This window comes from Streptomyces sp. NBC_01390 (genome assembly GCF_045040105.1).
Lineage (GTDB): Bacteria > Actinomycetota > Actinomycetes > Streptomycetales > Streptomycetaceae > Streptomyces.
In genome coordinates this window covers 5156555-5383728 of record NZ_CP109551.1, presented here as the reverse complement: position 1 = coordinate 5383728, position 227174 = coordinate 5156555, and the positions used below count along the sequence as shown (strand labels likewise).

The following is a 227174-nucleotide window of genomic DNA, read 5'->3' as shown; positions in this document are numbered from 1 at the left end:
TCGGCGAAGGTGTGCATCCGGCTGTGCCTGAAGCGCGGGAAGACTCCCGCGGCGATGTCGACCAGGCCCACGAGCGCGCAGGCCCGGGCGACGACGGCGGGGACGGCCTCGGGACGCGGACCGCGCAGTACGCGCCGCACTCGATGTGATCGTCCCGGAACCTCGCCCGACATTTCCCCATCTATCCTGACAGACATCGCATCCCGTAGTTCTGCGAGAGACCTGGAATCCGGAGCCAATCCGGCATCCGGCGACATTGCGCCCTCTAGGACGGTGTCTCAGGGGAAGAGGTTCACTCTTCCACGGAAAGCCGTGTCAAAGGACATCCAAAGCCCGGGGCAAGCCGTAGTGAAGGAAACGCGGGGCGCCGCCGGCCGAGAGAGCGGGCAACTGCGGTCATGGGTCTCACGAGCAAGGCGGTGCTGGCGCTGGCGATCCTGGCGGCCACCCTGCTGTTCACCGGCACGATAGTGTTCTGGGCCCGGCTGGCGCGCCGCGACTGGCGGGCGGTCGGCGGCCGGACGCTGCTGCTGTTGGCCACCCAGGTGGCGGTGTTCGCCTCGGTCGGTCTCGCCGTCAACCAGAGTTTCGGTTTTTACGCCTCCTGGGACGACCTCCTGGGCAAGGAGACCGACCAGGGCGTGGTCGTCGAACAGAGCACAGGGCCGCACGGCGGCTTCCAGGTGATGTCCACCCAGTCGGTGAGCGTGCCGGGCGGGCACCTGCCCAGGGTCGGCGGGCAGATCCAGAAGATCGGCGTCGTCGGCAAGAAGACGGGCATCACCTCTCCGGCGTACGTCTATCTGCCGCCGGAGTACTTCCAGCCGCAGTACGCGAAGCGCACCTTCCCGGTGGTCGTCGTGCTCACCGGCTATCCGGGGACCGCCAAGTCCCTCGTCACGAAGCTCGACTTCCCGGACACCGCCCATGAGTTGGCGCGCAAGGGCAGGGCGCAGCCGATGATCCTGGTGATGCTGCGGCCGACCGTGGCGCCGCCCCGGGACACCGAGTGCGTGGACGTGCCGGGCGGGCCGCAGACGGAGACGTTCTTCGCCCGGGACCTGCCCGCGGCCGTCGCCGCCCACTACCGGGTGGGGCCGAGGCCGGGTGCCTGGGGCATCATCGGCGACTCGACGGGCGGCTACTGCGCGCTGAAGCTCGCGATGCACCACCCGCGCGTGTACACGGCGGCGGTGGGTCTGTCGCCGTCCTACAAGGCACCGATCGACGCCACCACGGGAGACCTCTTCCAAGGTGACAAGCAGTTGAAGCACCACGCGGACCTGGAGTGGTACATCAAGCACATGCCGGCGCCGGACGTCTCCCTGCTGGTCACCACCAGCAGGCACGGAGAGGCCAACTACGGCCCGACGATGCGGTTCGTGGACCTGGTCAAAACGAAGTCCCCGACGAGGATCTCGACGATGGTCCTGGAGAGCGGCGGCCACAACTTCAACACCTGGCGGCGGGAGATTCCCGGTTCGCTGGAGTGGCTGAGTCAGCGGCTGACGGAGCGCTGACGTCCGGCGCGGGCCGCGAGGGCGTCGATCCGAGGCGCGCCAAGGGCTGTGAAGGGTTCCGGACTGCTGTGTTTTTACCGGGCGGGGCACCAAGATTCGCCTACGCGCGGTAAGTTTCTGGCCATGCCACGTGGACGTCACCGCCATTCACCACCTCTGCACCGGCTGCTGCCTCCTGCGGCGATCGCGGGCGTCTCGCTCGTCTGCGCCCTGGGGCCATGGGTGTTCACGGATACCGGCGTCCTGCGAGTGGTTGCCGCGTTCGCCGCGGCGATCACGGTCGTGGGCGCGGCCGTCATGCGCCGCTGGGACGGCGAGGCGGGCAAGCAGGTCGCCGACCTCACGCGCGCGCGTGCCGGCGACGACTGGCGCCACGAGGAGCGCGTCGCCGAACTGGAGACCGACCTGGAGGAGTCCCGCGAGCTACGCGTCAAGCTGGAGCAGAAGCTGCGCGCGAAGCGGGCCGAACTCCAGGGCCTGCGCAACGAGCACGCGGCGCTGCTGCGGCGGTACGCCACGGCGGAGACCGAGCGGGCCAGTGCGCTGGAGGGCAGGCGGCTGCTGGAGCTGGAGGCCGCGGTGTCGGACCAGGACGCGGACGGCGACGCCGGCATTGAGACCGACATCGACACCGACGCTGACATCGACGCGAATACGGACGTCGAGGTGAAGGCGGCTGCGGCCAAGGGTTCGGCGGACGTGCTGGACGGCGACGACACGGCGGACTCCGACGCCGCCGCGCTGGACGCGGCGGCGGCCGGGGTGTCGGCGGCGCTGGGCGCGGTCGGCGCGCAGTCCCCGGACGACGCCGACGACGCCGAGTCCTCGGCGCCCGGGGAGGTTCCGGCGGCTTCGGCGATCTTCTCTCCGGAGGGTTCGTCGCTGTTCCTGCGGGCACGGGCGGCGCTGGCCAGGTTCGACGGTGAGGCGCCGGCGAAGGCCGAACCGGCTCTGGCCGCCGCGAAGACGCCCGTGGAGACGTCCTCGAAGACGTCCGGCGAGGCTTCGGGGCCCGCCGCGGTCTCCGACGGTCCCACTGTCGCCGAGGCGGAGGCCGTACGGGAGGACGAGGCGAAGGGGAAGCCCGAGGCGGCCCGCGGCCATTCGCGCGCCGCCGCTTCTCCCGCCGAGACGAAGCCCGCCAAGCCCCTGCGCGCTGCCGGGCACTACACCGTGCCGACCGCCGTGGCCGTCGTACCGGCCAGCGCGCCCGTGCGCAGGCCGACCGCCGAGGGCGGGTTCGACTTCTTCGGTACGCAGAAGGAGACGGCTTCGGCCGCGCTGGAGGCCGTGCAGAACGAGGACCTCGCCGACGTTGTCGGGCAGGAGGCGCTCGCCCTGCACAAGGCGGAGTCCGAGGGCCGGTTCAAGCCCGCGGACGAGGCGTCGCGCGGGGTCGGTATCGGTCAGGTGATCGACTTGACGGCACACGACGAGACCGAGCAGATCGACCTCCAGGGACTGCGCAGCGCGGTTTCCTGACGGCCGGTCACCACCGGCCGCCACCTCCGCGCCTGTTACGCCATCCACCGGTCCGGCAGTGCGTCCCGACGTCCCGTCCGGGACCGCTCCGCCTGCCCGCGCAGCAGCTCCGCGGCCTCCTGGGCGTCCCGTAGACCGGCTGTGACGGTCTTGTTGGCTCCCGTGTCCACATGGACGTCCGCGAGGCCGTGGAAGCGCGCCCAGGGCCCCTGCTCCAGCCGTACGCTCTGGACCTTGGCGTGCGGCACCAGGGACAGGTTGCGGCGCAACAGGCCGTGCCGGGAGACGAAGACGCTGTCGGTGACGGCGATTCCGTAGCCACGCCACCAGAACGGCAGGCACCAGCCCGCCCGGCGCGGCGGACGCGACAGCGCGGCGGGCACCGTCACCCCGGGCAGCACCTGGCCTATCAGCGTCTCCGCGATCTCGCGCGGAGCCACCGGCACCAGCACCGAGTTCGACGAGCCCGCCACGTCCAGTTCCACCCGGACCCAGCCGCGCCGCCGCCACAGCAGCGGCTCCACGATCCGTACGGTCTGCACGCGCCCCGGCGGCACCGTCTCGTGGGTGCGGTCCAGGAGGCCGTGGTCGATGCGCAGTCCGTCCGGGGACTCGCCGACCGTCCAGTCGTACTCGTTGATGAACCGTCCCACGCTGCTCGCGCCCGCCGCGCCGAGCAGCGGGACACCGGTCGCGAGCACTGTCCACAGGCTGTGGGTGGTGAACCAGAGGAACGGCGGTACGACCAGTGCGGCCGCCAGGGAGCCCCAGGTCGCGCCGGTCAGCACCAGGGAAACGGCGAGCACGCGCGCGGGGACGTGCAGCAGCTGCCGGGCCGGCGCCTCGCCCACCTCGTGCGCGGTCTCGGGCGCGAACCCGGCCGCGCGGGCGAGGAGTTCGGCGCGCAGGGCACGCGCGTGCCCCTCACCCAGATACGCCAGCTCGTCCTTCTTGTCCGTCCCCACCACGTCCAGTTTGAGCTTGGCGACGCCCGCTATCCGGGCCAGCAGCGGCTGGGTGATGTCGACGGCCTGGATGCGTTCGAGCCGGATGTGCGCGGTACGCCGGAACAACAGGCCGGTACGGATGCGCAGTTCGTTGTCGGTCACCGCGAAGTGGGTGAACCACCAGGTCAGAAAGCCGTACAGGGCGCCGCCGGCCAGGCACACGGCGAGGCCGAGCAGCAGGGTCGTGGTCGTCAGACGGGTCAGCTGCCGCTGCGCCTGGTCGGGGTCGTGCACGGCCCACCCGATGAGCACGGCGACCGGCGCCCACGCGCGCCGGAGCGGGGTGACGGGATGCAGCCGCTGCTCGACGACCGGCGGTTTGCCGGCCTCGGTCGGTACGTCCGTCTCGGCGTCGGGGGTCGTCACAGCCCCGCCGATCGGGCCTGGCCGAGCTCGGTGAGCCGGTCCCGCAGCCGTTCCGCCTCGGCCGGTTCGAGGCCGGGGATGAGCGCGTCGCTCGCGGCGGCGGCCGTGTGCAACTGCACGCCGGCCAGCCCGAAGTGCCGTGCGACGGGCCCCGACGTCACCTCGACCAGCTGCATTCGCCCGTACGGCACGATCGTCTCCTGGCGCCACAGCACGCCCTTGCTGATCAGCAGGTCGTCGGCGCGCTCGGCGTACCGCCAGGAGGCCCAGTTGCGGCCCAGCATCCGCCAGCCCCACAGCAGCAGGCCGAGCGGCAGCAGCGCGAAGGCCGCCCAGGCGGGCCCGGCGAGCAGGCCGGGCAGCAGCCCGGCACCGAGCGTCAGCGGCACCAGCCAGACCACCAGCAGCAGTCGGCGCATCCGCAGCAGGTCCCTCGGCAGCGCCCTCCACACTGGTTCGTCGTGCGGCGCGTCGTGCGGTTCGCCTCGCGTTTCGCCCGTGGTCTCCGGGCTCCCCGTCTCCATTCCGCAAGCGTACGTACGACAGACTGTGTGCATGAGTCCCACGACGGAGTCCACGGAGCCCACGGAGACCATCGTCGGTATCGGCGGCGCCGCGGAGAGCACCGACATGGTGCTCAACATCGGGCCCCAGCACCCGTCCACGCACGGCGTGCTGCGGCTGCGTCTGGTGCTCGACGGCGAGCGGATCCAGCACGCGGAGCCGGTGATCGGCTATATGCACCGCGGCGCGGAGAAGCTCTTCGAGGCGCGTGACTACCGTCAGATCATCATGCTGGCCAATCGGCACGACTGGCTGTCGGCGTTCTCCAACGAGCTGGGCGTGGTCCTCGCCGTGGAGCGGATGCTCGGTATGGAGGTCCCCACGCGCGCGGTGTGGACGCGCACGCTGCTCGCGGAGCTGAACCGGGTGCTGAACCACCTGATGTTCCTGGGCTCGTATCCGCTGGAGCTGGGCGGGATCACCCCGATCTTCTACGCCTTCACGGAACGCGAGGAACTCCAGCACGTCATGGAGGAGGTCTCCGGCGGGCGTATGCACTACATGTTCAACCGCGTAGGGGGCCTCAAGGAGGACCTGCCCGCGGGATGGGCCACACGCGCGCGTGCGGCCGTCTCCTCCGTGCGATCGCGCATGGACCGGTTCGACGACCTGGTGCTCGGCAACGACATCTTCCGGGGCCGCACGCGCGGCGTGGGCGTGCTCTCGCCGGAGGCCGTGCACGCGTACGGCGTGAGCGGGCCGATCGCGCGCGCCTCGGGCGTCGACTTCGACCTGCGCCGGGACGAGCCGTATCTGGCGTACGGAGAGCTCCAGGACACCCTGAAGGTCGTCACCCGGCAGGAGGGCGACTGCCTCGCCCGCTTCGAGTGCCTCCTCGAGCAGACGTACAACGCGCTCGACCTGGCCGACGCCTGCCTCGACCGCCTCGCCGAACTGCCGCCCGGCCCGATCAACCAGCGGCTGCCGAAGGTCCTGAAGGCGCCCGAGGGGCACACGTACGCGTGGACCGAGAACCCCCTCGGCATCAACGGCTACTACCTCGTCAGCAAGGGCGAGAAGACCCCTCACCGGCTGAAGCTGCGCTCGGCCTCCTACAACAACATCCAGGCGCTGGCCGTACTGCTGCCCGGGACGCTGGTCTCGGACATGGTGGCGATCCTGGGGTCGCTGTTCTTCGTGGTCGGGGACATCGACAAATAGGTGACACACGGGTTCAGAGGAGCGGGTCGGGGATTCCCCTCGGCTCCACCAGCCACCCGAAGTCCCCGAGGCCGCCCGTCGCCGTCAGCTCGGCGGCCTCCCCGGCGCCCGCCAGGGCCCGTACGTACGCGGCGGGGTCCGTGGAGGCCAGGGACAGCGCGGGGCGCCCGCCGGCCACCCCGAGGGCGTGCAGGGCCTCCCGCTGGGTCAGCAGGAGTGCTCCCGGCCCAGCGCAGGCGTCCAGCGCCACATGGGCGGTCAGGTCGCACGAGCCGTCCGGCGCGGGCGCGCTCTCGCGTCCGGCTCGGAAACCGGTGAGCGTCCCGAAGGGCGGCCGGGCGCCGGCCGTGTGCGCGTAGTCGACGGCGACGGCGAGTCCCCGCTCGACGGTGGCCCGGGCGGCGGCCCAGGCGGTGTCCCTGGGGAGCCCGATCTCGGCCCGCAGCCCCGGCTCCGACGGCAACGGCCACCACCGTGCCAGCCACTCCGCGTCGGCGCCGGCTCCGGCGACCGGCTCCCCGAGCCGCTCGGCCCCGTCCCGTCGTACGAGAACCCGGCGCGCCACGCCCGCGGGGTCGACCTCCGCCACCTCCACGGGGACGTTGTCCAGCCACTCGTTGGCGAACAGCAGGCCGGTGAGGCCGGCGGGGGGCTCGGTCAGCCACTCGATCCGGTGATCGAGGTCCGCGGGCCGGTCGGCCAGCTCGACGGCGTACCCGCGCGCGCGGGCGGCCACTTCCGGGGGCAGGGCCGCGAGGACACCGGTCACGAGCTCGCCCCGGCCCGCGCCCATGTCGACGAAGCCGAGCGACGCGGGGCGGCCCAGCGCCTCGTCGACCCGGCACAGCAGCCGCGCCACGGCACCGGCGAAGAGCGCCGAGGCGTGGACGGACGTACGGAAGTGCCCGGCGGGCCCTTCCGGCCTGCGGTAGAACCCCTGTTCGCCGTAGAGCGCCTCCTGTGTCGCCGCCCGCCAGCCACGCCACTCGCCCGCTGTGCCGTCCGCCGCCGCGCCCGCCGTATCTCCTGCCACGAGGTCAGGCTAGGGCCCTGACCCCCGCCACCCAGGGGAGAGAGTCTCCACCTTGCGGAGTACACGGGGCCATTGCGGATCGACCCTCCGGTTGACCCCGGCACGCACAACGCTTCCCTACGCTGGGTTACGTGCAACGCGTCTATGACTTCCTCCGCAGACACCCGACATGGGTCGACGGCTTCTGGGCCGTCTTCCTGTTCGGGATCTCCATGCTGAGCGGAGCCGTCCAGAACGAGACTCCGGGTGCCGGGTCCCCGGCGATGACCGGCGTTCTGACGCTCCTGCTGTGCCTGGTGATCGCCCTGCGCCGGCGTATGCCCGAGCGGATGCTCGTGCTGGCCGCCGCGGTCGGGGCGGCGCAGCTGGCCCTGGACGTCCAGATCGTGCCCGCCGACTTCGCCCTGCTGGTGATCGTCTACACCGTGGCGGTGAGCGGACCCCGCTGGGCCTCACGGTTCGCGCTGATCGGCGGTCTGTGCGCGTCCCCGCTGGCCCAGCTGCGCTGGCCGGAGAAGCAGACGAGCACTGCGGGCAATCTCGCCCTGATGGTCTTCCTGGCGGTTCCGTTCGCCCTCGCCTGGGTGCTCGGCGACTCGTTGCGCACCCGTCGCGCCTACTTCGCCCAGCTGGAGGAGCGGGCCGCCCGCCTGGAGAAGGAGCGCGAGGCGCAGGCCAAGGTCGCGGTCGCCGCCGAGCGAGCCCGGATCGCCCGTGAACTGCACGACGTCGTCGCGCACAACGTCTCCGTGATGGTGGTCCAGGCCGACGGCGCCGCCTACGTCCTCGACACCGCCCCCGAACAGGCGAAGAAGGCCCTGGAGACCATCTCCGGGACCGGCCGCCAGGCCCTCGCCGAGATGCGCCGGCTGCTCGGCGTCCTGCGCACCGGCGAGCACCAGGAGGGCTGCGAGTACGTTCCGCAGCCCGACGTCGAGCAGCTCGACGAGCTGATCGAGCAGTGCCGTACCTCGGGCCTGCCCGTCGACTACAAGGTCGAGGGCACCCCGCGCCCGCTGCCCAGCGGCGTGGAGCTGACGGCGTACCGCATCGTGCAGGAGGCGCTCACCAACACCCGTAAGCACGGCGGTCCGAACACCGGAGCGAGCGTGCGTCTGGTCTACTTCGACGACGGTCTCGGCCTGCTCGTCGAGGACGACGGCAAGGGCGCCCCGCACGAGCACTACGAGGAGGGCGGCGTCGACGGACAGGGACACGGGCTGATCGGTATGCGCGAGCGGGTCGGCATGGTGGGCGGCACCCTGGACGCGGGTCCGCGCCCGGGCGGCGGCTTTCGCATCAGCGCCCTGTTGCCGCTCAAACCCGCTCACTGACACGTGCACGTTCGATCGACGCATTGATGTTCGAGACGTACCGACCGGAGGACCCCGCCATGCACATCCGTGTGATGCTCGTCGACGACCAGGTGCTGCTGCGCACCGGGTTCCGGATGGTGCTCGACGCCCAGCCGGACATGGAGGTCGTGGCCGAGGCGGGCGACGGCGTGGAGGCTCTCCAGGTGCTGCGGGAGACCGAGGTCGACGTGGTGCTGATGGACGTACGCATGCCGAAGCTCGACGGGGTGGAGACCACCCGGCGCATCTGCCAGGGCGACAACCCGCCCAAGGTGCTGATCCTGACCACCTTCGACCTCGACGAGTACGCCTTCTCCGGGCTGAAGGCGGGCGCCTCCGGCTTCATGCTCAAGGACGTGCCGCCCGGCGAACTCCTCACCGCCATCCGCTCCGTGCACAGCGGCGACGCGGTCGTGGCCCCCTCGACGACCCGACGGCTCCTCGACCGCTTCGCGCCCATGCTGCCGAGCACCGGCAAAGAGCCTCAGTACAAGGAGCTGGAACGGCTCACCGGCCGTGAGCGCGAGGTCATGATCCTGGTCGCCCAGGGCCTGTCGAACGGCGAGATCGCGGCCCGGCTGGTGCTGTCGGAGGCGACCGTGAAGACTCATGTGGGCCGCATCCTGACCAAGCTGGGGCTGCGGGACCGGGTCCAGGTGGTCGTCCTCGCCTACGAGACGGGGCTCGTGCGGGCGGGCGGGGCTACCTGAGGATGCCCTCCAGGAAGTCGCTGCCCAGCCGGGCCACCATCGTCACGTCCAGTTGATGCAGGACGTACCGGCCGCGGCGGCGGGTGGTGGTCAGGCCGGCCTTTCTCAGGACGGCGAGATGCCGGGATATCTCGGGTGCCGTCATGTTGTGCGTCCGCGCCAGCTCGGTCGTCGTGAACGAGCTGCGGGCCAGCTGCCGGCACAGCCGCATCCGCACCGGGTGGGACAGCGCGGTCAGGCGCAGGCCGAGCTGCTCGACCGAGGGCGGGGCCGCCAGTTCGGGGGAGCCCGCCGGGTAGTGCAGGACCGGCTGCCAGCCGAACCGGTGCAGGACCATCAGATGCGGCCAGCCCAGGCTCGTCGGGACGAGCAGGAGGCTGCCGGTCGCCGTCGTGTGGCCGTTGCCCAGTTTGTCGACGGTGATCCGGCCCGCCGCCTCGTCGAGCGTGACCGCCGACGACACCGACGCCAGCGCCTCCGGCAGGCCCTTGCGGTGCAGGAGGTCCGTCTTGTGGCGGGCGTCCGCCATGAGCTGCGGCTGCAGCCGGGACCAGGTCTCGGCGAAGAAGGCCTCCTCGCAGTCCACCAGCAGCTGCCGCAGCCAGGCGCGGATCCGGGGCGGGTCGTCCAGCAGGCGCCTGGTGAACCGGAGCTGACGAGGGCCCCGTGAGACGGCCAGATCCAGGGCCCGCCGACGCGCCCCGGGGTCGGTGAGCGCCCCGACGCCCTGCTCGTCGTACGGCAAAGCGCAGGTGAACTCCAGGCAGGCGTCCACGAACTGGTCGTCCGTCAACCGGTCCAGCTGGTCGAGTTCCGCGCTGAGCGTGCCGCCGGGGAGCGTGCCCGCGCCCAGGCCCGCGTACGGCAGGAACAGGTCCGAGAACGTCGAGCGCCACAGGAAGTCGGCATCGCACATCCGGTCGGCCAGATGCGGGTCGAGCCCGGCGGTCACGCCCGTCGCCCAGCCCTGCAGCCGGGGGTGGTGCCCCGGTTCGGTCAGCGCGTGCAGCGCCATGCCGAGCTCGGCCAGCGGGGACGGCACGACGGTGATCCGCTCCCGCCCCAGCCCGCACACGTCGATGCTCACGCTCATGGACACATGGTGCACCCGACCACTGACATCGCCCCCGGCATCCCGGCCACGGGCCCCTACAGCCGCGCCACGAACTCCGCGACCGCCGCCTTCACGTCGTCCGCCGTCCACTCCAGGCCGGCGGCGGCGACGGTGACCTCGGTGACGGCCAGGCCGGGCCCGCCGAGGCCCCAGTTGGCGGCGAACAGACAGGTCCCCGTCTCCTCGGCCTGCCGCACCGCCGCCTCAGCCAGTACCTCGGGGTCGTACGGCAGCCAGACCTGGAACTGATGGGTGTGCGGCTCCTCGGGGTGCACGCGCGCCCACGGCACACCGGCCGCGGCGAAACCCTCCCGCAGCGCAGCGGCCACCACGCGCGCGTGCCGCACGTACTCCGGCAGCCGGGGCAGCTCCCGCTCCAGGCCGACGAGCGACGACAGCACCGTGGGGAACTGCGAGAAGATCATGCCGCCGTACCGGTGCCGCCAGGTCTTCGCCTCCTCCACCAGCGTCTTCGGTCCGGCGAGCGCCGCGCCGCCGAAACCGCCGAGGGACTTGTAGAACGACACGTAGACGCTGTCCGCCAGGGCCGCGATCTCCTCCAGGGGGCGCCCGAAGTGGACGGTGGTCTCCCACAGACGCGCTCCGTCGAAATGCACCACCGCGTCCCGCTCGCGCGCCGCCTCCACGACCTCGGTCAGCTCCTCCCAGGTGGGCAGGACGAACCCGGCGTCCCGGAGCGGCAGCTCGAGCATCAGCGTGCCGAAGGGCTCCTCGAAGTCACGCACCTCGGCCGCGGTGGGCAACCGGGGCTCGCTGGTCAGACGTACCGTACGCAACCCGCTGACCTGGCTGAACGCGTTCCGCTCGTGCACCTCGGGGTGGGCCAGGGCGTGCAGGGCGACCGTGGGGTTGCCGGTTCGGGCCGCCCAGCAGCGCAGGGCCACCTGCTGGGCCATCGTGCCCGTGGGGAAGAACGCGGCGCCCTCCGTGCCCAGCAGGGTGGCGATACGTTCCTCCAGGGCCGCCACGACCCCGTTGCCGTACATGTCCGCGGTCTCGTCGACGTCGTACACCTCGGGCGCCGCCTCCGCCAGCGCCGCGAGCCGCTGCCGGATCGTGCCGGTGAACCCTCCGCGCGACAGGATGCGCTGCGCCTCCCCCAGCACCACCCGGCGCCGCTCCCGCAGCCGGTCCGCCGACTGCTCCACCTGCTGCTCCACCTGCTGTTCCGTCTGTTCTTCCGCCTGCCCAGCTGTATCGCTCATGCCCGGAATCATCCCGCGCGCGGGATTCGGGCGGGCACCCGGGCCCGCGCACGGACGGCGCCCGGGCGCCCACAGCCTGTGGACAACCGGACGCCCGTCGGACCAATCGCGTTAACATGACGAGAAATCGTCCGGTACATCGTCCGGTACCCCGAGCGGACTGGAACGGGAAGGCCGTCGTCGAGTGAGTACATTCCAACAGGCAGACCCCAGGGACCGCCCCGCCCGGCTCACCGTCGGCGTGATCGGCGCCGGACGCGTGGGCCCCGCGCTGGCCGCGTCCCTGCAACTCGCCGGGCACCGTCCGGTGGCCGTCTCCGCGGTCTCCGACGCCTCCGTCCGCAGAGCCGCCGAGCTGCTCCCGGACGTGCCCGTCGTGTCGCCCGCCCAGGTCATGGAGCGCGCCGACCTGGTCCTGCTGACCGTCCCCGACGACGCCCTGCCCGGCCTGGTGGAGGGACTCGCCGAGACCGGCGCCGTACGCCCGGGACAGCTGCTCGTGCACACCTCCGGGCGGTACGGCGCGAAGGTCCTGGACCCCGCCCTGCGGGCCGGCGCGCTGCCCCTGGCCCTGCACCCCGCCATGACGTTCACCGGCACTCCCGTGGACGTCCAGCGGCTCGCCGGGTGCTCCTTCGGGGTCACCGCGCTCCCCGAGCTGCGGCTGGCCGCCGAAGCCCTCGTCATCGAGATGGGCGGCGAGCCCGAATGGATCGCCGAGGAGAGCCGCCCGCTCTACCACGCGGCCCTCGCCCTCGGCGCGAACCACCTGGTGACGCTGGTCGCCGAGTCCATGGACCTGCTGCGCGCGGCCGGCGTCGACGCCCCCGACCGGATGCTGGGCCCACTGCTGGGCGCCGCCCTGGACAACGCGCTGCGCTCCGGGGACGCGGCGCTCACCGGGCCCGTCGCGCGCGGGGACGCGGGCACCGTCGCCGCCCATGTCGCGGAGCTGCGCAAGCACTCCCCGCAGAGCGTCCCCGCCTACCTGGCGATGGCCCGGGCGACCGCCGACCGCGCCCTGGCGCACGGCTTGCTCAAGCCGGAGCTGGCCGAGGACCTCCTCGGGGTACTCGCGGGGAGCACCAGCCCGCCCGCGCACCCCGACAGCACCGACAGCGACGGGGGAGACCGATGAGCAGCCGTTTCTGGGGAATCCTGGCCGACACCGACGGCCTGGCGGACGCCCACGGCCACATCGGGGTGCCGGGGCACAACGCCGTCGTCATGACCATGGGCGCCCTCCACGAAGGCCACGCCACCCTGATCCGGGCCGCCCGCGAACACGTCGGCCCCAAGGGCTTCGTGACCGTCACCGTCTTCGTGAACCCCCTCCAGTTCGGCAAGGGCGAGGACCTCGACCGCTACCCGCGCACCCTCGACGCCGACGTCGAACTCGCCGAACAGGCCGGCGCGGACGCCGTGTTCGCCCCCTCCGTGGAGGAGGTCTACCCCGGCGGCGAACCCCAGGTGCGGATCAGCGCGGGCCCCATGGGGGAACGGCTGGAGGGCGCCACCCGCCCCGGGCACTTCGACGGGGTCCTCACCGTCGTCGGCAAGCTGCTTCACCTCACCCGGCCCGACGTGGCCTTCTTCGGGCAGAAGGACGCCCAGCAGCTCGCGATGATCCGCCGGATGGTCCGCGACCTGAACTTCGGCGTGGAGATCGTCGGCGTCCCGACCGTCCGCGAGGCCGACGGCCTGGCACTGTCCAGCCGTAACCGCTATCTGTCCCCGGAGGAGCGGCGTACGGCGCTCGCGCTCTCCCAGGCACTGTTCGCCGGCAGTGACCGGCACGCCGCCCAGGAGGCGCTGCGCGCGCGGGCCCGCGAAGTGCCCGCCACGCGCGCGCGTGCCCAGGCCCTCAGCGCGATCGGCGAATCCCGCGCCGCCGCCGACGCGCACGCCGTCGCGAAGGTCCCCGGCGGCGGCCCCGCCGCCGTCCGGGCCGCCGCCCGCCTCCTGCTGGACGACGCGGCCCGCCTCCGGCCCCCGCTGGTCCTCGACTACCTCGCCCTGGTCGACCCCGCCGACTTCACCGAGATCCCGGACGACTTCACGGGCGAAGCCGTCCTCGCCGTCGCAGCCAAGGTCGGGACGACCCGGCTGATCGACAACATCCCTCTCCATTTCGGAACCCCCGGAGCCGCCTCGTGAGCACCACAGGCCCCACCGCCGGCCAACGCGCCGACACCTCCACCGGCATACGGCTGCACGCCCCAGCCCCCGGCTGGGCCCTGACCGCGGACGTCGTGGTCGTCGGCTCCGGTGTCGCCGGGCTCACCGCGGCCCTGCGCTGCGACGCGGCCGGTCTCAGGACGGTCGTCGTCACCAAGGCACGCCTCGACGACGGCTCCACCCGCTGGGCCCAGGGCGGCATCGCGGCGGCCCTCGGCGAGGGCGACACACCCGAACAGCACCTGGACGACACCCTGGTGGCCGGCGCGGGCCTGTGCGACGAGGAGGCCGTACGGATCCTCGTCACGGAGGGACCGGACGCCGTACGGCGGCTCATCGAGACCGGCGCCCACTTCGACGAGTCCTCCGAAGGTGGCCTGGAACTGACCCGCGAGGGCGGCCACCACCGCCGCCGGATAGCGCACGCCGGCGGTGACGCGACCGGCGCGGAGATCTCCCGCGCGCTCGTAGAGGCGGTCCGCGCGCGGGGACTGCGCACGGTCGAGAACGCGCTCGTCCTGGACCTCCTGACGGATGCCGACGGCAGTACGGCGGGCGTGACCCTGCACGTCATGGGAGAGGGCCAGCACGACGGCGTGGGAGCCGTCCACGCGCCCGCCGTGGTCCTCGCCACCGGCGGCATGGGCCAGGTCTTCTCGGCGACCACCAACCCGTCCGTGTCGACCGGCGACGGCGTCGCCCTCGCCCTGCGCGCCGGCGCCGAGGTCAGCGACCTGGAGTTCGTCCAGTTCCACCCCACGGTGCTCTTCCTGGGCGCCGACGCCGAGGGCCAGCAGCCGCTCGTCTCCGAGGCGGTACGCGGCGAGGGCGCCCATCTCGTCGACGCCGACGGCGTGCGCTTCATGACCGGCCAGCACGAACTCGGCGAACTCGCGCCCCGGGACATCGTCGCCAAGGGCATCATGCGCCGCATGCAGGAGCAGGGCGCCGAACACATGTTCCTGGACGCCCGGCACTTCGGCGCCCACATGTGGGAGAACCGCTTCCCGACGATCCTCGCCTCCTGCCGCGCCCACGGCATCGACCCGGTCACCGAGCCCGTCCCGGTCGCCCCGGCCGCCCACTACGCCTCCGGCGGCGTCCGCACCGACTCCCGGGGCCGCACGACCGTCCCCGGCCTGTACGCGTGCGGCGAGGTCGCCTGTACCGGCGTCCACGGCGCCAACCGGCTCGCCTCCAACTCCCTCCTGGAGGGACTGGTCTACGCCGAGCGCATCGTCGCCGACATCACCGAGGCCCACGCCGAAAACGGCCTCCACGCGCGTGTGCCCGCACCCGTCCCGCACCCCGAGAAGCCCGCGCACCCGCTGCTCGCGCCCGAGGCCCGCTTCGCGATCCAGCGCATCATGACCGAGGGCGCCGGCGTCCTGCGCTCCGCCGCCTCCCTGGACACCGCCGCGGCGGCGCTCCAGCAGCTCCACGCGGACGCCCGGGACGCCCTCGACGAGAACGGCAAGACCGCCGAGCCCGGCGTCGACACCTGGGAGTCCACCAACCTCCTGTGCGTGGCCCGGGTCCTGGTCGCCGCCGCCCGCCTGCGCGAGGAGACCCGCGGCTGCCACTGGCGCGAGGACCACGCCGAGCGCGACGACACGACCTGGCACCGCCACATCGTCGTACGGCTGAATCCCGACCGGACGCTGGCCGTACACACCACCGACACCGCAGACTTCCCCCCGACCCGGCATCATCAGCCGGAGCACCGTCCCCAGGAGCAGTGACAGAAGTGAGCACCCCCGACCTTCCCCTCGCCCAGAGCGGCGGCTGCGGTGACGGCTGCGCCTGTGGCGCTGCCTCCGACACGGCAGACGAGTACATGGAGTGCGGCCTCGACCCCGCGCTCGCTGCCCTCCTCGCCGACGCCGGCCTTGACCCCCTTGAGGTCGAGGACATCGCCAACGTCGCCATCCAGGAGGACCTCGACCACGGCGTGGACGTGACGACCGTCGCGACCATCTCCGAGGAGGCCCGCGCCACCGCCGACTTCACCGCCCGCGAGGGAGGCGTCGTGGCCGGCCTCAGGATCGCCGAGGCGGTCGTCTCCGTCGTCTGCACCGACGAGTTCGAGGTCGAGCGGCACGTCGAGGACGGCGACCGCGTGGAGGCCGGTCAGAAGCTGCTCAGCGTCACGACCCGCACCCGTGACCTTCTGACGGCCGAGCGCAGCGCCCTCAACCTCCTGTGCCGCCTGTCCGGCATCGCGACCGCCACGCGCGCGTGGGCGGACGTCCTGGAGGGCACCAAGGCGCGGGTCCGCGACACCCGCAAGACGACTCCCGGCCTTCGGTCCCTGGAGAAGTACGCGGTCCGCTGCGGCGGCGGCGTCAACCACCGCATGTCCCTGTCGGACGCGGCGCTCGTCAAGGACAACCACGTGGTGGCCGCCGGCGGCGTCGCCCAGGCCTTCAAGGCCGTACGGGACGCCTTCCCGGAGGTACCGATCGAGGTCGAGGTCGACACGCTGCACCAGCTGCGTGAGGTCGTCGACGCGGGCGCCGACCTGATCCTTCTGGACAACTTCACCCCCGGCGAGTGCGACGAGGCCGTCGCGATCGTCGACGGCCGCGCGGTGCTGGAGGTCTCCGGCCGGCTCATCCTGAAGAACGCCAAGGAATACGCCGACACCGGCGTCGACTACCTGGCGGTCGGCGCCCTCACCCACTCCTCGCCGATCCTCGACATCGGTCTCGACCTGCGAGCGGCGGAGTAGGTACACGGCCATGCTGCTGACCATCGACGTGGGAAACACGCACACCGTCCTAGGGCTCTTCGACGGCGACGAGATCGTCGAGCACTGGCGCATCTCCACGGACGCGCGCCGCACCGCCGACGAGCTCGCGGTCCTCCTCCAGGGCCTCATGGGCATGCACCCCCTCCTCGGGGACGAGCTGGGCGACGGCATCGACGGCATCGCCATCTGCGCGACCGTGCCGTCGGTGCTGCACGAGCTGCGCGAGGTGACGCGGCGGTACTACGGCGACGTGCCGGCGGTGCTGGTCGAACCCGGTGTGAAGACGGGCGTACCGATCCTCACCGACAACCCCAAGGAGGTCGGCGCGGACCGCATCATCAACGCGGTCGCCGCCGTCGAGCTCTACGGCGGCCCCGCGATCGTCGTCGACTTCGGTACGGCGACCACGTTCGACGCGGTGTCCGCGCGCGGGGAGTACGTCGGCGGGGTCATCGCGCCCGGGATCGAGATCTCGGTCGAGGCGCTGGGGGTGAAGGGGGCGCAGCTCCGGAAGATCGAGGTGGCGCGGCCCCGGGCGGTGATCGGCAAGAACACGGTCGAGGCGATGCAGGCGGGCATCATCTACGGGTTCGCCGGTCAGGTGGACGGTGTGGTGACCCGGATGGCGAAGGAGCTGGCCGAGGACCCGGACGACGTGACGGTGATCGCCACGGGCGGCCTGGCGCCGATGGTGCTGGGCGAGGCGTCGGTGATCGACGAGCACGAACCGTGGCTGACGCTGATCGGGCTGCGGCTGGTCTACGAGCGGAACGTGTCCCGTATGTGACCGCGGTGCGGGTCCACGGCAGGTCCCCTGGCGGCTTCACGGCAGGTCCACCCGGGTGGACCCCTGCGCCACGCCCTCTCTCGATGTCGAATTTGTCTGATTAGCGCGTATCGTCGCCGCATGCCCACGCCATTCGGATCTCGCGGCGGCATGGCGTTCGGTGCGGAGGAGCTGCGTGTGCTCCGTCGTGCCCTCGCCCTCGCCCTCCACCCCGGCCCCGTCTCCGCAGAGGACGTCCAGGACTGTCTCCGGCTCGCCGAGTCCGTCGACGAGGCGGCGCACGAGGGGATCAGGCTGCGGGCCTTCCTCGTGGCCGACCTCGCCCGCTACCGCGCCGCCCTGCCCGGAACCGCCGCCGGCTACCTCACGCTCCTGGAGGAGGCGCTGGGTGCCGGGTACCGACCGGACCCGGACGACCTCGCCGCCCTCCGGGCGCTGCGGGGGAACCCGGTCGCCGCCACCCTCCTGGACCGCTGTATGCGGCACGCGGAGCGGGACGTACGGGCCAGGCTGGGTGCCAGAACGGCCGGCCGCGCGCCGGTCACCCCCACGGTGCCCGCCTCCCGTACCCGCCTCCTGGCCCTGCCCGGCGGTCTCGCCGCCCAGGAGCCCGCCAGGAAGCCCGGTGAGAAGCCCGCGGAGAAGCGGCCCCAGGAACGGCCCGCACCAGCGCCGCGGCCCGCGCCCGACGCCCCCAGGCCCGCCCGTCCCGTCCCCACCCCGGGCGAGGTCTTCCCGCGCCGCAAGCCGACACCGCCGGCGAATCCCCCACAGCAACTCGCCGCGGGCTGAGCAGAACCCAGACCACCGAAGGCCCAGAACACCGAGGAACCCAGAACACCGAAAGGCCCGGGCCCCCCTGCCCGGGCCTTTCGTCGGCCCTGGCTACTCTGGTCCCCATGGACTACGTCTCCGCGCTCGTGCCCCCCGTAGTGATGGCCGTGCTCTTCATCGCCGTGATCGTGACGATGGTGAAGAGTCAGGGCGGTGCCAACAAGGCCAAGGAGGACGCCGTCGTCGACGCCACCCTCGCCCGGGCCGAGCAGACCCGGCAGGCCGGACAGGATCGCCCCGTTTCGTAGGTGTTTGACGGTGAAAGCGCACGTCCCTCGCGCTATGCACCGTTTCTCCCACTAGTGTGCTGAGTTGTGCCTCGCCCATTGGGAGAACTCGAAGACGCGGTCATGACGCGGGTGTGGAAGTGGAACCGCCCGGTCACCGTTCGAGAAGTCCTGGAAGACCTTCGGCAGGAACGGTCCATCGCCTACACCACGGTGATGACCGTTTTGGACAATCTCCATCAGAAGGGCTGGGTCCGTCGCGAGGCGGAAGGCCGGGCCTATCGATATGAGGCGGTCTCCACCCGTGCCGCCTACGCCGCCGCGCTGATGAACGACGCGTGGTCGCAGAGTGACAACCCCGCCGCCGCTCTCGTCGCCTTCTTCGGCATGATGAGCGAAGAACAGCGGATCGCCCTCAGGGATGCCGTTCGCATCGTCCAAGGGCCGGAACAGGTCGAACAGCCCCGAGAGCCCGAACAGACGGAACGCGCGGAACAGGCGGAAGCCGCGGAACATACCGCCTACGAGAACCCCGCCTCGGTCCAGGACCCCACCGGGCGATAGCGTCCGCTCATGTCAGCGATCCGTCCCGAAGTCACCGCGAAAGCCATCACCGTCCGGCGGGCCAGGACCAGCGATGTCCAGGCCGTACGCGGACTCCTTGACTCGTTCGTCCGTGGCCGTATCCTGCTCGACAAAGCGACGGTGACCCTTTACGAGGACATCCAGGAGTTCTGGGTCGCGGAACGCGACGACAACGGTGAGGTCGTGGGCTGCGGCGCACTCCACGTCATGTGGGAAGACCTTGCCGAAGTCCGCACTCTTGCCGTGAACCCCGACCTCAGAGGTTCCGGTGTCGGGCATCAGTTGCTGGAGAAGTTGCTGCAGACCGCCCGCTGGCTCGGTGTTCGTCGCGTTTTCTGTCTGACCTTTGAAGTGGACTTCTTCGGGAAGCACGGCTTCGTGGAGATCGGCGAGACACCGGTTGACACCGATGTCTACGCCGAGCTGATGCGTTCCTATGACGAGGGCGTCGCGGAGTTCCTCGGTCTCGAACGAGTGAAACCGAACACCTTGGGCAACAGCCGGATGCTTCTGCATCTGTGATCGGGCATCGGGCAATTCTGTGAGCCGCCCTGCCCGGGTTCCCTATGTCCGAAACGCGCACGTTTCCGGTCCATGGCGGGACGGTCGGTCTCTCCCGGGGGTTTGTGTTTTTCACGCAAAAGCGGTTTGCTTTCCGATGTACTGCAGTACTGCATATAACAGGGGACGCGAATCGGCGGCGCATGCCGCAGGCCGGCTCCCGAGTTATCGATGAAAGGAAATCCGGTGGCACAGAAGGTTCAGGTCCTTCTTGTCGACGACCTCGACGGCGGCGAGGCCGACGAGACCGTGACGTTCGCGTTGGACGGCAAGACGTACGAGATCGACCTCACGACTGCCAATGCCGACAAGCTTCGCGGTCTCCTCGATGCCTACGTCAAGGGCGGCCGTCGTACCGGAGGCCGTGCTTCGGGTGGGCGTGGAAAGGTGCGCGTCGCTACCGGCGGCAGCCAGGACACCGCGCAGATCCGTGCTTGGGCGAAGGAGAACGGTTACGAGGTCAATGACCGTGGCCGTGTTCCCGCGTCCATTCGTGAGGCTTACGAGAAGGCCAACGGCTGAGCGCACGCGCGCCGCAGTCGGATGCGATGGCATTGCGTCGCCAACGTGTCCACCAGCCGTACGAGATCGGGGGCGCCTCCGACGCCCCCCAGGGCCGACATCGTCGGCAGCGGGATTACGGTCCCGCATCCTGTTTCAGGGGGCCGCAGCCAGACAGCGGCCCCCTGCGGTTTTGCGGGGCCCGGGGAATCGCCCGTCTCGGCGAGCCCCGGCAGTGCGGGCAGGCCGGGCGGCGTGGGAAGCCCGGGTGGCACGGGGAATCCGGGTGGCACGGGGAATCCGGGTGGCCGGGGCGCCTCGATACGGCCGCCCGCGCCGATCGCCTTCAGCTCCGGTGTGAGCCCGCCCCACTCCAGCCAGTCCAGCAGCCCCGGCAACTCGTCCGCGCTGCCCGGGGCCACCAGCAGCAGCATCCGCTCCGCCCGCAGGGCCACCGGGGAGACCGGCGCCCGCAACTGCCCCCGGTGGCGCAGCGCCGCGAGGCCCGCTTGTGCCGGCACGTCCAGCACGTCGAAGGACGGGCCCACGGCCAGCAGCAGCGGACATCCGGCACCACCGGAACCGGGCACTGTCGCCCACCCCAGTTCGTTCTCGTACCAACGGCGGACATCACCCGTGTCGTCACTGCTGGTGCCGCGCGTGAGATCACTCGTGGTGTCGTCCGTATCAAGAGGGCGACGAGGAAGGGGAACCGTGGGCGCCATGCCAAAGCCAACCGCCGGGAGAGGCCGCGAGTTACGCTGGGTGTCCCCGTGGGCGCACAGAGTGGCGATTCCGGGGGTGCGCAGAGGAGTTCGGCGGCGCAAGGTTGTTCGCCCGTAGCGGAGGGAACCCGTGCATCCGGCATGGAGTGTCAGTCCGTACGGGTAAGACATCCCTAGTGGGAGGGGGCGACGCGCAGAAAAGGCCGTCTCACGTTCGCCATCGGCGTACTGATAGTGAGGGTAACTGCCTGGCCTGCGGGAACATCGTCTCGCACGATCGGGTTGGAGCATATGTCGGCGTACGGGGTCAGGAGGCTGTGTTGGTTCTCGGTCCGGTGTCGGCAGTTGGAATGAGCGGTCCCCGCTTGCGGGACTAAGCTGCGGAAGGACAGGGAGGGGAGCGTCCCCTTACTGCCTGACCGCTCTGAGGAGCGATTAACGATGTTCGAGAGGTTCACCGACCGCGCGCGGCGGGTTGTCGTCCTGGCTCAGGAAGAAGCCCGGATGCTCAACCACAACTACATCGGCACCGAGCACATCCTCCTGGGCCTGATCCACGAGGGTGAGGGTGTCGCCGCTAAGGCCCTGGAGAGCCTCGGGATTTCGCTCGAGGCGGTCCGCCAGCAGGTGGAGGAGATCATCGGGCAGGGCCAGCAGGCTCCGTCCGGGCACATCCCCTTCACCCCCCGTGCCAAGAAGGTCCTGGAGCTGTCGCTCCGCGAGGCCCTTCAACTGGGCCACAACTACATCGGCACGGAACACATCCTGCTCGGCCTGATCCGCGAGGGCGAGGGCGTCGCCGCCCAGGTCCTCGTCAAGCTGGGCGCAGACCTCAACCGGGTGCGGCAGCAGGTCATCCAGCTGCTCTCCGGTTACCAGGGCAAGGAGACCGCCGGCGCCAGTGGCGGTCCTGCCGAGGGCACCCCCTCGACGTCCCTGGTCCTCGACCAGTTCGGCCGGAACCTCACCCAGGCGGCCCGCGAATCCAAGCTCGACCCGGTCATCGGGCGCGAGAAGGAGATCGAGCGGGTCATGCAGGTGCTGTCCCGCCGTACGAAGAACAACCCGGTCCTCATCGGTGAGCCCGGCGTCGGCAAGACCGCCGTCGTCGAGGGTCTCGCCCAGGCCATCGTCAAGGGCGAAGTGCCCGAGACCCTCAAGGACAAGCACCTCTACACCCTGGACCTCGGCGCGCTCGTCGCCGGCTCCCGGTACCGCGGTGACTTCGAGGAGCGCCTGAAGAAGGTCCTCAAGGAGATCCGCACCCGAGGCGACATCATCCTGTTCATCGACGAGCTGCACACGCTCGTCGGCGCGGGTGCCGCCGAGGGAGCCATCGACGCGGCCTCCATCCTCAAGCCGATGCTGGCCCGTGGTGAGCTCCAGACCATCGGTGCGACCACGCTCGACGAGTACCGCAAGCACCTCGAGAAGGACGCGGCCCTCGAGCGCCGCTTCCAGCCGATCCAGGTGGCGGAGCCTTCCCTCCCCCACACGATCGAGATCCTCAAGGGTCTGCGCGACCGGTACGAGGCGCATCACCGCGTCTCGATCACCGACGAGGCCCTGGTGCAGGCGGCGACGCTCGCCGACCGGTACATCTCGGACCGGTTCCTGCCCGACAAGGCGATCGACCTCATCGACGAGGCCGGTTCCCGGATGCGCATCCGCCGGATGACCGCACCGCCGGACCTGCGCGAGTTCGACGAGAAGATCGCCGGCGTGCGCCGCGACAAGGAGTCCGCGATCGACTCGCAGGACTTCGAGAAGGCCGCCTCTCTCCGTGACAAGGAGAAGCAGCTCCTCGCCGCGAAGGCCAAGCGGGAGAAGGAGTGGAAGGCCGGCGACATGGACGTCGTCGCCGAGGTCGACGGCGAGCTGATCGCCGAGGTCCTGGCGACCGCCACCGGCATCCCGGTCTTCAAGCTGACCGAGGAGGAGTCGAGCCGCCTGCTGCGCATGGAGGACGAGCTCCACAAGCGGGTCATCGGCCAGAAGGACGCCGTCAAGGCACTCTCGAAGGCGATCCGTCGTACGCGTGCCGGTCTGAAGGACCCGAAGCGCCCCGGTGGTTCGTTCATCTTCGCCGGCCCGTCCGGTGTCGGTAAGACCGAGCTGAGCAAGGCCCTGGCCGAGTTCCTCTTCGGTGACGAGGACGCGCTGATCTCCCTCGACATGTCGGAGTTCAGCGAGAAGCACACGGTGTCGCGTCTCTTCGGTTCCCCGCCCGGATACGTGGGTTACGAAGAGGGCGGCCAGCTGACCGAGAAGGTCCGCCGCAAGCCGTTCTCCGTCGTCCTCTTCGACGAGGTCGAGAAGGCCCACCCGGACATCTTCAACTCGCTGCTGCAGATCCTGGAGGACGGTCGGCTGACCGACTCCCAGGGCCGGGTCGTGGACTTCAAGAACACGGTCATCATCATGACGACCAACCTCGGCACGCGGGACATCTCGAAGGGCTTCAACCTGGGCTTCGCGGCCTCCGGTGACAAGAAGTCCAACTACGAGCGCATGAAGAACAAGGTCTCGGACGAGCTCAAGCAGCACTTCCGCCCCGAGTTCCTCAACCGCGTCGACGACGTCGTCGTCTTCCCGCAGCTCACGCAGGCCGACATCCTCGAGATCGTCGACCTGATGGTCGGCAAGGTGGACGAGCGCCTCAAGGACCGGGACATGGGCATCGAGCTCTCCCAGGCCGCCAAGGAGCTGCTGTCCAAGAAGGGTTACGACCCCGTCATGGGCGCCCGCCCGCTGCGTCGCACGATCCAGCGCGAGATCGAGGACACGCTCTCCGAGAAGATCCTCTTCGGTGAGCTGCGCCCCGGTCACATCGTGGTCGTCGACACGGAGGGCGAGGGTGAGACCGCGACCTTCACCTTCCGGGGTGAGGAGAAGTCGGCGCTGCCCGACGTCCCGCCGATCGAGCAGGCGGCCGGCGGTGCCGGACCGAACCTGAGCAAGGAGGCGTGACCCTCCGGGGTTGAGCCGAAGAAGAGGGGCCGGTGCTTCCAGCACCGGCCCCTCTCGCATGCCCTGGTGAGCGACCTACGACAGCTGGCCGTCGTAGTCAGGCAGCTTGTACGTCTTCTCCGCGTGGCCGCCCGACAGGTCGGTGGCACTGTTCCCGATGTTGGCGATGATCGTGTAGCCCTTGGACTCGATGTCGACGCGCTGCGCGGTCTTGTAGTCGGCCACGTTCTTGAAGAGGTCGATCAGATTACGGACGTAGAGCCCGGTCACGTCGTAGCCGACGTGCGTGAGGTTGTACTGCGTGAACGGCTTGATGATGTCCGGGCGCGCGGTGACGAAGAAGAGGGCTACGCCGTGGTCCTGGGCGTACTGGGCCACCTTCAGCACGGGAGCGTTGGCCGGGGACGGGTAGCTGAAGCCGAAGTCGGTCTCCAGGGTGGTGTTGTCGATGTCGAAGACGATCGCCGGCTTCTCACTCGTGGAGGCGGCGGCTATGCGCTGCTTCAGATAGGGCAGCGCCTGGTCCATCACGGCTTGGCAGTCCTGTTGCCAGGTGGCGTAGCTGACGTCCTCGGCAGCGGCTGCCGACGCGGTCGTGGTGGAGGTCGCGGTGGTGGCGGCCTCGGCGGTGCCGGGGCCGGCCAGTGTCACCGCGGCGACCGCGGCGGCAGCGGTCAGACCGATACGGCGGGTCCAGGGCGTCCAGGAGCCTGTTGTCATCGGGATGGGGTCCTCTCACGTAGGGCAGTGCGGTGCCCGGGCATGCACCTGTCAGAGGCATGCTTGCGGGGGTGAGTGGCGCTGACGAGAAGGGCACATTACTCACGGGTAGCGGCGAGGTGCCAGTAGCCGGAGCGGGTTTATTCGGGCGCTCATGGATCTTGCGGGCCGGTGACATGATGCACAGGCGAAATGTCCGTTACTAACGTAATTAGTGGGGGAAGGGGGTGCGGGTGGACGGTGGTTTGTGCGGTGTGACGGCGCCGGTTGCTATGTCAAGAAGTAGGTAAGTTTGAGAGTGTCTACGACCTTGTGTCGTAGATGGGGGGTTTGGGGACAGGCGGGCCTCCGGGTTACCAAGGGATTGCCCATCCGGCGGGATCGCTCGTGCCGGGTGGCTTTTCTGTCCCCGTCCCCATGAGGTCTCGATGTTCCAGCGCGCCACCACCCCGTCCCGTGAGTCCCGTACGGCTCGTGTCTCCCGCGTCTCCCGCGTCTCGGTCCTGGCCGCCGGGCTCGGGGCCTCGGTCGTCCTGGGAGCTGCCGGGGTCGCGGCTGCCGCCGGGACCGGTGTGACCGCCTCGACCGGTGCCGTCCAGGTTCAGGTCGCCGCCAAGAAGGCCGCCTCCTGGGTGGACCCGGTGAAGAAGTACAAGCTCAGCGCCAGCTTCAACCAGGCCGGCACCATGTGGTCGTCCACCCACTCCGGCCAGGACTTCGCCGTGCCGAGCGGTACCAAGGTCGTCGCTGCGCACGGCGGCACGGTCGTCAAGGCCGGCGGCAACGGCGCCGGTGACGGACCGGCGTACGGCAACGCCGTCGTCATCAAGCACGGCAACGGGACCTACTCGCAGTACGCCCATCTCTCGCGGATCAACGTGAAGGTCGGCCAGGTCGTGGCCACCGGGCAGCGCATCGCCCTGTCCGGCAACACGGGCAACTCCAGCGGGCCGCACCTGCACTTCGAGATCCGTACGACCGCGAACTACGGGTCCGCCATCGACCCCGTCGCGTTTCTGCGCGGCAAGGGCGTGACTGTCTGACGCGTGGGGCAGCGCGGCTGTCCAGCGGGTCGTGCGGTTACGAAAGTTGTGCCGCGCCCTCGTGAGCCTGGGTCACCAGGCCGATCGCGACCTCCAGGACCGCCTCGCGCTTCGCGTCGGCGTCGCCCGCGAGGTCCTGGAGTACGAACATCCCGGCGTGCAGCGTGAACATCGCGCTGATGCAGCGGACCTGGTCGACCAGGGGGGCCTCCGGGTCGATGATGATCTCCCGCATACCGAGCATCCGGGACTTGAACATGTCGCCGATGCTCAGGTCCCGTACCGTCGCCTGGTTCTCCTGCATGAAGCGGAAGAGGGGGGCCGCTGCAGTGAGGGCCTCGCTGTAGCGGCGTACGATCTCCTGCTTCATGGCGAGGGTGTGGGGCTGCTGGCGGCCCCACTCGATCAGTTCCTCGATCGGCTTCGTCAGATCCTCGAACAGGCTGACGATAATCTCTTCCTTGGTCTTGAAGTGGTAGTAGAGCGCCGCCTTCGTGACGTCGAGGCGCTCGGCGATCTCACGTAGCGAGGTCTTCTCGTAGCCCTGTTCGGCGAAGAGTTCGAGCGCCACGTCCTGGATGCGCTGGCGGGTGTCCCCGCGACGGCGCTGCTTGGTGCGGTCCATGCCCGTACTCCGGCTTCTGCTTCTGAAGGCCCTCGGGAGTGTCCTCGGAGTGCCCTTGGGAGAAAACTTACTTGACGCCCGGCTAGTTAGGGGTCTAGCTTCCCCAGTGTAGCCAACTTGCCGGTCGGCAAGTAAGTGGGAGTTCGTGGGGGATTGGGTCGGAGACGATGGCGGACAAACGAGCGGTTGTGGACGAACAGACCGGGCAGGGTGAGCATGCTGAGGATGCCGCGCAGGCTGGCCAGGTTGAGCAGGCTGGCCAGGTTGAGGGGCATGGGTCGGGCAAGCAGCCGCGAAGTGTGCGGGTGGTACTGCTCGCGCTCATGATCGCGATGATGCTCGCGATGCTGGACAACATGATCATCGGCACCGCGATGCCGACGATCGTCGGTGAACTGGGCGGGCTCGAGCACCTGGCGTGGGTCGTGACCGCCTACACGCTCGCCACCGCCGCCTCCACCCCCATCTGGGGCAAGCTCGGCGACATGTACGGGCGCAAGGGCGTCTTCATGAGCTCGATCGTGCTCTTCCTGATCGGGTCGGCGCTCAGCGGTATGGCCCAGGACATGGGACAGCTGATCGGCTTCCGCGCCGTGCAGGGGCTCGGTGCGGGCGGCCTGATGGTCGGCGTCATGGCGATCATCGGGGACCTCATTCCGCCGCGTGAGCGTGGCAAGTACCAGGGCATGATGGCCGGCGTGATGGCGCTCGCCATGATCGGCGGACCGCTGGTCGGCGGCGCGCTCACGGACCACCTGGGCTGGCGCTGGTCGTTCTACATCAACCTGCCGCTGGGTGTCGTGGCGCTCGCCGCCATCAGCGCTGTGCTGCACCTGCCGAAGAAGCGGGCGAAGACGCGGATCGACTATCCGGGCGTCGCGCTGCTGACCGTCGGCATCACCTCGATCGTGCTCGTCACCACCTGGGGCGGTTCGGAGTACGCGTGGGGCTCCGCCATGATCATGGAGCTCATCGGGATCGGTGTCGCCTCGCTCGTCGGGTTCGTGTTCTGGCAGACGAAGGCCGCCGAGCCGATCATTCCGCTCCACATCTTCCGCAACCGCAACTTCACGCTGATGTCGATCATCGGCTTCATCACCGGGTTCGCGATGTTCGGCGCCGTGCTGTTCCTGCCGCTGTACCAGCAGGCCGTACAGGGCGCGTCCGCGACCAACTCCGGGCTGCTGCTCCTTCCGATGCTCGCGGCGATGATGGTCGTGTCCATGGTCGCGGGGCGGGTGACGACGGGCAGCGGCAAGTACAAGGTGTTCCCGCTGGCCGGTGGTGTGCTGCTGAGTGTCGGGCTGTACCTGCTCGCGCAGATGGACACGGAGACCTCGCGGGTGACGTCCGGTGTGTACATGGCGGTGGTGGGGGCGGGCCTCGGCTGTCTGATGCAGATCACCATGCTGGTCGCGCAGAACAGCGTCGAGATGAAGGACATGGGCGTGGCGTCCTCCACGACCACGCTGTTCCGTACGCTCGGGTCCTCGTTCGGGGTCGCGATCATGGGGGCGCTGTTCAACAGCCGGGTGCAGGACGTGATGAGCGAGCGGGCCGGGGCGCTGGGGTCCAAAGTGACCGAGTCGTCGGCGCAGCTTGATGCGGCGAGCCTGGCGAAGTTGCCGGCGGCGGCGCGGGAGGCGTACCAGTACGCGGTGTCCTCGGGGACGCACTCGGCGTTCCTGGTGGGGGCTGTGGCGGCGGTCGTGGTGCTGGTGGCGGCGGTGTTCGTGAAGGAGGTTCCGCTGAAGGGGGCGGGGCCGGAGAAGGGTGCGGGTGCCGCGGCTGCGGTCAAGGGTGGGGCTGTGGTTGAGGCGGTTTGATGGCTGCGGGTGCTTTTGAGAGGTGTTGAAGGTCCCCGGGGTGTCCCTGCGCCCCGGGGTGTCCTGCTCCTCCTGGGGGCTGCGCCCCCAGACCCCCGCTCCGGCCCTGAACGGGCCTTGTCCTCAATCGCCGGACGGGCTGGAGATGCGGGCCGGCGCTGAGAAGGCGCCGGGCGGGCTGGATGTGCGGGCCGGCGCTGAGAAGGCGCCGGGCGGGCTGGATGTGCGGGCCTGCGCTGAGAAGGCGCCGGGCGGGCTGGATGTGCGGGCCTGCGCTGAGAGGGCCGCCCGCGCTGGTGAGATGCGGTGAACGGGTGGGACACGCGGCCTGCGCTGAACCAACCTCGCCCTCGGTCCCCGGGCCCGGCCCGGCCAGAACTCCCCGGCCCGCGCTGGACAGATGCGGTGAACGGGTGGGTGGGTGGGAAACACGCGGCCTGGGGAGACAGACGTACCCCTCGGAGAGGCCCCTCAGCTTTTCGTGCGCGGCATCATCGGGTAGCTGCCCGTGTTCGTCGGGGCGTGTTCCGGGAGCCACAGGACTGCTACCGCGCCCTCTGCGGGGACGTCGTCCGGGGCGCCCGGTGGGCGTATGTTGCGGAACGTCAGGCGGGCGCCCAGGACTCGGGCCTGGCCTGCGGCGATGGTGAGGCCCAGACCGTGGCCGTGTCCCGAACGGTCACTGCTCCCCGTACGGAAGCGGCTCGGGCCGTCCGCCAGCAGGTCCTCGGGGAACCCGGCGCCATGGTCGCGTACGCGGATGACCCGGCCCTCGACGGAGACCTCTATGGGCGCCTTGCCGTGCCGTGCCGCGTTGGCCAGCAAGTTGAACAGCACGCGCTCCAGCCGACGCGGATCGGTCGTGACCTCCGACTCGTGCACCACGTGCACGGCGATCTCCGGGTCCTTCGCGAGCACCCGGCGGGCCACGAACTCGCCCAGCATGATGTCCTGCAGCTCGGCCCGCTCCGACGCGCCGTCGAGACGGGCCACCTCCAGGACGTCCTCGACCAGCGTGCGCATGGCCTGCGCCCGGTCCAGGACCAGCTCCGTCGGGCGCCCGGGCGGCAGGAGTTCGGCCGCCGTCAGCAGACCCGTCACCGGCGTACGCAGCTCGTGCGCGATGTCGGCGGTGACCCGCCGTTCCGCCTCCAGCCGCTGCTGCAGGGTGTCCGCCATCGCGTCCACCGCCCGCGCGAGGTCGTCCGTCTCGTCGCGCACGACACCGCCGATGGCGTCCCGCACCCGTACGTCCGTCTCGCCCCTGGCGACCTGGTTCGCGGCGGCCGCCGCCTTGCGCAGCCGGCGCGACAACTGGGCGCCGATGAGCACCCCCAGCGCGCTGCCGCCGAGGACGACGGCGATCGAGCCGATGATCAGCGCCTGGTCGAGGTCGGCCATGATGTCCGTACTGCGGTCGGTGAACCCGGTGTGCAGCGACATGATGTGGCCGTCCTTGAGCGGTACGGCCGCCCAGATGTCCGGCACCCCGTCCGGCCGGTCGGTCACATAGGTCGCCCGGCGGCCCTGCGCGGCCTTCTCCCGCAGTTCCTCGGGCAGGTTCGGGTCGTCGACCTTGATGCCGGGGAAGTTGGGCCGCCCCGACAGGTTGTAGTTGCTCTGCCCGATCAGGACGCGTTCGTCCGCGAGGTCGCGCGCGCTGTCCAGCATCGACACCCGGGCCGCGTTGTGCACGACCAGGCTGAGCGTGACCGCCACGAGCGCGCCGACCAGCGTGATGGCGGCACTCAGCTTCCATCTGAGCCCGGTGTGGATGCCCGTGAACCGAGTGAGTCCGAAGGAGCGCATGGGGCGGCTCAGGCCTTCAACTTGTAGCCGAAGCCGCGGACCGTCTCGATCCGGTCCTGGCCGATCTTCGTACGGAGGCGCTGCACATGGACGTCGACGACGCGGGTGTCACCGCCCCAGCCGTAGTCCCACACGCGTTCGAGGAGTTTGTCGCGGGAGAGGACCGTGCCCGGCGCGGACGAGAACTCCAGCAGCAGCCGCATCTCGGTCGGCGTCAGGGCCACCGGCCGGCCCTCCTTGAGGACCTCCATGCCCTCGGTGTCGATCTCCAGGTCACCGAAGACCAGCACCCCGCCGGTCACGGGCGAGCTGCCCTCCGGGGGCGTCGCGTTCGGGCCGCTCGCATGACCGAAACGACGCAGGACCGCGCGGATCCGAGCGACCAGGACAGCACCGTCGAAGGGCTTCGTGACGTAGTCGTCGGCGCCCGCCTCCAGGCCCAGGACCACGTCGATCGAGTCGGCGCGCGCCGACAGCATGATCACCGGCACGGTGGACTCGTCGCGGATACGGCGGCACAGGCTGACCCCGTCGAGGCCCGGCACCATGACGTCCAGGAGGGCGATGTCGGGGCGGTCCGCGCGGAACGCCTCCAGGCCCGACAGCCCGTCGGGCATCGCCGTGACCGCGAAACCGTCCCGCTCCAGGGCGAGTTGGGTGGCCTCGCGGATGACGTCGTCGTCCTCGACGAAGAGGACGTGGGTCTGGTCTGCCATCCCGGGTGCTCTCAGTTCTCGTCTTGTGTGTGGCGGCGGTACAGCTTGGTCCAGCGGGTGCGGGCGCTGGTGGTGCTGGTTGGTGGGGCGGGTCAGTTCGGGGCCGTCGTCGGTGCGTCGCCGTCGACCGCGCCGCTGTACTCGTTGTGCGTGCGGTACTCCAGGGCGAAGCGGCCGGCCGTCCAGCGATAGGTGATCACATTCTCGCCCGACGGGCTCGTCACCGGGTCGTCCTTCTTGTAGACCTGCTTGGTGACCACCAGGTCGCCGCGGTCTATCTCCGCGTACACCGGGGACTCCTCGGCCCTGAAGACGTTCCGGTACCCGTCACCCGCCTCGCGGTACACGTAGGAACCGACACCGACGGCATCGCTGCAGGTCATGACGTTGACGACGACGTCGTCGGCGGCTCCGTCGGTCAGGTCCCCGTACGAAACGTCGACCGGGTACTCGTCCCCCACGCACGGCTTCAGTGCGCGCTTGACCGAGGCCGCGACCCCCGGATCGTCCTCGACGAGTTTGACGGCGTCCACGTCGTCCGGAGTGGCGTACGCGGAGGCCATGGGGGTGGGGTTCAGCTTGCCCGCGACGGCGTCGGCGCCCGCCGGGCCCTCGTCACGGGCTCCGGTGCCGCCGGTGGCGCAGGCGGAGGCGAAAAGGGCGAGGGCGGCGAGCACGGCCGTCGCCGTGATCACCGCCTGAAAGGCCCGCCGCGCGGGGGCGGACAACGCCGGCCCCATGAGCAGCCCCGCACCATGACCCTGCCACCCCTGGGCGCCCGCACCGGCGCGGCCAGGACCCGGACTCCGGCCCTGATCCTGACCCCGACCCTGGCCCTGATCCTGGCCAGGGGGTGGGGCGGCGCCCGGATCGGTCGCTTGTGGCCGTGTCCCTGCCCCTGTTCCTGTCCCCGCCCGTGGGACCCCGGGACCGGTCGCCCCTGTGCCTAGGCCGCGCAACGCTCCCGCTCCTCATGCTCCAGAGCGCGTGCGTCCAGATCGCGGGCCTCCAGCTCCTCCCGGAGCCGGGCGAGCGCCCGGTGCAGCGTGCTCTTGACCGTTCCGGCCGACATGCCGAGGGCGGCGGCCGTCTCCTCCGTGGACATCTGCTCCCAGTGTCGCAGCACGACGACACTGCGCTGCTTGGGAGCGAGAACCTTCATGACATCCATGAGAAGCGCGCGGTCCGCGTGCTGCTCGGTGGAGTCGTCGACACACGCGTCCGGGAGCTGCTCGGTGGGGACTTCCTCCAGCTTGCGCGCCCGCCACCACTCGGTCCGGGTGTTGATCATCACCCGGCGGAGGTAGGCGTCCGCGAGCCGCTTGTCCGCTATGCCGTCCCAGCGGCCGTACGTCCGCACGAGCGCCGTCTGCAGCAGGTCCTGCGCGTCGACAGGGTCCGGGACCAGTCGACGGGCGCTGCGCAACAGCGCGTCCTGCCGTGTGCGGACGTACTCCTCGAACTCGAGCACCTCGCCCTGCTGCGCCATCCCGACCGCCTCCGTCCCCGTTTCCGACCCGCCCTGCCGGTCGGCCTTCACTGCCCTGTGGTCCGTACAGGGATGAAGCTACGGAGCTGTTGTCACGGGGGTGTCCGAGTCAGCCTTCGGGGAGCGCTCGGCTGTCCGTCGGTTGTGTAACGGAAATAGGGAAGGGGTAAGCGGGCAGGGTAATTGGTGGTTGTTTGGGGCGATTTGGGGGCTGGGTGGGTGTGTCGGGACAGCGGCATCGGGTCGTTACAGGAGGCCGGGCTTGTGACTCGGCTGTGCAGGGCGGCCGGACTGTCTCAGCTGTGCGGCAGCCGGTACAGGCCACCCGGCAGGGGCTCGACCAGACCGTCGGAGACGAGGCCGTCGAGGGCCCGCGCGCGCTGGACCGGCTCGTGCCACACGCTGTCGAGCGCGGCCTGCGGTACGGGGGTGTGGGCTTCGCGGAGTACGGCGAGCAGCTTGCCGCGTACCTGGCGGTCCGTGCCCGCGTACGTCTGACCGCGGCGCGCAGGGCCCTCGTGCTCGGGCTTCCCGGCGAGCCGCCAGGCGCACAGGCCGGCGATCGGACAGCGGTGGCAGGTCTCGTTCCTGGCCGTGCAGACGAGTGCCCCCAGCTCCATGGAGGCCGCGGCCCAGCGGGCGGCCACCGGCTCGTCGTCCGGCAACAGGGCGCGGGCCAGCTTGCGTTCGGCGGCGGTCGTGGCGTTCGGGGGGTACTGGACGCCGGTGACGGCACGGGCGAAGACCCGGCGGACGTTCGTGTCCAGTACGGCGTGCCGCTGGCCGTAGGCGAAGGAGGCGACGGCCGCGGCGGTGTACTCGCCGATGCCGGGCAGGGCGAGCAGCTGGGTGTGGTCGGTGGGTACGTCGCCACCGTGGCGTTCCGTTATGGCGACGGCGGCGCCGTGCAGGCGCAGGGCGCGGCGGGGGTAGCCGAGCCTGCCCCAGGCGCGGACGGCCTCGCCGGAGGGGGCGGCGGCGAGGTCGGCGGGGCGGGGCCAGCGGGCGAGCCACTGCTCGTAGACGGGCAGTACGCGGCCTACGGGGGTCTGCTGCAGCATGAACTCGCTGACCATCACCCCCCAGGGGCCGGCGTCCGGGCGCCGCCAGGGGAGGTCGCGGGCGTGTTCGTCGAACCAGTCGATGACGGGGGAGTGGAGGGGGGTGCCGTCGGCGATGGGGGTGGGGAGGGGTGTGGTGTCGGCGTCGCGGTGCGGGGGTTTCGTGGGCGCAGTCATGGCGGGTCCGATCCTGCCATGTGGGGGTGCGGGGGTGTGCGATGCGGTGCGGTACGGCCGGGTTGTTTCGCCCCCGCCGCCCCTACCCGTCCCATCCCGTTCCTGGGGGCTGTGCCCCCAGACCCCCCTTCGGCCCTGAAGGGGCCTTGTCCTCAAACGCCGGACGGGCTGAGGGTGCGGCCTGGGCTGGACAGAAGCGGTGAACGGGCGGGTGGGTGGGAAACGCGGCCTGCGCCGGACGGGCTGAAGGTGCGGGCCTGCCCTGAAGAGGTGCCGCTGGGGACGCCGGACGGGCCGAGGGTGGGGGCCGGCGCATGAACTGCTCCCCCTCCGGCACCAGTTCACCCATGTCACCCACCCCTGTCGCCGGGATGATGATCCGGAAAAGTTGGCGCACGGCGGCGGGTGGGGCGAGTGAACTGTCCGATCTCTCGTACAGTTTGCGCCGTGGGATCTATGCGCAATCCGGTCGGGCCGCTTCCCTCCTCCATCTACTGGCGACGGAGGGCCGTTCTGCTGTCCGTGCTCGCCCTGTTGATGCTGGTGGTCATCTGGATCGTCGCCTCCGGCGGCGGAGGCGGCAAAAACGGTACGGACGGCGCCAACGGCAAGGATCCCGTGCAGACGATCACCCCGGGACCGTCCGGTTCGGGGCCCGCGATCAGTCAAGCCCCGGGCGGGCGCGACGAGTCGGGGAGCTCTGGGAGTACGGACACCGGCGGCTCGGACTCGGGTTCCGGCTCGGGCGGCTCCGGGAGCTCGGGCGGTTCCGGTGGCTCTGGTGGTGCCGGCGCGTCCGGCGGTGGCAGCGGTTCCGCCGGTACAGGTGGTGGTTCCGCCGGCACCGACGACGGCGTCAACGGCAGCGTAGGCAGCGGAGATACCCTTCCGGCCGGTTCCACCCTGCCCAACTGCACCGCCGGTGTCGTCCAGTTGAGCCTGCGCAGTGTCCAGAACACCTACGCGCCCGACGAGACGCCCACCTTCCAGCTGGTCGCCAGGAACTCCTCCGCCAACGACTGCAAGATCGACCTCGGTCCGAAGACGGCCGTCGTGACGATCACGCAGACGAGCAGCGACGACGACATCTGGTCCTCGGCCGACTGCCCCAAGAACACGGCGGGTCTGCTGTTCCGCGTCTCCGGCGGCGACAGCATCACGTACACCTTCGAGTGGGACCGCAAGGTGTCCGCCCCCGAGTGCGCCACCCCGAAGGCGGGTTCGGCGACGGCCGACACCTACCTCGTGGAGGCACAGGCTCCGGGCTTCCCGAAGGCCCAGACATCCTTCGTACTGGGCAAGGACTGAGCGGGAGTCACCAGGGCTGGGCGGTAGTTACACGTACCGCTCCAGGATCGACGACTCCGCCAGCCTGGACAGCCCCTCCCGTACGCTGCGCGCCCTCGCCTCGCCGACGCCGTCCACCGTCTGGAGGTCGTCGACGCTCGCCGCCAGCAGCTTCTGCAGGCCGCCGAAGTGTTCCACCAGGCGGTCGATGATCGCGCCGGGCAGCCGCGGCACCTTCGCCAGGAGTCGGAAGCCGCGGGGAGAGACCGCCGAGTCGAGGGTCTCCGGTGAGCCGGTGTAGCCCAGGGCCTTGGCCACCGTGGAGAGTTCGAGCAGTTCGGCGTGGCTGAGCGCGTCGAGTTCGGCGAGCGCCTCGTCGACCGTGCGGGAGCGTTTGGCGGTCGGCTCGGGGACGTAGTCCCGGACCACCAGCTCGCGTTCCGGCTCCACGCCCGCGATCAACTCGTCCAGCTGGAGAGTCAGAAGGCGACCGTCGGTGCCCAACTCGAGTACGTACCCGGCGATCTCCGCCGCGATGAGACGGACCATCTCCAGCCGCTGCACCACCGCCGAGACGTCCCGGACCGTCACCAGGTCCTCGATCTCCAGCGCGGAGAGCGTGCCCGCGACCTCGTCGAGGCGGAGCTTGTAGCGCTCCAGGGTCGCCAGGGCCTGGTTCGCGCGGGACAGGATCGCGGCCGAGTCCTCCAGGACACGGCGCTGGCCGTCCACGTACAGCGCGATGAGTCTCATGGACTGGGAGACGGAGACCACCGAGAAGCCCACCTGCTTCGACACACGGTCGGCGGTGCGGTGCCGGGTGCCCGTCTCCTCGGTGGGGATGGTCGGGTCGGGGACCAGCTGTACGCCGGCCCGCAGGATCTTGGACAGGTCCGAGGAGACCACGATGCCGCCGTCGAGCTTGCACAGCTCGCGCAGCCGGGTCGCCGAGAACTCGACGTCCAGGACGAAACCGCCCGTGCACATCGCCTCGACGGTCTTGTCGGAGCCGAGCACGATGAGTCCGCCGGTGTTGCCGCGGAGAATCCGCTCAAGCCCGTCGCGCAGCGCCGTGCCAGGTGCCACGGCGCTCAGTGAGGCGCGCATCAGGCCATCGGCGCCGGAGCTCCCACCGGACTTTCCGGGAGCTGCTGCCCGGTCGTTGGCTGCCACTGCACTCCTCCGGTCGCAGGTTCTTAGGCGCTCCCGTTCGCACACGTTGTTCGTACGGACGGGCGAGACCTGGGCAAAGTCTACCGGCGGTCTTCGTCGTCCCGTGGGGCCTCTCGCCTACGCGACCTCGGAAGCACCCGGAGCGCCTCCCCCATGTCGGCGACTTCGAGGACCTTCATACCGGCGGGGACCTTGCCGGGGTCCGAGGGAACGAGGGCGTGGGTGAAGCCCAGACGGTGTGCTTCGGACAGCCGGCGCTGGACCCCCGTCACCCGTCTGACCTCGCCCGCGAGGCCCACTTCGCCGATCGCGACCAGGTTCTTGGGCAGCGGGGTGTCGCTCGCGGCGGAGGCCAGCGCGAGGGCGATCGCGAGGTCCGCGGACGGCTCGGCGAGCTTCACCCCGCCGACCGTCGCCGAATAGATGTCCCGCTTTCCGAGCGCGCTGATCCTGCCCCGTTGTTCGAGAACCGCGAGCATCATCGAGACCCGGGACGTCTCCAGGCCCGACGTCGTGCGCCTGGGGGAGGGGATCTGCGAGTCGACAGTCAGCGCCTGGACCTCGACGACGAGCGGGCGGCGGCCCTCCAGGGTGACGGTCAGGCAGGTGCCCGGAACCGGCTCGGCGCGCCGGGTCAGGAACAGGCCGCTCGGGTCGGCGAGACCGGTGATGCCCTCGTCGTGCAGTTCGAAGCAGCCGACCTCGTCCGTCGTGCCGTAGCGGTTCTTGACGCCCCGGACGAGCCGGAGGCGGGCGTGCCGGTCGCCCTCGAAGGACAGGACCACGTCCACCAGGTGTTCCAGGAGACGCGGGCCGGCGATCGCGCCGTCCTTGGTGACATGGCCCACCAGGAGCGTCGACATGCCGCGCTCCTTGGAGGCGCGGATCAGCGCCCCGGCGACCTCGCGGACCTGCGCCATGCCGCCCGCCGCGCCGTCGATCTCCGGCGAGGCCACCGTCTGGACGGAGTCGAGGATCAGGAGGGACGGTTTCACGGCGTCCAGATGGCCCAGCACCGCCGCGAGGTCAGTCTCCGCGGCCAGATACAGGTGGTCGTCGATCGCCTTGATGCGGTCGGCGCGCAGCCGGACCTGGCTCGCGGACTCCTCGCCCGTGATGTAGAGCGTGCGGTGCTCGTCGCTCGCCGACTTCGCCGCCACGTCCAGCAGGAGCGTCGACTTGCCCACACCCGGTTCACCGGCCACCAGGACCACGGCACCCGGGACCAGTCCGCCGCCCAGCACGCGGTCCAGTTCGGGCACGCCGGTGCTGCGGGCGGTGGCCTGGCGGACGTCGACCTGGCCGATGGGGACCGCGGAGGTGGTGACGCGGCCGGGTGCCGTCGTACGGACGGCGGGCGCGCCGTACTCCTCGACCGTGCCCCACGCCTGGCACTCGCCGCAGCGGCCGAGCCACTTGACCGTCTGCCAGCCGCACTCGGTGCAGCGGTAGGACGGCCGGTCCTTCGCGGTCTTCGTACGGGCAACCATGGGACGAACCGTAACCGGAACCACTGACATCACCCTCGGCGACCGGTGTCCGAAGCCGCGCATCCGATGTCAATCAGCCATGTCAGGTCGATAACAGGCCACGGAATCCGGGGTTCCTGTCCCCTATTGAGGGATCGTTTCACCCGTACGGATTAAAAGTGCTCAAGGTGGCAGAAGGGGTCGTCGTAAGGCGCCTACGGTCGCACGGGTGATGAGCAGTAGTCCGGACACCCCGACCCGCAGCCCCGGCGCGCACCGGTCGCACCGTGAGGCGCGCGACCGGGCGGCGGGGCGCACTCTGGTCGAGCGTCCGCCCGCGCGCTACGAGCCGTATCTGGACGGCCTGTTCACCTACTGCCTGTCCGTCCTGTGCGACCACGACACGGCCACCGCCGCCCTCGGTGACGTCCTCGCGCTCGCGGAGCGCCGCAGCCCGCGCGGGCCGCGTGTTGCGGAGTCCGGCGGTGACCGCAGGGCCTGGCTGTACGCCCTGGCCCGCTGGGCCTGTCTGCGCAAGCTGGCCGAGGCCAAGCAGAAACGTCAGAGCACCCACGCGGCGGGGCGGCGCGGAAAACGGCAGCCGTCCACCGCCGCGTCCCAGGCCGCCCCCGACGCCGCCGTCCCCGTCTCCGAGGAGGCCCAGGAGGCGCACCGCCGTGAACTGGCCCAGCTGGCCTGGCCGGAGGCCGCCGGCACCACCCCCGAACAGCGCGAGGCACTCGAACTGGCCGTCCGCCACAAGCTCGCCGCCCACGAGGTCGCCGCCGTCCTGGGCCTGGAGGCCGTCGCCGCCCGCGAACTGCTCGCCTCCGCCGCCTGCGAGGTCGAACGCACCCGCGCGGCCCTCGCCGTCGTCGAGACCGGTACCTGTCCGAGCGTCTCCCGTCTCACCGGCGACGACCAGCTGGTGCTCAGCACGGCACTGCGCCGCGAGCTGGTCCGGCATGTCGACGACTGTCCGCGGTGTCGCCGTACCGCCGAGCGGGCCGTCCCCGGCACCTGGCCCGGCACCAGCGTCCCGCCTGCCGAACTGCCCGTCCTGGAGGCGCCCCGCGCGGCCCTGCACCTCGCCATGGCGCACCTCCCGCGCGCGCGGGCCGCGGCGCCGCGCTTCGACCGGCGCGGCTTCCCGATGGACCCCAAGGACCGCGCCGCCCGAAGGGACCGGCTCCGCGCGCGTGCCGTCACGACCACGGTCGTCGCCACTGTCGTCGCCGCTCCGGTGCTCGCCCTGTGGGCGGCCTACCGCGGGGCGCCGACGAGCGGCGAGGGCGGCCCGGCGGACCGGTCGGCCACCGCGAGCGAGGCACAGCGCCACGACATCCTCGACGGTGAGACCGCGGGCGGCGGCTACGAGAACGCGGGCAACGCGGGCAACGTCGGCAGTGGACCCGCCAGCGGCCTCGTCAGGAAGGACCACGGCTCACCGGACGTCTCCGTGGAGGTCGTCAGCGCGGTCCCCGGCGCGAAGGAGAGCCCGGGCCTGCTCACCGTGGAGGCCTCCAGCGACGGCGACACCACACTCATCACCCTCACCGCGTCCGGGCACACACCGGTGCGCTGGACGGCGTCCACCGGGGCGTCCTGGCTGTATCCGAGCCGGTCGTCGGGAACGCTGCGGTCCGGCGAGTCGTTCACGATCAAGGTGTACGTCGATCCGCTGCGCGAGCCGGCCGGTCACTGGAGCGCGCGCGTGTCCATCGCACCGGCGGCAGCCGTCGTCTCCATCGAGGGGTACGGCACCGCGCCCACACCCCCGGACCCGATCCCGGCGAACTCCCCGGCCCCCGGCCCGCCCCGCCCGAGCCCGCCGGCCCCGGACCCCGACCCGACGACCTCGGCGCCCGCGACGCCGCCTCCCAGCGACCCGCCACCGTCCTCGTCGCCGGACCCGGAGCCCACGCCGACCCCCACCCCGACGGCCTCCGTGACCTCGACCCCCGCCGACCCCGGAGGCTCGTCACCGCCCGTCGACAGCGGGGCCCCGCCCCAGGCGCCGGCCTCCTGAGCCCACCGCGCCGGCGGAGACGGGATCAGCGGAGGGGATACGGCGGACCGGGTTCAGGGCACCGGATTCAGCGCACCGGATCAGCCGGATGCGGAGCCAGCAGCGGCAACTGCGACGCCAGCCGCTCCTCACAGAGCTCGACCAGCCGGTCGTACCCCGCCTTGCCCATCAGCTCGATCAGCTCCGGCCGGTACGAGACGTACACCGGATCCCCCGCGCCGTGCGCCGAGGTCGCCGACGTGCACCACCAGTGCAGGTCGTGGCCGCCCGGACCCCAGCCGCGCCGGTCGTACTCACCGATCGACACCTGGAGCACGCGCGTGTCGTCGGGCCGGTCGATCCAGTCGTACGTCCGCCGCACCGGAAGCTGCCAGCAGACGTCCGGCTTGGTCTCCAGCGGCTCCAGGCCCTCCCGCAGCGCCAGGATGTGCAGCGAGCAGCCCGCGCCGCCCGCGAACCCGGGCCGGTTCTGGAAGATGCAGGACCCCTGGTACGGCCGGGTCTGCCGCGAGCCCTCCTCGTCTTCCGAGGTCCAGCCGGACTCGGTGCCGATGTCGTGGTGCTGCCAGATGTCGGGCGTGAGCCGCGCCACAAATCCGGCGACGCGCTTCTCGTCGTCCTCGTCGGAGAAATGGGCGCCCAGCGTGCAGCAACCGTCGTCCGCGCGGCCGGCCTGGATGCCCTGGCAGCCGCTTCCGAAGACGCAGTTCCAGCGCGAGGTCAGCCAGGTCAGATCACAGCGGAAGACCTGCTCGTCGTCCGCCGGATCAGGGAACTCCACCCACGCGCGCGCGAAGTCGAGCCCCTTCTCGTCGCCCACCACCACCGACTTCGGAGGTTTCACGGACTTCGGGGACTTCGTGGACGTCGCGGAGAGGGCTGACGTTGCCGACTTGTCGGCCTTTGCCTTTTTCGTCTTTGGCACGCGTCCAGGGTAAGTCGCCCGGAGCCCCTTCCGGCACCGCTCCGGGGACGGATGCGGGCGCGGCGGGCAGTAGCGTTCCGTCCATGAGACTCGGTGTCCTCGACGTGGGATCGAACACGGTGCATCTGCTGGTGGTGGACGCACACCCCGGCGCGCGCCCGCTGCCCGCGCATTCGCACAAGGTCGAGCTGCGGCTCGCCCAACTCCTCGACGACGCCGGAGCCATCGGCCCCGAGGGGGTCGACAAACTCGTCGCCGTCATCCAGGACGCGCTCCAGGCCGCCGAGGACAAGGGCGTGGTGGACCTGCTGCCGTTCGCCACCTCCGCCGTGCGTGAGGCCAGCAATGCCGACGACGTCCTCGCACGCGTGCAGGCCGAAACAGGCGTGGAGCTCCAGGTCCTGACCGGCTCCGAGGAGGCCCGGCTCACCTTCCTCGCCGCGCGCCGCTGGTTCGGCTGGTCGGCCGGCAAGATCCTCGTCCTCGACATCGGCGGCGGCTCCCTGGAGATCGCCTACGGCATCGACGAGGAACCCGACACCGCCGTCTCCCTCCCCCTCGGCGCCGGCCGCCTGACCGCGGGCTGGCTCCCCGGCGACCCGCCCGACCCCGCGGACATCAAGGCCCTGCGCCGCCATGTCCGCGCCCAGATCGCCCGTACGGTGGGCGAGTTCACCCGCTTCGGGGCCCCCGACCACGTCGTCGCCACGTCGAAGACGTTCAAGCAGCTCGCCCGGCTGGCCGGTGCGGCCCGCTCGACGGACGGTCTCTACGTCCAGCGCGAACTGAAGCGCGAGTCCCTGCAGGCCCTGGTCCCCGAGCTCGCCTCCATGACGACGGCAGAACGAGCGGCCCTCCCCGGCGTCTCCGAAGGCCGGGCCAACCAGCTTGTCGCCGGCGCTCTGGTGGCCGAGGCGGCGATGGACCTCTTCGCCGTGAAAACCCTGGAGGTCTGCCCCTGGGCCCTCCGAGAGGGCGTCATCCTCCGCCGCCTGGACCACATGGGCACCCACATGGGCACGGAGTAGGCCCACTTGGAAGCGACCTGGGCGCCAACCCCCAGGGGCGCGGGGAACTGCGCGACAAGCCACAGCGCACCCGCACCCGCCCGACAACGGAACCCTTACGACGGCCGGGCGCCCCAGGCCCACCCCCACCTACCGCACCCCGTAACCTGTCCTCCATGGCGGAGCCAGTCGTACGCATCCCGGATGCGAAGGTCGCGCTGTCCACGGCCTCCGTGTACCCGGAGTCGACGGCGACGGCCTTCGAGATCGCCGCGCGTCTCGGGTACGACGGTGTCGAGGTCATGGTCTGGACGGACCCCGTCAGCCAGGACATCGAAGCCCTGCGCAGACTGAGCGACTACCACCAGGTTCCCATCCTCGCCGTCCACGCGCCCTGCCTCCTCATCACGCAGCGCGTCTGGTCCACGGACCCCTGGACCAAGCTCCAGCGCGCCCAGGCCGCCGCCGAGAAACTGGGCGCGACGACCGTCGTCGTACACCCGCCCTTCCGCTGGCAGCGCCAGTACGCGCGTGACTTCGTCACCGGCATCTGGCGGATGGCCGACGAGACGGACGTCCGGTTCGGCGTCGAGAACATGTACCCCTGGCGCTACCGCGACCGCGAGATGCTCGCGTACGCCCCCGACTGGGACGTCACGAAGGACGACTACCGGCACTTCACCATCGACCTCAGCCACACCGCGACGGCCCGCAGCGACGCCATGGAGATGGTCGGCCTCATGGGCGACCGCCTCGGCCACGTCCACCTCGCCGACGGCAACGGCTCCAACAAGGACGAGCACCTCGTCCCCGGCCGCGGCACGCAACCCTGCGCCGAACTGCTCGAACGGCTCGCGTTCACCGGTTTCGACGGCCATGTCGTCATCGAGGTCAACACCCGCCGCGCGATGTCCAGCGCCGAGCGCGACGCCGACCTCGCCGAGGCACTCGCCTTCACCCGCCTCCACCTGGCCTCCTCCGTCAGAGCGGTCCCCGGCGGGGGACCGCGGCCATGACCGGCGCAGCCCCGCGGCGCCGGGGACGACCCTCCCGTACGGACTCCGCGGACGCCCCGGCCGCCCGCGACCGCATCCTGGCGGCGGCCCGCGAGGAGTTCGCCGAGCGCGGCTACGAGAAGACGTCCGTACGCGGTATCGCCAAGGCCGCCGAGGTGGACTCGGCCCTGGTGCACCACTACTTCGGCACGAAGGAGCAGGTTTTCGAGGCGTCCGTCGAGGGCGCCGTCGGCCCCCTCCTGAACGCCCCCGGCACGATCGCCGACGGCCCCCTCGACAGCGTGGGGGAGCGGCTGGCCCGTTTCTTCTTCGGGGTCTGGGAGAACCCGGCCACCCGCAAGGCACTGCTCGCGATCGTCCGCTCCGCCGTGAACAACGAGGTCGCGGCCGGAGCCTTCCGCCGCCTGATCTCCGCCCAGCTGCTGCGCCGCGTCGCCGCCCAGCTGAATCTCCCGGACGCCGAACTGCGCGCCGAACTGGCCGCCGCCCAGCTCGTCGGCATCGCGATGCTGCGCTACGTCATCAAGGTCGAACCCCTGGCCTCGGCGAACCCGGACGAGATCATCGCCAGGGTGGCCCCCGTGATCCAGACCCATCTGACAGCTCCGTGAGCCGGGCGCGCCCCGACTAGGGGCGCGGGGAACTGCGCGGCCAGCCCCCACCGAACCCGCACCCGAAAACCGAGACGCTCATCCCGCATTTCGGACGATGTGTCCGCCCACTGGATAACCGGCGTACGCTCGACGGAGTCATAACTCTCCGAAGTAGCGAGGCGAGCGAAGATGCCCGAGCTGAGGTCCCGCACAGTCACCCACGGCCGCAACATGGCGGGCGCCCGCGCCCTTATGCGCGCCTCCGGTGTACCGGGTGCCGACATCGGGCGGAAGCCGATCATCGCGGTCGCGAACAGCTTCACCGAGTTCGTGCCCGGCCACACCCACCTCCAGCCGGTCGGCCGCATCGTCAGCGAGGCCATCACCGCCGCCGGAGGCATCCCGCGCGAGTTCAACACGATCGCCGTCGACGACGGCATCGCGATGGGTCACGGCGGCATGCTGTACTCCCTCCCCTCCCGCGACCTCATCGCGGACTCGGTCGAGTACATGGTCGAGGCCCACTGCGCCGACGCCCTGATCTGCATCTCGAACTGCGACAAGATCACCCCGGGCATGCTGAACGCCGCCCTGCGGCTGAACATCCCCACGGTCTTCGTCTCCGGCGGCCCGATGGAGTCCGGCCGGGCGACCCTCGTCGACGGCACGGTCCGCACGCTCGACCTCGTCGACGCGATCTCCGACGCGGTGAACGAGAACATCTCGGACGAGGACATCCTCCGTATCGAGGAGAACGCCTGTCCGACCTGTGGTTCCTGTTCCGGCATGTTCACGGCCAACTCGATGAACTGCCTCGCGGAGGCCATCGGACTCGCCCTCCCGGGCAACGGCTCGGTCCTGGCAACGCACACGGCCCGCAAGGCCCTGTACGAGAACGCCGGCCGCACGGTGATGGACATCACCCGCCGCTACTACGAGCAGGACGACGAGACGGTCCTGCCGCGCAACGTCGCCACCTTCGCGGCCTTCCAGAACGCCATGGCACTCGACATCGCCATGGGCGGCTCGACCAACACGATCCTGCACCTGCTGGCCGCCGCCCAGGAGGCGGGCGTCCCGTTCGACCTGGACGACATCAACGAGGTCTCGCGCCGCGTGCCGTGCCTCGCGAAGGTCGCGCCGAACGTCGCCAAGGACCGCACGTACTACATGGAGGACGTGCACCGGGCCGGCGGCATCCCCGCCCTCCTCGGCGAACTGCACCGCGCGGGCCTGCTCAACGAGGACGTGAACTCGGTTCACAGCTCGTCCCTCGCGGACTGGCTGAAGAACTGGGACGTCCGCGGCGGCTCACCCTCCGCCGAGGCCCTGGAACTGTGGCACGCGGCGCCCGGCTGCGTCCGCTCCGCCGAGGCCTTCTCCCAGTCGGAGCGCTGGGAGGCCCTGGACACGGACGCCGCCGGCGGCTGCATCCGCAGCGCCGAACACGCGTACTCGAAGGACGGCGGCCTCGCGGTCCTCAAGGGCAACCTCGCGGTCGACGGCTGCGTCGTGAAGACGGCCGGCGTCGACGAGTCGATCTGGACCTTCGAGGGTCCCGCGGTCGTCTGCGAGTCGCAGGAAGAAGCCGTCGAGAAGATCCTCAACAAGCAGATCACGCACGGCGACGTCGTTGTCATCCGCTACGAGGGCCCCAAGGGCGGCCCCGGCATGCAGGAGATGCTCTACCCGACCTCGTTCCTCAAGGGCCGCGGCCTCGGCAAGACCTGCGCCCTGATCACGGACGGCCGCTTCTCCGGCGGCACCTCGGGCCTCTCCATCGGCCACGCCTCCCCCGAGGCGGCCTCCGGCGGCACCATCGCCCTCGTCAACAACGGCGACCGCATCCGCATCGACATCCCGAACCGCACGATCGAGCTCCTGGTCGAGGACGACGAGCTGGCGGCCCGCCGCGACGCCCTGAACGGCGTCTACGCCCCCGTCTCCCGCGAGCGCAAGGTCTCCGCCGCCCTGCGCGCCTACGCGGCGATGGCGACGAGCGCCGACAAGGGCGCGGTCCGGGACGTCTCCAAGCTGGGCTGACCAGCTCCATCCACGCGAAGGGGCCGCTCCCCACCGGAGCGGCCCTTTTCCGCTTTCCGCCTGCTCCTCCACGGGCTTCAGACGGTCTGCATATACGGTCTGCATATACGGGCTTCAGACGCCGTACGTGTCTCAGCCGGCCCGGATCACCAGCGGCCCGGGTCCGCCGCGTCCACGGCGAAGACGGAACCGTCGGGCGCGCTCGCGTAGACGCGTCCGCCGGCGGCGACGGGGGCGGACAGCGAGGCCGTGACCTTGTCCGAGGCAGGTCCGAGCCGCGGCGGTGTCTGCCCCGCGAGCTTCCCCGTACGGGCGTTCACCGCGAGCAGCCGTCCGTCGGCGGCGGTGAAGTACACGTACCGCCCGTCGGTGGCCGGCGCCGAGCCGAGGCTCACGGACGTCTCCAGCCGCCAGAGCTGCTTGCCCGCCTTCAGGTCAACGGCGATCAGCGAACCTCCGCCGCCCGTCAGGTAGACGATGTTCCCGCGCACGACACCATGGGCCCGCTGGAGCGGAAGGGGCACCGCGACCCTGTGGGAGGCGCCGGTCGCCGGGTCGTAGTCGACGACGGCGACCGTGTCGCTGTACACGGTGTCGAGGGCGGCGAAGAAGACGGAGGCGCCCGCGTCGGTGGTGCCGATGGGCTGCAGATACCCGTCCAGCTTCTCCTGCCAGCGCACGTCACCGGAGCCGGGATCCAGCGCGGCGACCCGGGTGCTCGCCCCGTCCTCGCCCGTGTTCGTGGCGTACGCGAGCTGGTCGCCCGCGAAGGAGAACAGCCGGGGGCCGCTGAGGCCGGCGATCCGCCGGTTCCACTTGCTGTCGCCGGAGGCGCTGTCGACGCCGGTGACCTTGCCGTCGGCGCCGGTGAGGAGGGTCATGCCGCCGGCGTACCTGAGGCCGACACGGTCGGAGACGGTCTCCTGCCAGCGGGTGCGGCCCGTGTCGGGGTCGAGCGCCTCCAGCCGGGGGCCGCCGTCCAGCGGGGGGTGCACCAACCCGCCCGACAGATCCGGCGGGCGGTTCGGAATGAGGGTCGCGTCGATCGGGTGGCGCCACAGAACGGTGCCGTCGGTGGGGTCGACGGCGGAGACGAGCCCCTGCTGGGCACAGAACAACTTCCCGCCGCCGTAGGCACATTGGGGCATCCCGGCGTCGCCGTCAGGGTCGGGCCGCGCCGTCCAGGCCCGGAAACCGGCCGCGGCGGCCGTCGTACTGACGCCGGAGGAACCGTCCGCGGGCGGGGCGACCGGATCACCCCCGGCCAACCGCAGCGAGACGACGACACACCCGGCGGCGAGGACCACGGCACCGGCGGCGAGCAGCACGCGCCTGCGCAGCCGTCGCCGACCCGAACGCCCGCCGGGGGAAGGGGAGTCGGAGGAAGAGGGCGCGGGGGAGCGGCCGTCGCCTCCCTGCCGGACGTGCGTCTCCTCGTCCGGAGAGCTCGGGGAACTCGGGAAGCGCGGCTGCTCGGGTTCGAACGACTGGGTGTCGTACGAGGCGGCAACCGACCTGAGTTCCCGCATCAGTTCGTCGGGAGTGGGCCGGTCCTCGGGCTCCTTGGCGAGGCAACGCAGCACCAGCGGGGCGAGGTTTGGCGGTACACCGGTCAAGTCGGGCTCGTCGTGCACGACTTGATAGGCGACGACGTACGGACTGTCGGAGTCGAACGGTCCACGCCCGGTCGACGCGTGCACCATCACCGACCCCAGGGCGAAGATGTCGGCGGCGGGCCCCACCTCGCGTGGCCGCCGGAACTGCTCGGGCGCCATGAACGGCGGCGTACCGATCAACTTGCCGGTCTCGGTCCGCAGTTCGCTGTCCTTCGGCCGAGATATGCCGAAGTCGATGACCTTCGGACCGTCCTCGGCGAGCAGTACGTTGCTGGGCTTCAGATCCCGGTGGACGACTCCGACCCGGTGGATGTCCCGCAGCGCCTCGGCGAGCCCGGCCATCAGCCGCCGCAACTGGCCGGCGCTCATGGACCCGTTCCGCTTCACCTCGTCGGCGAGGGTCGGCCCGGGGATGAACAGGGTGGCCATCCAGGGCCGTTCGGCGTCGGGGTCGGCATCGACGACGGGCGCGGTGAAGGCACCGCTGACGCGCCGGGCGGCGGCGATCTCCTGCCGGAACCGCCCCCTGAACTCGGGGTCCTTGGCGAACTCGCCGTGTACGACCTTGACGGCGAGCTTCATCCCGGAGGTGCTCCGGGCCAGGTGGACCACGCCCATGCCACCGGAGCCCAGCCGTGCGTCCAGACGGTACTGACCGGCGTACTCAGGGAATTCCGCTTCCGCGCCGGACCCGGCGTTCCGCTGTGGCGTCATGGACTCACCCCCGTGCTGTTCGGTCGCTCGCGCGACGCACGGAGCCTAGTCGATGAGGGATACGGGACAGAGGCGGCTTGCTGACGTTGGTGTACGAGTTCCGCACATGTGTTTCATGGCGTGTTTTAGGGGTATCAACGGGACCCCATGGCAGTCATGGGGTCCAACGGGGGAGGTTTTTTCATGTCCACAGACCACATCGCGGAGAGAACGCCCGACGACGCTTCGGGCCGCACGGAGCTGACGATCACGACAGCGGCGGCAGCGACTACGTCTGTCCGCTTCTACTCGGTCGCCCCTGGCTACCGCCTCAACGTCCGCAGCGGTCCCGGTACCAGCTACGCCATCGTCCGTGTACTGGCCGAGGGCGCCAAGATCCCGATCTACTGCCAGCGTCCCGGCGAGGCGATAGCCGGCCCGTACGGTACGTCGAACATCTGGGACAACATCGACAACGGCGAGTACGTCTCGGACGCGTACGTCCTGACGGGCAGCGACGGCTACGTGGCACCGCACTGCTCCTGACCTCGTAACCCACCCGGGCACCGGCACCCGAACCCGAATTCGCATCGTCATTCGGTGCCGGTGCCCGGCTGGTGATAATCGAGGGGTGAGCGACAAGACCGGTACGACAGGCGACGCACGTAAAGACCCCCGCCCGGAGCCCCTCCGCTTCTTCGGCACGACGTGGGTGAACCACGACGCCGGCTACACGGCACGCCGGGTGGGAGTGGCCGCCGGTTCGCTGGCGGCGACGATCGCGTCCTGCTTCATCCTGCGCTTCGCCTACGAGGGCCTGCGGATCGCGGAGGTGGGAGGTGTCGTCACCCTCCTGGTGGTGGTCATGTTCGCGGTGTGCAGCGCACTGGCGTTCGGCCACACCTGGGGCGCCTTCACCACCCATCCGGACCCGGCCCGCCAGGCCTCTCTGCGGGGCCTCCTCACGATCGGCTTCGTAGGCACCCTGACCGCCTACTTCCTCCGCTCCCTGAAAGAGGCCCCCGGCGAGTCCCTCCACCGCCGGGAGTACGAGGCCTCACGCGCCCAACAGACGCGCCGCACAACGCGCCGCACAGGAAACCCGGCAAAGCGGAAAACTCGAGAGGACACCTGAGGATCTGGGCGGGGGACACTCCCAGGTACGGCCACCTACCACCCAACACTTACCCAAACCGCCTCCCCCCACCAACACCCCCGGCCACCATGTCCACATGACGGCTTCCACCCAGCCCCCCACCTCCTCCCGAGCCACCTCCTTCAACGCGGCCGCAGCCCAATACGCGCAGAACCGCCCCTCGTACCCACCCGCCCTCCTGGACACCGTGGAGCACCTGGCCGCCCACCCCCTCACCGGCTCCCGCGTCGCGGACATCGGCGCCGGCACCGGCATATCCACCGCCCTCCTCCACTCCCGAGGCGCCCACGTGATCGCCGTGGAACCCGGCGACGGCATGGCGGCCCAGTTCCGCCGCACCCTCCCGGACGTGCCGATCGTCCGAGGCAACGGCAACGCCCTCCCCCTGGCCGACGCCTCCGTCGACTTCCTCACCTACGCCCAGTCCTGGCACTGGACCGACCCGGACCTCGCCGTCCCGGAGGCCCTCCGGGTCCTGCGCCCAGGCGGCGCACTCGCCCTGTGGTGGAACACGTACGTCCTGGACATCCCCTGGATCGCTGCCCAGGCGAACCGCATCGAGTACTTCTTCGGCGTGGACACGGCCGTGGCGAAGAGCGGGGCCCCCAGCCGCGCCGCCGACCCCTCGGGCCGCCTCGACTTCGCTCGCCGCCAGCTCCGCTGGAGCCGGCAGGTCACGATCGACACCCACCTGGCCAACATCGGCAGCCACTCGGTCTTCCTGGTCCACGACAAGGAGGCCGTCGCCGCCTTCCTGTCGGAGGAACGGAACCTCCTCCTCAAGCTCTTCCCGGCCGAAACGGTCGAGGAGACCTACGACGTAGACCTCCTGGTAGCCAAAACCCCAGCCACCTGACCACCCCCCTCCTTCTCCTTCGCCCTCTCCCTCGTGCGGCGGCCCACCCCTCCAGGGCCGCCGCACACGCATGTCCGCCGCACTTGACGAGCCCCCGGCCCGAGAGCATTATTCATCACATGATGAATTACAGCGATCCCCCTCCTGGAAGGCCCGCCGAACCCGCCGCAACCACCGTTGCCGCAGCTGTCCAAGCCGAAGCCCTCACCGTCGTACGAGGCACCCGCAACGTCCTCCACGGCCTGGACTTCACCGTCCCGCGCGGCCAGATCACCGGCCTGCTCGGACCGTCGGGCTGCGGAAAGTCGACCCTCATGCGGGCGATCGTCGGCACGCAGGCCAAGGTCACCGGCACGCTGGACGTCCTGGGCCACCCCGCCGGCCACGCCACCCTCCGCACGCGCATCGGCTACGTGACCCAGGCCCCCTCGGTCTACGACGACCTGACGGTCCGTCAGAACCTGGCCTACTTCGCCGCGATCCTCGACCCCGGCCGCGCAGCCGCCGAACGCCGCCAGGAGAACGTCACCCGCGCCATCGCCGACGTCGACCTCACCGCCCGCGCCGACGCTCTCGCGGGCAACCTCTCCGGCGGCCAGCGCAGCCGCGTATCCCTGGCGGTGGCACTCCTCGGCACGCCCGAACTCCTGGTCCTGGACGAACCGACGGTAGGCCTGGACCCCGTCCTCCGCCGCGACCTCTGGGCCCTCTTCCACACCATCGCGGCCACCCGCGGAGCGACGCTCCTCATCTCCTCCCACGTCATGGACGAGGCCGAACGCTGCCACCGCCTCCTCCTCATGCGCGAGGGCGAACTCCTCGCCGACGACACCCCGGACGCCCTCCGCACCCGCACAGCGACGGACACGGTGGAGGCGGCGTTCCTCCACCTGGTGGACGAGGCGAAAGACCCGCAGGCAAAGAAGGGGGAGCACGCCAAGTGACCACCACCGCCAACACCGTCCCCACCCCCCTGAACGCCTCCCGAACCATCGCCACCGCGATCCGGGTCCTGGCGCAACTCCGTCACGACCGACGCACCATCGCGATGCTGATCGTGCTCCCGAGCCTGCTCCTCATCCTGCTCCGCTACGTCTTCGACGGCAGCGCGCGCACGTTCGACGGCATCGGCGCATCGCTCCTCGGGATCTTCCCCCTGATCACGATGTTCCTGGTGACCTCGATCGCCACCCTGCGCGAACGCACCTCGGGCACCCTCGAACGCCTCCTCGCCATGCCCCTCGGCAAGGGCGACCTCATCGCCGGCTACGCCCTGGCCTTCGGAATCCTCGCGATCATCCAGTCGGCCCTGGCCACAGGTCTGGCGGTCTGGGTCCTGGGCCTCGACGTCACGGGATCCCCCTGGCTGCTCCTCCTGGTGGCCCTGCTGGACGCCCTCCTGGGTACCGCCCTCGGCCTCTTCGTCTCGGCCTTCGCGTCCTCGGAATTCCAGGCGGTCCAGTTCATGCCGGCGGTGATCTTCCCCCAGCTCCTCCTCTGCGGCCTCTTCACTCCCCGCTCCAACATGCACCCGGTCCTGGAAGCGATCTCCGACGTTCTCCCCATGTCCTACGCGGTGGACGGCATGAACCAGGTCCTCACCCACCCCGACATCACAGCCACGTTCGTACGCGACACCCTGATCGTCGCGTCCTGCGCCCTACTGGTCCTCACCCTGGGCGCGGCAACCCTCCGCCGCCGAACCCAGTGACGAGCACTTCTCCAGCCCCGGCCCGCACCTCCAGCCTGTCCGGCGTTTGAGGACGAGGCCCCTTCAGGGCCGACAGGGGGGTCTGGGTGCGCAGCCCCCGGGAACGGGATGGGACGGGTAGGGGCGGCGGGGGCGAAAACATCCCGCCCACCGGACACACCCTCCACCCACCCGCCCCCGATGCGAGGATGACCCCGGACGACGCAACCCCCGGAGGGCACCCAAACCATGACCCAGAAAGTCGCAGTCCTCGGCACCGGCAAAATCGGCGAAGCCCTGCTCAGCGGAATGATCCGAGCCGGCTGGGCCCCCGCCGACCTCCTGGTCACCGCCCGCCGCCCGGAACGAGCCGAAGAACTCCGCACCCGCTACGGAGTGACCCCGGTCACCAACCCGGAGGCGGCAAAGACCGCCGACACCCTGATCCTCACGGTCAAACCGCAGGACATGGGCACCCTCCTCGACGAACTCGCCCCTCACGTCCCCAACGACCGCCTGGTCATCAGCGGCGCCGCCGGCATCCCGACCTCCTTCTTCGAGGCCCGCCTCACCCCCGGCACCCCGGTCGTCCGCGTCATGACGAACACCCCGGCCCTCGTCGACGAGGCCATGTCGGTCATCTCCGCCGGCAGCCACGCCACCGCCGACCACCTCGCCCACGCCGACGAGATCTTCGGCGCCGTCGGCAAGACGCTCCGCGTCCCCGAGTCCCAGCAGGACGCGTGCACCGCACTCTCCGGCTCCGGCCCGGCGTACTTCTTCTATCTGGTCGAAGCCATGACGGACGCCGGCATCCTCCTCGGCCTGCCCCGAGACAAGGCCCACGACCTGATCGTCCAGTCCGCGATCGGCGCCGCCGTGATGCTCCGCGACAGCGGCGAACACCCCGTGAAGCTCCGCGAGAACGTCACGTCCCCCGCGGGCACCACGATCAGCGCCATCCGTGAACTCGAGAACCACGGCGTACGAGCCGCCCTCATCGCCGCCCTGGAAGCCGCCCGCGACCGCAGCCGAGCCCTGGCCTCCGGCAACACCAGCTGAAGCCGCCCCCCCCACCGCGCATACCGGGCCGTGTCGACCACGGCCCGGGCCCGGGACTCGGAAGCAGCCGGCAGCAGTCCGACAGCCCGACAGGCGGCATCAACAGCCGCCCGCGCCCTCGCCCGAGCTCTCTCCGCCCCTCCCGCAGCACCCACTCCGCAAACCCGGGATCCGCGCACCCACCGCCGGGCGCGTGGCCCGAGGCACCACGAACGTGTGCCCGTACCGCTGGTTGAACCGCACCGCCAGATCCCGGGTCAGCTCGACATGCTGCGTCTGATCGTCCCCGACCGGCACCTCGTCGGCGCCTTACGCCAGGATGTCAACCGCCATCAGTACGGGATACGTCAGCAACGACAGCCGCACACTCCCACCCCGAGCCCGCTCCCGTGCCGCCTTCTCCCTATGACTCTGTACGAAGACGGCGCACAGCTCGGGATCGAGCCCCGACGCCAACAGCAGAGTCGCCGCCTGCCTGCTCAGCCGGCGCACGCGCGCGGGATCGTGGTCCACGGTCAGCGCGTGCAGATCGACGACGCAGAACAGGGAGTCCGCCCGGTGCTGGTCCACGGCGGCCCACCGTCGCATGGCCCCCAGGTGGTTCCCCAGCGTCAGATGTCCGGTCGGCCTGATCCCGCTGAAGACCCGTGTCATCTCCTCTCCACCTCCTGATTGAGCCCACCCCACCCGGCGGGCCAACCCCCTTACCGGCACCGAGTTGACACACCCCAGGGCCATACGTAGTGTTCTCCGAGTTGTTCGACGTGAGCGCCGACCCCGGTCGGTCCCCGGACAGCCACTCCGCAGGTACCCAGCAACGGTCGACGACCTGTCGTCGCGCCGGTGGCATGTCATTGGCATGCGTATTTGTGAAATGAGGAATCCGCGTTCGAAAGGACGCACCCCCCGATTGGCTCGGGAGGCAGGGAATCCGCTAAAGTCTCACTCGTCGGAACGGCCCAACGGCCGGGAGGACAAGCCCCACTGACTGGGAATCAGGCCCGAAAGGATCTGGTAGAGTCGGACTCGCCAGAAAGGGAAACGCGAAAGCGAAAACCTGGAAAGCACCGAGGAAATCGGATACGGAAACGGTCTGATAGAGTCGGAAACGCAAGACAGCAAGACAAAGTTAAACAGTAGGACCGAAGGGAAACTGCCCGGAGGAAAGCCTGAGAGAGTCTCTTGGGTGAGTACGAAGGAAGCGTCCGTTCCTTGAGAACTCAACAGCGTGCCAAAAATCAACGCCAGATTTGTTGATACCCCGGCTCACGGAATGTTCTGTGAGTTCGAGGTTCCTTTGAAGTAACACAAACACAGCGAGGACGCTGTGAACGGTCGGGCTTATTCCGCTTGACTGTTCCGCTCTCGTGTGTGTGCACCGGATATCCGGTAAACATTCACGGAGAGTTTGATCCTGGCTCAGGACGAACGCTGGCGGCGTGCTTAACACATGCAAGTCGAACGATGAAGCCTTTCGGGGTGGATTAGTGGCGAACGGGTGAGTAACACGTGGGCAATCTGCCCTGCACTCTGGGACAAGCCCTGGAAACGGGGTCTAATACCGGATAATACCTTCCCTCGCATGGGGGTGGGTTCAAAGCTCCGGCGGTGCAGGATGAGCCCGCGGCCTATCAGCTTGTTGGTGAGGTAGTGGCTCACCAAGGCGACGACGGGTAGCCGGCCTGAGAGGGCGACCGGCCACACTGGGACTGAGACACGGCCCAGACTCCTACGGGAGGCAGCAGTGGGGAATATTGCACAATGGGCGAAAGCCTGATGCAGCGACGCCGCGTGAGGGATGACGGCCTTCGGGTTGTAAACCTCTTTCAGCAGGGAAGAAGCGAAAGTGACGGTACCTGCAGAAGAAGCGCCGGCTAACTACGTGCCAGCAGCCGCGGTAATACGTAGGGCGCAAGCGTTGTCCGGAATTATTGGGCGTAAAGAGCTCGTAGGCGGTCTGTCGCGTCGGATGTGAAAGCCCGGGGCTTAACCCCGGGTCTGCATTCGATACGGGCAGACTAGAGTGTGGTAGGGGAGATCGGAATTCCTGGTGTAGCGGTGAAATGCGCAGATATCAGGAGGAACACCGGTGGCGAAGGCGGATCTCTGGGCCATTACTGACGCTGAGGAGCGAAAGCGTGGGGAGCGAACAGGATTAGATACCCTGGTAGTCCACGCCGTAAACGGTGGGAACTAGGTGTTGGCGACATTCCACGTCGTCGGTGCCGCAGCTAACGCATTAAGTTCCCCGCCTGGGGAGTACGGCCGCAAGGCTAAAACTCAAAGGAATTGACGGGGGCCCGCACAAGCAGCGGAGCATGTGGCTTAATTCGACGCAACGCGAAGAACCTTACCAAGGCTTGACATACACCGGAAACATCCAGAGATGGGTGCCCCCTTGTGGTCGGTGTACAGGTGGTGCATGGCTGTCGTCAGCTCGTGTCGTGAGATGTTGGGTTAAGTCCCGCAACGAGCGCAACCCTTGTTCTGTGTTGCCAGCATGCCCTTCGGGGTGATGGGGACTCACAGGAGACTGCCGGGGTCAACTCGGAGGAAGGTGGGGACGACGTCAAGTCATCATGCCCCTTATGTCTTGGGCTGCACACGTGCTACAATGGCCGGTACAATGAGCTGCGATGCCGTGAGGCGGAGCGAATCTCAAAAAGCCGGTCTCAGTTCGGATTGGGGTCTGCAACTCGACCCCATGAAGTCGGAGTTGCTAGTAATCGCAGATCAGCATTGCTGCGGTGAATACGTTCCCGGGCCTTGTACACACCGCCCGTCACGTCACGAAAGTCGGTAACACCCGAAGCCGGTGGCCCAACCCCTTACGGGGAGGGAGCTGTCGAAGGTGGGACTGGCGATTGGGACGAAGTCGTAACAAGGTAGCCGTACCGGAAGGTGCGGCTGGATCACCTCCTTTCTAAGGAGCATCTAGGCCGCCAGACATTGTCTGGTGGTCCAGGGCCAGTACATCGGCGCATGTCCGATGCTGGTTGCTCATGGGTGGAACGTTGATTATTCGGCACTCTTGACTGTCTTCTCCTTCCAGTACTGTCCTTCGGGGCGTGGAACGTTGAGGGAAGCGGTGAGAGGGCCGGGCACGCTGTTGGGTGTCTGAGGGTACGGCCGGAAACGGTCGCCTTCAGTGTCGGCCCCAGTGAACTCGCCCGTGTGGGTGGGGTGGTGGGTGGTTGGTCGTTGTTTGAGAACTGCACAGTGGACGCGAGCATCTGTGGCCAAGTTTTTAAGGGCGCACGGTGGATGCCTTGGCACCAGGAACCGATGAAGGACGTGGGAGGCCACGATAGTCCCCGGGGAGTCGTCAACCAGGCTTTGATCCGGGGGTTTCCGAATGGGGAAACCCGGCAGTCGTCATGGGCTGTCACCCACATCTGAACACATAGGGTGTGTGGAGGGAACGCGGGGAAGTGAAACATCTCAGTACCCGCAGGAAGAGAAAACAACCGTGATTCCGGGAGTAGTGGCGAGCGAAACCGGATGAGGCCAAACCGTATACGTGTGAGACCCGGCAGGGGTTGCGTGTGCGGGGTTGTGGGATCTCTCTTTCACAGTCTGCCGGCTGTGAGGCGAGTCAGAAACCGTTGGTGTAGGCGAAGGACATGCGAAAGGTCCGGCGTAGAGGGTAAGACCCCCGTAGTCGAAACATCAGCGGCTCGTTTGAGAGACACCCAAGTAGCACGGGGCCCGAGAAATCCCGTGTGAATCTGGCGGGACCACCCGTTAAGCCTAAATATTCCCTGGTGACCGATAGCGGATAGTACCGTGAGGGAATGGTGAAAAGTACCGCGGGAGCGGAGTGAAATAGTACCTGAAACCGTGTGCCTACAAGCCGTGGGAGCGTCGCGCGCCAAGTTTACTTGGTGCGTCGTGACTGCGTGCCTTTTGAAGAATGAGCCTGCGAGTTTGCGGTGTGTTGCGAGGTTAACCCGTGTGGGGAAGCCGTAGCGAAAGCGAGTCCGAATAGGGCGATTCAGTAGCGCGCTCAAGACCCGAAGCGGAGTGATCTAGCCATGGGCAGGTTGAAGCGGAGGTAAGACTTCGTGGAGGACCGAACCCACCAGGGTTGAAAACCTGGGGGATGACCTGTGGTTAGGGGTGAAAGGCCAATCAAACTCCGTGATAGCTGGTTCTCCCCGAAATGCATTTAGGTGCAGCGTCGTGTGTTTCTTGCCGGAGGTAGAGCACTGGATAGGCGATGGGCCCTACCGGGTTACTGACCTTAGCCAAACTCCGAATGCCGGTAAGTGAGAGCACGGCAGTGAGACTGTGGGGGATAAGCTCCATGGTCGAGAGGGAAACAGCCCAGAGCATCGACTAAGGCCCCTAAGCGTACGCTAAGTGGGAAAGGATGTGGAGTCGCACAGACAACCAGGAGGTTGGCTTAGAAGCAGCCACCCTTGAAAGAGTGCGTAATAGCTCACTGGTCTAGTGATTCCGCGCCGACAATGTAGCGGGGCTCAAGCGTACCGCCGAAGTCGTGTCATTCCAGCAATAGGGCCAACGCCTGCTGGGATGGGTAGGGGAGCGTCGTGTGCCGGGTGAAGCTGCAGCGGAAGCTAGTGGTGGACGGTTCACGAGTGAGAATGCAGGCATGAGTAGCGATACACACGTGGGAAACGTGTGCGCCGATTGACTAAGGGTTCCTGGGTCAAGCTGATCTGCCCAGGGTAAGTCGGGACCTAAGGCGAGGCCGACAGGCGTAGTCGATGGATAACCGGTTGATATTCCGGTACCCGCTGTGAAGCGTCAAACATTGAACCAGGCGATGCTAAGTCCGTGAAGCCGCCCCGGAGCCTTCGGGCAAGGGGGAGTGGTGGAGCCGACGGACCAGACCTGCAGTAGGTGAGTGATGGGGTGACGCAGGAAGGTAGTCCATCCCGGGCGGTGGTTGTCCCGGGGTAAGGGTGTAGGCCGTGCGATAGGCAAATCCGTCGCACATTAAGGCTGAGACCTGATGCCGAGCCGATTGTGGTGAAGTGGATGATCCTATGCTGTCGAGAAAAGCCTCTAGCGAGTTTCATGGCGGCCCGTACCCTAAACCGACTCAGGTGGTCAGGTAGAGAATACCGAGGCGTTCGGGTGAACTATGGTTAAGGAACTCGGCAAAATGCCCCCGTAACTTCGGGAGAAGGGGGGCCATCACCGGTGAGGAAACTTGCTTTCCGAGCTGGGGGTGGCCGCAGAGACCAGCGAGAAGCGACTGTTTACTAAAAACACAGGTCCGTGCGAAGCCGTAAGGCGATGTATACGGACTGACGCCTGCCCGGTGCTGGAACGTTAAGGGGACCGGTTAGTCACATTTCGGTGTGGCGAAGCTGAGAACTTAAGCGCCAGTAAACGGCGGTGGTAACTATAACCATCCTAAGGTAGCGAAATTCCTTGTCGGGTAAGTTCCGACCTGCACGAATGGCGTAACGACTTCTCGACTGTCTCAACCATAGGCCCGGTGAAATTGCACTACGAGTAAAGATGCTCGTTTCGCGCAGCAGGACGGAAAGACCCCGGGACCTTTACTATAGTTTGATATTGGTGTTCGGTTCGGCTTGTGTAGGATAGCTGGGAGACTGTGAAGTGGGCACGCCAGTGTCTGTGGAGTCGTCGTTGAAATACCAGTCTGGTCGTGCTGGATGTCTAACCTGGGTCCGTGATCCGGATCAGGGACAGTGTCTGATGGGTAGTTTAACTGGGGCGGTTGCCTCCTAAAGAGTAACGGAGGCGCCCAAAGGTTCCCTCAGCCTGGTTGGCAATCAGGTGTTGAGTGTAAGTGCACAAGGGAGCTTGACTGTGAGACCGACGGGTCGAGCAGGGACGAAAGTCGGGACTAGTGATCCGGCGGTGGCTTGTGGAAGCGCCGTCGCTCAACGGATAAAAGGTACCCCGGGGATAACAGGCTGATCTTCCCCAAGAGTCCATATCGACGGGATGGTTTGGCACCTCGATGTCGGCTCGTCGCATCCTGGGGCTGGAGTCGGTCCCAAGGGTTGGGCTGTTCGCCCATTAAAGCGGTACGCGAGCTGGGTTTAGAACGTCGTGAGACAGTTCGGTCCCTATCCGCTGCGCGCGCAGGAACATTGAGAAGGGCTGTCCCTAGTACGAGAGGACCGGGACGGACGAACCTCTGGTGTGCCAGTTGTCCTGCCAAGGGCATGGCTGGTTGGCTACGTTCGGGAGGGATAACCGCTGAAAGCATCTAAGCGGGAAGCCTGCTTCGAGATGAGTGTTCCCACCCACTAGATGGGTTAAGGCTCCCAGTAGACGACTGGGTTGATAGGCCAGATCTGGAAGCCCGGTAACGGGTGGAGGTGACTGGTACTAATAGGCCGAGGGCTTGTCCTCAGTTGCTCGCGTCCACTGTGTTGGTTCTGAAACCACGAACAACCCCACCCCCGTTGGTTATGGGGGGTGGTGCGGTTGATATGTGTTTCACCGTGTTTCGGTGGTCATAGCGTGAGGGAAACGCCCGGTTACATTCCGAACCCGGAAGCTAAGCCTCACAGCGCCGATGGTACTGCAGGGGGGACCCTGTGGGAGAGTAGGACACCGCCGAACAAATATTGCGAAAAGCCCCGTACCGGGAAACCGGTCCGGGGCTTTTCTGTGTTTCCGGTCGTTCGGCATTTAGGGTCCAGTTATGCGCTATGACCTTGTCATCTTCGACAACGACGGTGTACTCGTCGACAGTGAGGCGATCTCCAACACGCTTCTGGCCGCCTATCTCACCGAACTCGGGCATCCGACCTCGTACGAGGACTCCCTGCGCGACTACATGGGCTCGGCCATGCACCGTGTACACGATCTGGTGGAAGAGCGCAGCGGGCGGCGGTTGCCGGACGACTTCGATGACGTATTTCACAGTCGGGTGTTCGCCGCCTTCGAGCGGGAGTTGCAGCCGGTGGTCGGCGTGGTGGACGTACTGGAGAAGTTGGTGGCCGACGGAGTCCCGTACTGTGTGGCTTCCTCCGGGAGTCATGAGCGGATTCGGGTGGGGCATCGGACTACCGGGCTCGATCGGTGGTTCGACGCGGAGCGGGTCTTCAGTGCGCAGGACGTGGGGCGGGGCAAGCCGGCGCCCGATCTGTTTCTTCACGCGGCGGAACGCATGGGGGTGGCGGCCGACCGGTGTGTGGTGGTGGAGGACAGTCCGTTGGGGGTGCGGGCCGCTGTGGCCGCCGGGATGGAGGTGCTCGGGTTCACCGCCATGACTCCCGCCGAGCGGCTGGTCGGGGCCACTCAACTCTTCGGCAGCATGTGCGAGTTGGCTGACCTGCTCGTTTGAGGCCGGGCATGCGGTGGCGCTGACAATTGTCATGCCAGGCTCTGGACGTTCGTTTCTGTTGGCGGGGTGGGGGTGACCGCGAGGCTTGAGGCATGACAACAGTGACGACGAACTCGGCCTCCCTTCGACGGAGCCTTCTGCCGCTGGTCCTCGACGTGGCGGTGCCTGTCGGGTCGTACTACGTGTTCAGGAACGGGCTCGGGATGAGCGCCGTCGCCGCCCTCGGGTGGAGCAGTGCAGTTCCGGCGGTGCGGACCGGGTGGAGTGTGGTCCGGCGGCGGACGGTCAACGCGATGGCCGCGCTCATCCTCGTGGTCAATGTCGCGGGGGTGCTGCTCAGCTTTGTCGCCGGGGACGCGCGGCTGATGCTGGTGAAGGACAGCGGGATCAGCAGTGTCATCGGGATCGGCGTGCTGGTGTCGGTCCGGCTGGGGCGGCCGATGATGACCGAGGGGATGAAGCCGTTCCTCCTCAGGGGGGATGCCGAGCGGATCGCCGCCTGGGAGCGGCTGGTCAGTGGGTCCCCCCGGTTTCGGCGGGCCGAGCGGACCTTCTCGGTGGTGTGGGGTGTGGTGCTGCTGGGGGAGTGCGTCGCGCGGATCGTGGGGGTGTACGTCCTCTCCGTCGACACCATGGTCTGGCTCGGCACCGTCGTGATGGTCGGGGCGATGCTGCTGGGAGTTCTCGTCGGCGGTGCGCTCGCTGTCGAGCCCATGAAGCTGATGCTTCGCGCAGAGGTCGCCCGTCAGCGCGAGGGCGGTGGCGACGGCACGGACGCTGGTGTTGAGGCCTGTTCCGGCACCAAGCGTGGTGGTGTCGTGGCTCACCGTGTCCGGATGGATGTCATTGCCGGGTGAGATCAAAGGTGAGCGGAATTCATCTTCGGAATCATCTACCCACGAGTAAGCCGGGGCCCTACGCTCGCCGCCATGACAGATGTGCTGCGGCGCGGTAGGGCCTCGCTGGCGTTCAGCTTTTTTGCTCAGGGCGCCGCCTTCGCGCTGCTCGTGACACGGATCCCGGCCATCCAGGACCGGTACGGCATCTCCGACGCGATGCTGCCGATCTTCCTGGCCGCCGTGCCAGTGCTGGCCGGGGTCGGCAGCGTGTGCTCCGAGCAGGTGGTGAAGCGGGTGCGCCCCAGTCTCGTACTGAGGTGGGCGCAGCCCGTCGTGCTCCTGGCGCTGCTCGCTGTCGGCGCCGGGGACCATGTCGCCGAACTGGCTGTGGCGCTGGGGGCGTTCGGGCTGGCCGTCGGTGGGCTCGACGCCTCGATGAACATGCTCGGGGTGAGTCTGCAGCGGGCGTACGGGCGCAGCATCATGCTGGGGTTCCATGCGGCGTTCAGCCTGGGTGGGATAGTCGGGGCCTCGCTGGCCTGGGTCGGCGCGCACTGGCATCTCGCCCTCTTCGTGTCCTATCTGCCTGTCGTTGCCGTGCTGTTGCCGGCCGCGCTGGTCGGAAGCCGGTGGTATGCCGACGCGCGGGACGGGCAGTCCGACGCGGTGCCGAGTGACGCGCCCCCTGCGGGGGCCGACTCGGGTGCCCTTGTCTTCAGGCTGTTGCTGCCGCTGTGTCTGGTGATGACGTTCGCCTACATCGGGGACTCGACGGTCTCCAACTGGAGTGCGAAGTATCTGCAGGACGTGCTCGGGAGTTCCGAGCAGCTCGCGACCCTTCCGTACAACGTCTACATGGGCACCACGCTCGTCGGGCGGGCCATCGGGGATGTCGGGGTACGGCGGTTCGGGGCCGTGGCCGTCGTGCGGGTGGGGGCGATGCTGGCGGCGCTCGGGTTCGGTGTCGTGGCCGTGGCGCCCGGGGCGTGGGTCGGGATGCTCGGGTTCACGTTGCTGGGGCTCGGGCTGTGTGTGATCGTGCCGCAGACGTTCGCCGCCGCCGGGCGGCTGTTCCCCGGGGCCTCGGACGCGGCCGTGGCGCGACTCAACATCTTCAATTACGTCGGTTTCCTGGTCGGTTCGCCGCTGGTGGGGGCTTTGGGTGATCTGTGGAGCTACCGCGGGGCGATGCTCGTACCGATGGTGTTGGTCCTGGTGACGTTGAAGTACGCGGGGTCGTTCGATCCGGGACTGGCCGGATACGGTGACGGGCATGAGCGGCCGCGCACAGCTGATGTGGGACGAGGCAGTAACGGGCTATGACTTCGGCCCGGATCACCCGATGGATCCGGTCCGGCTCGCCCTGACCCGGCGACTCGTCGACGCCTTCGGGCTCGACCGGGAAGTGGACGTGGTCTCGGCGAAGCCCGCCGGGGAGTCGACCCTGCGGCTTGTGCACCGTGAGGACTACATCGAGGCGGTCAAGGCGGCGTCCGTCGATCCGGGGGCGGCCGACACGGCGTACGGGCTCGGGACCGTCGATGATCCGGCCTTTGCCGGGATGCACGAGGTGTCCGCGCTGATCGCGGGGCAGTCGGTCGGGGCCGCCGAGGCGGTGTGGCGCGGAGAGGCTCTGCACGCCGTCAACTTCGCGGGCGGTCTGCATCACGCGATGCCGGGCGGCGCGTCCGGGTTCTGTATCTACAACGACGCCTCGCTGGCCATCGCCCGGCTGCTGGAGCTGGGGGCCGAGCGCGTCGCCTACGTGGATGTGGACGTGCATCACGGGGACGGGGTCCAGGCCGCGTTCTGGGAGGACCCGCGGGTGCTGACCATCTCGCTGCACGAGCATCCGCGCACACTGTTCCCGCAGACGGGGTGGCCCGAGGAGACGGGGGCGGAAGGCCCGGCCGCGGGGAGCGCGGTCAACGTCGCGTTGCCGGCGGGGACCGGGGACGCCGGGTGGCTGCGGGCCTTTCACGCGGTGGTGCCCGAGCTGATCGCCGACTTCCGGCCGCAGGTGCTGGTCACCCAGCACGGGGCCGACACCCACTTCGAGGACCCGCTCGCGCATCTCGCCGTGTCGTTGGACGCGCAGCGGGCGGTGCAGGTCGCCTGTCACGACCTCGCGCACGAGTACGCCGACGGGAAGTGGGTCGCCCTGGGCGGTGGCGGCTACGCGGTGGTGGAGGTCGTACCGCGGTCCTGGACGCATCTGGTGGCGATCGCGGCGGGTCGGGCCGTCGAGCCGACGGCGATGATCCCGGAGGGGTGGCGGCAGGAAGTGTTCGCGCGTACGCGGCAGTTGGCGCCGGCGCGGATGACGGACGGGCGGTGGCCGGTGGCCTACGCCGACTGGGAGTCGGGGTACGACCCCGCCGACCGTCTCGACCAGGCGGTCGTGGCGGCTCGGCGGGCCGTGTTCCCGCTGCGTGGGCTGCTGGCGTAGGGCGCGGCCCGCCCGGTCGGGTCGGCAGGCGATCAGGCGCAGTAACCGATCTCGCTGTTGTAGTAGATGTCGATCGAGCCGCTCCACTCCAGGCACGGGTCGTTGGCCGTGACGGAGTCCACGTAGACCGGTCCCGCGTACTCCTTGAAGGAGCCGTAGTCCTTCGCGGGGGCTCCGGAGGAGGGCGCGGTGTCGAGGGTGACCTCCATGAACAGGCGGGTGCCCGGCTTGGTGCGGACAAGGACAGCGCAGTGCTTGTGGTCGGTACGGCTGTAGGTGACGTACAGCACGCCGATGACGTTGGTCTGGGACGACTTCACGTCCAGCACGTTCTGGACGCGGTATCCGGTGCCGCAGGCTCCGTTGTAGGCGCCGGGTTCAGCCGCCGCGGAGGCCGGGGCGGTGGCGACGGCCGTGCCTACGAGGCTGAGGGCGGCGAGCGCGGTGGCCGTGGCGGCGGTACGACGGGACAGCTTCATGGTGTTCCCCCTGTGGTGGTGACGGTCGGTGTGTGCGGGGCGTGGATACCGGTGGTCGGCCGGCTGGTGCCGCACACGTGAGATGAGACAAGGGAACGCACAGGACAGTTGCGGTCGTTGTTGTCACGGTCCTGTCATCCGTGTAACAGGCTGTCCGGGGGTGTGGTTCGCGGTATTACGCCAACTGTGCGGTGTTTTCGGCGTTCCCGCCGTGCCCGGTGCCGCCGTCCGTCACCATCGCTTTCGTGTTGAGCGCCGGCGCCCTCCGCGCCCATCTCCTGGCGGCCCGTCTCGCCGGGCCCGTGGCCACCTCGCGGGAGGAGAGTCTGCGGAGCTATCGGCTGTTCGCCGCTCGTGATCCGCGGGCGCTGATCGGACTCGATCCCGAACAGGCTTGGCAGCAACGGGATCTGATCGGTTTGATGGCCGACAGATGTGGGGTTTCGCCCGATCCGCAGTGCGTCTCCGGGTGGGATGTGATCGATCCGGAACGGACCCTCGTCGCCCTCGACGCCTTCGCCGAGCGACTCTCCGCAGTCGCGCGTCGCCGTGCCCCGGTACTCCTGGGCACCGGTCACCCGCACCGACTGCTCGGTTTCTACGCCGCGTTGGCGGACGCTCTGTCGGCGGCGGGATGTGCTGTCCTCACCCCGGCGCAGGGTAGCTCTGTCGACATAACGACCCGGTTCGGTCTACGCACGTACAACCTCGACTACGTACGAGGGGTCGCCCTCGCCCGGGAACCGCGTGCTGGGGCCACCCGGCGTGAGCCCGGCGCACACACGCACTCTCCCCTCCCCGTTCGGACCGCTCTGGCCGCCGCCGCAGAGGCCGGCGGAACGCTCCCGGAGCTGGTGATCGGGGACCACGGATGGGTCTGCGGCGCAGGTCAGTTGGGGTTCGAGGCCATCGGGCTGGCCGATACGGACGATCCCGCACTGTTCGTCGGATGGGCCGAGGGGCGCGTGTCCGTCGTCGTTCCACTTGATGACGCTGTGCGGTCCGATTACTACCGGCCGATTACCCGCTACGTACTCAATCGAGCGTGTCTGTCACAGTAGGCCGCCGATGGGTGCACCTCTTCCCCACTCGCATCACCCGCCCCTACATTGGGGAGTGAGCACGCAGCGACGAAGAGTCACCGGAAGGGGAAGCCGGTGGCCGGGTCGAGTGCGGAAGGTTCAGGTGTGTCATGGCTGCAGCTGGCGAGAGGCCTCTGAACGAGGTTCAGTTCCTTACCGTGGCGGAAGTCGCCTCGGTGATGCGAGTGTCGAAGATGACCGTGTACCGGTTGGTGCACAGCGGTCATCTGCCCGCGATTCGGGTGGGGCGGTCCTTCCGTGTCCCCGAACAAGCGGTTCACGAGTACCTCCGCGAGAGCTATGTGGGGGTGGAGACAGCCTGACGGCGGTCGACAGGGGGCGGATGGGGACCCTCAGGGCTTTACCGGGTCCCTCCTGATCTCGTCCGATCTCCTCGATTGCCCTCGATTACGACCTCAGCGCTCGGACGGGTAGGCTGGCCCCTTGTAGGTCGTATGGGCCCATGGCGCCCAACGCCGAGTGATGAGAAGTGAGCGAGGGTAGTCGTGGGCTCTGTTATCAAGAAGCGGCGCAAGCGGATGGCCAAGAAGAAGCACCGCAAGCTGCTGAAGCGCACGCGTGTTCAGCGTCGCAACAAGAAGTAGGTAGTCGGTCCGGTCGCGAGACCAGGACCGCTACCGCTCCTCGACGCCGCTGAAACGCGAGCGAGAGCGAGTGTGAAGGCTGTGGCCCCCCACCGATATCGGTGGGGGGCCACGGTCGTGTTGATCCGTTTGACCCGTCTGTGTGCGTCCTCGTGACGTCACGCAGCGGGCGGTCATCACAGCGCAACAACAACCCGCTAGGTTGGGCTCCACACACGGGGAACACGGAAGCGGACGCGGACGGGAACATTGCTGGAAGGAAGGCGCTGATCTTGGGCAAGGTCGTGCTCGTGACCGGAGTGGCCCGTCAGCTGGGGGGCCGGTTCGTCCGACGGATCCAGCGTGACCCCCAGGTTGACCGAGTCATCGGCGTGGACGCGGTTCCCCCCGAGCACCATCTGGGCGGCGCCGAATTCGTCCAGGCAGACATCCGGCAGCCCACCATCGCGAGGGTGCTCGCCGAGACGAACGCCGACACGGTCGTCCATCTGGACGTGACGGGCATCGCGCTGGGCAGCGGCAGCCGGGCCATGGTCAAGGAGACCAACGTCATCGGCACCATGCAGTTGCTGGGCGCCTGTCAGAAGTCGCCCACGGTGAAGCGGCTGGTCGTGAAGTCCAGTACGAACGTGTACGGGTCGGCGCCCCGCGATCCGGCGGTCTTCACCGAGAACACCCCGCCCAAGTCGCTGCCCAGCGGCGGCTTCGCGAAGGACGCGGTGGAGGTCGAGGGGTATGTGCGCGGGTTCGCCCGGCGGCGGCCCGACGTCGCGGTGGCGGTGCTGCGCTTCGCCAACATCCTGGGGCCGACCGCGGACTCGCCGCTCGCCCAGTACTTCGCGATGCCGGTCCTGCCGACCGTGTTCGGCTACGACCCGCGGCTCCAGTTCGTGCACGAGGACGACGTGATCGAGGTCCTGCGCATCGCCTCGCACGAGCCGGAACGCGGAACGCTCAACAGCGGCACGTTCAACATCGCCGGCGACGGAGTCCTGCTGCTCTCGCAGTGCTCCCGGCGCCTCGGCCGTCCGACCGTGCCGCTGCTGCTGCCCGCGGTCAACTGGGCCGGCTCGCTGGTACGTACGCTGGGGGTGACGGACTTCTCGCCCGAGCAGATCCGGCTGCTCACGCACGGCCGGGTCGTGGCGACGAACCAGATGCGCGAGACCCTGGGCTATCGGCCGAAGTTCACCACAGCCGGGACGTTCGAGGACTTCGCGCGTGTCCGTGGTCCCGGTCTGCTGCCGCCGGAGGCCCTCGCGGGGGTCGTCGACCGGATCGCCGCGCTGCCGTTCGTCCCCTTCGCGGGCCGCGGCCGTACGCAGGCCACGACAGGCGGGACGGGCACGACGACCGGGACAGCCGCGCAAGCGACCTGACGGAACAGCCCACCGAAGCAGAGCGCCAACCGAGGAGCGCATCAACGATGGCGGATGCCAAGGTCATTCCGTTCGACGACGACAGGTCCCGCACGGGCGCCGTCCCGCGGCCGTCGCGCCGCCGGAGCGGGGGAGGCGGGGGGAGCGGCCGGCGCAAGGGCGAACCGGCGGTGATTCACGAGGTCCAGCCCCTGCCGGGACTGGGCCGCCGGCAGGATGATGTCCATGTGACACGAGACCAACAGCCGCCCCAGGAGCCCCAGAAGTCGCAGGAGCCCCAGGAGTCGCAGGACCAGCCGGGGCACCAGTCCCCGTCGTCCTCCCCGCACGGCGGCGTAGTCGGCGGCCTGGAGCGCCGGATCGCGGGCGGGCTGTCCTTCCTGCGGCGCCGGCTCACCGGCGACTACGAGGTCGACGAGTTCGGCTACGACGCCGAACTCACCGACCAGGTCCTGATGTCGATGGTGCGCCCGCTGTACGAGAAGTACTTCCGGGTCGAGGTCAAGGGCATCGAGAACATCCCCGCCGAGGGCGGTGCCCTGATCGTCGCCAACCACTCCGGGACGCTGCCGCTGGACGGCCTGATGATGCAGGTCGGCGTGCACGACAACCATCCGGCGGGGCGCCATCTCCGGCTGCTCGCGGCGGACCTGGTCTTCATGCTGCCGGTGGTCAACGAACTGGCCCGCAAGGCCGGTCACACGCTGGCCTGCGCCGAGGACGCGGAACGGCTCCTGGAGCGCGGCGAACTGGTCGGGGTGATGCCGGAGGGCTTCAAGGGCATCGGCAAGCCGTTCAGCGAGCGGTACAAGCTGCAGCGCTTCGGGCGTGGCGGCTTCGTGTCGACGGCACTGCGGCAGGGCGCGCCGATCATCCCGTGCTCGATCGTCGGGGCGGAGGAGATCTACCCGATGATCGGCAACGCGAAGACGCTGGCCCGGGTGCTGGGCTTCCCGTACTTCCCGATCACTCCGACGTTCCCGTGGCTGGGCCCGCTGGGCGCGATCCCGCTCCCCACGAAGTGGACGATCCAGTTCGGCGAGCCGATCCGTACGGACGGCTATCCGCCGGAGGCGGCCGAGGACCCGATGCTGATGTTCAACCTGACGGACCAGGTCAGGGAGCAGATCCAGCACACCCTGTACAAGCTGCTGGTGCAGCGGCGGTCGGTCTTCTTCTGACGCCGGTACGCCGGTTCGCCTACGGATGACGGCTGTACGTGTTCGGGGGCGCCCTTCCTGCGAAGGGCGCCCCCGAATCTCGTACGGCTGACCGCGCTAGCCGGCGTCCTCGCTGTCGATGCCCAGGCCGGGCAGCAGGCCCGGGAGGAGCGGCGGGAGCGTGACGTCGGGCTCGGCGTTGGACGGGGTGGTCGGCGACGGGGACGCCGTGCCGTTCTCCTCGGGCGGGTCGAGGAGGCCGCCGGTGTTGCCGCCGAGCAGGCCGTCGTTGTCGGCGCCGGACGCGGACGGCTTGGGCTTGCCGCTGCTGGACTCGCGGCTGTCGGTGGAGTCGCCGCCGGTGTTGCTGGGGGCGGCCGGCCGGTCGGAACCGGACGAGCTCGTGCTCGACCCCGGCCCGGAGCCCTGCCGTTGGCCTCCCCCGCCACCACTGCCGCTTCCGCCGCTCCGGGTGGGGGGCTTCGGAAGCAGGGACTGGAGGGGGGCGACCTCTTGGTCTATGGCGTCGAAGACCGACGACACCTCCTGGCTCACGTCCCCCAGCTGCAGGGGGAGACGGTCGCGCAGGGCGCCCCAGGCCTCGCGGTGCGAGCGGGAGAAGGCGTCCAGGGCCTGGATGGGGCCCAGGGAGTCGGGGTCGTGCTGGTAGGCCTCGTGCAGCAGGCGGTGGCCCTCCGACACGTCGTGCCCCATACCGGAGAGGGCGCGGCGGATCTCGCCGAGCGACTCGTGGTCGAGCTGGCCGGCGCGGTCGCGCTCCATCAGCCGACGGGCCTCGTTGAGCCGTGTCGAGGCCTGGTCGAGGTAGACCTGGCCTCGTTCGCCGGCGCCGTCGGTCAGGTAGTTGAGCTTGATGTCCTCGATGCCGCGCTTGAGGCCGTACAGCGAGTCACCGGGCAGGGCGTCGGAACTGGCAGCGGCGACGCCGCCGAAGGCTCCCGCTGCCACACCCACGCTGAGTCCGCCGGCGGCGAGACCCTTCGTCAGTCGCGTACGGGGTCGCAACTTCCCCAGGCCGCTCGCCCGGTGAGCACCTCCCTTGGCGCGGGAGCGCTGCTCCGGCACCAAAGGGTCCGCCGCCCGGCCGCCCGGTACCGTGCCGTCCCGCAGCATGGCCTCCATCGCGGCCACCAGCTGGGCCCGGTGGACGACCTTGACCGCGGGGTCGAGCACCGGTTTGGGCAGCTCGCCGAGACCGGTCGCGAGGGCCACCAGTCGGCTCGGTTCGGTCTGTTCCGCCCGGTGGTCCGCCTGGTGGTCCGCCCGTTCCGCGGGAGCCAGGGCCGGTTCCGGTGCAGCGTCCGGTGCCGGTCCTTCGGGCTGCTCGGCCGCCGAGTCCCGGTCGGACAGCTGCTCCAGGTCCTGGGCGAAGGCGTTCGCCCGCCGGTGCGCCGAAACGTTCGCGATCACTGGCGGCACCTCCTCTCGTCATGACGGTCGGCTCCCCAGGGGGTCCTGAGGGTTGCACATCCCTGACCGCATCAACTCGATCGGGTGATCGAAGACGGCCAGGGAGTGACCACAGGGAGCCTGTATCCCGCACAACGAGTGGCGCGGCACTTGGGTTACGGACGGCGGATGATCGGACCGCGAACTCAACGGACTTTCACGGAAGGTGAGTTGGTGGTCGCTGAGTGTGCGGTTTCCGGGCAGGCGGAAGCGGGGCGAGTCCGCAGGGTGGGGCGGGGTGGGGCGCTCCCGGTGATCTGCGGGTGCGGGTGCGGGTGTAGTGCGGGGGTGGGGGTGTCCTGGTGGAGATGCGCGGAGTACCTCGTACGGTGCTCAGCGCGCGTCTTCCGGGAGGAGCCGGGCGAGTGTGCGGACGGCGCGGTACTGGAGGGTCTTGATGGCGCCCTCGTTCTTGCCCATCACTCGCGCGGTCTCGGCGACGGACAGCCCCTGGAGGAAGCGCAGGGTCACACACTCCTGCTGCTGGGGGTTGAGACGCTTCACGGCGTCGAGGAGAGCGGCGTTCGAGAGGGACTCCAGGACGGAGTCCTCCGGTGAGCGCTCGACCTCGTTGGCGTCCAGCATCTCGCCGGTGGTCACTTCGAGCCGGAAACGGCTGGACTTGAAGTGGTCGGCGACGAGGTTGCGGGCGATGGTGACCAGCCAGGCGCCGAAGTCGCGGCCCTGCCAGGTGAACGTTCCGATGCGGCGCAGGGCGCGCAGGAACGTCTCGCTCGTCAGGTCCTCGGCGGTGGCCTTTCCGCCCACCCGGTAGTAGATGTACCGGTACACAGTGTCGCTGTACTGGTCGTAAAGGCGGCCGAAAGCGTCGGCCTCACCGGCCTGGGCACGCTCGACAAGGTCCATCATGCGGGCGCTGTCACTGTCCGCCGCGGGGCGGCGAGTAGTGGCGGCGCCGGACGCACGGCCTCGTCTGCCGACCGCGGCGGTGCCGTCGGCCAGTGCGTAGCACGGGCCGAGTGGTGCGGCGGTGGCGAATGCGGGGACGGCGTACGCGGTGGGGACGAAGCCGCGCAACAGGTCTAGGACCGTTGCGCGCAGCGTAGCCAGGCCCGAGGCGTCAACCCCGACGTGTGGGTACACGGGACTCCCAGAGGCAGAGCTTCCATCACGTGCAGTGCGGGACCGTTCACCCGTCGTGGCGACGGAGGGGTACCGGTTTGCGTCTGAGGAGAATAACGCTTCGTACAGGTGCTGCTACACCCGGTTGCTCAAATCATCGATTACGTCGCTTCTGTTACCTATTGGCGCCCGTTCAAGTGCCGCAGAGTGACAGGTTGTTGATCGATTAAGGCCGAGTTGAGCTTCGCTCGGGGCGTGTTGTGGCTGTGTACGGCCAACGGGACTGGTGGCGGGGTTACGGGGGATTGGGGGGCGAACGGATTTTTCTTCGCCCCCGCCGCCCCTACCCGTCCCATCCTGTCCCTGGGGGCTGCGCCCCCAGACCCCCTCCGGCCCTGAAGGGGCCTCGTCCTCAAACGCCGGACGGGCTGGAGGTGCGGGCCGGCGCTGGGGAGGAGGAGGCTCGGGCGGGGTGGGCTCTGTCCTCATGCGCCGGACGGGCTGGAGGTGCGGGCCTGGGCTGGAAGTGCGGCCTTGCTCTGGCGGGGTGCGGCCTGGGCTGTGGACGCGGTGGGGGCGGGTGGGTGGGAAAGAAGGTGGGTCTGAACGGCCCTTGTCCTCGAGCGACGGGCGGGCCGGGGGTGAGCAGTTCAGGGGGTCAGCGGCGGCGGCGGTGGAGGGCGATGGCTGCTGCTGTGCCGCCGGCTACCGCTCCTACGCCGGCTGCTGCCGGGATGCCTACCTTTGCTGCCTTGCGGCCGGTGCGGTAGTCCCGTAGGCGCCAGTCCAGGCGGCGGGCGTGTTTGCGGAGCTTGGTGTCCGGGTTGATCGCGTAGGGGTGGCCCACCAGGGAGAGCATGGGGATGTCGTTGTGCGAGTCGCTGTAGGCCGCGCAGCGGGTGAGGTCCAGGTCCTCCGCCGCGGCCAGGGCGCGTACCGCTTCCGCCTTGGCCGGGCCGTGCAGGGGTTCGCCCACCAGCTTGCCCGTGTACACGCCGTCCACCGACTCGGCGACCGTGCCCAGCGCGCCCGTGAGGCCGAGGCGGCGGGCGATGACCGTGGCGATCTCCACCGGGGCCGCCGTCACCAGCCACACCTTCTGGCCCGCGTCCAGGTGTGCCTGGGCCAGTGCGCGCGTGCCCGGCCAGATGCGTTCGGCCATGTACTCGTCGTAGATCTCCTCGCCGATCGACATCAGCTCGGAGACACGGTGGCCCTTGACGATGGAGAGGGCGGAGTCCCGCGCGTCCTGCATGTGCTCGGGGTCCTCGATGCCGGCCAGCCTGAACCACGCCTGCTGCCAGGCGAACCGGTAGAGGTCGCGGGTCTCGAAGAACTTCCTCTTGTACAGGCCCCGGCCGAAGTGGAAGATCGCGGCGCCCTGCATGACGGTGTTGTCGAGGTCGAAGAACGCGGCGGCACGCACGTCGCCGAGGACGGGGAACGCCGGCTCAGCCGGTTCCTCCTCGGTGCCGGTCGAATCCGGCGCATGCGCCAGTTCCTCCAGCTCCTGGGAGGATTTGCGCGCTGCCTCCGCCGAGGCCTCGCCTGCCAACACGCTCCGCGCCGTGGCGGAGCGCCTACGGGGAGTGAGCCATCCGAGAGCGGCCATGGCGTGAGCATAGCCAGTTTGTTCGGTGCTTCCGGAGTCGAGAGGTTTGGAGGTTGTGAACTCTCCGCGACCGCGCAGTTAAACAACTGCCGTCGGCCCGCCACGAGGTGGGGGATGCCGCGCCGTTCGGCGCTCCCTTCGCCTCTCCGGCGGGCGCGGGACAATGGGTGTATGAGTCCCCTCTTTCGGCGCGTCGACCGTCGTACGTCACAGTCCCGGCTCGTCACGCTCATCCGGAAGCCCGGTTGTCATTTGTGTGATGACGCACAGGGAGTTGTCGAGAAGGTGTGTGCCGATCTTGGGGTTTCCTGGGAACAGAAGGACATCACTCAGGACGAGGAACTCCATCGTGAGTACTGGGAGCAGATCCCGGTCGTGCTCATCGACGGCGCCCAGCACACGTTCTGGCGTGTCAACGAAGAACGTCTTCGCAAAGCCCTCACATAGATTCCCGGTCGATTAACCGGTGGTCCAGTTCTGACCAAGTGCTGACCGAGCAGTCCAGGTGGTCCGGAAAGTCGCTTAGGATCGAGTGCGGTTCAGATCTCGGGGGCGGGATTCATGAGGAGTGTGTGAGGTTTTGCCCCCGAACGGTGCCTGTGACGGCGAGGGAAGACGGTGCCTGTGTGCCGGTTCCGCACGCGTGCGCCGGGGGTGCGTGACCCCGGTCACGTTGGGTGGGCAAATCGGACACCATCTTTGTGCACGCGTTCACAAAGACATAGCCTGCACTCGACGGGGCGGTCCAGGAACGTGTGACCGCCTGCAGCCCCGCGCTACCCGCAGGAGCACCGTGGCAACTGGCCGAACTCACCGAACGGCGACCCGCAGCCGAGGGATTCCCGAGGCCACAGTCGCCAGGCTTCCGCTGTACCTCCGTGCGCTGACCGGACTGTCGGAGCGCTCGGTCCCCACGGTCTCGTCCGAGGAACTGGCGGCCGCCGCGGGGGTCAACTCCGCGAAGCTGCGCAAGGACTTCTCTTACCTGGGTTCTTACGGAACGCGTGGGGTCGGCTACGACGTCGAGTATCTCGTCTATCAGATCTCGCGTGAGCTGGGCCTGACCCAGGACTGGCCGGTAGTGATCGTCGGCATCGGTAATCTCGGCGCCGCCCTCGCGAACTACGGCGGCTTCGCCTCCCGTGGATTCCGGGTGGCCGCCCTCATCGACGCCGATCCCGCCATGGCGGGAAAGCCCGTCGCGGGTATTCCGGTGCAGCACTCGGATGATCTGGAAAGGATCATCGCGGACAACGGTGTGTCCATTGGCGTTATCGCCACCCCCGCCGGTGCCGCTCAGCCCGTGTGCGATCGGCTCGTCGCCGCCGGTGTGACCTCCATTCTCAACTTCGCGCCCACCGTGCTGACCGTCCCGGACGGCGTCGACGTACGCAAGGTCGATCTCAGCATCGAGCTGCAGATCCTCGCTTTCCACGAGCAGCGCAAGGCGGGCGAGGAGGCCGACGCGGCAGCTGCCGCCGCCGACGCTGTCGCAGCGGCCGACGCCGTCGCGGCGGTCGCTGCCAAGGGGCGTGGCCGCAGTGGCGTTAGTGGTGGCGGTAGTGGTGGCGGGCGGGGCGAAGGGCCTGACGGGGACGTTCCCGCCGTGATGCCGGCATGAGTCTCCTTGTCGTCGGGCTGAGCCACCGCAGTGCTCCCGTCAGTGTTCTCGAGCGGGCCGCGCTGTCCCAGGACGCGCAGATCAAGTTGCTTCAGGACACCGTCGCCGCCGAACCGGCCGCCGAGGCCGCGGTGCTCGCCACCTGCAACCGCATCGAGCTGTACGCGGACGTGGACAAGTTCCACGCGGGTGTCGCCGAGCTGTCCACACTGCTCGCCCAGCACAGCGGGGTGGGCCTGGACGAACTCACTCCCTACTTGTACGTGCACTACGAGGACCGGGCCGTCCACCACCTGTTCTCCGTCGCCTGCGGGCTCGACTCCATGGTCGTCGGCGAGGGACAGGTCCTCGGGCAGATCAAGGACTCCCTCGCTCTCACGCAGGACCTGCACACCGCCGGCCGACTGACGAACGACCTGTTCCAGCAGGCGCTGCGGGTCGGCAAGCGTGCCCACTCCGAGACCGGTATCGACCGGGCCGGGCAGTCGCTGGTCACCTTCGGGCTCCAGCAGCTGGCGGGAGGCAAGGGCGCCGGGGTTTCGGTGGAGTCCTGGGCCGTGGGCAAGAAGGCCCTGGTCATCGGTGCCGGGTCCATGTCCTCCCTGGCCGCCGCCACGCTCGCGCGGCTCGGGGTCGCCGAGATCGTCGTCGCCAACCGCACGCCGGACCGCGCCGAGCGGCTCGCGCAGATCATCAACGAGAACCGTGGTCCGAGCGGTGCCGGGGGTGCGGTCGCGTCCGTGGTCGCGCGCGCGGTTCCGATGGAATCGGTGCCGTTCGAGCTGACACGTGCCGATATAGCCGTTTCCTGTACCGGCGCGACCGGGCTCGTCCTCACCGCCGAGGCCATCGCCGCGGCCGTCGAGGGCCGGGTACCGGCGGACGAGGCCGGGCTGTCCCTTCGTACGGTCGCGACGGGTGACGTACCCGGAGTCCTGCCGCCCACCAGCATCGGCACCGACGACGGCTGTCCGCTGGACCTGGCCGCCGTACAGACGAGCCAGACAGGGCAGACCGGCCAGGCCGGGCAGGCTGTGCAGGAGTCGGCCGGGTTCTCGGTGATGGGCGAGGCCGCCGTCGCCGGAATGGACGCGGCGACGCTGGAGCAGCACGCGGCCTGGGTCGACAACGGCACCGTCGACCGGCGGGACGCCGCGCGGCGTACGCCCGACGACGACCGTGAGCTGATCGCCGCGCTCGCCCTGACCGCGGCCACCCTCGGGCGGATTCCCGAGCGGCGGCGCCCCGAGGCGGTGGCCGACGTGGTGCGACCCCCGGCCGTGCTCTCGCTGCTCGACCTCGCGATGCCCCGGGATGTCGACGCCGCCGCGCACCGGCTGCCCGGAGTGCGGCTGGTGGACATCGAGACGCTGGCCGAAGCCTCCGCGGACGTCCCGATGGCGGCCGACGTGGACCAGGTCCGGCGGATCGTCGCCGACGAGGTCGCGGCCTTCGGGGCCGCCCTGCGGGCCGCCCACATCACCCCCACCGTCGTCGCGCTGCGCGCCATGGCCGCCGACGTCGTCGCCGGTGAGATCGCCCGGCTCGACGGACGGCTCCCCGGGCTCGACGAGAAGCACCGGGCCGAGATCACCCAGACCGTGCGGCGCGTGGTCGACAAACTGCTGCACGCGCCGACCGTACGGGTCAAGCAGCTGGCGGCCGAGCCCGGCGGCGCCGGGTACGCGGACGCGCTGCGCACCCTGTTCGACCTCGACCAGGAGACGGTCGCCTCCGTCTCCCGGGCGGAGCGGGCCGACGAGAACACCCCGGCGAACGCCGAGAACCGAGGGCGAGCATGAGTGAGCCAGTACGAGGGCCGGCGCGAGGAGCGCTGAGACTTGGGACCCGGCGGAGTCAACTCGCCCTGGCCCAGTCCGGGCAGGTCGCCGACGCCGTGAACCGGCTCACCGGGCGGCCCGTCGAGCTCGTCGAGATCACGACGTACGGCGATGTGTCCCGTGAGGACCTCGCCCAGATAGGCGGCACGGGCGTCTTCGTGACCGCCCTGCGCGAGGCGCTGCTGCGCGGGGAGGTCGACTTCGCGGTGCACTCGCTGAAGGACCTGCCGACCGCGCAGCCCGACGACCTGGTGCTCGCCGCGATACCGGAGCGCGAGGATCCTCGTGACGTCCTGGTGGCGCGCGGCGACCTCAAGTTCACCGACCTGCCGCCCGGCGCGCGGGTGGGGACGGGTTCGACCCGGCGCACGGCCCAGCTGAACGCGTACGCGCGTGCCCATGGGCTGAGTGTCGAGGTCGTTCCGGTCCGCGGGAACGTCGACACCCGGATCGGGTTCGTGCGCAGCGGTGACCTGGACGCCGTTGTCCTGGCCGCGGCCGGGCTCAACCGCATCGGGCGCGCCGACGAAGTGACCGACTTCCTGTCGGTCGACATGGTTCTGCCTGCCCCTGGCCAAGGGGCCCTGGCGATCGAGTGCAGAGCGGGGAACACCTCCCACGACTCTGACCTGATCGCGGCACTCGGCGAGCTCGACGACCCGGACACCCGGGCCGCCGTGACCGCCGAACGGTCACTGCTCGCCGCCCTGGAGGCCGGTTGCAGCGCCCCTGTGGGGGCGTTGGCCGACCTGCTGGCCGACGGGCAGATTGTCAAGGAGATGCGCCTGCGCGGCGTCGTCGGCACGACCGACGGCTCGACGTTGGTGCAGCTGTCCACCACCGGTCCCGTGCCCGAGACGTACGACCAAGCAATGGCGCTCGGCCGTGAACTCGCAGCCGAGATGCTTGCCAAGGGCGCGGCCGGTCTGATGGGGGAGCGAGCACAGTGAGCCCCACCACCCTTCCCGCCGGTCCGGACCACGGGCACGTCACCTTTCTTGGTGCCGGACCCGGGGATCCGGGACTACTGACTCTGCGCGCCGTCGAGGCGCTGGCCAACGCGGACGTACTGGTCGCCGAGCACGAGGTGCTCGACGTCGTACGCACGCACGCCAGACAAGGCGTAGCCGAGCTCAACACCGAATTGGACACGCCTATTGGCAGCACGTATCCAGGCACAGGCACGCCTCAACTAGCGGTTGTTGACGGCGCGTCAACAAGCGCTGGTGTACCCGCTGTGCGGGATGCCGCACATCTTGTCATGGAGGCCGCGAGGGGTGGCAGGCGGGTCGTGCGTGCGGTGTCCGGGGATCCCGGGCTCGACGCGTACGCCGCCGAGGAGATGCTGGCGTGCGCCCGCGCGGGCGTTCCCTTCGAGGTGGTCCCGGGTGTCGCGGCCGCCGTGGGTGTGCCCGCGTACGCGGGTGTGCCGCTGCGGGACGCGCAGGGCGCGGACGTCCGGTTCGTGGACGCCCGTACGGCCTCGGACCGGTGCTGGACCGAGGTCGGGGCCTCCGACGGGACGGTCGTCGTCTCGACCACCCTGGACTCGGTGGCTGCCGCCGCCGGCGAGCTGGTCGCGGCCGGGCGAAAGCCGGACACCCCGTTGACCGTGACGATCGCCGGGACCACGACGCGTCAGCGGACCTGGTCGGCGACGCTGGGGACCATCGCCCAGACGTTCAAGCAGGGCAAGGTGCTGCCGTCGCCCGACGGTGGCCGGCCCGTGATAGCCGTCGTCGGCGAGCGGTTCGCTGCCGCCCAGCGCGAGCAGCTGTCGTGGTTCGAGAACAAGCCCCTGTTCGGGTGGCGGGTCCTGGTGCCGCGTACGAAGGAACAGTCGGCGTCGCTCTCCGACCAGCTGCGGTCCTACGGGGCCGTGCCGCACGAGGTGCCGACGATCGCCGTCGAGCCGCCTCGGACTCCGCAGCAGATGGAGCGGGCGGTCAAGGGGCTGGTCACGGGGCGTTATGAGTGGATCGCTTTCACGAGCGTGAACGCGGTCAAGGCCGTGCGGGAGAAGTTCGAGGAGTACGGGCTCGATGCTCGTGCCTTCGCCGGGATCAAGGTCGCGGCGGTGGGTGAGCAGACCGCCAAGGCGTTGGTCGCGTTCGGGGTGAAGCCCGATCTGGTGCCGAGTGGTGAGCAGTCCGCTGCCGGGTTGCTGGACGACTGGCCGCCGTACGACCCGGTCTTCGATCCGATCGACCGAGTTTTCCTGCCTCGGGCCGACATCGCCACGGAGACGTTGGTGGCGGGACTCATCGAGCTGGGCTGGGAGGTCGATGACGTCACGGCCTATCGGACGGTGCGGGCGTCGCCGCCGCCGCAGGAGACCCGGGAGGCGATCAAGGGGGGTGGCTTCGATGCCGTTCTCTTCACGTCGTCGTCCACTGTGCGGAACCTGGTTGGTATCGCCGGTAAGCCTCATAACGTGACGGTGATCGCGTGTATTGGGCCGGCCACGGCGAAGACCGCGGAGGAGCATGGGCTGCGGGTTGATGTGATGGCTCCGGAGCCTTCCGTGCTGAAGCTGGCTGAGGCGTTGGCGGACTTCGGGTTGCGGCGGCGTGCTTCCGCTGTGGAGGCGGGGGATCCGGTTACTCGGCCCAGTGAGCGGCGGCCGGGGGCGCGGAGGCGTCGTACGACCACGTAGGTGGGGTGTAGGTGTGGGTGGGGGCGGTGTGGGGTTTTTCGCCCCCGCCGCCCCTACCCGTCCCATCCCGTTCCTGGGGGCTGCGCCCCCAGACCCCCCTGTCGGCCCTGAAGGGGCCTTGTCCTCAAGCGCCGGACGGGCTGGGGGTGCGGGCCGGTGCTGAGGGTGTCGGCCGGGGCTCGAGGGAGCCCGTAGGGGCCCCCGACGTCGCGTCGGTAAAGGGGGGTGTGGGGCGGGCGTAGCGTGTGGGTATGTCGAAGTACGGATCCTTTCCCGGTACGCGTCCTCGGCGGCTGCGTACCTCGCCCGTCATGCGGCGCATGGTCGCCGAGACCCGACTGCACCCGGCCGACTTCATCCTGCCCGCCTTCGTGCGGGAAGGGGTGAGTGAGCCCGTGCCGATCTCCGCCATGCCGGGGGTTGTGCAGCACACGCGGGACAGTCTGAAGAAGGCCGCTCTGGACGCCGTCGCCGCCGGGGTCTCCGGGATCATGCTGTTCGGGGTGCCGGAGGAGGGCAAGAAGGACGCCCTCGGGACTCCTGGCACCGATCCGGACGGGATCCTCCAGGTCGCCATCCGGGATGTGCGGGCCGAGGTGGGGGACGAGCTGCTCGTCATGTCCGATCTCTGTCTCGACGAGACCACCGACCACGGGCACTGCGGGGTACTGGACGCGGAAGGGCGCGTCGACAACGACGCCACCCTGGAGCGGTACGCCGAGATGGCCCAGGTGCAGGCCGACGCGGGGGCCCATGTGGTGGGGCCCAGCGGGATGATGGACGGGCAGATCGGGGTCGTACGGGATGCCCTCGACCAGATCGGGCGTGAAGACGTCGCCATCCTCGCCTACACCGCCAAGTACTCGTCCGCCTTCTACGGGCCCTTCCGGGAAGCCGTCGGTTCCTCGCTGAAGGGGGACCGCAAGACGTATCAGCAGGACCCCGCCAATGTCAGGGAGTCGCTGAGGGAGCTCGCGCTCGACCTGGAGGAGGGCGCCGACATGGTGATGGTGAAGCCGGCCGGGCCCTACCTCGACATCCTCGCCCGGGTCGCCGACGCCGTGGACGTGCCTGTCGCCGCCTATCAGATCTCCGGCGAGTACTCGATGGTCGAGGCCGCGGCGGAGAAGGGCTGGGTCGACCGGGAGCGGGCCATCCTGGAGACCCTGACCGGGATCAAGCGGGCCGGCGCGCAGAACATCCTCACCTACTGGGCCACCGAGGCCGCCCGCATGCTGTGAGCCTGCCCGAGCGCGGGTGTGTGTCCGGGTTCGGGTGCCGACTGTGCCGGTCGGCCGGACGTCGTTGACGGGCCCTCGTCGCGTACGCCCTCTCCGTCCTCGCATGCCGTGAGGGTGGTGAGGGCGACGAGCGCGACCGCCGTGGCGGCGAACAGACGCGTACGGGACCTGCGTACGGACATGGGGGTGCCCTTTCCGGTGCGAGGGGAGGGAAGGGAACGGGGAGCGGCGGGAGGCCGTGCCGTTCGACCGGCTACAGCTTGGGCCGTGAGCCGTCCCAACGCCATGTTTTCCGGCGAATCCGGGACGCCGGTCGGTCCATCGGCGCTCTGACCTGCTGGGATGCCGTCCGGTTCGGGGATGGTCCGGGACGGTGGGAGCTCCTTCCGGGACGGCCGGGAGCGGGGTCCGGGACTCTCCGACGGTCGATTTTCGATTTTCGAACGTCAACTGCGGTCGGCGGCTAGGTTGTTGTCCGTTGAAGAGGTTTGGACCCCAGGCTCCCCAGGGAGAGGCCACATGAGCGGCGATGCTCTCAGTCAGGACCCCGCCGAGCTGCGCAGGAGGATCGACAGCACCAAGGCCCACCCGGCCCGGGTCTACGACGTCTTCCTCGGCGGCAAGGACAACTACCCGGCCGACCGCAACGCGGCGGCCGCGGCGCTCGCCGCCAACCCGCGCGGGTACCTGGACGTCCGGCACAACCGCGACTTCATGCGCCGCGCGGTCACGACGATGGCGGCCGACGAGGGCATCCGGCAGTTCCTGGACATCGGCACCGGACTGCCCACGCAGGACAACGTCCACCAGATCGCCCAGCGCATCGCCCCGGACACCCGGGTCGTGTACGTCGACAACGACCCGATCGTTCTCGCCCATGCGCGCGCCCTGCTCACCAGCGGGCCCGAGGGCCGTACCGACTACGTCGACGCGGACCTCGCCGACCCGGCCCAGATCCTCGACCACGCCCGCAAGACCCTCGACTTCGACCGGCCCATCGCGCTCGTCCTCGCGGCGGTCCTGCACTTCGTGGCGGAGCCGGAGGCGTACGACATCGTGCGTGAGCTGGTCGACGCGCTGCCGTCCGGCAGCCGGCTCGTCCTCAGTCACCTCACCGAGGATCTGAACCCCGAGAACATCCGCGCGGTCCAACGGACGTACACCGAGCGCGGGTTCACCTTCGTGCTCCGCTCCAGGGCCGAGGTGGCGCGCTTCTTCGAGGAGAACGGGCTCACCCTCGACGAGCCGGGCGTCGTGCCCGCCCACCACTGGCGTCCCGACGGCGGAGCCCCGCTGCCGGAGCAGGTCGAGGCCGCGTATCTCGACTCGCTCGACGACATCGAGAAGGTCCGCTACCGCGACATCAACGACGTCACGGACGCCGACATCAACGTGTACGGGGCGAGTGGCCGCAAGGGGTGAGGCGGCCGAGGTTGCGAGGGCTGGGGCCGGTGAGGGCGTCCGGATCGTGAAAAGCGGTTGTAGGCAGCACGTGTTTCCCTAGGGTGTGGGCAGGAGACGTGTCGTCCGCCCGCCTGAAGGAGCCGCACATGACCGCCCCAGTGAGAGCCGCCTCCGCTTCCGTGCCCGCGCTTTCCGCGCGGGCACGGGCGGTTGGCGGGTCGGCCGTACGGGACATCCTGGCCGTCATCGCGCGGCCCGATGTGATCAACTTCGCGGGCGGGCTGCCCGCACCCGAGCTGTTCGACGCGGAGGGCATGGCCGCCGCGTTCCGGGACGTGTTCGCGGACACACCCGCGCGGGCACTGCAGTACGCCACGACCGAGGGCGAGCCGGTACTCCGCGAGGCGCTCGCCCTACGGCACACCCGACGCGGGCTGCCCACCGAGGCCGACGACCTCCTCGTCACCACCGGTTCCCAGCAGGCGCTGTCGCTGCTCACCACCGCGCTGATCGACCCCGGGGACGTCGTTCTCGTCGAAACGCCCTGCTATCTCGCGGCGCTTCAGGTGTTCGGGCTGGCGGGCGCGCGGGTGGTCGCCGTCCCCGGGGACGAGGACGGGATCGCTCCGGAGGCGCTGGCGGAACTCGTCGTCCGTCACCGGCCCAAGCTGCTCTACACCGTGCCCAACTTCCGGAACCCGACCGGGCAGACCATGCCGGGCGAACGCCGGGCCGCCGTGGCGGAAGTGGCCGCGCGGCTCGGGCTGTGGATAGTCGAGGACGATCCGTACGGCGAGCTGCGCTTCGAGGGCGAGCGCGTGCCGTGGATCGCCTCCTTCCCGGGGGCGGAGGATCGCACGGTTCTGCTCGGCTCCTTCTCCAAGGTCATGGCGCCGGGGCTGCGGCTGGGCTGGCTGCGGGCGCCGGCGGCGCTGCTGCGCGCGTGCACCGTCGCCAAGCAGGCCGCCGACCTGCACACCCCGACCGTCAACCAGCTCGCCGCAGCCCGCTATCTGGCCGACCGTGATCTCGACGCCCATGTGCTGCGCGTGGCCCGCGTTTACGGGGAGCGGCGCGACGCCATGCTCGACGGCATCGGGGACGCGCTCCCGGAGGGCTCGGCCTGGAACCGTCCCGAAGGCGGGATGTTCCTCTGGGCCCGGCTTCCGGAGTCGTACGACACCACCGCCTTGCTCCGGGGTGTGGTGGAGCGTGGGGTCGCCTATGTACCGGGGGCGTCCTTCTACGTGGGTAAGGCGGACCGGGCGGGTAGGGCGACCATGCGGTTGTGCTTCGTCACCCAGGCTCCGGACGAGATCGGGGAGGGGCTGCGGCGGTTGGGGGCGGGGCTCCGGTAGTCGGTCCGAACCTCAGGTGGATCAGCCCGCCGACTGGTGGTCAGTCCCACCAGAAGGACCAGGTCTGCTTGGCCAGCAGTTCGTGTTCGGCGTACGCGCGCAGGGTGGTGTGGGTTCCCTGCGTGATGTTGTCCGGGCAGAACGCGAAGTGCTCGGCGGCTGTCGCCTCGGCCTCGGCGAGGGTGGTCGGCGGGGCGGCCACGGACAGCACCAACTGGTTGAAGGTGAGCGACAGGACCCGTATGCCGAAGCGGTCCTCCCAGGAGCGGAGCACCGCGCAGAGGCGGGCGGTGTCGCTCTCGTAGTTCGCGGAGCCCGACCAGCCGATGGCGGCCGGGATGTCGGCGGAGCGGCGGGCGGGGACCAGGGCGAGGCGTGGGTCCTTCAGGGAGGAGCCGGGGGCGAGGAGTGAGTCGGCCAGCCGGGCGGCCAGCGCGTCGGCGGCGGCCTGATGGGCGGCGGGGGTGACGGCGGGGGTGGCGGGCGCGAGGCCGGGCCAGGCCTCGCCCTGGGCCGCGTACTCCTCCCAGAACCCGGTGAGGACCTCTTCGGCGTTGTGGTCCCCGGGGTACGAGGTGTCGGCGGGCATCAACTCCCAGTTCTCCGGCCCGCCTTGACCGTCGCCCACCTCTATGACCACCGGGACGAGCCCGGCGGGCCGGCATGCGTCGTGGAGCGCGGTCCAGTCGCCGGGGGCGGAGGGCGCGTCGGCGTGCCAGAGGAGCGGCTCGTGCCACGCGCCGTCGTCCGTCGCGTCGATCAGCCTCCCGGCGGGGAGAGCGAGGCCGAGTGCGCTGCCGGTCGGGTCGGTCGCGAGGTGGGGCAGCGGGTTGGGAAGTGTCGCCATGCCGGTGACCTTAGGGCCTGCCACTGACAACCGGCCCAGGGAGCCCGCGGGGGAGCCGGAGCGGGCAACGGTTCGAGATCGGTCCGGTGTCGGCGCGGCCTCGAACTTGCGTCGGACTGGCGTAGAACTGGCAATGGAACGGCCATGGTTGGGCAGCCGGATGGTCTCGGCGCCGTGAACTCCCGGTGTCCGGAGCACGGTTCCCGACGATCTTGCGTGGATCTGTCCGGAAATCGATGCCCTGGGGGCGTCCAATATCCCGTGTACCAGGCAAATTGATGCCCCTGACCTGCAACGTCAAACCCTATTGACGAGTTCCCGCCAGTTTCCGTAACTTCTCGCCCTGGCCTGATCCGCTCGGCGGGCTCACATCGTTCCCTGGGGGGATCTCATGAACTACTTCATCGAAGCGCTCAAGAAGTACGCGGTGTTCAGCGGGCGTGCGCGCCGCAAGGAATACTGGATGTTCATCCTGTTCGCTGTCATCGGCTACCTCGCGCTGCTCGGCATCGGCTATGCCATCGACATGGTGTGGATCGCTTTCGTCTTCTACGCGGCGCTTCTGCTGCCCGCCCTGGGTGTGTCCGTCCGTCGCCTGCACGACACCAACCGCTCGGGCTGGTGGTTCTTCTTCGGGCTTGTCCCGCTCGTCGGCGGGATCACGCTGCTGGTCTTCTACTGCCTCGACGGCGACCAGGGCGAGAACAACTACGGCTCCAGCCCGAAGTTCGGCCCCGCGCACGTCTGAGGTACGCACCGTGGGCATCGTCCCCGTGCCCCACGCTTCGGCCGCCCGGATTCTTCCGGGCGGCCTTCGTGCTGTCCGCTGGTTCCGCGGGTCAGCCGGCGAACACCCTGCCCTCCTTCACCACGTAGTGCGTCGCCTCGGAGCAGCCGATGGACGGCGTGATCAGCAGGCTCACGGCCAGCGGCGCGGGCTCCGTACTCGCCGTCGAGAACTCGCAGACGGCACCCTTGCCCGTGAGCGGGAACCAGAACCATCCGTCGACGTGACCCACGGTGACCCGGTCGGACTCCTTCCAGGCGCCGCCGGTCTGCGTGTAGACCTGCAGTCGCACGGAGGCGGCGTACTGGTCCTCCGGTGACCGCAGGGCGGTCAGCGTGATCTTGTAGTCGCTTCCGAGGACGGACGAGGCGATCTGCTTCGTCTGCGGTGCGGCGGGCTTGGTGGCGGCGTCGGAGGCCGTGGCGCCGGCCGTCCCGAGGGCGGTCACCGTCAGGAGAGCCAGGGCCGCGGTCGTGGTGCGACGGCCGCTGTTGCTGTGGCGGTTGCGGTTGCTGATCAGCTTCATTTGTTCCCCCGTGGAACTTTTGTGCCGAAAGGTCTGTTTGGTTCCTACGGTACTCAGGACGCGTGGAACCGCCTCGGGGGTTCCACGCGAGTCCGGGGGAACGACGGAAGCCGGCCACCCCGAGACGAAGGGGAGTGGCCGGCTTCCGGTGCCGTGGTGCCGTGGTGCGGTGGTGTGTCAGAGGCGTTCGGGGGTCCTGATGCCCAGGAGGGCCATGCCCTGGTGCAGGGTCTTCGCCGTCACGTCGCACAGGAACAGGCGGTTCTCCACCTGCTGTGCTGACTCCGCCTTCAGGACCGGGCACTTGTCGTAGAACGTCGTGTACAGCGACGCCAGTTGGTACAGGTACGCCGCCATCTTGTGCGGGGCGTACTCCGTCGCCGAGTCCGCCACCGTCTCCGCGAACGCGTCGATGTGGAGGGCCAACGCCCGCTCCGCGTCGGCCAGTTCGAGTTCCGGGTGCGGCTGCGGGCGTACCTCGCCGGCCTTGCGCAGGATCGACTGGATACGGGCGTACGCGTACTGGAGGTACACGCTCGTGTCGCCGTTCAGCGACACCATCTGGTCCAGGTCGAACTTGTAGTCCCGGTTCGCCGACGTCGACAGGTCCGCGTACTTCACGGCGCCGATGCCCACCTGGGTGCCCCGCTCGGCCACCTCGGCGTCCGACAGCTGCCCCAGGGTGTCCTTCTCCCGTACGACCGCCGTCGCGCGCTCGACCGCCTCGTCCAGCAGGTCCACCAGGCGTACGGTCTCGCCCTCACGCGTCTTGAACGGCTTGCCGTCCTTGCCGAGGACCGTGCCGAAGGCCAGCTGGTACGCCTTGACGTCCTCGTCGTTGAGCCAGCCCGCCCTGCGCGCCGTCTCGAAGACCATCTTGAAGTGCAGGGACTGCCGGGCGTCGACCACGTAGATCAGGTTGTTCGCCTTCAGGTTGAAGACGCGGTCCCTGATCGCCGAGAGGTCCGTAGCCGCGTAGCCGTAACCCCCGTCGGACTTACGGACGATCAGCGGGACCGGGTTGCCCTCCGGACCCTTGATGTCGTCGAAGAAGACGCACAGGGCGCCCTCCGAACGGACCGCGACGCCCGACTCCTCCAGGAGGCGGCACGTCTCGTCCAGCATGTCGTTGTAGCCCGACTCGCCGACGATGTCCGCGTCCCGGATCTCCATGTCCAGCTTCTCGAAGACCGAGAAGAAGTAGATCTTCGACTCGTCCACGAACCGCTGCCAGCTGGCGAGGGTGGCCGGGTCGCCGGCCTGGAGGTCCACGACGCGCAGCCGCGCCCTCGTCTTGAACTCCTCGTCGGAGTCGAAGAGTTTGCGCGCCGTCTTGTAGAGGCGGTCCAGGTTCGACATCGCCTCCTGGCCGCTGGCCTCCGGGTCCGCGTCGGCCGCCTTGTGGTCCAGCTCGTGCGGGTGCTCGTCCAGGTACTGGATGAGCATGCCGAACTGGGTGCCCCAGTCGCCGATGTGGTGCCTGCGGACCACGTTCTCGCCGGTGAACTCCAGGAGTTGGACCACCGCGTCGCCGATCACCGCGGAGCGGAGGTGGCCTACGTGCATCTCCTTCGCCACGTTCGGCTGGGCGTAGTCGATGACCGTCGTGCCGGGGTTGGTGGCCAGCGGTACGCCGAGACGGGCGTCCGGGTCGGCGGACCTGGCCGCGAGGTTCTCGATGATCGCGTTGTCGGTGAGCGTGATGTTCAGGAAGCCGGGGCCGGAGACCTCGATGTCCTTGATCAGGTCGCCGGACACCACGTTCGTGACGACCTGGGTCGCCAGGTCGCGGGGGTTGGCCTTGGCCTTCTTGGCGAGGGCGAGGATGCCGTTCGCCTGGTAGTCCGCACGGTCGCTGCGTCGCAGCAGCGGGTCCGCGGGGGGTGCCTCCGGCAGGGTGGCCGAGAGGGCGTCCGCGAGGCGCTGGTTGACGGTGGCGGTGAGGGACTTGACCGGGGCCATAGGAGTGGGTGCCGTTCTCCTGGTGGGTACGTGTGGATGGGGTCAGTATCCCATGGGGGGTAAAGGGGTTTTTCTGGGTGCGAGAGGTGGGTGCGGGTGGGTTTTCTCGCCCCCGCCGCCCCTACCCGTCCCATCCTGTTCCTGGGGGCTGTGCCCCCAGACCCCCCATCGGCCCTGAAGGGGCCTTGTCCTCAAACGCCGGACGGGCTGGAGGGTGCCGGTCGGGGTTGGAGGGTGCCGGCCGGGGATGGAGGGTGCCGGTCGGGGGTGCGGGGAAGTGCGGGTATTGTGCTTGAGATGTAAAGTATCTTGGGCTGTGTTGCCTACTGGTCGGTCATGTTTTAGGTCTTGGATCATGACACCCCCCACCAAAGCTTTCGCCGTCCTCGCCGTCGCCGCCGGGCTTGTTCTCGGGTTTGCCGGTGCTGCCGGGGCTGCTCCCGGAGGGACTTCCTTCGGGTTCGCGCACCGTGCTGTCGTCGGCTCCGACGGGCAGGTCTTTCGGCTCAAGTTGGCCGCCACTCCCACCGTTCTTCCCGCCGCCGGCGGCACCGTCGACGTCGCCGGGACCGGGTACAACCGGGGGCAGGGGATCTTTCTCGCCTTCTGTGTGATTCCCGACGGCGTCAAGGTCGGGGATCCCTCCACCTACACATCGCTCCCCACGCCCTGTCTGCCCGGGCGGGAGGAGCAGGACGGGTCCTCGCGTCGTATCACCGACAGCGGCACCGGGACTCCGGGGATCACCTTGCCGTACCAGGCCGGGGGGTCCTTCCTCACCACTCTCAACCTGCGGCCCGAGATCAAGGACGGCGTCGTGTGCGACGTCGACGTCAAGTGCGCCATCGTCACCCGTGCCGACTTCACGGCCACCGCCGACCGGTCCTACGACCAGTACATCCCCGTCAGCTTCGCTCGGTAGCGGCGCGCTGAAAAGCCGTTTTCGTGGTTCTGGGCCCGCCTGGGAGAATGGACAGGTCAGCCGTCCGACGTACCGGCCGGCCTTGAGGAACTCTCAGAAAAAGAGGACGTGCCGATCGTGGCTCAGAGCACCGAGACCACCGACTGGGTCTCCCGTTTCGCGGATGAGGTCATCGAGGAGTCGGAGCGCCGAGCCCCGGGCAAACCCGTTGTCGTCGCGTCCGGGCTGTCTCCCTCCGGTCCCATCCACCTGGGGAACCTGCGCGAGGTCATGACCCCGCATCTCGTCGCCGACGAGATCCGGCGCCGGGGGTACCAGGTCCGGCATCTGATCTCCTGGGACGACTACGACCGGTACCGCAAGGTCCCCAACGGGGTCGACGGCGTGGACTCCTCCTGGGCCGAGCACATCGGGCGGCCGCTGACCGCCGTACCGGCGCCCAAGGGGTCCGCGCACGCCTCCTGGGCCGAGCACTTCAAGGCCGCGATGGTCGACGCGCTCGCCGAGCTCGGTGTCGAGTTCGACGGGATCAGCCAGACCGCGCAGTACACCTCGGGTGTCTATCGCGAGCAGATCCTGCACGCCATGAAGCACCGGGGCGACATCGACGCCATCCTCGATCAGTACCGGACCAAGAAGGCCCCCCAGAAGCCTCAGCAGTCTCAGAAGCCTGTCGATGCCGCCGAGGTCGAGGCCGCCGAGGGGTCCGGGGCCGCCGCTGAGGACGACGGGAGTTCCGGGGCCGCCGGCTACTACCCGTACAAGCCCTTCTGCGGTGGCTGCGGCAAGGACCTCACCACCGTCACCGCCTACGACGACGACACCACCGAGCTGACGTACACCTGCACCGCCTGTGGGTTCTCCGAGACCGTGCTGCTGAGCGAGTTCAACCGCGGCAAGCTGGTCTGGAAGGTCGACTGGCCGATGCGTTGGGCCTACGAGGGGGTCGTGTTCGAGCCGAGCGGGGTCGACCACTCCTCTCCCGGGTCCTCGTTCCAGGTCGGCGGGCAGATCGTCGGCAGCATCTTCGGCGGCAAGCAGCCCATCGGGCCCATGTACGCCTTCGTCGGCATCAGCGGCATGGCCAAGATGTCCAGCAGCAAGGGCGGCGTCCCTACGCCCGGCGACGCGCTGAAGATCATGGAGCCGCAGATCCTGCGCTGGCTGTACGCCCGGCGCCGGCCCAACCAGTCCTTCAAGATCGCCTTCGACCAGGAGATCCAGCGGCTCTACGACGAGTGGGACAAGCTCGACGCCAAGGTCGCCGACGGCTCCGCCCTCCCCGCCGACGCCGCCGCGCACTCCCGTGCCGTACGTACCGCAGGGGGCGAACTGCCGCGTACGGCAAGGGCGTTGCCGTACCGGACGCTGGCCTCCGTCGCCGACATCACCGCCGGTGCCGAGGACCAGACGCTGCGGATCCTGGGTGAGCTGGACCCGGCCGACCCGCTGGTCTCCCTCGACGAGGTGCGGCCCCGGCTCGACAAGGCCGAGGCCTGGATCAACACGCAGGTACCGGCCGACCAGCGGACCGTCGTGCGGGACGAACCCGACACCGAGCTGATCAAGTCCCTCGACGAGCAGGGGCGGCAGTCGCTGCGGCTCCTCGTCGACGGCCTCGCCGACAACTGGTCCCTGGACGGCCTCAGCCATCTCGTCTACGGCGTGCCCAAGGTCCAGGCCGGCTTCTCGGCGGACGCCGGGCCGAAGGAACTGCCCGCCGAGATCAAGACGGCCCAGCGGACGTTCTTCGCCCTGCTCTACCACCTGCTCGTCGGGCGGGACACCGGGCCGCGCCTGCCCACGCTGCTGCTCGCGGTGGGGCAGGAGCGGGTGCGGGCCCTGCTCGGGGAGTAGCGGGAAGGGGAGTAACGGCAACACGAGGACGGGGCGCCCGGTGAACTCCGGGCGCCCCGTATCTGGGTCCAGCACGGGATTCGCAGCCGTCCGGGGGCCCGTCTAGTACGACTTCGCCCACATCAGGAACTGGCGCGTCCTCAGCAACGACGAAGTCTCCCGGCCGTCAGCGGGCTCAGTCGATACGGATGACTCCCCGTCCCAGGGCCGCGGTGACGGCGCTGGTGCGGTCGGTGACGTCGAGTTTGGCGTAGATGTGCAGCAGGTGGGTCTTGACCGTGGCCTCGGACAGGCGCAGGGTCCGGGCGATCTGCTTGTTGCTCTGCCCGCGGGCGACGGCGGACAGAACCTCCAGCTCCCGGCCGGAGAGGCCTGCGCCCCGGTCACCGCGCATATGGGCCAGCACCTTGGCGGCCACCGTGGGAGACAGCGCCGCACCGCCCCTGGCAGCTGAGCGGATGCCCGCGCACAACTCCTCCCGCCCGGTGTCCTTGAGCAGGTAGCCGGCCGCGCCGGCGTCGATGGCGGAGGTGATGTCGGCGTCCGTGTCGTAGGTGGTCAACACCAGCACCGCTACGTCGGGGTGAGCGGCGCGGATGGCGGCGGTCGCGGCCGCGCCGTCCATGCCGGGCAGCTGCAGGTCCATCAGGACGATGTCCGGAACCAGCTCGGCGGTCCGGCGCAGTGCCTCGGGACCAGTGGCGGCTTCGCCCACCACCAGGAAGTCGGGCTGGGTGGCGAGCAGGGCGGTGAGTCCGTCGCGGACCACCGGGTGGTCGTCGACGACCAGGACCCGGATCGAGGGAGTGGGAGCGGGAGTCACCGTGCCTGGACCATCCGGTTGGTGTCGGTGTTGGTCTCGGAGCCGGAGCCGGAGCCGGAGCCGGAGCCGGGGGTGGCGGGTGAGGGTGCGACAGCGGGCTCGGGTGCTGCGAGCGGCGCCGTGACCGCGATGGTGGTGCCCTCGCCGGGCGCGCTCTCCACCGTGAACGTGCCGCTCAGGGTGGCGACGCGCTCGCGCATGGAGATCAGCCCGACACCGGCGTAGTGGCGGGCGGTGGGCGTGAAGCCGTTGCCGTCGTCCTGGATGTCGACGGCCAGCACATCGTCGAGATAGGAGAGCGTGACGGACACGCTCGCCGCGTGCGCGTGACGCCGAGCGTTGTTCAGCGCTTCCTGCACCACACGCAGCAACTCGCCCTCCATTCCCGGCGAGAGGGCGGCCGGACGGCCGGTCACCGTCGTGTACGCGTCGATGCCGGTCTCCTCGGCCAGCCGGGCGGTCAGTTCACGGACCGCGTCCCTCAGGTGCATGCCGTCCAGCGGTACCGGGTGCAGGGCGTACACGAGACGGCGGCTTTCGGCGAGGTTGTCCCGGGCCGTCCGCATGGCCTGTTCGACACGGCGTGCGGCGGGCGTGCCGGGCGGAAGGTCGTCCCGTACGGAGTCCAGCAGCATGGCGATGGAGGTGAAGCCCTGGGTCAGGGTGTCGTGGACCTCGCGGGCCAGGCGCTGACGTTCGGCCAGGATGCCGGCCTGGCGCTCCGCCGCGGCTCGCTCGGCCTGTGTGGCGGTCAGCTCGTCCAGCAGGCGTTGGCGCTTGTGGCTCTCGTGGTCGACGGTGGCTATGAAGCCGACCACGGTGACCGCCACGACCATGCCGAGCGAGCAGCCCACGAACTCCGGCATGCCCACGGACCCTTCCCTGGTGAAGCGCTGCCACAACCAGGCCGCGCCCATTGCCAGCACTCCGGCGGCCGACCATCTGGCCCGCCACACGCAGTACGGGACCAGTACGGCCAGGCCCGCCGGCAACAGCGCCGGATCCACCGCGACCATCACCGCCCAACCCACGGCCGCTCCGACCAGGTAGGGCAGCGGCGGGTGGCCGGTACCGCCGCGCAGCACCACCCAGTACCCGTACCAGGCAGCGAGCGCCGCCGCCGGGGCGATGCGCAGCACGACCCCGGCAGGGGGCGTGTCCGTCCCGACCAGGGCACCCATCACGAACAGGACGAGCACGCCGAGGAAGAACGCGTGCCGCCCCAGGGCCGTCCACCGGTCCCACTCCCGCAGCTGTGCCATGCCGCCAGCGTAGGCGCCGTTCCGCGTGAGCGGATCAACCGATCGGTGCGGTCGGCATCCACCGGACGGTTGGCGGGAGAGGCAGCACGTGGTCGATGTGTGGGCCCGACGCGCGGAGAGACGATCGGTCTGTGAACGAGCCCTCGCCGGCCCGGCTCGACGCACCTGTCTCCGTCCCGGGGCCGAGGCGGGCATGCCCCGTGCTCCGCCGAGAACATCCCTTTGACCAATCTGGAGTTGCCATGTCCGTTGTCTCCGAGACGTTGTCGGTCCGCCGTGGTCCGCTTGTCGTGGCGGGAGGTGTGCTCGCCGCCATAGTGGTGTCCTCCTTGGCGAACACGGTCATCAGTGTCCTGGCGCACGAGATCGGCGCGCCCGATGACTTCGCGCCGTTGATGCCGTCCTCGTACGTCTTTCTCACGGCGCTCGGGGCGGTGCTGGGAGCCCTCGGGTGGGGGATCGTCCGCAAGAGCGCCAGGAACCCCGAACGACTGGTCCGATGGCTCGCCCCGGCCGTCGTCGTGGTCTCCTTCGTCCCCGATTTCCTCCTGTACGGCGAAGGCGGGGCGACGGGTGTGGCGGCTCTGCTCCTGATGCACGCCGTGGTCGCAGTGATCCTCGTGATGACGTACCGCAAGGTCATGCCACTGAACTCGGCGCGCTGACCGCGGCGCTCGCTGCGATCCGCAGGTAAGCCGTTGCCGAGGCCCGGGCTCCTGCCCGGGCCTCCTACGCGATGTGGTCTTCCTGCAGCTCCGCCGTGTGGCGGTTGGTGAAACGGTTGACCATGCGCTCGGCCTCGCGCTGCGGGATATTGGTGCCGTACGTGGCCTCCGCGTCGCCCCTGAACTGGCCCGCGCTGGGGTAGCCGCCGTCTATCGACTTCTTGAAGACCAGGTAGTAGTCCTCCTCGGTCGGCTCCGTGCCGCCGCCCGCCCCCATCTCACGGGTGCGGCCCGGGCCGGCCGGGATGGGGAACGTACCGGTGTCCTCCGGCGAGGGCTCCGGCAAGGCCTCCGGGGCGGGTTCGGGAGCGGGCGCCGCCGTCTCCTCGAACCGCTGCCGGAACATCCGCTGCTCGAACCGCTGCTCGTCGAAGCGCTGCTGCTCCTCGAACTGCCGCTGGGCTTCGAACTGCTGCTGAGCCTCGTACTGCTGCTGGGCCTCGTACTGCTCGTACTGCTCGGCCCGCTGCTGCTCCTCGTACCACTGGGCGTCCGCGGTGTCCGGGTTGAACGTCGGGTCGTAGCCGCCCTGGTACGCGATGGCCCGAGGGTCCCGTGCCTGCAGCCACGGGTTCTGGGGCTCGGAGGAGGCGGGCTGCCCGGGCCCGGCGGATGCGCCCTGTGCGCCCTGCGTGCCCTCGGGAGCGGAGGGCTGCCCCTGGGCGGCAGGGGCTCCCTTGGCCAGCGTGGCCTTGTCCAGCATGGCGGGCGCCGCCTCCGGGGTGCGACCGCTAGCGCTCGCACTCGCGTCGGCCGGCTCCAGGGCGGGCTGCGGAGCCGGTGGCAGCAGCGCGGGCTCGATGCCCGCCGCCGCCAGGCCCGAGGGCGCCGTCTCCGCGAGCGGGACGCCGTAACGGGCGAGGCGCAGTGGCATCAGGGACTCCACCGGGGCCTTGCGTCGCCAGGCCCGGCCGAAGCGGGCGTGCAGGCGGGCCTGGTAGACGAGACGTTCCTGCTCCAGCTTGATGACCTGGTCGTAGGAGCGCAGTTCCCACAGCTTCATCCGGCGCCAGAGAAGGAACGTCGGCAGGGGGGAGAGGAGCCAGCGGGTGAGGCGGACGCCTTCCATGTGCTTGTCGGCGGTGATGTCCGCCATCCGGCCGATGGCGTGCCGGGCGGCCTCCACCGCCACCACGAACAGCACCGGGATGACGGCGTGCATGCCCACGCCCAGCGGGTCCGGCCAGGCCGCCGCGCCGTTGAAGGCGATCGTCGCCATCGTCAGCAGCCACGCCGTCTGGCGCAGCAGCGGGAACGGGATCCTGATCCAGGTGAGGAGAAGGTCCAGGGCGAGCAGGACGCAGATGCCCGCGTCGATGCCGATCGGGAAGACGTAACTGAAGTTCCCGAAGCCCTTCTTGATCGCCAGCTCACGGACGGCTGCGTACGATCCCGCGAAGCCGATCCCGGCGATGACGACCGCACCGGCGACGACCACGCCGATGAGAACCCGGTGCATTCTTGTCAGCTGCAGTGGCGCGGCCACCCGTACTCCCCTCCCTGTGCGTGTTGTTGCGCGCAACAGGGTGGCACATGTGTGCGGCGTGCGTGTTGCCGAGACAAGGTCAGTTCTTCTTCGACGCTGAGGGGGAGGCGGACGAGGAAGGTGCCTTCGCAGCCGACTTGGTCGCCGACTCGGACGGGGACGCACTCGGCTTGGCCGACGAACTCGTCGACGCGCTAGGGGAGTTGGTCGGGTCAGGGGTGCCCGAACCGCCCTCGCCGTTCTCCGCCGACACCTTCGTGACGGCCTCCTTGACCGCCTTCACCGCTGCCTTCGCAAGACTGTCCGCGCTCGGCGTCTTCTCGCCCGCGAGCCCGGCACCGTTGTAGTCGAGGGTCACGACGACGTTCTCGACCCGGACCACCACCGTCTGCTGCCGGAAGGCGCCTTCCTTCTTCTTCAGGTCGTAGCGCACCGACGTCGCGTCGTCCCCCGCCCCGGACACCGGCGCCGAACTGACGTTCTTCGCACCCGCCGCCGACTGGGCGTCCTGCACCTGGCTCTCGTAGTACTTCTGCGCCAGCTCGTTGCCGGAACCGCGCGACGCGGTCGACTCGAAGCGCAGCAGCGACACGTTCAGCCAGCGGAACTGGGAACCCTTCACGCCGTTGTTGACGAGGCTCGTCCAGGAGCAACTGCCGCGCGTGGTCGTGTCGTTGGACGACCCTTCCTTGCCCGACTTCACACCCTTCGGGACCAGGTCCTTCAGCGTCTTCGTCGACAGCACCGCGCACGGCTCGGGCAGCTTCTGGTACGCCGCCGCCTGCACGGTCGGCGCCGCGCTCACCGTCTCGCCCGCACCGGGCTCCGTCGTCTTCGCCGCGTTGTCGGTGGAACCCGATCCCGACCCGGAGTCGGATCCCGAGTCGGAGGAGCAGCCGACGGCCGCCAGGAGGAGGACGGGGACGGCGGCGAGGGCTGCGAGGGCGTGCTGCCGTCGCTTCGTCGTCACTACGGCGGTCCGGCTGCGCTGGTCTCGCTGTGCGGGTCGGTGCATGGTTCCTTCACTCATCGCGCTGTGGTTCCTGCGGCTCTCGGTTCCTGCGGTCGGATCGGGTCCGAAGGGGCCACGGTACGCGGTGAGGGGGGCGTGCGGTCCTGCTTCACGCCCTTTCCGGACGGGCCGTACGACAGGGCTCGGGGCGCTTCTCAGTTGAACGCGCCGGCGAGCCGGGAGGCCAGTTTCTGTGCCCTGTCCTGCATTTCCTTGCTGTCCGGCACCGTGCCCGACGTCGTCGGCTGCTCGACGTACTCGATGGTCACGATCACGTTGGACGTGCGGAACGCCACAGTCACCGTCCGCTGCTGGGCCGTTGAACCGGCGCCGCTGAGCGCGTCGTCGAGGAACGCCTCGTCGCCGAGGCCGTCGAGGAGGCGGGGCTGGAGGGCGGCGGCGGACTCGGCGTCGGTGCCGGCGTCCGGGGAGGCGGAGGTCGACGTGGAGGCGGAGGCCGAGGCGGCGTCGGTGGGGGTGGTGGCAGAGGGGGAGGAAGGGGAGTCGGTCGCGGTGGGTGTGGCGGGGGTGGAGACGACGGGCTCGGGAAGGTCGGCGTCCACCACCTTGGTCGCGAAGAGGTCCGTCGCCTGGCTGTCGTCGCTCACGGAGTTGTCGTAGGACACGACCCGTTCGAAGTCGACGAAGAGATGGTCGATGGCGTCCGTGGACTCCACCTTCCAGCGGCAGCCGACCTTCCGGTCCGTGTTGTACGTGAGTGTCGACTCGCCCGCGTACGCCTGCTCGCGCTGGTCCTTGTCCGCGATCTCCTTGATGCCGGGCAGGAGGGAGTCGAGGGCGTCCTGGCCCACCGCGGTGCAGGGCTCGGGGAGTGTGAGGTACCGGCCGGGCTGCGCCGCGGCGGTCGTGGTGCCGGCGTCGCCGGGCTTGGCGTCCGCGGCGGTGTCACCCCCGCCCGAGGTGCCGGTGCAGCCGGCCAGCAGCGCCGCGAGGAGGGCGGCGACGCCGGGTACGTAGGCCTTCCGCTGCACGGTCAGGTTCCTCTCGACGATGACGACGATGTCGACGATGCGGACGATCTTTGTGGGGCGGTGCTCTCACCAGTGTCCCCGCTGCTTAATCGCTTGCCGCACAGGGGCCTCACCGGCAGACAATGTGTATCGCACGCACCACCGTGTTCGCCGGTCCGGCATCCCTTTCGTTGACCTTGGCGCCGGTTTTGCGATTTGGGACTTCTGTTGGTTTTCCGGGGGAATGAGGACGATATGTCGTACGTGGAAGTGCCGGGCGCGCAGGTGCCCATCCGTATGTGGGCCGACCCGGCGTCCGTCGAGGACGTCGCGATGCAGCAGCTGCGGAACGTGTCGACGCTGCCGTGGATCAAGGGTCTGGCGGTCATGCCGGACGTCCACTTCGGCAAGGGGGCGACGGTCGGTTCTGTCATCGCGATGCAGGGTGCGGTGTGCCCGGCGGCGGTGGGGGTCGACATCGGCTGCGGAATGTCCGCCGTGAAGACGTCGCTCACGGCCAACGACCTGCCGGGCGACCTGTCCCGGCTGCGGTCGAAGGTCGAGGAGGCGATTCCGGTGGGGCGCGGGATGCACGACAGCCCCGTCGACCCGGGGCGGCTGTACGGGTTCGCCACCGGGGGGTGGGACGACTTCTGGGGGCGGTTCGACGGGATCGCGGATGCGGTGAAGTTCCGGCGGGAGCGGGCGGCTCTGCAGATGGGCACGCTTGGCGCGGGAAACCACTACATTGAACTGTTGTTCGATTCGGAGGGCTGTGTGTGGCTGACACTTCACTCCGGTTCCCGGAACATCGGTAAGGAGCTGGCTGAATTCCATATCGGTGTGGCCCAGAAGCTTCCGCACAACCAGGGCCTGGTCGACCGCGACCTCGCTGTCTTCGTCTCGGACACTCCGCAGATGGCGGCGTACCGAAACGACCTCTACTGGGCTCAGGAATACGCGAAGCGCAACCGCACGATCATGATGGCGCTCCTGAAGGACGTGATCCGCAAGGAGTTCAAGAAGGCGAAGCCCAACTTCGAGCCTGAGATCTCCTGTCACCACAACTATGTGGCGGAGGAGCGATACGAGGGCATGGACCTGTTGGTCACTCGTAAGGGGGCGATCCGCGCGGGCTCCGGCGAGTACGGAATCATCCCCGGCTCGATGGGGACCAGCTCGTACATCGTGAAGGGTCTCGGCAACGAGAAGGCCTTCAACTCGGCCTCGCACGGCGCCGGTCGGCGCATGAGCCGCGCCGCCGCGAAGCGCCGCTTCTCGACGACGGACCTGGAGGAGCAGACGCGGGGCGTGGAGTGCCGCAAGGACTCCGGGGTCGTGGACGAGATTCCGGGGGCCTACAAGCCGATCGAGCAGGTCATGGGCCAGCAGCGGGATCTTGTCGAGGTCGTGGCGAAGCTGAAGCAGTTCATCTGCGTGAAGGGCTGACAAACAGGCCCCCGGTCGGATACCGGGGGCCTGGCTCAGCTGGTCATCGGCTGATCGGCAGGGGGGTCTTGCCGGTCCTCAGGCGCCAGAGGCGGATGGAGCAGCTCTTCTCCGTTCGACCGAGTTCCTCGGCTGCTGCGGCATCGTTGTTCAGGCGCAGCAGCACACGGTCTTCCTCTGCCGTCCAGCGGCGACGGTCGGGTGCGACCCTCATGCCCGCCGGCCTGACCCATGCGCTCAGAGAGTCGGCGGCGGTCTTCTTGCGCCGGAGGGACAGACAGTCCTTGTAGTAGAGATCGACTGCCAATTTCTGAGCGGCCTCCTTCGTGTACAGGATGTTGTGGATGCCGTCGCGGGCGTTGCGCTTGAGCGTTCGCTCGGCTCCTGTGACCTTTCCTGCGTAGAAGCACAGGTAAGCGGCGACGGCCGTACTGGCTGTGGTCAACGAGACGAAGGGGAAGCCGTGGCCTGTGTAGCCCACGGACCCGTCGGCGTCGATGACACCCCGGAGATAGTCGCGGCGCGAGAACTCGACGCGAGGAGGGCCGATGGTGTTCGACTTGCGGCCGTACGGCAGGCCGAGTTCGTTGAGCCTGGTCCTTGCTTCGAGAGAACACAGGGTCCAGGTGGCTGAGGTGTGGGTCTCGGCGAAGTTCGTCGACCGCGTGCGTTCGGTGACGCTGCTGTAGTACGGCGTCAGTTTCTGGAACTTGTGCAGAAGCTCGATGTCTCGGACGTTGATCTCGACACTCAGCCGGCCTTTCTGGCCGACGCCTTGTTGTAGATGCCCGTCCGCCTGCATGAAACCGAACATGTACGCGTATTCCGGGACCCTGAGGTCCATGAACTGGTGGGCGATAGGCTCGCAGTCGGCCACAGGGAAGCTCCACTTCCGTGCTGGTCGGGCCCTTGGTCGGGAATGGCGTCCCGGCCAGGGGCCGTCTCGTTGACGTTGTGGCGCGAGCCTAGGTCGCCTGTTCAGGCGCCGTTCGGGTGATCGATGATGTTCACCCCTGTGGGTGGCTACTTCGGGGCGTGCGTGACCGCGTAGATCATCACGAAGGCCACGAGGTGGATGCCGAAGAGGAAGTAGCCGAGGTACCACCACATGTAGCGTTCGTTCTTCTTCTCCTCGGCCAGGCGGCGCTGCTCCTGCTCCTGCTCCTGCTCCTGTTTCCGTTCCTCTTCGGGGGTGGCCATCACGCGTCCCGGTGGACCTTTGTGTTCGATGCCTGGGCGCGGGGGCGCAGGACCAGGAGGTCGATGTTGACGTGGCTCGGGCGGGTGACCGTCCAGGTGATCGTTTCCGCCACGTCGTCGGCGGTGAGGGGCTCGGCGACGCCCTCGTAGACCTTGGCTGCCTTCTCCGGGTCGCCGGAGAAGCGGGTCAGGGCGAACTCGTCCGTCTTCACCATGCCCGGCGCGATCTCGATGACCCGGACCGGGGTGCCGACGATCTCCAGGCGCAGTGTCTCGGCGAGGACGTGGGTGCCGTGCTTGGCGGCGACGTAGCCTCCGCCGCCCTCGTACGTGCCGTGGCCCGCGGTGGAGGAGACGACCACGATCGTGCCGTCGCCGCTCGCCGTGAGGGCGGGGAGGAGGGCCTGGGTGAGGTTGAGGGTGCCGATGACGTTCGTCTCGTACATCTGGCGCCAGTCGGCCGGGTCGCCGGTGGCCACCGGGTCGGCGCCGAGTGCACCGCCCGCGTTGTTGACGAGCACGCCGATGGTTTTGAACGCGCTCGCGAACTCGTCCACCGCCGTGCGGTCGGTGACGTCCAGGGGATACGCCGCGGCCTGGCCGCCCGTCGCGTTGATCTCCTCGGCCAGCGCCTCGATCCGGTCCTTGCGGCGGGCCGTCAGGACGACGCGGTAGCCGGCCGCGGCGAGCCGTCGGGCCGTCGCGGCGCCGATTCCGCTGCTCGCGCCGGTGATCACGGCGATGCGGGAGGCGGCGGACGGGGCGGCGGCCATGGGACTGCTCCTCGGGTTGTTCGGGGTGGTCTGGTGGTGGTTGTGCTGCCCAGGATAGGCAGGCGGGTCGTTCCGTACTGCCGTCACCCGTGGGCGGTGGGAAAATGGGGTGGGTGATCCTCGGCACTGGAGGTGTGTGGATCATGGGACAGGCACGTGAGGTCATGGACCGGCTCACGGAGGCGATCACCTCGACGCCCGACCTCAAGGCGGTCGCCGAGCTCTACGCGCCGGACGCGGTCGCCGTCACCCCTGACGGCGGGGAGATCCACGGGCGCGACAACATCGTCGACTACTGGCGGCAGATGACGGACGCGGTTCCCGACGGCACGTACGAGTCGGTGCACGCGTACGAGGTCGGTGACACCGCCATCGACGAGGGTTTCTTCAGCGGGCGGAACACCGGCCCGATCCCGCTGCCCACCGGGGAGCATCTGCCCGCGACGAACAAGGAGATCCACATCCGCGGGGTGGACCTCGCGACGGTCCGGGACGGGCACATCGTCAGCTACCGGCTCTACTTCGACCAGATGGAGTTCCTGGGACAGCTCGGGTTGCTGCCCGACGAGCTCGCCTGACCCGTCGGCATCCGTCGGCATCCGTCGGCATCCGTCGGTCAGTTGCCTCGTGGGGCGTACATGATCACGGCCATCCCTGCGAGGCAGATCAGCGCGCCCGTCACGTCCCAGCGGTCCGGGCGGTAGCCGTCCGCAGCCATGCCCCAGGCCAGTGAGCCGGCGACGAAGACACCGCCGTACGCGGCCAGGATGCGGCCGAACTCCGCGTCGGGCTGGAGGGTGGCGACGAACCCGTACACGCCCAGGGCCAGCACGCCCGCGCCGATCCACACCCAGCCGCGGTGCTCCCGTACGCCCTGCCAGACGAGCCAGGCGCCGCCGATCTCGAACAGGGCGGCGAGGACGAACAGGGCTCCGGAGCGCAGGACCGACATGGGGGCACTTTCGCATGCCCGTTCACGGTCGCCGTCACCGTCACCTGTTGGAGGGCGCCTGCCAGGCGCGTCAGGTGGGATACATCGCTTCGGCAGTCTTCGCGGTCTGCGGCAGTCCTCGGCTGTCTTCGGTGGTCCTCGGTGGTCTTCGGCGGGAGTGAGCATGAGGGTTCGGGTGTGTGGGTTCGTGGTGGGTGCGGTGGCGGTCGGGCTGGTCGGCGGCGGGGGGTTCGCCGGGGCCGACACCGGTGGGCCCGAGGCGGATCTCGCGTATCACGGGGTCGTCTCGCTGGACCGTGGGCGGATCGATCTGCGGGTGACCCCGCGCAACCACGGGCCGTCCGCCGTCGCCGACGCGACCGTGCGGCTGACCTGGTCGGTGCCGCTGGCCGCCCGGCAGCAGTTGCCGGACGGGTGCGCGCGGCTCGGGGCGCGGGTGGTCGTGTGCCGGACGGGCGCGCTGGCCGCCGATGGTGTGGGCGAGCAGATCGGGCTGAGGATGCGCCTTCTGGGTGCGCCCTCCGAGGTGACCCTGGACATCGGTACGGTCTGGAACGGCGGCCTCGTGGACCGCAACCGCGGCAACGACCAGCAGCGCGTGCTCGTGCTGGACACGGGGGACGCGTACTACTTCTGAGGTCCGTGAGGTCGGCCGGCGCGCGGCGTCACCGTCACCTCCGGGATGGTGCCGCCGCAGCGCAGTACGGCGTCCAGGGTGCGGAGGAACTCGGACACGTCGAGCAGGTCGCCGGTCAGATAGCCGCGTTCGCCCCAGAGCGGGACGACCTCGGCGGCGTACGTCATGTCCCAGCCGTTGTTGAACTCGGTGCGGGAGTCGCCGTCGCCGCCCCCGCAGTCCCTGACCACGAACCGGGTGAAGCCGACGGAGGGGTGTTCGACGCGATACGCCTCCACGAGCTTCTCCAGGGCCGCCTTGCTGACGTGGTAGCCCGCGAATCCGGGCCAGGCGGGGGTGAGGGAGGCGCCGACCGTGGAGAGGTAGACGGCGGTGCCGGCGGACGCGGTGAGGTGGGGGAGCGCGGCGTTGGTGACGAGGGCGGCGCCGATCACGTTGGTGTCCATGACCCGGCGCCAGAGGTCCGCGTCGGTCTTCTCGACGGGGGCGAGGGGGCCGATGCCGGTGGTGTAGACGAGGGCGTCGATGCCGCCGAGTCCGTCGGCGGCCTGCTCGATCGCCGCCCGGCACGAGTCCTCGTCGGTGACGTCGCAGGTGATGGCGAGGGCGTCGGGGCCCGCTTCCTTCGCCGCTTCGGCCAGGCGGTCGTGTCTGCGGGCGAGCAGGGCTACGCGCTCGCCCCGGCTGCCGAGGTCGATCCCGACGCAGCGGCCCAGTCCGCTGGACGCGCCGACCACCACGGTTCGCATCGCGCTCATCGTCATTGAAGTAATTGAAGTCATTGAAGAACCTCGTTCTCTTCAGATGAAAATCACCCTCTGATCGCTGGTGGCACTTGTAGCACGAGGTGGCACGCCCCTGGAAGGGGCCGGAATACCTCTGGAGGGGGCGCGGTTGTCGCACTCGGACGCTATAGTTGAATGATTAACAACCTGGAGGGTGAGCGACCATGCAGTTCGGGATCTTCAGCGTCGGCGATGTCACACCGGACCCGACCACGGGACGTACGCCGACCGAACGCGAGCGCATCAAGGCCATGGTCGCCATCGCGCTCAAGGCCGAGGAGGTCGGTCTTGACGTGTTCGCCACGGGTGAGCACCACAACCCGCCGTTCGTGCCGTCGTCCCCGACCACGATGCTCGGCTACATAGCCGCCCAGACGGAGAAGCTGGTCCTCTCCACCTCCACCACCCTCATCACCACCAACGACCCGGTGAAGATCGCGGAGGACTTCGCGATGCTCCAGCACCTGGCCGACGGGCGCGTGGACCTGATGATGGGGCGCGGCAACACCGGCCCGGTGTACCCGTGGTTCGGGCAGGACATCCGGGAGGGCATCAACCTCGCCGTCGAGAACTACGCCCTGCTGCGCCGGCTGTGGCGCGAGGACGTCGTGAACTGGGAGGGGAAGTTCCGGACGCCGTTGCAGGGGTTCACGTCGACACCCCGGCCCCTGGACGACGTACCGCCGTTCGTCTGGCACGGGTCCATCCGCTCGCCCGAGATCGCCGAGCAGGCGGCCTACTACGGCGACGGCTTCTTCCACAACAACATCTTCTGGCCGGCCGACCACACCAAGCGGATGATCGACCTGTACCGGGCCCGGTACGCCCACTACGGGCACGGGACCGCCGAACAGGCCATCGTGGGGCTGGGCGGCCATGTGTTCATGCGGAAGAACTCGCAGGACGCGGTCCGCGAGTTCCGGCCGTACTTCAACGAGGCGCCGGTGTACGGGCACGGGCCCTCGCTGGAGGAGTTCGCCGACCAGACCCCGCTGACCGTCGGGTCGCCGCAGCAGGTCATCGAGAAGACGCTCGCCTTCCGGGAGTACGCCGGTGACTACCAGCGCCAGCTGTTCCTGCTCGACCACGCGGGGCTGCCGCTGAAGACGGTCCTCGAGCAGCTCGACATGCTCGGCGAGGAGGTCGTGCCGGTGCTGCGGGCGGAGTTCGCCAAGGGCCGGGCGGCGGACGTGCCGGACGCGCCGACGCACGCCTCCCTGCTGGCCGCCGCACGCAAGGAGCAGCAGGAGAAGGAGGGGAGCGCCGTATGAAGCTCGTCGTCGTTTCGGCCGGGCTGAGTGTTCCGTCGTCCACCCGGCTGCTGGCCGATCGGCTGGCCGCCGCGGTGGGCCGGAAGGCCGACGCCGATGTCGATCTCGAACTCGATGTTCAGGTCGTGGAGCTGCGCGAGCTGGCCGTGGAGATCGCGCACCACTTCACCAACGGGTTCCCGGGGCGGAAGCTGGCGGACGCGCTCGACGCGGTGACGCGGGCGGACGGGCTGGTCGTCGTGACTCCGGTGTTCTCCGCTTCGTACAGCGGGCTGTTCAAGTCGTTCTTCGACGTGCTGGAGAAGGACGCGCTGGCGGGGAAGCCGGTGCTGGTCGCCGCGACCGGTGGCTCGGCCCGGCACTCGCTGGTGCTGGAGCACGCGATGCGGCCGTTGTTCGCGTATCTGCGGGCAGTGGTCGTGCCGACGGCGGTGTACGCGGCCTCGGAGGACTGGGGCGCGGAGGGGCTGCCGGAGCGGATCGAGCGGGCGGCCGGGGAGCTGGTGGCCCTGATGGCTGGGTTGTCGGCGGCGCGGCTGCCGGCACCGAGGCCCGTGCCGGACGGCGTCGAGGCGGATGGCTCCGAGGCGGACGGCGTCGAGTCGGGCGGGTTCGTGGTCGTCCCGTTCGAGCAGCAGTTGGACGCGCTGCGGCGGTGAGAGCCGGAGGAGCAGGAGTCAGGGCGGGAGCGTGGGTGTGGGCGCGGGGGAGAGTGAGAGGCGAGTAAGAGCTCCCCTTGGCACACTGGGCGGGTGCCCCACACCGTGCTGCTCGCCGAGGACGACCGTGCCATCCGCCACGCCCTGGAGCGGGCCCTGACTCTGGAGGGCTACCGGGTCACCGCGGTCGCCGACGGGGTCGAGGCGCTCGCCCAGGCGCATCGCACACCGCCGGACATTCTCCTCCTCGACGTGATGATGCCCGGCATCGACGGGCTCCAGGTGTGCCGGGTGCTGCGCGCGGAGGGGGACCGTACGCCGATCCTGATGCTCACCGCGCTGGTGGAGACCGCCGACCGGATCGCGGGCCTGGACGCGGGCGCGGACGACTACGTCGTCAAGCCGTTCGACGTCGAGGAGGTCTTCGCCCGGCTCCGCGCGCTGCTGCGGCGCACCGGCACCGGCGAACGCCCTTCCAGGAGTGCCGCGCCCGTCGGCGGACATGCCTCGCACGTGGCGAAGGAACCCGCCCTTCCCGAGCGGCAGCTCACCGCCGCCGGACTGCGGATGGACCTCCAGGCGCGACGGGTGTGGCGCGGGACGCGCGAACTGGAGCTGACCCGCACCGAGTTCGAGCTGCTGGAACTGCTCGTGCGCAACGCCGGGATCGTCCTCGACCACTCCACGATCTACGACCGTATCTGGGGCTACGACTTCGGCCCGGGCTCGAAGAACCTCGCCGTGTACGTCGGTTATCTGCGCCGCAAGCTCGACGAGCCGGGCGCGTCGCAGCTGATCCACACGGTGCGAGGCGTGGGTTACGTCCTCCGGGAGGACTGAGTGGTCCTGCGGAGGGCGGGACTGGCCTCGTTGCGGACCACCTTCGCCGTGTCGTTCGCCGCGGTCGCCGCGGGGGTGACCGTGCTGGTCGGTTTCCTGTCGTACGACGCCGCCGCGCGGCTGGTCCGGGTGGACCAGCAGTCCGCCTTCGCGGAGGTCGTGGAGGACCTCCAGGACGAGGTGCGGCACAACAGGATGACACCGCAGGACTTCTCGTCGTCCGAGCCGGGGCACGACATCGTGCGGCCCAGCCGTACGGATGTGCAGGTGCTCGGGCCGGCCGGCGAGGTGGTCGACGGTGGCAGTCCGGCGCTGCCCGTCACCGCCGAGGACCGTCGTATCGCCGTGTCCCCGGTCGCCGGGCTCGCCGTGCAGCACAAGGACGTCGACGTCGGCCATGACGTCTACCGCATCGCGACCGTCTCCCTGGGCGGCGAGCGGGGCGACGGACAGGGTGCCGGGCGGGGCGCGGTGCAGGTCGCGCAGGAGTTCAGCGATACGGAGGACCTGCTGCGGGAGCTTCAGCAGCGGACGATCCTGCTGGTGGTCGCGGTCGTCGTCGCGGCCGGGTTGTTCGGGTGGTGGCTGGCCCGGCGGATCACGCACCGGCTGCGCATCCTCGCGTCCGCCGCCGAGGACGTCGCCCGTACCCGCAGGCTCGGCATCCAGGTGCCGGTGACCGGGGCCGACGAGGTGGGACGCCTCGGGCGCTCCTTCGACCGCATGCTGGGCCGGCTCGCCCAGTCGGAGGAGGACCAGCGCCGACTGGTCCAGGACGCGGGGCACGAGCTGCGGACTCCGCTCACCTCCCTCCGTACGAACATCTCGCTGTTGCGCCGCATCGACGAACTGCCGCCCGCGACCCGGGAGGACCTGGTCGACGACCTCGCTCTCGAGGCGCGTGAACTCACCGATCTGGTCAACGAGTTGGTGGATCTGGCGGCCGGGCAGTCGGATGCCGAGCCCAAGCAGCGGATCGACCTCGCCGACATCGCGGACGAGGTCGCGGTGGTGGCCCGGCGGCGTACCGGGCGGGAGGTCGTCGTACGGGTGAGCGGCGAGACGACCGCCGACGCCCGTCCCGCCGCGCTCCAGCGTGCGATGTCCAACCTCGTCGAGAACGCGGCCAAGTTCGACCGGGGCGGCACGACGCCGATCGAGATCGCGGTCACCGGGCCGGAGCGGGCGCGGCAGGGCGGGCGGCAGGGGGTGATCCGGGTCGAGGTGCTCGACCGGGGGCCCGGAATCGCCGAGGGCGATCTTGTGCGCCTGTTCGACCGCTTCTACCGCGCCGCCGACGCCCGTAGCCTGCCGGGTTCCGGCCTCGGGTTGTCGATCGTCCGTGAGGTGGCCATCGCACACGGCGGGGCGCCCTTCGCGAACCGGCGGGACGGGGGCGGGGCGGTCATCGGGTTCACGGTGGGTGGGCAGGGGTGAGCGGGCGGGGGTGAGCGGGCAGGGGTGAGCGGGCGGGGCTGAGCGACCGTGCTGGGTCGGCCGGCCCGACGGTCGGCCTACCCAGCGACGGTGTCAGTGGTGTCAGTTCTTGCCGAGGAGGCCGTTCATCTCGGTGATCTCGGCGTTCTGGGTGCGGATGACGTCGTCGGCCATGGAGGTGGCGGGGCCGAACTCGCCCTTGGCCTTCTCGGTGGTGGCCATCGTCACGGCGCCCTTGTGGTGCTCGATCATCATGGTGAGGAAGTTCTTGTCGAACTCCTTGCCGGAGGCGTTGTGGTCCATGCCGGGCATCGACTCCATCCCCGCCGTTCCTTCCATCCCCTCCATGGACTCCATGCCGGGCATCGACTCCGTCGACGTGGGGACGTCCTTGCCCCAGGTCTTCAGCCACCCCGTCATGGTCTCGATCTCCGGGGCCTGGGCCTTCTCGATGCGGGCGGCGAGGGACTTGACCTCGGCCGACGACGCCTTGACGGCCGCTTCCTTCGCCATCATCAGGGCGCCCTGGTGGTGGGGGATCATGCCCTGCGCGAAGGTGACGTCCTGAGCGTTGTAGCCCTCGGCCCCGGCCTTGGCACCACTGCTGGTACCCGTGCTGTTGCTGCTACCGCTGCTGTTGCTGTCGCCGTCGTCGCTGCCGCACGCGGTGAGGGTGACGGCGAGCGTGCCTGCGACGGCCAGGGCGACGAGGGTCTTGCGGGTTGTGCGCATGCTGGAACTCCTGCTGTGCGAGGGGGGATTGAGATACGCGGGCACGCCTGAGACGGAGACGTGCGGGGACCTCTAGATCCGCAGGAGTTGGAGTTCGGCGAGGGAGGGTGGCGCGCGGGCGCCCTCGGGGGACCGGGGCAGCGAACGGTCGGCACGGGCGGCCAGGACCGAGGCACCGGCCGGGTCGGGCGCGAGGGCGGGGAACGTGTGCCCCGCCGGTACGGCGCCGGACGCGCAGGTCGCGTCGGCGTGCTGGGTGTGGCCGCCGTGCGAGCCCATGCAGTAGCAGACGGACTCGTCGGTCTCCGGGGTCGTGCTCATCGCCCTCGTCGCCTGCGAGGCCTGGACGACCCGGTACTCGTGATGGCCACTGTCCGTCATACCGACGGACATGCCACCCGGCCCGAGGCCGTGCATCGCGAGGACGCCTGCCAGCAGCCAGAGCACGCCGAAGGCACGCGCCCACCAGGACGGTGGGTGCGCGCGCTGGTGTCGCTGTGCACGGGCTGTCACTGGGGTCATGCTAGCCGGTGGGGCGGGTACGGATACCGGGTACCCCTATATCCGTACCCCTGTATCCGTACTCTCCTCGCGTCAGGAAGTACGGCCGAAGCAGCGCTCCAGCTCATCCAGGTCGTAGAACTTGCTGCCCTTGGCCACCGGTCGGCAGCCCGCCCTGAAGGCGGTCTCCTTCTCGTTGTAGAGCATGCGTACGAGGGTGGTGTCGCCCTTGCGGAACACGTCCCACTGGATGTTCGAGGCCATCGGCGCCACGGCCGCGCCCCGCCACGGGTTGTCGCCGTACGTGTACGGCCGCTCGGCGGTCACCCCCTGGGTGCTGCCCGGCAGGCCCATCAGCGCGGCCAGCGGGATGATCTCCTCGGCGTGCGTGAAGCGCAGTTCGGCACCGAGCGTGTTGGTGTCGGCGGAGCTGGTGCTGCTGTCCTGTGCGGTCTCGGCCTTCTTGAAGAAGTCGTCGAGCAGGACGTTCGCCATCTTGTAGGTGATGTCGCTGTCGGCGAAGCCGGGGCCCTTCTCGTAGAAGTCCTCGGCGTCGCTCAGGTATCCGAACCAGGCGGCGTCGCGCTGCGAGATGTACCGGTCCATGTGCCAGCCCCTGCCACCGGGGCTCTCGTCGCCCATGGCCGGGGCGATACCGTACAGGTTGTAGACCGCCTCGGCCGCGTCCACCGCACTGCCGACGGAGGAGAACTCACCGTCGACGATCCGCTGCGCGAACGGCCGCTTGAAGATCTTCCGGAGTACGTCGGAGGCGGCGCGGTGCGTGGCCGGCTGCTCGGTGATCGACGTGAGGGTGCCGGCGAGGCGCTGGTCGTTCGCGATGTAGTCGCGGTAGGCGGCGCCGCCCGCGGCCTTGTGGAAGTAGAGCAGGTCCTTGTCGGTGCGGACCGGGCCGATGAGCGGCTTGAGGGCCGGGTCGGTGGCCGCGAGGGTGTCGGCGAAGATCTGCCCGCTGTCGACGGCGCGGCCCTGCCCGGAGCTGACGACGTCGATCTTCTCGCCGTTCCTCGCGATCCCGGCGAAGAGACCCGGCAGCCGCTTCTCCATCCGTACGGCGGTGCCCGCGAGCTCGCTCCGGCCGCGTCCGCTGAGGTTGCCGTAGCCGACCTTGGCCATGGCGTCGAGCAGGGCCCGTACCTTCGGGCCGAACTCCTTGCCGCGCGCGGTGAGTTGGCTCTCGCTCTCGGCCTGGTCCCACAGCTTGAGGATCAGCTCGCCGTCCGAACTGTCGGTCGCGGCCCGCGAGCCGTGTCGGGAGACGTTCTCCGTGAACACCGGGACGAAGCCCTGCGGCGGCTGCTGGTAGCTCCGCAGGCTCTGCTGGGGGGCGTACGAGGCCTTGGTGCCGTAGCTGTCGGCGGAGGCGGAGACCGAGGAGGAGCGGTTCGCCGCCTGGGCGGGGAGTGCGGTGGCCAGCAGGGCGCACAGGGGTGCGGCGAGGGCGAGGGTGGCACGGTTCATGGGCGCATCGTGTGGGGCGGGGGTGAATGCGGGGCGTCCGCCGCATGGAGGCTGAGGAACATCCACGTCAGATCGTGCGCGGAGCCTTCACGGCAGGGCCCGCCTGCCAGTGTGTTGGTCAGCGGCGGGTTTCGACACCACTCGGGTGCACTGCTCTGCCAGTGGCAGAACACCGGCCGGACCGGGCTCGACGATCACTACAGTCCGGTCCCATGGCGACGATTGCGACGCGTGCGGTCGAGTACCCGGCCGACGGTTTGACGATGATCGGGCACCTCGCGCTCCCGGCCGGTGTCGACCGCCGGCCCGCGGTGCTGCTCGGACCAGAGGGGATGGGGCTCAGCGACGTCGAGCGCCGCCGGGCCGACGCTCTCGCCGAGCTGGGATATGTGGCGCTGGCCTTCGACCTGCACGGCGGGCGCTATCTGGGTGACCCCGAGGAGATGCTGGCCCGTTGCCTGCCACTGCTCGCTGATCCCGGCCGGATGCGGGGCATCGGCCATGCGGCGCTCGACGTGCTGCGCACCGAACCGCGGACCGACCCCGACCGGATCGCCGCCGTCGGTTACGGCACCGGGGGCGCCATCGGGCTGGAACTCGGGCGTGCCGGCGTCAGTCTGCGCGCGATCGGGACAGTCAACGCACTGACCACGGGTCGACCGGGCGAGGCGGCGCGCATCCGCTGCCCGGTGTGGGCCGGGGTCGGGTCGGAAGACCCGATCATGCCGCCCGCGCAACGGAACGCGTTCACCGCTGAGATGCAGGCCGCGGGCGTCGACTGGCGCCTCACGGTCTACGGCGGCGCCTTGCACGCCTTCCACCACCCGCCGGTCGACCACCCCACGGTCCCCGGCGTCGGCCACCACCCACGGCACGCGCGGCGCGCCTGGCGCGACGTCGTCGACCTGCTCGCCGAGTGCTTGCACGTGACGGAGGATCTGGGGGCATGACCCAGGTGACACGGCCTCCCGCTACCGCGGTGCGATGGCTTTGACCCAGTCCGCGACGGTGACCACGTCCGCCCACTGTGGGAACAGTTTCTCGGTGAGCATCCGGTGCACCTCGGGGTCGGTGTCGAGGCAGGCATCCGCCAGGACGGTGAGGCCGAAGTCCAGGTCGATGGCGTGCCACAGGGTGGACAGCACCACAGCGCTGGTGGCGATGCCGGTGAGAACGAGGCTGTCGATATCGCGAGCCCTGAGCACCAGGTCGAGGTCGCTGCCCGAGAACGCGCTCCCCCGTCTCTTGGTGACCACGACGTCGCCCTGCTGGGGCGCGACGTCGTCATGGATCTCGGTGCCAGGGGCCCCCTCGGTGAACAGGCCGGCCCGCACGGCGTTTGTCATCACCCTGTTGCGGGGGCTGACTTCCGGATAGCCCGGCCGTAACCCCATCCGCACGTAGATCACGGGGATACCTGCGGCCCGGGCACCGTCGATCGCCCTGCGCAGGCGCGGGAGATATCCGGAACCGTCATCGGCGATGGCCACGACGTCCCGTTGGACGTCCATCACCAGAAGTGCGCTGTTCGACATGCTTGCCGTCCCTTCTCCGCCTTCTCCGCCTTCTCTGCCTTTTCTGCCTTCTCTGTCCGGAAACAGGAGCAAGTCTGGTGGATCGACCGAGTCGCGGTGGAAGTTTCGGAGATCCTCGGTCGGCGGCCGGCTCTCGACCGTCCGCACGGTAAATCTGGTTGTTTGATTCACCTTGTGCTGCAGTTTTGGTGACTTCTATCATCCAAGTATCTGCCCGCGAACCCAGAGGCCCCCGATGAAGTCGATGCAGCAGCAGCCCCGGCACCACCTGCCCGTCGACCTCGACGAAGCCGTCCACCGGTGTCTCGTCGCCGGTTTCGACGGCACCGCCGGTGTCCCGCACACCCTCAGGCGGCTCATCGAGCGCGGCCTCGGCGGGGTCATCCTCTTCACCCGCAACGTGCGCGACGCGGACCAGGTCCGCCGCCTCACCGACGAGCTGCGCGCCCTGCGCCCCGATCTCCTCGTCGCCATCGACAACGAGGGCGGCGGCATCGGCCACCTCGTCGCCGCGGGCGCCCCCGAGGTGCCCGGCTCCTACGCCCTCGGCGTCGTCGACGACCCGGACCTCACCGCCCGCTGCGCCGACGCCCTCGCCGGTCACCTCGCCTCGCTGGGCATCACCGTCTCGTACGCCCCTGTCGCCGACCTCCAGCACCACCCAGACAACCCGATCGTCCGCACCCGCTCCTTCGGTGCCGACCCCGGCCTCGCCGCCCGTCACCTCACCGCCTGGATCACGGCCACCGAGGCGCGCGGTGTCGCCTCCTGCGCCAAGCACTTCCCCGGCCACGGCGGCACGGTGACCGACAGCCACCACGAGATGGCGGTCGACCCGCGGTCGTACGACGAGATCCGCGCCGATGTCGAGCCGTTCCGCGCGGCGGTGGCGGCGGGCGTGCCGATGCTGATGAGCGCGCACGTCGTGTATCCGGCGCTGGATCCGGAACGGCCCGCGACCCTCAGTCGCCGCATCCTGGGCGACCTGCTCCGCCACGACCTCGGCTTCGACGGGGTCCTGGTCAGCGACGCCCTGGAGATGAAGGCGATAGCCGACCGGTACGGCGAGGCGGCCGGCGCCCGGCTCGCTCTCGCGGCGGGCGCCGACCAGGTGATCGTGGCGGTGCCGGACCTGACGACCACCCTGGCCTGCCGGGACGCGGTGATCGACGCGCTGCACGACGGCACGCTCGCGGAGGAGCGGGTACGGGAGGCCGCCGGGCGGGTGCGGAAGCTGGCGGAGCGGTACGCGGTCGCGCCGGAACGGGGCGCTGTCGCGCCGTGGGACACGGGTGCGGGCCTCGACGCGGCTCGGCGGGCGGTGCGGGGCACCCTGGAGGGTGCGCGGGCCGGTGGGTTCGCCCCGGCGTCCGGTGCCTATGTCGTCGACCTGTTTCCGCCGCCGCATCCCGCGCTGAACTGGGGCGGCGAGGATCTGCTGAGCGAAGTGCGCGCACTGGATCCCACGGCCGCGGGCCTGGCGCTGAGCGAGGTTCCGGTGGATCAGCGTGCCATGGTCGAGGGGATTCTGGGCTGGGCGGCCGGGGTGCCGCTGGTGGTCGCCACGTCGGATGCCGGGCTGTATCCGTGGCAGCGGGAGCTGCGGGAGGCGCTGCTGGCCGGGCGTGAGGACGCGGTGGTGGTGGAGACGGGGTTGCCGGATCACGCCGCCGTGCTGTGTTCGTACGGGCGTGGGCGGGTCAACCTGCGGGCGCTGGCCGAGGTGCTGGTGGGAAGCGGCGTCTGACGCTGTTCCCGTTCCTTTTGGTACCGGCGCCGGTACCAAAAGGAACGGGAACAGAGACGGGCGTCTCAGGTGGTCAGGGAGCCAAGGGGCAGGTCGGTCAGCCGGCGCAGAGCGTCAGGTTGATGGTGTCTCCCCTGGAGACGATCTTCGGCTCGTGGGGGTCGACCGCGATGACCGTGCCCGGCTTGCCGTTCTTGCCGCAGTCCGTCTTGCCGACCGTGCCGAGTTCGAGCTGCATCTTCAGGAGCCGCTGCTTGGCGAAGTCCAGGCTCAGGCCCCCGAACTCGTCCTTGAACTTGCTGTCCTCCAGCTGGATCGTGGCGGCCGGGTTGTAGGTCGAGGTGGTCGTGCTGGTGGCGACGGTCGAGGGCTTGGGGGCGTCCGAACCGCCGGTGGCGATGGCTGTGCCGCCACCGGCCACAATGAGGGCGGCGGCGATACCCGCGATGGCCGTGTTCCGCCTGCGACGGGTCTTGCGCACGATGCCGGCGCTGTCGAAGTCGGGTGCGGCGGCGGAGTTCGCGAAGTCGTTCATGGCGTTCACCAGTTCCTCTTCGAAGGGTGTGCCGTCGGTGCAGCGGGAGTGGGTCATCGAGTTCCTCCCATGGATCCCATGGATCCCGTAGATCCCGTAGATCCCGTGGTTCCGGGCTGCTGCGGTGACTGCGACGGCGATGAAGGTGACGGTGAAGGGTCGGAGAGCGCGGGAAACTGGCTTCTGAGCTTGTCGATTCCCCGGGCGAGCTGGGACCGTACGGTGCTCGGCGAGATCCTCAGGTCGGCCGCTATCTCGGCGTCGGAGAGGTCGTGGAAGTACCGCAGCACCACGACCGTGCGCATACGCATCGGCAGCGACTGCAGGGCCCGTACCAACTGGTCCCTGCTGTCGACGCGCCCGTACTCGTCCCCGAGGGCCGCCCTGTCGCCGGTGTCCTGATGCGGAACCGGTGACACCAGCGGGACCATACGGCGGAACCGCCGCCACCGGTCGTTGGCCAGGTTCACCATGATCCGCCGCACATAGGCGTCCGGAGCGTCCTTGGCGGCGATGGTGCGCCACTTGCGGCAGACCCGCTCCAGGGTCTCCTGGACCAGGTCCTCCGCCGCCTCCCGGTTCCCGGTGAGGACAAGGGCGCCACGGAACAAGGACGCCGACCGGGTGGCGACGAACCCGGGGAAATCCATCTCCCCGGACTCGGAGCCGGCCCAGGCTCCGGCCCCGCCGAGGCGGGCGCCGGGCTTCCACTCGGTTGCCAGATCCACACGCTCCTCCCTTCCTGTCACCCCTCCTCGACGTGACAGGCCGCCCAACTGCTGCACGGGCAGGATGTGAGCTGGGTCATAGCGCGCGTTTCAACCGGTCACAGCTCCCGGACGGTCTCCTTGATGCCCCTGGCCGCCAGGTAGGTCTCGTCCTCGGCCCGTTCCGCCAGCACGACCGCCGGGCGCACGCCCTCCGCCCGCAGCCGCATCCATGCCTCGAAGTACGCGCCTCCGGGACCTGAGATCGAACGGTTCCCTGGTGTGCAGTCCAGGACCAGGGCGGTCGTACGGGGTTCTGCCGTACGGGGTTCGGTCCGGCCGGGTTCTGCGCGCAGTTCGGCGACCGTCTCCGCGAGGGCCTCGGCGATGGGTTTGGGGCGGCCCGTGGAGTCGAACAGGCCGAGGGTGTACTCCAGTTCGGGAAAGTCGGCCAGGGAACGGTCGACGTCGTGGGAGCACCACCAGGTGACCCCGTACAGGTTGGCGCAGTCGACGGCGTTGCGTACGGTCGCGCGGGCGAAGTCGGGGGCGTCGGCCGCCGGGATGTGCGGTTCGGGGGCGCCGGTCTCCTGGACCCAGACGGGCCGGGCGGGGTCCTCGGCGTAGGCGGTGGCCAGTTCCACGCCGTACTCCGCGAGATGCCGGACCTGCGGGGAGCGGGGGCCGTAGCGACGGGCGCAGTCGGCCGAGAACACCCAGGGGTGGACGGTCGTCAGGTCGCCCTTGCGGGCCGAGGCCTCCGGCGTGAAGGGGTGGTCGTCGCTGTACCAGGCGGCGTCGTACGCGGAGTGCGTGACCAGGCCCCCGGGCGATCCCAGGCCGGTTCGCGCGGCGGCCAGCAGGGTGTCGAGGTAGTGGTCGATGTCGGCCACCGTCACCGGGTTGTGTTCGACCAGGTTGTTGAGTTCGTTGCCCAGCTGGAGGCCGAGGAGGTTGGGCCGGCCGGCCAGGGCGCCGCCGAGGGCGCGCAGCAGGTTGGCCTGCGCCTCGATCGTCTCCGGGTCCGTGAAGACGTTGCGGTGGTGCCAACTGCGGGTCCACTCCGGGTAGAAGTCGAAGCTGGAGAGGTGGCCCTGCACACCGTCCACCATGACGTCGAGGCCCGCGTCGGCGGCCGCGTCCACGAGCTGCGCCACATGGTCGACGGCGGAGGCGCGGATCAGCGTGCGGTTCGGCTGGAGCAGCGGCCAGAGCGGGAAGATCCGTACGTGGTCCAGGCCCAGCCCGGCGATCTGGTCGAGGTCCTCGCGGGCGAGGGCCGGGTCGAAGTCGTACCAGGAGTGGAACCAGCCCCGGCGCGGCGTGTAGTTGACGCCGAAGCGGGGGCCGGAACGGGGGGCGGGGAGTGTGCTCACGGGTCCTCCTCGGACGTACGTGACTGCGCCGGGCCGCGAGTCGGGTCTTGTCCTCGGCGAATGTATGAACCACCATAGTGCGAGATGAGTAATGAATTGAACCAGGATTTGGATCGGGATTCGGATCAGGATTCCGGCCGGGGTGAGCGCGGCGTTCCGGCGGTCGACGCCCTCGTCGTCGGGCTCGACGCCGGTGGCACCCGTACGCGGGCCGTGCTGGCGTCCGCCGCCGACGGGCGCCCGCTCGGCGAGGGCGTCGCCGGGCCGGGCAACGCCCTCACGGTCCCCGTCGCGCAGCTCACCAAGCACCTCGTCGAGGCCCTCGCGGGTGCGGTGCCGGAAGCGGACCGCCCCCGGGTCGTCGCCGTCGTGGGCGGCTTCGCGGGCGCCGCCGGCACCGCCGACGAACCCGGCCGCGTCAACGCCCTCACCGCGCTGACGGGGGCCCTGCGGCGCCTCGGCATCCCCGCGCACGAGGTCCGGATCTGCAGCGACATCGAGGCCGCCTTCGCCGCCGCCCCGGGCTCCGCCGGTCCTCCCGCGGACGGGCTGGCTCTCGTCGCCGGCACGGGCGCCGTCGCGATGCGTATCGCCGACCGCCACTGCGAGAAGACCGTCGGCGGCGACGGCTGGCTCCTCGGCGACGACGGCGGCGGCTTCTGGATCGGCCGGGAGGCGGTCCGGGTCGCCCTGCGCATGGCGGACCGGCGGGGCGGCGACACGGCGCTGGCGGCGCTGGTGGGACGGGAGTTGGGGGTGCCGGGTGCGGTGCTCCCGTATCCCCCGGGCGAGGCATCGGCGTACGAGGACGGGGAATTGGCGTACGAGGGTGAGGGTGGCCTCGGTCTGCCCTGGCCGCGTGCCGCCCGCGAGGCCTATCGGCGGCACGTCCTGCCCGCCGTCATGGCCCAACCGCCGGTCCGGCTGGCCCGGTTGGCCCCGCTGGTCGCCGAGGCGGCTCGGAAGGGGGACGCCCTGGCGCAGGCGATCCTCGAGGAGGCGGCCGGTCATCTCGCCGACTGCGTCAGGGCACTTGCGCCCACGCCGGGCGAGTCGTTGGTCGCGACGGGCGGCCTGCTCGGCCCCGACGGCCCCCTGACCGGCCCCCTGGACCGGCGCCTGAGTGCCCTGGGCCTGGTGGCCCACTGGGTGCCGGACGGCAGCCGGGGCGCGGTGGCCCTGGCCCGGCACGCCCACAACGCCGGACCCGACACCCACCCGGAGAAGAAGAACCAGTGACCGCGTCCCCCTCTCCCCGCTACCGCGACCCCGCCGCCCCCGTCGACGCCCGCGTGGCCGACCTGCTGGCCCGGATGACCCTGCGCGAGAAGGTCGGTCAGCTCAACCAGCGGATGTACGGCTGGGACGCCTACCGCCGCCGCCCGGACGGCGAGTTCGAGCTGACCCAGGCCCTGTACGACGAGACCGACCGCTTCGAAGGTCTCGGCGCCCTGTACGGACTCCTGCGCGCCGACGCCTGGTCCGGCGTCGACCACTCGACGGGCGCCGACGCCGACGCCGGTCCGGTACTCGCCCACCTGGTCCAGCGCCACGTACTCGAACGCAGCCGCCTCGGCATCCCCGCCCTCTTCGTCGAGGAGGTGCCGCACGGCCTCATGGCCCTCGACGGCACGGTCCTCCCCGTCAACCTGGGGGTCGGTGCGACCTGGGACCCGGACCTGTACGAGCGGGCGGCATCCCACGCCGCCGCCGAACTCCGCGCCAGAGGCGGTCACTTGGCACTCGTCTCGGCGCTGGACATCGCCCGCGACCCACGCTGGGGCCGTACGGAGGAGTGCTTCGGGGAGGACCCGTACCTTGCCGCGCGCCTGACGGAGGCGCTGGTGAGAGGCATGCAGGGTGACGTGGCGGAGCAGGGGAGTTTCTCTTCCGACAAGGCCCCGGTGGTCCTGAAGCACTTCGCCGGTCAGGGGGCGACGGTCGGCGGCCGGAACTCGGCCGAGTCGGAGCTGGGCCCCCGCGAACTCCACGAGATCCACCTCCCGGCAGCCAGAGCCGGCGTACGGGCCGGTGCCGCCGCGGTCATGGCCGCGTACAACGAGGTGGACGGCATCCCGTGCTCGGCCAACGGCCCTTTGCTGAACGGCCTGTTGCGCGGGAGCGGGGAGCGGGGCTGGGGCTTCGAAGGCCTGGTCATGGCGGACGGCCTGGCCGTGGACCGCCTCGCCCGCATCACGGGCGACAAGGTCTCCGCGGGGGCTCTCGCCCTCAACTCCGGTATCGACCTGAGCCTTTGGGACGAGGGCTTCACGCACCTGGCGGAGGCGGTCGAACGAGGCCTGGTGAAGGAGTCGGTGCTCGACGCGGCCGTGTCCCGCGTCCTGACCCTGAAATTCCGCCTCCGCCTCTTCGAACACCCCTATGCAGCCCCGGAGTTGCCGTCCGCGGAGGATGGCCGGGCGCTGAGCACAGCCCTGGCCCGCTCCTCCGTCACCCTTCTCCACAACCGGGCGGGCGCCCTGCCCGTCGACCCGGCGACGGTCTCCCGCATCGCCGTCATCGGCCCGCACTCCGCCACCACGGCCCACCAACTCGGCGACTACACCGCACCCCAGCGCCCCGGCACGGGTACCAGCGTCCTGGCCGCCCTCCGCCACCTGGCCCTCCCGGGAACGGAGGTACGGCACGCCCACGGCTGCGCCCTGACCGGCGACGACCTCTCCGGCATCCCCGAGGCGGTCGCGGCGGCGGCGGCCTCCGACCTGGCCGTACTGGTCCTGGGCGGCAGCAGCGCCCGTACACCCGACACCGAGTTCGACGCCAACGGCGCCGCCCGGACGGTCGTCTCGGAGATGACCTGCGGGGAGGGTGTCGACCTGGCCCACCTGCGCCTGGGCCGGGCCCAGCACACCCTGCTGGACGCGGTGACGGCGACGGGCACCCCCACGGTCGTCGTCCTGATCCAGGGCCGCCCGCACGCGGTCCCCGAGGCGGCGGACCGTGCCGCCGCCCTGCTGACGGCCTGGTACCCGGGCCCCTGGGGCGGCGAGGCGATCGCCGAGATCCTCCTCGGTCACGCCTCCCCGACCGGCCGCCTCCCCGTCTCGGTCCCTCGCTCGGCGGCCCAACTCCCCGTCTACTACAACCACAAGGACACGGAGTACGGGTCGTACGCGGACGAGGACGCCGAACCGCTCTACTCCTTCGGCCACGGCCTGACGTACACGATGTTCGAGTACGGCATCCCGAACATCGGGCGGGACGGCGCCAGTTGCGAGATCGACGTCACCAACACCGGGGAACGGGTGGGGTGGTCGGTCGTCCAGCTGTACATCCGCCCGCTGCGTACGACGGTGTGGCCGCGCACCCTGGAGCTGCGCGCCTTCCGGAGCGTCGATCTGGCCCCGGGGGAGCGCCGTACGGTCACGTTCGCCCTCGGAGCGGAACAACTCGCCCAGGTGGACGGGGACTTGGCGCGAAGGGTGCTGCCGGGGAGCGTGGAGATCCGGGTCGCGGAGTCGGCGCGGGCGGCGCTGGACGCCGTACCGATGGTGCTCGACCTCACGGTCACGGGTTGATCGGTGTGGTCAACGCCGGTGCACGTGGGCGGCGATGGCTCGCGCGCACGCCACGGACTCGGTGTGCGACGTGTCGACCTCCAGGTCATAGACCACGCCCTCGTGCACCACGTCCGCCTGCGCGGCGGCCATTCCCGGGACCCGGTCTCCCCGGGCGGCCTCGCGGTCGGCGGCGACCGCGCTGTCACACCGGACGCCGACCCACAGTACGGGCAGGTCAGCAGCTTCACCGAGGGCCTTCCGCCACCGCTGCTGGGACGCCGCTCCGCCGAGGAACACGTCGTCGATGACGACCCGGGCGCCCGCCCGGACCATCGCCACGATGCCTTCCCGCCAGGCCGCCTCCAGCGCCAGGAAGTCCTCCCCGACGCTCACTCCGCCGTCCGCCGCGATCACGATCCCGTCGTCGTCCGCCTCCCGCATCCTCGCGGGCAGGGAGTCGACGAACGAGTCGCACCCGAACGTCAGCCACGGATCCGGCAGTTCGGCTTGCAGACACCGTACGATCCGGGACTTCCCCGAGCTCGAACCACCGTTGAGAATGATCATCTGGATCGCCATCTCGCCACCCTAGGCGAGGGAGCGACCGCGACCGTCCCGCGGAGCGCTAGCGTCGGACCCATGATCGTATGGCTCAACGGCACCCACGGCGCCGGCAAGACGACGACCAGCACGCTCGTGCAGCAACTGATCCCGGATTCACGGGTGTTCGACGCCGAGAAGGTCGGCGAGACACTGATGGACATCACACCGGGGCTGCCCGGGACGGACAACTTCCAGCACTGGCCGCCGTGGCGACCACTCGTCGTCGAAACCGCCCGCCACGTACTCGACTACACCGGCGGCACGCTGGTGATGCCGATGACCGTCCTGGTCGAGGCCTACTGGCGCGAGATCAGCACCGGCCTCGCCCAACACGCCATTCCGGTACGGCACTTCGTCCTCCACGCCGACCAGGACACCCTCCGAGGCCGGATCGCCGGCGACACCGTTCTCGGCCCCGACTCGCCGTTCCGCCTGAAGTACCTGGAGCCCTACGCCGAGGCGGCCCGCACCTGGCTGCACGCCGAGGGCGAGGTCGTCGACACCTCGCACCTCACCCCCGACGAGGTCGCCCTGCGGATCGCGGAGGCCGTGAAGAGCAGCTGACGCGCCTGCCACCACTGTGCGCCTGGTCGAGAAGGGTCAGCCTTGGCGGCCGGGGAGCATGGCCAGGGCCTGGGAGCGCTGTGCGACGAGGTCGGCATAGGTGCCGTCGCGCTCGGCCCAGCGGTGCATGTGGACGCCCTTCACGAGGACTTCGTAAGGGGTGGGGTCCTGCGAGAGCAGGTGCATGACCTCGGTGGCGAAGTCGTCGAGGGGCAGCGCGTGCGGGTTCACCTTTTCCTGACCCGCTGTGGCGATGGCCGGGGGGACGAGCTCGACGACGCCGACACCGGTTCCGTCGAGCTGCGCGCGCAGTGCCTCGGAGTAGGCGTGCACCGCGGCCTTCGAGGCCGCGTAGCTGGGCATGGGCGGGAACGGCAGGAAGGCGATGCCGGAGGTGACGGTGACGAAGGTGCCGGCGCCCCGCCGGACCAGGTGGGGGGTGAAGGCGTCGATGACCCGGATGGTGCCGAGCAGGTTGGTGTCGATCGTCGTCGCTGCCGCCTCGAAGTGTGCGGGGTCGCGCAGGTCCTCCAGGAGCATGACGCCCGACATGGTCACCACGGTGTCCAGTTCGGGGTACCGGGCGAGCGTCGCGTCACGGGCGGCTGCGACGGAGGCGCTGTCGGTGACGTCGACGCTGATCGTGCCGAAGCCTTCTTCGGCGAGTTCCGAGAGAGCCTCCGGGCTGCGGCCGCCGACGGCCACGGTGCTGCCCGCCGCAGCGAACCGACGGGCCAGCTCCCGCCCGATACCCGAGGTTCCGCCGACGACGAGAACGGTGCGGTTGGAGAGATCCACGGGATCTTCCCTTCAGTCGGTCGAGGACGCCGCAGGCATACAGGCCCGCGGCGCGAACGGTGATTGCTCTCTGTGCGTGTGCCAAAGAGACGTCACCGCAGTGTTGGTCGCATTCACCGGGTGCGGCAGTACCCCCGTCTTCCCTGGTCCTGCCAGGGCCCCCTGTCGAACACGTGCACCGCATTACGGTGTCGGTATGAAGGAGAAGGACGAGGAATCCGGCAACCGGCTCGGCAGCTACCTTCGGGCCCGGCGCGAACTGGTCTCCCCGGCGGAGGCAGGACTCCCACCCGGTGGCAACCGCCGGGTGCCCGGCCTGCGCCGTGAGGAAGTCGCCCTGCTCGCCGGAATCAGCCCCGACTACTACCTGCGCCTGGAACGGGGCCGCGACAACAACCCCTCACCGCAGGTTCTCGAATCACTCGCGCGCGTCCTGCGGCTCGACGACATCGAGCGCACGTATCTGCTCGGCCTCACGGCAGCGCGCCCCAGGGCACCGCGCCGCAAGCGGCCCGAGCACGTACCACCGCGGGTGCACGAACTGCTCGCCCACCTGTCGATCCCCGCGTTCGTCGAGGGGCGCGCGTTCGACGTCCTGGCCTCCAACCCCATGGCCGTCGCGCTCTCCCCCCGGCTGCGGACCGGCCTGAACCGGCTGCGTTCCCTCCTCCTCGACCCCGAGGAACAGGCCTTCCACCAGGACTGGCCCAAAGCCACCGCCGATTTCGTCGCCGCGCTGCGCACCACCATCGGGGACGACACCGACAACCCCCGGTTCGTCGAACTCGTCGGCGAACTCGCACTGTCCAGCCAACGGTTCCGCACCCTGTGGGCCCGCCACGACGTCCGCGGCCTCGACGGAGGCACCACCACGGTCCACCACCCCGTTGTCGGCGAACTACGCCTCCACCGGGACAAACTCCCCATCGACGACGTCATCCTCGTCGTCTACTACCCCGACAAGAACAGCGACAGCGACGAGAAACTCCGCCTCCTCGCCGCCCTCGCACACACCGAGTCCGCCGGCCCGGAAGGCAACAAACCGACAGACAACAAACCGACAGACAACAAACTGCCTACCGGGTGAGTTCGGCCGGTTCGTCGAGCCGCGTCAGCTTCCGCGGATTCCGCACGATGTAGATCCGGCTGACCTGCCCGTTCTCCACCACGACGCTCACCGCGGTCGGCTCGCCGTCCATGTCGATGCGGCCCGCGGGGGCGCCGTTGAGCCACACGGTCGTCATGTCGAACGATGCCGGCACCTGGTTCGCGCGCGCGAGCAGCTTCGCCACCGGTTCGGCTCCGTGGACGGGCGCGAGCACGGCGGCCACGACCCCGCCGCCGTCGGCGACCAGGACCACGTCCGGTGCCATGACGTCCAGCAGTTCCTGCAACTGCCCGGTGTGCAACGCGCGCAGGAAGCGTTCCACGACAGCCCGTTGCTCGGACCGGCTCACCCGCATACGCGGCTGCCGGGCGGCCACATGCTCGCGTGCCCGCCGCGCGACCTGCCGTGCCGTCGCCGCGGACTTCCCGATGGCCTCACCGATCTCGCCGTACGGCATCGCGAAGACCTCCCGCAGCACGAACACCGCCCGTTCGGTGGGCCCGAGGGTTTCGAGGACGGTCAGCATGGCGATCGAGACGCTCTCCGCGAGCTCGACGTCCTCGGCGACATCGGGGCTGGTCAGCAGGGGTTCCGGCAGCCACTCACCCACGTACTCCTCGCGACTGCGGGACAGCGTACGCAGACGGTTGAGCGCCTGCCGGGTGACGGTGCGGACGAGGTACGCACGCGACTCACGCACCTGCGACCGGTCGACGTCGGCCCACCGCAGCCAGGACTCCTGCAGCACGTCCTCCGCGTCGGCCGCCGAGCCGAGCATCTCGTAGGCGACCGTGAAGAGGAGGCTGCGGTGGGTGACGAAGGGATCGACGAGCGGGGCCTCGGTCATATCGTCGTCGTCACCATGCCGGACGTCTCGGTGCCGGACTGCCCGGACTCGGACGTCTCGGGGCGCGAGGCCAGTGGTATCCCGCACGCGTCGGAGAAGCCCTGCGAGGTGATGCCGTGCGCCGAGTTGTTGCGCGTCGCCATGTTGGCGAAGGCGATGGACGCGGTGAGCTCGACCATCGCCGCCGGGCCGAGCCGGTCGAGCAGGCCGGCGTACAGCTCGTCGTCGACGGTCGGCGGGGTGTTGGTCATGGCCTCGGCGTACTCGAGTACGTCCCGCTCCAGGGGCGTGAACACCTCCGACTCGCGCCAGCGCGGCACCTGGCTCGCCCTGGTCAGGTCCAGGTTCTGGTGCAGCGCCTGGAAGTAGTTGATGTCGAGGCACCAACTGCAGCCGACCCGGGCGGCGACCGCCATGTGCGCGAACGTCTTGAGTCCGTCGTCGGCCATGTCCCACTCGCTCACCCTGCTCCCGAGGTCCGAGGAGTCCTGGGCGACCTTGGGGTTGTGCGCCGTCACCTCGAAGGGCTCGGGCACGGCACCGAACTGCTTGACTAGGTTCGCGCTGATCTCGCCGTGGAGCTGTGCCTTCGGAATGCGCAGTGTCACGGTGTTCTCCTTGTCAATTCCCTTGGCCTGTCGGCCTGTTGGACATGAAGACACCACGGGGTTCGGGAACGTGACACCGACACCGACGGTGGGACCGATACCGACAACGTCTATGGCGCGAGGGGGTGTTCGGCCTTCCGGGCGAGGATGGTGGCGAACGTCCTCTTCGCCCCTTCGTCGGGTTCCTGCGTCAGCCGCGCGGTGATCAGGAACCTGGCCCGGATCAGCAACTCGGCGATCCGCTCGACCGGGAGCAGGTGGGACTCGTAGGACACGGGGTGCCCGCCGTAGGCCTGCGCAGGACGCAGATGGAGAGGCTCGTCGGTTGCCGCATGGCCGGCCAGCATCAGAAGGCCACCGGGTGCGAGGGTGCGATGGAACTCGGCGTAGAGGGTGGGTAGTTGCTCTGGTGGGGTGTGATGGGTGGAGTAGTAGGCCAGGATGCCGCCGAGTTCGTCGTCCCGGAGCGGGAGGGCGGTCATCGAGCCCACGGTGAATTTCAGGTCCGGGTAGGCAAATCGGGCCAGCTCGATCATCTTCGGGGACAGATCGATGCCGAACACAGGCACCCCGAGGCCTGCCAGATGCGCGGTGACCTTGCCGGGTCCGCATCCCAGGTCCGCGACCGGGCCGAGATCGACGGCCCGCACGGACTCGGCGAACGCGGCCAGCATCGCGCGTGACAACGGGTCCAACTGCGCCGGATCTTCGACAAGTTGGACGTAGTCGGCGGCGACGGTGTCGTACGAGTCGCGGATCGCGGTGAGGTAGGAGGGGGTGCGGGTCACGCGGGGGACTTTAGGGGAGGGGGCTGACAGTCGGACGAGGTCTCCGGGCCGATCTGTTGGGTTCGACGCCTATGGCCCCCTCTAGCCACCGGCCCTGGAGCGACAACTGGCTCATGGATGCAAGCGCTGTGACCTTACGCGAAGCCCGTGCCCACCTCGCCGACTGCATCAACCGTGCCGAGCAGGGCACCCCGACGGTGATCCCCCGCAACGGCGCTCCGGTGGAAGCTCTCCTGACCATCGACGACTTCAACGCGCTGGAAGACGCGGCCGACGAACTGCTCGCCCGCGAGGCCGAAGCAGTTCTGGCCGAGAGCGGCCCCACCGCAACCATGGCCGAACTCCTTGCCGACCTGTTCACGGAGCGTGGTGAGGTCGCGGAGTGACGTACGCGGGGACGTTGTTCTTCCCGACCAGCACACGGCCCGCCAGGGAGGCCGTCGACCTCGGATAACCAGGTTGAAGCAGGTCGGGACGGGCTCGTAGCCTCTTGGCGTGTCCGTACCCCGAAACGCCGACTCCTGGCAGCAGGTGAGCTCCCGCCAGGACTTCGCCGCTTACCTCCGTCTATTGGCGATCGACTGTGAGCACGCCTGCAACGGGCAGGACCTCAACGAACCTGTGGCACATCGATGGACCAACCGAACGATCTCCGACTTCCTCTGGGGCTGGGTCCGGATCCTGGGCGAGCGAATCGACGGCACTGACCTGCTTCAGGAAGAGGCTCCAGGTCGGCCTGGATGGCAAGGCCTGGCCTTCCAACTGGAAAAGGCCCGCACCTCCCCTCCCGGATTCAACTGCGCTCTGGCCGACTCCGGCACTCAGTCGCACGAGGTGGACACTGCGATCGACCTGCGGTGGTACGCGGCCACCCTCGCCACCGACTTCGCCCGCCACGAGCGGGAACGCCAGGAGGCGAACCGCCGCGGTGAGTGGGTCGGTGACGGAGGGAACTGGGCACAGAGCACCTTGCACGACTGGCTCGATGCCTGGGCCGCCTGGACAGACGCCAACTCACCGCACCACACGCGACTGGAACCAGTCACTTGGCGATCAGTCGCCCTGCAACTTGCAGCGGCCCAGATCTACGAGTAGCTACCTCGGCGGACCAGATCAGCCTGAGACGCTATGCGCGCCCATGGGCCGGACCGTCGTTGCGCATGCGGTCCGGACCGATCCGTAGGGCAGCCCGTTCGTGTCCTCGCTCGGCGTCGATCGTCTCCGCCTTGATGGCATCGATGCGTTCGCGCATTTCGGGGGTGATGTCGGCCGTCAGATCGGCCATGGTGCCGAGGTTCATCTGCCCTACCCTGCCTTTTCGCCTGCTGAAGTGCCTCAAGGCAGGGCTGTGTTCTTGCCGTCCGCCTCTTTGGTCGCCGACAACACTCCGCTCCATCCGGCTGCCGCCCTGGTCCCCGAACATCACACAGCCCACCCCCGAATGCCGAAGAGGTGGGCCGTCGCCCTGTGTGCGGCTCGCTACTCAGGATCGCCGAACCGGCCGGCGGCCACGGCGGAAACGAAGCCGGTCAGCTGGTAGCGGGTGAACAGGAGCGCGGGGCCGTGGGGGGTCTTGCTGTCTCGGACGGCGATTGTCAGGTCGTCGACTATGCCGCACTCGACGCACTGCGCCGCACTGTCGGAGAACGAAGACTTCCACCAGGTCACGGGCAGGGTGGAGGCGTCGTCAACTTGCATCATCCGTGGGTCCTTATCGTCGCGATCAGGTCCGCCGATGCCTCGACCGACTCGGCGGCAGAGGTAATACGTTGCCACGCGCCGGTGGGTGGCGACCTTGTCGTGATCCTCGATATAGAGGGCCGACGTCAGTCCTTCCGTGTGTACGACGTCCAGGTCGGCATGGGGGCCGAATCCCAGGATGGTGAAGGTGCCCGTCTGCCCCACGTGTAGGGGAGCGTCGGACCGGAGCACCTGGATATTGACGTTCGGGCGTTTGCCCATCGAGAGCAACCGTCCCAACTGCTCGTGCATCAAGGTGGGGTCCTCGCTGGTCGAGCGCAGGGCGTGCTCGGCGATGATCGCCCACAGCGCCAACGGGTCGTTCTCGCGGGTGAGGATCGCCTGACGGGCGAGCCGGACCTCGACCAGCGCGTCGACTCGCGCCTCGATCGCCTCGGACATCGCCGACGACGGCCGAACCCGCGTCGAGGTGCACGACCCCGTACGGCGCCACCCCCGAGCGCGGCCTCGGTCCGATCGCCGTGTACGGGGGCGCGGCCTGGTCATCCTTGACGTTCTGTGTCCAGGGCGGTGGGGTGTGACCGACATTCCGTTCGGCAAGGCGGTTTGGGCGGAGGTGGCCTCGACATGATCGTGCCGACCACCGTCACCCCACCGCCCCCGCCCCGGCTTCGTCATCGGCGTAGCCGCCGCGACCGGCGTCCACCGCATACCGGCGTACGCCCTCCCCAAGTTGCTGCTTCTCGGCTGAGGGGTCTGAACGACAGAACGCCTACCGCTCCGCCTTCTCCCACGGTCTGACCCCGAGCTTCCCGGTGGTCCCGAGGTCGAGGTTCGGGGTCACCGTCACCGGGTCGGCGCCGGCCTTTGCCCGGACCTGTACGTAGGGGACGTTCACCGGGGTGCCGGATTGGGTGGTGTTGCGCCAGACCAGGCCGGCGGTTGCCGACTCGCCGGGTGCGAGGGTGACGGGACGAGGCGGATTGTCGGGGCCGGCGCCGGTGGTGATCTCGCCGCTGCCGTCGAGGATCTTGACGCCGTCCACCGGCTTGCGGGCGTCGTCCAGGAGTTCCAGCAGCGGGTAGCCGTCGACCGTGTAGTCGCGCGTACCGCAGTTGTCGAGATGCAGGCCCACGACGCGCAGGCCCATGGCCGCGTCGCCCTCGTCGGCGCTGACCCGGATCCCGGACGCGGGACACGTTCCCAGCGCGGCCGGTGCCTCGCTCGCGGGGACTTTGGTCACCTTGAGCACCTTGGCCTGCGTCACCTGCGGCGTGCTGGGCGGCAGCACCCCGACCCGCACCGTGCCCCGCACGGTCTTACCGGGGCCGACGTCGCGCACGGTCGCGGTCTGGTTGTCCATGGCCCCGCCGTCACGGCTCATGAAGGTGAAGACGATCGAGTAGGTCAGGGTCTCGGTGCCCTTGTTGGTGACCTCGTACTCGGCACTGATGCCCGAGTTCGTGGCGAGGCTGTCGGCGGAGACGGAATAACTGCGGGTGGGAGAGGGGGAGTTCGAGGTCGACGGGAGGGTCAGGGAGGTGATCCGTACGCCGTCCGTGCCCGGATCGTCGACCTGTACAGGGGACGGCGATTCGGCCGCGTCGGCGCCGGTGTTCCCGGCGCCCGCGTGCTCCGTCCCGCAGGCCGTGAGCAGCAGAGTGGTTGCGGCGAGAGCCAGCAGGAGGGGGGCGGTCCTGACGAGAGCCGGGCGGCGGAGGGGGGCACGTCTACGCATCCGGCCATCTGATCAGGGCGTGTACCCCGCGCCTGTGACGGAGGCCATAGCTCCGGTCACGGGGGTGTCACAAGTTCGTTGGCGGGCGGGCGGGTTGGGCCTGTCCGGCTCTCCTTGCAGTGCTGACCGTGCGGACCGTGCGGGTCGGTCGCAGGGATCGGTGATCGCTGCGGTGGACGCGTGGGAATGAGGTGCCACGTCAAGGACGTGTGCGGCGCTCAGGCCCGCAACCCGGGACAACTGGATGTCGGCGTTGAGCGCCGCAGGCGCGCAGCCATGTGCAAGCGCCGCGCCGGCCCCGGATGGGGGCTCCGATTCACCGCGCTTTCCTGAACAGAAGCGCGGAGACGATGTTGACCAGGACGATCCCCAGCCACATGGCGAACACGGTGTTCGAGTCCGCGTCCGCACCGGCCGTCAGCCAGATCGAGCCGCCGACCCCGAAGAGCAGGGAGAAGACCGGCACCGCCAGATGCGAGTTGTCGGGCTGCTGCCCCTGCTGCCCCTGCTGCTTCTGCGGGGCCCCGCCGATCCCTTGCTGTGCCAGCCGGTCGTCCACCCGCTGGTCGATCGATTCCGCGGCGCCGGCCACGAAGGACTCCAGTACGGCGCGCTCGTACTCCGGTCCCAGTTCCTTGCGGGCCAGGTACGCCGCGGTGGCTTCGTCGTGGAGATCGGGAGTTACCATGGCTCGCGCTCCAGCCTTTCCGGTTTCCGGCATCAGACAGTCCGATCGTTCCGGTGGTCCCGAACTTGGGCGAAGGGAGAGTGTACGGCGTACACCTAGTGGTGGGAATACGGTAGGTGGACGCTGTACAGCAGTCAAGGGGGTACGAGAGGGGATGGTGGAGATGGCCACGCAGGCCGACGTCGCCGTGCAGCCCCGTGCACCCCTGAGTAAAGGGCGGGTTCTGGGCGCCGCCGTCACCCTGGCCGACGAAGGCGGGGTCGATGCGCTCAGCATGCGCAAGATTGCGCAGGCGCTCGGTGTCGTGCCCATGGCGCTGTACAAGCACGTGGCCAACAAGAACGAGCTGCTGGACGGCATGATCGACGTCCTCGTCGGCGAGATCGATCCGCCGGCCGCCGATGTCGACTGGAAGACCGCCGTCCGCCGACGGGTGCTGTCGGCCCGCCGTATGCTGCTGCGCCATCCGTGGGCGTCGGGGGTCATCGAGTCGCGGATCAAGGGGCGGGCCACCCCCACCCCTGCGGTGATGGAGTATCTGGACTCGATGATCGGGATCTTCCGGGCCGGGGGGTTCTCGATCGACCTGGTCCATCACGCGATGCACGTGATGGGCAGCCGTCTGCTGGGCTTCTCCCAGGAACTGTTCGAGGACAGCTCCGACCGCGAGCCGGATCCGGACGCGATGCCGCCCGAGGAGATGGCCGCGCGCTACCCCCACATCACCGAACTGGCCATGGCGGTCGCCCACGACAACGAGTCCGTCGTCGGCTCGGGCTGCGACGACCAGTCCGAGTTCGAGTTCGCTCTGGACCTGACATTGGACGGCCTTGAGCGGCTCCGGGGTACGAGCTGACCCGCAGGTGAAGGGTCTGGCGGCACCAGTCCGAGGGCTTCGGTCGTCGTAGCCGCTGCCGTCGCCCACCCCTTCTCCCACCCTTTCTCCCGCCCTGTGCGCCTCGAACTCGTGCCGCTTCGTCCCTTGACGGGTGTACGGCGTACACCTACGTTGCCCATTAGGAGGTGTACGCCGTACACCTCGGTGATGGGGGAAAGCCTATGAAGGCGATCGTTCAGGAGCGGTTCGGCCCACCGGACATCCTGCGACTGGCGGACACCGACCGGCCCGAGGTCGGGGCCAACCAGGTGCTGGTGCGGGTGCGCGCCGCCGCGCTCAACCCGTACGACTGGCACATGATGCGCGGCGACCCGTTCATGGCGCGGCTGACGGGAGCCGTGGGACTGACCCGGCCGAAGTCCCGGGTGGCCGGGATCGACGCGGCCGGACAGGTGGAGGCGGTCGGCGCCGATGTGCGCGGGCTCCAGCCCGGCGACGAGGTCCTGGGCTTCTGTCCGGGCTCCTTCGCCGAGTACGCGGTCACCACCGCGGACCTGCTGGTGCCCAAGCCCGCGACCCTGACCTTCGAGCAGGCCGCAGCAGTGCCGATGGCGGCGGTGACCGCCCTGCGCGGCATCCGGACCGTGGGCCAGGTGCAGGCCGGGCAGCGGGTGCTGGTCAACGGGGCGGCCGGCGGTGTGGGCACGTTCGCCGTACAGATCGCTGCGGCCCTGTCCGCGGAGGTCACCGGGGTGTGCGGCGCCCGCAACGTCGAGTTGGTGCGCTCGTTGGGTGCCGCGCACATCGTCGACCACACCCGGGAGGACTTCACCGACGGGCGCGGGCGCTACGACGTGATCCTGGACAACGTGGGCAACCGCCCGCTGAGCCGGCTGTGTCGGGCGCTCACCCCCGCAGGGACCCTGGTGGCCAACGGCGGCGGCTCGCCCGGCCATGTGTTCGGGGCGATGGGCTCCATGCTGCGACTGATCGCGGTCAACGCGTTCGTCCGGCAGCGGCTCCGCGTGATCCTTCCGGCGGCCCCGGCCGGGCCGACGCACGAGGACCTGCTCGCCGTCACCGCGCTCATCGAGGCCGGCAGGCTCACCCCGGTGGTCGACCGGACCTATCCCCTGACCGACGTGGCCGAGGGCGTGCGCCATGTGGAGCGGGGCCACGCCCGCGGCAAGGCCGTGGTCACCGTGCCGTGAGCGCGCTGTACCGGCTCAGCCCCGCAGTCAACCGCTCAGATCTTCACCGCCCCCGAACCCACCCCCCGGTAGAACCACCGCTGCGTGATCACGAACAGCACCAGCACCGGGATCACGGAGATCACCGAACCGGCCATGACCATCCGCTGGTCGTAGCCGAACGACGACGACTGGAGGCGGGAAAGGCCCAGCGTCAGTGTCATGTTGCTCTCGGAGCGCAGCACGATCAGCGGCCACAGGAAGTCGTCCCAGGCGCTGATGAACGTGTTGATGACGACCACCATGATCGCGCCCCAAGCGGACGGCAGATACAGGTACTTGAAGCGCTGCCACTCGTTCGCGCCGTCCAGCATCGCCGAGTCCTCGATCTCGCGCGGGACCGCGAGGAACGCGCCGCGCATCAGCATGACGTTGATGGCGCCGACGAAACCGGGGAGCCACACACCGGCCAGGCTGTCGACCAGGCCCAGGTCGCGGATGCTGATGAACAGCGAGACCATGATCGACTCGAAGGGGAACATCATCGAGGCGATCAGCACCACCCAGACCGCCTTGCGGCCCTTCCAGGCGGGCTTGGAGAGCATGTAGCCGGCCGTCGTGGAGAAGACCAGCTGGCTGGTGATCGACAGGGCGACCACGATCAGGCTGTTCTTGATGTACGACCACACCGGCACCTGGTCGAAGACCGTCCGGTACGCGCGCAGCGTCGGGTGGTGCGGCAGCAGGGTGGCGTCCGCGCCGAAGACGTCCTCGCTCGTGCTCTTCAGGGAGGCCAGCAGCTGCCACAGCAGTGGGCCCACGGTGAGGCCGAGGACCAGGGTCAACAGCAGGTAGCGGATGAGGAGTTCGCGCGGGCGGCCGTAGTCGCGCCAGCGCGGCATCAGGCGGCGGCGCCTTTCGAGAACCGTGCTCACGACTCGTCCTCCTTGGTCAGACGCTGCGCCAGCAGGGTCAGCCCCAGCGTCAGCGCGAACAGGGCCACGCTGACGGCCGAGCCGTATCCCGCGTTGCCGGTGATCGGGTCCAGGCCGACGTCCCGGATGTAGAACGGCAGGGTGCGGTCGGCGCCGCCGGGGCCGCCGGTGGAGCTGCCGAGCATGTAGATCTCGGTGAAGACCCTGAGTGAGCCGATGCCGGTCAGGGTGCCTACGAGCATCATGGCCGTCCGTACACCGGGGACCGTGATGTTCCAGAAGCGGCGCACGGCACCCGCGCCGTCCATCTGCGCGGCCTCGTGCAGTTCCTTGGGGACGTTCCCGAGGGCGGCCAGATAGAAGACCATGTACCAGCCGAGGCCCTTCCACAGGGTCAGGCCCATCGCGGAGAGCAGGATCAGCCACGAGTCGGAGAGGAAGGGGATCGCCGACCTGATCAGGTGGGCTTTCTCCAGCCAGGTGTTGACCAGGCCGTCGTCTGCGAGCAGCCACTGCCAGCTCAGGCCCACGACCACGCTGGACGCCAGCACCGGTGTGTAGAAGGCGGAGCGGAAGAAGCCGATGCCCGGCAGGTTCTTCTCCACCAGGACGGCCAGCATCAGCGGCAGCAGCACCATCAGCGGCACGACGATCACCGCGTACAGGATGCTGTTGCGGGTCGCGAGCCAGAAGTCGTCGTCCTGGATCATCCGCGTGTAGTTGTCGAGTCCGACGAAACCCGCGGCGCCGCCCAGCGGCTTGGCGTTGGTGAACGACAGCAGGACCGTGTTGAGGAACGGGAACACCCCGAAGACCACCGCGCACACGATCGCGGGTGCGGTCCACAACCACGGCAGCCACCAACGGCGGTACATGGCCGCCCCGTTGGCCCCGGGAGCCGGACCGGGCAGCGTGGCCCTGGCGAGTCGGCGGAGGCGGGACGAGACCGCGGACGTGGCGGCGGCCGGGGCCGAGGCCGGCGTGGAGGTCTTGGCCTCCACGCCGGACACCGGGTTCGTGATCTGTGCCGTCACTGTCAACTGCCCTGCTTCAGCAGCTCGTTCGCCTTCTCCTGGGCGTCCTTCACCGCGTCCGCCGCGCTCTTCTTGCCCTGCATGGCCAGCTGCACCTGGGACACGATGGTGTTCTGCACGGCCGGGGAGAGGTTGGTCTGGTTGGTGGAGGCCGTCTTCAGCTGGTCGGCGACGAGCTTGCGGGCCTGCGAGAACGGGTCGGTGCCGGTGACGTTCTGGAAGAACGGGTCGCTCAGCGACTCGGTGGTGGTCGGGAAGATCACCACGGCCGGGTCCTTGCACCAGGCGGTCTGGTTCTCGGCGTTGGTGAGGAACTCCGCGAACGACAGTGCCACCGGGGCGTGCTTGCTGGTCGCGGCGACCGAGATGTACTGCGGGGCGCCTGCGGAGGCGACGCCGAGGGCGTCGTAGGGCTGCTGGCCGACGGCCGTCTTGGCGTAGACCGACGGGCTGTTCTGCTTGACGAACCGCACGAAGCTCGGGTTCGTCGAGCCGTAGGCCACCTTGCCCTGGCTGTAGAGCGTGGACGGGTCGTTGCTGGAGGACAGCGAGTCCTTCGGCATCGCGCCCTCCTTGTACAGCTTCGCCATCCACGCCACCCACTCGGTGGTGCGCGGGTCGTCGCCGAAGACGGCGGACTTGCCGTCGGAGGAGAGGATCTTGATGCCCATCTGGTCGAAGTCGGAGGGGATGCGCCAGATCGGGTTGGCCATCGTCGCGAAGTACTTGCCGTCGGAGGCCTTGGCGACCTTCTCGTAGTCGGCGAAGAGACCGAAGAGACTGGTCGGCGGCTTGGCCGGGTCGATGCCGGACTTCTTCAGCAGGTCCTTGTTGTACGTCAGGAGGACGCCGCCGGTGTACCAGGGCAGCGTGGTGTGGATCGACTTGCCCGAGGCGTCCGCGAAGGTGGCGGTCTTCCAGAACGACGGGACGAAGGGCTTGGCGGCGTCCGGGTCCTTGGTGCCGAGGTCGAGCAGGTAGCCGGCCTTGGTGAGGGCGGTCGCCGTCGGCGCGTTGACGTTGATGACGTCGGCCATCGTGCAGGCCTGGGCGTCGGCGACGGTCCGGCTGGTGAAGGTGTTGTCGCCGGGGTCGTCGATCCACTTGACCTTGGTGCCGGGGTGGGCCTTCTCGAAGTCGGCGATCACGCCGTTGAAGAAGTCGCCGAAGTCTTTCTTCAGGTTGGTGGTCTGGAAGGTGATGTTGCCCTTGACGTCCCCGGTCAGCTTCCCGGAGCCCACGTTGCCCTTGTCGACCTTGCAGCCACCGGCGGTGGCGCCGCTGTCGTCGGAGCCTCCGGAGAGGCCGCAGCCGGCGGCCGTCAATGTCAGTACGACGAGACAGGACAGGGATCCGGTCAGTCTTCTTGCGCGCATTGCTGCTGCCCTCCTGGATGGGCTGGATGCTGGTTCAATTCACCAACTTCAACGCCGATTGATGAAAATGTGGACCAGAATTCATCGGAGGTCAATGGGGTGCCGTGTTGCTTTTGTGTTCCGGAACGGGTGCGCGCCGCTTCAGTGGCGGTGTTCGTGGTCCGGGTGGGACGGGTCCCCGGGGTGCTCGTGCCCCGGCGCGTACACCACGTCCGCCCGCGCCTCGTCGAGCCACGAGAAGAAGGCGCGCCGGCCCGCCGCCTGTCTCAACTCGCCCTCGATGCCTGCCTTTACGTGCTCGTACGGGAGGAAGTCCGCGTCCGTCGCGGTGCCGAACGGGTCGACGCCGGAGCGTAGGGCGTCCGCCGTCAGGAAGCGGTCCCTGTTGTGCTCGTAGTACTCCCGTGTCGCCCTCTCGGGGATCTCCTGGTCGGCTTCCAGTTGGGTGAGGAGGGTTCGGGCGGCGGGGGAGGAGGCCAGGACTACGGCGACGATGCTGCCGAGGCCTGCGACGTCTGCCTGCGGCACGGCGGTCAGTGGACGTGCTGCGGGGGGTTCCGGGGGCTTCAGGCCTCGTTCCTCGCATGCGCGGCGTGCGAGTACGTCCGCCACGACGATCTGAGTCGCCCAGCGGCGGCGTTGTCGCTCCGCGCTGCGCTCCGCGAGAGGGGTGGTGTTTTGGCTGCGGGTCCGTGGGGGCTGGTCGCGCAGTTCCCCGCGCCCCTGGTACGGCGCGTCCCGTACCGGTACGGCCGCCAGGACCGCCTCCACATGCTCCCGTGGCACGGGTTCGCCGTGTACGACGGCGCAGGCGTCCTCGGGCAGGTGTTCGTTCATGGGGTCACCTCCAGAACCACGGCCTCCGTGTACGCCACGCACCCGTGCCAGCCGGTCTTCGCCATCAGCCAGTACGAACCCGGCGCCAGCGCGGCCCCGTCGACCTCGATCCCGTACTCCACCGACTCCCCGGCCGGTACGGCGAACCCCTGGAAACCGGGCCCGACCCCCGCCCACGTCTCCCACGAGGACACGGCCCACAAGCTGCCGTTGATCTCCCCGAGGGTGGTGTTGCGCAGGCTCACCGGGACTCGTACGCGCTCTCCGCGACGCACGACGACCCGGTCGACCCCCAGCTCTGTCACCAGAGTTGGGCCGGTATGGCCGCCCGGCACGTCCAGGGCCACGGCATCCTCGTACACCTGACCGCCGTAGGGCAGGCGGGCGGTGAGCCAGTGGCGGCCGGGGGGCGCGTCCTTCAGCGGGGTGACGGTGACCTCGGTGAGGGTGAAACCGGCGGGGCCCAGGGCGTACGGCAGCTCGGGCGGTTCGGCGGACCAGCCCGGTGGGACGCCGAGGGCCAGCGTGCCGGAGACGGGGGAGTCCGTCAGCTCGGAGCTGACCCGGACCGTCACCGTGACCGGCCCGGAGGCGGTGAGGGTGGTGGGGGAGAGGTAGACGGCGACGGGCAGGTTTCCGCGCGGGGCGGGGCCGGAGTTGTGCAGCCAGTACCGGGTGGGGACGGGCTGCGCGGGCTCGTACGCGTCGACCCCCACCCCCTCAACAGTCGGCGCGGCAGCGGGAGTTGCCAGGACGGTGGCGACCTCGAAGCCGGTCAGGTGGGCCGAGAGGACGCCGTCCGCGTCCGGGGGCAGCGGCTCCCCCGGCTTCTCCAGGACGTCGGTACGGACGCCGTCCGTCCAGGCCACCGGCCCGCGCACCCGTACCGGCGTCGAGCGGCCGTTGACCTCGTGCATCCGTACGACGACACCGCGCCCCGGGTCGACGGGCGCCACGCTCCCCCGGGCGAGCGGCGAACCGGCGGGCTTGAGGGCGTCGAGGAGCACCTCACCGGCCGGTTCGAGGCTCAACAGGGTTGCCGTACGAGGGAGGTTGCCGTCGCCCGGCGACTGCTGCCGCACGCGCGCCCGCAGTGGGCGGTTGTACGCGTGCCCCGCCTGTGGCAGCCCCAGCTCGCGCCAGTCGCCCGTGCCGCCGAGGACGGCGTACTCGAAGGTGTGGGACCAGCGTTGGAGCTGGAACGCCGAACCGTCGGGGGCCGTGCGGCGCGGTGGGTCGACCCAGATGCCGGACGGCCAGCCGGTGCAGGAGCGCATCAGGGACATGTAGAGGTCGCCGGAGGGTGTGACCACGCAGCCGGGCGTGCCCCGGTTGAGGACGGCGAAGCCGGTGCCGTCCCAGGTGTCGCCCGGCGGCAGCGCCTCTCCGCCACCGGCGGCGGTGGCGTGGACGACCGCGTCGGCCAGGTCGGCGATGAGCGCGTCCACCGCCTTGGCGTCGTCCTGCGGGCCGTTGCCCGCGACCACGAGCAGCGGCAGCCGCTCCAGATCGCGCAGGTCGGCCCCGGGCACCCACTCCTCGCGCAGCCCGGCACGCGGCGCGACCCATACGGCTGCCACGCCCGACTCGGCGAGCTGGCGCCGGAGTTCACGGCCGGCGGCGGGGTCCATGCCGAGGGCCTCGGCGACGATGGAGTTGCGCTCGGGGGCGCCGACGGCGATCCGGATGTCGGGCAGGTTGGAGTCGACCTCGAGGTCGCCGTAGCGCTGCCCGCCCGCGATCGTCGAAGTGGCCGTGACGCCCACCCGTACCAGGGCGGCGGCGAGTTCGGCACCGAGCTCGCCGGCCTCCTGCCATGACGGGTACACCAACTCGGCGACGCCGATGGCCCGTTCGCCGAGGAGTGCGCCGGAGTCGTCGTGCACGGCCACCCGGGCCGTCGTCCCCAGCGCGAACCAGTTGTTGGCCGGGTTGTCGAGCGTCCACGGGAACTGCTCACTGTCCACCTCGACGAACCCGAACCCGCGCCCGATGACCGCGTCGGCCACCTCGTGCACGGGCAGTCCGCCCTGGACGCCTGCGGGCCAGCGCACCCGGATGAGCCGGTCGCTGCCGTCGTAGCCGTCGATGACGGTCGACACGTCCAGCCGGTCGATGCCCTTCCAGAGGGTCAACTGCTGCGTGTAGGTGAAGAGTTCACCGAGGGTGGCGGTGACGGTGATCCGCGATCCGGCGGCCGAGTGCTCGACCCGTACGTCCGTGTCGTCGGCGCCGATGTCACGGCTGCGGGCGGCCGTCGTCCCGGTCGGGGTGAGATGCCAGGGCCCCTCGCCGAAGCGCGGATGCCTCGGATACTCCTCCTGTACGACCAGCTCGTTGCCGATGTCACCGGCGCGCAGCAACTCCCGCCCACCGTCGGCGAGTTGGCGCAGGCTGCTGACGCCGCCGCCGCGCGCGGGGTCGACCGTCACCTCGTAGAACTCGCTGCGGATCGTCAGTCCGTTGGTCAGGCCGTCGTCGGGGGTCCAGCCGGGGACGGACCCGTCCCCGAGCGGCAGGGCCTTCAGGCCCAGCCCGGGTACGTCGGGGACCACGACCCGCAGTTCGCCGTTCCCCTCCCGTACGGCGGGCAGCGGCAGCCCGGTCGTCTCGTCGAGGGGGACGAGGCCGTCGGGGAGGGCGGTGGTGAGGACGTCCCGGCGTTGCCACGTCGCGGAGTTGAGGACGACGAGGTCGGGGCCGCCGCCGGGCAGCGGGGTCACCTGGTCGGCGAGAGCCTGGGTGGCGTCGGCGTGCACGGACTCGGCGAGGTCGTACAGCTCGCGCCAGCCGGTCATCAGGTCGATGTACACCTGGTCGGACTCGGAGCCGGTGACCGCGTCGTGGTGGGCGCCGTAGATCAGCTGCCGCCAGGCCTTGTCGAGCGCGGCGTCGGGATAGGCGTGCCCGGTGGTGAGGGAGGCGAGCGTCGCCCAGGCCTCGGCGTCGGAGAGGACTGTCTCGCCGTACCGCTGGGCCTGCTTGGTGTCGATGTACGAGACGTCCTTGCCGGTGTAGATCGGGTTCATGTCCCGTGTCTGCGGCGAGGCTCTGCGCCCCTCGGCGTCGAGTTCGGCGCGTACGGCGGTGAAGAAGTCGCGGGGGATCGCGGAGACGAAGCGCGGCCAGACGTACCGCTCGTTCCAGTCGCGGTGGATGGCCATGACCCAGCGGCAGGGCGGCGCGTAGTCGCCCCCGACGGGGAGGAGGACGTTGCGGGTGAGCGCGACCTTCTTCAGCCCGGTGAAGAGCTTGAGAGCGGCGGCTTCCGCCTCGGGGAGCGTGGGCGCGTTGTCGATGGCCCAGCCGGCGCCGTAGTGATTGACCATGTACGCGGTCAGTAGCCCGCGTCCGGAGGGGGCGATCCAGTCGAACTCGGCCTGGAACTGCATGCGTTGGGGGTCCCGGGGCTCCTCCCCGAAGACGGAGAGAGTGGGCCCCCACTGGTGGAACGGGCCGCGTGCCCAGGAGCTGGAGGAGAGGCCCGCGTCGGCCATCAGCCCCGGGAACTGGGGGTCGTGGCCGAAGGCGTCGAGCTGCCAGGCGGTGTGCGGGTCGGCGCCGAGGATCCCGCGCTGGAAGCCGTCGCCGTAGAGGGCGTTGCGGACGGTCGCCTCGGCGCCGGTGAGGTTGGTGTTGGGCTCGTTGTACGTCCCGCCCATGATCTCGACGCGCCCGGTGCGCAGCAACTGCCGCAGAAAGGCGCGCTCTTCGGGGAAGGAGTCCCAGTACGGCTTCAGGTAGTCGACCTCGGCGAGCACGAAGGTGTACGCCGGGTCGCGCCGCGCGAGATCGATGTGCGCCCGCACGAGGCTCATCCCGGACTGGCCGCGCGAGTCGAAGGTCCGCGCGGGCAGCCCGGAGGTGGCCGGATCGTCGGCGACGTCCCAGGTCTCGGTGTAGGCGGCCTGGGTGTTCCACCAGACGGGGTCGTAGTGGAAGTGGCTGACCATGAACATGGTCCAGCCGGGCTCGGCGACGAGCAGGCAGCCGGTGAGCGAGGCCTGCAGCGCGGGGTCCGCCGTGTCCTCGGCGGTGACGGTGAGGTGGGTGCGCTCGCCCGGGGGCAGGTCGCAGTCCACGGGTATCTCGGCGCGGAGGGTGCCGTCGTCGCCGACGGTCGCGAGCGTCTCCCCGTCGGCGCGGACGCCGGGGCCCTCGGCGGTCAGCCGGACCGTACGGCCGGCGGTGGCCTGGCCGATCTCGGCGATCACCACCTGACGCGGGTGCTCGGCGCTGCCGACGAACAGCTCGGTCGACTCGACTGAGGTGACGCGCATGGGTCTCCTACGAGGCCTACGGGAAACAGGGGCGGGGCAGCCGGGGAACGGCGCGGCCTATCGTGGCACCGTTCGGATGGTTCAAACAACCATCTTCAAGTTTCCTTGGTGGTTCATCCATGCAAAAGCCGCCTCGGGGTCCATGACCCCGAGGCGGCTTTCGCAGGCCGATTCAGCGCGTGCGGCGGGACCTCACCGCGTGCTCCCTGGCGATGTGGTCGGTGAGGGCGAGGGAGGCGCTGGCGCGCTGGTAGGAGAGCTGGGCGACCCGGACGTACAGGCAGTCGATGAGGACGAGTACGGAGTGGCGGGCGCCGATGCTCTCGGTGCGGAAGCTGGTCTCCGAGGAGGAGGAGATGAGCCGTACGTCGGCCGCGCGGGCCAGCGGGGACTTGGGATCGGCGGTGATGGCCACGGTGGTGGCGCCGCGCTGCTTGGCCAGTTCGAAGGGCTCGATGGTCTCGCGGGTGGAGCCGGAGTGCGAGATGCCGATGGCGACGTCGGCGGGGGTGAGGAGGGCGGCGGAGGTGAGGGCGGCGTGCACCTCGGTCCAGCCGCGCACCGCGCAGCCGATCCGGAAGAGCCGCGTCTCGGTCTCCTGGGCGACGGCTCCGCTGCCGCCGACGCCGTACACGTCGATACGGCGGGCGCGGGCGGCGGCCTGCCCCGCACGCTCGATCGAGTCGAGGTCGATACGGTCGATGGTCTGCTGGATCGCCCGCAGATCGGCGCTGCCGACGACCTGCACGACCCGCTCCAGGCTGTCGTCGGGCGAGATGTCGGGCCCGATCTCGGCGCTGCCCCAGTCGGAGACCTCGCCGCGACCGCGTTCCTGGGCCAGCTCGATGAGCAGATGCTGGTAGGAGTCGAGGCCGATGGCACGGCAGAACCGGGTGACCGTGGCCTGCGAGGTGCCGGTGCGGCGGCCCAGCTCGGCGGCCGAGCAGTGGGTGACGGCGGCGGGGTCCTCGAGGATCAGCTCGCCCACCTTCCGCAGGGAGCCGGCGAGACGCGGCAGCTCCGTACGGATGAGGGTGGTGACGTCGGTCGGGGGCATCCCGTTGCCGGATCCGGTCCGTTCCATGGGGTTACCCGATCTCCTCGGCGCTGTACTGCTGTGCGGCTGGCTGTACTTGATGGTAAGGGGCGAATGTATCAGCCACCGTGTCTGGGACGGACTGAATCCCAGGACCAGGAACGGCCCCTCCGCTCGTCGTCCTGCTCGTGGCCCGTTGCTCACAGCCAGTACTCTGTGATTTATTGATTCACCGATAGAGGTAGAGTGGGTGGTTCAATCCACCGGTGGGGAGAGTCGAGTGTCAGTCGAGTCGGTCAGTGCGGTCAGTGCCCAGGGTTTCGCGCGCGAGAGCCGGGCCGTTCTCGACCGCATCACCGGGTCGGAGGCGGTCCAGGAGTCGGTGACCCGCGCCGCCGGGCTGATCGCGGACTGCATCCGCGCGGACGGCGTGATCCAGGCCTTCGGTACGGGACACTCCCAGGCCCTGGTCCTGGAACTGGCCGGCCGGGCCGGCGGCCTCGTCCCGACCAACCGCCTGAGCATGGCCGACCTCGTCCTCTACGGCGGCGACGCCCCCAGCGCCCTCGACGACCCGCTGCTGGAACGCAAGCCGGGCATCGCCGAGCGGCTCTACGAACTCGCCGAGCCGCAACCCGCCGACCTGTTCGTGATCATCTCCAACTCGGGCGTCAACAACGTCATCGTCGAGATGGCCCTCCACGCCAAGGAACGCGGCCACCGGATCCTCGCGATCACCTCCCTCACCCACACCCGCACGGTCCCGGCGGCCCACACCAGCGGCAGGAAGCTGGCCGACATCGCGGACGTGGTGCTGGACAACGAGGCCCCCACGGGCGACGCGCTGCTGGAGCTGCCGGGCGGGGGCGCGGTGTGCGCGCTGTCCACGCTGACCGGCGTGATGCTGGTGCAGATGGCGGTCGCGGAGACGGCGGCGGTACTGATCGAGGCGGGGGAGCGTCCGCCGGTGTACGTGTCGGCGAACGTGCCGGGGGGCTTCGAGGGGAACCTGGGGCTGGAGCGGCACTACGGGGAGCGCATTCGGCGTCCGGCGAGCTGAGTGGACGTACGCAGGACGGAGCGGACGTACGGAGGACAGAGCGGACGTACGGAAGACGGAGAGGCAACGACGGCCCGCCGGGAGAACCGGCGGGCCGTCGTCACCTCGACCTACGGAAACCTACTGACGTGCCTTCTTCCTGACGGCCCTCAGGACCAGCCAGGCCAGCAGCACCTGGACGATCCCCGCGACGGCGTACACGGACGGTGCGTACGAGTCCGGGCCCGGGCTGTAGTCGTCGAATCCGAAGGCGACCGCGAGCAGCAGGAACACGATGGTCGTCAGGAAGCCCGACGGGAACGTGATGACCGACACGGCCACGGCCGCCGCGTCGACACCTCTCTCCACGCTCAGATAGTCGAGCCCGAACACCACCACCAGGTACACCAGGGCGATGAGCAGCCCGGCCCTGCGGGACAGCGCGAATTTCATGGTTCCTTCTTCTGGGACGGCCATCACGCGTCGCCCATGAGGTTGATGTAGTAGGTCAGGTCCTTGAGGTTGCTCACCAGTTTCGCCCACGTGCTCTTGGCCTTCTTCACGTAGTTGCTCTTGCCGATGAACCAGGCGTCCGCACCGGGCGGAACATTTCCGTGGATGGTGATCCTCATCTGCCCGCTCTTCAGGTGAGTGAAGTAGAAGGAGATGAATCCGGGATAGTCCGGATGTCCCCAACGGGTGTTGAAACGCCAGCCGTTGGACGAGATGCTCTTCACCACGATCGGGAACGCGATCTTGATTCCGGCGATCTTCACCCAGAGGTCCATCTTCTGGCCGACGTGGCTGAGCTTGCTCGCGTGCCCGCCGATCGGGAAGACCCAGTTGAAGTTGTCGCGGAACTTCTTCATGTACCGGTTCGCGGACATGTGCGGGTTGCCGACGTTGTACTTCAGCCAGTAGTCGAACGTACCGGTCGTGTCGGTGCAGTTGACCGGATCGCCCGAGCAGTAGCCGTAGGCGTTGTCGCCGCCGCCGGCCACCGGGTCGTTCTGGAGGAAGGTGCCCGTCGCCGGGTCGTAGCCGCGCGCACCCATAAGCAGCAGGCCGCCCGGGGTGTCCCCGGCGCGCACCGCGGTGCCCAGCCAGCCGTAGCGGGCCGTGGCCGTGGCGGCGTCCCGGGCGCCGTACTCGTCGAAGCGCTGCACTGTCGGCTGTGACCCCGCCGTCAGCGGCAGCTGGACGCTGACGTCGCCGTGCAGGTTGGACAGCTGGAGGACGATGTTGCCGCTCGCCCCGGTGACAGCGGTCAGGCCGCTGGCCAGGTCGCCGACGTTACGGCTGACCGTGGTCGTCGTTCCTGCCGTGGAGCTGGTCCAGGCGGGGGTGTCCGCGCCGGAACGGTAGTGGCTGGTCGTCGTGGAGGTGGTGCTCCACGTGCCGTCCGTGGCCCTGGTCTCGGCGGTGACGGTCGCCTGGCGGTTCGCCGCGTCCAGACCGAAGGTCTGCCGGTCGCTGTCCTTGGTGATCTGACGGATCTGCTCGCCGGTGTAGTAGCCGACGGCGGTCCCGTCCGTGCCGGTGGTACGGCGTCCGAAGGCGTCGTACACCGCCTTGCCGGTGGTGCCCGCGCGGGTGGCCGTGGCCAGCCGGTCCGCGCTGTCGTAGGTGTAGTCGGTCCGCTCGGTGGTGGTGGTCGTGGCGGTGGTGCCGCAGGCCGCGTCGGCGGCGGTGGCCGTCAGCGCGGTGCGGTTGCTGTGGCTGTCGCCGAACGCGTACACGCGGGTGGCGCACGATCCGCCGGTGTCCGTCTGCGCGGACGTCAGCCGGCCCCCGTTGTCGTAGCCGTACCCGCTGACGACCGTGGAGCCGTCGGTCTGGGCGTGCCCGGCCAGCCGACCGGAGACGGTGTAGTCGCCGTGGTCGGCGAGAACCGTGACGTTGTTCGCGTCGGTGTACTCGCGGGCGGTCTCACGGCCGCTGGAGTCGTAGTCGATCGCGAGCGTGGTCCCGCCCGGCAGGGTCTCCTTGACCAGCTGTCCGTCACCGTCGTACGTGCCGCTGACCTTGCCGGCCACCGAGTCGGTGACCGAGGTCGGCAGCCCGCGCGGATCGGCGGTGGTGTCGTAGGCGTACGTCGTGGTGGACGGCGCCGAGTCGGAGATCTGGAGCGCCCGGTTCAGAGGGTCGTACGTGGTCTTCGTCGTGTTGCCGGCTCCGTCGTCGTAGGAGATCTCGCGGCCGAGGCGGTCGACCGTCGAGGTGATCGTCCTGCCGCCCGAGGTGACCTTGGTCTCCAGCCCCGAGTCGTTGTACGACATCGTGGTGGCGGGCAGGGCGGTGCCCGTGCCGCCGGTCACGGTCGTCGAGAGGGGACGGCCCGCGACGTCGTAGCCGGACGTGGTGGTGCGGGTGACGCCGTTCGCGGTCTCGGTGACCGTGGCGGCCTGGCCCCAGCGCCCGTAGGTGAACGACTTCGTCACCAACTGGGCAGGATTGTCACCACCGTTGGTGATCGCGCCGCCCGGCGTGATCGTGCAGACCAGGCCCGCCCACTCGGGGTGCCCGGCGCAGGCGCCGGTGGTCGCCCAGTAGGCCGCGGTCGTCGTACCCGCGCTGCCGTCGGCCGAGCCCGGCAGTGTGGTCTTCACCTGGCGGCCGGCCGAGTCGTAGGAGGCGCTGGTGGTGACGGCCGCGCCGCTCGGGTCGCGGATCTCCTTGGTGGCCAGCCCCGTCGTCCAGTCGAGGACCGTACGCACGGTTTCCGTGTCGGCGTCGGCCGGGTAGCCGTCGATCATGGCTCCGCTGGTCTCGGTGGTGACCTGGTCGGCGACGGGGGAGTCCGCCGGGCGGCCCTCGTCGTAGCTGAGCACGGTGTGCTGCCGGGCGAGTGTCTCGGTGCCGGCCGGCAGGTCGGTGCCCCCGGCGGGCGCGGTGACCTTGTTCTGCAGGGTGACGGTGTGCAGGGGGCCGCTGCTCTCCCGCTCCAGGGACGTGCCACTGGCACCGGTCGCGTACACGCTGGTGTCGGAGAGCAGCAGGGCCGCCTGTGCGGTGCCCTCCGCCGTGGTGGCGGCCTCGGCGCGGACCTTGGCCAGTTCCGCCGCGAGCCGCGGGTCGCTGCTGGTGGCGGAGCCGAGGGCGATCTCGCGGTTGGCCGCGCTCAGATCGCGGATCTGGTTGCCGTCCTCGTCGTACTCGTTGGTGGAGATGTGCCCGCCGGGTTCGGCGACGTTGACCGTGTTCAGCTCGTCGTCGAGGTAGGTGATCGTGGCACGCCGGTAGTCGCCGGAGGCCAGGCTCGCGCCGGTGTTCGCGGCGGGCACCTGGTCGGGCGGGAAGACGGCGGTGGCGCTGGTGGGCAGGTCGCTCTGACCCCAGGCCGCCACGGAGGCGGAGCCCAGCTGGTAGGGCGCGGCGGTGCCGGACACGGGTACGCCGTAGACGACCGAGGTCGTGGCCGTGCCGTTGGTGGTCTCCGAGGAGCCGGGCGTCAGCGTCGGCCGGGACACCTTGAGCAGCTTGCCGGCCGGCCCGTTCGCGTCACCGCCCGCGCTGTAGCCGAACGTCCAGGGCAGTTCGCCCGCGGGCGTGTACGTGGCGAAGCGCTTGGCGCCGTCGTAGGTGTACGTCTCCTTCTGGGCGGTGCTGAGCCGGGGGTCCCACGCCTCGCGAAGCGAGCCGTTGCTGTCGTAGGCGTAGGTGCCGACCACGGTGGCGGTGCCGGACGTGGCGCCCGGATCGGTGGCCCACACCTTCAGCTGTTTGACCTGGTCCTTGAAGTCGCCGAGAGCGCCGACGGTGGCGCTGGTCGAGGTCGCGTACACGAACTCCAGCACCCGGCAGCCGGCCGTGCTCGGGGTGGCCGCGCAGATGGTGTTGTCCTGGTCGACCGCCCTGTTCGGCGAGACGACGTACTTGGGCCGGGCGAGGGTGCGGGTTCCGACGGTGACGGGTTCCGAGACCACGGTGGTGGTGGAGTCGTCGGTCACTTCCTGGCTGGTGCGCAGCGTCCAGGTGGTGGCGCCGGCCGCGGTCCGCCTGAAGGTGGAGGAGGTTCCGGTCGATGTGTTCTTCAGGGTGAACGTGTCCCCGGCCGCGGCGTCGGTCAGGACGCCGGTCAGCGTCAGCTGCTCGGCACCGGGCTCCGGCGTCCAGCTGGTGTCACCGGCGGACGTGAACGCGACCGAACTGCCGTCGGCGTTCAGGAGGGACACAGAGGTGCCGGACGTCTTGGTCAGGCTGCTGTAGCCGACCCCGGTGGTGGCCGTCACGGACGACACCCAGCCCGGCCCGAACACCGCGGCCTGGCCCGCGGCGTCGGTGTCGACTGCGCGCGAGGAGAACGTACGGGACACGGCGGCGTCGAACACCGAGGCGTCGTCGGCCGTCAGAGAGAAGTCGCCGGTCAGCAGGTTGACGCTGCCCGGGCCGATGTTCTGCTGGGGTGCCGAGCCACCGTTGCGGTCGAGGGTGACGGTGACGGGCGTACTGGACGCGCTGGAGCCGCCGCTGTCGGTGTAGACGGCCCGCACCTGCACCGAACCGTCGCCCTCGGCGGCGAGGGTGTCGTCCAGGTGCCAGACCAGCGGTACGGACGCCCCGCCGGTCACGGCGACGGGCCAGGAGGGCACGGTGGTTGAGCCGTTGGAGACGTCGGCGACCGGAACCGGGTGCCAGGAGTCGGCGGAACCGCGCCGGTACTGCCAGCTCGCCCCGGTGAACGAGGTGTTCCCGGTGGCGGTCAGATCGACGTCGGACACGGTCCACGCGCCGTCGCGGGGAGAGGTCACGCCGAGCGACCCGTCCCCCACGCCGAAGGAGTAAGAGGTGGTGGCGGCCGAGAGATTGCCACCGGAGTCCACGGTCCGCGCGCGCAGCACGTGCGGTCCGTTCCCGGGCGTGACGGTGACGGTCTGCGGGTCGCCCCCGCTCCCGTCGGTGGTGTCGAGTGCCCGCTGACCGAGCACGGTCGAGTCGAGGCTCCACTGGTATCCGGCGCCGTCGGTGCTGGAGGTGTCGATGGTGCAGGGCACCCCACCGGCCGCCTTCGGAGTCCAGACCCCCGCCGGGTACGTGGCGCAGGAGATCACGGGGGCGGCGGGCAGCGCGGTGTTCATCACGAACGGGTTGTACGAGGACCACGTCCCGTAGTCCGTTCCGTCGTACCCGCGCACCCGGAACCGCAGGTGTTTGCCGGCCGGCAGCGCGGAGGCGGCGGGCACGGCGAGGGTGGCCATCGCACCTGAGGAAACGTTTCCGCTGATGCCGGTGTACGTGTAGGTCGTGTCGGCGTACGCGGGATCAGGACTGATCTCGAACTGACCCTTGACGCTGGACCCGTCGGCGTCGGAGACCTTCGCGGACAGGGTCGGGGTGAGCGAGGTGGCGTAACGCTTGCCGTTGTACGCGTTCAGCGCGGAGGGCGCGACCGCCGCGGAGGCGGTGGTGGCGTACGAGTTGTACGTCACCGTCAGATGCGGCTCGGTCGAGCCGTCCCCGGAGACGTAGTTGGCCGAGTGGAAGCGCCGCCAGGTGAGGGAGTCGGTCTCGTCGACGCCCGCGATCCGCACACCCTGGTTGGTGGCACCGTCCGCCCACGCCTGCACCATGGCGTCGATGTCGAAGTTCATCGTGCCGGCCGGGCAGGCGGTGCTGTAGCCGAGCGCGGCCTTGTTGGTGACGGCTCCGGTGGCCGTGGTGGCGGGCTGGACGGCCCAGGTGATGTCGGCCGACGTCCAGGTCCCGGTGATCCGCCGCACCTGCGTACCGGTGCCGGTGGTGGCGCAGGTCGAGGAGTAGTACGAGTACAGGGCGAGGTTCGTGTCGGTGATGTGCTTGCCCATGAAGGGCGACACGTCGAACTTCATGTAGGCGCGGGCCTTGGTGGTCCCCGCGTCGTACGTCCCCGACTTCAGCTCGTCCGAGGAGATCTGCGAGTCGGTGTAGTTCGTCGCCACCCAGGTGTCCGTGGTCACGGCGAGCGTCGTGGTCGGGTCCACGGTGACCGGATAGGTCAGCTTGTTGTCGCTGAAGTAGTCCGCGTCGGGAGTGAGAACAAGAGTCTGCACGCCGTCTGCGGCGGTCTCCACCCGGGTGTCGACCCTGGCCTGATGCGCGGACTCCCCGGACCGGCGGTCCTTGGAGGAGTCCCACATCATCGGCGCGGGCGCCTCGGCGACCAGCTTGCCGGCCGTGTCCTTGAGCAGCAGATGCCCGGAGGCGGCCTCGGACACCTTCAGCCCCTTGAGGCGCAGGGGAATGCGCAGCGTCAACGGTCGCGTGGGCGCCTTGTCGAGAAGCAGGTTCTGACTGAACCCCTGCGGCAGCGCGGTGACGGTCAGGGTCTGTCCGTCGCCGAGGTCGTAGGAGGCGGTGTCGTCGTCGACGGAGGGCGTGGGCAGCTTGGCCCCCCAGCCCATCCCGAACGACCTCGCGCCCTTGGTGACGGACGCCAGCGCGGTGTCACCACCGTCGGAGACGGCGATGTCGGCGGCGGCCACGTCCGGTTCCAGGGCGGCCCCGGTGTCGGACAGCGAGGTGTCGATGTCCTGCCACCGCCCGCCGACCCGCTGCCGGATCGGCGCCGCGTACGTCGACGTCTGCAACTGCCCGTCAGGCAGCGCGTACGTCGTCGAGGACGCCGACCGCTCCGACAGCACCTCGATGCTCCGGTGCTGGAGCCGGGCCATCAGCAGCGCGGCGGGCAGTGTGTCCGCCTCGGGGCGACCCTGGGCCCTGCCTGCCTTCTGGCCGACTTGACCGACTTGTGCCGTACGGGATGTCTCCCCGGCCGCGAAGGCGGTGCCGGTGCTCGCCGACAGCAGCGCCGTTTCGGCGGCCAGTGCCACCGCTACCCCCAGGGCGACGCGTCTCAGCGCGCGCTCTCTCACACTCACGTGTTCTCTCTCTCCCACCCAATTGCATGACCTTTGCCAGAACTCCACAGTTGGCAAAGGTTCTCCATCACACAGGAAAGACTCGGTCTGAACAATCGAGTATTTGCAATGTTGTGTGATCGTGATCGAGTTCGACGCAGTGGTTCTGACCAGCAAAAATCAGTGATATGAGCGAATTCGACGATGCCTCAAATATCGCTCCGGCAAACGAAGTTGGGATTGCTGGGAAAACGGGTTGCCGAGCAAACTCCGGTCAAGGACGATCTCGGACCGTGACGACACATGCCGAGAAAGCCCGTCCCGCCCGCCCGCTCGCTGTGGTCACCGGAGTGGGCCGCACCGTCGGGATCGGCGCCGGGATCGCCCGCCGGCTGGCGGCGTCGGGCTGGGACATCGCCTTCACCTACTGGACCCCATACGACACCCGCATGCCCTGGGGCATCGAACCCGGCGCGACCGAGGCGATCACCCGGTCCCTGACCGAGCGGGGCGCCACGAGCACGGCAATCGAGGCCGACCTCGCCGACCCGGACACCCCGGCGCACGTCTTCGACGAGGTCGGACGCAGGATGGGCACCAGCCCCGTCACCGGCACCGGTGTCACCGCGCTGGTGATGTGCCACTGCGAGTCGGTCGACTCCGGCCTGCTGGACACGACCCTGGAGAGCTTCGACCGCCACTTCGCCGTCAACGCACGCGCGACCTGGCTGCTGATCCGGGAGTTCGGACTCCGCTGCACGGCGGCCCCGGGAACCGGCCGGATCGTCAGCCTCACCAGCGACCACACGGTGGGCAACCTGCCGTACGGGGCGAGCAAGGGAGCGCTGGACCGCATCACGTTGGCGGCGGCCCACGAACTCTCCCACCTCGGGGTGACGGCGAACGTCATCAACCCGGGCCCGGTGGACACCGGTTGGATGTCCGAGGAGGCCAGGGAGAACACCGCTCGCCACACACCACTGGGCCGCCTGGGCACACCCCAGGACACCGCCCACCTCGTCGACTTCCTGTGCTCGGAGAAGGGCCAGTGGGTCAACGGACAGCTGCTGCATAGCAACGGGGGCTTCGCGTAGGGAGTTTGCCCGTAGTCGGCTACAGGGAGATCAGTCCTGCGTCTGTCGGCCGGAAACCGCAGACCTCGAAGTAGAAGGGCCGGAGGTGCTCCTCGAAGTCCACGTGCAGCCACTCGCAACCGGCGTCACGGGCATGCCGCGAGGCGGTGGCGACAAGGGCGGCGCCGATGCCCCGGGACCGACAGCCCTGAGCCACGACCGTGTCCAGGACGAAGGCGTGAACTCCGCCGTCCCAGGCGACGTTGACGAATCCGACGAGGGAGCCGCCGTCCCAGGCGCAGACCCATCCGAGGCTGTGACGTCGTAGTCGGGTACGCCAGTCGATGTCACCGGGCGGGCCGCCGAAGCCCTCGGCGTGCAGCGCGTTGAGGGAGGCGTTGTCGAAGTCGGCGCGCCATTCGTAGGTCGTGGTCACATCATCTCGCCTTCACGATTTTTCTGGCCCGGCCCCGCCGGCGGTCGTCGTCGCTACCTGTCTGCGGTGTGCGGTGCGGGGCGGGTGAACAGGTGGGCTTGCCGTACCCCGGCCTTGCGTAGCTCGTCTGCCACGATGCGCAGGGCGGTGCGGGCCATGTGCGGAAACATCCCGCCCTTGCAGTCCATCCATACGCGGGGGACCGTGTCGTCGACGGCGACGTAGTTGGGGCTGTAGAGGTCGGTGTCGTCGTCTTCGGCCTCCTCCGTCGAGAGTTCGCGGCCGTCCTCGAGTACGCACCCCAGGCGGTGTTCCGCAGCGGTGAGCGCCGCGACGGCGCGGGCCGGGTCGTTCGACTCGACGGCGATCTCCCAGTGCTGTTGAAACGCATCGCCGTCGCCGCCGTCGCCGCCGCCCAGGATCGGCAGCGTGCCCGGGTCTACCGTGATGCCGCCCGGCTCGCTCTCCGAAACCACGGCCCGACGCATCCAGAACGCGCTCTCGTCGGTTGCCAGGCACGCCTCGGCCACGCGCCAGAGCATCTGCGGGCCAGAGCCGCGAACCGCCTCCTCGAACAGGCCGCGTGCGCGTTCCCGGTCCCCCGAGCCAATGGCCTGGCAACCGCGTCTGAACGCGATCTCGGCAGGGTGCCCGGCAGAGGGTAGGACGGAGTCAGTGGCATCCACAGCCCATACTTACCACCCTGTTCTGACGTACGGTCACTGAGTGGCAGGTGGTCGAGGGCTTCCAAGCCGTCAAGCCATCAAGCCGCCGCCCTCTCCATCGAGGCCCCCCTGCACTCGCGGCAGCGGGAGTGGCCCATCGTCCGGAACGCCCGTTCGCAGCCGTCGCAGGTCTGCCAGGGGAGGGTGACGGGCGGAGCCGTGTCGGGCGTCAGGGGCCTCGTGGGCGTCGGGAGTGGCGCTTCACGCAGGCGGAACGCCAGTACGCGGGCCGGGCGGGCCCGGAAGTGGTCGGGGAGGTCGTTGGTCAGCGCCCCGGTGATCTCCTCGGGCCGGAGACCTTGCCCGAGCCATTCGGCGACCGCCGGGGCCAGCTCGGCGACCTCGCTACGGGAAAGGATCAGTCGGCGGTCGACGATGCGGAGTGAGGCGAGGATGACGACGGCCTGGGGGTCTGCTTCGGCGAGGCCGAGCGGGGGAGGGGGTGCGGTGGCAACCGGCGGGAGAGGGACGGGAGTTGCTGTCTCTGGTGACACCGGCGGCAGCGGCGTAACGGGCGTCACCGGTGCGGCAGCTTCGGTCCCAGGCGCTGCTGCTCGCTGGTCGTTCTCGACGGGCTCCGGCTTCCTCGGCCCGGTGGGCTGCGGGGGAGGAAGGGTCGGCCGGCCGGAGGCGGCGCGTGGTACGTCGTAGAAGAACGTCTGTGTGCGGACCCGGCCGTCGGCTCCGCGTACCCGGCGTCGTTCCAGATAGCCCGCCGCCTCCAACTCCCGTAGCGCACGCGAGATGAGGATCTCGCCCTCGTCGAAGTGGGCGCAGAGGGCGGCGATGCTGATGCGGGCGCCGTCGGGCACGGAGAGGATGTAGGCGGCGACGCCGATGGTGACCGCGCTGCCGCGTTGCTGGGCGAGGGCGTTGGCGATCACGGTGAAGCCGCCTGCGAGGCGGGTGCGTACGTGGATCACGCCGGAGGGCGGCGCCGGGGGGCGTGATGCTCCCGGAGTGCCGGTGGTGGCGTGGGAGGGCGCGTTAGACTGCGTTTCAGCCATTGGGAAGCGTTCTCTTCCTGAGCGGTCAGGCCCTCGTACAGGATTGCAGTCCTTGCGAGGGCCGACGTTTTGTGGGGTTCTTTCCGGGAACGTAACTCTCCGCACCCACTCACCGCAACCGAGTCACTCCTGAGAGTGAACAATCCAGGTTTCGCGGGGGTCCGCAGGTGACAACGGGCGGGAGGGGGGAGGCGGTTGGTTCTTTACCGAGGTTCTTTAAGGAGGTTGGGCCGTGGCCATCCGCATCCCGGTGCACGAGTACCCGGCGCGACCTCGTCAGTAGTGGTTGGGCCAGTGTGGGTCTTCCCAGCGGGCGGGGCCGGTGAGGCCCAGCAGCCGTATGCCGTGCAGGAGTTCGACCGTCGCCGGGTCTTGGGAACGCAGCCGTACGGGGGCGTGGCGGACCAGCCAGGCCGCGAGCTCGGTGCGCATCTCGTCCGCGTTGTCGCCCTCCCACAACATCCAGGGAAGCTCGTCTCGCAGTAGGTCGCGCTCCCACCGGGTAGCGGCTTCCGCCAAGTGCCGGTCGGCCACCGGGTGATCGAGCGACTCCCAGACCGTGAGCCACGGGCCGACGGTGCCGGAGGCCTCGGCGCACAGTTCGAAGAGCTCGTACGCGGGGGCAACGGGATCCGGGTCGGTGAGGTTGAGCGCCCACCAGGCGTGCAGGAACTCCCACACCGCCGCCCTCTGGTGGACGGGCCACCGGTGCCACTTGCCCTTGGCGAACGAACGTCCCACCTCGTATATGCGGTGCGGCTCCACGCGGCCGCCTACCAGCGCTCTGGTGAACTGGGGCAGGACGCGGCGCAGTACCGCGCCGTGGTCGGCCCAGTCGCAGGCTTGCCAGGTGCGGTAGAGCAGATCCGGATCGAGTTCCACGTCCGGGACCTTGAGCAGCGCGAGTTCTTCCGGTTCGCCCCAAGGCAGTCGCACTGGACCTCGTCGGCGCGGGCGGTCGCACCGCGAAAAGTGACGGCCAGGCTGTCCAGGACGCGGTCGAGCCGGAGTCGGGCGGGAGAGGGAACGGGAGCAGGGGTGTTGTCGACGTTCGTCGTTGCCGGGTTCATCGTGTCGGCACAGCCTCAGGGGACTCCAGCCGGCTTCCGCCGGCCGAAGATTGCGATCCTAGACCTTTTCTACCCCCAGCCCGCCAGTGAAATTAGCGGCCCGCCGTCGAGATAGTGACGCAGGGCCCCCGCGCTCGTGCGTAGGAACTCCCCCGGCGCCTGGGGGAGTTCGTCGACGTCGACCCAGCGGACCTGGGCGTGCTTGGCGGGTTCGCGGTTCTCGGGCTCGCCGGTCCAGTCGTGGGTGGCGAAGACGACGGTCAGGAAACCGCTGGGGGCTACGGCATCCCAGGAGCCGTGGACGACGTGCACGACTCCCAGGGTCTCCGGTCTCACGGTCAGGCCGGTCTCCTCGTACAACTCGCGTACCGCCGTGGCCGTGATGGGCTCGCCCGGTTCGCTCTTGCCCATGGGCAGGTCCCACAAGCCCTGCCCGAACACGGCGCGCGGGCCACGCTGGAGGAGGACGACACGGCCCGCCGACCGGTCGTGGACGATCACGGCGGCGACCAGCACGGTCATGGCACCGAGGGCCGGATTCAGGGTTCTGCTGTGGTCGGTCATGGTGCGCCGGAGTCTAGGGCGACCCACTGACATCACTTCGGGTGTGCCAGCGGCCGTTCCACGAGTGCGTACGACGTGAGGGCCGCCGCGACCGTCGCCACCATGCCCATCGGCAGCAACTGGTCGTCCGGCACGCCGAGGTCGGAGAGGAGGCGGATGGCGGGGTAGTGCCACAGGTACATCCCGTAGCTGAGGTTGCGGCCGACCCAGGCGAGGGCGCCGATCGAGAGGAGGCGGGACGGCCAGGACCGGGGGAGCAGGTCCAGGGTCGCCACCACCGTGGCCGTCAGGACCGCGGCGAACAGGAAACCGACCGTGTACCAGACGGGGTTCCACGCGCTCGCCTCGGCGATCGGGATCTGCCAGGCGACCAGGCCCAGCAGCGCGAGCGCGGGCCAGCACAGGCGGCCCGACCAGCGGCGGAGCAGCTCCAGGCGGGGGTCGTCGGCTCGTAGGCGGGCCAGGGCGACGGCCAGCAGGGCGCCGATGAGGAGCTGGTCGGCGCGGGTGTCGGGGCCGTTGTAGATGCGGTGGGCCGCCTCGGGGTCCCAGAGAGCGAGGCGCCAGAGCAGCGGCAGGACGCACAGGGCCGCGACCCAGGCCAGTACCTTCCGGGCCGTGGTCCGCCGTAGAAGAAGGAGGAGCAGCAGCGGCCAGGCCAGGTAGAACTGCTCCTCCACCCCCAGGGACCAGGTGTGGCTGAGGGGCGAGGTGAGGTCGGAGTACGGGCCGGACTCGCCCGCCCTTACGAGGTTGACGACCGACACCGCCGCCAGCACCGCCGCCGTCCACGCCCCGTCGAACAGCGGCAGCGGAAACGCCAGGGAGAGGAGCGCGGTGACCGCGCACATCGTCAGCATGGCCGGGCCCAGCCGTAGCCACCGGCGTTTGTAGAACGACCGCAGGCCGATGCCGCCGGTGCGGGCGTACTCGGCGATCAGCAGCCGGGTGATGACGAAGCCGCTGAGCGTGAAGAAGACGTCCACGCCGACCGAGCCGCCGGGTACCAGCTCCGGCCGCACGTGGTAGACGATCACCAGTACGACCGCGACCGTCCGCAGTCCGTCCAGCCCTGCCACCCGCCCACCACCACGCAGAGCCGACGGAAAACCCCGTCCGCCACCGGATCTGCGCCGCGCGTCCGTCGCGGGCGCGCCCACGCGACGGGGGCTCGCCTCCACGACCTCGACTGTCGCGATCACAGAGCCCGCTGTGTCCGCCGTATCTGCCGCGTCCGCCGCGTCTGCCGTGCTCCGGTTGGTGGGGGTGCTCATAACGGCCGCGCCTGCCCAGCATCGGCGGAGTCACACAAGGTGTAACGGGTCCCACAGCTTCGGGACCGCTTTCCGGCCCCGTCGTCGCTCCCGCCCCCGTCCCCCCCCCGTCCGCTCAACCCTGCGCGTCTCGCGCCGGTCTACTCTGTCGCCGCGACAGCGGACAGCGGTCAAGCGTGTGAGTGGAGACAAACAGGATGAACAGCCGTACGGGAGCTCCTCGCCGAGTCGGCGGCGGCCGCGACAGACAGCCGGGGCGACGCGGTACGCGGATACACCGGACGCGTACGACCGTACGCACCACCGGCGTCCTCCTGAACCCGCCGGTCCGCGCCGACAACCACAGCGCACCCCTCCTCTCGGGCCCCGCCCGGCGTGTCGCCGCCATGAGCGCGCTGTTGCTGCTGCTCAGTGGCGTGATCACGGTGGGTGTGTGGTTCTGTATCACCTTCCAGACCGTTGTCACACCGGTGCTGCTCGCGCTGCTGCTCTCGGCCCTGCTCGGCCCGCTCTACCGGCGGCTGGTCAGGATGAAGTTCAACAAGTCCCTCGCCGCCGCGCTGACCTGCGCCGCTGTGATCCTGGTCATGGGCGGGGCCGCGTACATCGTGGTGAGCGCCCTCATCGACACCGGTGACCAGATCGTCACGTCCGTGCAGCACGCGGCGAACGACCTCAGCGAGCGCTTCCACGTGGTCGGCACCTCCCTGGACGAACTCGCCACGAACGCCAAGGAACTGTTCTCCAAGTTCGGCGGTACCGCGGTCTCCGGGGTGCTGAGCGGCGTCAGTCTGCTCACCGAGATGATCGCCACCGCGACGCTCGCGATCCTGCTCCTCTTCTTCTTCCTCCGCGACTCCGACCGGGCCGTCGCCTCGCTGCACTCGCTGGCGCCCCGCGGCTCCGGCGCGACCCTGGAGGTCATGGCCCGTCGCGCCTTCCAGGCGATCGAGGGCTTCATGCTGGGTACGACGATCGTCGCGTTCATCGACGCCGTGTGCATCACCGTCGGGCTGCTGATCCTCCAGGTGCCGGGCGCCGTCGGCCTCGGGGCGCTGGTGTTCATAGGGGCGTACATCCCCTACCTGGGCGCGTTCCTCTCGGGCGCGGTGGCGGTCCTGGTCTCGTTCGCGGACGGCGGGCTCACCACCGCGCTGTGGGTCCTCGGCGTGGTCGCTCTCGTCCAGCTGCTGGAGGGCAACGTGTTCCAGCCGATGATCCAGAGCCGTACGCTCCAGATGCACCCGGCGGTGATCCTGGTCGCCCTCACCGCCGGCGCCTCCCTCGCCGGCATCCTCGGCATGCTCCTCTCCGTACCGCTGACGGCGGCCGCGTTCGGCGTGCTCTCGGAGCTTCGGGGGCGGTACGAGGAAGGGGCGGACCGGAGCGCCGAGGCGACGCACTGACCGGACGACTCGCGACGGGAACCGACGAGGGATACGGCGAGAGAATCTCGCGGCACGACGAACTGATCGTCGTGGTGCGCGGTCGAGGTGTGTCAGGCGAGGGCGAGGAAGAGTTTTTCGAGTTCGGCTTCGCTCATCGGCGGTGCGTCCTCGTCGGCGGCGGTCATGCACTGGCGCATGCCGCTGGCGATGATTTTGAAGCCGGCGCGGTCCAGGGCGCGGGAGACCGCGGCGAGCTGAGTGACGACGTCCTTGCAGTCGCGGCCGGCCTCGATCATGGCGATGACACCGGCGAGCTGTCCCTGGGCGCGACGGAGGCGGTTGAGTACGGCGGTGCTGGCTTCCTCGTCGACCTTCACGGGCGGCTCCATCCGGGTGGGTTCCTTACGGTCGATCGTACCCCCTGGGGTATCGGTGGGACCGGGGCCACGGGGCGGGAGCGGGGCCACCGGGGGCGGGGAGTTGTCAGTCGTGGGAGAAACGGACATCGGGCAGGACCCTGCGCAGCCATGCGGGGCTCCACCACGCGGCACGGCCGGTGAGGCGGAGCAGGGCGGGGAGCAGGACGAGTCGGACGAGGAAGGCGTCGAGGAGAACGGCGGTGCCTAGGACGATGCCCATCTCCTTGGGCGGGAGGGGCTCGGCGAGGGCGAAGGTGAAGAAGACGGCGACCATGACGCCCGCTGCCGCGAAGATGACACGGCCGGAGTGGGCGAGGGCGGCCGTCATGGCCTTACGGGGGTCGCCCGTGCGCTCGAAGTGCTCCTTGGCGGAGGAGAGCAGGAAGACGGTGTAGTCCATGGCGATGGCGAAGATCATCGCGAAGAAGAAGACCGGGCCCCAGCCGTCCAGGAATCCCTGGGGGTCGAAGCCGAGCAGCCCGGAGCCGTGGCCGTCCTGGAAGATCAGCCGGGCGACGCCGAAGGCGGCGGCGGTGGCGAGGAGATTGGTGAGCACCCCGAGGGCCGCGATCAGCGGGGCCTGGAGGGCGACGAGCAGCAGGACGAAGCCGAGGGCCAGGATGACGCCGATGACCAGCGGGGCCTTGTCGTCCAGGGCCTGCTTGAGGTCGATGTTCTCCACGGCCGCGCCGCCGACCGATGCCTGGCTCGGGAGTTCGGCCCGGAGGGTCTTGACGGTGTTCCTCAGTGACGCGTCGGAGGGGTCGGCCGACGGCATGGCCTGGATCAGGCTCCAGTGCGAGCCGTCGGCGGCCGGCTGGGCGGGCAGGACGGCGGCGATGCCGTCGGTGGCGGCGAGGGTGCGGGCGGTGGCCTGTGCCTGGGCGGTGGGCGTGACGATCTGGAGCATGCCGGGGGCGCCCTTGCCGAGGGCCTGCTGCACCATCTCGTAGCCCTGCCGTGAGCTGTCGGTGGCGGGGACGACGGTGATGGACGGCATCGCGGTCTTCAGCCCGAACGCCGGGACAGCGACTGCGACCAGGACCAGCACCGCGGGCACCCCGTAGCGCAGCGGGTGACGCCACAACTGCTCGCCCCAGGCGCCGAAGCGCGGGGAGACGACCTGGTCGGTGCGGGTCCGGGGCAGGGCGAGCTTGTTGACGCGCGGGCCCAGCCTGCCGAGGACTGCGGGCAGCAGGGTCAGGGTCGCTGCGAGCACGAAGACGACGGAGAGCATGATGCCGACGGCCATGGTGCGGACCGCCGGGGCGGGCACGAGCATCACGGCGGACAGGCTGACGAGCACGGTCAGCCCGGACAGCAGGACGGCCTTGCCCGCGGTGTCCATGGTCTCCTCCACCGCGCGGCGTGGGTCGCCGTGGCGGGCGAGGGCGCCGCGGAAGCGGATGACGAGGAAGAGCGCGTAGTCGATACCGAGCGCCAGGGCGAACATCAGGGCGAAGTCCATGGCCCAGATGGAGATCGGCGTGACATGGCTGAGCAGGACCAGTGAGCCCACGGAGGCGGCCAGCCCGGCCATGGTGAGCAGCAGGGGCAGGCCGGCGGCGACGAGCGAGCCGAAGGCGATCACGAGGACCACCAGGGTGACCGGCCAGGACAGGATCTCGGCGTGGATCATCGCGTCCAGGTTGGCGGTGTTGAAGTCGCTCCACATGACCGACGCCCCGGTGGCCCGCACGGTGATGCCGCCGGTGGACAGCGCGCGCAGCGGATCCTTGAGGTCGTCGGAGGCTCGCACCATGTCGTCCGGGTCGGCCTTGGCGCCGCCCAGCAGCACGGCGGTCCTGCCGTCCCGGCTGATCGTAGCCCCGGCCCGCGGCTGGACGACCTCGGAGATCCGGTCGTCGGCGGTCAGTAGCTCGGTCGCGTTGGCGAGCACGGTCCGCACGGCGGGGTCGGTGACCGGCCGGTCGGCGTGGACGACGACCTGGATCGCGGTGGAGCCGGTGCCGCCGAAGTGCCGCTGGGCCAGTTCACGGACCGCGACGGACTCCGATCCGTTGCTCTGCCAGCCCGCACCGGAGAGCGCGGTGGTCACCTGCGGCGCGAAGGCACCGAGCACGGCGACCACGATCACCCACCCCGCCAGGACGGTCCTGAAACGGCTCGCCGTCCAGTCGCCGAGGCGCCCCAGCGGGCCGGGTGGGGAGGGTCGGGCTCCGGTCTTCGGGGCGTGGTCGGCGATCGTCATGGAATCCTCCTGAGATACCCCGGGGGGTAATTGCCCTGGCGGCGACGAGCGTACACGATACCCCGGGGGGTATTATTGAGCGCGTTGGCATGCTCGCCCATCACTGGAGAAACCCGTGAGCTACGACCGCACCGTCAGCCTGACCAGCGACTTCGCCGCCACGGTCGACGCCGTACGCGAAGCCCTCGCCGCCCAGGGCTTCGGCGTCCTCACCGAGATCGACGTCACGGCTACCCTCAAGGCCAAGCTCGGCCACGACATGGAGGACTACCTGATTCTCGGCGCCTGCAACCCGGCCCTGGCCCACCGCGCCATCGAAGCCGACCGCGCCATCGGGCTGCTGCTGCCCTGCAACGTCGTCGTACGCCGAGAAGGCGACCACACGCTCGTCCAGGCACTGGACCCGAACACCATGGTCGCCCTCACCGGTCTGCCCGCCCTGCGGCCCGTCGCCCAGGAGGCCGCTGCCAGCCTGGACGCCGCCCTCGCCTCGCTCGCCTGACGACTCCACCGCCCTGATCCGCCGGGAACATCCCGCTTCGAGTGACGTTACCGGCGGATCGGGATCAACTGGTTCAGCCCAGGTCGCGCACCTTGATCGAGTAGATACCGCGGCCGTGCGTGGCCGCGTACAGGGTGCTGCCGTCGGGGCCGAGCTTCAGCTGGAGCACGGCGACGGCCGGGAGGTCACCCACGCGCTGCCATGTCGTTCGGCCCGGTGCGCGGTAGACGACGCCGAGGTCGGTGGCCACGGCCAGGCCGCCGTTCGAGGTGATGACGGCGGAGTCGGCCGGCACGTCCGGGAAGTTCTTGGAGATGTCCGTCCAGGTGGTGCCGCCGTCCTTGGACTCGAAGACATGGCCGACGCCCGCGCCCGGCCCCTCGGTCCAGTGCCGGGAGAAGCCGTTGACCGTGAGGAACACATGGTCGGCGTTCTTCGGGTCGACGGCGAAGCCGCTGAGGTAGCGGTTGGGCACGGTCCCGTCGACGGGCAGTGCGATGTCGTGCCAGCCGGTGCCGTCCGCGTTGCCGACGGAGATGCCGCGCGTGAAGCCCTGGTTGTTGCAGGGGCCGCACCAGGCCGCGTACACCTTGCCGCCGGAGGCCGCGACGGCCGTCGCGGTGTGGCCGGCGCCGAGGTCGTACACGCCGGTCCACTCGTCGCCGCTGCGGATGGCGTACCCGTGGGTCTGCACCCACACGTGACGGCCGCCCGCGATCCATGTCGACGGGCTCTTCGCGTCGGCCGCGAGGGGGGCGATGAAGCGGGCCTCGCCGGTGGCGTTGTCGGCCGGGGCGACGTTGAAGGACGTGACCTCGCCGGAGCCGTCGATCCAACTGCCGTTGTTGACCGCACAGTTCTGGGTGACCTGGATGGACAGGTAGACGTACTCCTCAGCGATGTCACAGCCGTTGGCCGGGTCGGTGAGGGTGTCGCCGCCGTCGCCGCCGAAGTTGGAGCCCATCACCCGGTCGTTGCCGCGCAGCACGGACTGGCCGTTGTCCTGGAGGCCGCCGGTGACGGAGACGCCCCCGTGGTCGAGGTCCTTGCCGATGCCGACCGAGTAGTACTGGAGGGTGTCGATGGTCCCGTCGTTGAGGGAGGTCCAGTCGGTGGCGTGTCCGGCGGCGTCCTGCCGGCCCTGGAGCGGGCGCTTGTAGACGCCGCCGTCGTTGCCGACGTACACGAAGCTCCTGCCGTGGTAGCGGCCGATCGCGACGCCGTGCTGGTCGGAGTGGCTAGTCTGGCTGCAGTCGCCGGTCTGCTTGGCCGGGTCGATGCTCCAGCAGGCGAAGTTGAAGTTCCAGTACGGGCCGACGGTCGACCAGGTGCCGCCGCCGTCCTTGGACTCGTAGACCTCCTCGAGCCCCGCGTACACATGCTGCGGGTCGCTCGGGTCGACGGTCAGGAACTGGTTGTACCAGGCCTGGACGCCGGGCATGTACCCGCTGGACGTCAGCGCCGAACCGGAGGCGGCCAGGCCCTGGTAGTCGGCGATCTTCGTCCAGGGGCCGGTCGGGGAACCGGACTTGGAGACGTAGAAGCCCTCCAGGCCGCTGTCCGGGTTGGTGTTCAGCTGCTCCGGTGACTGGTCGATCGCGTAGTAGCGGGAGCCGTCGGCGGAGCGGGCGAAGGTGACGTTGCCGACGTCGTCCGGGTCGGCCGGGAGGTCGCCCAGACCGCTGGTGATCCGGGTCCAGGTGCCGTCCGCGCCCTTGGTGTAGAAGCCGTTGTAGTCGTCACCGCTGCGCCAACCGACCGCGAGGACCACCTTGTTCGGGTTCTTCGGGTCGATCGCGATGTCGTTGGCGATGTTCTTGTACGGGGCGGCGGGGTCCGCCGCCTCCGAACCACCGGGCAGGAACTCGGGGTTGGGGGCGAACTCCAGCTTCCAGGCGCCCTTCAGCGTCTTCGTGGAGTGGCTCCACACGCCCTTGCTGGTCGCCGCCCACACCTTGCCGCCGCCGAAGCGCAGCTGGTGGACGGTGGTGGACTCCAACTCGTCGCCGCCGACCCGGGCGTGGGAGGAGAACGTGCCGTGGCGCGGGTGGGTCAGGACGTAGACGCCGCTGCCGAGGTAGGCGTCCGCGTTGGTCGTCGCCTCGCCGGTGCCCAGCCACAGACGCCCGGCCCCGTCGAGGGCGAGCGCGCCGGTGGACTGCGCGGGCAGCCGGTCGCTGATGGCCTGCCAGTGCCCGCCACCGGACCTGGACCGCCACACCCCGCCGCCCGCACTGCCGGCGTACACGTACCCGAAGTCGTCGGCGGCCATCGCGGCCATCCGGCCGGTCACATTGCCGGAGCCGCCACTGGAGTTGGAGTCGACGTCCCGGTAGCGCGGATCGTCGGAGTTGTAGGGCAGGTCGGTGACGTTCCGCCAACTCCCCTTGGTGCGCGGCAAGTTGCTCAGACTCTGCCATGCGGCGCCGTACGCGCCCGGTGCGACGACACCGGGTGAGGTGCGGGCCTCGGAGTACTGGTCCGCGCCCTCGGCGATCTCGTCGGCCTCGTTGCCGTCGTCACCGTCACCGTCGTCGCCCTTGAGACTGGGGGTGAGCGCGCCGACCGACTGCTCGCGCTGCGCGGCGAGTTGGCCGAGAACGCGGGGTCCGAAGGGGCTGCCGCCCCCGCCGGGCGCGGCGCCCGCGGGTACCGCGACCAGGGCGGCGGAGGCGGTGACGGCGCAGATCGTGAGCCATCGTCTTCTACGGGTTGGTGCTGACACCGGGTCCTCCCAGAAACGGGGGTTGATTCAGCCACGACAGCCGCAACAGCCGTCGCAGGGACCCGATCACGACCGGAGGAAGAGGCGGCCCGCACTTGGACAGCCTTTGACCAGAACCTGCCGCATCGTGTACAGCACACAGCCGGCTCATGGCATGGCGAGGGAACGACCGCTCGCGGCGAAGGAACGGCTGAAGGAACGGCTGAAGGAACGGCCGCTCGCGGCGAAGGAACGGCCGCTCGCGGCGAAGGAACGGCCGCTCACGCTGAACCCCGAGTCGGCTTCAGTACGGGCTGATCTCGCCCTCGGTCGTCACGCCGAAGGTGTTCAGGAAGTTGCTGACGAGCTGGTAGAAGCCGACCGTGATGACGAGGTCGGAGAGCTGATTCACCGTGAGGAACTCCAGCATCTCCGTGCGCTCGGCGTCGCTCAGGGTGTGCCGGGCGAGCAGGCGGTCGGTGCAGCGCAGGACCGACGCCTCCTCCTTCGACAGTCCCTCGGTGGAACCGGTCGCGGCGGCGGTGAGCGCGGCAGTGCTGAGACCGGCCAGGCGGCCGATGTTCTCGTGGTGGTGAACCTCGTACGGCGCCTGGTAGGCGTGGCCGACCCGCACGATGGCGAGTTCGCGCAGCTGGTCCGGGAGGGAGTTGCCCCGCAGGATCGCGTCGGTCAGTTGGAGGAGGCCGGGGGCGAGTGCGGGCGAGTGCATGATCATGCGGAAGGCGTTGAGCGAACCGTGCTCGGTGACGGCTTCCCGTAGGTCTGCGGGCAGGTCCGACAGGTCTGGGTATTCCACGGCGAACTCCTTCGTGAGGGGCGGCTCGGCCGAGGTCAACCCTCGCCCCCCTGCCGCTCATTGCCCAACTCGGCTCGCCGGGCAGGGCGATCGAGGACCCGGTCGCCGCGAGCGCACGGGGAGGGGCGGATCGTTTCTCCCCGTGCGCTGCCTGTCGGCGGTCAGTTGGCCTGCGTCTCCAGCAGGGTGATGACGCCGGAGAACAGGCACAGGTCGTTCTGTACGAGGGAGACGACCGCGCGGGTCGTACGTCCGTCGGGTGAGTCCAGGAGGCTGGCGTGGACCCAGGTCGGTGCGTCGAACTCGCAGTAGCGGGCGAAGACCGCGTCCATGCCGACGGCCGTCACGGGCCGCGGGTGTGCCAGGGCCTGCGCGGCCTGGCGTGCGGCCTCCAGGACCAGCATGCCCGGCGCGTGGTCGACCGGGTGGTCGAACAGCATGGGGTGCCGGAGGTCGACCCGCAGCCGGCTGCGCCCCGGCACGTCGGAGGCGGACAGGACCACGTCCCCGGGGTGGTCGCGCCCGACGCGGAGGTGCGCCACCGGAGGTGACACGGGGAGTGCGCGGCCGGTGGACCAGGCGATGTCGGCGTAGGGGCCGCGCAGACGCTCGTAGAGGGCCGGTGCGTGGTTGGCGAAGCGGGTCTGGGCGGTTCCCACCGTCATGCCGTCGCGCACGATCTCGAGCTGCATGTTCACCGAGGCGAGCCGGCCGGCCCGGCGTACGACGTCCTGGCAGGCGACGCGGAGTTCGACGGCCGTGTCGCCCTCGCCGACGGCCAGGGCCGTGGGGGTGAGGGCGTAGCTCAGGCTGCTCCACGACTGGCGGTGGCCGAAGGGCACGCCGTAGGCGGCGTGGCTGAGCAGGGGCACCGTCTGGCGGATCGTCTCGGCGAAGAGGAGCGGGTCGTGGAGCCCGTTTCTGGAGCGGTAGAAGCTGTGGTCCTTCGGCCAGTCGGCCAAGATGCGGTACGTGTCGGGCCCCGTCTCCTGCCACTCCGTGAGCAGGACCTCCGACGCGTCCACTTTGTGCACATAGTCACTCGTGACCGGAATGCCGACCACGGCGTCTGGCGGAACCTGAGCGGTAATGGACATGCGAGCTCCCCCTAGCATTGACCAACTCTGACCCGGCCGCGAGGCTGGGTCACATAAACATAAAGATTGCTCTGCTCTCTATGTTCACAGGTAGGTAAAGGGGCCTTCAATAAGACGTCAAGCAAGTGGGCGTCGCTCGGCTCGGACGACCGATGGCTCAGGGTGCATATCGGGCGTTCGTTGGCAAAGCGTAAAAGTTTTCGTCGAGCTTTAGCGTAATGATTATTCTTTTTTGGAGTCGCCATGAGACAGCTGAAGCAGCAACGAGCCGTGGAGACGCGGGAGGCGATCCTCCATGCCGCGGCGGCGGTGTTCGACGAGTGCGGGTACGCCGGCGCGAGCATCAACCGCATCCTCGAGCGGGCGGGCGCGACCTCCGGCGCCCTCTACTTCCACTTCACGTCCAAGGAAGGCCTCGCCCGCGCCGTCATGCAGGCGCAGCCGCGGACGATAATGCCGCTGCTGACCTCCGAGGGACTCCAGCGGCTGGTGGACATCACCATGATCTGGTCCCATCTGCTGCAGACGGACACACTGCTGCGCGCCGGCGTCCGCCTGACGACGGAGCAGAGCGCGTTCGGCATGGAGGGCGCCGCGACTCCCTACCAGGAGTGGGCGGCCATCATGGAGGAGTGCCTGCTCACGGCCGCGGAGCGGGGGGAACTGCAGGCCGGGGTGGACCCGAAGGAGCTGGCCGAGCTCGTGGTCGAGACCTGTACGGGTATGCAGCTCTTCTCCGCCGCCGCCAGCGGGCGAGCGGATCTGCCACAACGCGCCGTCCGTATGTGGAAGTTGGTGCTCCCCGGCGTCGCCGTCCCCGCGCTGGTGGTCCGCATCGTGATCGATCCCGAGCAGGGCAGGGCGGCCGTCTATGGCAGTCTTCCCGCTGCGGGTTCAATGACCTGACCGGGCCCCGCGCGGCGGTGGCCCGGTGATCCGAGTGATCCGGCGTTCCGGTGACTCGGTGATCCACATGATCAGGGCCTGCCGCCTCCGTCCGCCCCGAGCAACGACGCCCGGGCGACTCCCTGCGCGCGCACCAGCTGTGCGCGCGCCCGGAGTCGCCGGACGGCGGGCGCGGGACCTCTGGAGGGGGAACATGAGACGGGAATTCGAAAGACTGCGGCTGGCCGCGCTCAACATCGACGGGGTGCTGCTCAACGACACCTTCAGTCCGGTCATCCACCACTTCGTCGTCAGTCGGGGCGGTGCGTACACGGCCGAGACGGAGCGTGCGATCTTCTCGCAGCCCCAGCACATCGCGGGGCAGCGCATGGCGGAGGCCGTGGGCGGCACCATGTCCGGCGAGGAGGCCCTGGCCGCCTACTTCGAGGAACGTGACCGCCATGTCGCCCGCCATCCCGTCGTGTTGGCGGACGGCGCGGTCGAACTGCTGCGGCTTCTGCGGAGTCTTGGGCTGCGCACCGTCTGCTACGGCGGACTGCCCAAGGCCCACTTCGACCACTTCCTCGGGGCCCACGCCGAACTCTTCGACGGCCCGGGGTACGTGTGCACCAACGACTTCCGGCCCGGGGTCCACGAGATCACCACGGACGTCTTCCAACTGAAGCCCGGCCAGGCCGTGTTCGTGGACGACGTGGCCCGCGTCGCGGAAGCCGCCAAGCTCCTCGGCACCCCCTTCATCGGGCTCCCCAGCCCCTTCGAGCACGGATTCCAGCGTCAGCTGATGGGGGAGGCCGGAGTGCGTCACGTCGTCGACCGCCTCGACCGGATCGACGAGGACCTGCTGCGCCTCGTCGACGCCCAGGCCGCGACCGGCGACGCGTGGGGGGTGTGACCGTGCTGCAGGGAAGAGTCGCCATGATCACCGGGGCCTCCAGCGGCATCGGGGCAGCCGCGGCCCGGCTCTTCGCCGCCGAGGGCGCGGCGGTCGTGCTCACGGCCCGGCGCGCCGAGCCGCTCGAGGCCCTGGCCGAGGAGATACGCGGCCTCGGCGGCCGTGCCCTGGCCGTGCCCGGCGACGTGGCACGGTCCGAGGACATGGCCCGCGTGGTCGAGCGCGCGGTCGACACCTTCGGCCACCTGGACGCCGCCTTCAACAACGCCGGGTACGCCACCGCCGGTCTGCCGCTCCACGAGGTCGACGACGCGACGTACGAGCAGACCATCGACGTCAATCTGCGCGGCGTGTGGAACTGTCTCCGGCATCAGATACCGGCCATGCTCGAGTCCGGCCGGGGCGGGGCCGTGGTCAACACCTCCAGTGTCGCGGGCACCGCGGCGACGGGGGCGTCCGCGGCGTATGTGGCCGCCAAGCACGCGGTGATCGGCCTGACCAAGGCCGCCGCCGCGGACTACGGGGTCCGGGGTATCCGGGTCAACGCCCTGGTGGTGGGCAGCACCCGCACCGAGATGATGGAGCAAGTCCTCAAGCAGGCACCGGAGTTGGAGGAGGCGTTCGCGGCGGCCTCGATCCAGAAGCGGATGGCCGACCCCGTGGAGGTGGCGCGGACCGCCGCCTGGCTCTGCAGTGACCAGGCCTCCTTCGTCACCGGAGCGGCCGTGCCGGTCGACGGGGGTGCGACCGCCACTCACTGATCTGTTCGCGCCGAGAACTCCCCGCCCCGGGCTGGAAAAAAAAGAACGGTCGCTTTGAAAAAGTCCTGCTCGGGAGGTAGTTTCCGCATCGGGGCGGCCGCATGAACCCGGTCGCCCCGACGGTTCCGCCCGGCCGGGCGGAAGCCCCAGGGGAGGGATCGCGGCGGTGCAGGTCAGGGCGGCACATACCCGGGAGCTCCTCATCCGGGGCGCCGCCCTGTGCATGGACGCACAGGGCTACAGAGGGGCCACCCTCGCGGCCATCTCCAAGCTGTGCGACGTCTCCATGGGCGCCCTGACCTTTCATTTCCCCGACAAGACCAGTCTGGCCGCAGCGGTGGTCCACCTGGGCGCCGCGACCGCTCGCGAGGTGATGGAGGCCGTCTCCAAGGAGTACGACTCTCCCCTGCGGGCGGTGGGGCTGCTGCTGCGCACCCTCGTGCGGCTGATCGAGGAGGACGTCGTCGTCCGGGCGACCGCCCTGCTGGCGCGCGAGCGGGCGGACATCGCCGGCGACTGGCAGGAGGCGTGGATGCCGCGCCTCGTCGAACTGGCCGACCAGGCCGACGCGCGCGGCGAACTCGGCCCCGGTGGCGGGCCGTACCTGGTGGCGGCGCTGGTGGGCTGGCTGGTGGCCGGGGTCGAGGCGCATCCGCGCACACCGGCCGGGCGGCGGGCCGATCTCAGCGGCGAACTCGCCCGCGTATGGCCGCTGATCGAGCGGGGGATCGCGGGGGGTGCGCTTTGACGCCCTCTCCTGCCCGAGGGCGGGAGATTCCGGTCCGTACTGCTGCGCGGTACCACCGCGGGTTCCTGTTTCACGGTCCTCTGCCGACCGGTGAGGGTTGGTCTTACGTGGCCTCCGCAGGCCTGACTTCCCGCCCGTCCGGCGGTAGGTCGGACAACTTCGTTGTCGGACAAGGCGATTCCAGCCATGCCGCTGCGGCCCGCCGGGCCGCTATGGGCAGGATGCCCTTCACCTCCACCCTGAAGGGTGGAGCACTGGGCAAGTGTTCGGTAGCGGCGGCGGGGCTGTCGGCCCGGTCGGGCGCGGGCGGCACGGCTGTCGGCCGTAGTCGGGCGCACGGGCGCAGTCGGGCGCCGGTCGGCCGGGAGTCCGCTGCGTGCTCGACCGCGGCGGAGGCTGCCTGATGCCGTCGCCTGTGTTGGCCCCGTCGGCCCGTCGGCCCGTCGGCCCGTCGGTCATCGTCGGTGTGAGCTGGCTCGCGGCCAACCGGGGATGCGAAAACAAAACGAGTATTCTATATTTTCCCCAGGCGGTGCCCTGGCCAGCCGGGCCCGCACGAGATGGGGGAGCTCTATGTACACCGTGGTCCAGCCGGGGCCCGCACGCTCACAGCGCACCAGCACCACCATCAGCCGTGGTCCCGGACGGATCCCGAGCGACCAGCACAGGACCGCCGAGCTGAGACGGCATCGGGAGGAGTTCCTGGAAACGCTCTTCTCCTCCCTCAGCAGACGGGACCAGCGGGTGCGCGGTGAGCACTATCTGCGCGGTCTGCTGCTCGCCGACGGCCGCAAGTCGGTCCGCAACATCGCCCTCTCGCTCGGCTGGCCGGACGAGGAGCAGCGGCTGCACCACTTCATCTGCGGTTCGACCTGGGACTGGAAGCCGATGCGTGCCGCGCACGCCGGTTTCCTCGACCGGCTGTGCCCGCCCCAGGCATGGGTGCTGCACGCCGTGACCATCCCCAAGGACGGCGAGCACACCGTGGGCGTCGACCGGTTCCTCGACCCCCAGGCCGGCCGGTCCGTGAGCGGCCAGCGGGCCTTCGGCGCGTGGTACGCCTCCACGGCCTTCAGCGCGCCCGTCAACTGGAAGCTGTTCATGCCACGGCACTGGATCGACGACGAGGCACTGCGGGGACGTGCCGACATCCCGCCCGCCGTCGCCTACGAGTCGATGGAGCGGTGCGCGGCCGACACGGTGCTGGAGGCGGCACGGGACTGGCCCGTCGCGCCGCGGCCCGTGCTCATGGACCTACGGGCGGACGCCGACTGGCAGTCCGCCCGGCGCCTCGCTGCCGGAGGGCTGCCGGTGGTGGCCAGGATCGCCGCGAGCACCCGGTTCGTCGTGGACGACCCCGCGCTGCCGGGGTTCGACGAGTGGCCCGTGTCGGCGGCGAGCATCCTGGAATCGGCCAGGTTCTCCCGGCGAGCCGTCGACTGGGCCGACCCGGGCGGCTCGGGCAGCGTGCACACGTCGAGCGTGGCCGCCGTCCGGGTCCGGGTGGCGGGAGCCGGACTGGGTCATCAGCGGCCTCTCGTGCTCCTCGGCGAGTGGCGCCACGAGCAGGAAGGTCCCGCCCAGGTGTGGGTGTCCGACCTTGCGGACACCGCTCCGGCGGACCTGCTGAAACTGACCAAGCTGACCCGCAAGGTGGCCCTCGACCGCAGCCTCGGCGCGGACCGCACAGGGACCCGGGACTTCGTCGGCCGGTCGTTCTGCGGCTGGCACCGCCACATGACCCTCGCGTCCGCCGCCCACACCATGCGCCTGCTGGCCCTACGAGGGGGACGCTGAGGCGGCCGTCGCCGGTCACCCGGCAGGCCGTACGGGCTGGGTGGGGAGGCGGGTGTGGTCGCGGCTCGGGGGCGGGCGCGTAGTCGCTCAGCCGATGGCTTCCCGTACCTCAACCGCCGGTATCGCCCGTACGGTTCATGCCGTTCGTACCGCCCGCACTGTCCCTGTCCCTACGGCCCGTGCCCGGCGTTCGTCGTCCCCGGGCGTGGCGCACTCGCTCAGTGGGAGTTCCGGTGGTTCGGGGGCGCCGGGCAGGACGGTCCAGTGGTGGGCCCGGGCGTGCTGATCGAGGCGTGGGTCGCCCGCCACGGCCACGGGTGTGCCCACCGCGTTCAGGATCGGCAGATCGGACAGGTGGTCGCCGTAGGCGGTGCAGTCGGCGAGGTCCGCCCCGTGGACCGAGGCGGCCAGCCGCGCCGCGTCGGCCTTCGCCGCGCCGATCATCGGTGTGCGCAGCACTTCCCCGGTGTAGCGGCCGTGGAGGATCTCGGGGGTGGTGGCCCGGACGTCGGTCACGCCGAGGTGTTCGGCGAGCGGCAGGAGCACGGCAGGGAAGGATCCGGAGACGAGGACGACGGTCTCGCCCCGTGACCTGTGCCGGTGCAGCGCGTCGACGGCACTGGGGTTGAGGAAGCCGCCCTGGTCCAGCTCCCGCTCGAACCAGACCCGGGCCAGGTCGGTCACCGTCGCCGCGTCGGCGTCCCGGAAGTTGGTGAAGTACGCGCGGTTCGTCGCCTCACGGGGCACACCCACGGCCGTCATGGCCTTCAGCCGCTGACGCCGCTGCTCGTACACCTGGGGGCCGTGTCCCCGCGCCACGAGGTAGAAGCGCAGGAAGCGGAAGAGCGTGATGTCCGTGGTGAGGGTTCCGTCGACGTCGAAGAACGCGAGGCGCTGGGGACTCATGGTCTCTCCTGTGAGGCGTTGCGCCCCCGCCCGACGCCGGCGAACGCGGCGTCGGGCGGGGGCGTCGGGCGGGCGGAACCGATCGGGTCAGCCCTGGACGCCCCTGGACTTCAGGAGCTCGGCGGTGGCGGCGATGGTTCCGGCCTCCTGGAGCTCGTGGTCCTCCACGTTGACGTCGAAGCGTCGCGAGAGCGCCACGGCGAACTCGACCAGGACGAGGGAGTCGAACTCGAGGCTCTCGAAGTCGGTGTCGACGTCGGTGTTCTCAGGGACCTCGTAGTCGGAGCGGAGGATGTCGATCAGGACGTCGGCCAGCGGCAGAGTTGAGGTGCTCATGTCAGAATTTGCCTTCCGGGTACGAGGAGAACGGGGAGCTACGTGGGTGATGCCGGGCGGGAACGCTCAGGCGGGCACGATGTCCGGCCAGGTGAGAGCCGCCGCGCCCCAGGTGAGACCGCCGCCGAACGCGGTGAGCAGGACACGCGAGCCCGGGGTGAGCGAGCCGTTCGCGGCGGCGTCGGCGAGGGCGAGCGGAATCGAGGCGGCGGAGGTGTTGCCGACCTTGTCGAGGTTGATGACCGCGCGCTCGGCGGGAATGCCCAGACCGCGGGCGACGGCGTTGAGGATCCGTACGTTGGCCTGGTGGCCCACGAGCCAGTCGACCTCTTCGGCCGTCCAGCCCAGCCGGTCGAGGACGGTCTGTGACGACTCGGTCATGCGGTTGACCGCCTGGGTGAAGACGTGCTTGCCCTGCATGGTGAAGTAGCGGTCGTCGGCGTCGGGCATCGACGTGGTGGCGCGCTGGCGTGAACCACCGCCCGGGATGGTGATCAGGTCCCGTCCGGAGCCGTCGGAGCCCAGGTCGAAGCCGAGCAGCAGACCGGCCCTGTCGTGGTGGTCGTGGTCGTCGTGGTTCGACGCCGCGGAGAGCACGACCGCTCCCGCGCCGTCACCGAAGATCACGTTGGTGGTCCGGTCGGACGGGTTGAGGATGGTGGAGTAGGTCTCGGCCCCGATGACCAGGGCCCGCTGCGCCTGCCCGGCGGCGATGTACGCGGAGGCGGCCGCGAGCGCGTAGAGGAAGCCCGAGCACACCGCCGCGATGTCGTAGGCCGCTACGGGCCCGAGGCCGAGGCGGGAGGCCACGTCGGGTGCGGTGGCGGGGCAGGGGTTGTCGGGTGTGGTGGTGGCCAGTACGACGAGGTCGACCGCGCCGGCGCCGGCCTCGATGCCGGCCGATTTCAGGGCCCGGTGGCCGGCTTCGACGGCGAGATCACCGGTGGCGACGCCGGGTCCGGCCCAGTGCCGGCTACGGATGCCGGTGCGGCTGGTGATCCATTCGTCGGTGGTGTCGAGACGTTCGCAGAGGGCTGCGTTGGTGATGCGCTGCGGGGGCAGATAGCTGCCCAGACCGACCAGCGCGACAGGTGTGGTGTGCACGGCGATCGCTTTCTGGCGGATGGCAGCGGTCAGGGCAGCAGGTGTACGACGTTGCAGGTCAGCCGAGTGCCGCCGAGAGAGGCGGTGATGCGTGCGGTGCGCCAGGTGCCCTCGGCGGTGGGAAGCTGCGCGGTGCGGTCCAGCGCGACGTGGAAACGGCCGCCGGGACCGGCCTCCGACTCAGCCTCGGTCTCGGTGGTGGGCGCGAAGACGGTGCTGCGCATCCACAGCGTGTTGGACTCCGCCCGGGTCAGTCCGTCGAGCTCGTAGAGCAGCACCTGCCCGAGCTGGAGGGCGGAGACGAACAGGTCGATCGCGGTGGGGCCGTGCTCCTTCGCCGTGTCCGCGTCCGTGTCCGTGTCCGTGTCAGCAGGGCCGGGAGTGTCGACGAGGGTGAGCCGGGCGTGCGCCGTGCCGGCGGAGAGGTCCGCCACCACGTCCTCCAGGTACTGCCCGCGGCTGTGGTGCGAGACGCCGAACGCCGTGGAGTTCCAGGGGCCGTCGAGGTCCTCGGCCGTGCTGTAGGAGCCGGACCCGTGGACGGGAGCGTCCGCTGCCGGGTGCTCGGCCTCGATCTGGAGGGTCATGGAGGCCACCGTGCACTCCATGGTGGTGACGCACCGGCCGGCGGTGTCCGGGGAAGCGGTGGTCGAGCGGTGCCGGGCCGTCACGTCGAAGCGCTCGAGGCCCTCTTCGTCGGGGGCGGCACCCGCCTTGATGCGTATGCCCAGCACCCGGAAGGGCGCGTCGGCCGCCAGACGGTGGGTGTGGGCGGCGTACAGACCGGTGAGCCGGGCCGCGAGGAGCATCCCGTCGAGGGTCGACAGGTGCGGTCGCTGGACGGCCTCACCCTTGCGCGACCAGGTGTCGGGCAGGTGGATGCCGGCGGTGGCGCGCACCTCGCCCGGCGTCGAAGGGGTGCCGGTGGTGATGGCGATGTCGGTCAGCGAGTACGTGACCCGCTTGAAACCCTCCCCGAAGAACCGTGCGTGACGGTCCCCCAGAACCTCGTCGACGCTTCTGAGCCGAAGCTCCCGTATTCGTTCGTTGACCTGCATGTGTTCTCCCCCATCAGGATTTGTCGGCTGTCGCCCGCCCCGGCGCGGTGCGCCGGGGCGGGGGCGGACTCAGTGGTCCCCGAGCTGTGCCTGCGCCGCGAACACACCGTGGTGGAAGTACAGCCGCGCCTCGGCGATGAGGCCCTCGTCGTCGAGGCGGAAGACGGAGATACCGGACCAGTTCACGGGGTTGCCGTCGGTGGTCACCACCGCGCCACGCCAGGAGACGGCGGTCTCGCCGCCGGTGGTGTACGCCTCGATCGGGGTGATGCCGATGAACGGGTCGAACAGCGGGATCACCTTGCGCAGCTTGGCGAGGATCGCGTCACGGCCGCGGATCGGCTCGCTGCCGACCGGGTCGTGGAAGAGGGCGTCCTCGGCGAAACCCGCCCCCCACAGCTCGGCGTCGGCGGCCAGCGAACCGGCGTAGAACTGGTGGACTGCCTTGGGCATGGCCGGGAATGACATCGTTCTTCTCTCCTTGGAACTGACGGAACTTCAGCGGGTACGAGATACGAGTACGGGTGCGAGTACGGCTACGGGTACGCGGCCGGTGGGCCGGGTCAGGCGGTGAACGCCTCGTGGATCGCGTAGCTGTCCTCGTACATGTGGTAGCGGACGATGCGGCCGTCGGTGACGGTGAAGTGCAGCGCGTACCGGTTGGTGAACTTCTTTCCGGTGGCGATCACTTCGAAGACGCAGTTGGCGATGACCACGGCGTCCTGGCCCTGCGTGACGCGGGTGGTGATCTCGAACGACTCGGGGCCGCTGAGGAGTTGGGGGAAGAGACCGAAGAACTCGGCGATCTCGTCCTGGGTGGACCGGGAGCCGGCCCAGGGGATGCTCGGGGAGCCCGCGACGTAGAAGTCGACGGTGTCGGCGAACTGGCCCAGCAGGGCCTTGGAGTCCCCGGCGCCGAAGGCGGCGAAGAAGGCGTCGACGGTCTCGTCGGTGGTGTGAGTGGCGGCGGTGGTCATCGGGGGTCCCACTTCTTCTGGGTGGTGGAGGGGTGTGCATCCGGCCGGGCCTGGTCGGATGGTGAAGCAGCCGGGGCGGTCGGGGCCTTCGGGGGCTGTGCCCCCAGCACCCGCGCGACCCGGCGGTCCGGGCGTACGAGGATTCCGCGGGCGTTCGCCGGCGCGGTGACCCGGCCGTGCGTGGGCCGGGGGAGCCGGTGTACCTCCCGTACCGGGGGGATCGACGGCTCGGAGGCGAGGGTCTCGGCAACCGCGTCGTCGAAGTCGTTGGCGTTGGCGTCGGCGTTGTTGACGGGCTTGCCGTCGTCGAACAGCACCAGCGTCGAACCGTCGACGCGGTCGCTCAGCGGAAGGAAGGGGACGGGTCCACCAGTGGTCCGCAGGGCGGTGGGAACCCGCGCTCCGGCTGTCAGCTCGTAGTGGGCGCCGTTCCAGTTCTCGTCGCCCGGATACAGCTGACTCCAGGACAGAGCCAGTCCGTCCAGCTCCTGTTGGACAGCCGTGCCGGTCGTGTCGTCCGTGGCCCGGATCCGCTCGATGAACGGCGCCAGGAATGTCGTCTTCACTACCTTTTCCGCGTAGGAGCGACGTTCCTCATCATATCCCGAAAGCACACTCGAATCGCCATTGTTCAGTGCCAGGAGAATTCTCCAGGCCAGTGCGAAGGCGTCGCCTATTCCGAGATTGAGTCCCTGTCCACCGGCCGGCGTGTTCAAATGCGCGGCATCACCGGCCAGTACGACGTTTCCGGCCACCAGGCGGTCGGCGATCCGCAGATCCACGGAGTACTGGCTCGTGCGAACGGCGTCCGCCAGCCTCAGCCGGCTGCCGAAGCCGAGGGTCTCGATCGCCTCGGCGATCCGGCTCCACGGCAGGTCCACGCCACGTTCCAGAACCAGCCCGGACACCGCCGGACCAGCTACGAGAACCTGGTCGCCGGGGATCGGCATCATGGTGACCATGCCCGCTTCCCCGACGTAGATACCCACTTCGTCCCGGCCGACGAGTTCCCGCTGGATGCCTTCGACGAGCAGATAGCTCGACGTCAGACTCCGGCCGGTCATCGAAATGCCCAGGGACTCGCGCACGGCGCTGCGCGGGCCGTCACTGCCGATCAGGTAGGAACAGCGAATATCCTCATGGCCTTCGAAACGGACCGTTATTCCGGTGTCGGTCGCCTCGTGGGAAAGATAACTGACGCCGTGTTCCGTCTGTGCGCCGAATTCGAGCGCGTATTTCTCGAGCAGCCCTTCCAGAATCGGCTGCGGCATGTTCCGGTAGCCGTCCAGGAAGGTGTCCATTCCGGTCATCTCGGCGGAGTACGTCCCCGCCCCGCTGACCCGGAAGGTGAACCGTTCGAGGGGAATGCTGCGGGCGTACACATCGTCCAGCAGCCCGAAGGAGTCGAGGAGTTCCAGGGTCGGCGCGTGCAGCACGACCGCCTTGGGCCGGTCCCCGCGGTGGAGCCTGCGCTCCGCGACGAAGACCCGCACCCCGGCCCGCGACAGCAGTCCCGCCAGGACCAGCCCGGTCGGCCCGCCGCCGATCACGACGACGTCGTAGTTCTTCATTCCTTCTCCTGCTCTCCCGTTCTCAGGAACAAGCCGCGCCGCGGTCTAGGAGGACGACGCGGCCCGCGCTGTGTCGTCGGCGGAGGGGGCGGTGGGGGCGGTGGGCTTCGCCGGTTCCGGCAGGGGGAAGAAGCGGCCCAGGAGTTTCGGGTTGGCGACCAGGAGGATCGCGCTGAACACGAGCACTCCGCCGAGGGCCTGCAGTGCGGTGAGCCGTTCGCCGACCGCCACCCAGCCGACGATCGCCGCGGTGACCGGGTTCATCAGGGGAAGCGGAGCGGACTGGGAGACCGGCAGCCGCTGGACGCCCGAGAGGAAGAGGGCGAAGCCGAGCGCGCCGACCACGAACGCGGCCCAGGCCAGGCCCGCCAGCTGCCTGCCGGTGAAGCTCGGCGGCGCCCCCTCGAAGATGAGGGAGAGCGGCAGCAGGACGACGGCGGCGCCGAGCAGGGTCCAGCCCGCCGTGGTGAGGCTGTGCACGCCCTCGGGGCGGCCCCACTTACGGGCGAGGACACTGCCGATACCCATGCTGGAGGCGCTGCCGAAGCCGGCCAGGATTCCGATCGCGTCGAGACTCGCCGAGCTGCGCAGCACGAGCAGCGCGACGCCGGTGACACCGACCAGGCAGGCGATGTAGTGGTGCGGCCGGATCTTCTCCTTGAGGACCACCGACGCGACGGCGATGGCCACCAGGCTGGACGTGGAGTTCAGCGTGGCTGCGACGCCGCCGGGCAGCCGCTGCGCCGAGATCAGCAGGAACAGGGTGAACATGCCCATGTTGAGCGTGCCGAGCACGAGCGACTTCCACCACCAGTCGCCGCGGGGCAGGCCGGGGCGGATCGCCAGCAGCAGCAGACCGGCGGGCAGCACCCGCAGGAAGCTGTCCCAGTAGGGGGTGGGGGGCAGATAGTGGCCCGCGACGTAGAAGAGGGTGCCGCCGATCGCCGGACCGAGTGCGGTGCGGGCGAGAAGGGTGGAGTTTTTCATCTGGTGGGCTCCGGGGAGGGGAGGTTGGATGGCACGCGGCGCTCGGGAACGATTGCGGCTCGGTGAGGACCTGCGCGAAGTGGCCCCGGGACAGGGCCGGTTGGCCGCCCCTCCCGATGAGCGGCGTCGTCCGCCGGGTCAGGCGGTGACGCTGAGGGCTTCGCGGCCGGCGAGAACGACGGCGGTGTGCTTGGCGACGCGTTCGCCGAGGTGCTCGGCGGTGGCGATGTCGGCCTTGGAGACGTCCTGCGGGGGGAGGTCGGCGGGCGTGCTGGCGGCGGCGCCGTTGAAGTAGCCGAGGCGGTTGAGGTCGTTCTCGGACTCGGTGCTGGTGTGCCAGCCGGGGTGGAGGCCGAGGTTGATCCAGTTCATCTGGTGCTGGGCGGCGAGGGTGGCGAAGTAGCCGAGGGTGGAGTGCTTGTCGCCGGCCTTGCAGGCGGCGTTGGTGAAGCCGGCGCCGAGCTTGTCCTTCCAGGCGGAAGCGGCCCAGCGCTTGCTGGTGGCCTCGGCGAAGACGTGGAACTTGCCGGCGGCGGAGCCCATGTAGGTGGGGGAGCCGAAGACGATGGCGTCGGCGTTGTCGAGGAGCTGCCACTGCTCGTCGGTGATGGAGTCGACGCGTACGAGGGTGACGTCCGCTCCGGCGGCCTGGGCGCCGCGTTCGACGGCCTGGGCGAGGACGTCGGTGTGGCCGAAGCCGGAGTAGTAGGCGATGACGACGGACGGCTTCTTGGACATGCGGTGTGCCTCCAGGGCGGGAACGGTGCTGTGAACGGGGGCAGTTGGGGCAGATAGGGCAGAGGGACGTGGCGGGGGAGCGGGAGCCGTGGGCGTCGCCGGTCAGGCGGCTGCCGCGACGCGCTCCGTCTCCAGGCGGAAGTCCTGGGCCTCGTAGTCCAGGCGGGAGAGTTCCAGGGCCTCGGCCATGCCCATCACGGGCTTGAGGTCGAACAACTCGCATATCTGCGTGAGACGTTCGGGCATGGTGCCGCGGACGATGTGGTACGGAATCTCCAGCTCGTCCAGCGTCTGCAGCAGCTTCTTGTCGATCGTCGCCCGGAAACCCTCGTTCATCGGCCGGTGGCCGTCGGCGGCGATCGGAAGCTCGTGCTCCAGGTGGACGTACGCGTCGTAGGTGTCCCGCACGTGCTGCTTCAGCGCGATGGCGTACTGGTCGACGACCTTGGCGAAGAACTCCATCTCCGCCTCCGTCACGACCGCGCGCCCGCCCTCGTTGGCCGCGGTGGCGTTCGGGTTCATCCCGTGCATGACGCGGCCCGCGCCGTACAGCCATTCCTGGAGCGAGGAGCCGTCGGAGATGAAGTGATCGCCGAGCACGGCCTCCGCCGCGGCCCGCCCGGTGTGCCGGCGAAGCATCAGCTGGAGGAACTCCGCCGGCGTGACCTCCGCGAGGGCCTTGCCGGGCACGGCCTCGGGGAGGATCTCCCGGATGGTGCGGGCCAGGGTGCGCGGAACCCCGGTGTAGCGGGACAGCGCCATGACCGTCGAGGTCTTGCCGGCCGAGTACGTACCTGAGATTGCGATCTTCACGCGCTTGATGGCCTTTCCGTTGGGACTGGTCGGGACGGTCGGTCGAGACAGGTCGAGACGGGCGCGCTGTTGGGCCCGGACCTGGGGTCTTGCCGTCGGCGACGGTCAAGAGCGACGAGTGCACAGGGAGGCTCCGGCTGCGCCGGCAGAGCCATCCAACCTGTTGGTTGGAAATACTTGCATGTGCATCGAATGCTGTCAACCAACTGGTTGGATTGTTCGGGTAATAGACTGGCCGCATGGCTGGAAGCACCGAAACGACCAAGCGCCGGCTCCTGGACGCCGCACGAGCGGAGTTCAGCAGCTACGGCATCGCCGGAGCGCGGGTGAACCGCATCGCGGAGCGCGCGGGTGTCAACAAGGAACGCATCTATGGGCACTTCGACAGCAAGGAGGGACTGTTCAGAGCTGTCGTCGCCGAGGCGATGAGCGAGCTCGTCCGGGAGGTACGGCCGGGCGAGGGGTCAGTCGGCGACTATGTCGGACGGGTCTTCGACTACCACCGCAACGACCCCACCCTGCTGCGACTGCTCATGTTCGAAGGACTCCAGGACGGACATCTCGGAACCACTGGCGCCTCGGACACCTCTGGCCGGGCCGCGTGGTACTCGCTCGCGGCCAGCTCCCTGGCCAAGAACGCCGACTGTTCCGAGGAGGACAGCGGACGCCTGCTGCTGACCTTGATCGGACTGGGCGCCTGGCCGTTGGTGATGCCTCAGCTCAGTCGGTTGTGCCTGGAGACCAACGGCGAGGCCGCGGACCTGGCGGCGCTGAAGGACTTCATCGTCCTCTTCGCCGAACGCGGTGCCGGAGCCGGTCCCGCACCGAAGGAGGCGTGACGAACACACCCTTCTCAGCCGGCTTGCCTCGCCGCGCCGGCCTCGACGAGGCCTGCGCTCATGATCCTCACCCTCATATCCCCCCACGGAACGCGTCGTTCGGCAGGGAAGCCCGGCGCCGAAACGCCGACGGCCCATCAGAGTCCCGATGGCTGCCGCGAGTTGCTTCGAACTTCCCCCGCCACTTCCCCTCTCACCAACACGATCGACCGTAGTGAGGCCCCACCGTTCCGGCAAGGAACGGCCGCCCTACCTGACGGACTTCCTCCAGGATCGCCCGCACCCACGCCCGGGTTCCGGTGACGAGGTGATTCGGGGTGGCCGCTGTCGCCGTCGTCGTCAGGTCCTGGAGAGCCGGTCCACCAGCAGCTCGACCCGCCGCTCGGTGTCCTCCGGCGGCAGTCGTCCCGTCCGGGTCAGGGTCGTCACCCCGTGCAGGGAAGCCCAGAACACCTCGGTGAACAGCCCTTGGTCGATGCCCTCGCCAGTGACCTCGCCAAGGCACTCCAGCAGCGCGGCGAACGCGTCCTTGAGCGGTTCCGGGGTGTCCTCCTGCGCGTACGGCAGACCGCCGTCGAGCTGGAAGATGGCGTCGTACACCGCCGGGTTGCGGGCGGCGAAGTCGAGGTAGGCGTGGGCGAGGGCGTACACCCGCTCGCGCGGGCCGTCCGCGGCGGCGGTCGCGGCGCGCACCGCACCGGCCAGTTCGGTGGCGCCCTCCAGGGCCACGGCGCCGATGATCTCCCGTTTGCCGCGGAAGTGGCTGTAGAGGACGGGCTGGCTGTACTCGATGCGCTCGGCGAGCCGGCGGGTGGTGACCGCGTCCCAGCCCTGCTGCTCGGCGAGTTCGCGGGCCGACGCCACGATGAGGCGCTCGCGGGCCGCCCGTTCGCGCTCCTTGCGTTCCTGTACCGACATGATCCGATCCTAGCACTGCTAGACATTGGAGCGGCAGTAGGTCTAGCGTTGCCTCATTGCCTGTCAATGCTAGATAACAGGGGGCCGTCAGTCATGCTCAACTCACTCGAGGTCGTCACCACCGTGGTCGTCGGCGTGATGGTGGGGGTGGAGTTCTCCGTCGCCTTCGTCATGAACCCGATCCTCAACGCCCTGCCCGAGGACAGCCGCCAACTCGGCCACGCCCACGGAGGCCGGATGCTCGGCGCCGTGATGCCGGTCTGGTACATCGGCTCGCTGGTCCTCGTCGCGGTCTGGGCCATCGCCGGACGGCACCATCCCGGCACCGGCCTCGTCGTCACCGCCGGCGCGCTGCTGCTGCTCAGCGTGGTCATGTCGGTCCTGCTGCTCGTCCCGATCAACAACCGGAACAAGACGTGGACCCCCGAGAACCGGCCGGAGGACTGGAAGGAGCAGCTGAACCGCTGGGAGCGCTTCCACTACGTCCGTATCGCCGTCATCCTCGCCGCCTTCGCCCTGCTCGCCGCGGCCCTCGCCTGAGCCCACGGTCCGGCTGACGCCACCTCGGCACGCGTCGGTATGCCTGTCACCGCCCGCTGGAAGGAGAGGCGCACGACCTCTTCCAGCGGGCGGCGGCCTGGGCTCGATTGCCGCTGACGACAACGCCGGGCGGCGTTCCAATGTGCTCGTCCTGGGCGCCCCCCTTGCCTACGGGCGGGGCGTATCCGACCACTGAGGCGAACAGTTCGGGAGAGTACGGCCCGGGCTCAGAATTCGACGACAGTCCTGAAGACAGCGGGGTCGGCGGTGACGAAGCCGGGGGAGTCCGAGAGGCCCTGTTGGAAGCGGGCGTCGTCGTCTGCTGTGCGCCATGCGTCGGGGCTGTCCCAGTGCGCGATGTCGACCAGCTGGAAGCGAGTGTCCAGGTCCACCGCACGGTGCAGCCGGTTGTCCCGGAAGCCGGGCGCCTTGCTCGTCAGCTCTGCGCGGCCGAGCCAGTGCGGCAGGAACTCGTCGATCCGCTCGGCGGGCAGCTCGAAGGCGTTGACGAACGTGACTCCCGGCCCTTCGCCCGAACCGCTTCTCGCTGCGTGGAACTCGGCCGCCACGTCATACCATCCGCCGCGCACGGTGGCGTAACTGGTCGCGGTGGCTGCCGATGTGGTGAAGCCGGGATTCGCCAGAGCTTCGTCCCGGGCTTCGACGCTGTCCCAGTGCGCCACATTGACCAGGCCGAGCCGGGACTCCGGCAACAGCCTGCGGTGCAGCCGCGCATCCCGGAAGCCGGGGGCGGTGTGGATGAGCCCGACGCGCTCCTTCCAGCGTGCGATGGACTCGTCGATCCGGTCCTCGGGCAGTTCCCACGCGTCGATCAGGGTGATTCCGTTGTCAGTCACCGCACCATCCTGAAACCTCAACCAGACTTCAGGTCAAGATGACCCTGATCGCCGCTCACTGTCTGTCTCGCACAAAGTCCCGTCGTCGTCCGGGGTTTGGCGAAACATGTCCTCGGAGAGCTCCAGAGGAGCGAGTCGCTCGCTCTGGCAGTGGGCCCGACAAGCCAGCAGCCTCTGGGCAATGAGTAGCTCTGGACCAACAGCCCTCGGAGAGAGGCTGATTGAACATCGACCATCCCCACCACCAGGGCCAGGTCGCACAGCCAAGGTCTCTACGAACTCAGGGGACCGACAGCCAGTGTCCTCAGGACCTTGCGGGCGTCGGCGCGGAAGTGTTCGTCGCCGAGGATGATCTGGTCCTGGAGGCCGGCGCCCACGATGCGCCGGTCGCCGTCCGCAAGACTGCGGATCATGTCGAACTGAGCGTCGGTGAAGGCGGTTGGGCCGAGCGCGACGCAGGCTTTCAGCACGGCCGAGGCGGAGCGCGCGTACGAGCCCGGTCGGGCTGCTGCCAGGACACGGTCGGCCAGGGTGGTCCGGGCGAGCCCGGCGAGTGTGTCGGCCTCGGGAAAAATGCTGGTCAGGACGAGTACGAGGGCAGGGGACAGGTCCGGATCGTCCAGCAGCGGCAGGAGGTGAGGGACGAGCGGCTCGGCCGTGGGACCGAGCAGGCAAGCGACTTCGGCGGCGCGTTTCACTGTCTCCTGACCCCAGGCATGGGAGACCCGGCCGAGGCCCTCCTGAATCACCGGGAGCACCGCCTGCTCATCCCCGGTCAGTTCCCAGACCAGCGCTGCGGCACCGAGGGCTGCCCTGATCATCGGCACGGTCTCACGCGACTGCGGCGGTTCCGCCAGCAGCGTGTGCAGCAGCGGCAGCAAGGGACGAGCGGCCTCCCCCAGCGAGGCGGCCGCGGTGACTGTGTGATCCAGGGTGTTGCCTCGCTTGGCCAGCGGCTCGGAGAGTACGGAGATCAGGGGGTCGGCGTCGCCGGTCAGGGAGTGGAGTGCGCTTGCCGCCGCCTGACGCGTGGTCGACGGTCCCTGTCGGGCTTGGGCTTGAAGCGCCTCGATCACATGGGCGTCGGCCTGGGGATCGGCCACGCCGGCCAGGGCGCGGCTGACCGGGAGCGGATGACGCGGCAGCGCGGCGAGCAGCTCCGGCAGGGCGCTCCTGGCCGACTTGCCCCAGGCGGCCAACAGCCCGCTCAGGTAGACCGGCTCGTTGGCCGCGGCCGCCCCGCCGCCGAAGACCGATCCCCGCTCGTGGGGCGGTTCGACGGCGAGCCGGACACGTATCGCGTCGAGCAGTTCGGGATCGCAGGGCAGCGGCGTCCGGTCCTCGCCGGCCGTGTCGCCACGACTCGGCGTCCGGGTCTCACCGGTCGCGAGGTGGTACGCGGCCTTCAGCGCACGCGGCCGGTCGGCCAGGTGGCGGGCGAGCAGCCAGGTCGCCTCCGGAACTCCCAGGCACACCAGCGCGGCGAGGGCTTCGTCCGCCGATTCGCCATCACCTTGCGCGATGGCAAGCAGGGCCGGAACCGCCGCTGGGGCCGGCTGACACCAGGTTCGCAGCAGCGGGATCACGTCGGCCGCGGTGGCCGGATCGTCGAGCAGCGGGAGCAACTCGGGGAGCAGCCGTGCCGGCGCGGTCCGTGAGCGGCGGGCGAGGGACTCGGCGGCCCAGCGCGCCTCGGTAATGGCGGCCTGCGCATGCTCGCTACCCTGCAGCCGCAGGGCCACGGCCCGTCCCAGCGCGGAGCCGACCACATCGATCGCGGCGTCGACCTCGCCGCGCGTGTGCAGAGCTTTGGCGAGCGCCTGCAGCGGCTCCCGCTCCCACAGAGCGCCGAAACCGTGCCGTTCCAACGGGACCAGTGTCGTGACGCGCGCGGTCGCGTCCCTGTTCCACGGCAGGCCGCAGTCGGCGGTGACCAACAGCGCCGCGACCTGAACCGGCGCCGGCTCGTTTCCGGCGAGCACCGCGGAGCACAGCTCCTCGGCCGCATCGGGATCCAGCAGCGCACAGGCCGTCAGCACGTCCGCGCGCACCGCCGGATCGCTCTCCGCCGCCCAGCGGGCCCGCAGCGCCGTACGCGCGTCGGGGCCGGCAGCCGACCGGCACTGGGCCACCGTCCACACCGTGGTCCGCCGCACCTCGCGATCGTTGTCCGCGAGCAGCGGCAGGAGCAGACCCAGGTGGTCCGCAACGGCGCGGCGGGCCGCGCCGGGCACCGGCAGATCGTGCTCGTCGACGCTCTCGGCGATCACACCGAGCATGCCCACCAACGCGCTTTGGCGCACGCCTTCGACAACGAGTCGCGCCAGAAAGGGCACCGCGACCGCTGTGGCCGTGTAGACCGTGCCCTGGTGGACGATGCTGCTCCACAACTCCTGCTCCGCCTCCGCGGCAGTCTCCTCCACCGCAGACGCGAGATCCCGGAGCAGCGCCGGGACGTCCTCCGCGGAGCCGTAGGCATGGCGAAGCCGCGACCAGTCCATCTGGTCGAGGTCGGCAAGGACGAGGCGGAGATCCATGTCGCGGATCATGCCACCCGACATGGCCGCGCGGACCTGTTTGATCTTCATACGCCAGATAACCAGCGAGGCCGTCGCTATGTCCCCGCACTCACCGACCCAAGACCAGTCGCAGGTCGGCCCATTAGGGTCGGAGACATGACGACACCCCTTGCCACCAGTGCCTTCGACTCGCTCCGCCTCGACGCCGTGCCCGACCAGGAGACGCTGCGCCGGGTCTACGAACTCCCCCAGGACGCGGCATTGCGCAAGCAGATGGCCGAACTCACGGAGCAGACCCGGCGGTTGATCGGCTGCTCATCGCTGGTCCTGATCGCCAGCGCGGATGCCGAGGGCCACTGTGACGTCTCCCCGCGCGGCGGCCCCGCCGGGTTCGTCGCCGTCCTGGACTCACGGACGGTGGCGATACCGGACGCGACCGGCAACAAGCGTCTGGACACCCTGCAGAACGTCATCGCCACCGGACGGGCCGGGCTGCTGTTCCTCGTTCCGGGGCGCACCACGACCCTCAGGGTGAACGGCCGGGCCTGCGTCTCCACCCGCCCGGAACTGCTGTCGCAGCTGACCGCAGTGGGCAAGCCTCCAGCCAGTGCGCTGGTGCTGGGGATCGAGGAGGTCTACCCGCACTGCCCCAAGTCGCTTCTGCGCAGCGGAGCCTGGAAGCCGGAGCAGTGGCTGCCGGCGGACGCCCAGCCAACTTCGGCAGAGGTGACGCTGGCCCAGCTGCGGATGCCGGAGCTGACGATCGCCGACATCGAGCAGGCGGAGGCGGACTCTCTGAAGTACCGGTACGAGTAGGGGGCCGACCTGCGCTTGCTGAACCACCTGACCGGCCCGCCCCGAGATCAATCGCGGGTCAGCCCGTATTTGTCAGTGGTTGTGGTCCGTCGCTGCGGGGGTGTTGTGACCGGGCAGCTCTGCCAGAGCCATGGCGGCGGCTTCGCGGACGTAGTCCGTGGGGTGTTGCCGGTAGGGCTCGATCATCGGGTGGGCGTCGGGGTCACGGGTGGAGCCGAGAATGCCGAGGGCGTGCTCGAGGAGGGGTGCGGTCATCGTGCGGAGCCACGGTGCCAGCCCGGCGACCAGGGGGAGAGGCAGGTCCCGGCGTTCGGAGGCGTTGCCGATGGCGTTGAGGGCACTCTCGCGGACGGCGTCATCCGGGTCTCTGATGGCGGCGGTGAGCAAGCAGGCGACAGTGGCTTCCGTCTCGTCCTGCGTCAGGCTGGGCCCGCGCAGGAGATCGCCGAGCTGCTCTGCGGCGACGTCGCGATCCCCGGGGTTGGGGGCATTCAGGCCGGCGAGGAGGGCGAGGGCCAGATTCATACGGCCACCGTGTCATGCCGGTCGACGAGCTGGCCGCGTTCGAAGTGGGCGCCAGCCCGGACCAGGGCGACGAGGTAGGGTGCGTCGACCGAGCGCCAGCGGGCCTGGGCGAAACCCGAACCCGGGATGACCGTCTTCGACATCCGGCTCGGATTCACCGTTCTCGACGCCATCGGGTCCGCCGAGACTCCTGGCGCGCGCCGGATCGTCGGGGAACTGCACCGCAGGACGACGGACGCCGAAGACGGCTACGCGGCCCGCGAGAACCTGGCGCATCCACTGTTCACCGCGCTCGCCACAGACCGGCAACAGCAGGACTGCCGCGCACTGGTGCGCGCCTGCGCCCTCGGGACACAGACCATCCCGGACGAGCTGCGAGGAAAACTGACGGCGGCTTTGCGTGCCGGAGACCACGTGATCCGGGAATGCCGGCGGCACAGGTAGCCCAGCAGTTCGGGCTGAGCCACCAGCTGCGCAGTATCGAGGGCATCCGCAGAGGCCAGCAGGGCCGTAGGAATCCCCCTCGTTCCCGAGGGGGAGGAAGTCAGGAGTGTGCCGATGGGGCGGCAGCCGGCTCCCCGGGCAAGGCGTCGACGAGACTGAGGAGTCCTCGGAGGGCCGGTGCGGCACCTGCCGGCCGGTGGGCCAGAGCCAGGTCCACCGTGGGCATGGGTGCGGTCACGCGCTTGAGCCGTACTCCTGATATGCGCAGCGCACGGGCGCGTCCTTCGGGCACCGGGGCGATGCCGGCGCCCGAGGCGACGCTGAGGAGGAGTTGTTCGTCGTCGGGCTCTTCCCGCACGATGCGCGGCCCGCTGCCGGGCCACAGCTGCCGGGTGATCAGGTCGTGCATTCCGGGGGCGTTCTCGCGCGGCCAGAGGATCACGGGTTCGGCGGCGATGTGCGCGCGGGTGACCCTTCGTTCGCGGGCGAGGGGATGCTCCGCCGGGACGGCCACGAGTAGTTCCTCGCGGGCGATGTGCCGGCACTCCAGGCCCTCGCCGTCCTCGCCGTCCAGCGGGGGTCGTACGAAGGCGGCGTCCAGCCTCCCGGCCAGCAGTTCGGTGATGTTGTGCGCCGTCCATCCCGTCCGTACGACGAGATCCACGTCCGGATGGAGGGTACGGAACTCGGCGAGGAGGGCGTCGACGGGGCCGCCACGGGCGGAACGGGTCAGGGCCAGGCGCAGCTGTACCCGTCGTCCGCCGACGGCCGCGCGGATCCGTTCCTGTGACGCGTCCGCGTGGGCCAGCAGTTCGCCGGCTTCCCGGGCCACGACCTCGCCGACGGGGGTCAACCGGCAGCCCCGGCTGCCTCGTTCGAGCAATGGAGCGCCGATGTCCCTTTCCAGCGCCCTGATCTGCTGGCTCAGAGCCGGCTGGGCGATGTGCAGGCGGCGGGCGGCCCGGGTGAAGTTCAACTCCTCGGCCAGCACCAGGAAATACCGCAGCCGCCGCAGGTCCATCCTGCAACTATAAGCGGTTCTTATCGCGTTGGACGTGACTGGTCTTGGACACGTTGCCAACTCCCCGCCGACAGTGGGAAACACACCGTTCGGCGATCAGAGGGGGCAGCATGGGTGACAGGTTCGACGCGGTTGTCGTCGGCGCGGGCATCATCGGGCTCACCACCGCACTGCGCCTGCAGCAGGCCGGTGTCCGTGTCGCCGTGCTCACGGCCGAGTCGTCGGCCGAGACGACGTCCTCCGTCGCCGCGGCCGTCTGGTACCCGACCCGCACCCGGTTCGAGCCGCACGTACTGGACTGGGCCGTCCGCACCTACGACGAGTTCACCCGCCAGGCGGCGGACGGCGTGCCCGGCGTGATCATGCGGCCCACCCGGATGCTGCTGCGCGGCGAGGCCCAGGACGTGCCCTGGTGGGCCTCGGCCCTCCCCGACCTCCGCACCCTGCACCGCGACGAGGTACGGGACCCGTTCACCGGGGGCTGGGCGTTCACCGTCCCGTCCGTGGAGATGTCCCGCTACCTGCCCTGGCTCCAGCAGACCTTCGCCGCGGCGGGCGGCACGCTGATCCGTCGCCGTATCGACGCCCTGGAACAGGCGGGCGTATGGGCACCCGCGGTGGTCAACGCCTCCGGTCTGGGCGCCCGCGCCCTGTGTGGCGACGCCGAAGTGCGGCCGGTACGAGGGCAGTTGGTCCTCGTCGCCAACCCTGGGCTGAGCATGTCCGTGCGCGACGAGGACAACTCCGACGGGTACACCTACGTCCACCCCCGCAGTACGGACATCGTCCTCGGCGGCACCTTCGAGATCGGCGAGTGGGACACCACACCGTCCCCGGACACCGCCGCCGCGATCCTGCGCCGCTGCACCGAACTGCTGCCGGAACTGGCCGGCACCCCGGTCCTCGGTCACCAGGTGGGCCTACGGCCCTGGCGTCAAGGCGGCGTCCGCCTGGAAGCCGACCCGCGGCCGCCCGGCCGGGTGCGACGACTGGTGCACAACTACGGCCACGGAGGCGCCGGGGTCACCCTGGCCTGGGGTTGCGCGGACGCCGCAACCGCCCTTGTCGCCGGGGCCGTTCGGCCGGGCTGAGCCTCGCCACTCCCAACTCCCCTTCGTACGCCTCCTACTTGCACCCCCGCACCGCTGCCCCGCTCGTACCGCTCCCTTCTCAAGGACTGAAGGACTGAAGGACTGGGTGTGCGCCAATGGATTCCGTCGAACCCACAGAGATCAACGCTCCCGCCACGACAGTCGGTGAGGCGCCTGCGCAACCCACTGGGCCGCAGGTGAAGCAACCCGCCAAGGTGCGCCGCCGCACGCTCCTGCTCGCCGCGCTCGGACTGACCGCTACGACCGTCACGTTCGCGGAAATCGAGGCGAGAGCGGGTGACGACGATCCCCGCACGGTCGTGTTCACCGTCCCCAGCGGCCACGCCCGCAGCGTGGCGTTCAGCCCGGACGGCAGGACGCTCGTCGCCGGGCTGTCCGGGGTCCAGGGCATCAGCAGCACACTGCGGTCGTGGAACGTGGCCAAGGGCACCGCGACCACCCCCTGGCCCGACCAGGTCGAGGACGTCACCAAGGTGGCCTTCAGCCCGGACGGCAGGACGCTGGCCGTGGCCGGCGGCTTCGAAGTGTTCCTGTGGAACGCGGCGAAACCCGTCGGCGTCGCCCTGCCCCATCCCCAGCCCACCCTGGACCTGGACTTCTCCCGGGACGGCAAGACCCTGGCCACCGGCGGCCGCGACGGCGTGGCCCGACTGTGGGACCTGACCACCGGCACTGTCACCGACACGCTGACGACCCAGGGCATGGCCGTGGTCGACGCGGTGGCGTTCAGCCCGAACGGATACACCGTGGCGACCAGCAGCGAGGACCTCACCGACAGCCGGGTACGGCTGTGGGACCTGCTCACCGTGACCCCTCCCACCGTCCAGCCCACCCTCGAAGCCCCGCACTGGCACGGCTTCAAGCCCCTCGCGTTCGGGCGACTCGACGACCAGTTGGCTACGGGCGGCGCCGACAACATCGTGCGCGTGTGGAACGTGAGCGGCACCGTCAACGCCGCCGTCACCGGCCACACCGGCCCGGTGACGACGGTGGCGTTCAGCCCGGACGGGGACACCCTGGCCACCGGCAGCAAGGACAGGACCGTGCGGTTGTGGGACACCAGCACGCGCGGTGTCTATCCCATCGACACCCTCACCGGCCACACCGCCGAGGTGACATCAGTGGCCTTCAGCCCGGACGGCAGGACCGTGGCCTCGGCCGGCCTCGACGGCACGGTGCGGCTGTGGCTGAACCGATGAACCGGTCCCGACCAACCGGCCCTGACCAACCACAACTCGCCCCGAAGCCGACCCGGTCGACCATGGGAGGTACCCAGGCATGGCTGTCAGAGATGTGGATCCCGCGCCCAAAACGATGCTGCGCGGCAGAGGCGGCACCGCCCGCCTGCAGGACGAGACCGTCATGCTGGATCGGGCAGGCATCCGGCTGATCATCCCTCTCGACGCGATCCGGACCGTCCTTGTGGACCGGAACAAACGCACGACCGCCGAGATCCTGCTGAACTCGGCGGTCGCCGGAGCCGGAGCGAAGGCCAGTGCCCGGGACCGGGCCCGGGCACTGGCCGAATCCACAACCGTCTGCGCGATCAGTTCCCGCAGCACCGAGGCGGTGGAGGCCTTCGCACACGCCGTGAACGCGGCTATCCCGCAACGTGACGAGGCCGAAAGACGCATCGACGGTGCGGCCCTGGTGAAGGCGGAGAAACGCCCCTCCACGTCCGGGAGACCGCGCAGACCGTACCTGTCCACGGGTCAGTGGTGGGCCGTGTCCACGCTCACCTGCCTTTTCACCCTCGGCCTGCTGTTCCCCGTATCGGCGGACGACGGGCGCCTCACCCAGTTGTGGGTGGCCCTCTTCCCGGTGGTCGTCTCCTGCTGCGTCATCGCCTACGGCACGTGGCGGGCCACGGTGACCTGGTGGCTGCTGCACCGTTACGGCGTCACGACCGTGGCCCACAACGTGGGCTACAAGCCCACGGACTACGAAGACGACCCCGGGGTCACCGTGTACTCGTTCACCGACACCGGCGGCACCAGTCACACATTCGACCGCGCGGCGCCGCGGTGGGCGTTCGACATGAGGATCGCGTACGACCCGGCCAGACCCGACTTCGCCAGGGGGCCGGCCCACCCGTGGACCAGAACACTGATCCTGCTGATCCGCCTCCTCCTCGGCGTGCCGATCACCCTCGCCCTGGTGGCCTACCTGCTGTGGTACTTCACCGTCGCGACGCACCCGGAAATCGGCCTCAATACGCCCTGGCCGTCTTACGGCCCCTCCTGGCCCATGACGAGGGCGGGGTCGTAGAAGCCCCGCCCGCAAACCACCGAAACCTCTGCTCAGGGCCAGACAAGGCAATAAGGCTGATGCCCCGCCTCATGCAACCGATGGCTGAAGTCCTGCCATTCGTGCAGCGATTGGTGGCGGGAGGGCGCTGGCCTGGGGTTTCGCAAGGAAATGTGTATTGGCCTGGGAAAACTCCTCTCGGTAGTTCTCACCGGTCAACACCGTTTCCCATGCTCACTCGCGTCTTTGTGTTGGATTCGTCGCAGCGGAGCCGCATCCGGTTCGAATACGAGATCAAGCATCTGCTGGTGGAGGCTACTTGACAGAACCCTACATAGGCGCCCGGGTCGGTGGGGCATCCTGCGGATTCGCTGTCCCAGCCGTGTGCAACGAAGCGGCGAGGATCCGACAAACCTCAACTCGGTGCATCTGGTCGCAGCCCTCCAGAAGTCGCTCCAATCGGCGAAGCACTGCCAGGTCTCGCCCGCAACGTGCGATCACACCCAGGGCCACGCAAGCCGGCACTACCAGCACCATCGCGGACAAGGTCATGAGTCGTAGCCCTTCTTGATGTACTCCACGACATCCCAAGCCTTGTTGCTGTACAGGCATGAACTGTGGCGATTCAAGATCACTGTGCGATCGCCGAGTTGAGCCGAGTGAGGAGAGAGCAACTCGAAAGCGTTCCCCCGTGGCAGGCCGTCAGCGATGCCGTGAGCCAGGAGGTTTGCACAGAGTGCCTCCACGGTGTCGCCGCAGCACCACTCGATGACAAGATCGCCCGAGTGATGCGTGTAACAGTTGGCGAACCCGTGCGGCTCTGCTGTTCGGTTCACCAACCGTGGACAACGCAGAATTCGACTCATCAACAGATCGCGCACTCGTAGGTCCGCGCTGCCTTCCGAGTCGACCCACTCCTCGGCCTCCTGCCTTTCGTCGCGAGAGAGGCCGCCAGGGGCGCGTTTCCAAAGGAGCACCTCACCCTCGCGCGCGGATGGTAGACGCATGCGACCTTGATCGGATCGGGTCACGGTGACTTGCGCCGGGCTGAGGGCGTCGTGGAGAACCACGCGGTCCCTGTTCCCTCGGATGCGAAGTCCGGGGACTCCACGGATGCCTCCGTAGATGTGATCGAACCGTGGCAGGAGCTCACGCAGAACCTCATCCGCCATGTCGGACTCCAGGGTCAGTTCCAAGCGCTGACCGTCTGGCTCCGCTTCACGCGCGCCAAGAAGAGCACCGTTGAGTTGACGGTCCTTGAAGCTGCTTGCCAACACATGGGCCATGTGGGCTTCTAGACGGCGCTGATGAGGATCGGCGGCGTCTGCGACAGGGGATCCGAGATAGGCGTTGGCCTGCCGTGCGAGCCTGGAAGCGGTCGAGAGCGTGAGTGCCGTCTGGCTACGAATCCTCTTGGCCAGACGGTTGGTGTTGCGTGAACTGGACATGCGTCGGCCCTCCTTGTTTGCCGCCCGGCGACGACAAGAAGAGACAGATCGGATGTCCTAAGGCGTACAGACTGCCAACTGCGGGTGACTCTCAAGAGCCCACTGCTCGCTCCGGCGCCGGGACCGGATGTAGCGAGACACGCTGCCGCAGCAGCGCCGCACACAACGTACACCAGGACCTTGCACTCCATCCAGAGAATGGACGAGTGCGAATGCCAGGCGGAGCCACCAGGCGCACTGTCACCGAGCGTACGAGACGCATGATCTGGGTAGTCCAGCCGAAGTGCTCACCGGGCACCCCGACGGTCCTCGCCTCTAGCCGGTCCCAGGAGGAAGAAGTGAATCGCAGTTTGGAGATTCGGGCGTCGAAGATCTTCAAGAAAGGGCAGGGCGAGATTTTATGGCCGTACGGGCTCGCTGTCCCGAACCAGGGACGCAGTCAGCTCAGCCCGGAACAGTACGAGGAGACTGCTGCACACGCGCGCGTGGCTCAACAGGTCATCGTCGATTGGGCAGAAGACCATGGTCTGCGCAGCAGCGAGAGCGGATGCTGCCCGAAGTGGCTGATGCGCAACGCCAGCCGCCAGTGTGAATCCGACGCCTGTGGCAAGTACGGTTCTGGCTCTCGCGACGACGACAGCTGGCTTGATCACCCGGTCTACTGGATAAAGGACGGGCTGCCGGCGGCGATCACGTCCGCGCCGTATTCAGTGAGCGAGGACGACCGACGCCGCATCGAACAGTGGAAGGAATCCGGGCTCATGGCGGCGTTCGGCGAACCGGGTTGGTATGGGTTCGGCACAACACAGATCGTCATGTGGCATCCCAAGCGTCTTACTTCCGTCTACCTGGCAGAAGATGCCGATCGGCTCTTGCGTCACAGCAAGTAGCCGCAGCGAATTGCCCTCCCGGACGTTGTGCAATCCATCCGCGAGGGTGCTGGGCGGACCGATGGTTACGACGACGGGGTGCGCCGAAGCAGGCGGCGATCCGTATCGGCAACGTCCTGGCGATTGTGTCCGGCAGCCCTGGCCTTGTTGATGCTCATCTGGAGAAGGCCGTCGGTAAAGCTCACCACGTGGGTTGAGACCGCTGCCCTCGGGCTATCGCGTGCCATCGGCGCACGCGGCGACCGCTTTCGACAACCCAGCGAAGTCGGTCTTCAGCGGGCTGAGGCGCTCGAGGCTGGACAGCCTGACGGTTCTCTGGGTCGGGCAGCGTTCGTCCAGGACCCAGGTAGGCAGGACAAGGAAGGTCCACTGGCTGAGGTCCAAGGGATCGAGGGTCTGCTTGTCCTGGTGGTGTAGCAGGCAGAACACGTACACGTCCGAGCGGCGCATTACCGCGGCTGAGGTGGCGCCGGTCTGGGCGTCCCAACCGGAAGCCGGCGCGATGCTGAATTCGATCTTCGACAGCTGGGGTTGTGCCCACGACTGCAGGTAAGCCGCTGACTTCACCTCCACGCGCCACTTCTCGGGTGTACGGATGTCAACGGTGTCCCATTCGATGCGTGTGCCGGTCGCGGCGCTCAGTGCCGTGGCCACGAGGTACTCGGCCAGGACGCCGCGCATGGTGTTGTTGGCGAGGTCGGAGCAGGCCCAGCTCCAGAATTCGCCGAGTCTGCCCACCGTTTCGCCGTTGGCCCGTATCAGCTCACTGCTGCTGCGGCGCGTGATGGCCAGCGGACCAAGATCGGTACTCATGTGTCCTCCAGACGACGATGTGGGGCGATGCTGATCCTGACAGGAGGCACAGACACCGGCGTTGGGCTCCTGCCCTTGCACAGGATGCGACGGCTGTAGGCCGCAGGATGAAGACACAGACGGGCCTGACCAAGGATTGCTCGGACCTGTCAGGCATTTGCTGCAAGCTATTCGGACTCACGCAACGGATTCGCCGACCTGGCTTCAGGTGAAGACGAGAGCGCGGAAGGCGTTGCGGACGTCGGTCAGGGGCTGGCGTTCGCGGGGTCAGTTCCAGGGGCGGGGTGCCAGAACAAGCCGCGCACGGGTTCGAGTGTGCCGGTCTGGACGGTCAGTGACTGCCTGGTCCAGGCGGGGCCGAATCCGGCCCGCCCCGGGCTGGTTGAGGTGTCCAGCATGTAGCACAGGAAGACGGCAAGGTCGTTGAGGACGGTGAAGGCGCCGGCGATGCCGCACACTCCGCCCAGGAGCCGGGCGGAGAAGTCGTGGGCGACGCCCTTGAGGTGGGTGTCGATCTCCTGGTCGAGTTCGGTCGGTGCGCATTGTGCGGCGATCTCGGCGGGCAGCGGGCCGAATCGGGTGGAGTCCATGCCCAGCGGCTGTCAGCTCCGCTCCGTGGCAAGCTGGTCGAGGCGCTGACCCGAAAGGTGTTCCGCGAGGTATCCGAGGATGAGGGCAGCCCGGTCGGTGCACTCGACGGCCTCGCCGGGCGGGCGGCGCGCGGCCTCGTGAAGGACGCCGTCGGGGCGACCGCCGCCAGCAGAAACGGCGACCGCGACACCACCCAGGACTTCTTCACCGAAGCCAAGGAAGTCGCTCGCTACGTCTCCTTCGACCGGCCGGACGCATGGGCGAACTTCAGCCCCACCAACGTCGCACTCCACGAGATCAGTGCCGCCGTCTCCTTCGGTGACGTCGGCATCGCCCTGGAAACCGCACGGCCGCTCATGCGGCGGCACATTCCTGTCCCCGAGCGCCGGGCCGCGCTGTGGGTGGAGACCGCCCGCGCCTACAGTCAGCAGGGCAGGCTCGCGGAGGGCTACCAGGCCCTGCGTATCGCCGAGAGCTGCGCGGCACAGGACATCCGCCGCCCGGCCGTACGCGAACTGGTCGCCGACATGGCAGCCCGCGACCGCCGCCGGGCACTGCCCGAGCTGCACCACTTCAGCCGCCAACTGGGAGTGCCCGCGTGAGTGATCAGCCCGACAAGCCGTTCCTCCAGATCGTGGTCTGCGCGTCCGGGGTCGCCGCCGACGTCGGCAAGCTGATCACCGCAGCACATGAACGGCACTGGGACGTCGGCGTCATCGCCACCCCACAAGGACTCGGCTTCCTCGACGCGGAGGCGGTCGAGGCGCAGACCGGCCGCCCCATCCGCTCGGCATGGCGGTCACCAGGTGAACCGCGCCCGACTCGGCCCGCGGACGCGATCGCGGTCGCCCCGGCCAGCTTCAACACCGTCAACAAGTGGGCCGCCGGGATCTCCGACAACCTCGCCCTGGGCATCCTGTGCGAAGCACCCGCCATGGACATCCCGGTCGCCGTGCTGCCGTACCTGAACTCAGCCCAGGCCGCCCACCCTGCGTACCGCCAGAGTCTGGAACGGCTACGCGAGATGGGCGTCCTGATCGGCTCGTACGAACCTCACCGGCCGAAGGCCGGGGGCGGGGCCGACCGCTACCGCTGGGAGGAGGTGCTGGAGCTGCTCACTCCCAGGCTGTCTGCCCGACCGTGATCAGCGGGCACATCAGCGCCCCCAGCAAGACCGATGTGCCCGCATGCGCCCCGGCCGCCCCCGAACGGCCCCTCCCCGGCAATGAAAAAGGCGAGGCCCGAAGACCCCGCCCGAAACCACCGAAACCCCTGCTCAGGGCCAGACAAGGCAATAAGGCTGATGCCCCGCCTCATGCAACCGATGGCTGAAGTCCTGCCACTCGTGCAGCAGTTGGTAGACGTTGAACGCGTCCCGAGGCCCGCCCCGGTCCGGCACCGTCGACCAGATGAACGCCGCTGCGCCGACCGCCTCCTCGCCTATGCCCCGTAGGGGGTCGACCACGGTCATCGGGAGTTTCACGACCGCGTAGTCCGGGTGCAGGACGACGAGTTCCAGCGGGGGCACCTTGTTGAGGGGGACGCCCTCGATGCCCGTGAGGACCATCGCGGCCATCGTCTCGGGCTTGATCTTGGTGAACATGCCGTTCATGCCGAGTTCGTCGCCGCCGAGTTCCTCGGGGCGCATCGAGATCGGGACGCGGGCTGCCGTGGCGCCGTCCGGCGCGCCGAAGTATTTGTACGTCACCCCCACCCGACCACCATTCCCACTCGCTGCCCGGAGTCGCTCGACCCTCCGGTCGAGGCTCTCGGGCACACCGTTCGAAACCGTCGACCCCGGGCTCTGCCCAGGACCGATCGCCTGCCCAGGACCCATCCCGGGGGCCTGCGCCTGTCGTGCCGCTTCTGCCGCTGCCGCTTCCTCCACGTCGCGTCGGTGCCTTCCCCGCCGGGCACGTCGAGGACCCAGGTCGTCAGTCCCCTCGCCCAGTCCGCCACCGCGATGCATATCTCCACCCGACTGCTGTTCTAGGACGCGCGAGCCCCGTCGCGCAACCCGATCATCGTGTCAGTGACCTCCCCCACGTCCGCCCGCCGAAACGTGCGTTGAAACACCTGTCCGCAGGATCTTCGCAGCCTCTGAACACCATCGTCCGCCCATCGTCCGTATGTACGGCTCGATGAGCTGCGTGTCTCTGTGTACCTCGTGTGTGTTCGGTCCCAGTTTCGCAGACGGGTGGGGCCGACGCCCCGCCGTCCGGCCGCCTACCCTGAGGGGGTCACTGGCAACCGGAGTCCGAGAAGTCGGAGAAGTCGCAGGTCATGAGCGAAACGTCAAGCGGGTCAACCAGCGGGGCAGCCGGCGCAGCCGCGAGCGGGTTGCCCTATCCCTATGAAGCGCCCGTCTCTCAGGGACTCTTCGACCGTGCGACGGGAGTCACACCCGGCGGGGTCAACTCGCCGGTGCGCGCCTTCCGCGCCGTGGGCGGTACGCCCCGGTTCATGGTGTCGGGGCGTGGCCCGTATCTCACCGACGCCGACGGGCGCGAGTACGTCGACCTGGTCTGCTCCTGGGGTCCGATGATCCTCGGGCACTCCCGGCCGGAGGTCATCGCCGCCGTCCAGGACGCCGTCTCGCGCGGTACGTCCTTCGGTACGCCGGGGGAGGGCGAGGTGGCGCTCGCCGAGGAGATGGTCGCCCGTATCGACCCCCTCGAGCAGGTGCGGCTCGTGTCCAGCGGGACCGAGGCCACCATGTCGGCGATCCGCCTCGCCCGGGGGTTCACCCGGCGCGCCAAGGTGATCAAGTTCGCCGGGTGTTACCACGGTCACGTCGATTCGCTCCTCGCCGCCGCCGGGAGCGGTGTGGCGACCTTCGCGCTGCCCGACACCCCGGGCGTCACCGGTGCCCAGGCCGGCGACACCATCGTGCTCCCCTACAACGACCTCGACGCCGTGCACGCGGCCTTCGCCGCGCACCCCGGCGAGATCGCCTGCCTGATCACCGAGGCATCCCCGGGCAACATGGGCGTCGTACCGCCGCTGCCCGGGTTCAACCAGGGGCTCAAGGACGCCTGCGCCGCCAATGGCGCGCTCTATGTGTCCGACGAGGTCATGACCGGGTTCCGGACCAGTCGCAGTGGCTGGTTCGGGATCGACGGTGTCCGGCCCGACCTGATGACCTTCGGGAAGGTCATGGGTGGCGGGTTCCCCGCCGCCGCCTTCGGGGGGCGCGCCGACGTCATGGCCCACCTCGCTCCCGCCGGGCCCGTCTACCAGGCCGGCACCCTCTCCGGTAACCCGATCGCGACCGCCGCCGGACTCGCCCAGCTGCGGCTGCTCGACGAGGCCGCGTACGTCACCGTCGACGCCGTGTCCGCGCAGCTCCAGGGGCTGGTCGGCGAGGCGCTGAGCAAGGAGGGCGTCGCGCACACCGTGCAGAACGCCTCCAACATGTTCTCCGTCTTCTTCGCCGACCAGCCGGTGCGCGACTACGAGGGCGCCAAGGCGCAGGAGTCGTTCCGGTTCACCGCGTTCTTCCATTCCCTGCTGGCGAACGGCGTCTATCTCCCGCCGTCGTCCTTCGAGTCCTGGTTCGTCTCCACTGCGCACGACGAGCGGGCCATCCAGAAAATCGCCGACGCCCTTCCGGCGGCGGCCCGTGCGGCGGCGGAGGCCACAGCAGCATGAGCGACAGGAGCGGAATGAGCGACATCGACAGCCAGGCGAACGCCGACATCACCGTCGTACACCTCATGCGGCACGGTGAAGTCGCCAACCCCGACGGGGTGTTGTACGGACGACTCGACGGCTACCACCTCTCCGAGCTGGGCCGGCGGATGGCCGACCGGGTCGCCGAGCACCTCGCCTCGCGCGACGTGACGTACGTCGGCGCCTCCCCGCTGGAGCGGGCGCAGGAGACCGCGACGCCCATCGCCAAGGCGCACGGGCTCGACCTCGCCACCGACGCGCGGCTCATCGAGGCCGAGAACGTCTTCCAGGGGAAGACCTTCGGCGTCGGGGACGGGGCCCTCAAGCGGCCCGAGAACTGGAAGCACCTGGTCAACCCGTTCAAGCCGTCCTGGGGTGAGCCGTACGTCGATCAGGTCGTACGGATGATGGGGGCGCTGGACGCCGCCAAGGACGCCGCCCGTGGGCACGAGGCCGTGCTCGTCAGTCATCAGCTGCCGATCTGGATCGTGCGTAGCTATGCGGAGCGGCGGCGGCTCTGGCACGACCCGCGCAAGCGGCAGTGCACGCTCGCCTCCCTCACCACCTTCACCTACCGCGGCGACCGGATCGTGTCCGTCGGTTACTCCGAGCCCGCCCGTGACCTGGTCCCGGCCCATCTGCTCGCGGGCGCCAAGCCCGTGAAGGGGAAGGACAAGGCCTTCGGGGCGTAGCCGCCCAGGGATGCCGTTGAGTGATTAGTGACACAGTTGTTGCAATTGTTCCGAAGTGCGTGACAATGCGGGGAACCTCCCTGTTCGTCGTCCCCTCTGACTGGGTGACCACCAGTGAGTACGACGAATGGGGACCCCATGCTCGACAAGAACGGTGACGGCGTCGGCGGTTTCAGCCGGCGAGGGGCGCTCGGCCTCGGCCTCGGAGCCGCCGCCGTTCTCGGCAGCGCCGGCTGCGGAACCGTTCTGCAAGAGGGGTCGAACGGCTCCGGAGGTTCCGGAGGGAACGGGAAGACGCGGCCTTCCGGCAAGCCGTCATCCAGCGCCACCCCCACCGTCAGGCCCATAGGCGACGGCTCCACCTCCTTCACCGGCAGGCAGCCCCACCAGCCCGGCAGGCCCGTGCCGCTGGAGCCGGGCCAGACCCCGCCGCAGTTCGTGATCTTCTCCTGGGACGGGGCGGGAGAGGTCGGCAACGGCCTCTTCCCGCGCTTCCTGGAGCTGGCGAAGACGCACCGCGCCCACATGACCTTCTTCCTCTCCGGGCTCTACCTCCTCCCCGAGTCGCAGAAGCGCAGGTACCTCCCGCCGAACAACGCCCCAGGCGCCTCCGACATCGGCTACCTCACCGACGAGCACGTCAAGGCGACCCTCACCAACGTCCGGCAGGCCTGGCTCGACGGGCACGAGATAGGCACCCACTTCAACGGCCACTTCTGCTCCGGCTACGGCTCGGTCGCCAACTGGACGCCGCAGCAGTGGCGCAGCGAGATACAGCAAGCCAAGGGGTTCGTGAAGGAGTGGCGCACCAACACCGGGTGGACCGACCTGCCCGCGCTCCCCTTCGACTACGACCGTGAGCTCATCGGCGGCCGTACGCCCTGTCTCCTCGGCCAGGACAACCTGCTCCCCACCGCCCGCGCCCTCGGCTGGCGCTACGACGCCTCCTCGCCCGGCGGCCGGCAGGTGTGGCCCACGAAGACGAACGGCGTCTGGGACCTGCCCCTCCAGGCGATACCTTTCCCCGGCCGTAAGTTCGAGGTCCTCTCCATGGACTACAACATGCTGGCCAACCAGTCGGTCAACTCGACCAACGCCCCTGCCTACAACTACCCGGCCTGGCGCGAGCAGGCCGCCGGCGCCTACATCGCCGGTTTCCAGCGGGCGTACGAGACGAACCGCGCCCCCTTCTTCGTCGGCAACCACTTCGAGCACTGGAACGGCGGCATCTACATGGACGCCGTCGAGGCGGCCCTCAAGCACATCGCGCGGGAAAAGGAGAAGGGCGAGGACGTCCGGCTCGTCTCCTTCCGGCAGTTCGTCGACTGGATGGACGTACAGAAGCCGGAGGTCCTGGAGAAGCTGCGGACCCTCGACGTCGGGCAGCCGCCGGTCGGGGGCTGGAACGGCTTCCTGGCCGAGACGCCGAAGGCCCCGACCCAGACCCCGACTGCGACTGCGACCGCGTCTGCGCCTGCGACCGGGGGCACGGGAAGCAGCGCGGGATAGGCCACAAAGGCCGCCTGAAATGCGGGTTTCCACCCGCAAGGGGGGTGTGCAAGATCCTCGGAACGGACATGCGAAACTTTTCACATGAGTGCCGACAGCCGCGCCCCCCTGTGCTCGAACCGTCCTCGTGGTCATGCCCGTAGTCGTCGAGCCGCCCTGCTCACCGCCGCTGTCGCCGCCTCCGCGCTGGCCCTGACCGCCTGCGGCTCGGGCGGTACGTCCGGGGGTTCCGGCGACACCAACTTCATCACCGGCAACGACGGCATCGCGCACGTCGCCCAGGGGAAACGGTCCGTCGCGCCCGACCTCTCCGGCGAGACCATCGACGGCAAGCAGCTCGACGTGGCCGACTTCAAGGGCAAGATCGTCGTCATCAACATCTGGGGCTCGTGGTGCGGGCCCTGCCGCCTGGAGGCGAAGAACTTCGTCGCGGTCTCCGCCGACCTCAAGGGCAAGGGCGTCGAGTTCGTCGGCATCAACACCCGCGACACCAGCACCCGCCCGGCGCTCGCCTTCGAGAAGGGGTACGGGGTCACGTACCCGAGTCTGTACGACCCCACGGGCAAGCTGATGCTCCGCTTCAAGAAGGGCACCCTCAACCCGAAGCTGATCCCCTCCACGATCGTCCTCGACCGAGAGGGCAAGATCGCCGCCCGCGCGCTCGAAGCCCTCAGTGAGGACAACCTGCGCAAGATGATCGACCCCGTCCTCACGGAGAAGTGACATGAGCGGGATGTCCCAGGCGCCCGCCCTCGTCACGCTCGCCGCCTCGATCACCGAGCCCAACGAGACCGTGATGAGCGGGGCCCTGATACTGGCCCTGCCGATCGCCCTGCTCGGCGGCCTCGTCTCCTTCTTCTCGCCGTGTGTGCTGCCCCTCGTACCCGGCTATCTGTCGTACGTCACCGGCGTCACCGGTACCGACCTCGGCGAGGCCCGCAAGGGGCGGATGGTCGCCGGGGCCTCGCTCTTCGTCCTCGGGTTCACCGCTGTGTTCGTGTCCACGGGAGCCCTGTTCGGATACTTCGGGCAGACGCTCCAGGAGCACCAGGGCACGCTGTCCAAGGTGCTCGGCGTCCTCATGATCCTCATGGGCGTCTTCTACATGGGCATGATGCCCTGGCTCACCCAGCGCGAGTTCCGCTTCCACAAGAAGCCCGCCGCCGGACTGGTCGGCGCCCCCCTGCTCGGCGCGCTGTTCGGCATCGGCTGGACGCCCTGCATCGGCCCGACCCTCGCCTCCGTCAACAGCCTCGCCTTCGACCAGGCAAGCGCGGGACGCGGAGCCGTACTGACGGTCGCCTACTGCATCGGCCTCGGTGTCCCCTTCGTGCTCGCCGCGGTCGCCTTCCGCAAGGCGCTCGGCGCCTTCGGCTGGGTCAAGCGCCACTATGTCTGGGTCATGCGCATCGGCGGCACGATGATGATCCTTACCGGTGTGCTGCTCCTTACCGGCGCGTGGGACCGTCTGGTGCAGGAGATGCAGACCTGGTCCAACGGCTTCACTGTGGGGATCTGACCGATGAGCAACAGCACCACCACCGGCAGCACGTCTGCCCCCGCTCCCGAGAGCGGTGACGACCAGGACCTCGGCGCCGCCGCCTCCCAACTGTCCACCGCCCCCCAGGAGGACGCGCCGGGCCTGCCGGGCCTGGGTGTCATCGGCTGGGCCCGCTGGTTCTGGCGGCAGCTCACCTCCATGCGGGTCGCCCTGCTGCTGCTGTTCCTGCTGTCGCTCGGGGCCATCCCCGGCTCGCTGATCCCGCAGTCCGGGACGGACGCGACCAAGGTCGCCGCCTTCATGCAGCGGCACAGCTTCCTCGGGCCGCTCTACGAGAAGCTCGGCCTGTTCCACGTCTACAGCTCGGTGTGGTTCTCGGCGATCTACATCCTGCTGTTCATCTCCCTCATCGGCTGCATCGTGCCCCGCACCTGGCAGTTCGTGGGCCAGCTGCGCAGCCGCCCGCCGGGCGCACCCAAGCGCCTGAACCGACTGCCCGCCTACACGACCTGGCGTACGGAGGCCGAGCCCGAGCAGGTCCGCGAGGCAGCCCTCGTACTGCTGAGGAAGCGCCGCTTCCGCGCGCATCCCGCCGGGGACGCGGTCGCCGCCGAGAAGGGCTATCTGCGCGAGGTCGGCAACCTCGCCTTCCACATCGCGCTGATCGTGATGCTGACCTCCTTCGCCTGGGGCCAGCTGTACAAGTCCGAGGGCAACAAGCTGATCCTCGAAGGCGACGGCTTCTCCAACACGCTCACCCAGTACGACGACTTCAAGTCCGGCACCCTCTTCGACACCGACGACCTCGACCCCTTCAGCTTCAACCTGAAGGACTTCAAGGGCACGTACGAGGAGTCGGGGCCCAACCGCGGCACCCCGCGCACCTACGAGGCCGCCATCACCTACAGCGTCGGCGCGTACGGCAAGGGCAAGAAGCGCACCATCAAGGTCAACGAGCCGCTGGTGATCGGCGACTCGAAGGTCTACCTCACCGCCCACGGCTACGCGCCCGTCATCACCGTCCGCGACGGCAAGGGTGACATCGTCTTCGACCAGCCCGTGGCGCTCCTTCCGCTCGACTCCAACGTCACCTCCTCCGGTGCGATCAAGGTCATGGACGGCTACCGCGACCCCAAGGGCGTCGAGGAGCAGCTCGGTATCCAGGCCTTCTTCCTGCCCACCTACGTGCCGGGCAACGAGATCGCCTCGCAGTTCCCCGCACTGGAGAACCCGGTGCTGAACCTGGCGCCCTACCACGGCGATCTCGGGGTCAACGCGGGTCTCCCGCAGAGCGTGTACCAGCTCGACAAGACCCACATGAAGGCCTACAAGGACGCCAAGGGCAAGCAGGTCCGCGAGAACCTGAAGCCCGGCGAGTCCATGCAGCTCCCGGGCGGCGCCGGTTCGATCACCTACGAGGGCACCAAGGAGTGGGCCAACTTCCAGGTCACCCGGCAGCCCGCCGCCGGCTGGGCGCTCGGCGGCGCGATCGTCGCCATCTTCGGCCTCGCCGGCTCCCTGTTCATCCAGCGCCGACGGGTGTGGGTGCGGGCCGTGAAGGGCCCGGACGGCGTCACCGTCGTCGAGATGGGCGGCCTCGGCCGCAGCGAGTCCGCCAAGGTGCCCGAGGAACTCGGCGACCTCGCCGGAACCCTGTACGACCAGGCGTCGCCCGGTGTGCCTGATGCCGGCCCCGGTCCCGATCCCGACCCCGATGCCGGTTCCCGAACCCCCGACCCCGATACTTCTGCCGTACCTGCTGAAGGGGCTGAGAAGTAAATGTCCGCTCTCGCCACCGTGCCCGACCTCGCCCATGTGACGACCCTCGCCACCGCGACCAACGAGCACCTCGCGAACATCAGCAACACGCTGATCTACTCGTCGATGGCCGTCTACACCCTGGCCTTCTTCACCTACATCGCCGAGTGGATCTTCGGCAGCCGCAGCAAGGTCAGCCGGACGGCCGCCGCGCTCACCGCCAAGCCGGCGGCCGGGGCGAAGGCACCGGCGGTGACCGTCAAGAACGCCGGCGGGACCGCTGTGATGGAGCGGCCGAAGGTCGTCGTGCGGGCCGCCGCCGGCGCCCGGGACGTACCGGACGGGCCCGGCGCCCACGGCGGGGACGAGCAGGGCGACCTGTACGGGCGTATCGCCGTGTCCCTCACCGTGGTCGCCTTCCTCGTCGAGTTCGCCGGGGTGCTGTCCCGCGCGCTGTCCGTGGGACGGGCGCCGTGGGGCAACATGTACGAGTTCAACCTCACCTTCTCCACCACCGCCGTGGCCGTGTACCTCGTCTTCCTCGCGCTGAAGAAGGACATCCGCTGGCTCGGCCTCCCCCTGGTCACGACGGTCCTCCTCGACCTCGGGCTCGCCGTCACGGTGCTCTACACGGCCAGTGACCAGCTGGTTCCGGCCCTCCACTCGTACTGGCTGTACATCCACGTCTCCACGGCGATCCTCTGCGGCGCCGTCTTCTACGTGGGCGCGGTCGCCACGATCCTGTACCTCTTCAAGGACTCCTACGAGAACAAGCTCGCGTCCGGCGGCAAGCCCGGCACGTTCGCGACCTCCGTCATGGAGCGCCTGCCCGCCTCGGCGTCCCTCGACAAGTTCTCGTACCGCGTCAACGCGGCCGTCTTCCCGCTGTGGACGTTCACGATCATCGCGGGCGCGATCTGGGCGGGCGACGCGTGGGGCCGCTACTGGGGCTGGGACCCCAAGGAGACCTGGGCGTTCATCACCTGGGTCGCCTACGCCACCTACCTGCACGCCCGAGCCACGGCAGGCTGGAAGGGCCGCAAGGCCGCGTACATCGCCCTGATCGCGTTCGCGTGCTTCCTCTTCAACTACTACGGCGTCAACATCTTCGTCACCGGCAAGCACTCGTACGCGGGCGTGTAGGCAGCCGGAACAGGGCCTACGACGGGGGCAGGCAGTCCTTCTCCGGGGGCCTGCCCGTCGGCCAGGCGATCTCGACGAAGCGGGCGTGCCGTTCGGGGGTCAGTTCCACGATCGGTACGGCCTTGTCGTACGGGTTGCCGTAGTTGTCCAGGCAGATCCAGCCGCTCGCGCCGTTCACCCGGCCCGACGAGCCCTTGATGAGCGTCCACTCGTCGCCCACGTCGGCGAGGGTGGGCGCCGTCCGGCCGCGCGGGGTGGCCTCGCGGATGCCCTCCACGGTGAGCCGCATCGCGTCGTACGCGATGATCAGCTGGCCGTCCTCCAGGTCGATGGTGCCGATCGGTGAGGGCCTGTCGCTCTTGGCCTCCTTGTTGGCCTTGGCGGCGCTCAGCAGTTCGTTCAGCTCCTGGGCGTCCGCCGCCGAACCTCCGGTCTTCGGGGGGTTCTTGAGCCAGGCGTCCGGATGGGCGAGCGCGCTGTAGCGCACCGAGATGCCGTGCTTGAGGGCTTCGGGGTCTAGCTTCCTGTCGCCGGTGAGGTACGAGGCGTCGTCCCCGGTGAGGATGGTGAACTCCCGCTGCTGGCAGCCTCGTTCGCCGAGCGCGTTGATGAACTGGCGCAGCTGCGTGTGGCGTCCGGCGAACAGGATGGTGGTCACGCCGGGCGCGGTGTCGCACACCAGCTCCCTGATCTGCCGGAAGTCGTTGGCGGTGGTGCCCTCCTTGGTGCGGTCGGTGAGCGGGGTGAAGGGCCACGGCTGGTACCGGGAACCGGTCAGCAGCTTCTCGAACGACGCCTGAAGGGTGAGCGTGTACGGGTCGCCCGGATCGTCGTACACCAGCACCGCCCTGTCGGCCGCCACCTTGGCGAAGGAGGCGAGCGCGCGGGCCTCGTCGGTGTTTGTGGGGGCGGTGCGGGCGAGCCCCGGGAAGGGCTCCAGGCCGTGTGCACCGCCCTGCTGGCCGTTGGCGAGGCTGTCGGCGGTGATGGACGTGCCGACGACGGGGACACCGCGCTTCGTCAGCTCCTTCACGGCCCGGGTGTTCTCCTCCGTGCTCAGCCCTATGCCGGTGACCGCGCGCAGCCGGTCCGAGGTCGTCGTCATCCGCTCCAGCTGGTCGACGGTGTGCTCCCAATAGGCGCCCGTACGGCCCGGGTTGGCCAGCACCAGCCGGATCGGCGGACCCTCGCCGTTCGCGTCGTGGTTCACCTTCCACTGGGCGAGGTAGGCGCCCTGCAGCTCGTGCAGCACATCCCCGAGGTTGTCCGCGTCGGTCGCGGTGAACGGCTCGAACAGGGCGACGGTGACGTAGCCGCCCTTGCCATCGGTGCCACCCGTGCCATCCGTGAGGGAGTCGTTCTCGCGGTCGATCGCCCTGATGGTGTCGGCGAGTTGCTTCCGGCCGAAGTCGAAGTCGGTCGCCGAGACGCCCACGCACTCGTCACTGTCCGCCGGACGCACCACCCCGGGCGCGCAGGCACGGTCGTCGTGCGTGAGCGACCTGACCGCGAACCCGGTCCCGGTCACGAGCGCCGCCACGACCAGCAGCGCCAGATACCGGCGCAGCGGGATCGCCCACACCCCCTCGCGCAGCCACGTCCCGGCGCCCCTGAACCCCGTACGAGCCATCACGCGCCTCCGTCGTTACGGTTCCGGTCGTCGGCCGCGTCGTCGGCGTCGTCGCCCGGGGGGTTCAGCGGGTGGCCGGTCAGGGCCGCCTCGGGCCACTCCTGCGAGGCCTGCCACAGCAGCGCGTTGCTGGCGCGCGGGTCGTCGGACAGCTGCACCAGCTCGTAGCGCAGCCGGTCGCACAGTTTCCGGTCGGGCAGCACCAGCGGATCGGTCAACTGCCAGACGGCGTGCAGGAGTCGGCGTACCCGCAGATGCAGTACGGCGTCCACGGCGTCCGGCGGCCGTTGCTCGGCGTCGGTGTGGCCGAAGGCGATCCGGGCGCGCTGGTGGTCACCGCCGACGAAGTCGTGGCCCTCGGCGTCGTGGGCGTGGAAGTAGGGCGCCGAGGCGATGAACAGGAGCGTGTCGAGCCAGGTGCGGGTGTCGAGGGTGTGGAAGGTGTCGCGCAGATACGCGACCGCCGGTCCGGTGTCACCGAGGGCGAGTTCGTGGTGGAGGCGGTAGCGGGCGGCCGACGGTTCGGGTCCGCCGTAGTGCTGGATGAGGGTCTCGTGGACGTCCCGCCACTTGCCGTGGTCGGCGTGCCGGTGGTGCAGGCGCAGCAGAAGCAGGGTGCGGACGAAGGCGTCGCCGACGAACTGCCCCGGTACGGCGGGCAGTCCCTCCGTCACCAGCCGGGTCTCCAGCTCACGGACGCTCGACGGGCCGAAGTCGTCCGGGAGTTGGGAGACGGCGAGCGCGCACGCCGAGTCGTGGTCGTGGGCGGCGGCCAGCACGGTCAGTTCGTCGAGCCGGTCGGCGGGGACGAGCCGGTCGAGGAGTTCGCGGTAGGCGGGCTGGCTCTCGCGGTCCTCGTGCAGGGCGAGTTCGGCGGTGAGCAGGGCGCCGAAGGGCGCGGTGGGCGGCAGCCGGGTCAGGTTCTGCCGGGCCGACTCGGCGACCAGCGCGATGCCCAGCGGGTTCCCGCACGTCAACCGGTGGGTGGCGGGCGGGAGTTCGGCCGGAACGGGGACCGCCGTACCCGTACAGACCGCGTCGACGATGTGCAGGGTGTCGTCGGAGGACAGCGGCGGCAGCGACACCAAGAGGGCCCGGGAGGCGGCGGTGTCGCCCGGTGTCCAGGGGGTGCGCTGGGCCGTCTCGCGCAGGTTCCGGCGTACCGCGCTGCGCAGCGAGGACTGGCCGCTGCCGCCGCGCACGGTGACGATGAACGCGACCTGGTCGACGATGCCCTCGGCGCGGTCGCGCAGCACCTGCTCGGTCAGTTCGCGCCCCGGTGAACCCTGCGCGTTGTCGACCAGGACGAGCGGGCGGCCCAGGCGCTGCAGATGCGCCCGCATCCCGGCGTAGGCGTCGGTGAGGTCGGCGAGCAGGGCCCGTACGAGATGGCGCTCGGCGTGCTCGCGGGAGGTGCCGCCGGCCCTGAAGTGGTCGGAGAGCAGGCGCAGTCCGAGCTCGGCACGGTCACCGGCGTTCGGATACGTCCGGTACCAGGTGGACGCCCTGCGCTGGCGCGCGCCGGCGGAACGTTCCGTCATCGCCTCCAGCGTCGCCTCGATGACCGCCGAGACCAGCGGGTCGTCGCTGATCGCCGCCGCGACCGCCTTCGAGGCCACCCGGCCCGCCCAGCGCGCGGCGAACCCGGTGAACCACGAGGCGCTCTCGTTGAGCAGCAGCATCCGCTGGACCTCCCACCGGATGCGCTCGGTGTCGGCGTCGCCCCAGCCGCCGGCGGCCACCGCGATCAGGCCCGACATCAGCCGGGGGAAGGCGATCCGCCGGGCGCCGGTGACCGGTTCGGCGAGCTGCTCGGCGATCACCAGGAGCGCCTGTGCGAGCGGCGACCAGGCCTGCGCGGGGCGCGTCTCGGGCGCCCGGACGAACTGCGGGTCCTCGCAGTCGATCAGCGCGACCGGGGTGTGCCGCTGGTAGGCGGCGCGCAGCTCACCGAGGACCGCGCTCTTGCCGAGCCCGCGCCCCGCGGTGAGCACGACGAACGGCAGCTCACGGGGATGTTCGAGAGGGGCGGCGATGTGATGGTGCGGTCGCAGTCCGACAAGCCGGGGCGCGAGCCCCGGCGGTTCCGTGTCGAAGAGCGCCCCGCGTCCGTGCAGCCGTCTGAGCACCGCATCCCTCCCCCTAGGGCCTGACCAGCGAGATTCAGTGGACTGTTCAGTCTCCTGTCCACTCTGCTGTGCAGTAGTGCAACACCAGTGTAGGAAGAGGGAGTTGTATCGGACCAGATCGCGTGATGTCCGTTGTGTTACGAAATTATCGGTTGGCTGCCCAACTGTGCGCAGAGCCCTACTCGACCGTGATCGAGTCCAGCTGCCCCCGCAGATAGACGTGCGAGTCGAAGGCCTCGTAGGCGACCCGGCCCACCGGGGCGGGTACCGACTCGACGATCGTGCCCGGGGTGCACTCGCCGAAGTAGACGAGGGACATCAGCTCCTCGGCGGGCGAGTCGGCCGGCGGCGGCAGCACCCGGTGCCGTCCCGAACGCCAGCGGTCGCCGGTCCAACGGGCCATCAGGTCACCGATGTTGATGGTGAACGCCTCGGGATCGAAGGGCGCGTCCTCCCAGCCGCCCTCGTCCGTGTAGACCTGCAGCCCGCCCTTCCCGGCCTGCCGGTCGAGGATGGTGACCGTCCCGAAGTCGGTGTGCGGCCCGATCCGGAACTGCCCCGGCTCCGGCTCGCCGACGACCTCGACCCCCGGATACCAGTTGATGTTGAAGCCGTACGTCGGATGGTCCATGTGCCGTGAGAAGAAGTCGGGTTCGAGCCCGAGAGCGGACCCCAGGAGGGTGAGCAGCTCCTTCTCCAGCTCGCCCATCCGGTCCAGGTACTCCTCGCACAGCCTCCGCAGCTCGGGCGCCTCGGCGGGCCAGACGTTGGGCGCGTACCACTCGGCGTTGACGGCCGGGTCGTCGAACGGCTCGTGCGTCGCGAAGGTCAGCGACTCCTTGAGGTCCGGCGGAGTCTCCGTACCCTCCGAGTACCCGTTGGCCTCGGCTCCAGGACCCAGCCACCCCCGCCCGCCGACCTTCACCGCGTACCGCTCCTTCACCTCGGCGGGCAGCGCGAAGAAGGCGCGGGCGGCCTCCCGGATACCGGTCCGCAGGGCGGGGTCGACGCCGTGCCCGGTGACCAGCAGGAATCCGGCGGTCTGGAGGGCCTCGTCGACGGTACGGGCGATCTCCTTGCGTGTCTCCGCGTCGCCGGCCAGCCAGGGCCGCAGGTCGACCGTCGGAATACGGGGTTCAGTCACCGATGTCCTCGTTCCACAGTTCGGGATTGTTGTTGATGAAGTCGCGCATCAGGCCGACGCACTCGGGATCGTCGAGCAGCACGATCTCGACGCCGTGCTCGGCGAGCCAGTCGTGGCCGCCGTGAAAGGTGACGGCCTCTCCCACGATCACCCGGGAGATACCGAACTGTCGCACCAGACCGGAGCAGTACCAGCAGGGCGAGAGCGTGGTGACCATGGTCGTCCCACGGTACGAGCGCTGCCGTCCCGCGTTCCGGAACGCGGCCGTCTCGCCGTGCGCCGAGGGGTCGCCGTCCTGGACGCGCCGGTTGTGCCCACGCCCGAGCAGCGTGCCGTCGGCCCCGTAGAGCGCGGCGCCGATCGGGATACCGCCCTCGGCGAGCCCGGCCCGGGCCTCCTTGACGGCGACGGCGAGCCACGAGCGTGCCTGGGCCGCTGCTTGTGCCTGATCCACCTGGTCTCCCTGATCCATGGGTTCACTCTCCTTCGACGGAAACACCGGGGCAACGTGCGGAAAGTACTCTCCGGGCATCCCGCAGCAGGACGAAGTGTCAGCGCCCTGGGAGGCACCCGTGTCCGCACTCACCCTCCGTGACGTCATGGCCCTCGACCCGGTCCGTGCCGCCGAGCCCGAACTGCTTACCGGCGAGGCCGCGTTGGACCGCCCGGTGCGCTGGGTGCACTCCAGCGAGGTCTACGAGGGCGCGAACTTCCTCGACGGCGGCGAGCTGCTGCTGACCAACGGCTTCGGTCTCGTCGACGCGGAGGAGGAGGTACGGCGCCGGTACGTCCGCGAGCTGACCGCCCGGGGCGCGGTGGGTCTGGTCGTGGAGATCGGCCGCTCCCTGCCCGCCATGCCGCCCGAGGTGACGGACGAGGCCCGCCGCCTGGGCCTGCCCCTGCTCGCCCTGCGCCGGGTCGTCCCCTTCGTACGCATCACGGAGGCCGCCAACCGCGCGATCGTCGCCCGGAGCCTGTCCGGCCGTACGGTGGTCCGCCCCTGGGGCGACGACCACACCGCCGCACTGCTCGCCGACCTCGCCGACGGCCAGGCCCTCAACCAGCCCGAGGTCGAGGCCCGCGCCGCCCTCGCCGGCTTCCACCCCGGCCCCGGCGCCCGGCTGATCGGCGTCTCCGTGCACGGCACGCGCGACGTCGGCGCGGTGGACCGGGCGGCACGCACCCTCGGCGGGGCGGTGCTGCGGGCCGCCTTCCCGGGGGACGTACTCGCCCTGGTCGCGGTCCCGCCGGGGCCGGGGGCCAAGCCGCTCCGGGACCCGGTACGGGCGGTGCAGGACGCCTTCCGCACGGCAGCCGCCCCGGGCCTCGGCGCGACCGCCCCCGGCGTCACCGTCGCCGTGGGGCACGCCGTCGACGTCGGCAGCGGCTGGCTGCGCTGGAGCGAGACGCTGCGCGCGGCCCGTACGACCCTGGAACTGGCACTGACGGTGCCGCCACCGGAGCCGAACGCCCCGCAGGGCCCCCTGGTGACCTCCTCCCGGGCCCTCGCCCTCGAACGGGAACTGACCCGAGGAGGCGTCGACGCCAACCACGACCGCCTGACCCGTCTGGTCCAGCACGCACTGGGCCCCCTGCTGGCCTGGGAGGCGGCCCACCCCAGCGACCTGGTCCGCACCTTGGAGGTCCATCTCCGCAACGGCTGCTCACCGACGCGCACAGCGAGCCTCCTGCACATCGGCCGCCAGTCCCTCTACCAGCGCCTGGAACGCATCGAATCCCTCCTGGGCCTGGAGATCGACGACCCGGACCTGCTGGGCGAGCTGCTCACGGCGGCCTGCGCGTGGCGGGTGGTCCGGGGTACGGCGGGCGCGAGGGTGGGAATGGCGGCCCTGCGGACGGTCGCGTAGGGGTCAGAAGGGCCGGAGGGTGACGTGACGCGGCGGGTTGTACTCGGACAGCTCCAGCACTGTCTCCGGCGTCCGCACCCCGTCCTCCTCGGCGAAGATCCGCCGGACAGTCTCGAAGGAGACGTCACCGGGGGAGTGGGAGTCAGGGGCGACGACCACTGACACCCGGTCGTACAGCTCCCGGACGGGCTCGGTCATGGTCCGGCCGTCCTCCTCGCCCTCCGTCCCCCAGATGTCCCACAGCAGGGTCTCGACCTTGTTCAGTGCGGCGAGGTCGAGCCGCACGTTGCCGGCCACGAAGAACTCGCCGTTCAGCGGCCCCTCCTCCGGCGGGTGCAGCCCGAAGGCGGCGGGGTCGGCGTCACCGGCCCGGATGTCCCGCCAGGCCCGGCCCGCGACCAGGAAGCGGTCACGCGGTACGTCCATCGGGTCGAAGTCGACGTACCAGGCGGCGGTGATGTCGGGATCGGTGAGCTGCGCGTCGGCGAGGAGCCAGCCGCGCGTCTCGTCCCAGTACTCGGTGACGACGTGGTCGTAGTGGAAGCCGTCCGCCCCGAAGTAGTCGGCGAACCCGGACCGCACCCGGGCGGGAACGCCGCTGTGCCGCAGCAACGAGCAGTACAGCAGCGCGAAGTCCCGGCACACGCCGACGAACCGGTCGCCGGCCGCGCGCCGCCGGGTCAGCGGGGAGCCGTCGCGCGCGATGACGATCCGGAGGATGTCGTCGAGGTACCGGGCGTCGGCGTCGTGGTGGAGCCGGTCGGCGTGATGCGTGTGCCGGAACAGGTCTCCCTCGCCCCGGTGGATCATCAAGTCACGTGCTGTACGGGCGAGTTGCGCGGGGTCGGAGGGAAGGTCGGCGTACAGCCGGGCGAGGTCGCCGGGGTCGGAGAACGTGCTGTGGGTGCGGTAGAAGGCGGCGGCTTCGGGGTCGAGAACGGGACGGGAAGACGGCACGGCGGGGCTCCCTCGGGGTTCGGGGCGGGGCGTAGCGCTCATGACCCGGACAGGTGATCGGTCATACGTTCGAATGCCGGCCGGCGGGCACTACCGTGTCAAAATTCCCCGCACATTGTCCAGACGGACGTACGGATGGGCGGCCGAGGCTAGGGCCGCGCCAGGGTGCCTCTGATCAGTGCGGCGAGGGCGCTCTCCAGGGTGGTGCGCAGGTCCAGGCAGAGTTCGGCCACCGTGGGGTCGATCTCGTAGGCGGCGAGCGCGGTGGCGGAGTGCCGGCAGTGGGCCGACAGGGTGCCGGCCAGGATCATGGTCATCATGGTGACGGTCCGGGCGCCGTCGCCGAGCTCCGGCACGTGACGGCGGAGGAGGTCGGCCGTGGTGGTGATGTTGGCGATGGTGGACCGTTTGTTCTGCAGGACGACCTCGACGGACAGGTTGTGGTCCAGCACGTTGGACTGTGCGTTGAACAGGTCGCACAACACCGTTTGGCGTGCGAGGGACGCACTGAGCACTGTGGCCATCTGGTCGCCGCGCTCGTATGCGGACAGGCAGGGGTCGACGCCTGCGGCGAGCTCGGACGACACGCCGGCCATCCACCTCGTGATGGCGCGGTCCAGCAGTTCGAGCAACACCGCCTCGCGGGATTCGAAGTAGCGCAGCACGTTCGACTTGGCCAGCCCAACCCGTCGGCTCAGCTCATTGAGGCTCGCCTCGGCCACCGGCATCTCCTCGAGCATCGCCGCCGCTGTGTCGAGGATCGCCTCGCGCCGGATCTCCCGCTGTTCCTTGCTGCGTGCTCGTTGGAATGTCATGGCGACAGTTTACGGACCACTGGTCTCTTGACAGTAGACCACTGGTCTCTTAGTGTCGGGTTCGTAAAAGACCGGTGGTCTGAAAGGGGGCGACATGAAGTGGACCGAGCGTGACATACCCGACCAGCAGGGCAGGGTGGCGGTCGTGACCGGTGCCAACGGCGGCCTGGGCTTCGAAACCGCCAGGGCACTGGCAGAACACGGGGCCACGGTTGTCCTGGCCGTGCGGGACGTCGAGAAGGGCAAGAAGGCGGCCGCGCGGATCGCGGGCAATGTCACTGTGCAGGAGTTGGACCTGACGTCGCTGGAGTCGGTCCGTGCCGCCTCGGCCGACCTGCACGGAACGTTCCCGGGCATCGACCTGCTGATCAACAACGCCGGCGTGATGTACCCGCCGAAGCAGACCACCAAGGACGGGTTCGAGCTGCAGTTCGGCACCAACCACCTCGGGCACTTCGCGTTCACCGGACTGGTGCTGGACCTGCTGCTCCCCGCACAGGACTCCCGGGTGGTGACGGTCAGCAGCGTCGCTCACCGCGCCGGGGGTGGCATCCACTTCGACGACCTGCAGTGGGAACGTTCCTACAACCGGAACGCGGCCTACGGGCAGTCCAAGCTCGCGAACCTGATGTTCACCTACGAACTGCAACGCCGGCTCGCGAGGCACGGCACCACCACCGCCGTGGCCGCGCACCCGGGTTTCTCCAACACCGACCTCATGCGCAACTCCCCGGCCGTCATCCGGATAACCGCACCCGTGATCACACCCCTGATCAGCCAGAAGGCGGAAATGGGCGCCCTGCCGACCCTGCGCGCGGCCACCGACCCCGCCGTCCTCGGCGGCCAGTACTACGGCCCGGACCGGCTGGGCGGGACCCGGGGCTACCCGCAGGTCGTCACGTCGAGCCCGGAGTCGTACGACGTGACCGTCCAGCAGCGCCTGTGGGCCGTCTCCGAGGACCTCACGGGCGTGAAGTTCCCCGCCTGAGGGCCGACGGGTGGGTGCTGACTCCTGCCGGTGCCGGAGGTCGCGCTGGCGCGGCACCGCCGGCCGGCGCCGAGGCGATGGTCTACGTACGGGTCGATGACCGGGCTCATGACCCACCAGGTGTTTCGCCTTCGACCGGGGTGCCTCCACCCGCGCCGGCACCCCGTCCATACCGAACGCCGCGGCCATCTCCTGGCAGGCCGACGGCCCTTGATGGAGCTGTGCCCGGTCCGCGAGCGCCTGCGGGATGCGCTGTCAGTCCACCGGCGGCACAGACAGCACCGACCAGGCCGGACCCGCACGCCACACCGGCACCTGCATCTGCGACCTCACCTTCGCCACCCCGGTCGTCTGCGACGACTTCTCGGTCCGCTCCCGGCGGCCGGCACGGCCCGGTCGGCCTGGTCCGCGTCCTCCCCCCATCTCACGACCGGCCGCTACTCCAACGCGGCCTCCGCCCCTCCGCCCGACCAGCGGAAACGCAGTCCCCAAGTCCTACCCGGTCCGGGAATCCAGGACCGCGACGCCGCGAAGGCGGCCAGGAGGTTGAACTCATGACAGAGACGACACAGCGACCGCCGGTCGGCGAGGACTCTCCGACCGGCGAGTCCCAGGCAGTTGACCGCGTCCGTCAGCGGACGGTTCAGGCAGGCGGACTGGAGGTTCCGATCTTCGAGGCCGGCAGCGGGCCGCTGATCCTTCTCCTCCACGGTTTTCCCGACCATGCCGCCAGCTGGAAAGGGTTTCTCGGCCGCCTTGCACAGGAAGGGTATTGGGCGGTCGCGCCCGCACAGCGCGGATACTGGCCCGGTGGCGCGGCGCCCGACGGCTCCTATCGCACGCCGGCGACCGGTCAGGATGTCCTGGACATGATCGAAGCGCTCGGGCGCGAGCAGGCGGATCTCATCGGTCACGACTTCGGTGCCATGGCGGCGTACGCGGCCGCGAGCCTCGACGCGACACGTGTCCGCAAGCTTGTCGGGATGTCGGTTCCCTACGGTCCTCAAGTGGGAACCGCATTCGTCACCAACCCTGAACAGCAGCGCCGCAGCTGGTACATGTTCTTCTTTCACACCGCTATGGCGGAGATGGCCGTCGAGCTCGACGACTTCGCCTTCATCGACCGACTCTGGCGGGAATGGTCACCCGGCTACGAGTTGCCGGAGGCGGAGCGTGCCGCGCTCAAGGACACTCTCCGCGCCGAAGGAGTCCTGACCCAGACCCTGGGGTACCACCGCCAGTTGTTCGCGCCCCCTACGGACGAGGCGGCCCTGGCCCTGGAAGCCCGGGCGAGCGGTGCCATCACCGTTCCGTCGCTCTACCTCCATGGGGCCGACGACAACAGCGTGTCCGTGGAGACGAGCGACGGCATGGAGGCCGTGTTCACGGGCGGCTTCGAACGCATCATCGTGCCCGGCGCAGGGCACTTCCCGCACCTCGAGCAGCCCAAGACGGTCACCGACCACATCCTGGGCTTCCTGAAGAGCTGACCCCCCAACCAGGCAGGGAGTAGCTCCTACTCATGATCATTGATTCTCCGAACAAGGCCACAGCGCTGCGGATCTTCCTGCGTGTCTGCGGTGTACTGATCGTCATACTGTTCAGCCTGTTGTTCGTTGGCGTCGTCGTGCAAGCACCGGTGCTCGTCACCGAGCACGGCGCGTTGCACTGGGCCGGCTGGAACGATGTCCGGTGCGACAACGAGGCCGGAGACGCTGTACTGATGCTGCTGCTGATCTACATCGTCTGGGGCGTGTTCCTGCTTCGTGCCTCAAGGAACCCGCCCGCTTACATGTCGTTCTTGAGCTTCACGATGTGGGCGAACCTTGCGCATGGATTGCTGATGGCGGTGATGGCGGCGATGAGCCTGGACGAGAACTGGAGCAAGTTCTTCTACGACATCCCGTTCGCGCTGATTATTGCGCTGGGCATCTATCTGTTGCGACCGACGCCGACGGTGGAACAGCACTCGCCCGCCACTGAGTCCTTGTGACGGACGGGACGAAACGTAGGGAGCCCTTTCGGAGTGGCCACCGATCGAGTGACGTGGGAACCGCATTCGTCACCAACGGTGAGGTAAATGCCTTTGGACCGGGCCGGGTTGGGACCAGAATGCCTCCGTGAACCATGTCCTGTGCGGGCTCGCCGCCAACACCGCCCTGCCGTCCGAACTGGTCGACCGGCTGATCGAGATCGCGGCTGCCGACGCGGACATGGAGGCCGCCGACGAGAGCGCCGACGTCTACTGGGCCGGTGACTTGGCCGATGAGCTCGCGGACCGCGCGGACCTCAGCCGCGCACAGGCGCTCGCGTTGTACGCACGCGTTCCGGAGGCCGGCGCAGGGCTTGCCCACGAGGGGCGGCTGACCGCTGCCGACATCGATCCCGTGGTCGACCCGGCGACCGCCCTCGTACTGCTCGACAAGGGGCGCGGCGACCCGCAGTGGGCCCGGCTCCTCGCGGCGGACCCGGTGACGTGGCACCGGCAGCGACTGGCCGCCTGCCCCGACCTTCCGCCCGACGTGGTCGAGACGCTGGCCGCCGACCCGGAGGTGCTGGTCGTCGCCGAACTCGCCACGGAGGCGTCCCCGGAGATCGCCGTGAGGCTCGCCGAGCATCCGCATGCCGAGGTTCGCCGGCATGTGGCCTGGAACGAAACGACGCCACCGGCGGTACTGGCGGCGCTGATCAGCGGGAAGGGGCTGTCGCCCGCGCGGAAGTGCGAGGTCTGCGACCGCGAGGAGACGCCGTACACGCACGCCCGGGACTGCGAGCGGACCGACTGCGATCTGCCGCCGGACGCCTCCTGCGACGGCTCCCACGAGTCCGCTGTGCACGGCATCCGGTACGCGGCCCTGCAGAACCCGGCCACACCCACCGAAGCCGCGGTCGCCTTCGCGGAACACCCGTCGACGTTCCTGCGCTGGGCACTCGCCGAGCGCCCCGACCTGCCCCCGGAGGTGAGTCGACGGCTCGCCGTGGATCCCGTGCCGGGTATCCGGGCCGACTTGGCGGAGAACCCGGCGATCGACGACTCCCTGATGCGCGTGCTGGCCGACGACGAGAGCCCCGACGTGCGGCGCAGCCTCGCGCACAACCCCAACGTGCCGCTCGACCTGCTCATCAGCCTGGCCGCCACCACGAAACTCGGCCCGGTCCTGCCTCCGCGCATCGCGACCGCACCCCCGGCCGAGGTCGAGGAACTGGCCCGCTCGACCAACTCGACCGTACGGATGCTGGTGGCCCTGCGACGCGACCTGCCCGCCGGGATCCGCGATGCGCTGGCCACCGACCCCGACGCGAAGGTGCTCAAGTCCGTCGCCCCGCACCCGGGCCTGTCCGAGGCGCAGCTGCGTGCCATGGTCGACCGGCACGGAGTCCGGGTCCTCGCCAAGGTGGCGACCAACCCGGACGCGCCCGGGACGCTCCTGGAGGACCTCACCCGCCACCGGCCCCCGGTCCAGAAGGCGTTCCGCGAGATCGCCCGGCACCACCACGCGACACCGGGGGCCCTGCTCGCGTGTCTGGCGGACGACAGGGCGAGACCCATAGCCGCCGGCCATCCGGCACTCCCGCCCTCGGCCATCGTGGAGTTGCTCACCGACGACGACCGCGCGGTGGCGAAAGCGGCGGCCAGGAATCCGTCGCTGCCGCCTGCGGTGATGCGGGATCTGGTGCCTTAGCTGTTCCAGGCCCGCTCAGGGCAGTCCGTGGAGTCCATGCGGTCCACGTACTCCGCCAGCCGTCCCGCCCCCGCCAGCATCGCCCGCGTACGGCCCGCCAGTGCCTCCCCGCGTGCCGCGACCGCCGCTCGCAGTGCTTCCGTGCCGCCCTCCCGGCGCAGTTCCTCCAGCACGGGTCGGATCTGGTCCAGGGGGTACTGGCTGCGCCGGAGAGTCTGGATCAGACGGGCGTCGCGGACGTCGTCGGGGCCGAACCGCCGGTAGTGCGTGCCGCGTTCGCGGGCCGGGGTGAGCAGCCCCGCTGCCTCCCACACCCGTAGCGCGGACGTCCGTACGCCGAGCAGTGCGGCCACCTCGCCGATCCGCAGGTCGGTCGCGGGGGCCGTCGCCCTCGATGCCCGCCGACCGGCCAGCGCCTCCAGGGCCTCGCGTGTCGCTCGTAGCGCCGTCCGCTGCTCGTGCAGGCCGGCGTGTGCCGCGTCGACGAGCGCGAGGGCACCCGGTACGTCCCCCTCGTGCAGGGTGCGCATGACGGCGGTCGCCGCGAGTGGCCCGTACCCGGGCTGCAGGGCACGGTACGTCAGCAACGCACGGCGGTGTACGTCCCCGAAGACGCGGTATCCGGACTCCGTCCGCGCCGCCGGGGGCAGCACGCCCGCGTCCTCGTAGTTGCGGATCTGCTGCGTCGACAGACCCGACAGCCGGGCGAGATCGACGGGCCGCAGCCGTACCTCATGGTTCGTCACGGATTTGAAGCTTAGAGGCAGTTCAGTCAGAGGTTTACGGCCCAAACCCTCAACAGGAGCTTCAATGAAAAACTTGAAGGTATGGCTGACCGAACTCCAGCGATGCACATCGAAGGCGCCCGTCTCCACAACCTCAAGAACATCTCGCTCACGATCCCGAAGCAGAAGCTCGTCGTCGTGACCGGTCTCTCCGGCTCAGGCAAGTCCACGCTCGCCCTCGACACCCTCCACCGGGAGAGTCACCGCCAGTACATGGAGGCGTGGGGCGCGGCGACCGCCGGTGTCAGCAGGCCCTCCGTCGACTCGATCACCGGTCTGTCCCCGTCCGTCAGCGTCGACCAGCGTCCGGCAGGGCGCGGCCCGCGCTCGACGGTCGGCACGGCGACCGAGGTCTTCACCTACCTGCGGCTGCTGTGGTCCCGGATCGGCGTACGCCCGTGCCCCGCCTGCGGGGAGGAGATCCCCGCGTCGTACGCCCACGACCCGCAGGGCGTCGAGGAGGACCCGGAGACCGAACCGGCGGCGGAGGGCGAGTCCGCGCCCGCCTGCCCGCACTGCTCCGCCCCCGTGCCCGAACTCGTCATGGGCTCCTTCTCCTTCAACAAGCCCGTCGGCGCCTGCCCGTCCTGCACCGGACTCGGCGAGGTGATCCGGGTGAACGTACGGACCCTGGTCGACGAGGAGTTGAGCGTCGCCGCAGGTGCCGTGCGAGGCTGGCCCAGGCAGCTCGTCGACCGCAACCTGCCCTTGCTGCGAGCCGCCGCCCACCACTACGACCTCACCTTCGACACGGACAAGCCGGTGTCCGAACTCGCGGCGGAGATAAGGGACTTGCTCTTCCACGGGGTCGAGTCGCCCGAGTTCCGCGGGCACCTCCCCGCCCTCGGGGTTGTGGGGATCGAGCCCCCGGCCACTGTCTCCGCAGGCCGTTTCGAGGGCGTCGTCACCGCGTTCATGCGGCGCTACGCCGACCGTATCGACGACGCCGACTACCGGCAGAAGGCCGAACGCTCGATGCTGAAGGAGGTCTGCGGGGCGTGCGCGGGGACCCGGCTGCGCGCCGAGAGCCGTGCCGTCACCGTGCACGGGCTCGGCATCGCGGACGCGGCCCGGCTGTCGCTCAGCGAACTCGCCGACTGGACAGCGGAGTTGAGAGCCTTCTCCACCGGGGACGAGTGGCGGTTCGCCGAACCGGTCGTCGCCGACCTGGAGGAGCGGGTACGGCGGCTCGTCGACACCGGGGTGGGCTATCTGACCCTCGCCCAGTCGAGCACCAGCCTCTCCGCGGGTGAGTCCCAGCGGCTTCGTCTGGCCGCGCTGCTCGGCTCAGGCCTCACCGGCATGCTGTACGTCCTCGACGAGCCGACCATCGGACTGCACCCCGCCGACACGGCCCGCCTCATCGACGTACTGCGCCGCCTGCGGGACCTGGGCAACACGGTCCTCGTCATCGAGCACGACCTCGACGTGCTGTGGGCCGCCGACCATGTCGTCGACATCGGTCCGGGTGCGGGCCGTGACGGCGGCCGGGTCGTCGCCGAGGGGACACCGCAAGAGGTGGCGGCGACGGAGGGGTCCGTGACCGGCGCGTATCTGTCGGGCCGGCTCCAGCACCCCGTACCGAAGGAACGCCCCGAGGCGAGCGCGGAGTTGGTGATTCGCGGGGCCCGCGCCCACAACCTCCGGGACGTCACCGTGCGGATTCCGCTGGGGCGGCTGGTGACGGTCACCGGCCCGTCCGGCTCGGGCAAGTCCACCCTGATTCTGGACGTGTTGGGCCGGGCCGCGCATCAACGCCTCGACACGGGTCGGGTGTTGTCGACCGCCATGATGTCCCCGGGGGAGCACGACGGGATCGACGGCTGGGAGCACCTCGACAAGGTCGTGACGATCGACCAGGAGCCGATCAGCCGCCTCCCGCGTTCCAACGCGGCGACGTACGCGGACGTCTTCACCCCGGTCAGGGAACTCTTCGCCGCGCAGGAGGCGGCGCGGTCGAGAGGGCTGACTCCGGCCGCCTTCTCCTTCAACGTGCCCGGCGGGCGCTGCGAGCGGTGCGAGGGCGCCGGTGTGCTCGCCGTGCACATGCACTTCCTGCCCGCGGTGGAGGTGCGGTGCCCGGGCTGCCGTGGCCGCCGGTTCCGGAGCGAGGTGCTGGCGGTGCGCTACGAGGGGTACGACATCGCCGAGGTGCTGGCCGCCACGGTGGACGAGGCGCTCACCGTCTTCCGGGGCGTACGGCAGATCGCCGCGCGGCTGCGACGGCTCTCGGACGTGGGGCTCGGCTACCTCCCCCTGGGGCAGCCGGCCACCACCATCTCCGGCGGTGAGGCCCAACGCCTCAAGCTGGCGAAGGAGTTGGGGCGCCGGGCGACCGGCCGTACCCTCTACCTCCTCGACGAGCCGACCACCGGCCTGCACGCCGCCGACACCGCGCGCCTGCTCGACGTACTCCAACGCCTCGTCGACGCGGGCCACTCGGTCGTGACGATCGAGCACAACGTCGACGTCATGCGCGCCTCCGACTGGATCATCGACCTCGGCCCGGAGGGTGGCGCCGGGGGCGGGCGCGTGATGGCGGAGGGGACGCCGGAGCAGGCCGGGGTGGGTCAGTGGGCCGGGGGTTCCTCGCAGGAATCCCGCTGAAAACCAGTGGAGCGGCGCCGCTGTGCGCCCGTACCGTCTTGCCGGCCAAGTCGTCTGGGCAAGGACGTGCCGTTGTACACCGTGTGAGACCTCCCGAGTGCTGATCTGTCGCGCGTCGCGCAGTTGCGCCGCGCTGCTTTTTGCTGCGGACTTCTCACTGGAAACGGTGTCCTTCTGTGCTCGAAAACTCGGTGGTCATGCCCACCTGCCTGCCGCTCGTCCTCCGCCGCTGCCACGCGTGCGCGTCGGATTGCTTCCGGCCGAACGGCAAGTTCCGTGTCAACGCCAACCACAAGCTGCTCGACGTCTGGCTCCTCGCGCTCTGCACCGGCTGCGGGGAGACCACGAAGCTCACGGTCCTGGAGCGGGCCCACGTGCGCTCCGTACGACCCGAGCTGCTGGACCGGCTGCACGCCAACGACCCCACCCTGGCAGCCGAGTTGCTCCAGGATCCGGTAGTGCGGCGCCGTAACCGCATCGCCCTCGACTGGGCGGGCGCCTGGCGCCTGGACACCGGTGGATCGGATCACCTGGGCAGCGAGGCCGAGACGGAGGTGGAGGTGATCGACGTCCTGGTTCGCTTCGCGGCGCGGATTCCGGTCCGGCCGGTGCGGCTGATCGCTGAAGGGTGCGGTCTGTCACGGGCCGAGGCGGAGAGACTGATCGCGGAGGGGAAGCTCGTGTCGGCTGTCAGGCTGGGCGGCAAGCTCTCCGGCGACTTCACCTTCACCCTCAAACGCTGATCCCTCACATCGCCGGCTCCAGTACGGAGTAGTCGGCGAAGCAGCGGCGGTGCCGTCCTGGACGATGGAGTAGGGCACTTGAGATCAGCTTCGTGGAGGGTGACATCTGAACTGGCTTGCGCTGTAGGGCGGGTGGGAAGGATGTCGCTGTGCCCAAGCCATGTCCGGAAGAGTTCCGCCAGGATGTCGTGCGGGTCGCGAGGAACCGCGGCCCGCGTGACGGTCGAGCAGGTGGCCGCCGACTTCGGAGTTCACGCGATGACGCTGGGGAAATGGATGCGCCGCGCGGAGCCTCAGCCCCAAACAGGGGACCCGCTCAGGCCGCAGATGCCTCGGGCCCCCCACCTCTAGCGGCTGCGCGCGTGCCGGAGAGCGGATCTGATCGTCAGTCGGTCCGCGACACGGCCTCGACCACACAGATCTGATGGATCTTGCGCCGACGCGGGCTGCAGTGGACATCGACGACGTCCCCCACCCGGAACCGGTCCTTGAGCTCCGGGTTCGCTTCGCCTGAGAACATCGGCCGGCTCCACCGGTCGACCTCGAAGGACCAGGCTTTCCGCGTCGCCGGGTCCTCGATGGAGCAGCAGTAGTGCGTGACAAACGTGAACGGGTTGTCGTGGTGAGTGTCGTAGTCCCAGCGCGAGATGACGGCACCGCGAAAGCTCGCCTCGTCGGGAACCGCCAGGACCCGACGGCGGGCCGGCAGCCACAGGGCCCACAGCAGTACGCCGGTGAGCACCGGAGCGGTGTCCCATTCCCAGCGGAGCGGCGGGCGCGCGGTCAGGGTCACCACGACCACGGCGACGAAGGCGGCGCACACGGTCACGGCCAGCACCAAGAACTGCCACAGGTGTCCCCAGCGCGGGGGATCCAGTGGCCCGGCGTCCACGACGTGCCACGATCTGCCGTACGAGGACCAGATCCGCTGCGGCTCGCGTACGGGAAGCGCCGATTCGGGGCCAGCCGCTCCCACCTGGCGTTTGGGCAGCCGATGTTCTCCAGTGCGGTCGTGGGTCCGCCACTCGCGCGCGGCCTGCCGTCCGGCGGCCGTCAACCTGGGCCCGGATTCGAGCGGGACGTCCGACAGCCGCACCAGCCCCAACAGGCTGAGCAGAAGGACCGCTTTGAGGATGATCCGCATCGACTCGGGACCGAACGAAATGCCGGCCCACAGGGGGCCGAACCAGGCCGCGAGGGCCGCACCCCGATACAGCAGCGTCACGTACTTGTTCCGGGCCGGCCGTACGAGGCCAAGAGCGGTCGCCTCGTCGCGGACACTGTCCTGAAAGCCGCGCCACCATACCCAGAACTCGTCGCCGTCGCCCGGCCCGAGGGCGCCTGTCGGCACACGGTCGACACCGCTTCGGCAGCGCCGGCGGATCCGTTCGACCACCAGTTCCTCTACGGGCCGCAGCGGTGCCGAGTCGGCGGTCTGCGGGACGATCCGTACGGTCAACGTACCGTCGGCTTTCTCTTCACCCCGCAGTCGGCCCGTGCGGACCATTTCCAGGGCGGTGGTCTCGATGCCCTTCGGAGTTGTCTCCCCGTCTCCCATGAGCAGGTTCACCACACCCGCGGTCAGCATTCGATATGTCATACGCCCCCCAGAAATGTGACCGAGAAGACTGTAGATCCTCTTGGGGACCAGCGTCTCGGCCAGGCCACTGGCGAGACTCCGTCAGGGCGGGGCCTCGTTACTGTTGGGCCGCCTGCGCAGGTGCGCAGTTGAGGGGCTTCGCCAAGGGGGCACCAGGCATGTCAGAGGGGTTGGCCCAGTGGGGGCCAGAGCTTTTCATGACGCGGGAACGGGAGCTGCGTCGCGGCCTGGCACCCGAGAACGACGTGGGAAGGGACATCGCGCAAGGGGGGTTCGAGCCCTGCCTGCTGACCCTTCTGCGGCTGTCGGTGGGCAGGCACTCGAGCACCGGTCTCACCAGTGGGTGGTTCCCGAGGGCGCTTGCCCGCACCGGCCACCTCGTCCGCGCGGCTGAGCTGGCGTACACGATCAGTGACGAGCTCAAGCAGGGTACGGAACTGCTGGAGCTGGTGCAGGCCGCGGCGGGCGCGGGAGACCTGGACGGCGCTCAGGCGCTGGCCGAGTCGATTCCCCTGCGGCAGGTGCGGGACCAGGCACTGGTCGCCCTCGTGCCGGCGTGGGCCCGTGCCGGTGAGCGTGACCGGGCCGTCGCTCTGGCGGAGAGGATCCGCTACCCGCACAACTGGGGGTGGGCCTGGGCCCTGTTGGCGAAGGCGGTGGCGGACAGTGGCGACATCGATGAGGCGCTCAGGTTCGCCGCTCGCGCCGACGACGTGGTGAGTTCTTACGCCGCCGACGGGACGGAACAGGTGCTCGCCCTCCTTGTGGAGGTGGCCGTCGTGAGCGGCGACCATGACCGGGCCGCTGCACTTGCCGACCGCGTGGAGGACATCACCCGCTCCCGCAACTCGACGGGGTGGTCCGAGCCACGGCCCCTGGCGGTGGTGTTGGCCCGCGAGGCGCTGGCGGGAGACCTTGACCGGCTCGATGCTCTCCTGCGCACCCCGCCCGGACCGGCCGTCGGCGCCGGGGGCACGGTATGCGGGTGGGCGCTCGGCGAAGCCGCCGAACAGGACATGGTGGTCCCGGAAGGAGACCTGGACGAGGCCGCCGTTCGCCCGTTCCCTCCCGGATCCCCGCTCGACGCCTGGGACATGGCCTGTGTGCTGGACGCGGTCGTTCACAGCGCCGACCAGGACGTGGTCCTGGCCCTTGCCGACCGGGCCGAAACACTGCTCGAGACCGGCGACGGCCGTGATCACGACATTCTGCTGAGGTCCGTGACACTCCTGCTGGCCAGGCACGGGCAGGTCGAGCGGGCCATGGCCCTCGCCGGCCGTCTCGACCCCGATCTGTCCGTGGCGCGGCAGGCGGACGTCGTCGGGGAACTGGCCCGGTCCGGTGACACAGGCGGTGCCGAGGCTCTCGCCCGCACGATCAACGACCGCAGGGCACAGGACAGGGCGCTGATCGAAGTGGTCCGGGAGCTGGCCCGGCGTGGCGATCCAGGCGGTGCCGAGGCTCTCGTCCGCTCGATCAACGACCGCTGGGCGCAGGGCGAGGCACTGGTCGCGGTCGTCCGGGAGACGGCCCGGCACGGCGATCACGTCCGGGCCGAGGCTCTCACCCGCTCGATCGCCCACCGCGCGACACGAGCCCGCGCCCTGGCCGCACTCGTGGAGTTGTCCGAGCCGTCCCACGCCCGCAGGCCCGCCGCGCAGGTCGTGATGGTTGCGGGCGACTGGGATCCTGTTCTGCCGGTCCTGGAGCGGATCGTGCCCCGTTCCGTGGCAGTGGTCGCCGATCGGATGATGAGCTGATCCGGCGCAGCCTCCTGATTGTCGGTGGTGCCTGCGAGACTCGTTCCATGATTCCCAAGCTGTCCTTGCACAGCCCTCGTTGGCTTGACCTCGACGGTGTGAAGGTCGAAGAGGTGAAAGCACTTCTGGAGCAGTTGTCCTCCGCGGCTGCCACCGGGAGCGGCGATGGATGGAGGCAGACCTGGACGTACCTGGCCGGCGGCCTGATGGACGACGGGACCGTCTTCGACGGGGCCTATGCCGCTCTGCCGCATCTCGTCGAGGCGGCAGCGGCCCTGCCTCCGGGACAGACCGCGGACTTCTGGGTGGACTTGGGATGCATCGTGACCGCGGAGGACAGGCCCCCCGTCCCGGCCGATCTCGAGACGGGGTTCGGCGCCGCACTGCGTCTGGCCGAGCGGGCGGCCACCCGAAGCCTCCTTGCCGCCGATACCGCCCCGCGGGTCTGCGCCCACCTCGTGCTCGCCTGCGTGGCCTTCGCCGGCCACCACATGGGCGAAGCGCTGTGGCGGTTCCCCGATCCCCGGGAAGGTGACCTCCTGCTGATATGTCCCGAGTGCGGGAGCGATACCGAGATCCCCGACTTCTTCGTGGACCCGGCAGGTCCGCCCGCCGAGGCTCCGGGGCGCCCTGATCCCGCCCATGTCAGGCAGGGAGGACATACCTGGGGCGAGGTCGCTGCCGCATTGCGCGAGGAGGCGGTGGGAGAGGAGTGGGAGCCCTTCCTGCGGGTGGCACGCGACGTCGCGGTGGCAGGGGTACCCCCCGAAACACCGGGGCAGGCCGTCCTGTGTCTGGTCGTCGGCATGGTCGCGGTCGGGGGCACCCCGCGACAGGACGCAAGGGAGTTGGCCCGCCAACTGATGGCGCTCACCGGCGACTTCCGCTGCTGGGACTGCGAGCGGACGTGGACGATCGCCGACGGCCTGGCGGAGAACCCGGACGGTGCGAGCCCCCGGCACCGTCCGACGGAGGCGCGGGCGGACTCCGACGAGTCGGCCGCCATGGTGGAGTCGACGGCGCCCGGACGAACAGGTGAAGCGGCGACTCGGTTCCGGCAGGACGGGAACGAGGTGCTCGCGGCCGACGGCACCCCCTGGGGCCGTATGTCGGTGTTTTCCGATGTGCCGGTGTTCTCCGATTCGGCGCCCGGTTCATCCGGGGGTGTCGACGCGCTGGCGGTGGTGTCCGGCCCGGGTCGGCCGACGCTCGTGGCCGGCGCCGGGGACACGGGCGTGGTGTGTCTGTGGGACGTGGCCGACGCCCGGCTCGTCCATGCCCCGCTGCCAGGACATCGTGACCGTATCCGCTCGATGACGGCCCTGCCCCTGCCCGACGGCCGCGTCCTTCTGGCGAGCGGAGGCGACACCGGGACGATCGCCCTGTGGAACCCCGTCACCGGGCAGCCGGTCCGCGAACCGGCCGGGGACTGGCTTGGCGGGGTGACCGGAATGTGTACCGCGATCGTCCCCGACGGCCGTACCCTGCTCGTCACCGCCACCCCCCGAGGCGCGGTCCGGCTGTGGGATCCGGACACCGGTGAGTGCGTCGGGCGCCTCAACCCCTATGGCAGTCCGATCCAGTCGATCGCCGCCGTCCCGATCTCCGCCGGCCACACACTGATCGCGGCCGCGGATACCGCGGGCCGCCTCCATGTGTGGGACCCGGCCGTCGAGGATCCCTGGGAACGCGGCGCGGCCGTGCAGTTGAGCGCCCGTGCCCTCGCCGATGCCGACCACCGGGTGGCAGCCGTGGCGGCTGTGCCCACACCCGACCGAACCCTGTTGGCCACCGGAGACAACCAGGGCGTGGTCATGCTGTGGGACCTTGCCACCGGTGCCCCGGTCGGCGACGGTCTGCCTGCCTCGACAGGCACCGGGGGCCTGCCGGTCATCACCGCCTCCCCCCTGCACGACGGCCGCACGGTCCTGGTCACCGGCACCCGTCACGGTCACCGGCTGCGGGTATGGGAACCGGAGACCGGCGCGGTGAGGCACATCGCCCTGGATGTGGTGCTCACCTGTCTGGCCACCGCGGGTCCGGACCTGATCGTCGGGCACGACCGAGGGGTCCTCAGCCTCCCGCTCACCAGACGATGAACGCGTTCAGCCGAGACCCGTCTCACCCCGTCGCGCGGAGCCTCGGGGCGGATGCCGAGAACCCGCGCGAGGTACGCGACAGCGGTCGACACACTCGCCTACAGCCCGGACGGCCGGACCCTGGCCACCGGCAGTGAGGACTGGACCGTCCTGCTGTGGGACCCCGACATCGAACGCGTCGCCACCCGGATCTGCGCCACGGCCTTCCCGACGATCACCCGCGCCGAATGGCGCCAGTACTTCCCGCAGTGGAACTACCGTCCGGCTTGCGAGAGTTGAGGGAGCTCGTCGCTTGGCGACCGCCCGTCGACCGCCGGCCGGACAATCAGTCCGGCAGTCCGGCAGTCACGCGGTTCTGCGGGCCACACCCCCGTAGATACCGATCTCCTCGGACCGCTCCGGCGGCGGGGCGGCCGGGCGCCAGAACGGGACCTGGGTCAGGCCCGGGTCGAGCAGTTCGAAGCCGTCGAAGAAGCGCTCCACCTCGGTGCGGGGGCGCAGGTTCAGGCTGGCGGTCGCCTTTCTGCTGTACTCGGCCTGGGCGTCGGTGCGGTCCGCGAAGTCGCCCGTGGCGTGCGAGAGGACCAGGAAGCTGCCGGTCGGCAGTGCGTCGCGCAGGGTGGCGACGATCTCCCCGGGCTTCTCCGCGTCGGCCAGGAAGTGGACGACGGCGACCAGGAGCAGGGCGACCGGCTCGTCGAAGTCGATGACCCGGCGGACGTCGGGGTGGTCCAGGACGGCCCGCGGGTCGCGCAGATCGGCGAGGACGGTGCTGGTCCCGCCGCCGGAGCGGCTCAGCAGCGCGTCGGCGTGCGCTTTCACTATCGGGTCGTTGTCGACGTACGCGACCCGTACCTCCGGCACCAGCTCCTGGGCGACCTCGTGCACATTGGGCGAGGTGGGCAGCCCGGTGCCGATGTCGAGGATCTGACGTACACCGCTGCCGACCACGTGCCGTACGGCGCGCCGCATGAAGGCACGGTTGGCCCGCAGGCCGATCCGCACCTCGGGCGCGGCGGCGGCGAGCGCGTCGCCGGCCTGCTGGTCGACCTCGTAGTTGTCCTTGCCGCCCAGCAGGTAGTCGTAGATCCGGGCAGGGTGCGGCCTACTGGTGTCGATGCCCTCGATACGGACCTGGTCCTGCGTCACCCTGCACCCCTGTCCATCGACTTCCTTTGGGTTCCTTCAACTTCCTTGTCGGTGAGGGTAGTTCACGGAGGGATGTTCACGAGGCTCGGTGCCTGCTCCGCGTACGGGAACGCATACGGGAACGGGAACGCTCGCGCGCCAACGTATTCGGTCGGTGTCGGCACCCGAGGCACCCGTACCGCTCGGACCGGGGTGCCGGTTCGGGCGGCGCCGTGCCAGCCTGCGGCCCCATGCCTGGCCCGGTGCCTCGACACAGCGGTAGCTCAGCACGCACAGCGGCAACAGCACGGCGAAGAAGGCCACTTCGAGTACCGGACTGTTCTGCCGCCAGCGGCCGATCGTGCTGTCGGCGACCGTCAGCAGTACCGGGTGCAGCAAATAGACGGAGTAGCTGATTGTCCCCAGGACGAGGAGCGCGCGAGGTACGCGGCGGTCGCGCAGCGTAAGGCCGGCGCCGAAGGTGAGTACGGCCAGGAGGAACGCCGTGATCCAGGCGCGCCGTGTGAAGTGGTCCCCGTCGCCGTACCCGTACGCGCTCCCCACGGCGCAGGCGACGACCACGACGGCTGTCCCGGCGGCGTACCGCCGGCTGCCGCGACTGTGCTCGGCCCGGTGGACGACCGTGCCGAGGAACATCACGGCGAGGATCACCAGGCCCTCCCACACCGGGACCGTGCCGTTGAAGAGGACCAGCACGAGCGCCAAGGTTCCGGCCAGCACACCCCCGAACGCCCGGAGCCTGGGCGATGCCGCGCTCGTGCAGCAGACGGCGATCACCAGGGCCACCGCGGTGAGCGCGACCAGCCGGCCGGTGCCGACGGCGGCGGAGAGGGCGGAGGGCGGGAGGGTGACCCCCGCTGCCACGCTCAGGGCGGCGAGCACGGCCAGGGTGACGGCGACCGGCGCCGACCGCTCGTGTCGGCGGACCGTGAAGAGGGCGACGACCAGGAGGTAGAACGCCATCTCGTAGGAGAGCGTCCACAGGACCAGGAGGACGCTGGGGGTGCCCAACAGCTCCTGGAACAGGGTGAGATGGGCGACGGCGGTGCTGGCGCTGCCGAGGTCGGTGCGCAACTTTGCGACGCCCAGCAGGTTGAGGACGAGGAGTGCGGTGACGGCGGCCACGCACAGGGGGTAGATGCGGAAGACCCGACCGATCCAGAACGTCCGTACACAGCCCCGGCGTTCCAGCGAGGCCGGGATGATGTACCCGCTCACCAGGAAGAACACCATGATGCCGAACCTGCTGGTGCTGAACTCGGGCATCAGCTCCCGTCGGAACTCCGGGAGGAAGAAGTAGGACGAGTGGTCGAACACGACGACGAGCGCCGCGATCCCGCGCAGGGCGTCCAGCCAGCCCAGTCGGCTCAGGCGTTCCCCTGGGGGGTTCGGCGGGCCGGTCATGGGGTGAGCTTCACGGGGACGCAGGGCTCGGGCCCGGGCTTGGCTGTGGGGGAGCCGACTGTGTCCCGGTCGATTTCGTAGGCGTGGATCGCCCGTGGCTCGGCCCTGCCCTTGCTGTTCTCGAAGACCAGCACATTGCCCCGGCTCAGGGTGACGCGAACGGGCACCTTCCAGGCGTGGGCGGGTTCACTGTCGCCGTCGTGCTTGTCGATCGTGACGAGCTTTTCCCCCTTGGCCGTCACGAGATCGATGGTCGCGACGGTGCCCCACGGCTTGCAGGCGTATCCGGGTCGGAGCGTCGTCACGTCCACCTCGATGCCGTTGCGGCTCAGCTCCCGCGCGATGGCGAGCTGATCGTCGCGGTAGATGTGCGTGCCCTGGAGGGTGAGCGTGACCCTGCCGTCTCCATGGGGCTCGACCGCGAACGCCATCGATTCGGCCGGTGTGCCGGGGACGATCACCACGGCGAGTCCGGCCCCTCGGGGAGCCGTTCGAGCGCGGCCAGGGCCCGTCGCCCGGGGCTCTCCGCGTCGAGCTTGTCCTCGATGCGGACTATGTCGTCGGCCTCCAGCAGCCGCCGCCCGGAGAAGCGCCGGTCGCGCTCGGCCTCCCGGGCGACCCGGCGCCGCTCCGACGACACGACGTTGCGCGCGATGCCGTACAGCCAGGCCGTCTCGCTGCCCAGGCGCGGCCGGTAGGTGTGGGCCGAGTCGAGGACGGCGAGGAAGATCTCGGCCGTCAGGTCGGCCGCCGTGTGGGGGTCGTCGACCCGCCGGGCCACGAAGCGCAGCACCGCGTCCACATGACGCCGGTAGAACGCCTCGAAGAGCGCCGGGTCCCGCACCGCCTCGGCGGGCCCACCCCTCGACCGCTCCTCTTCCGCACCGTCCACTCGCGTCTCCTTCGTGTCCCGTCCGTAGCGTCGCCCGCCCTTCTCCTGTTCTTGGACGGAGACACGAAAAGCGTTACGCGCGCCCCCTCGTCGCGGCACGTTCGGCCCCTCGATCAATCCTGTGGACGACCCCACCCGCAACTCTGGAATCTCTCGTTCCGATTCGCTCTCTCCGGATTCCGCTTAGCGGTCTCCGCCCTTGCCGTCAGGGTCGATTGAGTGTTCGAAGTCGCCCAAATCCTCGCTGTCGCACTTCGGCTGATTCCTGTCTATTAATGCCGCATATTGTCCAATTTCTTAAGTGCTCCTGGTCACTATTGGTTGATGTGCGAATAACAGTGGGCATCTCGATCACCATGACCACGGAGACGCGTACGCCCCATCCAGTTCTTGATCAAGCCGCCGTCACGGGCCTCCTCTTTCAGGACGGCGAGGAGGGAAACACCCTCCACGGCCGGTGGCGGAAGGCAGTCTCGAACGATCTGTTCCGGTATCGACCCGGACTGAGTGCCCCACAACGATGGCGGCTCGCCTACGACAGGCTGCGAGCCCTGAACAAGGAAGTCCCGTCGCCCGAACTCTTCGCCAACGACCCTCGCGGACTCGCGGCGTTGCACGAGTGGACCTGCCCGGTGGACGGCGCCACGGTCACCGTGGCCGGGATCCACTACAACCTCTTTCTCGGCAGCGTCGTCGACGACCA

At 69.7% G+C, this 227174-nt stretch carries 204 protein-coding genes, 3 rRNA genes and 8 pseudogenes (2 of these 215 running past the window's edge); 109 read left to right on the top strand and 106 right to left on the bottom strand.

Translation table 11 applies throughout. The annotated features are described in order from the left end of the window. A protein-coding gene (locus tag OG241_RS24305) for a phosphatidylglycerol lysyltransferase domain-containing protein (protein WP_405817834.1) crosses the window boundary here: on the bottom strand, positions 1-173 show its 5' portion. Its footprint begins 1636 nt before the window's first position; 173 of the gene's 1809 nt are visible here — the first part of the coding sequence; the start codon lies at positions 171-173; the stop codon falls past the left edge of the window. Positions 174-398: 225 nt separating this feature from the next. On the opposite strand from OG241_RS24305, the gene OG241_RS24300 reads away from it, so the two are divergent. Together OG241_RS24300 and OG241_RS24295 are read left to right on the top strand one after the other, a co-directional pair. Beyond that, positions 399-1520 carry an alpha/beta hydrolase gene (locus OG241_RS24300; protein ID WP_405817832.1) on the top strand — a complete coding sequence of 374 codons (1122 nt, stop codon included), beginning with the start codon at positions 399-401 and terminating at the stop codon, positions 1518-1520. Positions 1521-1643: 123 nt separating this feature from the next. Beyond that, complete coding sequence (locus OG241_RS24295; RefSeq protein WP_405817830.1) at positions 1644-3002, top strand: hypothetical protein; 1359 nt, start codon at positions 1644-1646, stop codon at positions 3000-3002. Positions 3003-3037: 35 nt separating this feature from the next. Here the strand turns inward: OG241_RS24295 and OG241_RS24290 are convergent, their stop codons facing one another. Both OG241_RS24290 and OG241_RS24285 read right to left on the bottom strand, forming a co-directional pair. Continuing rightward, positions 3038-4375 carry a PH domain-containing protein gene (locus tag OG241_RS24290; protein WP_405817828.1) on the bottom strand — a complete coding sequence of 446 codons (1338 nt, stop codon included), beginning with the start codon at positions 4373-4375 and terminating at the stop codon, positions 3038-3040. Continuing rightward, positions 4372-4899, bottom strand: a complete 528-nt coding sequence (locus OG241_RS24285) for a PH domain-containing protein (protein ID WP_405817826.1) — start codon at positions 4897-4899, stop codon at positions 4372-4374. Before OG241_RS24285 ends, OG241_RS24290 begins: the two co-directional genes overlap by 4 nt. 31 nt (positions 4900-4930) lie before the next feature. Between OG241_RS24285 and OG241_RS24280 the strand changes: the two genes are divergently transcribed. Further along, positions 4931-6100, top strand: a complete 1170-nt coding sequence (locus tag OG241_RS24280; RefSeq protein ID WP_405817824.1) for an NADH-quinone oxidoreductase subunit D — start codon at positions 4931-4933, stop codon at positions 6098-6100. 13 nt (positions 6101-6113) lie between these two features. Here OG241_RS24280 and OG241_RS24275 read toward each other — a convergent pair whose 3' ends face one another. Continuing rightward, the gene (locus OG241_RS24275) at positions 6114-7133 is read right to left on the bottom strand and encodes an SAM-dependent methyltransferase (protein ID WP_405817822.1); all 1020 of its coding nucleotides are present in this window, start codon (positions 7131-7133) and stop codon (positions 6114-6116) included. Between the two features lie 131 nt (positions 7134-7264). Here OG241_RS24275 and OG241_RS24270 point away from each other — a divergent pair, with 131 nt between their 5' ends. After that, positions 7265-8467: a sensor histidine kinase gene (locus OG241_RS24270; protein ID WP_405817820.1), complete on the top strand. Its 1203-nt coding sequence runs from the start codon at positions 7265-7267 to the stop codon at positions 8465-8467. Positions 8468-8526: 59 nt separating this feature from the next. Next, positions 8527-9198, top strand: coding sequence for a response regulator (locus OG241_RS24265; RefSeq protein ID WP_006383278.1), 672 nt, complete (start codon positions 8527-8529; stop codon positions 9196-9198). Here OG241_RS24265 and OG241_RS24260 read toward each other — a convergent pair. After that, positions 9191-10291, bottom strand: a complete 1101-nt coding sequence (locus OG241_RS24260) for a DUF5937 family protein (RefSeq protein WP_405817818.1) — start codon at positions 10289-10291, stop codon at positions 9191-9193. The two genes, OG241_RS24265 and OG241_RS24260, sit on opposite strands and share 8 nt — an antisense overlap. Positions 10292-10347: 56 nt before the next feature. Beyond that, positions 10348-11538, bottom strand: a complete 1191-nt coding sequence (locus OG241_RS24255; protein ID WP_405817816.1) for a threonine aldolase family protein — start codon at positions 11536-11538, stop codon at positions 10348-10350. 184 nt (positions 11539-11722) lie between these two features. Between OG241_RS24255 and OG241_RS24250 the strand changes: the two genes are divergently transcribed. The 10 genes from OG241_RS24250 (at position 11723) to OG241_RS24205 (ending at position 19984) form a co-directional block, all read left to right on the top strand. Then, the gene (locus OG241_RS24250) at positions 11723-12676 is read left to right on the top strand and encodes a Rossmann-like and DUF2520 domain-containing protein (RefSeq protein ID WP_405817814.1); all 954 of its coding nucleotides are present in this window, start codon (positions 11723-11725) and stop codon (positions 12674-12676) included. Continuing rightward, entirely contained in the window at positions 12673-13695 is a 1023-nt protein-coding gene (gene panC / locus OG241_RS24245; protein WP_405817812.1) for a pantoate--beta-alanine ligase, read from the top strand. The genes OG241_RS24250 and panC overlap by 4 nt, the downstream gene beginning before the upstream one ends. After that, entirely contained in the window at positions 13692-15458 is a 1767-nt protein-coding gene (locus OG241_RS24240) for an L-aspartate oxidase (RefSeq protein WP_405817811.1), read from the top strand. Before panC ends, OG241_RS24240 begins: the two co-directional genes overlap by 4 nt. A 5-nt stretch (positions 15459-15463) precedes the next feature. Next, a complete protein-coding gene (gene nadC, locus OG241_RS24235; protein WP_405817809.1) occupies positions 15464-16447 on the top strand; it encodes a carboxylating nicotinate-nucleotide diphosphorylase in 984 nt (327 codons plus the stop codon). Positions 16448-16457: 10 nt separating this feature from the next. Further along, positions 16458-17255, top strand: coding sequence for a type III pantothenate kinase (locus tag OG241_RS24230; protein ID WP_105970850.1), 798 nt, complete (start codon positions 16458-16460; stop codon positions 17253-17255). A 150-nt stretch (positions 17256-17405) separates the two neighbouring features. Continuing rightward, positions 17406-18047: a hypothetical protein gene (locus tag OG241_RS24225; protein ID WP_405826408.1), complete on the top strand. Its 642-nt coding sequence runs from the start codon at positions 17406-17408 to the stop codon at positions 18045-18047. Positions 18048-18154: 107 nt separating this feature from the next. Further along, positions 18155-18337, top strand: coding sequence for a hypothetical protein (locus tag OG241_RS24220; protein ID WP_006383270.1), 183 nt, complete (start codon positions 18155-18157; stop codon positions 18335-18337). A 66-nt stretch (positions 18338-18403) separates the two neighbouring features. Then, complete coding sequence (locus OG241_RS24215; protein ID WP_405817807.1) at positions 18404-18880, top strand: BlaI/MecI/CopY family transcriptional regulator; 477 nt, start codon at positions 18404-18406, stop codon at positions 18878-18880. A gap of 9 nt (positions 18881-18889) precedes the next feature. Then, entirely contained in the window at positions 18890-19423 is a 534-nt protein-coding gene (locus OG241_RS24210; protein ID WP_334594517.1) for an amino-acid N-acetyltransferase, read from the top strand. A 225-nt stretch (positions 19424-19648) separates the two neighbouring features. After that, on the top strand, positions 19649-19984 hold the full coding sequence (locus OG241_RS24205; RefSeq protein ID WP_006383287.1) for an Lsr2 family protein: 336 nt from the start codon (positions 19649-19651) through the stop codon (positions 19982-19984). Here the strand turns inward: OG241_RS24205 and OG241_RS24200 are convergent. Beyond that, the gene (locus OG241_RS24200) at positions 19963-20688 is read right to left on the bottom strand and encodes an SCO3374 family protein (RefSeq protein WP_405817805.1); all 726 of its coding nucleotides are present in this window, start codon (positions 20686-20688) and stop codon (positions 19963-19965) included. The genes OG241_RS24205 and OG241_RS24200 overlap by 22 nt on opposite strands. A 441-nt stretch (positions 20689-21129) precedes the next feature. Here OG241_RS24200 and OG241_RS24195 point away from each other — a divergent pair, with 441 nt between their 5' ends. Next, positions 21130-23658: an ATP-dependent Clp protease ATP-binding subunit gene (locus tag OG241_RS24195; RefSeq protein ID WP_405817803.1), complete on the top strand. Its 2529-nt coding sequence runs from the start codon at positions 21130-21132 to the stop codon at positions 23656-23658. A 75-nt stretch (positions 23659-23733) separates the two neighbouring features. On the opposite strand, the gene OG241_RS24190 is transcribed toward OG241_RS24195, so the two are convergent. After that, positions 23734-24378, bottom strand: a complete 645-nt coding sequence (locus OG241_RS24190; RefSeq protein ID WP_405817801.1) for an HAD family acid phosphatase — start codon at positions 24376-24378, stop codon at positions 23734-23736. Between the two features lie 428 nt (positions 24379-24806). Here OG241_RS24190 and OG241_RS24185 point away from each other — a divergent pair, with 428 nt between their 5' ends. After that, positions 24807-25421 carry a M23 family metallopeptidase gene (locus OG241_RS24185; protein ID WP_405817800.1) on the top strand — a complete coding sequence of 205 codons (615 nt, stop codon included), beginning with the start codon at positions 24807-24809 and terminating at the stop codon, positions 25419-25421. Between the two features lie 37 nt (positions 25422-25458). Here OG241_RS24185 and OG241_RS24180 read toward each other — a convergent pair whose 3' ends face one another. Further along, the gene (locus OG241_RS24180) at positions 25459-26046 is read right to left on the bottom strand and encodes a TetR/AcrR family transcriptional regulator (protein WP_405817798.1); all 588 of its coding nucleotides are present in this window, start codon (positions 26044-26046) and stop codon (positions 25459-25461) included. 323 nt (positions 26047-26369) lie between these two features. Between OG241_RS24180 and OG241_RS24175 the strand changes: the two genes are divergently transcribed. Further along, a complete protein-coding gene (locus tag OG241_RS24175; RefSeq protein WP_405826407.1) occupies positions 26370-27872 on the top strand; it encodes an MDR family MFS transporter in 1503 nt (500 codons plus the stop codon). 471 nt (positions 27873-28343) lie between these two features. On the opposite strand, the gene cseC is transcribed toward OG241_RS24175, so the two are convergent. The 5 genes from cseC to OG241_RS24150 form a co-directional block, all read right to left on the bottom strand. Further along, a complete protein-coding gene (cseC, locus tag OG241_RS24170; RefSeq protein ID WP_405817796.1) occupies positions 28344-29681 on the bottom strand; it encodes a two-component system sensor histidine kinase CseC in 1338 nt (445 codons plus the stop codon). An 8-nt stretch (positions 29682-29689) separates the two neighbouring features. Further along, complete coding sequence (gene cseB, locus OG241_RS24165; RefSeq protein WP_405817794.1) at positions 29690-30397, bottom strand: two-component system response regulator CseB; 708 nt, start codon at positions 30395-30397, stop codon at positions 29690-29692. A gap of 92 nt (positions 30398-30489) precedes the next feature. Beyond that, positions 30490-31137, bottom strand: a complete 648-nt coding sequence (locus OG241_RS24160) for a hypothetical protein (protein ID WP_405817792.1) — start codon at positions 31135-31137, stop codon at positions 30490-30492. Between the two features lie 206 nt (positions 31138-31343). Further along, a complete protein-coding gene (locus OG241_RS24155; protein WP_006374267.1) occupies positions 31344-31886 on the bottom strand; it encodes a SigE family RNA polymerase sigma factor in 543 nt (180 codons plus the stop codon). A gap of 296 nt (positions 31887-32182) precedes the next feature. Continuing rightward, on the bottom strand, positions 32183-33124 hold the full coding sequence (locus tag OG241_RS24150; protein WP_405817789.1) for an A/G-specific adenine glycosylase: 942 nt from the start codon (positions 33122-33124) through the stop codon (positions 32183-32185). 447 nt (positions 33125-33571) lie between these two features. Here OG241_RS24150 and OG241_RS24145 point away from each other — a divergent pair, with 447 nt between their 5' ends. Next, the gene (locus OG241_RS24145; RefSeq protein WP_405817788.1) at positions 33572-34432 is read left to right on the top strand and encodes a hypothetical protein; all 861 of its coding nucleotides are present in this window, start codon (positions 33572-33574) and stop codon (positions 34430-34432) included. Between the two features lie 27 nt (positions 34433-34459). Here OG241_RS24145 and disA read toward each other — a convergent pair whose 3' ends face one another. Together disA and radA are read right to left on the bottom strand one after the other, a co-directional pair. After that, positions 34460-35584, bottom strand: a complete 1125-nt coding sequence (disA, locus tag OG241_RS24140; RefSeq protein WP_405817786.1) for a DNA integrity scanning diadenylate cyclase DisA — start codon at positions 35582-35584, stop codon at positions 34460-34462. 80 nt (positions 35585-35664) lie between these two features. Further along, positions 35665-37074, bottom strand: coding sequence for a DNA repair protein RadA (radA, locus tag OG241_RS24135; RefSeq protein ID WP_405817784.1), 1410 nt, complete (start codon positions 37072-37074; stop codon positions 35665-35667). A 208-nt stretch (positions 37075-37282) separates the two neighbouring features. Between radA and OG241_RS24130 the strand changes: the two genes are divergently transcribed. Then, the gene (locus tag OG241_RS24130; RefSeq protein WP_405817782.1) at positions 37283-39082 is read left to right on the top strand and encodes a BACON domain-containing protein; all 1800 of its coding nucleotides are present in this window, start codon (positions 37283-37285) and stop codon (positions 39080-39082) included. A 67-nt stretch (positions 39083-39149) separates the two neighbouring features. Here the strand turns inward: OG241_RS24130 and OG241_RS24125 are convergent, their stop codons facing one another. Continuing rightward, positions 39150-40007, bottom strand: coding sequence for a hypothetical protein (locus OG241_RS24125; RefSeq protein WP_405817780.1), 858 nt, complete (start codon positions 40005-40007; stop codon positions 39150-39152). Positions 40008-40090: 83 nt separating this feature from the next. On the opposite strand from OG241_RS24125, the gene OG241_RS24120 reads away from it, so the two are divergent. The 4 genes from OG241_RS24120 to ilvD all read left to right on the top strand — a co-directional run bounded on the left by OG241_RS24120 (position 40091) and on the right by ilvD (position 44666). Beyond that, on the top strand, positions 40091-41035 hold the full coding sequence (locus OG241_RS24120) for a Ppx/GppA family phosphatase (protein ID WP_405817779.1): 945 nt from the start codon (positions 40091-40093) through the stop codon (positions 41033-41035). 155 nt (positions 41036-41190) lie between these two features. Then, positions 41191-42030 (top strand): sugar phosphate isomerase/epimerase, encoded by an 840-nt coding sequence (locus OG241_RS24115; RefSeq protein ID WP_319096903.1) that lies wholly within the window; start codon positions 41191-41193, stop codon positions 42028-42030. Next, positions 42027-42641 (top strand): TetR family transcriptional regulator, encoded by a 615-nt coding sequence (locus OG241_RS24110; protein ID WP_405817777.1) that lies wholly within the window; start codon positions 42027-42029, stop codon positions 42639-42641. The genes OG241_RS24115 and OG241_RS24110 overlap by 4 nt, the downstream gene beginning before the upstream one ends. Before the next feature lie 171 nt (positions 42642-42812). Further along, positions 42813-44666: a dihydroxy-acid dehydratase gene (gene ilvD / locus OG241_RS24105; RefSeq protein WP_405817775.1), complete on the top strand. Its 1854-nt coding sequence runs from the start codon at positions 42813-42815 to the stop codon at positions 44664-44666. Between the two features lie 146 nt (positions 44667-44812). Here the strand turns inward: ilvD and OG241_RS24100 are convergent, their stop codons facing one another. Continuing rightward, a complete protein-coding gene (locus OG241_RS24100; protein ID WP_405817773.1) occupies positions 44813-46996 on the bottom strand; it encodes a protein kinase domain-containing protein in 2184 nt (727 codons plus the stop codon). Between the two features lie 183 nt (positions 46997-47179). Here OG241_RS24100 and OG241_RS24095 point away from each other — a divergent pair, with 183 nt between their 5' ends. The 6 genes from OG241_RS24095 to proC all read left to right on the top strand — a co-directional run bounded on the left by OG241_RS24095 (position 47180) and on the right by proC (position 51739). Continuing rightward, positions 47180-47521 (top strand): SH3 domain-containing protein, encoded by a 342-nt coding sequence (locus tag OG241_RS24095; protein WP_405817771.1) that lies wholly within the window; start codon positions 47180-47182, stop codon positions 47519-47521. Positions 47522-47606: 85 nt separating this feature from the next. Further along, on the top strand, positions 47607-48110 hold the full coding sequence (locus tag OG241_RS24090) for an EamA/RhaT family transporter (RefSeq protein ID WP_405817769.1): 504 nt from the start codon (positions 47607-47609) through the stop codon (positions 48108-48110). A 97-nt stretch (positions 48111-48207) separates the two neighbouring features. Beyond that, entirely contained in the window at positions 48208-48987 is a 780-nt protein-coding gene (locus OG241_RS24085) for a class I SAM-dependent methyltransferase (RefSeq protein WP_405817767.1), read from the top strand. A 119-nt stretch (positions 48988-49106) separates the two neighbouring features. Beyond that, on the top strand, positions 49107-49931 hold the full coding sequence (locus tag OG241_RS24080) for an ABC transporter ATP-binding protein (RefSeq protein ID WP_405817765.1): 825 nt from the start codon (positions 49107-49109) through the stop codon (positions 49929-49931). Beyond that, on the top strand, positions 49928-50698 hold the full coding sequence (locus OG241_RS24075) for an ABC transporter permease (protein ID WP_405817763.1): 771 nt from the start codon (positions 49928-49930) through the stop codon (positions 50696-50698). The genes OG241_RS24080 and OG241_RS24075 overlap by 4 nt, the downstream gene beginning before the upstream one ends. 228 nt (positions 50699-50926) lie before the next feature. Beyond that, positions 50927-51739 carry a pyrroline-5-carboxylate reductase gene (gene proC / locus OG241_RS24070; RefSeq protein WP_405817761.1) on the top strand — a complete coding sequence of 271 codons (813 nt, stop codon included), beginning with the start codon at positions 50927-50929 and terminating at the stop codon, positions 51737-51739. Between the two features lie 108 nt (positions 51740-51847). On the opposite strand, the pseudogene OG241_RS24065 reads toward proC, so the two are convergent. After that, positions 51848-52393 (bottom strand): annotated as a pseudogene (locus tag OG241_RS24065) (tryptophan--tRNA ligase); the annotation flags it as partial. A 742-nt stretch (positions 52394-53135) separates the two neighbouring features. On the opposite strand from OG241_RS24065, the gene OG241_RS24060 reads away from it, so the two are divergent. The 7 genes from OG241_RS24060 to OG241_RS24030 all read left to right on the top strand — a co-directional run bounded on the left by OG241_RS24060 (position 53136) and on the right by OG241_RS24030 (position 62327). Next, a 16S ribosomal RNA gene (locus tag OG241_RS24060) occupies positions 53136-54662 on the top strand. A 314-nt stretch (positions 54663-54976) separates the two neighbouring features. Next, positions 54977-58099: ribosomal RNA gene (locus OG241_RS24055) — 23S ribosomal RNA — on the top strand. Between the two features lie 96 nt (positions 58100-58195). Continuing rightward, positions 58196-58312 (top strand): 5S ribosomal RNA (gene rrf / locus OG241_RS24050). The 16S, 23S and 5S rRNA genes sit together here, the layout of an rRNA operon. A gap of 82 nt (positions 58313-58394) precedes the next feature. Beyond that, positions 58395-59039: an HAD family hydrolase gene (locus tag OG241_RS24045; RefSeq protein WP_405817759.1), complete on the top strand. Its 645-nt coding sequence runs from the start codon at positions 58395-58397 to the stop codon at positions 59037-59039. Between the two features lie 101 nt (positions 59040-59140). Then, the gene (locus tag OG241_RS24040) at positions 59141-59896 is read left to right on the top strand and encodes a VC0807 family protein (protein ID WP_405826405.1); all 756 of its coding nucleotides are present in this window, start codon (positions 59141-59143) and stop codon (positions 59894-59896) included. A gap of 72 nt (positions 59897-59968) precedes the next feature. After that, the gene (locus OG241_RS24035; protein ID WP_405817757.1) at positions 59969-61201 is read left to right on the top strand and encodes an MFS transporter; all 1233 of its coding nucleotides are present in this window, start codon (positions 59969-59971) and stop codon (positions 61199-61201) included. Further along, positions 61152-62327, top strand: a complete 1176-nt coding sequence (locus tag OG241_RS24030; RefSeq protein WP_405817755.1) for an acetoin utilization protein AcuC — start codon at positions 61152-61154, stop codon at positions 62325-62327. The genes OG241_RS24035 and OG241_RS24030 overlap by 50 nt, the downstream gene beginning before the upstream one ends. Positions 62328-62359: 32 nt before the next feature. Here OG241_RS24030 and OG241_RS24025 read toward each other — a convergent pair whose 3' ends face one another. Next, positions 62360-62806, bottom strand: coding sequence for a hypothetical protein (locus tag OG241_RS24025; protein ID WP_405817753.1), 447 nt, complete (start codon positions 62804-62806; stop codon positions 62360-62362). A 245-nt stretch (positions 62807-63051) separates the two neighbouring features. On the opposite strand from OG241_RS24025, the gene OG241_RS24020 reads away from it, so the two are divergent. The 5 genes from OG241_RS24020 to OG241_RS24000 all read left to right on the top strand — a co-directional run bounded on the left by OG241_RS24020 (position 63052) and on the right by OG241_RS24000 (position 67053). Then, positions 63052-63867 (top strand): phosphatase, encoded by an 816-nt coding sequence (locus tag OG241_RS24020; protein ID WP_405817751.1) that lies wholly within the window; start codon positions 63052-63054, stop codon positions 63865-63867. A gap of 131 nt (positions 63868-63998) precedes the next feature. Continuing rightward, a complete protein-coding gene (locus OG241_RS24015; RefSeq protein ID WP_004984898.1) occupies positions 63999-64211 on the top strand; it encodes a helix-turn-helix domain-containing protein in 213 nt (70 codons plus the stop codon). Positions 64212-64394: 183 nt separating this feature from the next. Further along, on the top strand, positions 64395-64493 hold the full coding sequence (locus OG241_RS24010) for a 30S ribosomal protein bS22 (protein WP_003948845.1): 99 nt from the start codon (positions 64395-64397) through the stop codon (positions 64491-64493). Between the two features lie 272 nt (positions 64494-64765). Next, positions 64766-65872, top strand: a complete 1107-nt coding sequence (locus tag OG241_RS24005) for an NAD-dependent epimerase/dehydratase family protein (protein WP_405817749.1) — start codon at positions 64766-64768, stop codon at positions 65870-65872. Between the two features lie 47 nt (positions 65873-65919). Beyond that, positions 65920-67053 carry a lysophospholipid acyltransferase family protein gene (locus OG241_RS24000; RefSeq protein ID WP_405817747.1) on the top strand — a complete coding sequence of 378 codons (1134 nt, stop codon included), beginning with the start codon at positions 65920-65922 and terminating at the stop codon, positions 67051-67053. Between the two features lie 96 nt (positions 67054-67149). Here the strand turns inward: OG241_RS24000 and OG241_RS23995 are convergent, their stop codons facing one another. The 3 genes from OG241_RS23995 to OG241_RS23985 form a co-directional block, all read right to left on the bottom strand. Further along, the gene (locus OG241_RS23995; RefSeq protein WP_405817745.1) at positions 67150-68463 is read right to left on the bottom strand and encodes a DUF5667 domain-containing protein; all 1314 of its coding nucleotides are present in this window, start codon (positions 68461-68463) and stop codon (positions 67150-67152) included. 372 nt (positions 68464-68835) lie between these two features. After that, positions 68836-69606 carry an ECF subfamily RNA polymerase sigma factor, BldN family gene (locus tag OG241_RS23990; protein ID WP_405817743.1) on the bottom strand — a complete coding sequence of 257 codons (771 nt, stop codon included), beginning with the start codon at positions 69604-69606 and terminating at the stop codon, positions 68836-68838. Between the two features lie 637 nt (positions 69607-70243). Then, positions 70244-71197, bottom strand: a complete 954-nt coding sequence (locus OG241_RS23985) for an HAD family hydrolase (RefSeq protein WP_405817741.1) — start codon at positions 71195-71197, stop codon at positions 70244-70246. 171 nt (positions 71198-71368) lie between these two features. On the opposite strand from OG241_RS23985, the gene OG241_RS23980 reads away from it, so the two are divergent. The 6 genes from OG241_RS23980 to hemB all read left to right on the top strand — a co-directional run bounded on the left by OG241_RS23980 (position 71369) and on the right by hemB (position 78556). Beyond that, positions 71369-71644, top strand: a complete 276-nt coding sequence (locus OG241_RS23980) for a glutaredoxin family protein (protein WP_405817739.1) — start codon at positions 71369-71371, stop codon at positions 71642-71644. A gap of 346 nt (positions 71645-71990) precedes the next feature. After that, positions 71991-72818 carry a redox-sensing transcriptional repressor Rex gene (locus tag OG241_RS23975; RefSeq protein WP_405817737.1) on the top strand — a complete coding sequence of 276 codons (828 nt, stop codon included), beginning with the start codon at positions 71991-71993 and terminating at the stop codon, positions 72816-72818. Beyond that, entirely contained in the window at positions 72815-74620 is a 1806-nt protein-coding gene (locus OG241_RS23970; protein WP_405817735.1) for a glutamyl-tRNA reductase, read from the top strand. Before OG241_RS23975 ends, OG241_RS23970 begins: the two co-directional genes overlap by 4 nt. Continuing rightward, on the top strand, positions 74617-75609 hold the full coding sequence (hemC, locus tag OG241_RS23965; RefSeq protein ID WP_405817733.1) for a hydroxymethylbilane synthase: 993 nt from the start codon (positions 74617-74619) through the stop codon (positions 75607-75609). The genes OG241_RS23970 and hemC overlap by 4 nt, the downstream gene beginning before the upstream one ends. After that, positions 75606-77315 carry a uroporphyrinogen-III synthase gene (locus tag OG241_RS23960; protein ID WP_405817731.1) on the top strand — a complete coding sequence of 570 codons (1710 nt, stop codon included), beginning with the start codon at positions 75606-75608 and terminating at the stop codon, positions 77313-77315. Before hemC ends, OG241_RS23960 begins: the two co-directional genes overlap by 4 nt. Positions 77316-77566: 251 nt before the next feature. Next, a complete protein-coding gene (gene hemB / locus OG241_RS23955) occupies positions 77567-78556 on the top strand; it encodes a porphobilinogen synthase (protein WP_405817729.1) in 990 nt (329 codons plus the stop codon). Here hemB and OG241_RS23950 read toward each other — a convergent pair. Then, the gene (locus OG241_RS23950) at positions 78523-78738 is read right to left on the bottom strand and encodes a hypothetical protein (RefSeq protein ID WP_405817727.1); all 216 of its coding nucleotides are present in this window, start codon (positions 78736-78738) and stop codon (positions 78523-78525) included. The two genes, hemB and OG241_RS23950, sit on opposite strands and share 34 nt — an antisense overlap. A 337-nt stretch (positions 78739-79075) precedes the next feature. On the opposite strand from OG241_RS23950, the gene OG241_RS23945 reads away from it, so the two are divergent. After that, positions 79076-79978, top strand: coding sequence for an SAM-dependent methyltransferase (locus tag OG241_RS23945; RefSeq protein ID WP_405817725.1), 903 nt, complete (start codon positions 79076-79078; stop codon positions 79976-79978). Positions 79979-80106: 128 nt separating this feature from the next. Then, positions 80107-81318 carry a PLP-dependent aminotransferase family protein gene (locus tag OG241_RS23940; protein WP_405817723.1) on the top strand — a complete coding sequence of 404 codons (1212 nt, stop codon included), beginning with the start codon at positions 80107-80109 and terminating at the stop codon, positions 81316-81318. 40 nt (positions 81319-81358) lie between these two features. On the opposite strand, the gene OG241_RS23935 is transcribed toward OG241_RS23940, so the two are convergent. Continuing rightward, complete coding sequence (locus OG241_RS23935) at positions 81359-82165, bottom strand: DUF4253 domain-containing protein (protein ID WP_405817722.1); 807 nt, start codon at positions 82163-82165, stop codon at positions 81359-81361. A 391-nt stretch (positions 82166-82556) separates the two neighbouring features. Between OG241_RS23935 and OG241_RS23930 the strand changes: the two genes are divergently transcribed. Further along, positions 82557-82913, top strand: a complete 357-nt coding sequence (locus OG241_RS23930) for a DUF805 domain-containing protein (RefSeq protein ID WP_405817720.1) — start codon at positions 82557-82559, stop codon at positions 82911-82913. Positions 82914-83004: 91 nt separating this feature from the next. Here OG241_RS23930 and OG241_RS23925 read toward each other — a convergent pair whose 3' ends face one another. Then, entirely contained in the window at positions 83005-83478 is a 474-nt protein-coding gene (locus tag OG241_RS23925) for a hypothetical protein (protein ID WP_405817718.1), read from the bottom strand. A 177-nt stretch (positions 83479-83655) separates the two neighbouring features. Next, positions 83656-85440, bottom strand: coding sequence for an arginine--tRNA ligase (gene argS, locus OG241_RS23920; RefSeq protein WP_405817716.1), 1785 nt, complete (start codon positions 85438-85440; stop codon positions 83656-83658). A 355-nt stretch (positions 85441-85795) separates the two neighbouring features. Here argS and OG241_RS23915 point away from each other — a divergent pair, with 355 nt between their 5' ends. Next, entirely contained in the window at positions 85796-86362 is a 567-nt protein-coding gene (locus OG241_RS23915) for a hypothetical protein (protein ID WP_405817714.1), read from the top strand. 108 nt (positions 86363-86470) lie between these two features. Further along, a complete protein-coding gene (gene lysS, locus OG241_RS23910) occupies positions 86471-88219 on the top strand; it encodes a lysine--tRNA ligase (RefSeq protein WP_405817712.1) in 1749 nt (582 codons plus the stop codon). Positions 88220-88394: 175 nt separating this feature from the next. On the opposite strand, the gene OG241_RS23905 is transcribed toward lysS, so the two are convergent. Both OG241_RS23905 and OG241_RS23900 read right to left on the bottom strand, forming a co-directional pair. Beyond that, entirely contained in the window at positions 88395-89042 is a 648-nt protein-coding gene (locus OG241_RS23905; protein WP_405817710.1) for a response regulator, read from the bottom strand. Beyond that, positions 89039-90304, bottom strand: coding sequence for a sensor histidine kinase (locus OG241_RS23900; protein ID WP_405817708.1), 1266 nt, complete (start codon positions 90302-90304; stop codon positions 89039-89041). The genes OG241_RS23905 and OG241_RS23900 overlap by 4 nt, the downstream gene beginning before the upstream one ends. A gap of 242 nt (positions 90305-90546) precedes the next feature. On the opposite strand from OG241_RS23900, the gene OG241_RS23895 reads away from it, so the two are divergent. Beyond that, positions 90547-90969 (top strand): DUF6069 family protein, encoded by a 423-nt coding sequence (locus tag OG241_RS23895; protein ID WP_405817706.1) that lies wholly within the window; start codon positions 90547-90549, stop codon positions 90967-90969. A gap of 64 nt (positions 90970-91033) precedes the next feature. Here OG241_RS23895 and OG241_RS23890 read toward each other — a convergent pair whose 3' ends face one another. The 3 genes from OG241_RS23890 to OG241_RS23880 all read right to left on the bottom strand — a co-directional run bounded on the left by OG241_RS23890 (position 91034) and on the right by OG241_RS23880 (position 94519). Further along, a complete protein-coding gene (locus OG241_RS23890) occupies positions 91034-92488 on the bottom strand; it encodes a DUF2637 domain-containing protein (RefSeq protein WP_405826404.1) in 1455 nt (484 codons plus the stop codon). A gap of 106 nt (positions 92489-92594) precedes the next feature. Next, entirely contained in the window at positions 92595-93545 is a 951-nt protein-coding gene (locus OG241_RS23885) for a DUF3558 domain-containing protein (protein WP_405817704.1), read from the bottom strand. A 137-nt stretch (positions 93546-93682) separates the two neighbouring features. Then, complete coding sequence (locus OG241_RS23880; protein ID WP_405817702.1) at positions 93683-94519, bottom strand: DUF3558 domain-containing protein; 837 nt, start codon at positions 94517-94519, stop codon at positions 93683-93685. 234 nt (positions 94520-94753) lie between these two features. On the opposite strand from OG241_RS23880, the gene OG241_RS23875 reads away from it, so the two are divergent. After that, positions 94754-95947 (top strand): RtcB family protein, encoded by a 1194-nt coding sequence (locus OG241_RS23875; protein WP_405817700.1) that lies wholly within the window; start codon positions 94754-94756, stop codon positions 95945-95947. A gap of 43 nt (positions 95948-95990) precedes the next feature. Here the strand turns inward: OG241_RS23875 and OG241_RS23870 are convergent, their stop codons facing one another. The 3 genes from OG241_RS23870 to OG241_RS23860 all read right to left on the bottom strand — a co-directional run bounded on the left by OG241_RS23870 (position 95991) and on the right by OG241_RS23860 (position 97920). Then, a complete protein-coding gene (locus OG241_RS23870; protein ID WP_405817699.1) occupies positions 95991-96824 on the bottom strand; it encodes an LAGLIDADG family homing endonuclease in 834 nt (277 codons plus the stop codon). A 146-nt stretch (positions 96825-96970) separates the two neighbouring features. Continuing rightward, positions 96971-97147: a hypothetical protein gene (locus tag OG241_RS23865; protein WP_405817697.1), complete on the bottom strand. Its 177-nt coding sequence runs from the start codon at positions 97145-97147 to the stop codon at positions 96971-96973. Next, positions 97147-97920 carry an SDR family NAD(P)-dependent oxidoreductase gene (locus OG241_RS23860; RefSeq protein WP_405817695.1) on the bottom strand — a complete coding sequence of 258 codons (774 nt, stop codon included), beginning with the start codon at positions 97918-97920 and terminating at the stop codon, positions 97147-97149. Before OG241_RS23860 ends, OG241_RS23865 begins: the two co-directional genes overlap by 1 nt. A gap of 143 nt (positions 97921-98063) precedes the next feature. Here OG241_RS23860 and OG241_RS23855 point away from each other — a divergent pair, with 143 nt between their 5' ends. Then, complete coding sequence (locus tag OG241_RS23855) at positions 98064-98498, top strand: ester cyclase (RefSeq protein ID WP_405817693.1); 435 nt, start codon at positions 98064-98066, stop codon at positions 98496-98498. Positions 98499-98536: 38 nt separating this feature from the next. Here the strand turns inward: OG241_RS23855 and OG241_RS23850 are convergent, their stop codons facing one another. Next, on the bottom strand, positions 98537-98872 hold the full coding sequence (locus OG241_RS23850; RefSeq protein WP_405817692.1) for a YnfA family protein: 336 nt from the start codon (positions 98870-98872) through the stop codon (positions 98537-98539). 163 nt (positions 98873-99035) lie between these two features. On the opposite strand from OG241_RS23850, the gene OG241_RS23845 reads away from it, so the two are divergent. Then, positions 99036-99509, top strand: a complete 474-nt coding sequence (locus OG241_RS23845) for a hypothetical protein (RefSeq protein WP_405817690.1) — start codon at positions 99036-99038, stop codon at positions 99507-99509. Here OG241_RS23845 and OG241_RS23840 read toward each other — a convergent pair. Beyond that, positions 99500-100267, bottom strand: coding sequence for an SDR family oxidoreductase (locus tag OG241_RS23840; protein ID WP_405817688.1), 768 nt, complete (start codon positions 100265-100267; stop codon positions 99500-99502). The genes OG241_RS23845 and OG241_RS23840 overlap by 10 nt on opposite strands. 191 nt (positions 100268-100458) lie before the next feature. Between OG241_RS23840 and OG241_RS23835 the strand changes: the two genes are divergently transcribed. From OG241_RS23835 to OG241_RS23820, 4 genes are all read left to right on the top strand, one after another. Continuing rightward, the gene (locus tag OG241_RS23835) at positions 100459-101565 is read left to right on the top strand and encodes an LLM class flavin-dependent oxidoreductase (RefSeq protein WP_405817686.1); all 1107 of its coding nucleotides are present in this window, start codon (positions 100459-100461) and stop codon (positions 101563-101565) included. Then, the gene (locus OG241_RS23830; RefSeq protein ID WP_405817685.1) at positions 101562-102224 is read left to right on the top strand and encodes an FMN reductase; all 663 of its coding nucleotides are present in this window, start codon (positions 101562-101564) and stop codon (positions 102222-102224) included. Before OG241_RS23835 ends, OG241_RS23830 begins: the two co-directional genes overlap by 4 nt. Before the next feature lie 105 nt (positions 102225-102329). Beyond that, positions 102330-103064 (top strand): response regulator transcription factor, encoded by a 735-nt coding sequence (locus OG241_RS23825; RefSeq protein ID WP_405826402.1) that lies wholly within the window; start codon positions 102330-102332, stop codon positions 103062-103064. Next, positions 103065-104501 (top strand): ATP-binding protein, encoded by a 1437-nt coding sequence (locus OG241_RS23820; protein WP_405817683.1) that lies wholly within the window; start codon positions 103065-103067, stop codon positions 104499-104501. It abuts the gene before it with no gap. Between the two features lie 102 nt (positions 104502-104603). Here OG241_RS23820 and OG241_RS23815 read toward each other — a convergent pair whose 3' ends face one another. The 3 genes from OG241_RS23815 to OG241_RS23805 form a co-directional block, all read right to left on the bottom strand. Further along, positions 104604-105233: a DUF305 domain-containing protein gene (locus OG241_RS23815; protein WP_405817681.1), complete on the bottom strand. Its 630-nt coding sequence runs from the start codon at positions 105231-105233 to the stop codon at positions 104604-104606. A gap of 72 nt (positions 105234-105305) precedes the next feature. Then, positions 105306-105755, bottom strand: coding sequence for a DUF6153 family protein (locus tag OG241_RS23810; protein WP_405817679.1), 450 nt, complete (start codon positions 105753-105755; stop codon positions 105306-105308). Between the two features lie 72 nt (positions 105756-105827). Next, positions 105828-107216 (bottom strand): histidine-type phosphatase, encoded by a 1389-nt coding sequence (locus OG241_RS23805; protein ID WP_405817677.1) that lies wholly within the window; start codon positions 107214-107216, stop codon positions 105828-105830. Between the two features lie 212 nt (positions 107217-107428). Here OG241_RS23805 and OG241_RS23800 point away from each other — a divergent pair, with 212 nt between their 5' ends. Continuing rightward, positions 107429-108166 (top strand): dienelactone hydrolase family protein, encoded by a 738-nt coding sequence (locus OG241_RS23800; RefSeq protein ID WP_405817675.1) that lies wholly within the window; start codon positions 107429-107431, stop codon positions 108164-108166. 21 nt (positions 108167-108187) lie between these two features. Here OG241_RS23800 and OG241_RS23795 read toward each other — a convergent pair whose 3' ends face one another. Continuing rightward, positions 108188-108751: a cysteine hydrolase family protein gene (locus tag OG241_RS23795; RefSeq protein WP_405817673.1), complete on the bottom strand. Its 564-nt coding sequence runs from the start codon at positions 108749-108751 to the stop codon at positions 108188-108190. A 235-nt stretch (positions 108752-108986) separates the two neighbouring features. On the opposite strand from OG241_RS23795, the gene nagZ reads away from it, so the two are divergent. Further along, positions 108987-110498, top strand: a complete 1512-nt coding sequence (gene nagZ, locus OG241_RS23790; protein WP_405817671.1) for a beta-N-acetylhexosaminidase — start codon at positions 108987-108989, stop codon at positions 110496-110498. A gap of 97 nt (positions 110499-110595) precedes the next feature. Here the strand turns inward: nagZ and OG241_RS23785 are convergent, their stop codons facing one another. The 3 genes from OG241_RS23785 to OG241_RS23775 all read right to left on the bottom strand — a co-directional run bounded on the left by OG241_RS23785 (position 110596) and on the right by OG241_RS23775 (position 113116). Then, complete coding sequence (locus OG241_RS23785) at positions 110596-111090, bottom strand: hypothetical protein (protein WP_405817669.1); 495 nt, start codon at positions 111088-111090, stop codon at positions 110596-110598. Then, entirely contained in the window at positions 111087-111761 is a 675-nt protein-coding gene (locus tag OG241_RS23780) for a SigE family RNA polymerase sigma factor (RefSeq protein WP_405817667.1), read from the bottom strand. Before OG241_RS23780 ends, OG241_RS23785 begins: the two co-directional genes overlap by 4 nt. A 98-nt stretch (positions 111762-111859) precedes the next feature. Then, on the bottom strand, positions 111860-113116 hold the full coding sequence (locus OG241_RS23775) for a glycosyl hydrolase (protein WP_405817665.1): 1257 nt from the start codon (positions 113114-113116) through the stop codon (positions 111860-111862). An 84-nt stretch (positions 113117-113200) separates the two neighbouring features. On the opposite strand from OG241_RS23775, the gene OG241_RS23770 reads away from it, so the two are divergent. Both OG241_RS23770 and OG241_RS23765 read left to right on the top strand, forming a co-directional pair. Beyond that, positions 113201-114355 (top strand): N-acetylglucosamine kinase, encoded by a 1155-nt coding sequence (locus OG241_RS23770; protein ID WP_405817663.1) that lies wholly within the window; start codon positions 113201-113203, stop codon positions 114353-114355. Then, positions 114352-116655, top strand: coding sequence for a glycoside hydrolase family 3 N-terminal domain-containing protein (locus OG241_RS23765; protein WP_405817661.1), 2304 nt, complete (start codon positions 114352-114354; stop codon positions 116653-116655). The genes OG241_RS23770 and OG241_RS23765 overlap by 4 nt, the downstream gene beginning before the upstream one ends. A 9-nt stretch (positions 116656-116664) precedes the next feature. Here OG241_RS23765 and cpt read toward each other — a convergent pair whose 3' ends face one another. Further along, positions 116665-117216, bottom strand: a complete 552-nt coding sequence (gene cpt / locus OG241_RS23760; RefSeq protein WP_405817659.1) for a chloramphenicol phosphotransferase CPT — start codon at positions 117214-117216, stop codon at positions 116665-116667. Positions 117217-117276: 60 nt separating this feature from the next. On the opposite strand from cpt, the gene OG241_RS23755 reads away from it, so the two are divergent. Further along, positions 117277-117804, top strand: coding sequence for an ATP-binding protein (locus tag OG241_RS23755; protein ID WP_405817657.1), 528 nt, complete (start codon positions 117277-117279; stop codon positions 117802-117804). A gap of 36 nt (positions 117805-117840) precedes the next feature. Here OG241_RS23755 and OG241_RS23750 read toward each other — a convergent pair whose 3' ends face one another. Next, on the bottom strand, positions 117841-118602 hold the full coding sequence (locus OG241_RS23750; RefSeq protein WP_405817655.1) for an SDR family oxidoreductase: 762 nt from the start codon (positions 118600-118602) through the stop codon (positions 117841-117843). Between the two features lie 196 nt (positions 118603-118798). Here OG241_RS23750 and OG241_RS23745 point away from each other — a divergent pair, with 196 nt between their 5' ends. Beyond that, positions 118799-119689 (top strand): helix-turn-helix transcriptional regulator, encoded by an 891-nt coding sequence (locus OG241_RS23745; RefSeq protein WP_405817653.1) that lies wholly within the window; start codon positions 118799-118801, stop codon positions 119687-119689. Here OG241_RS23745 and OG241_RS23740 read toward each other — a convergent pair. The 3 genes from OG241_RS23740 to OG241_RS23730 form a co-directional block, all read right to left on the bottom strand. Further along, positions 119679-120557: an RNA polymerase sigma-70 factor gene (locus tag OG241_RS23740; protein WP_405817650.1), complete on the bottom strand. Its 879-nt coding sequence runs from the start codon at positions 120555-120557 to the stop codon at positions 119679-119681. The two genes, OG241_RS23745 and OG241_RS23740, sit on opposite strands and share 11 nt — an antisense overlap. Further along, the gene (locus OG241_RS23735; protein WP_405817648.1) at positions 120554-121165 is read right to left on the bottom strand and encodes a carboxymuconolactone decarboxylase family protein; all 612 of its coding nucleotides are present in this window, start codon (positions 121163-121165) and stop codon (positions 120554-120556) included. Before OG241_RS23735 ends, OG241_RS23740 begins: the two co-directional genes overlap by 4 nt. 110 nt (positions 121166-121275) lie before the next feature. Next, complete coding sequence (locus OG241_RS23730) at positions 121276-121953, bottom strand: class I SAM-dependent methyltransferase (RefSeq protein ID WP_405817646.1); 678 nt, start codon at positions 121951-121953, stop codon at positions 121276-121278. A gap of 113 nt (positions 121954-122066) precedes the next feature. Between OG241_RS23730 and OG241_RS23725 the strand changes: the two genes are divergently transcribed. Both OG241_RS23725 and OG241_RS23720 read left to right on the top strand, forming a co-directional pair. After that, entirely contained in the window at positions 122067-122339 is a 273-nt protein-coding gene (locus OG241_RS23725) for a type II toxin-antitoxin system Phd/YefM family antitoxin (protein WP_405817645.1), read from the top strand. Between the two features lie 109 nt (positions 122340-122448). Then, positions 122449-123048, top strand: a complete 600-nt coding sequence (locus OG241_RS23720) for a hypothetical protein (protein WP_405817643.1) — start codon at positions 122449-122451, stop codon at positions 123046-123048. Between the two features lie 31 nt (positions 123049-123079). On the opposite strand, the gene OG241_RS23715 is transcribed toward OG241_RS23720, so the two are convergent. The 3 genes and pseudogenes from OG241_RS23715 to OG241_RS23705 form a co-directional block, all read right to left on the bottom strand. Next, complete coding sequence (locus tag OG241_RS23715) at positions 123080-123253, bottom strand: hypothetical protein (protein WP_405817641.1); 174 nt, start codon at positions 123251-123253, stop codon at positions 123080-123082. Positions 123254-123432: 179 nt separating this feature from the next. Next, positions 123433-123654 carry a DUF397 domain-containing protein gene (locus OG241_RS23710; RefSeq protein WP_405826400.1) on the bottom strand — a complete coding sequence of 74 codons (222 nt, stop codon included), beginning with the start codon at positions 123652-123654 and terminating at the stop codon, positions 123433-123435. A gap of 129 nt (positions 123655-123783) precedes the next feature. Further along, positions 123784-124095, bottom strand: a pseudogene (locus tag OG241_RS23705) (DUF5753 domain-containing protein); the annotation flags it as partial. Position 124096: 1 nt separating this feature from the next. Here OG241_RS23705 and OG241_RS23700 point away from each other — a divergent pair. Beyond that, a pseudogene (locus OG241_RS23700) lies at positions 124097-124285 on the top strand (ATP-binding protein); the annotation flags it as partial. 141 nt (positions 124286-124426) lie between these two features. On the opposite strand, the gene OG241_RS23695 reads toward OG241_RS23700, so the two are convergent. After that, positions 124427-125392 (bottom strand): DUF4232 domain-containing protein, encoded by a 966-nt coding sequence (locus OG241_RS23695; RefSeq protein WP_405817639.1) that lies wholly within the window; start codon positions 125390-125392, stop codon positions 124427-124429. A gap of 316 nt (positions 125393-125708) precedes the next feature. Then, entirely contained in the window at positions 125709-126080 is a 372-nt protein-coding gene (locus OG241_RS23690; protein WP_405817637.1) for a hypothetical protein, read from the bottom strand. Between the two features lie 154 nt (positions 126081-126234). Here OG241_RS23690 and OG241_RS23685 point away from each other — a divergent pair, with 154 nt between their 5' ends. Further along, complete coding sequence (locus OG241_RS23685) at positions 126235-126936, top strand: TetR/AcrR family transcriptional regulator C-terminal domain-containing protein (protein ID WP_405817635.1); 702 nt, start codon at positions 126235-126237, stop codon at positions 126934-126936. Positions 126937-127139: 203 nt separating this feature from the next. Next, complete coding sequence (locus tag OG241_RS23680; protein WP_405817633.1) at positions 127140-128129, top strand: NAD(P)-dependent alcohol dehydrogenase; 990 nt, start codon at positions 127140-127142, stop codon at positions 128127-128129. 35 nt (positions 128130-128164) lie between these two features. On the opposite strand, the gene OG241_RS23675 is transcribed toward OG241_RS23680, so the two are convergent. From OG241_RS23675 to OG241_RS23650, 6 genes are all read right to left on the bottom strand, one after another. Continuing rightward, entirely contained in the window at positions 128165-129010 is an 846-nt protein-coding gene (locus OG241_RS23675) for a carbohydrate ABC transporter permease (protein ID WP_405826398.1), read from the bottom strand. A 29-nt stretch (positions 129011-129039) separates the two neighbouring features. Further along, positions 129040-130077 carry a carbohydrate ABC transporter permease gene (locus tag OG241_RS23670; protein ID WP_405817631.1) on the bottom strand — a complete coding sequence of 346 codons (1038 nt, stop codon included), beginning with the start codon at positions 130075-130077 and terminating at the stop codon, positions 129040-129042. 2 nt (positions 130078-130079) lie between these two features. Continuing rightward, on the bottom strand, positions 130080-131453 hold the full coding sequence (locus OG241_RS23665; protein ID WP_405817629.1) for an extracellular solute-binding protein: 1374 nt from the start codon (positions 131451-131453) through the stop codon (positions 130080-130082). A 141-nt stretch (positions 131454-131594) separates the two neighbouring features. Next, positions 131595-132290: a peptidyl-prolyl cis-trans isomerase gene (locus OG241_RS23660; RefSeq protein ID WP_405817627.1), complete on the bottom strand. Its 696-nt coding sequence runs from the start codon at positions 132288-132290 to the stop codon at positions 131595-131597. Further along, positions 132287-136570, bottom strand: coding sequence for an NEW3 domain-containing protein (locus tag OG241_RS23655; protein WP_405817625.1), 4284 nt, complete (start codon positions 136568-136570; stop codon positions 132287-132289). Before OG241_RS23655 ends, OG241_RS23660 begins: the two co-directional genes overlap by 4 nt. A gap of 172 nt (positions 136571-136742) precedes the next feature. Then, a complete protein-coding gene (locus OG241_RS23650; RefSeq protein ID WP_405826396.1) occupies positions 136743-137627 on the bottom strand; it encodes a MurR/RpiR family transcriptional regulator in 885 nt (294 codons plus the stop codon). Positions 137628-137886: 259 nt separating this feature from the next. Here OG241_RS23650 and OG241_RS23645 point away from each other — a divergent pair, with 259 nt between their 5' ends. After that, positions 137887-138666 (top strand): sugar isomerase domain-containing protein, encoded by a 780-nt coding sequence (locus tag OG241_RS23645; RefSeq protein WP_405817623.1) that lies wholly within the window; start codon positions 137887-137889, stop codon positions 138664-138666. 120 nt (positions 138667-138786) lie between these two features. On the opposite strand, the gene OG241_RS23640 is transcribed toward OG241_RS23645, so the two are convergent. Both OG241_RS23640 and OG241_RS23635 read right to left on the bottom strand, forming a co-directional pair. Beyond that, positions 138787-139098 (bottom strand): hypothetical protein, encoded by a 312-nt coding sequence (locus OG241_RS23640; protein WP_405817622.1) that lies wholly within the window; start codon positions 139096-139098, stop codon positions 138787-138789. A gap of 23 nt (positions 139099-139121) precedes the next feature. Continuing rightward, positions 139122-145502, bottom strand: coding sequence for a DNRLRE domain-containing protein (locus OG241_RS23635; protein WP_405817620.1), 6381 nt, complete (start codon positions 145500-145502; stop codon positions 139122-139124). Positions 145503-145774: 272 nt separating this feature from the next. On the opposite strand from OG241_RS23635, the gene OG241_RS23630 reads away from it, so the two are divergent. Beyond that, positions 145775-146575 (top strand): SDR family oxidoreductase, encoded by an 801-nt coding sequence (locus OG241_RS23630; protein WP_405817618.1) that lies wholly within the window; start codon positions 145775-145777, stop codon positions 146573-146575. 19 nt (positions 146576-146594) lie between these two features. Here OG241_RS23630 and OG241_RS23625 read toward each other — a convergent pair whose 3' ends face one another. The 6 genes from OG241_RS23625 to OG241_RS23600 form a co-directional block, all read right to left on the bottom strand. After that, on the bottom strand, positions 146595-146990 hold the full coding sequence (locus OG241_RS23625; protein WP_405817616.1) for a GNAT family N-acetyltransferase: 396 nt from the start codon (positions 146988-146990) through the stop codon (positions 146595-146597). A gap of 53 nt (positions 146991-147043) precedes the next feature. After that, positions 147044-147520 carry a hypothetical protein gene (locus OG241_RS23620; protein WP_405817614.1) on the bottom strand — a complete coding sequence of 159 codons (477 nt, stop codon included), beginning with the start codon at positions 147518-147520 and terminating at the stop codon, positions 147044-147046. A 233-nt stretch (positions 147521-147753) separates the two neighbouring features. Then, entirely contained in the window at positions 147754-148722 is a 969-nt protein-coding gene (locus OG241_RS23615; protein ID WP_405817612.1) for a hypothetical protein, read from the bottom strand. Between the two features lie 276 nt (positions 148723-148998). Further along, positions 148999-149658: a hypothetical protein gene (locus tag OG241_RS23610; protein ID WP_405817610.1), complete on the bottom strand. Its 660-nt coding sequence runs from the start codon at positions 149656-149658 to the stop codon at positions 148999-149001. 203 nt (positions 149659-149861) lie between these two features. Continuing rightward, entirely contained in the window at positions 149862-150356 is a 495-nt protein-coding gene (locus OG241_RS23605; protein ID WP_405817608.1) for an NUDIX domain-containing protein, read from the bottom strand. Between the two features lie 32 nt (positions 150357-150388). After that, entirely contained in the window at positions 150389-151630 is a 1242-nt protein-coding gene (locus tag OG241_RS23600; protein ID WP_405817606.1) for an acyltransferase family protein, read from the bottom strand. A 386-nt stretch (positions 151631-152016) separates the two neighbouring features. Here OG241_RS23600 and OG241_RS23595 point away from each other — a divergent pair, with 386 nt between their 5' ends. After that, a complete protein-coding gene (locus OG241_RS23595; protein ID WP_405826394.1) occupies positions 152017-153036 on the top strand; it encodes an AI-2E family transporter in 1020 nt (339 codons plus the stop codon). A 92-nt stretch (positions 153037-153128) separates the two neighbouring features. Here OG241_RS23595 and OG241_RS23590 read toward each other — a convergent pair whose 3' ends face one another. Both OG241_RS23590 and OG241_RS23585 read right to left on the bottom strand, forming a co-directional pair. Next, on the bottom strand, positions 153129-153407 hold the full coding sequence (locus OG241_RS23590; RefSeq protein WP_405817604.1) for a metal-sensitive transcriptional regulator: 279 nt from the start codon (positions 153405-153407) through the stop codon (positions 153129-153131). A 94-nt stretch (positions 153408-153501) separates the two neighbouring features. Continuing rightward, the gene (locus OG241_RS23585; RefSeq protein ID WP_405817602.1) at positions 153502-155649 is read right to left on the bottom strand and encodes an MMPL family transporter; all 2148 of its coding nucleotides are present in this window, start codon (positions 155647-155649) and stop codon (positions 153502-153504) included. Between the two features lie 115 nt (positions 155650-155764). Between OG241_RS23585 and OG241_RS23580 the strand changes: the two genes are divergently transcribed. Further along, complete coding sequence (locus tag OG241_RS23580; RefSeq protein WP_405817600.1) at positions 155765-156151, top strand: DUF302 domain-containing protein; 387 nt, start codon at positions 155765-155767, stop codon at positions 156149-156151. Positions 156152-156224: 73 nt separating this feature from the next. Here OG241_RS23580 and OG241_RS23575 read toward each other — a convergent pair whose 3' ends face one another. The 3 genes from OG241_RS23575 to OG241_RS23565 form a co-directional block, all read right to left on the bottom strand. Next, the gene (locus OG241_RS23575) at positions 156225-158876 is read right to left on the bottom strand and encodes a glycosyl hydrolase (protein WP_405817599.1); all 2652 of its coding nucleotides are present in this window, start codon (positions 158874-158876) and stop codon (positions 156225-156227) included. A gap of 283 nt (positions 158877-159159) precedes the next feature. Further along, positions 159160-159672, bottom strand: coding sequence for a carboxymuconolactone decarboxylase family protein (locus OG241_RS23570; RefSeq protein ID WP_405817597.1), 513 nt, complete (start codon positions 159670-159672; stop codon positions 159160-159162). Between the two features lie 161 nt (positions 159673-159833). Next, entirely contained in the window at positions 159834-160769 is a 936-nt protein-coding gene (locus OG241_RS23565) for a ScbA/BarX family gamma-butyrolactone biosynthesis protein (RefSeq protein WP_405817595.1), read from the bottom strand. A gap of 243 nt (positions 160770-161012) precedes the next feature. On the opposite strand from OG241_RS23565, the gene OG241_RS23560 reads away from it, so the two are divergent. The 5 genes from OG241_RS23560 to OG241_RS23540 all read left to right on the top strand — a co-directional run bounded on the left by OG241_RS23560 (position 161013) and on the right by OG241_RS23540 (position 165873). Continuing rightward, positions 161013-161675, top strand: a complete 663-nt coding sequence (locus tag OG241_RS23560; RefSeq protein ID WP_405817593.1) for a ScbR family autoregulator-binding transcription factor — start codon at positions 161013-161015, stop codon at positions 161673-161675. Between the two features lie 193 nt (positions 161676-161868). Beyond that, entirely contained in the window at positions 161869-162567 is a 699-nt protein-coding gene (locus OG241_RS23555; protein WP_405817591.1) for an HAD family phosphatase, read from the top strand. A 2-nt stretch (positions 162568-162569) separates the two neighbouring features. Beyond that, positions 162570-163328: an SDR family NAD(P)-dependent oxidoreductase gene (locus tag OG241_RS23550; protein ID WP_405817589.1), complete on the top strand. Its 759-nt coding sequence runs from the start codon at positions 162570-162572 to the stop codon at positions 163326-163328. 166 nt (positions 163329-163494) lie between these two features. Then, complete coding sequence (locus tag OG241_RS23545) at positions 163495-164076, top strand: TetR family transcriptional regulator (RefSeq protein WP_405817587.1); 582 nt, start codon at positions 163495-163497, stop codon at positions 164074-164076. 573 nt (positions 164077-164649) lie between these two features. Further along, on the top strand, positions 164650-165873 hold the full coding sequence (locus OG241_RS23540; RefSeq protein ID WP_405817585.1) for an IS701 family transposase: 1224 nt from the start codon (positions 164650-164652) through the stop codon (positions 165871-165873). 135 nt (positions 165874-166008) lie between these two features. On the opposite strand, the gene OG241_RS23535 is transcribed toward OG241_RS23540, so the two are convergent. From OG241_RS23535 to OG241_RS23490, 10 genes are all read right to left on the bottom strand, one after another. After that, on the bottom strand, positions 166009-166779 hold the full coding sequence (locus tag OG241_RS23535) for an HAD family hydrolase (RefSeq protein WP_405817583.1): 771 nt from the start codon (positions 166777-166779) through the stop codon (positions 166009-166011). Positions 166780-166866: 87 nt separating this feature from the next. Next, on the bottom strand, positions 166867-167115 hold the full coding sequence (locus tag OG241_RS23530; RefSeq protein WP_405817581.1) for an acyl carrier protein: 249 nt from the start codon (positions 167113-167115) through the stop codon (positions 166867-166869). 66 nt (positions 167116-167181) lie between these two features. Further along, positions 167182-168219, bottom strand: a complete 1038-nt coding sequence (locus OG241_RS23525) for a beta-ketoacyl-ACP synthase III (RefSeq protein WP_405817579.1) — start codon at positions 168217-168219, stop codon at positions 167182-167184. Positions 168220-168248: 29 nt separating this feature from the next. After that, positions 168249-169277: an AvrD family protein gene (locus OG241_RS23520; protein WP_405817577.1), complete on the bottom strand. Its 1029-nt coding sequence runs from the start codon at positions 169275-169277 to the stop codon at positions 168249-168251. Between the two features lie 69 nt (positions 169278-169346). Further along, a complete protein-coding gene (locus OG241_RS23515; RefSeq protein WP_405817575.1) occupies positions 169347-169745 on the bottom strand; it encodes a nuclear transport factor 2 family protein in 399 nt (132 codons plus the stop codon). A gap of 95 nt (positions 169746-169840) precedes the next feature. Beyond that, complete coding sequence (locus OG241_RS23510; protein WP_319090610.1) at positions 169841-170254, bottom strand: nuclear transport factor 2 family protein; 414 nt, start codon at positions 170252-170254, stop codon at positions 169841-169843. Beyond that, positions 170251-171825, bottom strand: coding sequence for an FAD-dependent oxidoreductase (locus OG241_RS23505; RefSeq protein ID WP_405817573.1), 1575 nt, complete (start codon positions 171823-171825; stop codon positions 170251-170253). Before OG241_RS23505 ends, OG241_RS23510 begins: the two co-directional genes overlap by 4 nt. Before the next feature lie 45 nt (positions 171826-171870). Beyond that, positions 171871-172812: a DMT family transporter gene (locus OG241_RS23500; protein ID WP_405817571.1), complete on the bottom strand. Its 942-nt coding sequence runs from the start codon at positions 172810-172812 to the stop codon at positions 171871-171873. A gap of 138 nt (positions 172813-172950) precedes the next feature. Then, positions 172951-173550, bottom strand: coding sequence for a flavodoxin family protein (locus OG241_RS23495; protein ID WP_405817569.1), 600 nt, complete (start codon positions 173548-173550; stop codon positions 172951-172953). A 102-nt stretch (positions 173551-173652) separates the two neighbouring features. Beyond that, the gene (locus OG241_RS23490) at positions 173653-174363 is read right to left on the bottom strand and encodes an ATP-binding protein (protein ID WP_405817567.1); all 711 of its coding nucleotides are present in this window, start codon (positions 174361-174363) and stop codon (positions 173653-173655) included. A 239-nt stretch (positions 174364-174602) separates the two neighbouring features. Here OG241_RS23490 and OG241_RS23485 point away from each other — a divergent pair, with 239 nt between their 5' ends. Then, positions 174603-175202: a TetR/AcrR family transcriptional regulator gene (locus OG241_RS23485; protein ID WP_405817565.1), complete on the top strand. Its 600-nt coding sequence runs from the start codon at positions 174603-174605 to the stop codon at positions 175200-175202. Between the two features lie 339 nt (positions 175203-175541). On the opposite strand, the gene OG241_RS23480 is transcribed toward OG241_RS23485, so the two are convergent. After that, the gene (locus OG241_RS23480; protein ID WP_405817563.1) at positions 175542-176120 is read right to left on the bottom strand and encodes a TetR/AcrR family transcriptional regulator; all 579 of its coding nucleotides are present in this window, start codon (positions 176118-176120) and stop codon (positions 175542-175544) included. 93 nt (positions 176121-176213) lie between these two features. Here OG241_RS23480 and OG241_RS23475 point away from each other — a divergent pair, with 93 nt between their 5' ends. Next, on the top strand, positions 176214-176660 hold the full coding sequence (locus OG241_RS23475; RefSeq protein WP_405817561.1) for an anthrone oxygenase family protein: 447 nt from the start codon (positions 176214-176216) through the stop codon (positions 176658-176660). A 227-nt stretch (positions 176661-176887) separates the two neighbouring features. Here OG241_RS23475 and OG241_RS23470 read toward each other — a convergent pair whose 3' ends face one another. Both OG241_RS23470 and OG241_RS23465 read right to left on the bottom strand, forming a co-directional pair. After that, complete coding sequence (locus OG241_RS23470; protein ID WP_405817559.1) at positions 176888-177517, bottom strand: antibiotic biosynthesis monooxygenase family protein; 630 nt, start codon at positions 177515-177517, stop codon at positions 176888-176890. A 272-nt stretch (positions 177518-177789) separates the two neighbouring features. Further along, positions 177790-180105 (bottom strand): hypothetical protein, encoded by a 2316-nt coding sequence (locus OG241_RS23465; protein ID WP_405817557.1) that lies wholly within the window; start codon positions 180103-180105, stop codon positions 177790-177792. Positions 180106-180192: 87 nt separating this feature from the next. On the opposite strand from OG241_RS23465, the gene OG241_RS23460 reads away from it, so the two are divergent. After that, on the top strand, positions 180193-180852 hold the full coding sequence (locus OG241_RS23460) for an MSMEG_1061 family FMN-dependent PPOX-type flavoprotein (protein WP_405817555.1): 660 nt from the start codon (positions 180193-180195) through the stop codon (positions 180850-180852). A gap of 72 nt (positions 180853-180924) precedes the next feature. Here OG241_RS23460 and OG241_RS23455 read toward each other — a convergent pair whose 3' ends face one another. Further along, positions 180925-181377: a hypothetical protein gene (locus OG241_RS23455; RefSeq protein WP_405817553.1), complete on the bottom strand. Its 453-nt coding sequence runs from the start codon at positions 181375-181377 to the stop codon at positions 180925-180927. Beyond that, complete coding sequence (locus OG241_RS23450) at positions 181374-181520, bottom strand: hypothetical protein (RefSeq protein WP_405826911.1); 147 nt, start codon at positions 181518-181520, stop codon at positions 181374-181376. The genes OG241_RS23455 and OG241_RS23450 overlap by 4 nt, the downstream gene beginning before the upstream one ends. Here OG241_RS23450 and OG241_RS23445 point away from each other — a divergent pair. Then, a pseudogene (locus OG241_RS23445) lies at positions 181495-181821 on the top strand (hypothetical protein); the annotation flags it as partial. The gene OG241_RS23450 and the pseudogene OG241_RS23445 overlap by 26 nt on opposite strands. Before the next feature lie 100 nt (positions 181822-181921). Here OG241_RS23445 and OG241_RS23440 read toward each other — a convergent pair. Beyond that, entirely contained in the window at positions 181922-182842 is a 921-nt protein-coding gene (locus tag OG241_RS23440) for a LysR family transcriptional regulator (RefSeq protein ID WP_405817551.1), read from the bottom strand. Positions 182843-182952: 110 nt separating this feature from the next. Here OG241_RS23440 and OG241_RS23435 point away from each other — a divergent pair, with 110 nt between their 5' ends. The 3 genes from OG241_RS23435 to OG241_RS23425 all read left to right on the top strand — a co-directional run bounded on the left by OG241_RS23435 (position 182953) and on the right by OG241_RS23425 (position 186222). Further along, positions 182953-183933 carry an FAD-dependent oxidoreductase gene (locus tag OG241_RS23435; protein WP_405817549.1) on the top strand — a complete coding sequence of 327 codons (981 nt, stop codon included), beginning with the start codon at positions 182953-182955 and terminating at the stop codon, positions 183931-183933. Positions 183934-184130: 197 nt separating this feature from the next. Beyond that, positions 184131-185153, top strand: a complete 1023-nt coding sequence (locus OG241_RS23430; RefSeq protein WP_405817547.1) for a WD40 repeat domain-containing protein — start codon at positions 184131-184133, stop codon at positions 185151-185153. Positions 185154-185232: 79 nt separating this feature from the next. Then, positions 185233-186222: a hypothetical protein gene (locus OG241_RS23425; protein WP_405817545.1), complete on the top strand. Its 990-nt coding sequence runs from the start codon at positions 185233-185235 to the stop codon at positions 186220-186222. 527 nt (positions 186223-186749) lie between these two features. Here the strand turns inward: OG241_RS23425 and OG241_RS23420 are convergent. Beyond that, complete coding sequence (locus OG241_RS23420; RefSeq protein WP_405817543.1) at positions 186750-187649, bottom strand: hypothetical protein; 900 nt, start codon at positions 187647-187649, stop codon at positions 186750-186752. Positions 187650-187987: 338 nt separating this feature from the next. Between OG241_RS23420 and OG241_RS23415 the strand changes: the two genes are divergently transcribed. Then, complete coding sequence (locus tag OG241_RS23415) at positions 187988-188539, top strand: hypothetical protein (protein WP_405817541.1); 552 nt, start codon at positions 187988-187990, stop codon at positions 188537-188539. A gap of 213 nt (positions 188540-188752) precedes the next feature. On the opposite strand, the gene OG241_RS23410 is transcribed toward OG241_RS23415, so the two are convergent. Together OG241_RS23410 and OG241_RS23405 are read right to left on the bottom strand one after the other, a co-directional pair. After that, on the bottom strand, positions 188753-189352 hold the full coding sequence (locus OG241_RS23410; protein ID WP_405817539.1) for a hypothetical protein: 600 nt from the start codon (positions 189350-189352) through the stop codon (positions 188753-188755). Positions 189353-189556: 204 nt separating this feature from the next. Then, a pseudogene (locus OG241_RS23405) lies at positions 189557-190095 on the bottom strand (serine hydrolase); the annotation flags it as partial. Here OG241_RS23405 and OG241_RS23400 point away from each other — a divergent pair. Then, positions 190096-190545, top strand: a pseudogene (locus OG241_RS23400) (transcriptional regulator); the annotation flags it as partial. After that, on the top strand, positions 190542-191087 hold the full coding sequence (locus OG241_RS23395; RefSeq protein ID WP_405817537.1) for a flavoprotein: 546 nt from the start codon (positions 190542-190544) through the stop codon (positions 191085-191087). The pseudogene OG241_RS23400 and the gene OG241_RS23395, both read left to right, overlap by 4 nt. Positions 191088-191219: 132 nt before the next feature. On the opposite strand, the gene OG241_RS23390 is transcribed toward OG241_RS23395, so the two are convergent. Beyond that, positions 191220-191657: a hypothetical protein gene (locus OG241_RS23390; RefSeq protein WP_019061278.1), complete on the bottom strand. Its 438-nt coding sequence runs from the start codon at positions 191655-191657 to the stop codon at positions 191220-191222. Positions 191658-192226: 569 nt separating this feature from the next. Here OG241_RS23390 and hemL point away from each other — a divergent pair. From hemL to ccsB, 7 genes are all read left to right on the top strand, one after another. Continuing rightward, positions 192227-193594 (top strand): glutamate-1-semialdehyde 2,1-aminomutase, encoded by a 1368-nt coding sequence (hemL, locus tag OG241_RS23385; protein WP_405817535.1) that lies wholly within the window; start codon positions 192227-192229, stop codon positions 193592-193594. After that, positions 193591-194307 carry a histidine phosphatase family protein gene (locus OG241_RS23380; protein WP_405817534.1) on the top strand — a complete coding sequence of 239 codons (717 nt, stop codon included), beginning with the start codon at positions 193591-193593 and terminating at the stop codon, positions 194305-194307. The genes hemL and OG241_RS23380 overlap by 4 nt, the downstream gene beginning before the upstream one ends. Before the next feature lie 138 nt (positions 194308-194445). Next, the gene (locus OG241_RS23375; RefSeq protein ID WP_405817532.1) at positions 194446-195816 is read left to right on the top strand and encodes a hypothetical protein; all 1371 of its coding nucleotides are present in this window, start codon (positions 194446-194448) and stop codon (positions 195814-195816) included. 84 nt (positions 195817-195900) lie between these two features. Beyond that, the gene (locus tag OG241_RS23370; RefSeq protein ID WP_405817530.1) at positions 195901-196539 is read left to right on the top strand and encodes a TlpA family protein disulfide reductase; all 639 of its coding nucleotides are present in this window, start codon (positions 195901-195903) and stop codon (positions 196537-196539) included. 1 nt (position 196540) lies between these two features. After that, positions 196541-197335 carry a cytochrome c biogenesis CcdA family protein gene (locus OG241_RS23365; RefSeq protein WP_405817528.1) on the top strand — a complete coding sequence of 265 codons (795 nt, stop codon included), beginning with the start codon at positions 196541-196543 and terminating at the stop codon, positions 197333-197335. Between the two features lie 3 nt (positions 197336-197338). Then, complete coding sequence (locus OG241_RS23360; RefSeq protein ID WP_405817526.1) at positions 197339-199096, top strand: cytochrome c biogenesis protein ResB; 1758 nt, start codon at positions 197339-197341, stop codon at positions 199094-199096. Then, positions 199097-200218: a c-type cytochrome biogenesis protein CcsB gene (ccsB, locus tag OG241_RS23355; protein WP_405817524.1), complete on the top strand. Its 1122-nt coding sequence runs from the start codon at positions 199097-199099 to the stop codon at positions 200216-200218. It abuts the gene before it with no gap. A gap of 16 nt (positions 200219-200234) precedes the next feature. Here ccsB and OG241_RS23350 read toward each other — a convergent pair whose 3' ends face one another. From OG241_RS23350 to OG241_RS23335, 4 genes are all read right to left on the bottom strand, one after another. Continuing rightward, positions 200235-201848 carry an ABC transporter substrate-binding protein gene (locus OG241_RS23350; RefSeq protein WP_405817522.1) on the bottom strand — a complete coding sequence of 538 codons (1614 nt, stop codon included), beginning with the start codon at positions 201846-201848 and terminating at the stop codon, positions 200235-200237. Beyond that, positions 201848-203977, bottom strand: coding sequence for a hypothetical protein (locus OG241_RS23345; protein ID WP_405817520.1), 2130 nt, complete (start codon positions 203975-203977; stop codon positions 201848-201850). The genes OG241_RS23350 and OG241_RS23345 overlap by 1 nt, the downstream gene beginning before the upstream one ends. A gap of 178 nt (positions 203978-204155) precedes the next feature. Beyond that, positions 204156-205121: an isopenicillin N synthase family dioxygenase gene (locus OG241_RS23340; RefSeq protein ID WP_405817518.1), complete on the bottom strand. Its 966-nt coding sequence runs from the start codon at positions 205119-205121 to the stop codon at positions 204156-204158. After that, a complete protein-coding gene (locus OG241_RS23335) occupies positions 205114-205593 on the bottom strand; it encodes a nucleoside deaminase (RefSeq protein ID WP_405817516.1) in 480 nt (159 codons plus the stop codon). Before OG241_RS23335 ends, OG241_RS23340 begins: the two co-directional genes overlap by 8 nt. Positions 205594-205693: 100 nt before the next feature. Between OG241_RS23335 and OG241_RS23330 the strand changes: the two genes are divergently transcribed. Then, positions 205694-206989, top strand: coding sequence for a PucR family transcriptional regulator (locus OG241_RS23330; protein WP_405817515.1), 1296 nt, complete (start codon positions 205694-205696; stop codon positions 206987-206989). Positions 206990-206992: 3 nt separating this feature from the next. On the opposite strand, the gene OG241_RS23325 is transcribed toward OG241_RS23330, so the two are convergent. Together OG241_RS23325 and OG241_RS23320 are read right to left on the bottom strand one after the other, a co-directional pair. Continuing rightward, a complete protein-coding gene (locus tag OG241_RS23325) occupies positions 206993-207946 on the bottom strand; it encodes a transglutaminase-like domain-containing protein (RefSeq protein WP_405817513.1) in 954 nt (317 codons plus the stop codon). A 149-nt stretch (positions 207947-208095) separates the two neighbouring features. Then, complete coding sequence (locus OG241_RS23320) at positions 208096-208761, bottom strand: TetR/AcrR family transcriptional regulator (protein WP_405817511.1); 666 nt, start codon at positions 208759-208761, stop codon at positions 208096-208098. A gap of 94 nt (positions 208762-208855) precedes the next feature. On the opposite strand from OG241_RS23320, the gene OG241_RS23315 reads away from it, so the two are divergent. Further along, positions 208856-209749, top strand: a complete 894-nt coding sequence (locus OG241_RS23315) for an SDR family NAD(P)-dependent oxidoreductase (RefSeq protein ID WP_405817509.1) — start codon at positions 208856-208858, stop codon at positions 209747-209749. Positions 209750-209863: 114 nt separating this feature from the next. Here OG241_RS23315 and OG241_RS23310 read toward each other — a convergent pair. Next, positions 209864-210183, bottom strand: a pseudogene (locus OG241_RS23310) (hypothetical protein); the annotation flags it as partial. 120 nt (positions 210184-210303) lie between these two features. Between OG241_RS23310 and OG241_RS23305 the strand changes: the two are divergent. From OG241_RS23305 to OG241_RS23295, 3 genes are all read left to right on the top strand, one after another. Continuing rightward, entirely contained in the window at positions 210304-211239 is a 936-nt protein-coding gene (locus OG241_RS23305) for an alpha/beta fold hydrolase (RefSeq protein ID WP_405817507.1), read from the top strand. 32 nt (positions 211240-211271) lie between these two features. Beyond that, positions 211272-211742: a DUF6632 domain-containing protein gene (locus OG241_RS23300; protein WP_405817505.1), complete on the top strand. Its 471-nt coding sequence runs from the start codon at positions 211272-211274 to the stop codon at positions 211740-211742. A 127-nt stretch (positions 211743-211869) separates the two neighbouring features. Further along, positions 211870-213432, top strand: coding sequence for a hypothetical protein (locus OG241_RS23295; protein WP_405817504.1), 1563 nt, complete (start codon positions 211870-211872; stop codon positions 213430-213432). Here OG241_RS23295 and OG241_RS23290 read toward each other — a convergent pair. After that, entirely contained in the window at positions 213429-214178 is a 750-nt protein-coding gene (locus OG241_RS23290; protein ID WP_405817502.1) for a MerR family transcriptional regulator, read from the bottom strand. The two genes, OG241_RS23295 and OG241_RS23290, sit on opposite strands and share 4 nt — an antisense overlap. A gap of 81 nt (positions 214179-214259) precedes the next feature. Between OG241_RS23290 and uvrA the strand changes: the two genes are divergently transcribed. Further along, entirely contained in the window at positions 214260-216824 is a 2565-nt protein-coding gene (gene uvrA, locus OG241_RS23285; RefSeq protein WP_405817500.1) for an excinuclease ABC subunit UvrA, read from the top strand. Positions 216825-217021: 197 nt separating this feature from the next. After that, complete coding sequence (locus OG241_RS23280) at positions 217022-217567, top strand: DUF1062 domain-containing protein (RefSeq protein WP_405817498.1); 546 nt, start codon at positions 217022-217024, stop codon at positions 217565-217567. Between the two features lie 385 nt (positions 217568-217952). Here OG241_RS23280 and OG241_RS23275 read toward each other — a convergent pair whose 3' ends face one another. Next, positions 217953-219155, bottom strand: a complete 1203-nt coding sequence (locus tag OG241_RS23275; RefSeq protein WP_405817496.1) for a hypothetical protein — start codon at positions 219153-219155, stop codon at positions 217953-217955. Between the two features lie 209 nt (positions 219156-219364). Between OG241_RS23275 and OG241_RS23270 the strand changes: the two genes are divergently transcribed. From OG241_RS23270 to OG241_RS23260, 3 genes are read left to right on the top strand one after another with little or no spacing between them, the layout of a single operon-like run. Further along, the gene (locus tag OG241_RS23270) at positions 219365-220927 is read left to right on the top strand and encodes a hypothetical protein (RefSeq protein WP_405817494.1); all 1563 of its coding nucleotides are present in this window, start codon (positions 219365-219367) and stop codon (positions 220925-220927) included. Positions 220928-220974: 47 nt separating this feature from the next. Beyond that, a complete protein-coding gene (locus tag OG241_RS23265; protein ID WP_405817492.1) occupies positions 220975-223026 on the top strand; it encodes a WD40 repeat domain-containing protein in 2052 nt (683 codons plus the stop codon). Positions 223027-223077: 51 nt separating this feature from the next. Then, positions 223078-223305: a hypothetical protein gene (locus OG241_RS23260; RefSeq protein ID WP_405817490.1), complete on the top strand. Its 228-nt coding sequence runs from the start codon at positions 223078-223080 to the stop codon at positions 223303-223305. A gap of 66 nt (positions 223306-223371) precedes the next feature. Here OG241_RS23260 and OG241_RS23255 read toward each other — a convergent pair whose 3' ends face one another. The 4 genes and pseudogenes from OG241_RS23255 to OG241_RS23240 all read right to left on the bottom strand — a co-directional run. Then, positions 223372-224175, bottom strand: a complete 804-nt coding sequence (locus OG241_RS23255; protein WP_405817488.1) for an SAM-dependent methyltransferase — start codon at positions 224173-224175, stop codon at positions 223372-223374. Positions 224176-224211: 36 nt separating this feature from the next. Continuing rightward, positions 224212-225579, bottom strand: coding sequence for an acyltransferase family protein (locus OG241_RS23250; RefSeq protein ID WP_405817486.1), 1368 nt, complete (start codon positions 225577-225579; stop codon positions 224212-224214). After that, positions 225576-226043: a hypothetical protein gene (locus OG241_RS23245; protein WP_405817484.1), complete on the bottom strand. Its 468-nt coding sequence runs from the start codon at positions 226041-226043 to the stop codon at positions 225576-225578. Before OG241_RS23245 ends, OG241_RS23250 begins: the two co-directional genes overlap by 4 nt. Before the next feature lie 11 nt (positions 226044-226054). Then, positions 226055-226471 (bottom strand): annotated as a pseudogene (locus OG241_RS23240) (RNA polymerase sigma factor); the annotation flags it as partial. A 356-nt stretch (positions 226472-226827) separates the two neighbouring features. On the opposite strand from OG241_RS23240, the gene OG241_RS23235 reads away from it, so the two are divergent. Next, a protein-coding gene (locus OG241_RS23235) for an acyl-CoA dehydrogenase (protein ID WP_405817482.1) crosses the window boundary here: on the top strand, positions 226828-227174 show its beginning. Its footprint extends 1444 nt past the window's final position; only the first 347 of its 1791 coding nucleotides appear in the window; its start codon is at positions 226828-226830; its stop codon lies off the right edge, out of view.

Bases quoted from the DNA above. Each gene is read 5' to 3' on its own strand.
- OG241_RS23450 (WP_405826911.1), bottom strand. From the start codon at position 181,520: ATGTCGAAGACGGTCATCCCGGGTTCGGGTTTCGCCCAGGCCCGCTGG.
- OG241_RS24210 (WP_334594517.1), top strand. From the start codon at position 18,890: ATGTCAGCGATCCGTCCCGAAGTCACCGCGAAAGCCATCACCGTCCGG.
- OG241_RS23895 (WP_405817706.1), top strand. From the start codon at position 90,547: ATGTCCGTTGTCTCCGAGACGTTGTCGGTCCGCCGTGGTCCGCTTGTC.
- OG241_RS23315 (WP_405817509.1), top strand. From the start codon at position 208,856: ATGAAGTGGACCGAGCGTGACATACCCGACCAGCAGGGCAGGGTGGCG.
- OG241_RS23540 (WP_405817585.1), top strand. From the start codon at position 164,650: ATGTACACCGTGGTCCAGCCGGGGCCCGCACGCTCACAGCGCACCAGC.
- OG241_RS24095 (WP_405817771.1), top strand. From the start codon at position 47,180: ATGTCCACAGACCACATCGCGGAGAGAACGCCCGACGACGCTTCGGGC.
- nagZ (WP_405817671.1), top strand. From the start codon at position 108,987: ATGAAGTCGATGCAGCAGCAGCCCCGGCACCACCTGCCCGTCGACCTC.
- OG241_RS23900 (WP_405817708.1), bottom strand. From the start codon at position 90,304: ATGGCACAGCTGCGGGAGTGGGACCGGTGGACGGCCCTGGGGCGGCAC.
- OG241_RS23785 (WP_405817669.1), bottom strand. From the start codon at position 111,090: ATGACCCACTCCCGCTGCACCGACGGCACACCCTTCGAAGAGGAACTG.
- OG241_RS23410 (WP_405817539.1), bottom strand. From the start codon at position 189,352: ATGAGTACCGATCTTGGTCCGCTGGCCATCACGCGCCGCAGCAGCAGT.
- OG241_RS23860 (WP_405817695.1), bottom strand. From the start codon at position 97,920: ATGGCCGCCGCCCCGTCCGCCGCCTCCCGCATCGCCGTGATCACCGGC.
- OG241_RS23260 (WP_405817490.1), top strand. From the start codon at position 223,078: ATGCCGAGAACCCGCGCGAGGTACGCGACAGCGGTCGACACACTCGCC.
- OG241_RS23665 (WP_405817629.1), bottom strand. From the start codon at position 131,453: ATGCGCGCAAGAAGACTGACCGGATCCCTGTCCTGTCTCGTCGTACTG.
- OG241_RS24185 (WP_405817800.1), top strand. From the start codon at position 24,807: ATGTTCCAGCGCGCCACCACCCCGTCCCGTGAGTCCCGTACGGCTCGT.
- OG241_RS24035 (WP_405817757.1), top strand. From the start codon at position 59,969: ATGACAGATGTGCTGCGGCGCGGTAGGGCCTCGCTGGCGTTCAGCTTT.
- OG241_RS23530 (WP_405817581.1), bottom strand. From the start codon at position 167,115: ATGAGCACCTCAACTCTGCCGCTGGCCGACGTCCTGATCGACATCCTC.
- OG241_RS23515 (WP_405817575.1), bottom strand. From the start codon at position 169,745: ATGTCATTCCCGGCCATGCCCAAGGCAGTCCACCAGTTCTACGCCGGT.
- OG241_RS23685 (WP_405817635.1), top strand. From the start codon at position 126,235: ATGGTGGAGATGGCCACGCAGGCCGACGTCGCCGTGCAGCCCCGTGCA.
- OG241_RS23840 (WP_405817688.1), bottom strand. From the start codon at position 100,267: ATGAGCGCGATGCGAACCGTGGTGGTCGGCGCGTCCAGCGGACTGGGC.
- OG241_RS24200 (WP_405817805.1), bottom strand. From the start codon at position 20,688: ATGGCGCCCACGGTTCCCCTTCCTCGTCGCCCTCTTGATACGGACGAC.
- OG241_RS23370 (WP_405817530.1), top strand. From the start codon at position 195,901: ATGAGTGCCGACAGCCGCGCCCCCCTGTGCTCGAACCGTCCTCGTGGT.
- OG241_RS24225 (WP_405826408.1), top strand. From the start codon at position 17,406: ATGGCGTTCGGTGCGGAGGAGCTGCGTGTGCTCCGTCGTGCCCTCGCC.
- OG241_RS23535 (WP_405817583.1), bottom strand. From the start codon at position 166,779: ATGAGTCCCCAGCGCCTCGCGTTCTTCGACGTCGACGGAACCCTCACC.
- OG241_RS23980 (WP_405817739.1), top strand. From the start codon at position 71,369: ATGAGTCCCCTCTTTCGGCGCGTCGACCGTCGTACGTCACAGTCCCGG.
- OG241_RS23715 (WP_405817641.1), bottom strand. From the start codon at position 123,253: ATGAACCTCGGCACCATGGCCGATCTGACGGCCGACATCACCCCCGAA.
- OG241_RS23500 (WP_405817571.1), bottom strand. From the start codon at position 172,812: ATGAAAAACTCCACCCTTCTCGCCCGCACCGCACTCGGTCCGGCGATC.
- OG241_RS23885 (WP_405817704.1), bottom strand. From the start codon at position 93,545: ATGAGTGAAGGAACCATGCACCGACCCGCACAGCGAGACCAGCGCAGC.
- OG241_RS23365 (WP_405817528.1), top strand. From the start codon at position 196,541: ATGAGCGGGATGTCCCAGGCGCCCGCCCTCGTCACGCTCGCCGCCTCG.
- OG241_RS23275 (WP_405817496.1), bottom strand. From the start codon at position 219,155: ATGCTGACCGCGGGTGTGGTGAACCTGCTCATGGGAGACGGGGAGACA.
- OG241_RS23930 (WP_405817720.1), top strand. From the start codon at position 82,557: ATGAACTACTTCATCGAAGCGCTCAAGAAGTACGCGGTGTTCAGCGGG.
- proC (WP_405817761.1), top strand. From the start codon at position 50,927: ATGACCCAGAAAGTCGCAGTCCTCGGCACCGGCAAAATCGGCGAAGCC.
- OG241_RS23740 (WP_405817650.1), bottom strand. From the start codon at position 120,557: ATGACCGAGGCCCCGCTCGTCGATCCCTTCGTCACCCACCGCAGCCTC.
- OG241_RS23830 (WP_405817685.1), top strand. From the start codon at position 101,562: ATGAAGCTCGTCGTCGTTTCGGCCGGGCTGAGTGTTCCGTCGTCCACC.
- OG241_RS23320 (WP_405817511.1), bottom strand. From the start codon at position 208,761: ATGACATTCCAACGAGCACGCAGCAAGGAACAGCGGGAGATCCGGCGC.
- OG241_RS23585 (WP_405817602.1), bottom strand. From the start codon at position 155,649: ATGACGATCGCCGACCACGCCCCGAAGACCGGAGCCCGACCCTCCCCA.
- OG241_RS23300 (WP_405817505.1), top strand. From the start codon at position 211,272: ATGATCATTGATTCTCCGAACAAGGCCACAGCGCTGCGGATCTTCCTG.
- OG241_RS23710 (WP_405826400.1), bottom strand. From the start codon at position 123,654: ATGATGCAAGTTGACGACGCCTCCACCCTGCCCGTGACCTGGTGGAAG.
- OG241_RS23380 (WP_405817534.1), top strand. From the start codon at position 193,591: ATGAGCGACAGGAGCGGAATGAGCGACATCGACAGCCAGGCGAACGCC.
- OG241_RS24265 (WP_006383278.1), top strand. From the start codon at position 8,527: ATGCACATCCGTGTGATGCTCGTCGACGACCAGGTGCTGCTGCGCACC.
- OG241_RS23950 (WP_405817727.1), bottom strand. From the start codon at position 78,738: ATGTCCGTACGCAGGTCCCGTACGCGTCTGTTCGCCGCCACGGCGGTC.
- cseC (WP_405817796.1), bottom strand. From the start codon at position 29,681: ATGCGCTCCTTCGGACTCACTCGGTTCACGGGCATCCACACCGGGCTC.
- OG241_RS23250 (WP_405817486.1), bottom strand. From the start codon at position 225,579: ATGACCGGCCCGCCGAACCCCCCAGGGGAACGCCTGAGCCGACTGGGC.
- OG241_RS23505 (WP_405817573.1), bottom strand. From the start codon at position 171,825: ATGAAGAACTACGACGTCGTCGTGATCGGCGGCGGGCCGACCGGGCTG.
- OG241_RS23425 (WP_405817545.1), top strand. From the start codon at position 185,233: ATGGCTGTCAGAGATGTGGATCCCGCGCCCAAAACGATGCTGCGCGGC.
- OG241_RS23935 (WP_405817722.1), bottom strand. From the start codon at position 82,165: ATGGCGACACTTCCCAACCCGCTGCCCCACCTCGCGACCGACCCGACC.
- OG241_RS24280 (WP_405817824.1), top strand. From the start codon at position 4,931: ATGAGTCCCACGACGGAGTCCACGGAGCCCACGGAGACCATCGTCGGT.
- OG241_RS23795 (WP_405817673.1), bottom strand. From the start codon at position 108,751: ATGTCGAACAGCGCACTTCTGGTGATGGACGTCCAACGGGACGTCGTG.
- OG241_RS23925 (WP_405817718.1), bottom strand. From the start codon at position 83,478: ATGAAGCTGATCAGCAACCGCAACCGCCACAGCAACAGCGGCCGTCGC.
- OG241_RS23360 (WP_405817526.1), top strand. From the start codon at position 197,339: ATGAGCAACAGCACCACCACCGGCAGCACGTCTGCCCCCGCTCCCGAG.
- OG241_RS24000 (WP_405817747.1), top strand. From the start codon at position 65,920: ATGGCGGATGCCAAGGTCATTCCGTTCGACGACGACAGGTCCCGCACG.
- OG241_RS23265 (WP_405817492.1), top strand. From the start codon at position 220,975: ATGATTCCCAAGCTGTCCTTGCACAGCCCTCGTTGGCTTGACCTCGAC.
- OG241_RS24180 (WP_405817798.1), bottom strand. From the start codon at position 26,046: ATGGACCGCACCAAGCAGCGCCGTCGCGGGGACACCCGCCAGCGCATC.
- OG241_RS23875 (WP_405817700.1), top strand. From the start codon at position 94,754: ATGTCGTACGTGGAAGTGCCGGGCGCGCAGGTGCCCATCCGTATGTGG.
- cseB (WP_405817794.1), bottom strand. From the start codon at position 30,397: ATGGCAGACCAGACCCACGTCCTCTTCGTCGAGGACGACGACGTCATC.
- uvrA (WP_405817500.1), top strand. From the start codon at position 214,260: ATGGCTGACCGAACTCCAGCGATGCACATCGAAGGCGCCCGTCTCCAC.
- OG241_RS24150 (WP_405817789.1), bottom strand. From the start codon at position 33,124: ATGACTGCGCCCACGAAACCCCCGCACCGCGACGCCGACACCACACCC.
- cpt (WP_405817659.1), bottom strand. From the start codon at position 117,216: ATGGCGATCCAGATGATCATTCTCAACGGTGGTTCGAGCTCGGGGAAG.
- OG241_RS24115 (WP_319096903.1), top strand. From the start codon at position 41,191: ATGGCGGAGCCAGTCGTACGCATCCCGGATGCGAAGGTCGCGCTGTCC.
- OG241_RS24175 (WP_405826407.1), top strand. From the start codon at position 26,370: ATGATCGCGATGATGCTCGCGATGCTGGACAACATGATCATCGGCACC.
- OG241_RS24155 (WP_006374267.1), bottom strand. From the start codon at position 31,886: ATGGCGCAGCAGGGCGAGGTGCTCGAGTTCGAGGAGTACGTCCGCACA.
- hemC (WP_405817733.1), top strand. From the start codon at position 74,617: ATGAGTGAGCCAGTACGAGGGCCGGCGCGAGGAGCGCTGAGACTTGGG.
- OG241_RS23835 (WP_405817686.1), top strand. From the start codon at position 100,459: ATGCAGTTCGGGATCTTCAGCGTCGGCGATGTCACACCGGACCCGACC.
- OG241_RS24080 (WP_405817765.1), top strand. From the start codon at position 49,107: ATGATGAATTACAGCGATCCCCCTCCTGGAAGGCCCGCCGAACCCGCC.
- OG241_RS23420 (WP_405817543.1), bottom strand. From the start codon at position 187,649: ATGTCCAGTTCACGCAACACCAACCGTCTGGCCAAGAGGATTCGTAGC.
- OG241_RS24190 (WP_405817801.1), bottom strand. From the start codon at position 24,378: ATGACAACAGGCTCCTGGACGCCCTGGACCCGCCGTATCGGTCTGACC.
- OG241_RS24120 (WP_405817779.1), top strand. From the start codon at position 40,091: ATGAGACTCGGTGTCCTCGACGTGGGATCGAACACGGTGCATCTGCTG.
- OG241_RS23805 (WP_405817677.1), bottom strand. From the start codon at position 107,216: ATGAACCGTGCCACCCTCGCCCTCGCCGCACCCCTGTGCGCCCTGCTG.
- OG241_RS23595 (WP_405826394.1), top strand. From the start codon at position 152,017: ATGAGCGCGCTGTTGCTGCTGCTCAGTGGCGTGATCACGGTGGGTGTG.
- OG241_RS24285 (WP_405817826.1), bottom strand. From the start codon at position 4,899: ATGGAGACGGGGAGCCCGGAGACCACGGGCGAAACGCGAGGCGAACCG.
- OG241_RS23590 (WP_405817604.1), bottom strand. From the start codon at position 153,407: ATGGAGCCGCCCGTGAAGGTCGACGAGGAAGCCAGCACCGCCGTACTC.
- OG241_RS23605 (WP_405817608.1), bottom strand. From the start codon at position 150,356: ATGACCGACCACAGCAGAACCCTGAATCCGGCCCTCGGTGCCATGACC.
- hemB (WP_405817729.1), top strand. From the start codon at position 77,567: ATGTCGAAGTACGGATCCTTTCCCGGTACGCGTCCTCGGCGGCTGCGT.
- OG241_RS23680 (WP_405817633.1), top strand. From the start codon at position 127,140: ATGAAGGCGATCGTTCAGGAGCGGTTCGGCCCACCGGACATCCTGCGA.
- OG241_RS23305 (WP_405817507.1), top strand. From the start codon at position 210,304: ATGACAGAGACGACACAGCGACCGCCGGTCGGCGAGGACTCTCCGACC.
- OG241_RS23675 (WP_405826398.1), bottom strand. From the start codon at position 129,010: ATGCCGCGCTGGCGCGACTACGGCCGCCCGCGCGAACTCCTCATCCGC.
- OG241_RS23270 (WP_405817494.1), top strand. From the start codon at position 219,365: ATGACGCGGGAACGGGAGCTGCGTCGCGGCCTGGCACCCGAGAACGAC.
- OG241_RS23465 (WP_405817557.1), bottom strand. From the start codon at position 180,105: ATGAAGATCAAACAGGTCCGCGCGGCCATGTCGGGTGGCATGATCCGC.
- OG241_RS23770 (WP_405817663.1), top strand. From the start codon at position 113,201: ATGAGTAATGAATTGAACCAGGATTTGGATCGGGATTCGGATCAGGAT.
- OG241_RS23600 (WP_405817606.1), bottom strand. From the start codon at position 151,630: ATGAGCACCCCCACCAACCGGAGCACGGCAGACGCGGCGGACGCGGCA.
- OG241_RS24045 (WP_405817759.1), top strand. From the start codon at position 58,395: ATGCGCTATGACCTTGTCATCTTCGACAACGACGGTGTACTCGTCGAC.
- OG241_RS24100 (WP_405817773.1), bottom strand. From the start codon at position 46,996: ATGACGCCACAGCGGAACGCCGGGTCCGGCGCGGAAGCGGAATTCCCT.
- OG241_RS24195 (WP_405817803.1), top strand. From the start codon at position 21,130: ATGTTCGAGAGGTTCACCGACCGCGCGCGGCGGGTTGTCGTCCTGGCT.
- OG241_RS23280 (WP_405817498.1), top strand. From the start codon at position 217,022: ATGCCCACCTGCCTGCCGCTCGTCCTCCGCCGCTGCCACGCGTGCGCG.
- OG241_RS23695 (WP_405817639.1), bottom strand. From the start codon at position 125,392: ATGCGTAGACGTGCCCCCCTCCGCCGCCCGGCTCTCGTCAGGACCGCC.
- OG241_RS23460 (WP_405817555.1), top strand. From the start codon at position 180,193: ATGACGACACCCCTTGCCACCAGTGCCTTCGACTCGCTCCGCCTCGAC.
- OG241_RS24230 (WP_105970850.1), top strand. From the start codon at position 16,458: ATGCTGCTGACCATCGACGTGGGAAACACGCACACCGTCCTAGGGCTC.
- OG241_RS23855 (WP_405817693.1), top strand. From the start codon at position 98,064: ATGGGACAGGCACGTGAGGTCATGGACCGGCTCACGGAGGCGATCACC.
- OG241_RS23565 (WP_405817595.1), bottom strand. From the start codon at position 160,769: ATGTCCATTACCGCTCAGGTTCCGCCAGACGCCGTGGTCGGCATTCCG.
- OG241_RS23480 (WP_405817563.1), bottom strand. From the start codon at position 176,120: ATGTCGGTACAGGAACGCAAGGAGCGCGAACGGGCGGCCCGCGAGCGC.
- OG241_RS23660 (WP_405817627.1), bottom strand. From the start codon at position 132,290: ATGAACGAACACCTGCCCGAGGACGCCTGCGCCGTCGTACACGGCGAA.
- OG241_RS23520 (WP_405817577.1), bottom strand. From the start codon at position 169,277: ATGCAGGTCAACGAACGAATACGGGAGCTTCGGCTCAGAAGCGTCGAC.
- OG241_RS24025 (WP_405817753.1), bottom strand. From the start codon at position 62,806: ATGAAGCTGTCCCGTCGTACCGCCGCCACGGCCACCGCGCTCGCCGCC.
- hemL (WP_405817535.1), top strand. From the start codon at position 192,227: ATGAGCGAAACGTCAAGCGGGTCAACCAGCGGGGCAGCCGGCGCAGCC.
- OG241_RS23475 (WP_405817561.1), top strand. From the start codon at position 176,214: ATGCTCAACTCACTCGAGGTCGTCACCACCGTGGTCGTCGGCGTGATG.
- OG241_RS24220 (WP_006383270.1), top strand. From the start codon at position 18,155: ATGGACTACGTCTCCGCGCTCGTGCCCCCCGTAGTGATGGCCGTGCTC.
- OG241_RS23435 (WP_405817549.1), top strand. From the start codon at position 182,953: ATGGGTGACAGGTTCGACGCGGTTGTCGTCGGCGCGGGCATCATCGGG.
- OG241_RS23940 (WP_405817723.1), top strand. From the start codon at position 80,107: ATGACCGCCCCAGTGAGAGCCGCCTCCGCTTCCGTGCCCGCGCTTTCC.
- OG241_RS24300 (WP_405817832.1), top strand. From the start codon at position 399: ATGGGTCTCACGAGCAAGGCGGTGCTGGCGCTGGCGATCCTGGCGGCC.
- OG241_RS23510 (WP_319090610.1), bottom strand. From the start codon at position 170,254: ATGACCACCGCCGCCACTCACACCACCGACGAGACCGTCGACGCCTTC.
- OG241_RS24295 (WP_405817830.1), top strand. From the start codon at position 1,644: ATGCCACGTGGACGTCACCGCCATTCACCACCTCTGCACCGGCTGCTG.
- OG241_RS23725 (WP_405817645.1), top strand. From the start codon at position 122,067: ATGGATGCAAGCGCTGTGACCTTACGCGAAGCCCGTGCCCACCTCGCC.
- OG241_RS23375 (WP_405817532.1), top strand. From the start codon at position 194,446: ATGCTCGACAAGAACGGTGACGGCGTCGGCGGTTTCAGCCGGCGAGGG.
- OG241_RS23845 (WP_405817690.1), top strand. From the start codon at position 99,036: ATGAGGGTTCGGGTGTGTGGGTTCGTGGTGGGTGCGGTGGCGGTCGGG.
- OG241_RS23745 (WP_405817653.1), top strand. From the start codon at position 118,799: ATGAAGGAGAAGGACGAGGAATCCGGCAACCGGCTCGGCAGCTACCTT.
- OG241_RS24160 (WP_405817792.1), bottom strand. From the start codon at position 31,137: ATGGGGCCGGCGTTGTCCGCCCCCGCGCGGCGGGCCTTTCAGGCGGTG.
- panC (WP_405817812.1), top strand. From the start codon at position 12,673: ATGAGCAGCCGTTTCTGGGGAATCCTGGCCGACACCGACGGCCTGGCG.
- OG241_RS23865 (WP_405817697.1), bottom strand. From the start codon at position 97,147: ATGGCCACCCCCGAAGAGGAACGGAAACAGGAGCAGGAGCAGGAGCAG.
- OG241_RS23850 (WP_405817692.1), bottom strand. From the start codon at position 98,872: ATGTCGGTCCTGCGCTCCGGAGCCCTGTTCGTCCTCGCCGCCCTGTTC.
- OG241_RS23440 (WP_405817551.1), bottom strand. From the start codon at position 182,842: ATGGACCTGCGGCGGCTGCGGTATTTCCTGGTGCTGGCCGAGGAGTTG.
- OG241_RS23350 (WP_405817522.1), bottom strand. From the start codon at position 201,848: ATGGCTCGTACGGGGTTCAGGGGCGCCGGGACGTGGCTGCGCGAGGGG.
- ccsB (WP_405817524.1), top strand. From the start codon at position 199,097: ATGTCCGCTCTCGCCACCGTGCCCGACCTCGCCCATGTGACGACCCTC.
- OG241_RS23800 (WP_405817675.1), top strand. From the start codon at position 107,429: ATGGCGACGATTGCGACGCGTGCGGTCGAGTACCCGGCCGACGGTTTG.
- ilvD (WP_405817775.1), top strand. From the start codon at position 42,813: ATGCCCGAGCTGAGGTCCCGCACAGTCACCCACGGCCGCAACATGGCG.
- OG241_RS23810 (WP_405817679.1), bottom strand. From the start codon at position 105,755: ATGACCCCAGTGACAGCCCGTGCACAGCGACACCAGCGCGCGCACCCA.
- OG241_RS24110 (WP_405817777.1), top strand. From the start codon at position 42,027: ATGACCGGCGCAGCCCCGCGGCGCCGGGGACGACCCTCCCGTACGGAC.
- OG241_RS23915 (WP_405817714.1), top strand. From the start codon at position 85,796: ATGACACCCCCCACCAAAGCTTTCGCCGTCCTCGCCGTCGCCGCCGGG.
- OG241_RS24260 (WP_405817818.1), bottom strand. From the start codon at position 10,291: ATGAGCGTGAGCATCGACGTGTGCGGGCTGGGGCGGGAGCGGATCACC.
- OG241_RS24085 (WP_405817767.1), top strand. From the start codon at position 48,208: ATGACGGCTTCCACCCAGCCCCCCACCTCCTCCCGAGCCACCTCCTTC.
- OG241_RS23485 (WP_405817565.1), top strand. From the start codon at position 174,603: ATGGCTGGAAGCACCGAAACGACCAAGCGCCGGCTCCTGGACGCCGCA.
- OG241_RS24015 (WP_004984898.1), top strand. From the start codon at position 63,999: ATGGCTGCAGCTGGCGAGAGGCCTCTGAACGAGGTTCAGTTCCTTACC.
- OG241_RS23495 (WP_405817569.1), bottom strand. From the start codon at position 173,550: ATGTCCAAGAAGCCGTCCGTCGTCATCGCCTACTACTCCGGCTTCGGC.
- OG241_RS23970 (WP_405817735.1), top strand. From the start codon at position 72,815: ATGAGTCTCCTTGTCGTCGGGCTGAGCCACCGCAGTGCTCCCGTCAGT.
- radA (WP_405817784.1), bottom strand. From the start codon at position 37,074: ATGGTTGCCCGTACGAAGACCGCGAAGGACCGGCCGTCCTACCGCTGC.
- OG241_RS23560 (WP_405817593.1), top strand. From the start codon at position 161,013: ATGAGACAGCTGAAGCAGCAACGAGCCGTGGAGACGCGGGAGGCGATC.
- OG241_RS24255 (WP_405817816.1), bottom strand. From the start codon at position 11,538: ATGAGCGATACAGCTGGGCAGGCGGAAGAACAGACGGAACAGCAGGTG.
- OG241_RS23555 (WP_405817591.1), top strand. From the start codon at position 161,869: ATGAGACGGGAATTCGAAAGACTGCGGCTGGCCGCGCTCAACATCGAC.
- OG241_RS23890 (WP_405826404.1), bottom strand. From the start codon at position 92,488: ATGCACCGGGTTCTCATCGGCGTGGTCGTCGCCGGTGCGGTCGTCATC.
- OG241_RS23640 (WP_405817622.1), bottom strand. From the start codon at position 139,098: ATGAAATTCGCGCTGTCCCGCAGGGCCGGGCTGCTCATCGCCCTGGTG.
- OG241_RS23945 (WP_405817725.1), top strand. From the start codon at position 79,076: ATGAGCGGCGATGCTCTCAGTCAGGACCCCGCCGAGCTGCGCAGGAGG.
- OG241_RS23690 (WP_405817637.1), bottom strand. From the start codon at position 126,080: ATGGTAACTCCCGATCTCCACGACGAAGCCACCGCGGCGTACCTGGCC.
- OG241_RS23650 (WP_405826396.1), bottom strand. From the start codon at position 137,627: ATGCCCCCGACCGACGTCACCACCCTCATCCGTACGGAGCTGCCGCGT.
- OG241_RS23815 (WP_405817681.1), bottom strand. From the start codon at position 105,233: ATGCGCACAACCCGCAAGACCCTCGTCGCCCTGGCCGTCGCAGGCACG.
- OG241_RS23985 (WP_405817741.1), bottom strand. From the start codon at position 71,197: ATGGCCGCTCTCGGATGGCTCACTCCCCGTAGGCGCTCCGCCACGGCG.
- OG241_RS23455 (WP_405817553.1), bottom strand. From the start codon at position 181,377: ATGAATCTGGCCCTCGCCCTCCTCGCCGGCCTGAATGCCCCCAACCCC.
- OG241_RS23335 (WP_405817516.1), bottom strand. From the start codon at position 205,593: ATGGATCAGGGAGACCAGGTGGATCAGGCACAAGCAGCGGCCCAGGCA.
- OG241_RS23655 (WP_405817625.1), bottom strand. From the start codon at position 136,570: ATGCGCGTCACCTCAGTCGAGTCGACCGAGCTGTTCGTCGGCAGCGCC.
- OG241_RS23615 (WP_405817612.1), bottom strand. From the start codon at position 148,722: ATGGCTGAAACGCAGTCTAACGCGCCCTCCCACGCCACCACCGGCACT.
- OG241_RS24030 (WP_405817755.1), top strand. From the start codon at position 61,152: ATGAGCGGCCGCGCACAGCTGATGTGGGACGAGGCAGTAACGGGCTAT.
- OG241_RS23755 (WP_405817657.1), top strand. From the start codon at position 117,277: ATGATCGTATGGCTCAACGGCACCCACGGCGCCGGCAAGACGACGACC.
- argS (WP_405817716.1), bottom strand. From the start codon at position 85,440: ATGGCCCCGGTCAAGTCCCTCACCGCCACCGTCAACCAGCGCCTCGCG.